Annotated in this window: 205 protein-coding genes, 1 tRNA gene, 1 other RNA gene, 3 pseudogenes and 1 riboswitch (2 of these 211 only partly in view); of the genes and pseudogenes, 79 read left to right on the forward strand and 131 right to left on the reverse strand. The window is 64.2% G+C overall.

Translation table 11 applies throughout. The features are described from left to right. Positions 1-250, forward strand: partial view of a PAS domain-containing methyl-accepting chemotaxis protein gene (locus tag I5R65_RS12120; protein ID WP_180667808.1) — the 3' end only. It extends 1,313 nt beyond the left edge of the window; only the last 250 of its 1,563 coding nucleotides appear in the window; its start codon lies off the left edge, out of view; it ends in the stop codon at positions 248-250. Between the two features lie 91 nt (positions 251-341). Here the strand turns inward: I5R65_RS12120 and xylB are convergent, their stop codons facing one another. From xylB to I5R65_RS12155, 7 genes and pseudogenes are all read right to left on the reverse strand, one after another. Beyond that, entirely contained in the window at positions 342-1,814 is a 1,473-nt protein-coding gene (xylB, locus tag I5R65_RS12125; protein WP_180667810.1) for a xylulokinase, read from the reverse strand. An 89-nt stretch (positions 1,815-1,903) separates the two neighbouring features. Next, complete coding sequence (gene dalD, locus I5R65_RS12130) at positions 1,904-3,337, reverse strand: D-arabinitol 4-dehydrogenase (protein ID WP_180667812.1); 1,434 nt, start codon at positions 3,335-3,337, stop codon at positions 1,904-1,906. 38 nt (positions 3,338-3,375) lie between these two features. Next, positions 3,376-4,506, reverse strand: a complete 1,131-nt coding sequence (locus tag I5R65_RS12135; protein WP_180667814.1) for an ABC transporter ATP-binding protein — start codon at positions 4,504-4,506, stop codon at positions 3,376-3,378. Positions 4,507-4,567: 61 nt separating this feature from the next. Beyond that, positions 4,568-5,296, reverse strand: coding sequence for an HAD family phosphatase (locus tag I5R65_RS12140; RefSeq protein ID WP_180667815.1), 729 nt, complete (start codon positions 5,294-5,296; stop codon positions 4,568-4,570). Next, a pseudogene (locus I5R65_RS12145) lies at positions 5,296-6,057 on the reverse strand (carbohydrate ABC transporter permease); the annotation flags it as partial. The gene I5R65_RS12140 and the pseudogene I5R65_RS12145, both read right to left, overlap by 1 nt. 50 nt (positions 6,058-6,107) lie before the next feature. After that, on the reverse strand, positions 6,108-7,100 hold the full coding sequence (locus I5R65_RS12150; protein ID WP_039875521.1) for a carbohydrate ABC transporter permease: 993 nt from the start codon (positions 7,098-7,100) through the stop codon (positions 6,108-6,110). Between the two features lie 166 nt (positions 7,101-7,266). Further along, positions 7,267-8,622, reverse strand: a complete 1,356-nt coding sequence (locus I5R65_RS12155; RefSeq protein ID WP_180667817.1) for a sugar ABC transporter substrate-binding protein — start codon at positions 8,620-8,622, stop codon at positions 7,267-7,269. 319 nt (positions 8,623-8,941) lie between these two features. Here I5R65_RS12155 and I5R65_RS12160 point away from each other — a divergent pair, with 319 nt between their 5' ends. Beyond that, positions 8,942-9,904 (forward strand): sugar-binding transcriptional regulator, encoded by a 963-nt coding sequence (locus I5R65_RS12160; protein WP_180667819.1) that lies wholly within the window; start codon positions 8,942-8,944, stop codon positions 9,902-9,904. 91 nt (positions 9,905-9,995) lie between these two features. After that, entirely contained in the window at positions 9,996-10,901 is a 906-nt protein-coding gene (locus I5R65_RS12165; protein ID WP_180667821.1) for a carbohydrate kinase, read from the forward strand. A gap of 17 nt (positions 10,902-10,918) precedes the next feature. Here I5R65_RS12165 and I5R65_RS12170 read toward each other — a convergent pair whose 3' ends face one another. From I5R65_RS12170 to I5R65_RS12190, 5 genes are all read right to left on the reverse strand, one after another. Then, positions 10,919-11,146 carry a hypothetical protein gene (locus tag I5R65_RS12170; RefSeq protein ID WP_180667823.1) on the reverse strand — a complete coding sequence of 76 codons (228 nt, stop codon included), beginning with the start codon at positions 11,144-11,146 and terminating at the stop codon, positions 10,919-10,921. A 48-nt stretch (positions 11,147-11,194) separates the two neighbouring features. After that, positions 11,195-11,695: a hypothetical protein gene (locus tag I5R65_RS12175; RefSeq protein WP_180667824.1), complete on the reverse strand. Its 501-nt coding sequence runs from the start codon at positions 11,693-11,695 to the stop codon at positions 11,195-11,197. 149 nt (positions 11,696-11,844) lie between these two features. Beyond that, positions 11,845-12,426, reverse strand: a complete 582-nt coding sequence (locus I5R65_RS12180) for a TetR/AcrR family transcriptional regulator (protein ID WP_180667826.1) — start codon at positions 12,424-12,426, stop codon at positions 11,845-11,847. 127 nt (positions 12,427-12,553) lie between these two features. Further along, positions 12,554-13,420 carry an SDR family oxidoreductase gene (locus I5R65_RS12185; RefSeq protein WP_180667828.1) on the reverse strand — a complete coding sequence of 289 codons (867 nt, stop codon included), beginning with the start codon at positions 13,418-13,420 and terminating at the stop codon, positions 12,554-12,556. Between the two features lie 89 nt (positions 13,421-13,509). After that, a complete protein-coding gene (locus tag I5R65_RS12190; RefSeq protein ID WP_180667830.1) occupies positions 13,510-14,442 on the reverse strand; it encodes an NADP-dependent oxidoreductase in 933 nt (310 codons plus the stop codon). A 117-nt stretch (positions 14,443-14,559) separates the two neighbouring features. Between I5R65_RS12190 and I5R65_RS12195 the strand changes: the two genes are divergently transcribed. Beyond that, positions 14,560-15,435 (forward strand): LysR family transcriptional regulator, encoded by an 876-nt coding sequence (locus tag I5R65_RS12195; RefSeq protein WP_180667832.1) that lies wholly within the window; start codon positions 14,560-14,562, stop codon positions 15,433-15,435. A gap of 77 nt (positions 15,436-15,512) precedes the next feature. Next, positions 15,513-16,649 carry a J domain-containing protein gene (locus I5R65_RS12200; protein WP_180667833.1) on the forward strand — a complete coding sequence of 379 codons (1,137 nt, stop codon included), beginning with the start codon at positions 15,513-15,515 and terminating at the stop codon, positions 16,647-16,649. A gap of 27 nt (positions 16,650-16,676) precedes the next feature. On the opposite strand, the gene I5R65_RS12205 is transcribed toward I5R65_RS12200, so the two are convergent. Next, positions 16,677-18,956, reverse strand: a complete 2,280-nt coding sequence (locus tag I5R65_RS12205; RefSeq protein ID WP_180667835.1) for a UvrD-helicase domain-containing protein — start codon at positions 18,954-18,956, stop codon at positions 16,677-16,679. Positions 18,957-19,108: 152 nt separating this feature from the next. On the opposite strand from I5R65_RS12205, the gene aroQ (I5R65_RS12210) reads away from it, so the two are divergent. From aroQ (I5R65_RS12210) to I5R65_RS12220, 3 genes are all read left to right on the forward strand, one after another. Beyond that, the gene (aroQ, locus tag I5R65_RS12210; RefSeq protein WP_231395163.1) at positions 19,109-19,657 is read left to right on the forward strand and encodes a gamma subclass chorismate mutase AroQ; all 549 of its coding nucleotides are present in this window, start codon (positions 19,109-19,111) and stop codon (positions 19,655-19,657) included. 188 nt (positions 19,658-19,845) lie between these two features. Continuing rightward, entirely contained in the window at positions 19,846-21,102 is a 1,257-nt protein-coding gene (locus I5R65_RS12215) for an MFS transporter (RefSeq protein ID WP_180667836.1), read from the forward strand. 226 nt (positions 21,103-21,328) lie between these two features. Then, positions 21,329-21,823 carry a Dps family protein gene (locus I5R65_RS12220; RefSeq protein WP_006463646.1) on the forward strand — a complete coding sequence of 165 codons (495 nt, stop codon included), beginning with the start codon at positions 21,329-21,331 and terminating at the stop codon, positions 21,821-21,823. A 78-nt stretch (positions 21,824-21,901) separates the two neighbouring features. Here I5R65_RS12220 and thiE read toward each other — a convergent pair whose 3' ends face one another. From thiE to thiC, 5 genes are read right to left on the reverse strand one after another with little or no spacing between them, the layout of a single operon-like run. After that, positions 21,902-22,534: a thiamine phosphate synthase gene (gene thiE, locus I5R65_RS12225; protein WP_180667838.1), complete on the reverse strand. Its 633-nt coding sequence runs from the start codon at positions 22,532-22,534 to the stop codon at positions 21,902-21,904. 1 nt (position 22,535) lies between these two features. Then, positions 22,536-23,402 (reverse strand): hydroxymethylpyrimidine/phosphomethylpyrimidine kinase, encoded by an 867-nt coding sequence (locus tag I5R65_RS12230; RefSeq protein ID WP_180667839.1) that lies wholly within the window; start codon positions 23,400-23,402, stop codon positions 22,536-22,538. Positions 23,403-23,404: 2 nt separating this feature from the next. Then, a complete protein-coding gene (locus I5R65_RS12235) occupies positions 23,405-24,214 on the reverse strand; it encodes a thiazole synthase (RefSeq protein WP_180667841.1) in 810 nt (269 codons plus the stop codon). A 44-nt stretch (positions 24,215-24,258) separates the two neighbouring features. Further along, positions 24,259-24,459 carry a sulfur carrier protein ThiS gene (gene thiS, locus I5R65_RS12240; protein ID WP_180667843.1) on the reverse strand — a complete coding sequence of 67 codons (201 nt, stop codon included), beginning with the start codon at positions 24,457-24,459 and terminating at the stop codon, positions 24,259-24,261. Positions 24,460-24,467: 8 nt separating this feature from the next. Beyond that, on the reverse strand, positions 24,468-26,381 hold the full coding sequence (thiC, locus tag I5R65_RS12245; protein WP_180667844.1) for a phosphomethylpyrimidine synthase ThiC: 1,914 nt from the start codon (positions 26,379-26,381) through the stop codon (positions 24,468-24,470). Between the two features lie 97 nt (positions 26,382-26,478). Next, positions 26,479-26,589, reverse strand: a riboswitch (TPP riboswitch). A 254-nt stretch (positions 26,590-26,843) separates the two neighbouring features. On the opposite strand from thiC, the gene I5R65_RS12250 reads away from it, so the two are divergent. Both I5R65_RS12250 and I5R65_RS12255 read left to right on the forward strand, forming a co-directional pair. Then, a complete protein-coding gene (locus I5R65_RS12250; RefSeq protein WP_180667852.1) occupies positions 26,844-29,654 on the forward strand; it encodes a valine--tRNA ligase in 2,811 nt (936 codons plus the stop codon). 157 nt (positions 29,655-29,811) lie between these two features. Next, a complete protein-coding gene (locus I5R65_RS12255) occupies positions 29,812-30,276 on the forward strand; it encodes a DUF2147 domain-containing protein (RefSeq protein ID WP_180667854.1) in 465 nt (154 codons plus the stop codon). A gap of 9 nt (positions 30,277-30,285) precedes the next feature. On the opposite strand, the gene I5R65_RS12260 is transcribed toward I5R65_RS12255, so the two are convergent. The 4 genes from I5R65_RS12260 to ruvA all read right to left on the reverse strand — a co-directional run bounded on the left by I5R65_RS12260 (position 30,286) and on the right by ruvA (position 33,446). Further along, positions 30,286-30,741, reverse strand: coding sequence for a YaiI/YqxD family protein (locus tag I5R65_RS12260; protein ID WP_180667856.1), 456 nt, complete (start codon positions 30,739-30,741; stop codon positions 30,286-30,288). 21 nt (positions 30,742-30,762) lie between these two features. Then, positions 30,763-31,605: a 2-keto-4-pentenoate hydratase gene (locus I5R65_RS12265; RefSeq protein ID WP_180667862.1), complete on the reverse strand. Its 843-nt coding sequence runs from the start codon at positions 31,603-31,605 to the stop codon at positions 30,763-30,765. A gap of 182 nt (positions 31,606-31,787) precedes the next feature. Beyond that, the gene (ruvB, locus tag I5R65_RS12270; RefSeq protein WP_180667864.1) at positions 31,788-32,843 is read right to left on the reverse strand and encodes a Holliday junction branch migration DNA helicase RuvB; all 1,056 of its coding nucleotides are present in this window, start codon (positions 32,841-32,843) and stop codon (positions 31,788-31,790) included. Between the two features lie 24 nt (positions 32,844-32,867). Beyond that, positions 32,868-33,446, reverse strand: coding sequence for a Holliday junction branch migration protein RuvA (gene ruvA / locus I5R65_RS12275; RefSeq protein WP_180667865.1), 579 nt, complete (start codon positions 33,444-33,446; stop codon positions 32,868-32,870). Between the two features lie 108 nt (positions 33,447-33,554). Between ruvA and I5R65_RS12280 the strand changes: the two genes are divergently transcribed. Further along, positions 33,555-34,496, forward strand: coding sequence for a DUF808 domain-containing protein (locus I5R65_RS12280; protein WP_180667867.1), 942 nt, complete (start codon positions 33,555-33,557; stop codon positions 34,494-34,496). Here the strand turns inward: I5R65_RS12280 and ruvC are convergent. From ruvC to I5R65_RS12305, 5 genes and pseudogenes are all read right to left on the reverse strand, one after another. Continuing rightward, positions 34,493-35,035: a crossover junction endodeoxyribonuclease RuvC gene (gene ruvC, locus I5R65_RS12285; RefSeq protein WP_180667869.1), complete on the reverse strand. Its 543-nt coding sequence runs from the start codon at positions 35,033-35,035 to the stop codon at positions 34,493-34,495. The two genes, I5R65_RS12280 and ruvC, sit on opposite strands and share 4 nt — an antisense overlap. 35 nt (positions 35,036-35,070) lie before the next feature. After that, positions 35,071-36,537: an FAD-binding domain-containing protein gene (locus tag I5R65_RS12290; RefSeq protein ID WP_180667871.1), complete on the reverse strand. Its 1,467-nt coding sequence runs from the start codon at positions 36,535-36,537 to the stop codon at positions 35,071-35,073. Then, a complete protein-coding gene (locus I5R65_RS12295) occupies positions 36,537-36,959 on the reverse strand; it encodes a thiol-disulfide oxidoreductase DCC family protein (protein ID WP_180667872.1) in 423 nt (140 codons plus the stop codon). Before I5R65_RS12295 ends, I5R65_RS12290 begins: the two co-directional genes overlap by 1 nt. Beyond that, positions 36,952-38,241 carry an FAD-binding domain-containing protein gene (locus tag I5R65_RS12300; protein WP_180667874.1) on the reverse strand — a complete coding sequence of 430 codons (1,290 nt, stop codon included), beginning with the start codon at positions 38,239-38,241 and terminating at the stop codon, positions 36,952-36,954. The genes I5R65_RS12295 and I5R65_RS12300 overlap by 8 nt, the downstream gene beginning before the upstream one ends. Before the next feature lie 11 nt (positions 38,242-38,252). Continuing rightward, positions 38,253-38,378 (reverse strand): annotated as a pseudogene (locus I5R65_RS12305) (DUF2256 domain-containing protein); the annotation flags it as partial. 415 nt (positions 38,379-38,793) lie between these two features. On the opposite strand from I5R65_RS12305, the gene I5R65_RS12310 reads away from it, so the two are divergent. Continuing rightward, positions 38,794-39,813 carry a MerR family transcriptional regulator gene (locus I5R65_RS12310; protein ID WP_180667877.1) on the forward strand — a complete coding sequence of 340 codons (1,020 nt, stop codon included), beginning with the start codon at positions 38,794-38,796 and terminating at the stop codon, positions 39,811-39,813. Between the two features lie 99 nt (positions 39,814-39,912). Here the strand turns inward: I5R65_RS12310 and purH are convergent, their stop codons facing one another. The 7 genes from purH to tyrS all read right to left on the reverse strand — a co-directional run bounded on the left by purH (position 39,913) and on the right by tyrS (position 46,334). After that, a complete protein-coding gene (gene purH / locus I5R65_RS12315) occupies positions 39,913-41,484 on the reverse strand; it encodes a bifunctional phosphoribosylaminoimidazolecarboxamide formyltransferase/IMP cyclohydrolase (RefSeq protein ID WP_180667879.1) in 1,572 nt (523 codons plus the stop codon). A 103-nt stretch (positions 41,485-41,587) separates the two neighbouring features. Further along, positions 41,588-41,821: a Fis family transcriptional regulator gene (locus I5R65_RS12320; protein WP_006463627.1), complete on the reverse strand. Its 234-nt coding sequence runs from the start codon at positions 41,819-41,821 to the stop codon at positions 41,588-41,590. A 183-nt stretch (positions 41,822-42,004) separates the two neighbouring features. Next, on the reverse strand, positions 42,005-43,024 hold the full coding sequence (gene dusB, locus I5R65_RS12325) for a tRNA dihydrouridine synthase DusB (RefSeq protein ID WP_180667881.1): 1,020 nt from the start codon (positions 43,022-43,024) through the stop codon (positions 42,005-42,007). Positions 43,025-43,211: 187 nt separating this feature from the next. After that, positions 43,212-43,856: a histidine phosphatase family protein gene (locus I5R65_RS12330; protein ID WP_180667882.1), complete on the reverse strand. Its 645-nt coding sequence runs from the start codon at positions 43,854-43,856 to the stop codon at positions 43,212-43,214. 8 nt (positions 43,857-43,864) lie between these two features. Next, complete coding sequence (locus tag I5R65_RS12335) at positions 43,865-44,512, reverse strand: YbhB/YbcL family Raf kinase inhibitor-like protein (protein ID WP_180667884.1); 648 nt, start codon at positions 44,510-44,512, stop codon at positions 43,865-43,867. An 85-nt stretch (positions 44,513-44,597) separates the two neighbouring features. Further along, a complete protein-coding gene (gene dtd / locus I5R65_RS12340; RefSeq protein WP_180667886.1) occupies positions 44,598-45,062 on the reverse strand; it encodes a D-aminoacyl-tRNA deacylase in 465 nt (154 codons plus the stop codon). A gap of 12 nt (positions 45,063-45,074) precedes the next feature. Continuing rightward, complete coding sequence (tyrS, locus tag I5R65_RS12345; RefSeq protein ID WP_180667888.1) at positions 45,075-46,334, reverse strand: tyrosine--tRNA ligase; 1,260 nt, start codon at positions 46,332-46,334, stop codon at positions 45,075-45,077. 243 nt (positions 46,335-46,577) lie between these two features. On the opposite strand from tyrS, the gene I5R65_RS12350 reads away from it, so the two are divergent. Further along, positions 46,578-47,975 carry a M23 family metallopeptidase gene (locus I5R65_RS12350; protein WP_180667890.1) on the forward strand — a complete coding sequence of 466 codons (1,398 nt, stop codon included), beginning with the start codon at positions 46,578-46,580 and terminating at the stop codon, positions 47,973-47,975. 91 nt (positions 47,976-48,066) lie between these two features. Beyond that, entirely contained in the window at positions 48,067-49,203 is a 1,137-nt protein-coding gene (locus tag I5R65_RS12355) for an anhydro-N-acetylmuramic acid kinase (protein WP_180667892.1), read from the forward strand. 178 nt (positions 49,204-49,381) lie between these two features. Here I5R65_RS12355 and I5R65_RS12360 read toward each other — a convergent pair whose 3' ends face one another. The 11 genes from I5R65_RS12360 to I5R65_RS12410 form a co-directional block, all read right to left on the reverse strand. After that, positions 49,382-49,849, reverse strand: coding sequence for a glycine zipper 2TM domain-containing protein (locus I5R65_RS12360; protein ID WP_077235761.1), 468 nt, complete (start codon positions 49,847-49,849; stop codon positions 49,382-49,384). Between the two features lie 138 nt (positions 49,850-49,987). Beyond that, positions 49,988-50,953, reverse strand: a complete 966-nt coding sequence (gene corA / locus I5R65_RS12365) for a magnesium/cobalt transporter CorA (protein ID WP_006463618.1) — start codon at positions 50,951-50,953, stop codon at positions 49,988-49,990. Between the two features lie 201 nt (positions 50,954-51,154). Further along, entirely contained in the window at positions 51,155-51,862 is a 708-nt protein-coding gene (gene mtgA / locus I5R65_RS12370; RefSeq protein ID WP_180667893.1) for a monofunctional biosynthetic peptidoglycan transglycosylase, read from the reverse strand. 86 nt (positions 51,863-51,948) lie between these two features. Continuing rightward, positions 51,949-52,764: a shikimate dehydrogenase gene (aroE, locus tag I5R65_RS12375; protein WP_180667895.1), complete on the reverse strand. Its 816-nt coding sequence runs from the start codon at positions 52,762-52,764 to the stop codon at positions 51,949-51,951. A 56-nt stretch (positions 52,765-52,820) separates the two neighbouring features. After that, positions 52,821-53,702, reverse strand: coding sequence for a TonB C-terminal domain-containing protein (locus tag I5R65_RS12380; RefSeq protein ID WP_180667896.1), 882 nt, complete (start codon positions 53,700-53,702; stop codon positions 52,821-52,823). A gap of 55 nt (positions 53,703-53,757) precedes the next feature. Next, entirely contained in the window at positions 53,758-55,851 is a 2,094-nt protein-coding gene (locus I5R65_RS12385; RefSeq protein ID WP_180667898.1) for a ribonuclease catalytic domain-containing protein, read from the reverse strand. A 16-nt stretch (positions 55,852-55,867) separates the two neighbouring features. Continuing rightward, positions 55,868-56,443, reverse strand: a complete 576-nt coding sequence (locus I5R65_RS12390) for a chorismate lyase (RefSeq protein WP_231395164.1) — start codon at positions 56,441-56,443, stop codon at positions 55,868-55,870. A gap of 29 nt (positions 56,444-56,472) precedes the next feature. Further along, positions 56,473-57,063, reverse strand: coding sequence for a YqiA/YcfP family alpha/beta fold hydrolase (locus tag I5R65_RS12395; RefSeq protein WP_180667902.1), 591 nt, complete (start codon positions 57,061-57,063; stop codon positions 56,473-56,475). Then, positions 57,060-58,451, reverse strand: a complete 1,392-nt coding sequence (gene mpl, locus I5R65_RS12400; RefSeq protein WP_180667903.1) for a UDP-N-acetylmuramate:L-alanyl-gamma-D-glutamyl-meso-diaminopimelate ligase — start codon at positions 58,449-58,451, stop codon at positions 57,060-57,062. Before mpl ends, I5R65_RS12395 begins: the two co-directional genes overlap by 4 nt. Positions 58,452-58,535: 84 nt before the next feature. Further along, entirely contained in the window at positions 58,536-58,862 is a 327-nt protein-coding gene (locus I5R65_RS12405) for a hypothetical protein (RefSeq protein ID WP_180667904.1), read from the reverse strand. Positions 58,863-58,870: 8 nt separating this feature from the next. Next, positions 58,871-60,604: a methyl-accepting chemotaxis protein gene (locus tag I5R65_RS12410; protein WP_231395165.1), complete on the reverse strand. Its 1,734-nt coding sequence runs from the start codon at positions 60,602-60,604 to the stop codon at positions 58,871-58,873. A gap of 275 nt (positions 60,605-60,879) precedes the next feature. On the opposite strand from I5R65_RS12410, the gene I5R65_RS12415 reads away from it, so the two are divergent. The 10 genes from I5R65_RS12415 (at position 60,880) to I5R65_RS12460 (ending at position 69,657) form a co-directional block, all read left to right on the forward strand. Continuing rightward, positions 60,880-61,911, forward strand: a complete 1,032-nt coding sequence (locus tag I5R65_RS12415) for an AraC family transcriptional regulator (protein WP_180667906.1) — start codon at positions 60,880-60,882, stop codon at positions 61,909-61,911. Positions 61,912-61,968: 57 nt separating this feature from the next. Then, positions 61,969-62,607 (forward strand): hypothetical protein, encoded by a 639-nt coding sequence (locus I5R65_RS12420; RefSeq protein ID WP_180667907.1) that lies wholly within the window; start codon positions 61,969-61,971, stop codon positions 62,605-62,607. Beyond that, positions 62,607-63,128: a TlpA disulfide reductase family protein gene (locus I5R65_RS12425; protein ID WP_180668138.1), complete on the forward strand. Its 522-nt coding sequence runs from the start codon at positions 62,607-62,609 to the stop codon at positions 63,126-63,128. Before I5R65_RS12420 ends, I5R65_RS12425 begins: the two co-directional genes overlap by 1 nt. Before the next feature lie 122 nt (positions 63,129-63,250). After that, positions 63,251-63,688, forward strand: a complete 438-nt coding sequence (gene aroQ / locus I5R65_RS12430) for a type II 3-dehydroquinate dehydratase (RefSeq protein ID WP_180667909.1) — start codon at positions 63,251-63,253, stop codon at positions 63,686-63,688. 124 nt (positions 63,689-63,812) lie between these two features. Continuing rightward, positions 63,813-64,277, forward strand: a complete 465-nt coding sequence (gene accB, locus I5R65_RS12435) for an acetyl-CoA carboxylase biotin carboxyl carrier protein (RefSeq protein ID WP_180667911.1) — start codon at positions 63,813-63,815, stop codon at positions 64,275-64,277. A gap of 103 nt (positions 64,278-64,380) precedes the next feature. Then, positions 64,381-65,760, forward strand: a complete 1,380-nt coding sequence (accC, locus tag I5R65_RS12440) for an acetyl-CoA carboxylase biotin carboxylase subunit (RefSeq protein WP_180667912.1) — start codon at positions 64,381-64,383, stop codon at positions 65,758-65,760. Positions 65,761-65,825: 65 nt separating this feature from the next. After that, a complete protein-coding gene (gene prmA / locus I5R65_RS12445) occupies positions 65,826-66,740 on the forward strand; it encodes a 50S ribosomal protein L11 methyltransferase (RefSeq protein ID WP_180667914.1) in 915 nt (304 codons plus the stop codon). 3 nt (positions 66,741-66,743) lie between these two features. Beyond that, positions 66,744-67,973: a DUF3426 domain-containing protein gene (locus I5R65_RS12450; RefSeq protein WP_180667916.1), complete on the forward strand. Its 1,230-nt coding sequence runs from the start codon at positions 66,744-66,746 to the stop codon at positions 67,971-67,973. A 101-nt stretch (positions 67,974-68,074) separates the two neighbouring features. Beyond that, positions 68,075-69,010 carry a carbohydrate kinase family protein gene (locus I5R65_RS12455; RefSeq protein ID WP_180667918.1) on the forward strand — a complete coding sequence of 312 codons (936 nt, stop codon included), beginning with the start codon at positions 68,075-68,077 and terminating at the stop codon, positions 69,008-69,010. A 59-nt stretch (positions 69,011-69,069) separates the two neighbouring features. Continuing rightward, positions 69,070-69,657 carry a peroxiredoxin gene (locus I5R65_RS12460; RefSeq protein WP_180667920.1) on the forward strand — a complete coding sequence of 196 codons (588 nt, stop codon included), beginning with the start codon at positions 69,070-69,072 and terminating at the stop codon, positions 69,655-69,657. A 115-nt stretch (positions 69,658-69,772) separates the two neighbouring features. Here the strand turns inward: I5R65_RS12460 and I5R65_RS12465 are convergent, their stop codons facing one another. From I5R65_RS12465 to I5R65_RS12510, 10 genes are all read right to left on the reverse strand, one after another. Beyond that, positions 69,773-70,312, reverse strand: a complete 540-nt coding sequence (locus I5R65_RS12465; protein ID WP_006463601.1) for a YggT family protein — start codon at positions 70,310-70,312, stop codon at positions 69,773-69,775. A 235-nt stretch (positions 70,313-70,547) separates the two neighbouring features. Beyond that, on the reverse strand, positions 70,548-71,318 hold the full coding sequence (locus I5R65_RS12470) for a histone H1-like DNA-binding protein (RefSeq protein WP_180667921.1): 771 nt from the start codon (positions 71,316-71,318) through the stop codon (positions 70,548-70,550). A gap of 503 nt (positions 71,319-71,821) precedes the next feature. Then, positions 71,822-72,997: a ribonucleotide-diphosphate reductase subunit beta gene (locus I5R65_RS12475; RefSeq protein ID WP_180667923.1), complete on the reverse strand. Its 1,176-nt coding sequence runs from the start codon at positions 72,995-72,997 to the stop codon at positions 71,822-71,824. A gap of 221 nt (positions 72,998-73,218) precedes the next feature. Beyond that, positions 73,219-76,203, reverse strand: coding sequence for a ribonucleoside-diphosphate reductase subunit alpha (locus tag I5R65_RS12480; RefSeq protein WP_180667924.1), 2,985 nt, complete (start codon positions 76,201-76,203; stop codon positions 73,219-73,221). 391 nt (positions 76,204-76,594) lie between these two features. Then, positions 76,595-77,236: a 1,6-anhydro-N-acetylmuramyl-L-alanine amidase AmpD gene (gene ampD, locus I5R65_RS12485; protein WP_180667926.1), complete on the reverse strand. Its 642-nt coding sequence runs from the start codon at positions 77,234-77,236 to the stop codon at positions 76,595-76,597. A gap of 3 nt (positions 77,237-77,239) precedes the next feature. After that, positions 77,240-77,530, reverse strand: a complete 291-nt coding sequence (locus tag I5R65_RS12490) for a PP0621 family protein (RefSeq protein WP_180667928.1) — start codon at positions 77,528-77,530, stop codon at positions 77,240-77,242. Further along, positions 77,527-78,339: an inner membrane protein YpjD gene (locus tag I5R65_RS12495; RefSeq protein WP_180667935.1), complete on the reverse strand. Its 813-nt coding sequence runs from the start codon at positions 78,337-78,339 to the stop codon at positions 77,527-77,529. The genes I5R65_RS12490 and I5R65_RS12495 overlap by 4 nt, the downstream gene beginning before the upstream one ends. A 129-nt stretch (positions 78,340-78,468) precedes the next feature. Then, entirely contained in the window at positions 78,469-79,278 is an 810-nt protein-coding gene (locus I5R65_RS12500; protein ID WP_180667936.1) for an ABC transporter ATP-binding protein, read from the reverse strand. 1 nt (position 79,279) lies between these two features. Then, on the reverse strand, positions 79,280-80,101 hold the full coding sequence (locus I5R65_RS12505) for an ABC transporter permease (RefSeq protein ID WP_180667938.1): 822 nt from the start codon (positions 80,099-80,101) through the stop codon (positions 79,280-79,282). A 15-nt stretch (positions 80,102-80,116) separates the two neighbouring features. Further along, on the reverse strand, positions 80,117-81,076 hold the full coding sequence (locus I5R65_RS12510) for an ABC transporter substrate-binding protein (RefSeq protein WP_180667940.1): 960 nt from the start codon (positions 81,074-81,076) through the stop codon (positions 80,117-80,119). Positions 81,077-81,410: 334 nt separating this feature from the next. On the opposite strand from I5R65_RS12510, the gene ffh reads away from it, so the two are divergent. From ffh to I5R65_RS12525, 3 genes are all read left to right on the forward strand, one after another. Beyond that, positions 81,411-82,781 carry a signal recognition particle protein gene (ffh, locus tag I5R65_RS12515; protein WP_180667941.1) on the forward strand — a complete coding sequence of 457 codons (1,371 nt, stop codon included), beginning with the start codon at positions 81,411-81,413 and terminating at the stop codon, positions 82,779-82,781. A gap of 425 nt (positions 82,782-83,206) precedes the next feature. Beyond that, positions 83,207-83,698, forward strand: a complete 492-nt coding sequence (locus tag I5R65_RS12520; RefSeq protein WP_180667943.1) for an SWIB/MDM2 domain-containing protein — start codon at positions 83,207-83,209, stop codon at positions 83,696-83,698. 337 nt (positions 83,699-84,035) lie between these two features. Continuing rightward, the gene (locus I5R65_RS12525; RefSeq protein WP_180667944.1) at positions 84,036-84,443 is read left to right on the forward strand and encodes a hypothetical protein; all 408 of its coding nucleotides are present in this window, start codon (positions 84,036-84,038) and stop codon (positions 84,441-84,443) included. Between the two features lie 92 nt (positions 84,444-84,535). Here I5R65_RS12525 and I5R65_RS12530 read toward each other — a convergent pair whose 3' ends face one another. Further along, positions 84,536-86,263: a proline--tRNA ligase gene (locus I5R65_RS12530; RefSeq protein WP_180667946.1), complete on the reverse strand. Its 1,728-nt coding sequence runs from the start codon at positions 86,261-86,263 to the stop codon at positions 84,536-84,538. Positions 86,264-86,490: 227 nt separating this feature from the next. On the opposite strand from I5R65_RS12530, the gene I5R65_RS12535 reads away from it, so the two are divergent. Both I5R65_RS12535 and I5R65_RS12540 read left to right on the forward strand, forming a co-directional pair. Next, positions 86,491-87,081, forward strand: a complete 591-nt coding sequence (locus I5R65_RS12535) for an RNA pyrophosphohydrolase (protein ID WP_006713220.1) — start codon at positions 86,491-86,493, stop codon at positions 87,079-87,081. A 5-nt stretch (positions 87,082-87,086) separates the two neighbouring features. Next, entirely contained in the window at positions 87,087-87,665 is a 579-nt protein-coding gene (locus tag I5R65_RS12540) for a CNP1-like family protein (protein WP_180667948.1), read from the forward strand. A gap of 103 nt (positions 87,666-87,768) precedes the next feature. Here the strand turns inward: I5R65_RS12540 and proB are convergent, their stop codons facing one another. The 4 genes from proB to rplU form a co-directional block, all read right to left on the reverse strand. Continuing rightward, positions 87,769-88,887 carry a glutamate 5-kinase gene (proB, locus tag I5R65_RS12545; protein WP_180667949.1) on the reverse strand — a complete coding sequence of 373 codons (1,119 nt, stop codon included), beginning with the start codon at positions 88,885-88,887 and terminating at the stop codon, positions 87,769-87,771. Positions 88,888-88,998: 111 nt separating this feature from the next. Then, a complete protein-coding gene (gene obgE / locus I5R65_RS12550) occupies positions 88,999-90,108 on the reverse strand; it encodes a GTPase ObgE (protein ID WP_180667951.1) in 1,110 nt (369 codons plus the stop codon). Between the two features lie 236 nt (positions 90,109-90,344). Then, entirely contained in the window at positions 90,345-90,602 is a 258-nt protein-coding gene (gene rpmA / locus I5R65_RS12555) for a 50S ribosomal protein L27 (RefSeq protein WP_039790468.1), read from the reverse strand. Between the two features lie 48 nt (positions 90,603-90,650). After that, positions 90,651-90,962: a 50S ribosomal protein L21 gene (gene rplU / locus I5R65_RS12560; RefSeq protein WP_006713215.1), complete on the reverse strand. Its 312-nt coding sequence runs from the start codon at positions 90,960-90,962 to the stop codon at positions 90,651-90,653. Positions 90,963-91,323: 361 nt separating this feature from the next. On the opposite strand from rplU, the gene ispB reads away from it, so the two are divergent. Together ispB and I5R65_RS12570 are read left to right on the forward strand one after the other, a co-directional pair. Then, positions 91,324-92,274 (forward strand): octaprenyl diphosphate synthase, encoded by a 951-nt coding sequence (gene ispB / locus I5R65_RS12565; RefSeq protein ID WP_370460935.1) that lies wholly within the window; start codon positions 91,324-91,326, stop codon positions 92,272-92,274. Between the two features lie 17 nt (positions 92,275-92,291). Continuing rightward, positions 92,292-92,368: transfer RNA gene (locus tag I5R65_RS12570), tRNA-Pro, on the forward strand. Between the two features lie 119 nt (positions 92,369-92,487). Here the strand turns inward: I5R65_RS12570 and I5R65_RS12575 are convergent. The 9 genes from I5R65_RS12575 to I5R65_RS12615 form a co-directional block, all read right to left on the reverse strand. Beyond that, positions 92,488-92,745 (reverse strand): hypothetical protein, encoded by a 258-nt coding sequence (locus I5R65_RS12575; RefSeq protein ID WP_180667953.1) that lies wholly within the window; start codon positions 92,743-92,745, stop codon positions 92,488-92,490. A 99-nt stretch (positions 92,746-92,844) separates the two neighbouring features. After that, complete coding sequence (gene infA / locus I5R65_RS12580; protein ID WP_006713209.1) at positions 92,845-93,108, reverse strand: translation initiation factor IF-1; 264 nt, start codon at positions 93,106-93,108, stop codon at positions 92,845-92,847. 493 nt (positions 93,109-93,601) lie between these two features. Next, positions 93,602-94,654 (reverse strand): ABC transporter substrate-binding protein, encoded by a 1,053-nt coding sequence (locus I5R65_RS12585; protein WP_180667954.1) that lies wholly within the window; start codon positions 94,652-94,654, stop codon positions 93,602-93,604. Beyond that, positions 94,651-95,850 (reverse strand): FAD-binding oxidoreductase, encoded by a 1,200-nt coding sequence (locus I5R65_RS12590; RefSeq protein ID WP_180667956.1) that lies wholly within the window; start codon positions 95,848-95,850, stop codon positions 94,651-94,653. Before I5R65_RS12590 ends, I5R65_RS12585 begins: the two co-directional genes overlap by 4 nt. Beyond that, positions 95,847-97,295 carry an NAD(P)/FAD-dependent oxidoreductase gene (locus I5R65_RS12595; protein WP_180667957.1) on the reverse strand — a complete coding sequence of 483 codons (1,449 nt, stop codon included), beginning with the start codon at positions 97,293-97,295 and terminating at the stop codon, positions 95,847-95,849. Before I5R65_RS12595 ends, I5R65_RS12590 begins: the two co-directional genes overlap by 4 nt. After that, positions 97,292-97,606, reverse strand: coding sequence for a (2Fe-2S)-binding protein (locus I5R65_RS12600; protein WP_180667959.1), 315 nt, complete (start codon positions 97,604-97,606; stop codon positions 97,292-97,294). The genes I5R65_RS12595 and I5R65_RS12600 overlap by 4 nt, the downstream gene beginning before the upstream one ends. Continuing rightward, a complete protein-coding gene (locus I5R65_RS12605; RefSeq protein ID WP_180667961.1) occupies positions 97,603-98,397 on the reverse strand; it encodes an ABC transporter permease in 795 nt (264 codons plus the stop codon). The genes I5R65_RS12600 and I5R65_RS12605 overlap by 4 nt, the downstream gene beginning before the upstream one ends. 3 nt (positions 98,398-98,400) lie before the next feature. Continuing rightward, complete coding sequence (locus tag I5R65_RS12610; RefSeq protein WP_370460936.1) at positions 98,401-99,318, reverse strand: ABC transporter permease; 918 nt, start codon at positions 99,316-99,318, stop codon at positions 98,401-98,403. Continuing rightward, the gene (locus I5R65_RS12615; protein ID WP_180667962.1) at positions 99,315-100,400 is read right to left on the reverse strand and encodes an ABC transporter ATP-binding protein; all 1,086 of its coding nucleotides are present in this window, start codon (positions 100,398-100,400) and stop codon (positions 99,315-99,317) included. Before I5R65_RS12615 ends, I5R65_RS12610 begins: the two co-directional genes overlap by 4 nt. 269 nt (positions 100,401-100,669) lie before the next feature. Between I5R65_RS12615 and I5R65_RS12620 the strand changes: the two genes are divergently transcribed. The 9 genes from I5R65_RS12620 to yacG all read left to right on the forward strand — a co-directional run bounded on the left by I5R65_RS12620 (position 100,670) and on the right by yacG (position 109,150). Continuing rightward, a complete protein-coding gene (locus tag I5R65_RS12620; RefSeq protein WP_180667964.1) occupies positions 100,670-101,527 on the forward strand; it encodes an IclR family transcriptional regulator in 858 nt (285 codons plus the stop codon). Then, on the forward strand, positions 101,524-102,480 hold the full coding sequence (locus I5R65_RS12625; protein ID WP_180667966.1) for a glyoxylate/hydroxypyruvate reductase A: 957 nt from the start codon (positions 101,524-101,526) through the stop codon (positions 102,478-102,480). The genes I5R65_RS12620 and I5R65_RS12625 overlap by 4 nt, the downstream gene beginning before the upstream one ends. A gap of 157 nt (positions 102,481-102,637) precedes the next feature. Continuing rightward, positions 102,638-103,930 (forward strand): HlyC/CorC family transporter, encoded by a 1,293-nt coding sequence (locus I5R65_RS12630; protein ID WP_180667968.1) that lies wholly within the window; start codon positions 102,638-102,640, stop codon positions 103,928-103,930. A gap of 112 nt (positions 103,931-104,042) precedes the next feature. Next, positions 104,043-105,179 (forward strand): GspE/PulE family protein, encoded by a 1,137-nt coding sequence (locus tag I5R65_RS12635; protein WP_180667969.1) that lies wholly within the window; start codon positions 104,043-104,045, stop codon positions 105,177-105,179. After that, positions 105,166-106,431, forward strand: a complete 1,266-nt coding sequence (locus I5R65_RS12640) for a type II secretion system F family protein (protein ID WP_180667971.1) — start codon at positions 105,166-105,168, stop codon at positions 106,429-106,431. Before I5R65_RS12635 ends, I5R65_RS12640 begins: the two co-directional genes overlap by 14 nt. A gap of 81 nt (positions 106,432-106,512) precedes the next feature. Next, positions 106,513-107,376, forward strand: coding sequence for an A24 family peptidase (locus I5R65_RS12645; RefSeq protein ID WP_180667972.1), 864 nt, complete (start codon positions 106,513-106,515; stop codon positions 107,374-107,376). Between the two features lie 9 nt (positions 107,377-107,385). Further along, positions 107,386-108,006, forward strand: a complete 621-nt coding sequence (gene coaE / locus I5R65_RS12650) for a dephospho-CoA kinase (RefSeq protein WP_180667974.1) — start codon at positions 107,386-107,388, stop codon at positions 108,004-108,006. Positions 108,007-108,179: 173 nt separating this feature from the next. Next, a complete protein-coding gene (zapD, locus tag I5R65_RS12655) occupies positions 108,180-108,935 on the forward strand; it encodes a cell division protein ZapD (protein WP_180667976.1) in 756 nt (251 codons plus the stop codon). Positions 108,936-108,964: 29 nt separating this feature from the next. Then, a complete protein-coding gene (gene yacG / locus I5R65_RS12660; protein ID WP_034336666.1) occupies positions 108,965-109,150 on the forward strand; it encodes a DNA gyrase inhibitor YacG in 186 nt (61 codons plus the stop codon). Between the two features lie 81 nt (positions 109,151-109,231). Here the strand turns inward: yacG and mutT are convergent, their stop codons facing one another. From mutT to I5R65_RS12695, 7 genes are all read right to left on the reverse strand, one after another. Next, the gene (mutT, locus tag I5R65_RS12665) at positions 109,232-109,645 is read right to left on the reverse strand and encodes an 8-oxo-dGTP diphosphatase MutT (protein ID WP_180667977.1); all 414 of its coding nucleotides are present in this window, start codon (positions 109,643-109,645) and stop codon (positions 109,232-109,234) included. Further along, positions 109,645-110,520 carry an ATP-binding protein gene (locus I5R65_RS12670; RefSeq protein ID WP_180667979.1) on the reverse strand — a complete coding sequence of 292 codons (876 nt, stop codon included), beginning with the start codon at positions 110,518-110,520 and terminating at the stop codon, positions 109,645-109,647. Before I5R65_RS12670 ends, mutT begins: the two co-directional genes overlap by 1 nt. A gap of 189 nt (positions 110,521-110,709) precedes the next feature. Then, the gene (gene argJ / locus I5R65_RS12675) at positions 110,710-111,945 is read right to left on the reverse strand and encodes a bifunctional glutamate N-acetyltransferase/amino-acid acetyltransferase ArgJ (RefSeq protein ID WP_180667981.1); all 1,236 of its coding nucleotides are present in this window, start codon (positions 111,943-111,945) and stop codon (positions 110,710-110,712) included. 35 nt (positions 111,946-111,980) lie between these two features. Next, positions 111,981-112,751, reverse strand: coding sequence for an SGNH/GDSL hydrolase family protein (locus I5R65_RS12680; protein WP_180667982.1), 771 nt, complete (start codon positions 112,749-112,751; stop codon positions 111,981-111,983). Positions 112,752-112,763: 12 nt separating this feature from the next. Then, positions 112,764-113,564, reverse strand: coding sequence for a DUF2272 domain-containing protein (locus I5R65_RS12685; protein WP_180667984.1), 801 nt, complete (start codon positions 113,562-113,564; stop codon positions 112,764-112,766). Positions 113,565-113,744: 180 nt separating this feature from the next. Then, on the reverse strand, positions 113,745-116,498 hold the full coding sequence (gene secA / locus I5R65_RS12690) for a preprotein translocase subunit SecA (protein WP_180667985.1): 2,754 nt from the start codon (positions 116,496-116,498) through the stop codon (positions 113,745-113,747). Positions 116,499-116,757: 259 nt separating this feature from the next. Continuing rightward, positions 116,758-117,735 carry a M23 family metallopeptidase gene (locus I5R65_RS12695; protein ID WP_180667987.1) on the reverse strand — a complete coding sequence of 326 codons (978 nt, stop codon included), beginning with the start codon at positions 117,733-117,735 and terminating at the stop codon, positions 116,758-116,760. 53 nt (positions 117,736-117,788) lie between these two features. Here I5R65_RS12695 and I5R65_RS12700 point away from each other — a divergent pair, with 53 nt between their 5' ends. Next, the gene (locus I5R65_RS12700; RefSeq protein ID WP_180667989.1) at positions 117,789-118,343 is read left to right on the forward strand and encodes a DciA family protein; all 555 of its coding nucleotides are present in this window, start codon (positions 117,789-117,791) and stop codon (positions 118,341-118,343) included. A 131-nt stretch (positions 118,344-118,474) separates the two neighbouring features. Here I5R65_RS12700 and lpxC read toward each other — a convergent pair whose 3' ends face one another. From lpxC to mraZ, 17 genes are all read right to left on the reverse strand, one after another. After that, a complete protein-coding gene (gene lpxC / locus I5R65_RS12705; protein ID WP_006713168.1) occupies positions 118,475-119,410 on the reverse strand; it encodes a UDP-3-O-acyl-N-acetylglucosamine deacetylase in 936 nt (311 codons plus the stop codon). A gap of 179 nt (positions 119,411-119,589) precedes the next feature. Next, complete coding sequence (locus I5R65_RS12710) at positions 119,590-120,096, reverse strand: peroxiredoxin (protein ID WP_180667990.1); 507 nt, start codon at positions 120,094-120,096, stop codon at positions 119,590-119,592. 182 nt (positions 120,097-120,278) lie between these two features. Beyond that, a complete protein-coding gene (gene ftsZ / locus I5R65_RS12715; RefSeq protein WP_180667992.1) occupies positions 120,279-121,469 on the reverse strand; it encodes a cell division protein FtsZ in 1,191 nt (396 codons plus the stop codon). A 335-nt stretch (positions 121,470-121,804) separates the two neighbouring features. Then, positions 121,805-123,037 (reverse strand): cell division protein FtsA, encoded by a 1,233-nt coding sequence (gene ftsA / locus I5R65_RS12720; RefSeq protein ID WP_008334543.1) that lies wholly within the window; start codon positions 123,035-123,037, stop codon positions 121,805-121,807. A 10-nt stretch (positions 123,038-123,047) separates the two neighbouring features. After that, the gene (locus I5R65_RS12725) at positions 123,048-123,818 is read right to left on the reverse strand and encodes a cell division protein FtsQ/DivIB (RefSeq protein ID WP_006713162.1); all 771 of its coding nucleotides are present in this window, start codon (positions 123,816-123,818) and stop codon (positions 123,048-123,050) included. Between the two features lie 30 nt (positions 123,819-123,848). After that, entirely contained in the window at positions 123,849-124,853 is a 1,005-nt protein-coding gene (locus I5R65_RS12730; protein ID WP_180667994.1) for a D-alanine--D-alanine ligase, read from the reverse strand. Next, positions 124,850-126,277 carry a UDP-N-acetylmuramate--L-alanine ligase gene (murC, locus tag I5R65_RS12735; protein WP_180667996.1) on the reverse strand — a complete coding sequence of 476 codons (1,428 nt, stop codon included), beginning with the start codon at positions 126,275-126,277 and terminating at the stop codon, positions 124,850-124,852. The genes I5R65_RS12730 and murC overlap by 4 nt, the downstream gene beginning before the upstream one ends. After that, a complete protein-coding gene (gene murG / locus I5R65_RS12740) occupies positions 126,274-127,356 on the reverse strand; it encodes an undecaprenyldiphospho-muramoylpentapeptide beta-N-acetylglucosaminyltransferase (protein WP_180667997.1) in 1,083 nt (360 codons plus the stop codon). The genes murC and murG overlap by 4 nt, the downstream gene beginning before the upstream one ends. Further along, complete coding sequence (gene ftsW, locus I5R65_RS12745; protein ID WP_180667999.1) at positions 127,353-128,618, reverse strand: putative lipid II flippase FtsW; 1,266 nt, start codon at positions 128,616-128,618, stop codon at positions 127,353-127,355. Before ftsW ends, murG begins: the two co-directional genes overlap by 4 nt. Next, positions 128,615-130,756: a UDP-N-acetylmuramoyl-L-alanine--D-glutamate ligase gene (murD, locus tag I5R65_RS12750; RefSeq protein WP_180668000.1), complete on the reverse strand. Its 2,142-nt coding sequence runs from the start codon at positions 130,754-130,756 to the stop codon at positions 128,615-128,617. The genes ftsW and murD overlap by 4 nt, the downstream gene beginning before the upstream one ends. A gap of 108 nt (positions 130,757-130,864) precedes the next feature. Then, the gene (gene mraY / locus I5R65_RS12755) at positions 130,865-132,034 is read right to left on the reverse strand and encodes a phospho-N-acetylmuramoyl-pentapeptide-transferase (protein WP_180668002.1); all 1,170 of its coding nucleotides are present in this window, start codon (positions 132,032-132,034) and stop codon (positions 130,865-130,867) included. 1 nt (position 132,035) lies between these two features. Continuing rightward, complete coding sequence (gene murF, locus I5R65_RS12760; protein WP_180668004.1) at positions 132,036-133,478, reverse strand: UDP-N-acetylmuramoyl-tripeptide--D-alanyl-D-alanine ligase; 1,443 nt, start codon at positions 133,476-133,478, stop codon at positions 132,036-132,038. Further along, a complete protein-coding gene (locus tag I5R65_RS12765) occupies positions 133,475-135,001 on the reverse strand; it encodes a UDP-N-acetylmuramoyl-L-alanyl-D-glutamate--2,6-diaminopimelate ligase (protein WP_180668005.1) in 1,527 nt (508 codons plus the stop codon). The genes murF and I5R65_RS12765 overlap by 4 nt, the downstream gene beginning before the upstream one ends. Further along, a complete protein-coding gene (locus I5R65_RS12770; protein ID WP_180668007.1) occupies positions 135,001-136,779 on the reverse strand; it encodes a penicillin-binding protein 2 in 1,779 nt (592 codons plus the stop codon). Before I5R65_RS12770 ends, I5R65_RS12765 begins: the two co-directional genes overlap by 1 nt. After that, positions 136,776-137,048 carry a cell division protein FtsL gene (ftsL, locus tag I5R65_RS12775; RefSeq protein WP_180668008.1) on the reverse strand — a complete coding sequence of 91 codons (273 nt, stop codon included), beginning with the start codon at positions 137,046-137,048 and terminating at the stop codon, positions 136,776-136,778. Before ftsL ends, I5R65_RS12770 begins: the two co-directional genes overlap by 4 nt. Then, positions 137,045-138,016 (reverse strand): 16S rRNA (cytosine(1402)-N(4))-methyltransferase RsmH, encoded by a 972-nt coding sequence (gene rsmH, locus I5R65_RS12780; RefSeq protein WP_180668010.1) that lies wholly within the window; start codon positions 138,014-138,016, stop codon positions 137,045-137,047. The genes ftsL and rsmH overlap by 4 nt, the downstream gene beginning before the upstream one ends. A gap of 12 nt (positions 138,017-138,028) precedes the next feature. Then, complete coding sequence (gene mraZ / locus I5R65_RS12785; RefSeq protein ID WP_006465511.1) at positions 138,029-138,457, reverse strand: division/cell wall cluster transcriptional repressor MraZ; 429 nt, start codon at positions 138,455-138,457, stop codon at positions 138,029-138,031. Positions 138,458-138,538: 81 nt separating this feature from the next. Between mraZ and I5R65_RS12790 the strand changes: the two genes are divergently transcribed. From I5R65_RS12790 to I5R65_RS12800, 3 genes are all read left to right on the forward strand, one after another. After that, positions 138,539-138,703 carry a hypothetical protein gene (locus tag I5R65_RS12790; protein WP_180668012.1) on the forward strand — a complete coding sequence of 55 codons (165 nt, stop codon included), beginning with the start codon at positions 138,539-138,541 and terminating at the stop codon, positions 138,701-138,703. Positions 138,704-138,957: 254 nt separating this feature from the next. Further along, a complete protein-coding gene (locus tag I5R65_RS12795; protein ID WP_180668013.1) occupies positions 138,958-139,254 on the forward strand; it encodes a hypothetical protein in 297 nt (98 codons plus the stop codon). 78 nt (positions 139,255-139,332) lie between these two features. Further along, entirely contained in the window at positions 139,333-139,617 is a 285-nt protein-coding gene (locus I5R65_RS12800) for an HU family DNA-binding protein (protein WP_006465510.1), read from the forward strand. 431 nt (positions 139,618-140,048) lie between these two features. Here the strand turns inward: I5R65_RS12800 and I5R65_RS12805 are convergent, their stop codons facing one another. After that, complete coding sequence (locus I5R65_RS12805) at positions 140,049-141,209, reverse strand: enoyl-CoA hydratase/isomerase family protein (RefSeq protein ID WP_180668015.1); 1,161 nt, start codon at positions 141,207-141,209, stop codon at positions 140,049-140,051. A 68-nt stretch (positions 141,210-141,277) separates the two neighbouring features. Next, positions 141,278-141,612: RNase P RNA component class A (rnpB, locus tag I5R65_RS12810), an RNA gene on the reverse strand. 179 nt (positions 141,613-141,791) lie between these two features. Between rnpB and I5R65_RS12815 the strand changes: the two genes are divergently transcribed. From I5R65_RS12815 to I5R65_RS12825, 3 genes are all read left to right on the forward strand, one after another. After that, a complete protein-coding gene (locus tag I5R65_RS12815; protein ID WP_180668016.1) occupies positions 141,792-143,066 on the forward strand; it encodes a D-amino acid dehydrogenase in 1,275 nt (424 codons plus the stop codon). A gap of 85 nt (positions 143,067-143,151) precedes the next feature. Beyond that, positions 143,152-143,904: an HpcH/HpaI aldolase/citrate lyase family protein gene (locus tag I5R65_RS12820; protein ID WP_180668018.1), complete on the forward strand. Its 753-nt coding sequence runs from the start codon at positions 143,152-143,154 to the stop codon at positions 143,902-143,904. Between the two features lie 4 nt (positions 143,905-143,908). After that, positions 143,909-144,160 (forward strand): type II toxin-antitoxin system ParD family antitoxin, encoded by a 252-nt coding sequence (locus I5R65_RS12825; protein WP_180668019.1) that lies wholly within the window; start codon positions 143,909-143,911, stop codon positions 144,158-144,160. Between the two features lie 63 nt (positions 144,161-144,223). Here the strand turns inward: I5R65_RS12825 and I5R65_RS12830 are convergent, their stop codons facing one another. The 3 genes from I5R65_RS12830 to I5R65_RS12840 all read right to left on the reverse strand — a co-directional run bounded on the left by I5R65_RS12830 (position 144,224) and on the right by I5R65_RS12840 (position 147,675). Beyond that, a complete protein-coding gene (locus I5R65_RS12830) occupies positions 144,224-145,231 on the reverse strand; it encodes an aldo/keto reductase (protein ID WP_180668021.1) in 1,008 nt (335 codons plus the stop codon). Positions 145,232-145,315: 84 nt separating this feature from the next. After that, positions 145,316-146,356: an AraC family transcriptional regulator gene (locus I5R65_RS12835; protein ID WP_180668022.1), complete on the reverse strand. Its 1,041-nt coding sequence runs from the start codon at positions 146,354-146,356 to the stop codon at positions 145,316-145,318. Between the two features lie 305 nt (positions 146,357-146,661). Continuing rightward, on the reverse strand, positions 146,662-147,675 hold the full coding sequence (locus tag I5R65_RS12840; protein WP_180668023.1) for a LysR family transcriptional regulator: 1,014 nt from the start codon (positions 147,673-147,675) through the stop codon (positions 146,662-146,664). 411 nt (positions 147,676-148,086) lie between these two features. Here I5R65_RS12840 and I5R65_RS12845 point away from each other — a divergent pair, with 411 nt between their 5' ends. The 5 genes from I5R65_RS12845 (at position 148,087) to I5R65_RS12865 (ending at position 155,608) form a co-directional block, all read left to right on the forward strand. Beyond that, entirely contained in the window at positions 148,087-148,950 is an 864-nt protein-coding gene (locus I5R65_RS12845; protein WP_370460937.1) for an alpha/beta hydrolase fold domain-containing protein, read from the forward strand. Between the two features lie 10 nt (positions 148,951-148,960). Then, complete coding sequence (locus I5R65_RS12850; protein ID WP_180668026.1) at positions 148,961-150,160, forward strand: efflux RND transporter periplasmic adaptor subunit; 1,200 nt, start codon at positions 148,961-148,963, stop codon at positions 150,158-150,160. Between the two features lie 100 nt (positions 150,161-150,260). Further along, a complete protein-coding gene (locus I5R65_RS12855) occupies positions 150,261-153,485 on the forward strand; it encodes an efflux RND transporter permease subunit (protein WP_180668027.1) in 3,225 nt (1,074 codons plus the stop codon). Between the two features lie 33 nt (positions 153,486-153,518). Further along, positions 153,519-155,036 carry an efflux transporter outer membrane subunit gene (locus I5R65_RS12860; protein WP_180668028.1) on the forward strand — a complete coding sequence of 506 codons (1,518 nt, stop codon included), beginning with the start codon at positions 153,519-153,521 and terminating at the stop codon, positions 155,034-155,036. Between the two features lie 68 nt (positions 155,037-155,104). Next, complete coding sequence (locus I5R65_RS12865; RefSeq protein ID WP_180668030.1) at positions 155,105-155,608, forward strand: DUF1993 family protein; 504 nt, start codon at positions 155,105-155,107, stop codon at positions 155,606-155,608. Positions 155,609-155,724: 116 nt separating this feature from the next. Here I5R65_RS12865 and I5R65_RS12870 read toward each other — a convergent pair whose 3' ends face one another. The 5 genes from I5R65_RS12870 to I5R65_RS12890 all read right to left on the reverse strand — a co-directional run bounded on the left by I5R65_RS12870 (position 155,725) and on the right by I5R65_RS12890 (position 163,501). Beyond that, positions 155,725-157,209 carry a SulP family inorganic anion transporter gene (locus tag I5R65_RS12870; protein ID WP_180668031.1) on the reverse strand — a complete coding sequence of 495 codons (1,485 nt, stop codon included), beginning with the start codon at positions 157,207-157,209 and terminating at the stop codon, positions 155,725-155,727. Between the two features lie 128 nt (positions 157,210-157,337). Then, a complete protein-coding gene (locus I5R65_RS12875) occupies positions 157,338-158,078 on the reverse strand; it encodes a response regulator transcription factor (RefSeq protein ID WP_180668033.1) in 741 nt (246 codons plus the stop codon). Continuing rightward, entirely contained in the window at positions 158,075-160,156 is a 2,082-nt protein-coding gene (locus tag I5R65_RS12880; protein WP_180668034.1) for an ATP-binding protein, read from the reverse strand. Before I5R65_RS12880 ends, I5R65_RS12875 begins: the two co-directional genes overlap by 4 nt. Before the next feature lie 8 nt (positions 160,157-160,164). Next, positions 160,165-161,739, reverse strand: coding sequence for a hypothetical protein (locus tag I5R65_RS12885; protein ID WP_180668036.1), 1,575 nt, complete (start codon positions 161,737-161,739; stop codon positions 160,165-160,167). Between the two features lie 106 nt (positions 161,740-161,845). Beyond that, positions 161,846-163,501: an HD family phosphohydrolase gene (locus I5R65_RS12890; protein WP_180668038.1), complete on the reverse strand. Its 1,656-nt coding sequence runs from the start codon at positions 163,499-163,501 to the stop codon at positions 161,846-161,848. A gap of 476 nt (positions 163,502-163,977) precedes the next feature. Between I5R65_RS12890 and I5R65_RS12895 the strand changes: the two genes are divergently transcribed. Next, positions 163,978-164,751 carry a 3',5'-cyclic-nucleotide phosphodiesterase gene (locus I5R65_RS12895; protein WP_180668039.1) on the forward strand — a complete coding sequence of 258 codons (774 nt, stop codon included), beginning with the start codon at positions 163,978-163,980 and terminating at the stop codon, positions 164,749-164,751. 77 nt (positions 164,752-164,828) lie between these two features. Here the strand turns inward: I5R65_RS12895 and I5R65_RS12900 are convergent, their stop codons facing one another. The 4 genes from I5R65_RS12900 to I5R65_RS12915 form a co-directional block, all read right to left on the reverse strand. After that, entirely contained in the window at positions 164,829-165,608 is a 780-nt protein-coding gene (locus I5R65_RS12900) for a FecR domain-containing protein (protein ID WP_180668041.1), read from the reverse strand. Between the two features lie 22 nt (positions 165,609-165,630). Beyond that, the gene (locus I5R65_RS12905) at positions 165,631-169,815 is read right to left on the reverse strand and encodes a filamentous hemagglutinin N-terminal domain-containing protein (protein WP_180668043.1); all 4,185 of its coding nucleotides are present in this window, start codon (positions 169,813-169,815) and stop codon (positions 165,631-165,633) included. A gap of 1 nt (position 169,816) precedes the next feature. Then, entirely contained in the window at positions 169,817-171,493 is a 1,677-nt protein-coding gene (locus I5R65_RS12910; RefSeq protein ID WP_370460938.1) for a ShlB/FhaC/HecB family hemolysin secretion/activation protein, read from the reverse strand. A 554-nt stretch (positions 171,494-172,047) separates the two neighbouring features. After that, positions 172,048-174,321: a CHASE2 domain-containing protein gene (locus tag I5R65_RS12915; protein WP_180668044.1), complete on the reverse strand. Its 2,274-nt coding sequence runs from the start codon at positions 174,319-174,321 to the stop codon at positions 172,048-172,050. Positions 174,322-174,536: 215 nt separating this feature from the next. Here I5R65_RS12915 and I5R65_RS12920 point away from each other — a divergent pair, with 215 nt between their 5' ends. Then, on the forward strand, positions 174,537-175,379 hold the full coding sequence (locus I5R65_RS12920; protein WP_180668046.1) for an aldo/keto reductase: 843 nt from the start codon (positions 174,537-174,539) through the stop codon (positions 175,377-175,379). Between the two features lie 55 nt (positions 175,380-175,434). Here the strand turns inward: I5R65_RS12920 and I5R65_RS12925 are convergent, their stop codons facing one another. The 5 genes from I5R65_RS12925 to I5R65_RS12945 form a co-directional block, all read right to left on the reverse strand. After that, positions 175,435-176,100 carry an aspartate/glutamate racemase family protein gene (locus tag I5R65_RS12925; RefSeq protein ID WP_180668048.1) on the reverse strand — a complete coding sequence of 222 codons (666 nt, stop codon included), beginning with the start codon at positions 176,098-176,100 and terminating at the stop codon, positions 175,435-175,437. Positions 176,101-176,122: 22 nt separating this feature from the next. Continuing rightward, positions 176,123-177,571 (reverse strand): MFS transporter, encoded by a 1,449-nt coding sequence (locus tag I5R65_RS12930; protein ID WP_180668049.1) that lies wholly within the window; start codon positions 177,569-177,571, stop codon positions 176,123-176,125. Between the two features lie 468 nt (positions 177,572-178,039). Then, positions 178,040-178,894, reverse strand: a complete 855-nt coding sequence (locus I5R65_RS12935) for a MurR/RpiR family transcriptional regulator (protein WP_180668051.1) — start codon at positions 178,892-178,894, stop codon at positions 178,040-178,042. An 81-nt stretch (positions 178,895-178,975) separates the two neighbouring features. Then, entirely contained in the window at positions 178,976-180,232 is a 1,257-nt protein-coding gene (locus tag I5R65_RS12940; RefSeq protein WP_180668141.1) for an Hsp70 family protein, read from the reverse strand. 237 nt (positions 180,233-180,469) lie between these two features. Continuing rightward, entirely contained in the window at positions 180,470-181,216 is a 747-nt protein-coding gene (locus tag I5R65_RS12945) for an SDR family oxidoreductase (protein ID WP_180668053.1), read from the reverse strand. A gap of 169 nt (positions 181,217-181,385) precedes the next feature. Here I5R65_RS12945 and I5R65_RS12950 point away from each other — a divergent pair, with 169 nt between their 5' ends. Continuing rightward, positions 181,386-182,276 (forward strand): LysR family transcriptional regulator, encoded by an 891-nt coding sequence (locus I5R65_RS12950; RefSeq protein ID WP_180668054.1) that lies wholly within the window; start codon positions 181,386-181,388, stop codon positions 182,274-182,276. A gap of 17 nt (positions 182,277-182,293) precedes the next feature. Here I5R65_RS12950 and I5R65_RS12955 read toward each other — a convergent pair whose 3' ends face one another. From I5R65_RS12955 to I5R65_RS12970, 4 genes are all read right to left on the reverse strand, one after another. Further along, positions 182,294-183,037, reverse strand: coding sequence for a CDP-diacylglycerol diphosphatase (locus I5R65_RS12955; RefSeq protein WP_180668056.1), 744 nt, complete (start codon positions 183,035-183,037; stop codon positions 182,294-182,296). A 152-nt stretch (positions 183,038-183,189) separates the two neighbouring features. Next, positions 183,190-183,843 carry an aspartate/glutamate racemase family protein gene (locus tag I5R65_RS12960; protein ID WP_180668058.1) on the reverse strand — a complete coding sequence of 218 codons (654 nt, stop codon included), beginning with the start codon at positions 183,841-183,843 and terminating at the stop codon, positions 183,190-183,192. Between the two features lie 57 nt (positions 183,844-183,900). Beyond that, positions 183,901-185,607, reverse strand: coding sequence for a thiamine pyrophosphate-binding protein (locus I5R65_RS12965; RefSeq protein ID WP_180668059.1), 1,707 nt, complete (start codon positions 185,605-185,607; stop codon positions 183,901-183,903). Between the two features lie 68 nt (positions 185,608-185,675). Continuing rightward, entirely contained in the window at positions 185,676-186,938 is a 1,263-nt protein-coding gene (locus I5R65_RS12970) for a D-amino acid dehydrogenase (protein WP_180668060.1), read from the reverse strand. Between the two features lie 210 nt (positions 186,939-187,148). On the opposite strand from I5R65_RS12970, the gene I5R65_RS12975 reads away from it, so the two are divergent. The 6 genes from I5R65_RS12975 to I5R65_RS13000 all read left to right on the forward strand — a co-directional run bounded on the left by I5R65_RS12975 (position 187,149) and on the right by I5R65_RS13000 (position 192,063). Next, positions 187,149-187,613: an Lrp/AsnC family transcriptional regulator gene (locus tag I5R65_RS12975; RefSeq protein ID WP_180668061.1), complete on the forward strand. Its 465-nt coding sequence runs from the start codon at positions 187,149-187,151 to the stop codon at positions 187,611-187,613. A gap of 168 nt (positions 187,614-187,781) precedes the next feature. After that, the gene (locus I5R65_RS12980; protein WP_180668062.1) at positions 187,782-188,849 is read left to right on the forward strand and encodes a saccharopine dehydrogenase family protein; all 1,068 of its coding nucleotides are present in this window, start codon (positions 187,782-187,784) and stop codon (positions 188,847-188,849) included. Between the two features lie 29 nt (positions 188,850-188,878). Then, positions 188,879-189,289, forward strand: a complete 411-nt coding sequence (locus I5R65_RS12985; RefSeq protein WP_231395166.1) for a GFA family protein — start codon at positions 188,879-188,881, stop codon at positions 189,287-189,289. A 483-nt stretch (positions 189,290-189,772) separates the two neighbouring features. Then, entirely contained in the window at positions 189,773-190,609 is an 837-nt protein-coding gene (locus I5R65_RS12990; protein WP_180668063.1) for a transporter substrate-binding domain-containing protein, read from the forward strand. 10 nt (positions 190,610-190,619) lie between these two features. Beyond that, entirely contained in the window at positions 190,620-191,279 is a 660-nt protein-coding gene (locus I5R65_RS12995) for an amino acid ABC transporter permease (protein ID WP_180668064.1), read from the forward strand. 10 nt (positions 191,280-191,289) lie between these two features. Beyond that, on the forward strand, positions 191,290-192,063 hold the full coding sequence (locus I5R65_RS13000; RefSeq protein ID WP_305037735.1) for an amino acid ABC transporter ATP-binding protein: 774 nt from the start codon (positions 191,290-191,292) through the stop codon (positions 192,061-192,063). A 53-nt stretch (positions 192,064-192,116) separates the two neighbouring features. Here I5R65_RS13000 and I5R65_RS13005 read toward each other — a convergent pair whose 3' ends face one another. The 3 genes from I5R65_RS13005 to gcvA all read right to left on the reverse strand — a co-directional run bounded on the left by I5R65_RS13005 (position 192,117) and on the right by gcvA (position 194,768). Beyond that, complete coding sequence (locus I5R65_RS13005) at positions 192,117-192,878, reverse strand: SDR family oxidoreductase (protein WP_180668065.1); 762 nt, start codon at positions 192,876-192,878, stop codon at positions 192,117-192,119. 60 nt (positions 192,879-192,938) lie between these two features. After that, entirely contained in the window at positions 192,939-193,775 is an 837-nt protein-coding gene (locus I5R65_RS13010; protein WP_180668066.1) for a DMT family transporter, read from the reverse strand. Between the two features lie 90 nt (positions 193,776-193,865). After that, positions 193,866-194,768: a transcriptional regulator GcvA gene (gcvA, locus tag I5R65_RS13015; protein WP_180668067.1), complete on the reverse strand. Its 903-nt coding sequence runs from the start codon at positions 194,766-194,768 to the stop codon at positions 193,866-193,868. A 125-nt stretch (positions 194,769-194,893) separates the two neighbouring features. Between gcvA and I5R65_RS13020 the strand changes: the two genes are divergently transcribed. The 3 genes from I5R65_RS13020 to I5R65_RS13030 all read left to right on the forward strand — a co-directional run bounded on the left by I5R65_RS13020 (position 194,894) and on the right by I5R65_RS13030 (position 197,089). Beyond that, a complete protein-coding gene (locus tag I5R65_RS13020) occupies positions 194,894-195,556 on the forward strand; it encodes a transcriptional regulator (RefSeq protein WP_180668068.1) in 663 nt (220 codons plus the stop codon). Between the two features lie 94 nt (positions 195,557-195,650). Next, entirely contained in the window at positions 195,651-196,631 is a 981-nt protein-coding gene (locus tag I5R65_RS13025) for a threo-3-hydroxy-L-aspartate ammonia-lyase (protein WP_180668069.1), read from the forward strand. A gap of 98 nt (positions 196,632-196,729) precedes the next feature. Next, a complete protein-coding gene (locus tag I5R65_RS13030; protein ID WP_180668070.1) occupies positions 196,730-197,089 on the forward strand; it encodes a 5-carboxymethyl-2-hydroxymuconate Delta-isomerase in 360 nt (119 codons plus the stop codon). A 175-nt stretch (positions 197,090-197,264) separates the two neighbouring features. Here I5R65_RS13030 and I5R65_RS13035 read toward each other — a convergent pair whose 3' ends face one another. Beyond that, entirely contained in the window at positions 197,265-197,675 is a 411-nt protein-coding gene (locus tag I5R65_RS13035; RefSeq protein WP_180668071.1) for a hypothetical protein, read from the reverse strand. A 541-nt stretch (positions 197,676-198,216) separates the two neighbouring features. Between I5R65_RS13035 and I5R65_RS13040 the strand changes: the two genes are divergently transcribed. Then, positions 198,217-199,311 carry a sensor domain-containing diguanylate cyclase gene (locus I5R65_RS13040; protein ID WP_231395167.1) on the forward strand — a complete coding sequence of 365 codons (1,095 nt, stop codon included), beginning with the start codon at positions 198,217-198,219 and terminating at the stop codon, positions 199,309-199,311. Positions 199,312-199,407: 96 nt separating this feature from the next. On the opposite strand, the gene I5R65_RS13045 is transcribed toward I5R65_RS13040, so the two are convergent. Continuing rightward, entirely contained in the window at positions 199,408-200,625 is a 1,218-nt protein-coding gene (locus I5R65_RS13045) for an arabinose transporter (RefSeq protein ID WP_180668072.1), read from the reverse strand. A gap of 200 nt (positions 200,626-200,825) precedes the next feature. Here I5R65_RS13045 and I5R65_RS13050 point away from each other — a divergent pair, with 200 nt between their 5' ends. Further along, on the forward strand, positions 200,826-201,458 hold the full coding sequence (locus tag I5R65_RS13050; protein WP_180668073.1) for a TetR family transcriptional regulator: 633 nt from the start codon (positions 200,826-200,828) through the stop codon (positions 201,456-201,458). On the opposite strand, the gene I5R65_RS13055 is transcribed toward I5R65_RS13050, so the two are convergent. Next, positions 201,459-202,481, reverse strand: a complete 1,023-nt coding sequence (locus I5R65_RS13055; RefSeq protein WP_180668074.1) for a LacI family DNA-binding transcriptional regulator — start codon at positions 202,479-202,481, stop codon at positions 201,459-201,461. Positions 202,482-202,841: 360 nt separating this feature from the next. Between I5R65_RS13055 and I5R65_RS13060 the strand changes: the two genes are divergently transcribed. From I5R65_RS13060 to I5R65_RS13080, 5 genes are all read left to right on the forward strand, one after another. Continuing rightward, positions 202,842-204,005 (forward strand): ABC transporter ATP-binding protein, encoded by a 1,164-nt coding sequence (locus tag I5R65_RS13060; RefSeq protein ID WP_180668075.1) that lies wholly within the window; start codon positions 202,842-202,844, stop codon positions 204,003-204,005. Positions 204,006-204,077: 72 nt separating this feature from the next. Beyond that, a complete protein-coding gene (locus I5R65_RS13065; RefSeq protein ID WP_180668076.1) occupies positions 204,078-206,054 on the forward strand; it encodes a beta-galactosidase in 1,977 nt (658 codons plus the stop codon). Positions 206,055-206,233: 179 nt separating this feature from the next. Continuing rightward, positions 206,234-207,478 carry an ABC transporter substrate-binding protein gene (locus I5R65_RS13070; protein ID WP_180668077.1) on the forward strand — a complete coding sequence of 415 codons (1,245 nt, stop codon included), beginning with the start codon at positions 206,234-206,236 and terminating at the stop codon, positions 207,476-207,478. An 85-nt stretch (positions 207,479-207,563) separates the two neighbouring features. After that, positions 207,564-208,502, forward strand: a complete 939-nt coding sequence (locus I5R65_RS13075) for a carbohydrate ABC transporter permease (protein WP_180668078.1) — start codon at positions 207,564-207,566, stop codon at positions 208,500-208,502. Positions 208,503-208,522: 20 nt separating this feature from the next. Beyond that, positions 208,523-209,374, forward strand: a complete 852-nt coding sequence (locus I5R65_RS13080; RefSeq protein ID WP_180668079.1) for a carbohydrate ABC transporter permease — start codon at positions 208,523-208,525, stop codon at positions 209,372-209,374. Positions 209,375-209,385: 11 nt separating this feature from the next. On the opposite strand, the gene I5R65_RS24280 is transcribed toward I5R65_RS13080, so the two are convergent. After that, positions 209,386-210,234, reverse strand: coding sequence for a hypothetical protein (locus tag I5R65_RS24280; protein WP_231395168.1), 849 nt, complete (start codon positions 210,232-210,234; stop codon positions 209,386-209,388). A 272-nt stretch (positions 210,235-210,506) separates the two neighbouring features. On the opposite strand from I5R65_RS24280, the gene I5R65_RS13090 reads away from it, so the two are divergent. Continuing rightward, positions 210,507-210,653, forward strand: a complete 147-nt coding sequence (locus I5R65_RS13090) for a hypothetical protein (protein ID WP_180668080.1) — start codon at positions 210,507-210,509, stop codon at positions 210,651-210,653. A 48-nt stretch (positions 210,654-210,701) separates the two neighbouring features. Here I5R65_RS13090 and I5R65_RS13095 read toward each other — a convergent pair whose 3' ends face one another. The 3 genes from I5R65_RS13095 to I5R65_RS13105 are packed head-to-tail and all read right to left on the reverse strand — an operon-like array spanning position 210,702 to position 216,459. Continuing rightward, positions 210,702-212,174 carry an efflux transporter outer membrane subunit gene (locus I5R65_RS13095; RefSeq protein WP_180668081.1) on the reverse strand — a complete coding sequence of 491 codons (1,473 nt, stop codon included), beginning with the start codon at positions 212,172-212,174 and terminating at the stop codon, positions 210,702-210,704. Next, positions 212,174-215,317: an efflux RND transporter permease subunit gene (locus I5R65_RS13100; RefSeq protein WP_180668082.1), complete on the reverse strand. Its 3,144-nt coding sequence runs from the start codon at positions 215,315-215,317 to the stop codon at positions 212,174-212,176. Before I5R65_RS13100 ends, I5R65_RS13095 begins: the two co-directional genes overlap by 1 nt. After that, a complete protein-coding gene (locus I5R65_RS13105; protein WP_370460939.1) occupies positions 215,314-216,459 on the reverse strand; it encodes an efflux RND transporter periplasmic adaptor subunit in 1,146 nt (381 codons plus the stop codon). The genes I5R65_RS13100 and I5R65_RS13105 overlap by 4 nt, the downstream gene beginning before the upstream one ends. Positions 216,460-216,605: 146 nt before the next feature. On the opposite strand from I5R65_RS13105, the gene I5R65_RS13110 reads away from it, so the two are divergent. After that, positions 216,606-217,316 (forward strand): TetR/AcrR family transcriptional regulator, encoded by a 711-nt coding sequence (locus tag I5R65_RS13110; protein ID WP_231395170.1) that lies wholly within the window; start codon positions 216,606-216,608, stop codon positions 217,314-217,316. A gap of 64 nt (positions 217,317-217,380) precedes the next feature. Here I5R65_RS13110 and I5R65_RS13115 read toward each other — a convergent pair whose 3' ends face one another. From I5R65_RS13115 to I5R65_RS13125, 3 genes and pseudogenes are all read right to left on the reverse strand, one after another. Next, positions 217,381-218,562, reverse strand: coding sequence for an acetate/propionate family kinase (locus I5R65_RS13115; RefSeq protein ID WP_180668083.1), 1,182 nt, complete (start codon positions 218,560-218,562; stop codon positions 217,381-217,383). Next, positions 218,559-219,596 (reverse strand): annotated as a pseudogene (locus tag I5R65_RS13120) (bifunctional enoyl-CoA hydratase/phosphate acetyltransferase); the annotation flags it as partial. The gene I5R65_RS13115 and the pseudogene I5R65_RS13120, both read right to left, overlap by 4 nt. Positions 219,597-219,691: 95 nt before the next feature. Next, the gene (locus I5R65_RS13125; RefSeq protein ID WP_180668085.1) at positions 219,692-221,704 is read right to left on the reverse strand and encodes a bifunctional diguanylate cyclase/phosphodiesterase; all 2,013 of its coding nucleotides are present in this window, start codon (positions 221,702-221,704) and stop codon (positions 219,692-219,694) included. 214 nt (positions 221,705-221,918) lie between these two features. Here I5R65_RS13125 and I5R65_RS13130 point away from each other — a divergent pair, with 214 nt between their 5' ends. Then, a complete protein-coding gene (locus I5R65_RS13130; protein ID WP_231395171.1) occupies positions 221,919-222,104 on the forward strand; it encodes a hypothetical protein in 186 nt (61 codons plus the stop codon). 146 nt (positions 222,105-222,250) lie between these two features. Next, on the forward strand, positions 222,251-223,411 hold the full coding sequence (locus I5R65_RS13135; RefSeq protein WP_180668087.1) for a GGDEF domain-containing protein: 1,161 nt from the start codon (positions 222,251-222,253) through the stop codon (positions 223,409-223,411). Between the two features lie 83 nt (positions 223,412-223,494). Here the strand turns inward: I5R65_RS13135 and I5R65_RS13140 are convergent, their stop codons facing one another. Next, entirely contained in the window at positions 223,495-224,769 is a 1,275-nt protein-coding gene (locus I5R65_RS13140; RefSeq protein ID WP_180668148.1) for an FAD-binding oxidoreductase, read from the reverse strand. Positions 224,770-225,104: 335 nt separating this feature from the next. Between I5R65_RS13140 and I5R65_RS13145 the strand changes: the two genes are divergently transcribed. The 4 genes from I5R65_RS13145 to I5R65_RS13160 are packed head-to-tail and all read left to right on the forward strand — an operon-like array spanning position 225,105 to position 228,765. Further along, the gene (locus tag I5R65_RS13145; protein WP_180668088.1) at positions 225,105-225,770 is read left to right on the forward strand and encodes a haloacid dehalogenase type II; all 666 of its coding nucleotides are present in this window, start codon (positions 225,105-225,107) and stop codon (positions 225,768-225,770) included. Positions 225,771-225,812: 42 nt separating this feature from the next. Further along, positions 225,813-226,880, forward strand: a complete 1,068-nt coding sequence (locus I5R65_RS13150; protein WP_180668089.1) for a phosphotransferase — start codon at positions 225,813-225,815, stop codon at positions 226,878-226,880. Then, entirely contained in the window at positions 226,877-228,232 is a 1,356-nt protein-coding gene (locus I5R65_RS13155; protein WP_180668090.1) for an aspartate aminotransferase family protein, read from the forward strand. The genes I5R65_RS13150 and I5R65_RS13155 overlap by 4 nt, the downstream gene beginning before the upstream one ends. 29 nt (positions 228,233-228,261) lie before the next feature. After that, positions 228,262-228,765: an Lrp/AsnC family transcriptional regulator gene (locus I5R65_RS13160; protein WP_180668091.1), complete on the forward strand. Its 504-nt coding sequence runs from the start codon at positions 228,262-228,264 to the stop codon at positions 228,763-228,765. A 37-nt stretch (positions 228,766-228,802) separates the two neighbouring features. Here I5R65_RS13160 and I5R65_RS13165 read toward each other — a convergent pair whose 3' ends face one another. After that, on the reverse strand, positions 228,803-229,180 hold the 3' end of the coding sequence (locus I5R65_RS13165; RefSeq protein ID WP_180668092.1) for an enoyl-CoA hydratase. Its footprint extends 387 nt past the window's final position; the window shows 378 of its 765 coding nt (coding positions 388-765); its start codon lies off the right edge, out of view; its stop codon occupies positions 228,803-228,805.

A 229,180-nucleotide genomic window follows, 5' to 3' on the forward strand; every position in this document is an offset into this window, starting at 1 on the left:
CACCAGCACCATGCGCGACATCGTGGCGTCGGTACAGCGCGTCTCCGGCATCATGGGGGAGATCAAGGAAGCCACCCAGCAGCAGAGTGCCGGCATCAACCAGGTGCATGAAGCGATCACCCAGATGGATGCCAGCACCCAACAGAACGCCTCGCTGGTGGAAGAAGCCGCCGCCGCGGCAGGCAGCCTGCAGGAGCAGACGGTGCGGCTGTTGCAGGCGATTTCGGTGTTCAAGTTCAATCGTCGCTGAGTCACTGAATCACTGCATCACCGTATCAAGCAACAGGCCGTTCTTGCCCACCTGGCAGGAACGGCCTGTTGCTTTTCAACGATCGTTTTCTTCAGCCTGCGTCCCCATGCAAGGGCGCAAACGGCGCATAGATGGCGCGATACCGCTGCAAGCGCGCCTGCAAGGCGGCACGCCTGTCCGGGTCCGGCTGGTACTGCGCCTGCCGGGCCGGCTTGCGGCAGACCTCGGCCTCGTCGCCGCCATCGGCCAGCCAGGCCAGGCGCGCCGCACCGAGTGCGCCGCCGGCTTCGCTGCCGACGTGGGTGACAATGCGCACCTCCAGCGCGTCGGCCAGCAACTGTGCCCAATACGGGCTGCGTGCGCCACCCCCTACCAGCGACAATTCGGCCACGTCGGTACCGGCGGCTCGCAGCGCATCCAGGCCATCGACCATGCCGAAGGCCACCCCTTCCAGCACCGCATAACCCAACGCGGCGCGCTGGTGTTCCGGCGTCAGGCCATGGAAGACACCGGTGGCGTAGGGATCGTTGTGGGGCGTGCGCTCGCCGGACAGATAGGGCAGGAACAGCGGCGCATTGTCACGCGCCTCCTGGTCCAGCTGTTCGATCTCGGCCAGCAGGCTCTTCTCGTCCACCGAGCAGAGACGACAGAACCAGCGCAGGCAACTGGCAGCCGAGAGCATCACGCTCATCTGGTGCCAGCGTTGCGGCAGGGTATGGCAGAAGGCATGGATGGCACGTCCCGGATTGGGACGGAAGCGGTCGTTGACCACGAACAGCACGCCCGAGGTCCCTAGCGAAAGAAATCCGTCGCCCGGCTTGACCGCACCGATCCCGACCGCGCTGGCCGCACCGTCACCGGCACCGCCGGCCACGATCACGTCCGTCGCCAGCCCCCAGCGCTGCGCCACGTCCGGCAGCAAGGTGCCGGAGACCGCACTGCCATCGACCAGCGCCGGCATCTGATCGCGTCGCATGCCGGAGGCCGCCAGCAGTTCATCGGACCAGTTGCGACCCTCCACATCCAGCCACAGCGTACCAGCCGCGTCCGAGGGGTCGGAGACCTTGCGTCCGGTCATCTTCAGACGCAGCCAGTCCTTGGGCAGCAGCACGGTGGCAATGCGCGCAAACAGTTGCGGTTCATGACGCGCCACCCACAACAGCTTGGGGGCAGTGAAGCCAGGCATGGCCAGGTTGCCGGCGATGCCGTGCAGGCGCGGTGCGCGGCGCGTGAGTTCGGCGCATTCGGGGGCGCTGCGCGAATCGCTCCAGAGGATGGCCGGGCGCAATACCTGGTCTTCTGCATCCAGCAGCACGGCCCCATGCATCTGTCCTGACAGGCCGATGGCGCGGATGCGGCTGAAACTCTGCTCGCCCAGTTGTGCGCGCAGCTTGGCCACGGTATCGCAGGTGGCCTGCCACCAGTCGGCCGGCGCCTGCTCCGACCAGCGCGGATGCGGGCGCGAGACGTTCAGGGTACTGCCGGCCAGCGCCAGCAGGGCGCCCTGGTCGTCGATGACCACTGCCTTGACCTCCGACGTACCCAGGTCTATCCCAAGATACATGGTGCTCCTCGTTATCGTTATGAATGTGCGGTGTGCTTGCTGCGATGGTGAACGGCAATTCTATGCCGCCTTGGACCGGGTGGTCTGCTTTAGTTTGCCTGCCCCAGCCATTCACGCACGCGTTGTACGGCGGCGCGCACCAGCGCTTCCAGCCGGGCATCGCCGGCCAGTTCACCCCACAGCACCGCATCGGCGCAGAAGGCCCGCACCGGATCGACGGCGGCCAGCATGCTGCGCGCCGCAGCCGGGTCGAAGATGCCGTCCTGGTATTCATACGGCAACTGCCCGGCATTCCAGCGCTGCAGGAACACCAGGAACAGCGCCGGCAACATGGCGGTTGCCTGCGGATCGCGGCCGGCGTTCAGGCTCTCCTGCAACGTCGGCCGGATGAAACCGGGAATCTTGGAATAGCCATCCGCGGCCACACGCTGGTTGGTGTCCTGGATGGCAGGATTGGAGAAGCGCGCCAGGGTGGTATCGCGATAGGCCGCCAGATCGATGGGGCTGGGCGTGAGACAGGGAATCACGTCCTGCGTCACATAGTCGTAGGCCAGCTGGCGGATATCGTCGCGCAGCGTGCCTTCGTGGATGTATTGCAGGCCCACCAGGGTGCCGGCCCAGGCGATGCAGCTATGGCTGGCGTTGAGGATGCGGATCTTGGCCTCTTCATAGGGCAGCACCGATTGCACCATCTCCACGCCCGCCTCTTCCAGGCGCGGGCGGCCGGCCTTGAAGTCATCCTCGATCACCCACTGGATGAAGGACTCGCCCATCAGCGCGCAGGGGTCATCGATACCGGTGGCCTCCTTCACGCGTTGCGCCACGGCCGGCGTGGGACGCGGCGTGATGCGATCGACCATGGCGTTGGGGCAGGTGGTATGCGCCTCCATCCACTGCGCCAGCGCGGTCTCGCCACGCAGCGTCAGGAACTGGCGCAGGCCGTCGCGGAAGCGCTCGCCGTTGTGGCGCAGGTTGTCACAGTTCAGCAGCGTCAGCGCCGCTTGCGGATGGGCCTGGCTGCGCGCCAGCAGGATCGCGGCAATGGCGCCATAGATGGTGCGCGGCGCGCCGCTGCCGTCGAGAGCACAACGCAGGTCGTCGGCCAGGTCGGCATTGGCGGTGTCGAGCCGGTGCTGGTGGTCCAGATAGTAACCGCCTTCGGTGACGGTGAAGGAGATGATGCGGGTGCGTTCTTCGGCACCGGCAGCGATCAGCTGGGTGAGCCTGTCATCCCAGGGCAGGATGCGGCCGATGGAGGCGATGCGCTGGTAGCTGCGCTCGCCCTGGGGCGTGACGGTTTCCAGCGTGTACTGACCTTGCTGGCGTGCCAGCGCCTCCAGCAGCGGGCCCATGTCGGCACGGATATTGGCCAGCGCCAGTTGCCAGCGGCGGTCGGCGCCGCTTTCACGCAGGGCGTTCAGGTAAACCGCCTGGTGGGCGCGATGGAAGGAGCCGGCGCCGATATGCAGCCAGGTCAGGCTGTCGGCGGCGTCCTGCTCGGTGGAGGTGGCGGTGCGGGTCATGCCGTGTCCTTGTCGATGAGGTGAAGAAGGCGAAGGGTTCAATGGGCGCGCTGGGCGCTCACGCTGGAGGCCACACTGGATGCCAGACGCGGCAGGGCCTGGCCGTCGGCGCCGAACAGGTGGCAGCGCGCCGGATCGGCCGCCAGCTGGAGCACGCTGCCGTGCGGTGGATCGAGGCTGTCGGGCACACGCAGGATGAGGGAATCGTCGCTGCCCTCGTAGGCCGCATACAGGTAGGAAAAATCCCCCAGCAGTTCCAGCGCCGTGCAGCGTGCCTGCAGGGCGGCTTGTCCCTGGGCCAGGTTCAGGTGCTCGGGGCGCACGCCCAGCGTGACCTTCTGCCCGACCTGCAGGCTGCTGCCGTCCACCGCGGCCCATTGCAGGCCACCCGCCGCCAGCTGCACCTGCACGCCGTCGCTCTGGATGGCCGCTACCGTGCCATCAATGAAATTCATCTTCGGCGAACCGATGAAGCCGGCCACGAAGCGATTGGCCGGATGGTGATACAGCTGCTGGGGCGAGCCGACCTGCTCGATGCGGCCCTCGGAGAGCACCACGATCTTGTCGGCCAGGGTCATGGCCTCGATCTGGTCGTGGGTCACGTAGATCATGGTGGTCTTGAGGTCGTCATGCAGCTTGGCGAACTCCAGGCGCATCTTCACCCGCAGCGCCGCGTCCAGGTTCGACAGCGGTTCGTCGAACAGGAACACGCTGGGCTGGCGGGTAATGGCGCGGCCGATGGCCACGCGCTGGCGCTGGCCGCCGGAGAGCGCGCGCGGCTTGCGGTCCAGCAGGTGGTCGATATGCAGGATCTTGGCGGCGTGCTGCACGGCGGCATCGATCTCGGCCTTGGACTTGCCGGCGATCTTCAGGCCGAAGGCCATGTTGTCGTACAGGCTCATGTGCGGATACAGCGCATAGGACTGGAACACCATGGCCACCCCGCGCTTGGAGGCCGGCACGTCGTTCATGCGGCGGGTGCCGATGTCGAGGTCGCCATCGCTGATCTCTTCCAGCCCTGCGATCATGCGCAGCAAGGTCGATTTACCGCAGCCGGAAGGACCGACGAAGACGACGAATTCGCCATCCTCGATTTCCAGGTTGATGTCGCGCATGACTTCGTTATCTTCGTACCGCTTGGCCAGGTTCCTGATGCTCACTGCTGCCATGTCTCTCTCCTCGGGGTCTCTTGTAGTGGGTCTATGGATCTGTGTATCTGTGGGCCGCACTTCAGCGCAGCCAGATCAATTCACAGATCAGTTGCGGGAACTGCTTCATGTCCTCGAATACCTGATGCGCGCCGGCCTCGCGCAGGCGCCGGGCCATCGCCTTGCGGTCATGTGCCACGCCGGTGAAGCCCAGCACATGCATGCCGGCCGCCACGGCGGCGCGCACGCCGGTGACGCTGTCGTCGATGGCCACGCAGCGCGCCGGATCAACGCCGAAACCGGCGGCCGCGGCCAGGTACACATCCGGCGCCGGCTTGGGATGGGCCACAGCGTGGCCACTGTAGATACGGCCGGCAAACTGCGGATACAGGCCGCAGCGCTTCAGGCCGGCTTCGATGCGCGGTGCATCGCTGTTGCTGGCCACGGCGCGCGGCAGCCGGATCGCCTGCAGGGCCTCGACGATGCCCGGCACCGGCTGCGCCTGTTCGCTGCAGGCCAGCGCCACGGTGGCGTGGATACGCTCCATCTGCGCCGCCTCCAGGCCCAGTTCGAACTCCAGGTCCACTTCCGAGAGCAGCACATCGGTGTACATGCCCAACCGGTTGGCGATGGCATCGTGCAGCACCTGGCTGCGCTGTTCCTGCAGAGAGGGCGCTTCGTCGACGTCGGGCCAGGCCGGCAGCAGGGGCAGCAGTTCGCGGTGCAATACCCCCAGGGCGATGCTCTCGCTGTCGAGCAGCACGCCGTCGCAGTCGCAGATAAGGTGGGTCACTGCCTGACGCGCCATCATCACTTGACCGCTCCGAAGGTCAGGCCCCGCACCAGTTGCTTCTGCGCCAGCCAGCCCAGCGCCATGATGGGCGCAATCGCCAGCAGCGAGGCGGCCGACAGCTTGGCCCAGAACAAGCCCTCGGGGTTGGAATAGGAGGCGATGAACACCGTCAGCGGCGCTGCGTTGACGCTGGTCAGGTTAAGGCTCCAGAAGGCCTCGTTCCAGGACAGGATGATCAGCAGCAGGGCCGTGGAGGCCAGTCCCGGCATGGCAGTGGGCAGGAGCAGGTAGATCATTTCCTGCCAGGCGTTGGCGCCATCGATGCGGGCCGCTTCCAGGATTTCCTTGGGCACGTCATTGAAGTAGGTGAAGGCCATCCACACCGCGATGGGCAGGTTGATCAGGGTGTAGATGATCGTCAGGCCGCTGACCGTGTCGAGCATGCCGGTGTTCTTGGCCAGCAGGTAGATCGGGATCAGCACGCCCACGGCCGGCATCATCTTGGTCGAAAGCATCCACAGCAGCAGCTTCTGGGTGCGCCCGGTCGGAAAGAAGGCCATCGAGTACGCCGCCGGCACTGCCAGCAGCAGCGACAGCACGGTCGAACCGAGCGAGACGATCAGCGAGTTCTGCACATAGGCCAGGTAGTTGCTGCGGCTGAAGACTTCACGGAAGGTGTCCAGCGTGGGCAGGAACACCAGCGAAGGCGTATAGGCCTGGGCCTCGGTCTTGAAGGCCGTCACCGCCACCCAGAAGATGGGGAAGAACAGCACGATGGCGCAGGCCCAGCCCAGCACGGCCACCCACAGGGGGCTTTTCTTTTGATCGCTCATTTTTCGTTGACTCCCTTGAGGTTCCTGGCCAGCATGCGCACCAGGAAGAACGAGACGATATTGGCCAGCACCACGGCGAAGATGCCGCCAGCCGAAGCGATGCCGATATCGAACTGCTGCAGGCCGATGGCATAGACCAGGAAGGTCAGGTTGGTGGTGGCCGTGCCGGGACCGCCGGCGGTGGTGGTGAAGATCTCGGCAAACACCGAGAGCAGGAAGATGGTCTCGATCATGATCACCACCGTGATGGCGCGCTTCAGGTGCGGCAGCACGATGTAGAAGAAGATGCGCACCGGACCGGCACCATCGAGCTGGGCGGCTTCCTTCTGGTCGCTGTCCAGCGACTGCAGCGCAGTCAGCAGGATCAGGAAGGCGAAGGGAATCCACTGCCAGGCCACGATGATGATGACCGACAGCATCGGATACTCGGCCAGCCAGTCGATCGGTTCGAGCCCCAGGTGCCGCATGACGTAGGCCAGGATGCCGTAGACCGGGTGCATGATCATGTTCTTCCAGATCAGCGCGGCCACGGTGGGCATGACGAAGAAGGGGCCGATCACCAGCAGGCGCGCGATGCCGCGTCCACGGAAAGGCTGGTCGAACAGCACCGCCAGCAGGGTGCCGCCGATGACGCTGATGGCCAGCACCGAACCGATCAGGAGCGCCGTATTGCCGATGGAGGGCCAGAAGGCCGGGTCCTCCAGCAGGAAGACATAGTTTTCCAGTCCGACGAAGCCGGTCTGGTCGGGAGCCATCAGGTTATAGCGATTGACGGAAAAATAGATCGTCATCACCAGCGGCACGATCATCCAGGCCAGCAGGATCAGCACCGAAGGGGCCTGCATCAGACGGATGGGATTGAAGCGTTCCTTGCGCGGAGGACTTTTCTGCCGCGGGCGCGGAAGTGACTTGGATGGACTCTGCATCATGGTGCTCGTGGGCGGCGCGCCGGTGGCGGGCGACGCAGGGGTGGAGTGGATCGTGGGCATGACGGCCTCGGCTTCGGTCCGACCGCCATCCACGCTGGGTGGAGACGGCCGGGAGGACCAGGCGGCAGGCATGTCCCGGTGCTTTACCGGACATGCCGCCGCAACGACAGGAACCACGGCAGGGGCGACGGCGTGCTGCCTGCCCGCTTGCCGGGGGGCTTGCTCTTTACTTGATGTAACGACCCTGGCGCATCATCCGCACCGCCTGTGCCTGGGCGGCATCGAGCGCAGCGTCCGAGCTGGTCTTGCCAGCCAGTGCACCGGCGATGGCCTGCCCGGTCACGGTACCGATGGACTGGAACTCGGGAATGGTCGCGAACTGCACACCGGTATAAGGCACTGGCTTCAAGGTCGGCTTGTTGGCGTCCGCGGTCTGGATGGCGTCCAGCACGAAGTCCGAGAAGGGCGAGACCTTCTTGTACTCGGCCGAGGCATAGGTGGAGGTGCGGGTACCCGGCGGCACCAGCGCCCAGCCGGAATCCTTGGCGACCAGGTTGATGTATTCCTTGGAGGTCGCCCAGGCGGCGAACTTCTTGGCCGCTTCCTGCGACTTGGAGGACTTCGGCACGGCCAGCGACCAGATCCACAACCAGTGCGAACCCTTGTCGGTGGCCTGTACCGGCGAGGGCGCGAAGGCGGTCTTGTCGGCTACCTTGGAATCCTTGCCGTGGTAGAGCATGCCGGCGGCGACCGTGGCATCGACCCACATGCCGCACTTGCCGCTGGAGAACAGCACCAGGTTTTCGTTGAAGCCGTTGGAGCTGGCACCGGGCGGACCGTACTTGCGCAACAGGTCGACGTAGAAGGCGACCGACTTCTTCCATTCCGGCGAGGACAGCTGCGGCTGCCATTGCTCGTCGAACCAGCGACCGCCCCAGGCATTGGCCATGGTAGTGATGATGGCCATGTTCTCGCCCCAGCCGGCGCGACCGCGCAGGCAGATGCCATAGACGCCCTTGGCCGGATCATGCAGTTGCGCGGCCAGCTTGGCGATCTCGTCCCAGGTCGGACGCTCCGGCATGCTCAGCTTCTTCTGCTCGAACAGGTCCTTGCGGTAGTAGGTCATCGAGCTTTCGGCGTAGAACGGCAGGGCATACAGTTTGCCGTCCACCGACAGGCCCTCGCGTACCGGCTTGATCAGGTCGGCTTCATCGTAGTCGGCCGGCAGGCCGCTCATCGGCGCCAGCCAGCCCTTCTTGGCCCAGATCGGCGCTTCATAGGCACCGATGGTCATCAGGTCGAACTGGCCGCTGTTGGTGGCGATGTCGGTGGTCAGGCGCTGGCGCAGCACGCTCTCTTCCATGGTGACCCAGCGCAGCTTGATGTCGGGATTGGCCTTCTCGAACTGCGGCGCCAGCTTCTGCAGTTCGATCATGTCGGGGTTGTTGATCGAGGCGATGTTCAACGTCACCGGCTCGGCCTGGACCAGGCCGGTGGCAAACAGTGTGGAAATCGCCGCAGCGGCTAGGTTGAAGCGAATACGGGTGATGCCGGACGCACGGGTGCGCGCGAGTTTGGACATGCTTGTCTCCGAATGTTATGTGCCGCCGTGCACGTTTCTTCCCGGGTGGCAGCGGCGGTGAGGCCGGTGCTGACGTGCCGGTTGGGCGGTTGTTGTGAACGACGTTGAGCAAATATTATTTTTATGGGCAAATATTCATTCATTCTCGAATGCGTGTCAAGCATTTGCTTTTCGATTGAGCAATTGCCCATACTAGATGTTCGTGACGGGAGCAAAGGCCGTAAAATGGCAGCCCATCGGGAAGACCCCGCACCACCCCACAACCAGATAAGACAGCACAAGCCGGGCGCCGCAGGCGCCGGTGGCTGGCGAGGAGAACATGTCTAGCAGCGCATCCAAACTGGATCTGGCGGCCCGTGCCGCGTGGATGTACTACGTGGCCGGCAACACCCAGAACGAAATCGCCGAACGGCTCGGCATCTCGCGCCAGATGGCGCAGCGCATGGTGGCCTATGCGGCCGATGCCAACCTGGTGAAGGTGCAGATCACGCATCCCGTCTCCTCCTGCCTGGAACTGGCGCAGGGGCTGCAGCAGCGCTACGGGCTGGAGGTCTGTCGCGTGGTGCCGGGCGCCGGGGGTGCCGACAATCCCAACGAATCACAGGAAGTGCAGCAGATGCTGGCCGTGGCCGGCGCCGAGCTGATGGAGCAGATGCTCAGTTCGGAGGCCCCGCTGGTGGTCAACGTGGGCTCCGGGCGGACGCTCAAGGCCGCCATCGAACGCCTGTCCGAACTGGAAAGACCGCAGCACCAGATCGTTTCCATGATCGGTGCGTTTGCCTCGGACGGCTCGGCCAATCGCTACGATGTGGCGCTGCAGGCCGCCGAGAAACTGGGTGCGCGCTTCTACCTGCTGCCCGCCCCCCGCGTGGCCGAGAGCGAGCGTGACCGCCAGCAATGGTGCAACCACCGGGCCTACAAGATCGTGACCGGCCTGGCTGAACGCGCCGACGTGACCTTCCTGGGCATCGGTACGATTGCCCTGCAGGGGGCCATGCACGAGGACGGTTTCATCGACGATGCAGAAGTCGCCGAGCTGCAGCGCCAGGGTGCGGTGGGCGAGATGATCTGCCACGCTTTCGACGTCGATGGCCGGATGCTGTCGTCTTCGCTGTCCTCGCGGGTGACCACGCCTCCGCTGACGGCCCGACCACAGCGCCCGGTGATTGCCCTCTCCGGCGGCAGCAAGAAGGCCGAGGCGGTGCGCGCCGCCCTGCGCGGCGGCTGGCTCACCGGGCTGGTGACCGATGAGGTCTGTGCACGCCACGCCTTGCAGGACTGAATGGTTTCACCCTGGTGGCTATGGTCTGGCCCTGCAAGGCCATCATTACCATCGATAGCCTCAATAACAACGATCCGAACGGAGACCCAGCATGACCCGACCTGCCGCATTCGTCGTCTTCGGCGAAGCCCTGACCGATTTCATCCGCCAGCCTGATGGCCAATGGCGCGCCATTGCCGGCGGTGCCTGCTGGAATGTGGCCCGCGCCGCCGCGCGGCTGGGCGTAGCCACCGGCTATGCCGGCAGCGTCAGTACCGATGTATTCGGTGCCGAACTGTATGCCCTGACGCAGCAGGCCGGACTGGACATGCGTTTCACCCAGCAGCACGCCAAGGCCCCCCTGCTGGCGATGGTCACCTCCACCACGCCACCCGATTATTTCTTCATCGGCGACGACAGTGCGGATCTGCATTTCGACCCCGCCCAACTGCCGGCCGGATGGCTGGACGAGGCGCAGATATTGCACTTCGGCTGCATCAGCCTGGCCCGCGAACCTCTGGCCTCGCGATTGCTGCAGATCGCCCGGGAAGCGGCCGAACGCGGGAAAAAGATCGCCTTCGACCCGAACTGGCGCAAGCTGATGGACCAGCCCGCCTATCACGCGCTGCTGCGGGAGCTGCTATCGCTGTCGCATTACGTCAAGGTCTCCGATGAAGACCTGGAACGTCTTTTCCCGGGTGACGGCAATGCTCTGGCGACCTTGCAGGCGCTGGCGCCGCAGGCCGAGATCCTGCTGACGCTGGGCGCGCAGGGAATGAGATGGATCAAGGGAGAACAGGTCGTCGACCAGCCCGCCTATCGCGTCGAGGTGGTCGACACCGTCGGTTGCGGCGACGCCTCCATGGGCGGATGGATCGCCAGCCAGCTGCGCCAGCCGGACGCACCGACGCAGATGCACCTGCAATGCGCGGCAGCCGGCGCGGCCATTGCCGCCTCCAGGGCAGGTGCCTATGCCGCGACCTGGGAAGAAGTGCAGGCCATGATCGCCCGCGGCTGAGGGCAGCTGAGGCCGACTTAGCGCTGGCGGGACACGCTCTCACGCAGGTTCTGCGCGAACTCGTCGTCACCCTCCACTTGGGCCATCTGCGCCAGACGCAACCGCCGTCGCCGCTCCCCTGCCTGGAACTCCGAATGGATGCGCCAGAGTTCCAGGTGGCGGAAGTAGGTCACGCCGCTATCGACCCGTCTTACCGGGCCGACAGGGTCCACAGGCAGCACTGCTGTCACGGGATTTCGGGCCATATCCTCTGCTCCAATGTCATGCCGGCACTTTGGCCGGCGCGGGGTCGATTACGATACCATCCCGGCGCGGGGCCGTGCCTGGCGACGCAGCGCGATCAGCTGTGCAGTGACACCCACCAGCAGCGCCAGCAGCAACACGCCCTGCGCACCCAGGAGCAACGGCGACTTCAGGTCGGTGACGAAAGGATGCCCGTCCGGGACCCGGCGCAGGGTTTCCGACACCGCCGGCACCAGCAGCAGGAATACCGTCACGGACAAGGCAATGGTCTCGACATACCGGGCCAGACGCCCCAGCCATGATGCAGCAAAGCTCATCCCGAAACCCAGCAGCAGGAACACCAGGGTCAGCACGGCGATGAAGTTGCTTTCCGGTCGCTTCGCCACCAGGAATACCGTCAGGGCACCCACCAGCATGGAGACGAAATAGATCGCCCCCGGCACCGAACGCGCACGGATGCGCCCGTAGCGGGCGAGCATGTAGATGGCCAGTGGAATGGCCGGCAGGCTGCCGATCGTATGGACCCAGCCCAGGGATGAGATACCGAACATTGCATTTCCTTTTCGTTGGTGTTGATCAAACATTGCCAGTCACCCGGCTCGGCAATCACAAACCCTACCTACTAATTGGTAGGACTGATGATCAAAAAAGGGGACGCGAAATCCCTCGCGTCCCGTGTGCTCAGTGCTTCCTGGCGGGCTCAGGCCATCACCAGGCGCTCCAGCATGGGATGCACGATGATCCCGAACATCTTGGGATCGTCGTAGGCCCTGGCCGACAGCATGGCGCCATGGATGGTCGCCAGGAAGCGTTCGGCCTCCACCCGGGGCGCATCGGTCAAGCGCAGGCTGCCCTGGCGTTGGCCGCGCTCCAGCACCGACTCCAGCCAGAGGGCAAAGAACCTGAAGTGCGCCTTGACCTCCATGGCGATCTCCTGCGGCAGCATGGGCAACTCGGCGGCCAGCATGGCGCACACGCAGAAGGCAGCCTCGGGTTGGGTCATGCAGCTTTCCCAGTAACCGGCATACGCGCGCAACTGGGCAAGCGGGTCGGTGATGTTGCGCTCCATGGCGGCCACGCCATCCTGCGCTGCCTCGCGGTATTGCCGCACCAGCGTCTGCACCAGTACCGCCTTGCTGGCGAAGTGATGATGGATGCTGGCATTGCGGATGCCGATGACCTTGCCGATGTCGGCATAGCTGAAACCGTTGTAGCCCCCGGCCACCAGCAAGGCCTGGGCGCATTGAAGAATCTTTTCGGAGGTGGTGGAAGCGTTATTCATGGACGCAGTCTACCTTCTAGTAGGTAGCCTTGCAAGCAAAGAAGATCATCCTGTCGCTTATGGAATGAAAATTCCCTGTGGACAAGATGAAATGCGGCCGGGTGGCGAAACACCCGGTCGCCTCGTCCTATGTCGCCAGCAGTTCCTGCAGCAGTGCACGATACGTGCGCAGCGGGCGACCCAGCAATGTCTGCAGCACCTGCACCGCCCCTGCGCGTCCGTGCATGCCATGGCGCTGGATGCGCGCCATCATCAGGCGCATGTCATAGGCCATCCAGTCGGGCGCGTAGGTGACCAATTGTTGTTCGAACGCGTCCAGGTCGTCACCGCCATACTGGATGGGACGTTGCAGCAGTTCGCTCCACACGGCCGCCGCGCTCACACCGTTGATGCTGTCCGGCCCCACCAGGTCGAGCGTGCGCGCAGGCAGCGCCTGCGGTGCGCGGTCACGGGCCAGCAGTTCGGCCACGGCGATATCGGCAATATCCCGCACGTCGATCATCTCCACGCCGGCCTCTCCAATCGGCATGGGGTAGACGCCATAGGAAGCGACCACCGACTGGATCTGCACATCGTTCTGCATGAAATAGGCTGGGCGCAGGATCGTGGCCGGCAGCGCCATGGCCTCGATCATCCGCTCCACGGCATGCTTGCCGGTGAAGTGGGGCACGTCGACATAGCGGTCGGCGTGGATCACCGACAGATAGACGATGCGCTCGATGCCCGCCTGCCGCGCCAGGCTGAGCAGACTCAAGGCCTGCGTGAGCTCATCGGGCGTGACGGCATTGAGCAGGAACAGCGTACGCACACCGGCCAGCGCGGCGTGCAGGGAGGCGATCTCGCGCATGTCGCCGACGATTTCCTTGACGCCGTCCGGCAGCGCCTGTTTGCCGGGCGTGCGTACCAGTGCACTGACCTGTGCCCCGGCCGCTGCCAGGCCCTGGACGACCAGTGATCCAACGGCGCCGGTGGCGCCAGTGACGAGAATGCTCATGATGATTTCCTTCAAGAATAGGGAGTGAAATAGGGTCTAACAAAGGTCCTGCGTGTCGTGGCTGATGCCTGAAGCGGCGGCAACGCGGCCTAGCGCAGGAAGTCCACCACGGTCTTGCCCAGTTGCGGCAGGGTTCGGCTGCGTTCGATGGCGGCCGGCAATTCCTCGAAGGGGATCACCGCTGCGATCTGTGACTGCAGGCGACCTGCTGCCACCTGCCGGGCAATTTCGGCCAGGCGGGCGCTGTCGGGCTGGTTCATGAACCACAGGCCGCGACGACCCGCCGGCGTGCTGGCCAGGATGGCCGGCGACGCGGTACTGACGATGGCACCGTCCTTGGCCAGGACACCCCAGGAACGCGCCAGGGTGTCGCCGCCGACGTAGTCGAGTACCAGATCGATATCCTTGACCAGGGCCTCGAACTGGGAAGTCTGGTAATCAATGACGTGATCGGCGCCCAGGCCGTGCACATAGTCGGCATGGCAGCCCAGGGCGGTGGCGCTGACATGGGCGCCGGCCTGATGGGCAAACTGCACCGCAAAGCCACCCACGGCACCGGCAGCGCCGTGGATCAGGATGCGCTGGCCGGCCTTGACCGGACCGGCAAGATACAGGCTCTGCCAGGCCGACACGGTCGCCACCGGCAAGGCCGCGGCCTGCACCAGGCTCAAGCCCTCGGGCAGCACGGCCAGCTTGTCGGCATCGACCGCAACCAGATCGGCATAGGCACCCAGGCCGCCCAGCGGCCCCATGACGCGGTCACCCACCTTGAACAGGCTGACGTCACTCCCGACCTGCTCCACCACACCCGCCAGCTCGATGCCGAGCACCGCAGGCAGTGGCAGCGGGAAGGCATCCTTGACGTAGCCTTCGCGCACCTTCCAGTCCAAGGCATTGACGCCGGCGGCATGCACGCGCACCAGCACTTGTGCGGGACCGGCGACGGGTGCCGGGAGATCGGCGATGCGGACCGTATCCGGGCCACCGTATTGCATCAGTTGCAGGGAACGAATCGTTTTCATGGTGTGACTCCTTGTGGGTAAGTTGCTGCGGTGGGTTGATGGAACACACGATAAGTCGTTTCATGATCGGAACACAGACGATAGAATCGAGACCCACCGGATCATTTTTGAGACACCATGGACATCAATGCCCTCGTCGATCTGCAGCTGGTCGCTGCCCACGGCAGCTTCGGCCGCGCCAGCCGGGAAAGTGGCCGCGCAAAGGCCACCTTGTCACGCCGGGTGGCCGACCTGGAACAGGAACTGGGGGTACGCCTGGTCGAACGCGGCACGCAACGGCTCACGTTGACGACTGCCGGCCAGCTGCTGCTCCAGCGCAGCGAAGGACCTCTGCGCGAAATCGAAGAGGCCATGACCCAGGCCAGCGAAGGCAGCGCTGCGCCACGCGGCCGTCTGCGCATTGCTGCGCCGCTGGTGTTTTCGCAGCTGGCGCTGGGACGGTTGTCGGCCCTGTTCCGGGCGCAGTATCCGCAAGTGGAGCTGGACGTGGTGGCGGAAGACCGGATGGTGGACCTGGTGCAGGAACATTTCGACCTCTGCATCCGCATCAATCCCGGTGAGGACGGCAACCTGGTCGGACGTTGCTTCGCCCGCGACAGCCTGGCGCTGGTGGCCGCGCCCACGCTGCCCATGCCACGTGCACGGGCAGGCCAGACGCATACGGTCCCGGCCGTGGTGATGCCTACCTATCGTGATGGCGATGTGTGGTCGCTGCGCGAAGGCAAGCTGCTGGTCGCGCCGCAGCCGGTACTGCGCCTGTCTTCATTGATGATGGTCAAGGATGCCGTCTGCGCCGGGGCCGGCGCGGCGCTGCTGCCGTGGTCGGTGGCCGGCGCACTGGTGCAGGCCGGACAGCTGAAGCTGTGGGGCGAAATGGGCAGCGAGGTCGAACTATGGGTGCTGCATACCTCACGCCGCCTGCAGAGTCCCAAGGTCCGGGCTTTCGTAGACTTCCTGTGCGCCCAGTATCCTGATGGTCGCTTTGCCGCCTGAATCAGCCGCAGAACAAGGCCCGGGCAGGCTCTAAAAAGCAGGCCCTATAATCCTGCATCGCTCACCATCGCACTCCCATGAAGAAGCCCGCACCACATACCATCAGCATCGTCGACGGCCAAACCGCCACCCGGCTGTCGCCCGCGCAGCAGAGTTTCAACGCGCTCATCGAAGAGATCGGCAAGCGCCGCGCCCGCCTGCAGGAGTGGGAAACTGCGAGCGACGAATTCCACAGGAAATATTCCACCCACTATCTGCCACTGGAGCAGGAACTGCTCGGCCTGAAGCGACAGGCGGTCTACCGCCTGCACGACGCCTGGTCGCACAAGGCGCTGGGCAAGGGTGAGCGCATCACCCTGTCCGCCCTCATCGCCGACATGGCGCAGGCGCTGCTGCAGCGGGGCGACGATGCCGAGCTGGCGCTGATCTACCAGCAGCACGGCATGCAGGATGAGGTGGATGAGGCGAAGGACATCGCGCCGGCCCCGAATGCACCCGGTTCAGCGGCCGAGCCGGAAGAGCGGGAAGACCCGGCTGCGGCCGACGACGACTTCACCAGCGGCACGCCCGAGGAAATCATGCAGCGCATGGAAGCCATGCTGGAGCGCCAGGAGCGGGAGCGCATGGCGGCCGCGCAGCAGCGCGATGCGCAACGTGCTAGCCGCAAAAAGCCGCCCAAACAGCGCGCCGCCGAACAACAGCAGCAAGCACAGCGCATCGAACTGAGCCAGTCCATCCGCGCCGTCTATCGCCGGTTGGCCAGCGCCCTGCACCCCGACCGCGAACCCGACGAGGCCGAGCGCGCCCGCAAGACCACGCTGATGCAGCAGGTCAACCAGGCCTATGAAAAGAATGATTTGCTCAAGCTCCTGGAGCTGCAGCTGGAACTGGAACACATCGGCCAACACACCATCGACACAGTGAGCGAAACGCGGCTGGCCCACTACAACCAGATCCTGCAGGAGCAGCTCACCGAACTGGACCAGGAGATCGCCCATGTCGAGCGCCAATTCAGGCGCGCCTATGGCCTGGCATCCCAGGCAAGTCTGACGCCGGAGAAGATGATGCGCTACCTCAACCGGGGCATCACGGCGCTACGCCAGGAAGGCCAGGACCTGCGCGCCGCGCTGGCGGCATTCGGGGAGATCGAGCAGGTCCGGACCTGGCTGAAACACGCGCGGCGACAGCGTGCGCAGGGCTGGGAAGACGAGTGACCGCCTGAGGCGGTCACTGCGGTGCGCTCAGATCTTGTCCAGCTTGGCCACCGACAGGTCCAGCAGCTTCATGCCGAACTTGCCGAAGTTGATCTGCGCCCGCGCTGCACCGCCGCCACCTTCGATGTTGACGATGACGCCTTCGCCGAACTTGGCATGCGCGACGTTCTGGCCAATGCGCCAGCCGGAGTCGGTCTGGCGCGAGAAGTTCTGGGCGATCTTGTTGTTGCCCGCTTCCGGCACCTCATCCCAGGCCGACTTGGGATTGGCGAACCAGTGGTGCTGGGCGATCTTGGGCGACAGCCACTTGATCGATTGCTCGGGCAACTCGTCGAAGAAGCGTGAGCGCATGTTGTAGCGGGTCTGGCCGTGCAGCATGCGGGTCTGCGAGAAGGTCATGAACAGGCGCTTGCGGGCACGGGTGATGGCCACGTACATCAGGCGGCGCTCTTCTTCCACCCCACCCTCTTCCTTGGCGCTGTTCTCGTGCGGGAACAGCCCCTCTTCCATGCCGGTGATGAAGACCGCATCGAACTCCAGGCCCTTGGCCGAGTGCACCGTCATCAGCTGCAGCGCATCCTGGCCGGCCTGGGCCTGGTTGTCGCCAGCTTCCAGCGAGGCATGCGAGAGGAAGGCCGACAGCGGCGACATGATGGTCACCAGCGGTGCATCGGCATCAATCACTTCCACGCCATCGGCGATGGTGATGGCGGTGCCGGCCGTGGCCTGCGCCTGCGGGCCGAGGAAGGCCGGCGCGTCCAGGCCATAGCCTTCTTCGGAGACGAAGAGCGTGGCCGCACTGACCAGCTGCTCCAGGTTCTCGATGCGGTCGGCGCCTTCCTTCTCGTTGCGGTAATGCGTCATCAGGCCGGACAGGTCCAGTATCACCTTGACCGTCTCCGGCAGCGGCAGATGCTGGGTCTCGAAGCGCGCGCCTTCGATGAGCTTGACGAAGGCGTTCAGCGAAGAACCGGCCTTGCCGGCCACGTAAGGCACGGCGGCATAGAGCGAACAGCCATACTGGCGCGCCGCATCCTGCAGGGACTCCATGGCCTTGGCCCCGATGCCGCGGGTGGGGAAATTGACCACACGCAGGAAGGCCGAGTCGTTGTGCAGGTTGTCCATCAACTGCAGGTAGGCGATGGCGTGCTTGATTTCGGCGCGCTCGAAGAAGCGTTGGCCGCCATAGACGCGGTAGGGGATGGCCGAGCTGAACAGCGCATGCTCCAGCACCCGCGATTGCGCGTTGGAACGGTAGAGGATGGCGATCTCGCTGCGCGACCAACCCTCAGCGATCAGGTCCTTGACCTGCTCGATGATCCACTGCGCCTCCTGCAGGTCGCTGGTGGCCTCGAACACCCGCACCTGCTCACCGTGGCCGGCGTCGGTGCGCAGGTTCTTGCCCAGGCGCTTGCTGTTGTTGGCGATCAGTTCGTTGGCGGCATCCAGGATGTGGCCGTGGGAGCGATAGTTCTGCTCCAGCTTGATCAGGTTCTCGACGTGGAATTCCTGTTCGAAGGCCGACATGTTGCCCACGTTGGCGCCGCGGAAGGCGTAGATGCTCTGGTCGTCGTCGCCCACCGCGAAGACCGCGTTGTGGTTGCCGGCCATGAGCTTGAGCCATTTGTACTGCAGGTCGTTGGTATCCTGGAACTCGTCCACCAGGATGTGGCGGAAGCGGCCCTGGTAGTGCTCGCGCAGCGGCTGGTTGCGCGACAGCAGTTCGTAGGTGCGCAACAGCAGTTCGGCGAAATCGACCACGCCTTCACGCTGGCACTGCTGGTCGTAAAGGTCGTAGAGCTCGACGAACTTGCGGTTGTAGTCGTCGTAGGCATCCACGTCCTTGGCGCGCAAGCCCTGGTCCTTGGCGCTGTTGATGAAGTACATCAGGTTGCGCGGCGGATACTTTTCATCGTCCACGTTCATCTGCTTCAACAGGCGCTTGATGGCCGAGAGCTGGTCTTGCGTGTCGAGGATCTGGAAGGTCTGCGGCAGGCCGGCATCCTTGTGATGCGCGCGCAGCAGGCGGTTGCACAGCCCGTGGAAGGTGCCGATCCACATGCCCCGGGTATTGATGGGCAGCATGGCCGACAGGCGCGAGGTCATTTCCTTGGCGGCCTTGTTGGTGAAGGTCACCGCCAGGATGCCGGCCGGCGAGACCTGTCCGGTCTGGATCAGCCAGGCGATGCGGGTGGTCAGCACGCGGGTCTTGCCGGAGCCGGCACCGGCCAGGATCAGGGCGGACTGCGCCGGCAGGGTCACGGCGGCAAGCTGCTCTTCGTTGAGGTTGTGGAGAAGATTTTGCATCCCGCGATTATAAGGCGCTGGCGAGGGTGCCGGGCAGCCGGCGCTGGCGCTATACTGCCGGGCGGCGCTTGCCATGGTCTTTCCGGCGCCCTCATCCGTCCTTCTTCACGGTCCTGCTGCCCATGCTCCCCATGCCGATATCCCGCCTCCCGATGTCCCGCCTGCTCACCATCCTGGCCGCCCTGCTCCTGACGGCCTGTGCCACCACCCCGCCGCCGGCCTCGCGCGCCGATGTCGAACAGTTGCTGACGCTGCAGAAGACGCGCCTGGACGTGGCTGCACCGGTGGCGCGCAGCAAGTGGAATTCGCACGCGCCCATCGACGACCCGGCACGCGAAGCGGTGATCCTGGAGGAGGTGGCGGCCCGTGCGCAACAGCTCGGCCTGGACGCAGCATGGACCCGAACTTTCTTTCAGGATCAATTCGATGCCGGCAAGATCGTGCAGCGCGACCTGCATCGCCAGTGGCGGCTGGAACAGCATGCGCCCTTCGCCAATCCGCCTGACCTGGCCCGGCAGGTACGGCCGGTGCTGGATCGCCTCACCCCCGACCTGCTGGCCGCGCTGGTCCGCCTGAACGGCCACTGGTGTGAACCGGCCGTGCAGCGCGACCTGGCCGAGCTGGAGCCGGAAATCCTGGGCGCCGACTATGCGCCCGCCGTACGCGAGCGGGCCACGCAAGCGCTGCACTGCAGGCGCTGAACCCGCTGCTGCTGCCACGCAGGCTTACCCCAACGACGCACCCGACGTCGTACAAATGCGACTAAGTTGCTGAATTGACAGGCAAAAATTCTTTGCTGTCCTGCAGCATTTTTGTGGCGGGAGTAAAATTCGGGCTGCTGTCCACGCGCACAGGCGCGCGCAGCCTCCTCATTCCGAATCCCCCCGCCATGTCCGACGATTCCTGTAGTCCCCGCTCTACGCCGCTTTCTGCGCCCGTTTCCGCCGCCGCACCGGCAGCCGTGCGCGCCCTGCCGCCTGCCAAGGTCACGCGCCAGATCATCGCCACCGCCTTCTTCACCTTCCTGGTCTACCTGGCCATCGGCATCCCGATGGCAGTGCTGCCGGGCTATATCCACCTGGACCTGGGCTATAGCTCGGTGATCGCCGGCCTGGGCATCAGCGTGCAGTATTTCGCCACCTTCGTCAGCCGCGCCAATGCCGGCCGCATGATCGATACCGTCGGTGCCAAGCAGACCGTGATGCGCGGCATGCTGTTGTGCTCGGCCAGTGGCGGGCTGCTGTTGCTGTCGGCACTGGCGCAACCGCTGCCGTTCCTGTCGCTGGTGCTGCTGTTCACCAGCCGCGCCTTCCTGGGTCTGGGCGAGAGCCTGGTCGGTACCGGCGCCATCATGTGGGGCGTGGGTCGCGTGGGGTCGGAAAACACCGCCAAGATGATTTCCTGGAACGGCATCGCCACCTATGCGGCGCTGGCCATCGGCGCGCCGCTGGGCGTGGTGCTGGATCGTTCGCTGGGCTTTGCCGTGATCGGCCTGGCCGGCATGCTGCTGACGGTACTGGGTTATGTGCTGGCCCGTGGCGGCCCGGTCACCCCGGTGGTGCAGGGTGAGCAACTGTCCTTCAAGCTGGTGCTGCGCAAGGTGTTCGCCTATGGCATGGGCCTGGCCTTCGGCACCATCGGCTTCGGCTCGATCGCCACCTTCATCACGCTGTATTACGCCGACCAGCACTGGAGCGGCGCGGCCTTTGCGCTGACCGCCTTCTCCAGCGCCTTCGTCGGTGCGCGCCTGCTGTTCGCCAATTCCATCACGCGCTTCGGCGGTTACCGGGTGGCGGTGGTCAGCTTCCTGACCGAAGCGGTGGGCCTGTTGCTGCTGTGGAGCGCCGCCACGCCGGAACTGGCACTGCTGGGCGCAGGCCTGGCCGGCTTCGGTTTCGCGCTGGTGTTCCCGTCGCTGGGGGTAGAGGCGGTGAACCTGGTGTCGCCGTCCAATCGCGGTGCGGCACTGGCGGCTTATTCGGTCTTCCTCGATCTGGCGCTGGGGATCACCGGCCCGGTGGCCGGTGCCATCGCGGGGCAACTGGGGTATCCGCAGGTATTCCTGTTTGCGGCCATTGCCGCCATCGGTGGAGTGGCCTTGTCGCTCTCACTGTATCGCAGCGCGCAGCAACGTCGCACTGCCTGAGTTCGATCCGACACCACTGGTTGCGCCGGGGCCGATAGGAGAATACCTATCGGCCCCATTGATTTATAGACCAGCATTTATCAGAAAAATCGCTTGAAATAGGGAACGTCGGCCTCACTGTCTTATCAATAATGCGTGGCCGCAACTTGTCCCTGTGCGATTTGCAATAGAATCGCGATGTTGTGTTCACCCGCTTACGAAAAACCGAACAGCTAAGGAGCGAAAGATGGCAAAGAAAAACGTGGCAGCCCCCTCGATCAACATCGGCATCAACGACAAGGACCGCAAGAAGATTGCTGACGGCCTGTCCAAGCTGCTGGCCGATACCTACACGCTGTACCTGAAGACCCACAACTTCCACTGGAACGTGACCGGTCCGATGTTCAACACCCTGCACCTGATGTTCGAAGGCCAGTACACCGAACTGGCGCTGGCCGTGGACCTGATCGCCGAACGCATCCGCGCCCTGGGCTATCCGGCGCCGGGTTCGTACAAGGAATTCGCCAAGCTGTCCTCGATCCCCGAAGCCGATGGCGTACCCAATGCCCAGGAAATGATCGCCCAGCTGGTGGCCGGCCAGGAAGCCGTGACCCGCACCGCGCGTTCGCTCTTCCCCGCCGTCGATGCCGCCGCCGACGAGCCGACCGCCGACCTGCTGACCCAGCGCATGCAGCTGCATGAAAAGAATGCGTGGATGCTGCGCAGCCTGCTGGAAGGCTGATCGAGATCACGCAGTCGGCCTGCATGAAAAAACCATCCTCGCGGATGGTTTTTTTTCGTCCGGCAGTGCTGCCTGCAATCAGACGTAGAGATCGGCCAGTCGCCGGGTCTTGCGTTGCTCCACCGGCACCAGGTAGACGCTGCTGATGACGGCGACCATGTCGGCCCCCTGCGCCACCAGCGGCACCGCGTTCTCCAATGTGATGCCGCCGATCACCACCACCGGCAAGGGAATCTCGCGCTTGGATTGCGCGATGATGTCCGGCGCGGTGCGGAAATCGTATTGCTTCACCCGCGACGGATAGAAGCCACCGAAAGCCACGTAGCTGGCGCCATCGCGATAGGCGGCGTGCGCCAGTTCCAGCGTGCCGTAGCAGGAGGCGCCGACGATGCGGTCCGGGCCGACAGCCTGGCGCACCTCGGCGATGGACGCATCGGTGCCGCCGACGTGGATACCGTCGGCGTCAATCTCCAGGCAGAGGTCGACGTGGTCGTTGATGATCAGCGGCACCTCATAGCGCCGGCATAACGCCAGCAATGCAGAGGCCTGCGCAAGACGTTGTTCTGCACCGGCGGTCTTGTGGCGGTATTGCACCAGCGCAGCACCCTGTTGCAGCGCCAGTTCGGTCGCTGCCAGCAATTGTGCGGTGTCATCCCAGTCCGGGGTGACGATGTAGAGGCCGCGCAGATGGTTGGCGTAATCGGGTTTCATGTCAGGCTCCTGCCGCCGGGGCGGCATCAACAACAGGTTCGAATGCGGGGACGCGATTGGGGATGCGCTGCCCGGCGGCGATGGCATAGGACGTGGACAAGGCATGCTGGGTGTATTGCTGGGCCAGGTCGATGGCCTCGCGCATCGGCAGGCCGCGGGCCAGACAAGCCGACAGGGCCGCCGCCAGCGTGCAGCCGCTGCCATGGAATTCATCCGGCAGCCGGGTCCAGCGCCAGCCGGCGCTTTCGATGGCCTCCTGCGCAAATTCGGAACGGAACGACTGCCCATACCAGCGATTGACCACATCCTGCTCTTGCGGGCCGTGCCCGCCCTTGAGCAACACATGGGCGCAACCACGCTCCATCAACAGCGCCGCCTGGCGTGCCGGCGCGATATCACCACACAGACGGCGGGCCTCGTTGAGGTTGGGCGTGATCACGGTAGCCAGTGCGTACAGGGGCTCAATCACGCGCGCCGCATCGTCACGCGAAAGCTGGTCGCCACGGCCATTGGCCAGCACGGGATCAAGCACCACCGGCATCTCCGGATTGCGCTTGCGCAATTGCCGGATCAGCGACGCGATCATCTCGGCATTGGCATGACTGCCGGCGATGCCCAGCTTGACGGCGGCGATGTCGAAACGGTCAATCAGCACCTGGGCCTGGTAGCGTACCAGTTCAGGATCGAGCGCATGCACGGCAAACACGCTGACGTTGTCCTGCACCGTCAGCGCGGTCGGTACCGACAACGGGTGGCACCCCAGCGCCGTGATGGCCGGGATATCGGCCTGCATGCCGGCCCCGCCGCTGGGGTCGGAGCCGGAGAAGACCAGCACGCAGGGCGGCGCAGGACGATAGGCGGCCTGCATCGTCAGGCTACGCGACCGGCCATCGGCGAGGATGGCGAGGCAGCGAACTTGCGCGGGATGCGACCGGCCAGGAAGGCTTCACGACCTGCTTCCACGGCCAGCTTCATGGCGCGCGCCATGCGGATGGGCTCCCGCGCGCCGGCGATGGCGGTATTCATGAGCACGCCATCACAGCCCAGCTCCATGGCAATGGCCGCGTCCGAGGCCGTTCCCACGCCGGCATCGACCAGCACCGGCACGCGCGACTGCTCGATGATCAGCGACAGGTTCCAGGGGTTGAGGATGCCCATGCCGGAACCGATCAGCGAGGCCAGCGGCATGACCGCCGCCACGCCCAGGTCTTCCAGCATGCGCGCCTGGATGGGGTCGTCGCTGCAATAGACCATCACGTCAAAGCCATCCTTGACCAGTGTTTCGGCAGCCTTGAGGGTTTCGGGCATGTTGGGGAAGAGCGTCTTCTCATCGCCCAGCACTTCCAGCTTGACCAGCTTGTGGCCGCCCAGCAGTTCACGCGCCAGTTGCAGGGTGTACACCGCATCGGCGGCGTTATAGCAGCCGGCCGTGTTGGGCAGGATGGTGAATTCGGAGGGCGGCACCGCGTCCAGCAGGCTGGGCGCGTTGGGGTCCTGGCCGATGTTGACACGGCGGATCGCCACCGTGATGATCTCGGCGCCGCTGGCGACGGTGGCCGCGCGGGTTTCGTCGAGGTCCTTGTATTTGCCGCTACCCACCAGCAGGCGCGAGCGATAGGTCTTGCCGGCGATGGTCAGGCCCGGGTCTTCTTTCTGAAGCGGGGCGTCATTCATGTTCATGTCGTTTCCTTGTCTGTGAGGTGTGCAGCATGGCGATAGGCGGTTCAACCGCCGCCGATGGCGCGCACCACGTCTACCTTGTCCGCCTCCGCCAGCGCGTGCGTAGGCCACTGCACGCCTGGCACCACCTGGCGGTTGACCGCCACGGCCACCGCCTTGCCGGCCAGGGAGAGGCCGGCAATGAGCTGTTCCAGCGTGGCGCCGTCGGGTAGCGGGTGAAGCTTGCCGTTCAGTTCGATCTGCATGGCCGCGCTTATTGCTTGGAGTAGATCTCGGCGCCCATCTTGACGAACTCGACCGACTTCACTTCCATGCCCTGCTTCAGGGCGGCGATCTCGGAGATGCCTTCCTTGGCGGCGTAGTCGCGCACTTCCTGGGTAATCTTCATGGAGCAGAAGTGCGGGCCGCACATGGAGCAGAAGTGGGCCACCTTGGCCGAATCCTTGGGCAGGGTCTCGTCGTGGAATTCGCGCGCCTTGTCGGGGTCCAGGCCAATGTTGAACTGGTCTTCCCAGCGGAACTCGAAGCGTGCCTTGGACAGCGCGTTGTCGCGGATCTGCGCACCCGGATGACCCTTGGCCAGGTCGGCGGCGTGGGCGGCGATCTTGTAGGTGATGATGCCGTCCTTCACATCCGTCTTGTTGGGCAGGCCCAGGTGTTCCTTGGGGGTGACGTAGCACAGCATGGCGGTACCGTACCAGCCGATCTGCGCCGCGCCGATGCCGGAGGTGATGTGGTCGTAGCCGGGGGCGATGTCGGTGGTCAAGGGACCGAGGGTGTAGAACGGCGCTTCATGACACTGCTCCAGCTGCAGGTCCATGTTCTCCTTGATGAGGTGCATGGGGACGTGGCCGGGACCTTCGATCATGACCTGCACGTCGTGCTTCCAGGCGATCTGGGTCAGTTCACCCAGGGTGCGCAGCTCGCCCAGCTGGGCTTCGTCGTTGGCATCGTAGATGGAGCCGGGACGCAGGCCGTCGCCCAGGCTGAAGCTGACGTCGTAGGCCTTCATGATCTCGCAGATGTCCTCGAAGTGTTCGTAGAGGAAGGATTCGCGGTGGTGCGCCAGGCACCACTTGGCCATGATGGAGCCGCCGCGCGAGACGATGCCGGTCATGCGCTTGGCCGTCAACGGCACGTATTGCAGGCGCACGCCGGCATGGATGGTGAAGTAGTCCACGCCCTGTTCGGCCTGTTCGATCAGGGTATCGCGGAAGATTTCCCAGGTCAGGTCTTCGGCCTTGCCGTTGACCTTTTCCAGTGCCTGGTAGATCGGCACGGTACCGATGGGGACCGGCGAATTGCGGATGATCCACTCGCGGGTTTCGTGGATGTTCTTGCCGGTGGAGAGATCCATGACGTTGTCGCCGCCCCAGCGGATGGCCCAGGTCATCTTTTCCACTTCCTCGCCGATGGAGGAGGTCACGGCCGAGTTGCCGATGTTGGCATTGATCTTGACCAGGAAATTGCGGCCGATGATCATCGGCTCCACTTCCGGGTGATTGATGTTGGCGGGGATGATGGCGCGGCCACGGGCGACTTCCTCACGCACGAATTCCGGCGTGATCTCGGCCGGGATCGACGCACCGAAGGATTGGCCCGGGTGCTGGCGGCCCATCAGGTCGGCCAGCTTGTTGCCCATGGGGCCGGAGGCCTTCAGTTGCTCCAGGTATTCCTTGCGGCGCAGGTTTTCGCGGATGGCGATGAATTCCATCTCGGGGGTGATGATGCCGCGACGGGCGTAGTGCATCTGCGTGACATTGGCGCCCGACTTGGCGCGACGCGGCTTGCGATGCAGGTTGAAGCGCAACTCTGCCAGAGCCGGGTCATTGAGGCGTTGCTGGCCGTATTCGGAAGTGGGACCGGACAGTTCTTCGGTATCGTTACGTTCCAGGATCCAGGGCAGGCGCGGCGTGGCGAGACCGGCGCGGATATCGATCTTCACATCCGGGTCGGTGTAGGGGCCGGAGGTGTCGTAGACGTAGATCGGCGGATTCTTTTCGGAACCGAACATGGCCGGCGTGTCGGCCTGGCTGATCTCGCGCATGGGTACGCGGATATCCGGGCGCGAGCCGGTCACATAGATCTTGCGGGAATTCGGGAGAGGCTGGACGGCTGCCTCGTCGACGGTGGCCGTCGCGGACAGGAATTTCGGGTTGGCATTCATTTCGGCTCCTTTGCTTGATGACTCTTGGCTCGGAGCCAGCAAAGGAGGTTGCGGAAGAGGACGGACGGCGGGGGGATGGGACGGTGCCGTGGGTACGTCATGCTGCCGGTTGCTTCCCTTCGCTGGCATTATCCAGATCAGGTTCAAGGGTATTTCTCACCCGGCTGCCAGAGCATGTGCTCCAGCGCCAGGACCCCTAGCGGTGCGACGCGGGCCGCTTGCGCGGACCTTGTCGTGGGCCGGATTCTACTCCAAATACGGCGATGAACAAGGCTTCATTTCGGATGAGCTGGAGGTGCAGCACGGCAATTGAAGCCATCAGGCTGCCTGGCAGCAACATGTTGAGGGCCACCCTTGCGCATTTCTGCCCTCCCCCAGGGACGCGTCAATTTCGCGCCCGCGGAGAGATTTGCCCTCCCCGTCCCTTATAATGTTGGGTTTCGCAAAAACACACGTCAAATCATGGAATTAGCCAAGTCGTTCGAGCCTGCCGAGATTGAGAAATTCTGGCGCGAGGAGTGGGAAAAGCGCGGTTACTTCGCCGCCACCACCGACGCGGAGAAGCCCTCGTTTTCCATCCAGCTGCCGCCGCCCAATGTGACCGGCACCCTGCACATGGGTCACGCGTTCAACCAGACCATCATGGATGGCCTGACGCGCTACCACCGCATGCGCGGCCACAACACCGCCTGGATTCCCGGTACCGACCACGCCGGTATCGCCACCCAGATCGTGGTGGAACGCCAGCTGGATGCGCAAAAGGTCTCGCGCCACGACCTGGGCCGTGAAAAATTCGTCGAAAAGGTGTGGGAGTGGAAAGAGAAATCCGGCTCCACCATCACCGGCCAGATGCGCCGCATGGGCGCCTCCACCGACTGGGCGCGTGAATACTTCACGATGGACCCGAAGATGTCCAAGGCCGTCACCGAGGTCTTCGTGCGACTCTATGAGCAAGGCCTGATCTATCGCGGCAAGCGCCTGGTGAACTGGGACCCGGTGCTGGGCACCGCCGTCTCGGACCTGGAAGTGGTGTCGGAGGAAGAAGACGGCTCCATGTGGCACATCAAGTATCCGCTGGCCGATGGCAGCGGTCATATCGTGGTCGCCACCACCCGTCCTGAAACCATGCTGGGCGACGTCGCCGTGGCCGTGGACCCGACCGATGAGCGCTATGCGCCTCTGGTGGGCAAGATGATCAGGCTGCCGCTGGTGGGCCGCGAAATCCCCATCATCCAGGATGAATACGTCGACAAGGAATTCGGCACCGGTTGCGTGAAGATCACCCCGGCGCACGACTTCAACGACTACCAGGTCGGCGCCCGCCACAACCTGGAAAAGATCAGCATCTTCACCCTCAAGGCGACCATCAACGAGAATGCCCCGGAGAAGTACCAGGGCCTGGACCGCTTCGAGGCGCGCAAGCAGATCGTGGCCGACCTGGAGGCGCTGGGCCTCCTGGAGCAGGTCAAGCCGCACAAGCTGATGGTGCCGCGTGGCGACCGTACCGGCGTGGTGATCGAACCGATGCTGACCGACCAGTGGTTCGTGGCCATGAGCAAGCCGGCACCGGAAGGGACCTACTTCCCCGGCAAGTCGATTGCCGAGACCGCGCTGGAGAAAGTCTCCTCGGGCGAGATCAAGTTCGTGCCTGAAAACTGGACCAACACCTACAACCAGTGGCTCAACAACATCCAGGACTGGTGTATCTCGCGCCAGCTGTGGTGGGGCCACCAGATCCCGGCCTGGTACGACGAGGAGGGTGGCATCTATGTCGCCCGCACCGAGGAAGAAGCCCGCGCACAAGCCGGCGGCCGTGCCGTCAAGCGCGATGAAGACGTGCTCGACACCTGGTTCTCTTCGGCGCTGGTGCCCTTCTCCACCCTGGGCTGGCCGGAAGAGACCCCGGACTACAAGCTGTTCCTGCCCTCGTCGGTGCTGGTGACGGGCTTCGACATCATCTTCTTCTGGGTGGCGCGCATGGTCATGATGACCACGCACTTCACCGGCAAGGTGCCGTTTGACACCGTCTACGTCCACGGCCTGGTGCGCGATGCCTCGGGCCAGAAGATGTCCAAGTCCAAGGGCAACACGCTGGATCCGATCGACCTGATCGACGGCATCGGCGTGGATGAACTGGTGGCCAAGCGTACCGTGGGCCTGATGAATCCCAAGCAGGCGACCAGCATCGAGAAGGCCACCCGCAAGGAATTCGCCGATGGCATTCCGGCCTTCGGTACCGATGCGCTGCGCTTCACCTTCGCCTCGCTGGCGACCCTGGGCCGCAACATCAACTTCGACCTGAACCGCTGCGAAGGCTATCGCAACTTCTGCAACAAGCTGTGGAACGCCACCCGCTTCGTGCTGATGAATACCGAAGGCCAGGACTGCGGTTTCGACGGTCACGTCAAGGGCGTGTGCGACAAGGAGCAGTTGCAGTTCTCCAAGGCCGACCGCTGGATCGTGTCGCTGCTGCAGCGTACCGAAGCCGAAGTGGAAAAGGGCTTTGCCGACTACCGCTTCGACAACATCGCCAGCGCCATCTACAAGTTCGTCTGGGACGAGTATTGCGACTGGTATCTGGAAATGGCCAAGGCCCAGATCCAGAGCGGCAATGAAGCGCAACAGCGTGCCACCCGCCGCACCCTGCTGCGCGTGCTGGAAAGCGTGCTGCGCCTGGCCCACCCGGTGCTGCCCTTCATCACCGAACAGCTGTGGCAGAGCGTGGCGCCGCTGACCGATCGCAAACCCGATCCGGCCGGCGACTCCATCATGCGCCAGGCCTATCCGCGTCCGGACCTGGACAAGATCGACACCGAAGCCGAAGCCTGGGTCGCCCAGTTCAAGGCCTACACCGATGCCTGCCGCAACCTGCGTGGCGAGATGCAACTGGCGCCGTCGCTGCGCGTGCCCCTGATCGTGGAAGCGGCCGACACCGCTACGGTGGAGTCCTTCCTGCCCTACCTGCAAGGCCTGGTGCGCCTGTCGGAAGCGCAGATCGTGGCGCAGCTGCCGGAGTCGCCGGCACCGGTGGCCATCGTCGGCGAAGTCAAGCTGATGCTGAAGGTGGAGATTGATGTGGCCGCCGAGCGTGAGCGCCTGGGCAAGGAAGTCACCCGCCTGACCACCGAGATCGCCAAGGCCAACGGCAAGCTGTCCAACGAGAGCTTCGTGGCGCGTGCACCCGAGGCCGTGGTGGCGCAGGAGAAGGAACGTGTCGCCAACTTCAGTGCAACGCTGGAGAAAGTGAAGGAACAACTGGCCAAGCTGAAGTAAGTCCGGCCTTTTCCTGCCAAAGCCGTCGTCCCCGCCCGGGACGGCGGCTTTTGTTTTTTGTGCTTGCCTTGCACGGCGGGCTTGTCTAGACTGGATCGAAAAAATTAGAACAATCGTGCTTTTTTATGGCATTTGACTTGATCAACTGGAGACCCGCATGACCCGTACCCCATTCCCTGCCCGCCTGCTCGGGCGCACCCTTCTCATCGCCGGCCTGCTGGCCAGTGCCGCCGCCTGGGCCGATGGCTCGCCGCTGGGCCTGTGGAAGAGCATCGATGACACCACCGGCAAGCCCAAGGCACTGATCCGCATCACCGAAACCAATGGCGAGCTGAGCGGCCGGATAGAAAAGCTGTTCCGCGCCCCCGAGGAAGAGCAGAACCCGGTCTGCCAGAAGTGCGAGGGCGAGCTCAAGGACAAGCCGGTCATCGGCATGACCATCCTGTCGGGCCTGAAGAAGGACGGGGACGAGTACAACGGCGGGCAGATCATCGATCCGGCCAATGGCAAGGTCTACAAGAGCAAGCTGAGCGTGGTCGACGATGGCCAGAAGCTGAACGTGCGCGGCTATGTCGGCATGCCCATGCTGGGCCGCACCCAGACCTGGCTGCGCGAGCAGTAAGCCGTCCGTTCAGGCGGGCCGCGATGCCTTGAGGACGTAACGGTCCAGCTCGCGCGCGAAGGCGCGTCCGTCACTGGTGCTGAAGGCGGCCGGGCCGCCGGTTTCCACGCCGCTGCTGCGCAGTTCTTCCATGAAGTTGCGGGTGCTGAGGTGATGGCCGATGTTCTGGGCGGTGTAGAGCTCGCCACGCGGATTGAGGGCCAGCGCGCCGCGGCCGATGACGTCGGCCGCCAGCGGGATGTCGGCGGTGACCACCAGGTCACCGGGAGCGACCTGCCGGGCGATCTCGCGGTCGGCCACGTCGAAGCCGGCGGGGACCACCATGGATTTGATGAAGCGTGAAGGCGGGGTGCGCAGCGGCCGGTTGGCCACCAGCGTGACGGCGATGCCGGTGCGATCAGCGACCCGGAACAGCATCTCCTTGATCACGCCCGGACAGGCGTCCGCATCTACCCAGATGGCCACGATGAAGACGCCCTCCCGGGTTCAGACGAAGGAGACCGTCAGGCCGGGCAGGGTCACGCCGGAGAAGGCGGTGGTCCAGGTCTGGCCTGGCTCGATGGGACAGGCGTCGGTCCAGGTGCCGGTGCTGATGATTTCACCGGCCTGCAGCTTGCGAAAACGCGTCTGCTTCTGCAGCAGCTGGTGCAAGTGCCACAGCGCATGCAGGGGACTGTCCATCTCGTCATTGCAGAAACCGGCGGCGCGCAGCACGCTGGACGACTCGGTGCTGCAGGACAAGGAGACACTGGCGCTGGCCAGGATCTGCGGCAGATGGTGTCGGGTGGCCGAGGACAGGACATGCGGCTCACCCACGATCAGGGTGCCATGCAGGCCGAAGGCGGCGATCGAATCGGCCACCGTGAACTCCCACTTGGGGAAGGGGCAGACGACGATCTCGAAACCGTGGGCCATCCATTCCAGGCAATCGGCCAGTTCTTCCAGCGAGGCATCCGGTGCGGGGGTCTTGCCCAGCTTGAGGACGATTTCCGGCTCGATGCGCGGCTGCACCGCACCGGCCAGCGATTGCACGCCGTGGTTGTCCTCGGCAAAGCGCACGGTGGTGTCCCACATCGGTGCCCAGGTGGGGATGCGGGTATCGTCGATGATGCCGTAGCGCTCCCAGTTCTTGCGCACGACGAAGCCGATCTTGCGGCCGATGGGCTGTTCGCCCTGGGCCACGCGGATGTTGCGGATGCTATGGGCGATGTCGTAGGCGTCGTCGACCGACAGGGGCTCGGATTCGGAGAGGCGCGGGATGATCTGGGACTTCGCGCGGGCATCCAGCAGTTGATGCGCGTAGCGCAGGGCCTGGCTCGACATTAGCATGGAGGGGCTCACATCGAAAGATAGTGAATAGCTATCCATTGTCGATGACGATTAATTTTTGCACAAGCAAAAACTCGCTTTTTGACGAGATCTGACAAAAATTTCATCGGATTACGCCGCCCTGCGAGACGCAGTTTTTCAAACGATGCAAAAGTCACTTGTCTTGCGAGAAAAGTGACTTTTCAACCACCCCACAATTCGCCATTGGGCCCAGTGCGCGGGGCTGCCACGCCGAAGTGCTGGTAAGCGGCACCGGTGGCGATACGACCACGCGGGGTGCGTTGCAGGTAGCCTTGCTGGATCAGGTAGGGCTCCAGCACATCCTCGATGGTGTCGCGTTCCTCGCCGATGGCGGCGGCCAGGTTGTCCAGCCCCACCGGTCCGCCGCCGAACTTGAAGAGCACGGCTTCGAGCAGCTTGCGGTCCATCAGGTCGAAGCCGACCGGGTCCACGTCCAGCATCACCAGGGCGGCGTCAGCCATCTCGCGAGTGATGCGCCCTTCGCCCTTGACCTCGGCATAGTCGCGCACGCGGCGCAGCAGGCGGTTGGCAATACGCGGGGTGCCACGGCTGCGGCGGGCGATTTCCAGCGCGCCCTCCTCGACGATGGGGGCGTTGAGCAGTCCGGCACTGCGGGTGACGATGCGCGCCAGCTCGGGCGGGGTGTAGAACTCCAGACGGGCGACGATGCCGAAGCGGTCACGCAGCGGATTGGTCAGCATGCCGGCACGCGTGGTGGCGCCGACCAAAGTGAAGGGTTGCAGGTCCAGCCGCACCGAGCGGGCCGCCGGGCCTTCGCCGATCATGATATCGATCTGATAATCCTCCAGCGCCGGGTAGAGGATTTCCTCCACCACCGGCGACATGCGGTGGATTTCGTCGATGAACAGCACGTCGTTGGCCTCCAGATTGGTCAAGAGCGCGGCCAGGTCGCCGGCGCGCTCCAGCACCGGGCCCGAGGTCTGGCGCAGGTTCACGCCCATCTCGCGGGCGATGATGTGGGCCATGGTGGTCTTGCCCAGGCCGGGCGGGCCGAACAGCAGGGTGTGGTCGAGCGGTTCGCCACGCTTGCGGGCGGCCGAGATGAAGATTTCCAGCTGGCCACGGACCTTTTCCTGGCCAACGTATTCGTCCAGGTGCTTGGGCCGCAGGGCGCGCTCGATGGCCTCCTCGTTGGCCGAGGCCGGGGTGGCGGCGATGATGCGCTGTTCGGAGAAATCGTCGGTCTGGATGCTCATGCTCTAATCCTTGTCGGCCCTGGCCTAGCCCTTGGAGAGGGCCTTGAGGGCATGCTTGATGCCGTCAGAGACGCTGGCGTCCTTGGGAACCTGCTTCATGGCCAGGCTGGCTTCCTTGTCCGAATAGCCCAGGGCCAGCAGGGCATTGAGGATGTCGGCCGTGGCGTCGCTGTGGACCACGCCGGCGGCGGCGCCCAGGTCGGCACCGAGCTTGCCCTTCAGTTCCAGCAGCAGGCGTTCGGCGGTCTTCTTGCCGATGCCCGGCACGCGGGTCAGGCGACCGGCCTCCTGCAGCGTGACGGCCTGGGCCAGGTCGGCCACCGACATGCCCGAGAGGATGGCCAGCGCGGTACGGGCGCCGACGCCGGAAATCTTGATCAGCTCCTTGAACGTATTGCGTTCCTCGGCGGTCCCAAACCCGAACAGGATGTGGGCATCCTCGCGGATGGCCAGGTGGGTCAGCAGCGTCACCTTCTCGCCCAGCCCGGGCAGGTTGTAGAAGGTACTCATCGGCACCACCACCTCGTAGCCGACGCCCTGGCAATCGACCAGCAGATTCGGGGGGATTTTTTCTAGAAGGATTCCGGAGAGGCGACCGATCATGGCGTCTTTGATGTGCGTGAGCTGCAGCTTCTGTGATAATCCCGGGATGATACAGCACTGTTCGGATAAACAGTATCCAACGATAACAAGCTTGAATAAAGGACAACCATGGCCGGCAGCGCCTTCTTCGCATTGATCGACGACATCGCCACGGTGCTCGACGATGTTTCCCTGATGACCAAGATGGCGGCCAAGAAGACCGCCGGCGTGCTGGGCGACGACCTGGCGCTCAATGCCCAGCAGGTCAGCGGGGTGCGCGCCGAGCGCGAACTGCCGGTGGTGTGGGCGGTCGCCAAGGGCTCGCTGAAGAACAAGGCCATCCTGGTGCCGGCGGCGCTGGCCATCAGCGCCTTCATTCCCTGGGCGGTGACGCCGCTGCTGATGCTGGGTGGCGCCTTCCTGTGCTTCGAGGGCTTCGAGAAACTGGCCCACAAGTACCTGCCGCATGACGAGCAACACCACGAGGTCGCCGCCACCGCGCCCGAGGACGTCGACCCGGTCAGCTACGAGCGCGAGAAGATCAAGGATGCCGTGCGCACCGACTTCATCCTCTCGGCCGAAATCATCGCCATCACGCTGGGCACCGTGGCCGGCGCGCCGCTGCAGCAGCAGATCACGGTGCTGGTGGGCATTGCGCTGATCATGACGGCCGGTGTCTATGGCCTGGTGGCGGGCATCGTCAAGCTCGACGATGGTGGCCTCTATCTGGTGCAACATGCCGGCCCCAGCGCCTGGGGCCGTCTGAAGGCCGTGGTGGGCCGCGCCATCCTGGCAGCGGCGCCGAAGATGATGCGCAGCCTGTCGGTGATCGGCACCGTCGCCATGTTCATGGTGGGCGGCGGCATCCTGACCCATGGCCTGCCCTTCGCGCATCACGCCATCGAAGCGGCAGCGGTTGCCGTAGAGGGCGTTGCGGTGATTGGCCCGGTACTGGGCGCGATTGCCCCTGCGGTATTGAATGCGCTCTTTGGCGTGGTCGCCGGTGCGGTGGTGCTGGTGATAGTGAAGCTGGCGCAGCGCGTGCTGTCGCTCTTCAAGACGAAAAACTAACCGACCAGCCGCCCGCCGCGCATGCGGAGGCCCTTGCGCGCCAGCGCCGGGGCCAACGCTCCCAGGTCGGACAAAACCCCTCCCCCGTGGGCATGGCAGATCGCCACGCCCAGCGCATCGGCGGCGTCGGTGCCCGGCAACCCCGGCAGTTTCAGCAGCCGCGCCACCATTTCCTGCACCTGCGCCTTTTGCGCCCGTCCATGGCCGGCCACGGCCTGCTTGACCTGCAGCGCCGTGTATTCGGCCACCGCCAGGTCGGCCGCCACCAGGGCGCAGATCGCCGCACCCCGAGCCTGCCCCAGCAGCAGCGTGGATTGCGGGTTGACGTTGACGAACACCTTCTCGATGGCAGCACAATCCGGCGCGTAGGTACTGACTACCTCACCTACGCTGGAGAGGATCACCTTGAGCCGGGACGGCAGATCGCCATCCGGCGTCTTGATGGTGCCGGAGGCGACATAGGACAGCGTGTTGCCCTGCTTGTGGATGACCCCGAAACCGGTGGTGCGCAAGCCTGGGTCGATACCGAGGATTTTCATGCCCGCCAGTCTAACCGATCGGACCGACCCAGGCCCTAGAACAACACGCCCTGACCGGGGTCGGCGGTCTTTTTGCGGCCGCGTCGTTGCGTGGTCGCGGGCAGGCCGCTCTTGCGCGAGCCGTGCCTGTCCTGGATGGCGTCGGCTTCCTGACGGGCGACCGGGCTGTGACGGTGGCCATAGAGCGCCTCCTTGGCCTGGGCCAGCGCGCTCTTTTCGTCGACGATGGGTGCGGGATAGGCTGGCGTGCCATATTCCGGCACCCAGCGCCGGACGTACTCACCCAGGGGATCATGGTCCCGCGCCTGCTTGGCCGGCGAATAGATGCGCAAGGTATTGATGCCGGTGGTGCCGGATTGCATCTGCATCTGGCTCCAGTGGATGCCGGGTTCGAAATCCAGGAACTGGCGTGCCAGGAACAATCCCGGCGCGCGCCAATGCAGCCACAGGTGGTAGGCGGCGAAGCTGACCAGCATGGCGCGCATGCGGAAGTTGAGCCAGCCGGTGCTGCATAGCTGGCGCATGCAGGCGTCCACCATGGGATAGCCGGTACGCCCTTCGCACCAGGCATCGAAGCGCTGCTGTGCCAGTACGCCCCACGGCCCGCCATCCCCGGGGCGCAGGCCATCGAGCGAGCGGGCGATATTGCGCCATTCGAGATCGGGCTGGTCTTCCAGCTTCTGCATGAAGTGGCAATGCCAGCGCAGGCGGCTGGAAAAACCGCGCAGACCGTAGGCCAGCTCGCGGTCCGGTGTGTGTTCGATGGCCAGCTCGGTGGCCTGGTGCACGCTGCGCATGGACAGCGTGCCGAAGGACAGGTGCGCGCTGAGACGGCTGCAGGCGTCGGGCGCAGTCAGCGGGCTGGACAGGGCACGCCGGTAATCGCGTCCATCACCGCCGAGAAAGGCGCGCAAGCGCTCCCAGGCATCGGCTTCCCCGGCGGGCGGCTGCAGGCGCGGCGTAGGCAGGCCGAGATCGGCCAGCGTGGGCAGCGGATCGGGCTGCATGCCCGGCGGGGCGCGAAAGCCGGCAGGCATCGCCACCTGCGGCGCCTCCATGCGCTGCAGCCAGCGCGCCGCCCAGCCATCGCGACTGCGCAGGCGGCGGATGACGCCGGTCTGCGGCCATTCCTGCCAGTGGACATACTGGATGCGGCTCCAGCGGCCGACCGAGATATCACGGGCATAGCTCCAGGCGGGGCCGGTTTCTTCGTGGCTGAAGAGATGGGTGACGTTCCATTGACGACGCAGCGCTTCCAGCACCTGCACCGCCTCGCCGATGCGCACCAACAGCGGCATGCCACGCTGTCGTAGCTCGATCTGCAGGGGCTGCAGCGAGCGCAGCAGGAAATCCACGTGGCGCGGATCGCATTCGAAACTCTGCAACCAGGCCGGTTCGATGATGAACAGACCAAAGGCGCGTTCGCACTGTGCCGCCTGCGCCAGCGGTTGATGATCGCGCAGGCGCAGGTCGCGCTTGAACCAGACCAGGCCGACCGACATCAGGACCGCCGCGAGCGCCCTTCCAGGCGCAGGACCAGACGCTGGAGCGCCGGCCGCAGGCGCAGGAAGCCGCGATAGGAGCGCTCCATCAGCCACAGCATCCCGGGCAGGCGCGCCAGGCGGGCCAGCCAGCGCCAGCCCGGCAAGCTCGCCCATAGCTGCACGAAGGCCGCTGCCCCACTGAAGAGCACACCGTCGACGCGCTGTACATGGAAGCGCGCCAGGAGCTGCTCGCGCGTCAGGCCGGATGGCACGGCGGAGCCACGATCGGGCTGGCTGATGTCGCAGAAGCGCAGCGGCGCCTGCTCGCCAAGGCGCTGGTACAGACCGATCTCACGGCGGCAGAGCGGGCAGGCGCCGTCGTAGAGCACGGTCAGCGCATCCTTCTGATTCCCGCTGTTGCGTTCCTCGCCGTCAGCCATCGCAGTGGCCCTCCCGCGCCAGCAGCTCGGCCGCGTCGCGCAGGCCGTGGGTGCTGCGTCGCCACCACTGGGTGAACAGATCGCTGGGCTTGTCCACCGCCGGAAACAGTCCCGGCGGCGCGCTGCATTGCGCCCACAGCGGCAGCCACGGTGCCAGGTGCGGATCAGACTGGCAGCGCACGCTGCGTGCCGCCTTCAAGGCGCGTCCGACGCTGGCGGCGTCGCCGTGCCAGCACGTGGGCGCAAGTTCACGCATGCGCGTGCCGACGAAATCCCAGCGGCGCCGGTTCCACGGCCACAGCAGATGGAAGTCGGAGAGGTACAGCCCCACCACCAGCGTATCGGGTGCGAGATCGGCCGGCAGGTCGCCCAGGCTCCAGGGATGAACCAGCCAGACGTCGCGCCCGGCCACGGCCTGCGGGTCGGGGGCGACGCTATCCAGGCTGGCCGGGGGTGCCGCCAGCAGGGGTGGCTCGGCAATGCGCGGGCAAGCGCGGGCAGTGGCCGCGGGTTCAGGCGCCACCGGATCGGGCTGCAGGGCGATCTGGCCCAGCGCTTCATAGCTGGTGTCGAGCACCGTCCCCGGGCTATGCCAGGGGGCAGGCGCGTACTTGGCCACATTCTCGGCATTGAAGAGATAGGGCTTGTGGCTGCCGGTTCCGGCCACCCACTGCCAGCTCAGGTGATTGCTGGCCAGGTCGCCATCCAGCAGGTGACCGACCATCCAGTCGGCACCGGCGCGCCAGTGCAGCTTGCGCAGATGCACGATATAACTGGCCAGCCACATGCGGGCGTGGTTGTGCAGGGCCCCGGTGGCATACAGGGTGCGCACGGCCTGGTCGATCACCGGCAGCCCGGTGGCGCCCTCGCGGATATCGGCCGGCAACTCACGCGCATAGGCCGACTCCGGCAGCGGACCGGGATGCAGCGAATCGAAGATGCGGGCGCCACGGCGCGCCCAGACATAGCGGTAGAACGCGCGCCAGCCCAGTTCATAGACGAACTTGTGCTGCACCTCCAGCGCATGGCGCGCGCAGACGCCAGCCAGCACCTCGCGCAACGTGACCATGCCATGGGTGAGGTAAGGCGACAGCCCCGTCACGGCACCCTCCAGGCTGTTGCGGGTGCGGGCATAGGCCCCCGGGCGCACGGCGGCGATGCACTGGCGGGCGGCGGCCAGGGTGGGCAGCGCAGGGGTCGCCAGGACTTGCGGCGCGGCTTGCGCCGCTTCTTCCGGTGACACGGCATCCAGCACCAGGTCGAATTGGTGTTTGCGGTACATGACTCGACTCCTCAGGAAGCAGCGTGGGCAGGCTTGCGGCGACAGGCGTCGGAACAGTATTTGACGTCATCCCAGTTCCTGGCCCACTTGCGCCGCCAGGTCATGGGCAAGCCGCAGACGGCGCAGGGCTTGCTAGGGCCTGTTCACACTAAATCTGTGAGTGCGAGAGGTCGTCAAGCGTTGCCTGCCTAGGCGCAGCGACGCGCCGTAGTGGTGCTACGGCAAGGAGCTGCAACAACGGCAGGCGACGCTTGACGGCCTCTCCCGGAGGGTTGCGCCCAGAAGGCGCGCTGGCGGCGTTGCCCGGCAAGGCTGGTGGCACCACCACCAGCCTTGCCGTGCGCCTTGCCACCACGCCTTCTGGGCGCAACGCATCTCACAGATTTAGTGTGAACAGGCCCTAGGCAAATGCGCCTTGTTGCCGCGATGAGCGATGGCCTGGCGGGTGGATTTCATGACTCAGGATTGTACGCAATAAATGGTTCAACCTTGATTCAAAGCCGCGATTTATCGCCTATACTCTGCGTCATTCCTGATTCAACGAGAGAGATCATGAGCACAGACCAGCCGCAGCAGTCCGCCCCTCCCGCAGACCAACCCGCGACCGAGTCATTGCGCCGCACCGGGGCCGTGGCCCGCATGTTGCGCATGCCGGTGGCGACCCTGCGCGTGTGGGAGCGTCGTTATGCGCTGACCCAGGGCAAGCTCTCGCCCAGCGGGCAGCGCCTCTATTCGGAGGCCGATGTGCGGCGCCTGGCCTTGATCCGACAGTTGACCGAGCTCGGTCATGCCATCGGGAGCCTGGCCGGGCTGGACATGGAGCAGTTGCAACAGGTCGCGGCCACCCATGCCGAACTGCACGCCGTACGCCCCACCCCACCGCAGACGGTGCAGGGCCAGTGGCGGGTGGCGGTGATCGGCGCCACCCTGGCGCAGCGGCTGGACAAGCCAGGCCTGCTCCAGCGCCTGGGCCGTCCGCTGCAGTTGCTGGGACCCTTCGAGAGTGTCCAGCAGGCCGCCCTGAGCCTGAAACGGGAAGAGGTCGACGCCCTGCTGCTGCACGAGCCGCAGTTGCATGCCGGGTGGCTGGGGGCGCTGGAGAGTTCGGCACCGGCCTTGAGTGGCTTGCCGATGGCGGTGCTGTATGGCTTTGCCAGCGAAGCAGTATGCGAGACGCTGGCGGCGGTAGGCATCAGCCTGCTGAGGGCGCCGCAACCCGATGTGGTGATCCTGCAATGGCTGCGCGCACTGATGGCGCTGACGGTGCCGGCACGCAGCGAACCGGCCTGGTCGCAGCAGGCGCCGGTGGCACGCCGCTGGAGCGACAATGAGTTGATCGCCTTCGCCAACCGGTCCACCACGGTGGCCTGCGAGTGCCCGCGCCATGTGGCGGAGTTACTGATGCAGCTATCGCAGTTCGAGCGTTACAGCGCGCAGTGCGCCAATCGCAACGAGGCCGATGCGCAGTTGCACCAGTACCTGCAGCAATTGACCACGGAATCGCGCCAGCGCTTCGAAATGGCGCTGAGCCGGATTGCGATGCATGAGGGCCTGGTTCCGGAGCAATCCTGAGCGCAGGCGACCACGCAGACAACAGCGCAGGCAAACCGAACCCACCAACAAGAACGCCCGGCATAGGGCCGGGCGTTCCTGTTTAAAGCATGCAGATGATCAGTGACGGAAGTGACGGGTTCCGGTCAGCAGCATCACCACGTCGCGCTCGTTGGCGGCGTCGATCACTTCCTGGTCGCGCATGGAGCCACCCGGATGGATGACGCAGGTGGCACCGGCATCGACCACCACGTCCAGGCCGTCACGGAACGGGAAGAAGGCGTCGGAGGCCACGGCAGAACCCGCCAGGGTCAGGCCGGCATTCTGCGCCTTGATCGAGGCGATGCGGGCGGAGTCGATGCGGCTCATCTGGCCGGCGCCGACACCGAGGGTCATGCCATTGCCGCAGAACACGATGGCATTGGACTTGACGAACTTGGCCACGCGCCAGGCGAACATCAGGTCCTGCAACTGCTGCTGGGTCGGCTGCTTCTTGCTGACCACCTTCACATCGGCCAGCAGCACGTTCTTGGCGTCCGGCGACTGCACCAGCAGGCCACCACCGACGCGCTTGAAGTCGTAGCCGTTCAAGTCATTGCCCAGCGGGATTTCCAGCAGGCGCACGTTCTGCTTGGCAGCGAAGATCTGCTTGGCCTGGGCGCTGAAGGACGGGGCGATCAACACTTCCAGGAACTGCTTGGCCACCGCTTCGGCGGCAGCCGCATCCACTTCGCGGTTGAAGGCGATGATGCCGCCGAAGGCCGAGGTCGGGTCGGTCTGCAGGGCCTTGCTGTAGGCTTCCAGCGGGTTGGCGCCGATAGCCACGCCGCAGGGATTGGCGTGCTTGATGATGACGCAGGCGGCTTCCGTGGCCGGGTCGAAGCTCTTGACGCATTCCCACGCCGCATCGGCATCGGCGATGTTGTTGAAGGACAGTTCCTTGCCCTGCAGCTGGGTGTAGTTGGCCAGGGCACCCTCGACCTTCTTGATGTCGCGGTAGAAGGCGGCGCTCTGGTGCGGGTTTTCACCATAGCGCATGTCCTGGACCTTCTCAAAGTGAAGGTTCAGGGTAGCCGGGTAGGCGCTGCGGGTGGTGTGCTGCTGGTCTTCGCCCAGGGAGGTGAAGTAATTGGTAATGGCGCCGTCGTATTGCGCAGTGTGGGCAAAGACCTTCTTGGCCAGCGCGAAGCGCTTTTCATAGGGCAGGTCGCCGCCCGACTTCAGCTCGGCCAGCACGCCTTCGTAGTCGGTCGGGTCGCAGATGACGATCACGTCCTTATGGTTCTTGGCCGAGGAACGCAGCATGGCCGGGCCGCCGATGTCGATGTTCTCGATGGCGTCTTCCAGGGAGCACTCTTGCTTGGCAACGGTCTGCTGGAACGGGTACAGGTTCACCACCACCATGTCGATGGTGGGGATGCCGTGCTGATCCAGGGCCGCCACGTGCTCGGGGAAATCACGACGCGCCAGGATGCCGCCATGCACCTTGGGATGCAGCGTCTTGACGCGGCCATCCAGCATTTCCGGGAAACCGGTGTAGTCGGCCACTTCGGTGACCGGCACGCCATTGTCGGCCAGCAGCTTGGCGGTGCCGCCGGTGGACAGGATGTTGACGCCCATGGCGGACAGCGCGCGCGCGAATTCGAGCACGCCTGCCTTGTCGGATACGGAAATGAGTGCTTGTTTGATCATGGTAGGCAAGACTGGTAAGGGAAAGGAAACCTGAAAACCGTGGAAGGAAGCTGCACCCCTGCATGAACCGGCCCCCTGCACTGCGGCGCCGGCCTCGTGCAGGCTACAGCAGGCCGTGCTGCTGCAGCTTCTTGCGCAGCGTATTGCGGTTGATGCCGAGGATTTCGGCGGCCTGGGACTGATTGCCCTCGGCGCGCGCCATCACGGTCTCGAAGACCGGTTTTTCGACCGTGGCCAGCACCATGTCGTAGACATTGGTGGGAAGTTGCTCACCGAGATCCCGGAAATACTTTTCCAGGCTCTTCTTGACGACATCCTCGATACTTTCTTTGCTCATGGCGTTGCTGCTTCTGTTTTTTTCCGGTGAGGCCACTGCCGGCGACGCTCGCTGTTGTGAACTGCGCGCCTGCCTGCGTGACCTGCCGTGTTGTTGATCAATTGCGCGCAAGGCGCATCCGATACCCGGTACCCCAAGCCCGATCTCCGTCCCTGCCGGGCGGTCGGGCCATTGCTCGTTCGCTCAGGCGGCCAGGGCCACCTCATCCACCAGACCGTATTGCAGACGTTCGCCGTGCGCTGCCTGGTCGGCGAAGAACTGCCGCACCGCCTGCAACTGCTGGTTGCAGTCTTCGATGCGATTCATGCCGCGACGGAACTGCTCGCCGCCGGCCAGTTCGCGCACATACCAGCCGATATGCTTGCGCGCCGTGCGCACGCCCAGGTAGTCGCCATAGAACGCGTAATGGGCCTGCAGGTGTTCATCCATCAGCTGCACGACCTCGCTCACCAGCGGCGCCGGCAGGTGTTCGCCGGTCTGCAGGAAGTGGTCGATCTCGCGGAAGATCCAGGGCCGCCCCTGTGCGGCGCGGCCGACCATGACGGCATCAGCCCCGGTGATGCGCAGGACCTCGCGCGCCTTCTCGGGCGTGGTGATGTCGCCATTGGCCACCACCGGAATGCTGACGGCAGCCTTCACGGCGGCGATGGTCTCGTACTCGGCATGGCCGCTGTAGCCGTCGGCGCGGGTGCGACCGTGCAGCGTCAGCATGGCGATGCCGGCCGCCTGGGCGCGGGCGGCGATCTTCAGCGCGTTCTTGTTGGCGCGGTCCCAGCCGGTGCGGAATTTCAGCGTCACCGGCACGTCCACCGCCGACACCACCGCATCCAGGATGCGCGCCACCAGTTCCTCGTCCTGCAGCAGGGCTGAACCGCACCAGCTGTTGCAGACCTTCTTGACCGGGCAGCCCATGTTGATGTCGATGACCTGGGCGCCGCGCTCGACGTTGTACTTCGCGCAATCGGCCAGCATGGCGGGATCGGCCCCGGCGATCTGCACCGCCTTGGGTTCCATCTCGCCATCGTGGTTGATGCGGCGCGAGGTCTTCTCGCTATGCCACAGCCGCGGATCGGAGGCCGCCATCTCGGACACGGCATACCCTGCCCCCAGTTGCTTGCACAACTGGCGGAATGGACGGTCGGTCACGCCCGCCATGGGAGCGACGAACACGTTGTTTCGCAGGGAGTAAGGCCCAATGTTCACGACGTGGATCAGGGGGAGGTACGGGGAAGGGCGCTATTTTAGCGCGATTGACGGCCTCGCCCAACAAGAATCGGGCGCGGTTACATCTTTGGGGCTGATTATTTATTGGGCAAAATCAATTGTTGGCAGTATGCCAATCCTGATTGCCATCCTGCAAGAATCCGGGCCGCGGGGCCCGGGGTGGTCATCAGCGGTCGACCTCGTCCAGTGTCTCGCGCTGGAGGTGACCGATCTCGCCCCAGGAACGGATATGGGCGCGTTGGCCATCCCAGTGCAGGCGGTTGACGCTGGCGTTGAAGATGTCGAAGTTGCGCGGCTGGGCGAAGGAGCTCTGGCTGGCCCAGTGATGGATGCACTCCAGCACGCCGCCATGGGTGACGATGGCCACCTTGCGGTACGGGCCCGAGGCCAGTACCCGCTGCACCGCCGCGACCGAGCGCTCGTAGAACTCGCGCATGGTCTCGGCGATACGCTCGCCGGCCGGGTAGCGGAAGTCCGGCTCGCGGGCTTTCCACTGCCGATAGGCCTCGGGATAGCGCGCCTCGATCTCCACATGGCGCAGACCTTCGAAGGCGCCATAGCAGCGCTCGCGCAAGCCGGTATCGATGGCCACCTGCCGTCCGCTGGCCTGGGCCACCGCCTGCGCGGTGTCGCGGGCGCGCTGCAGGTCGCTGGCAAAGATGGCGTCGACGCCCTCCTCGGCCAGCAACTCGCCCAGTGCCAGGACCTGGCGCTGGCCGGCCTGGTTCAGGGGAATGTCGATATGCCCTTGCAGGCGTTTGTCCACGTTCCAGTCGGTTTCGCCGTGGCGGATCAGCAGGATGTCGGTCATGCGAGGTTTCAGGTGCGCGGTATGGCGCTGGGGTTGAGGGTGTACAGGCCGGTGAGGGAGGCCTGCGCCAGGACATGGTCACGCAGCGCGGTCACCACCACCGAGCCTTCCAGGTTGCCGGCCACCGGCAGCTGCTCCACATCCAGTGCATACAAGGTGAAGATGTAGCGGTGTACCAGCGCATCGTTCCACGGCGGGCAGGGGCCGTCGTAGCCGAAGTAGTCGCCGCGCATGTCGCCGTCGCCGGCGAACCAGCCGGTGTAGTCGTTGATGCCCTGGCGCGCACCGGGCATGACGTCGCCCAGCACCGCCGGACCCGGCTTGCCGCGTGCGGTCACGCCGCTGCTGAACTGGCCGGCCTTGATCTGGCTGACACTGGCCGGAATGTCCACCAGGGTCCAGTGATAGAAATCCACTCGCGGCAGTTCCAGCGGCACGGTCTTGCCTTCCTGGTTGACCTCGTCGCCACGCGAAGGCACGTCCGGGTCATGCACCACCAGCGCCAGCGACCTGGTGCCGGCCGGCAGATCGCTCCAGGCGAAGTGCGGGTTCCGGTTGGCCGACAGCGCGACATGGGTCTTGGGGTCCATCACCGCGAAGGCGAACTCGCCGGGGATGTTGCTACCGTCCTTGAAAGAATCGCTCCAGAATTTCATATCACCTCCTAAAGTAAGGCCACATTCAACACGCTTTGCAAATTCATTTGGGGACGTCCGGCCCGGCTTCAAGCCGGACCGAGGTTCATGACACCAACGCCGGAGGCTTCACCTGCAGCCAGAAAGTGACCGGCCCGTCGTTGGTCAGCGACACTTTCATGTCGGCGCCAAAACGGCCGGTGCCGACCTTTTCCTGTCCATGCTGCACCCGCGCCTGCGCCACGAAGTGCTCAAACAGCTGCCGTCCCAGTTCGGGCGCGGCCGCTGGCGTGAAGGAGGGGCGTGTGCCAGAATGGGTATCGGCGGCCAACGTGAACTGCGGGATCAACAACAGGCCGCCTTGCACGTCGACAACACTGCGATTCATCTTGCCTGCCTCGTCGCTGAAGACGCGATAGGCCAGCAGCTTCTTGAGCAAGGCATCGGCCTGCACCACGCCGTCATGGCGTTCGGCGCAGACCAATACCATCAGGCCGGGGCCGATGGCGCCCAGCGTCTGGCCGTCCACCACCACCGCGGCCTGGCTGACCCGCTGCAACAGGGCAATCATGCGCGCACCAGCTTACGCCAGGGTGACGCGGGCAAACTTGCGCTTGCCGACCTGCACCACGCACTGGCCGGCCTCGACCTTCAAACCCTTGTCGCTGATGACGGTGCCGTCGATGCGCACGCCGCCCTGCTCCACCATGCGCAGCGCTTCCGAGGTGGAAGCACACAGGTTGGCCTGCTTGAGCAACTGGCCGATGCCCAGCGGCGCGCCCGACAGCGAGACCTCGGGGATGTCATCGGGGATGCCGCCCTTGGAGCGGTTCACGAAGTCGGCCAGCGCGTCCTCGGCGGCCTGCTGCGAATGGAAGCGGGCCACGATTTCCTGGGCCAGGGCGACCTTGATGTCGCGCGGGTTGCGGTCGCCCTCGACCTCGGTCTTGAAGGCAGCGATCTCGGCGATGGAGCGGAACGACAGCAGGTCGTAGTAGCGCCACATCATCACGTCGGAAATGCTCATCACCTTGGCGAACATGGTGTTGGCCGGCTCGGTGATGCCGATGTAGTTGCCCTTGGACTTGGACATCTTTTCCACGCCGTCCAGGCCTTCCAGCAGCGGCATGGTCAGGATGCACTGCGGCTCCTGGCCGAAATCCTTCTGCAGTTCGCGCCCCACCAGCAGGTTGAATTTCTGGTCGGTGCCGCCCAGTTCCAGGTCGGACTTGAGGGCTACCGAGTCGTAGCCCTGCATCAGCGGGTAGAGGAATTCATGCACCGAGATCGGCGTGCCTTCCTTGAAGCGCTTGGTGAAGTCATCGCGCTCCATCATGCGCGCCACGGTGTAGCGCGAGGCCAGCTGGATCATGCCGCGGCTGCCCAGGGCATCGCACCATTCGGAGTTGTAGCGGATCTCGGTCTTGCTGGCGTCCAGCACCAGGCTGGCCTGGGCGAAATAGGTCTTGGCGTTGATCTCGATCTGCTCGCGCGACAGCGGCGGACGGGTCGCGTTGCGGCCAGAAGGGTCGCCGATCATCGAGGTGAAGTCGCCGATCAGGAAGATCACCTGATGCCCCAGGTTCTGCAACTGGCGCATCTTGTTCAGGACCACCGTGTGGCCCAGGTGCAGGTCAGGCGCGGTCGGGTCCAGTCCCAGCTTGATGCGCAGCGGCTGGCCGCTCTGCTCGGCACGCGCCAGCTTCTGCGCGAATTCGCTTTCGATGAGCAGCTCATCGATACCGCGTTTGGTGATGGCCAGCGCCTCCTGGACCTGGTCGGAAAGGGGCAGTTTGGAGGGGGCAGCGGAAGGCGCGGAGGAAGTGGACTGGTCGGCGTTCATCGATATAACTAAAAAATTGACATTTGTAGGACAAGACCGCTAAAGCGTGTTGCTATAATTCCGACTTTCGTTTTTCTGCTGGGCGCCAGGACGCCGCCTCAGAAGCTCATCAGCAGGAAGATTCACACCGTGCGCATGAAGATGTTACGCGGGCGCAACACGGCGGGGGGACAGGAAACGCCGCATTGCAGCCGTACCCGCCATCCGCCACGGAAACGTCAGATTTTAACGTATTCGTATTGCATGTTCCCACAAGATAAACTCAAGCACCTCTCGTCCCTGTGCTTCACCGCGTTGCGATCCTGCCACCACAAAGTCGCCGCCTCCTCGCCCAAGACCCGCATCGTCGGCGCCAGCGCCCTGTTTCTGGCGGCCTTCACCATCGGCGCCGCCGGCTTCGCGCCAGCCGAGCCCGACCTGAAGGATGCCCCGGTCAATCCGATTTCCAAGGAACTGGCCTTGCCTGACCTGCAACAGCAGATCAGTGCACTGGAAGAGCGGTCGCAGTATTACGTCAATGAAGAGAAGGTACGCAGCGGCGACACCCTGGCGACCCTGCTCAACCGCCTGGGCGTGGATGACGACGAGGCCACGGCCTTCATCAAGTCCGATACCCTGGCGCGCACGGTGATGCAGTTGCGCGCCGGCAAGCGCGTCGTGGCCCAGACCGACGACAACGGCGAGCTGGTCAAGCTGTCGGCCACCCTCGACGACGGCAGCGACACCCCGAAGAACCTGGTCATCTCGCGCCAGGATGGCAAGCTGACCGCCCAGGCCCAGCCGGCCGTGCTGGAGCGGCGCGTGGAAATGCGCGCCGGCACCATCTTCTCCTCGCTGTTCGCGGCTACCGATGCAGCCCAGATCCCGGACGCCATCGCCATGCAACTGGTGGACATGTTCGCCACCAACATCAACTTCGCTTCCGACCTGCGCCGCGGCGACCGCTTCAACGTGGTCTACGAGACCTATTACCAGAACGGTGACCTGGTGCGCACCGGTCGCGTGCTGGCCGGTGAATTCGACAATGCCGGCAACCGTTACCAGGCCGTGTGGTTCAGCGACCCGGCCAGCAAGATCGGCGGTGGCGGCTATTACGCCTTCGACGGCAAGTCGCTGAAGAAAGCCTTCCTGAAGTCGCCGCTGGCCTTCACCCGTATCTCTTCCGGCTTCTCGATGCGCCTGCACCCCATCCTGGGCCAGTGGAAGCAGCATACCGGTGTAGACTTCGCGGCACCGACCGGCACCCCCATCCATGCGGCAGCCGATGGCGTGGTCGACTTCGTGGGCCAGCAGAACGGCTATGGCAACATCGTCGTCATCAAGCACTGGAGCGGCTACTCCACCGCCTACGGCCACATGAGCCGCTTCGCGCCCAACATCAAGAAGGGCATGAAGGTCAGCCAGAACGACGTGATCGGTTTCGTCGGCATGACCGGCTGGGCGACCGGCCCGCACCTGCACTACGAGTTCCGCGTCAACAACCAGCCGCGCAATCCGCTGTCGGTGGAAGTGCCCAATGTGCAGGCACTGACCGGTCCGCAGATGCAGCGCTTCCGCACCGTCGCTGCCGAGATGCAGCACCGCATGGCGATGCTGCGCGTACCGGGTGCGCCGGACGTGAAACTGGCATCCATCAAGTAATTCCCGCCGGCATCGTTCCTGCCGGCATGAGCTACGAAGGGCGGTCGCTGTAGAATCAGCGACCGCCCCTTTCTTTTTCTGCGTCCCTGCCATGCGTTCTTCTTCGTCTTCTTCCCGCGCTTCGTCGCTCTATATCGGCCTCATGTCCGGCACCAGTCTCGATGGCGTCGATGGCGTGCTGGCCGACTTCGACGGCCAGGCCGTCTCGGCCACGCTGGCAGCGGCCTACGTCCCTTTCCCCGACCACTTGCGTGCCGATCTGATGGCGCTGCAGGCGACCGGTCCCAACGAAATCGAACGCGAAGCCATGGCCGCCAATGCGCTGGCGGTGCACTACGCCGATTGTGTGGCGCAGCTGCTGCTGCAGTCTGGCAAATCGGCGGCCGACCTGCGCATGGTGGGGGTGCACGGACAGACCATCCGGCATCGCCCGGAACTGGGTTTCACGCGCCAGACCAACAACCCGGCGCTGCTGGCCGAGTTGACCGGCATCGATGTGGTGGCCGACTTCCGTAGCCGCGACGTGGCCGCCGGCGGCCAGGGCGCACCGCTGGTACCGGCCTTCCACCGGGCCATCTTCGGCGATGCGTCGCAATCGCGGGTGGTGGTCAATATCGGTGGCATCGCCAATGTCAGCATCCTGCCGGCCGGTGAAGAAGGGGCCTATGGCTTCGATACCGGCCCCGGCAATGCACTCATGGATGGCTGGATACAGCTGCACCTGCAGCGCAGCTACGACGCCCACGGCGACTGGGGCGCCCGTGGTCAGGTACACGCCGGCCTGCTGGCGCAACTGCGTGACGAAGCCTTCTTCCGCGCCGCGCCGCCCAAGAGCTCGGGACGCGACCTGTTCCACCTGGACTGGCTGCAGGCGGCCCTGCAGCGCACCGGGCAAGCCATCCCGGCGCCCGACGTGCAAGCCACGCTGACCATGCTCACCGCCAGCACGATTGCCGACGCCATCGTGGCGCACGCGCCTGATGCAGGCCAGGTCTACGTCTGCGGTGGGGGAGCTGAAAATGCCCTGTTGATGCGCCTGCTGCGCCAGCAATTGCAGGGGCGCGCCGACGTGCAATCGACGGCCGTGCTGGGGGTGGCGCCGCAACGGGTGGAGGCGCTGGCCTTCGCCTGGCTGGCGCGACGCTTCGACCTGCGTCTGCCGGGCAACCTGCCGGCGGTGACCGGTGCGCGGGGCCTGCGCGTGCTGGGCGCCCTGTATCCTGCCTGACCGCTGCTCGCCTGCCTACAAGAAAAAGGCCGTCCTGCATGACGCCGGACGGCCTGAACTTTTGCGCCGAGAGACCGGAATCACCCGACCACCCGGCGCCCTCAAGAAACTATCCTACTGAAGCTCGTGCTGGTGCTGTGCTTCTCATCACCACATCAAACTCAAACGATTCAACTGATCAGTAGCGCGAGATGCGACCGTTATCCAGGCGCACGCGGTCACCCACGCGGAAGTCGGTATTGTCTTCCTGCGCGAAGGTCTGCAAGGAGCCATCGCTCATGCGCACGCGGATGTTGTAGACCTGATGGCCGGCCGAATTGTTACGCTGGACCTGATTACCCGCATAGGCACCACCGGCTGCACCGGCCACGGTCGCCAGCACACGACCGGTGCCGCCACCGACTGCATTACCGAGCAGGCCACCGGCCACGCCGCCGACCACAGCGCCGGCAACGCCGTTGCTTTCCTTGTGGGTGACCTCGATGGCCTCGACCACGCCGGTACCGGAATAGGAGGCAACGCGATCATAGTTCTGCGACTGCGGGGCCGCGCCATAGGGTTGCTGGGGGCTGGCGCAACCGATAAGCAGGCCGGCGAAGCTGGCGCTGACAATGGCCAGCGAAATGTAATGGTGGCGGGTGGACATGGGGCTCTCCTGATCTGGCGATAGACGATGGATGCAGTGTGCCGCCCCGCCGGCGCGCACGGCATCGGAGAAGCCCGGGAAACGGTGTCAGAGAAATGAGGACGTCGCCGTCAGCAGACAGGCGTCAACGGATAGGACTCAGTTGAGCCAGCCGCGCCGACGGAAGTACCAGAACGGCGCAATGGCCGAGCCGATCATCATCAGGATCGCCAGCGGATAGCCGATGGGCCAGTCCAGTTCCGGCATGAGCTTGAAGTTCATGCCGTAGATGCTGGCGATCAGGGTCGGTGGCAGGAAGGCCACCGACGCCACCGAGAAGATCTTGATGATCTTGTTCTGGTTGATGTTGATGAAGCCGACGGTGGCATCCATCAGGAAGTTGATCTTGTCGAACAGGAAGGCGGTGTGGCCGTCCAGCGATTCGATATCGCGCAGGATCTGGCGGGCGTCCTCGAACTGCTCCGAACTCAGGAGCCGGCCGCGCATCAGGAAGCTGACCGCACGGCGTGTATCCATCATGTTGCGGCGGATGCGCCCGTTCAAGTCTTCCTCGTGGGCGATGGTGTTCAGTACATCGGCGGCGTCCTGGTCGGACAAGCTCTTCTTGAGCACGCTGGTACTCACCGCCTCCAGCTTCTGGTAGATGCCTTCCAGGGCATCGGCAGAATATTCGGCATCAGTCTCGTAGAGGTCCAGCAGGACGTCGCGATAGTCGCCGATGGAGCCGGGTCGCGAACGGGCGCGCATGCGCACCAGGCGAAATACCGGCAGGTCTTCGGCATGCACCGAGAACAGGATGTTGCGGGCCAGGATGAAGGCCACCGTCATGGTCGAAGAGGAATCGTCATCCCCTTCGAACAGGAAGTCGGTGCGCAGGTGCAGGTCGCCATTTTCGGCTTCGAAGTAACGGGCAGAGGCTTCGATGTCGCTGAACTCGTCCTCGTCCGGCAGGGTCACGCCATAGATGCTCTTGACCCAGGCGCGCTCCTCGTCGTTCGGCTCGGTCAGGTCCACCCAGACCGGCGCCGCCTGTTCCAGGTCGGTACGGCTGTCGATGTTGACCTGGCTCAGTCGTCCGTTTTGCAACACGAATACATTGATCATGGGCTCTCGCTGGATGGAACGCGGGTGGGAGTGCGGCGACCCGCTGCCGCCGGTGCAGGCCGGCGCGACTTCAGGCGCGAAACGTGCGCAAGTGTACGTTCAACCCCGGCGCCAGGCAAGCACGACACGGGGCCTGTTGTCAGGCCCGTGCTGGCAGCCTGACGTCACACGCCGGTCATGTGCACACGGCAGGGAGATGACTCACTTGTGGGTAGGCGGCAGCGTGGCAGCGTTCATACGGCGCAGGATCAGCCCGGTGCGGGCCGCGAGATAGCCCGAGCCCCGATTGCGGTCATAGTAGCGCGGGCGCGGCAGCATCACCGCCAGGCGCGCTGCCTGCTCCGGCCCCAGGCCGGCGGCCGTGGTGCGGTAATAGTGCTGGGCGGCGGCCTCGGCGCCGAACACGCCATTGCCCCACTCCACCACGTTGAGATAGATCTCGAAGATGCGCTGCTTGTCGAGCAGGAATTCCAGCATGTAGGTGATGATGAATTCCTGGCCCTTGCGCAGGTAGCTGCGCTCGCCGGAGAGGAACAGGTTCTTGGCCAGTTGCTGGGTGATGGTGGAGCCGCCGGCGACCACCTTGCCCTTCTTCTCGTTCTTTTCGTAGGCCTTTTGCAGGGCGTCCCAGTCGATGCCGTCATGCTCGGAGAAATTGGAATCCTCGGAGGCGATGATGGCGCGCTTGAGATTGTTGGAAATGCGCGCATACGGCGTCCAGCGGAATTGCAGCTGTGCGTTGGGGTCCTTCTCGCGCAGCAATGACAATTGCTGACGCATGAAGCTGGTGGACTCGGGGTTGTGATCCTTCCACCACCAGATCTGGACAAAGAAATACGCCTGCAACAGCAGCACCAGTGCGATGGGCAGGACGATGATCCAGAAGAGCAGCTTGCGTAGCGATTTCATGTGCCGGTTCTTGTTCTGTGGTTCTCGGGTGTCACGATGTGCAGATTGTCACGCGCGCCGGCCGGGCCGACCCTGGGCGCACGCCGTCATTGCGCCAGCTGCGCGCGCAGGCTGGCGAACACCTCGGCGGTGGACGGGCGTACGCCTCGCCACAGGTGGAAGGCTTCCGCGGCCTGCTCCACCAGCATGCCCAGGCCATCGCGCACGCAGGCGCCGTGCTGCTGGGCGCTCTGCAGGAAGACCGTGGGCTGGCGACCATACATCATGTCGTAGGCCAGGGTGTCGCTGCCATAGACCGACACTGGCAGCGGCGGCAGGTCGTCGGTGAGGCTGGCCGAGGTGGCATTGACGATGACATCGAATACCCCGCCCAGTTCGGCGTAGGCGGCGCTCCTGACCGGGCCGCGGGCGGCGAACTGCGCGGCCAGCTCGGCCGCCTTGGACTGGGTGCGGTTGACGATCACCAGTTCGGCCGGCCTTTGCTGCAGCAGCGGCAACAAGGCCCCGCGCGAAGCACCACCCGCCCCCAGCAGGAGCACGCGGCGTCCTTCCAGTGCCTGGCCGGCATTGACCACGATGTCGGTCACCAGGCCGGCGCCATCGGTGTTGTCGCCCAGGATACGGCCGTCTTCAAACTTGAGGGTGTTGACCGCGCCGGCCAGGCGGGCGCGCTCGGTCAACTGCTCGGCCAGGGCGTGCGCTTCCAGCTTGAAGGGAACGGTGACATTGGCACCGCGTCCGCCACGCCGCTGGAATACCTGCACCGCCGCCTTGAACCCATGCAATGGCACCAGCAGGCGATCGTAGTGCAGCTGCTGGCCGGTCTGGGCCGCAAACTGCGCATGGATTTCGGGCGATTTGCTGTGGGCAATCGGATTGCCGATGACGACGTATTCATCCATGGTGGTCCGCCTCTTCCCTTGTTTTCTGTTCTAGTCCAGTGGTCCGCCGCTGTCCCTCAGCCGGCCCCCAGTTCAGCCTGCAAACCCTGGTCCCGCGTGAAGCGGAAGCGGGTGATGATTTCCCACACATCGTCCTTGCCGCTGGTGCGCATGTTGTCGGGGAAGCGGCCGAACGGCGCCGAGCGGCGCACGATGGCCACCGCCGCCTGATCCAGCGCGGCGTTGCCGGAACTGGACCGGACCACCACGCCACCATCGCGTTCGTAGATGGTGCCATCCTGGAAGACGGGGATGACGATCAGCAGTTCGCCATAGAGCTTCTTGCCATCACGGGTCGGGAAGTTCAGGGTGCCGACCTTTTCTATCTTGTCCTGCAGCGTCTTGTAGTACTGGGCGTATCCGACTTCACGGGTACTTGGAGTGATCTGGGTCTTCCTGGGACGCTTGTTGTATTGCTCGATGTTCTTTGCGACTTCGGCTTCCATACGCGCCATGGCCTTGGCCGTCTCGGTCATGTCGTGCGCGCTGGGCTGCGGCGCCTCGACCGGCTTGACCTGGTCGGCACTGGTCACGTGCTGCTGTGCCGCCTGCAGCTGCGCCAGCATCTTGCGCTGCTGCTGTTCCAGCTCGACCACCTTGCGTTGCGCGGCCTTGACGCTGTCGCCGCTCTCGACCCGCTGCATGTCCGGCAGGGGTGACTTGGCGCGGCCGTCCTCGGCATTGCCGCCGCCATCGAGGTTGGCCTGGGCCAGCGCCTGGGCGTTGACCGGTTTCTTGTCGTGCTTGGCGTTGACCAGGATGACTTCCAGTTCCGGGTCGGACGGCTTGAAGCGGAAGGCATCAGGCGCGGCGAAGTGCACGGCCAGCAGCAGGCCATGCACCAGCAGCGAGATGCCGAGCGCCGTGCTGAGCAGGCGATGTTGAGCAAACAGGTTCACGACAGGCAGGCAAAAGCGACGATATCGACAGCGGCAATTCTACGCCAGCACTGCCTCATTGCGCCGCTGCGGCGGGCGGGTTTTCGCCATCGGCCGCTGCTTCCGTTTCAGCGGCAGCGTCGGGTTCCCCCTCCCCGGCCTCGGTCGCTTCCTCGCTGGCGGCATCCTCCTCGCTACCCAGCGCAGCCATGCCCTCCAGCAACTCCTCGTCGTCTTCGCCCAGATCGGTGGCCAGGGCCTGGGCCGCTGCGGCCGGCACTTCCAGCAGGCGCGCTTCGACGCTGAGATCGACCTCGTCCCAGCGCAGCAGGTCGAGCTTGACCTGCAGGCCGCGCGCCAGTTGCGGCAGGCCGGGCATGCGCAACACCAGCGGGATATCGACCAGGCGCAGGATTTCATCCTTCAGCACCACCGCTTCCACGGTGCGGGCGTTTTCCTGCGCCAGCCAGCGCAGGCACCAGTAGCGCTCCATGGTGGACTGGAAGTCAGCATAGCCGGAATAGGCCGCGTCGAAACCGGAGACGATGGCGAACAGGTCGGCATCGCGCGGCTTGAAGGGCGCCACCAGCGGCGCGGTCACGCCATGCTCGACGCAGGCCAGGATCTGCCACTGGTTGACCAGGTCGGTATAGCGACGCAGGGGCGAGGTGCTCCATGCGTACTGGTCCACGCCCAGGCCCTGGTGGGGGGCGGCATGGGTGACCATGCGCACCTGCATCTTGGCGGCCCAGCCACCGGCACCGCCGCCCTGGGCGCGATAGATGCCTGGCACGCCGTGGTCGGCCATGAGCTTGCCCCAGGTGCTGTTGGCGAAGATCATCAGCTCGGCCACGATCTTGTCCAGCGGCGCGCCGCGACGACGGCGGACGATGCTGACCACGTCGTTCTCGACGTAGAAGTTGAAGTCCACGCGGTTGTTCTGTTCCGGACGCAGGCCGAAAGCCTCGCGCTTGGCCATGCGCCCCTGCTCCAGCAGCTGCACCCATTGCCAGAGCAGCGCGATCTCGTCCTTGTGCGGATAGTCGCCGCGGTTCTCGGCCAGGGCTTCCTCGGTGACCAGGTCGTCGAGATCGTTGTGACGCAGGTTGGCGGCGATCGGCACCAGTTCGGCGCGGGTCTCGGTGGCCAGCACTTCCCAGCTCGACGGGTCCAGCGTGGCGTACAGCGACAGCGCCGGCCGGGCAGCACCGGCGTCCAGGGTATAGGTAGCCACCAGATCGTCGGGCAGCATGGTGATCTTTTCGCCCGGCATGTAGACGGTGGACATGCGCGCGCGCGCCATCGCATCGATGGCGTCGCCGCGCTTGATGGCCAGGCCCGGTGCAGCGATGTGGATGCCCACCCGCAGCTTGCCATCGGCCAGGCGGGTCACCGACAGCGCATCGTCGATTTCGGTGGTGGTGACGTCATCGATGGAAAAGGCCTGCACATCGGCGATGGGCAAGTCGGTAGTCGGCGCGGGGATGTCGATGGCCGGAAAGCCGGTGCCACGCGGGAAGAATTCATGAAGGAAGCGTGCATAGTGCAGGTCCTTGGGCGAGGCCACGCCGCCGGCGGCCAGCATGAGGCGCTGCGGGGTGGTCTGCATTTCCTTGGCGGCGGCGTCCAGGGCCTTGTACTCGATGCCGTTCTTGTCCGGCTTGAAGAGCAATTGCAGGGCGATCGGACGGAACGCCTCCGGCAGCCTGTGGGCCTTGAGTTCTTCCACATAGGCGGCCTGTGCCAGCAGTTGCTGCTTCTTCTTTTCCAGGCCGGCCAGGGCGGCCTGCAGCGAGGCTTGCGGAGCCGCCTTGTAGCGTCCGCGGCCCTTCTTGTAGAAATAGATCGGGGCGTGATGCAGGCACAGCAGCAGGCCTGCAGCTTCCGGCGGCAGGGGCGCGTGGCCAAAGTATTCGGCGGCCAGGTCGGTGAAGCCGAACTCTTCCTCGCCGGCCACTTCCCACAGGAAGTCCAGGTCGACCTCGGCGGCGATGGCCTGCGCCTGCTCCAGCAATTCCTGCGGCGCGGGCGAGGCGAACTGCAGCAGCGCGTCGCGCGACTTGACCTTGGTACGCTTGCCGGAGGCCATCTCGACCTGGTAGGACTCGCCCTGCTGGGTCATGATGGAGCCGGCCTTGAAGTCGCCGGATTCTTCGAACAGTAAATTCATCTGCTTCTATCGCTTCTCAATCTGGTACATGGGCCGGCACCGGACGCATCAGCGCCTCCAGTGCCGGCAGGAAAACATCGGTGACCATCAATATCCCGCCGCGCCGCATGAACAAGGAGCGGCGGGCCAGGAGGCTGGTTGGCAATGCGGTATCCGGCAGGGCCTGCGCGATGCGGCACATCAGCGGGTGGCCGGACCTCAGGCGAGCATACTGGATGGGGCTGCGCCCCACCAGCGGATCAAAGAACAGGTTGGCGCCCAGCGGCGTATTGCCCAGCTTGCTGAAGAAAGGCCAGTCGGACTTCACCGAACCGGTGGACAAGACGGTGTGGCCAAACACCACCGGCCGGCCGTCGCCATGCAGGATCACGTCGCGCTCGACCACCCGGCTGCGCGCCGGCACGCCCAGGGCATCATGTTCATCGGCCAGGATCGCGGCGGGACGCTGGCGCAACAGGCGCACGCTGAAGGCATCGGTACGGGCCTTCAGTTTCAGGGTCATGGAACCGGGGTCGGCCAGCCAGGCGCGCACGCAGCGCATGCGCTGGCCCTCGGCGGCCAGCAGCGTTGCCAGTGCCTGCGGGTGCGCCATCCAGCGCGCCTTGCGCGGGACACATCGCATCAACGCAGCACCTTGCCGGCGGGATCGACGCCGCAAAAGGCCAGCACCTCGTCCAGGTAATCCTCGAATTCAGCCATGCCGTGGTCACTGCCTTGGATCACGATCTGGCGCGCGCCCGGATAATGGGCCACCATCTCGCGCCAGTCCAGCACTTCATCTCCGGTGGCCGCCAGCAACAGGTAGCGTTGCGGACGGCTGATGGCCGGGACCACCAGCGAGCGCAGTTCGGCGATGTATTCGTGCTTGAATTCGAAGGGTTCGTCGGAGTGGTACTGGGTGCTCACCCCGACATAGGATTCCAGGTCGCGCGGCGGCTTGACGGCCGGATTGACCAGCACGGCGCGGCAACCGAGGTGTTCGGCCAGCCAGGTGGCATAGAAACCGCCCAGCGAAGACCCGACCACGGTCAGCTGCGCCGGCTCGATACCCGCCACCAGCGAACCCGCCAGGGCGATGGCTGCCGCAGGCGAAGCCGGCAGTTGCGGGCAGAGGTAGTCGCCCTGCAAGCCCAGCTCGGCCATGCGCTGCCCCATCACCCGCGCCTTGAAGGATTGCGGCGAAGAACGGAAACCGTGCAGGTACAGGATCATGCCAGCGCGTCCAGCAGCTTCTGGTGTACGCCGCCGAAACCGCCGTTGCTCATCACCAGCACATGGTCGCCCGGCCGGGCGGCGGCCTTGACGGCCTGCACCAGGGCATCAAGCTCGTCGAAGGCGGCCGCCTTCTGGCCCAGCGGCGCCAGCGCCTCGGCCAGGTCCCAGCCCAGCGCGTCGCGTCCGGCGCGGGCGCCGAAGCCGAAGACCAGGTCGGCCTCGGCCAGGCTGCCGGGCAGGGCTTCCTTCATGGTGCCCAGCTTCATGGTGTTGGAACGGGGCTCCAGCACGGCCAGGATGCGGGCATTGCCGACCTTCTTGCGCAGGCCGGCCACGGTGGTGGCGATGGCGGTCGGATGGTGGGCAAAATCGTCATAGACGGCCACGCCATTGGCGCTGCCGCGCAGTTCCATGCGCCGCTTGACGCTCTGGAAAGCCCCCAGCGCCTCGATGGCCTGGGCTGCAGGCACACCCACGTGGCGGGCGGCGGCGATGGCGGCCAGGGCATTCATGCGGTTATGCTCGCCGGTCAGTTCCCAGACCACGGTGCCTTGCAGCTGGCCCTCGAAGAAGACATCGAAGCGCCCGTCCTCGTGGGTCTGCAGGGACCAGCCCGGCTGGCCCTGGGCCACGCCGAAGTCCTCGCGTTCGCTCCAGCAGCCGCGTGCCACCACGCGCTGCAATGCCGGCTCGCGGCCATTGACGATGAGCCGGCCGATGCCCGGCACGGTGCGCACCAGATGATGGAATTGGGTCTCGATGGCGGCCAGATCGGGGAAGATGTCGGCGTGATCGTATTCCAGGTTGTTCAGGATCGCGGTGCGGGTACGGTAATGGACGAACTTGCTGCGCTTGTCGAAGAAGGCGGTGTCGTATTCATCGGCTTCGATGACGAAGAAGGGCGAAGGTCCACCCTTGTCACCCTGGCCATCGCTCCCCAGGCGCGCCGAGATCCCGAAGTTCATCGGCACCCCGCCGATCAGGAAGCCCGGCTGGTAACCCGCATGCTCCAGCACCCAGGCCAGCATGGCCGAGGTGGTGGTCTTGCCGTGGGTACCGGCCACCGACAGGACCCATTTATCCTGCAGGATGTTCTCACCCATCCATTGCGGGCCGGAGACATAGGGCAGGCCGCGATTGAGGATCTCTTCCATCAGGGGGTTGCCGCGCGAGACCACGTTGCCGATGACGAACAGGTCCGGTTGCAATTCGACCTGGGACGGCTCGAAACCCTGGATCAGGGTGATGCCCTGGGCTTCCAGCTGGGTGCTCATCGGCGGGTAGACATTGGCATCGCAGCCGGTCACGGTATGGCCGGCCTGCTTGGCCAGCACGGCCAGACCGCCCATGAAGGTGCCGCAGATGCCGAGAATATGTATGTGCATAGCGAATCTTGGGGTGTAATCCCGAGATTTTACCTGAGCCGGCCCATCCTCCCTATCCCCGCAGGCCAGCCAGCGCTGCCGTGCTCATGGGCTGCCCCCATTACCGGTGCCGGGTGGCGACGTCGGCAAGCCGGAGGAGGACCGGTTGCCGCGGTCCGTGGAACAGTTGTCCGGCCCGCGAAGGATGACCAGGCGCCTGAGCACCTGCTCGGCATGCCGGGCCGTGCTGTCGAGCCTGTTGATGAGCAACTTGAGATGTTGCCATTCCTCGGGCTGGAGGGGTTGGTCCAGACCATTCCTGACCGTGCTGACCCGCACGACGAGGGCGGCGACCTTCCAGGCAGCATCGTGGTAGACGGTGGCCAGCTCGTGACGGATCTGGTCCAGTTCGGCCTTGCCGGGCTTAGCCATGCCGCACCTCAGAACGTTTCCCACACGTCATCGGCTGCGCCATGGCCGGCTGCCGCACCGGCACTGCCCGCCCCCACCGCACTGCCTGCGCGGGCGGGGCCAGGCCGGGGTCGCCCAAGACGAACGGCACGTGGCAGTAATGGCGCGGACTCATCGATGACTTCGGGGCTTGCCGCCTGTGAGCGAGGGCCAGCCGGCAGACGGAACACGCCGACCAGTTCGGACAGCTGTCTGGTCTGATGGGACAGCGACTGCGAGGCCGAGGCGGCCTCTTCCACCAGTGCGGCATTCTGCTGGGTGACCTCGTCCATCTGGGTGATCGCCTGGTTGACCTGCTCGATGCCCTGGGTCTGTTCATTGCTGGCGGCGGAAATTTCGGCCATCACGTCGGTAACGCGCTGCACGCTGGATACCACCTCGGAAATCGTCACCCCGGCCTGCTGGACCAGTCCGCTGCCCAGGCCGACCTGCTCCACCGAATTGTCGATGAGACTCTTGATCTCCTTGGCTGCGGTGGCCGAACGCTGCGCCAGCGAACGCACCTCGGTGGCGACTACTGCGAAACCGCGCCCCTGTTCCCCGGCGCGCGCGGCCTCCACGGCCGCGTTGAGCGCCAGGATGTTGGTCTGGAAGGCGATACCGTCGATGACGCTGATGATGTCCACGATCTTCTTGGACGAAGTATCGATGCGTCCCATGGTCTGGATCACTTGGCGCACCACGTTACCACCCTCTTCGGCAATGGTAGAAGCGCTCAGGGCAAGCTGGTTGGCCTGCCGAGCATTCTCGGCATTCTGTCGTACGGTCGAGGTCAGCTCTTCCATGGCCGAGGCCGTCTCCTCCAGGGAACTGGCCTGCTCTTCGGTACGACTCGACAGGTCCAGGTTACCGCTGGAAATCTGGCTGGAGGCCGTGGCAATGGTGTCGGTGCCGCTCCTGACCTGGCTGACGATGCGTCGCAGGCTGGTATTCATGGACACCAGCGCCTCGGTCAGTTGTCCGGTCTCGTCCCGGGATTGCGCTGCTATCTCGGCCGTCAGGTCACCGGCGGCGATACGGTGGGCGAACTCGCCCGCCGTACGCAATGGCGTGGAGATCACCCGGGCGATGAACAAGGCCAGCGCCAAGCCTGCAAGCAAGGCGCCGGCCAGGATGGCCACCACCCATACCCGCGCCTGCTGGTAGGTGGCCTCCGCGATCCGGGTGGACTGCACACTGCCGTCGAGGTTGACCTGGGCCAGCTTGTCGATTTCATCGAGCAGGCTCAGATAGTTCTGGAATGCCTCGCCCAGCAGCACGCGCTTGGCCTGATCTGCCCTGCCCGCCTCGATGTCGGCGACGGTCTGGCCGTGCAAGGCGATGAATTTCTCGATGCGCTCATTGACGCTGGGGAAAAGCGCCTTTTCCCCCGGCTCGGAGATCTGGGCGGCGTAGGTCTTGCGCGCAAGAGCCAGCGTTTCCAGATTCTTGTTCATGATGGAGACGATGGCTTTGCGTTGCGCCGCATCGTCGTCGTAGAGCGCCATCTGGGCCTCGTTGGCGCGTAGCCGGGAAAGTGCCACCTTCAGGTCATTGAGCGAGCGAATACTGGGCAACCAGTTGCTGGCCAGCTCGCCCGTTGCCTGATTGACCTGGTTGATCTGGAGCACGGCAAAGCCCCCTAGCGCGCCCGTCAACACTAGCAGGCAGGCGAATGCCAGCAATAGTTTGGTGGCAATTCTCCGGTTGTAGAACCAATTCATGACTTTCCCTTGTCGTCGGATATGCAAAAAATGGCGCCGGTCCGGCTACCGCAGCCGGACCGGCACGCATGCTGCACCCCGAACTTAACCGCATCCTCGCGGCGGTTCCCATTCCCGAAAAAATTCCTGCGCATTTTTTCGGAGCGCTTCGTTTCCGTGGAGAGGACGCCCGGACCTTGAGGGAAAATTACAAGAAAGACTTGAAGTTTCGTTAAACATTTTCTGACCCGAATCGACATGCTGCCCCCTTGGAAACGCCATGGAAGCAACAGAAAATGCCACTGAGCGCTTTTCTGATCGAAAGCCGTATCAAAAAGCAAGCCCCCATTCCCCTCCCGGGTTCAAGAACCGAGGTCACACTCTCCAGCCCGGAAACCAACGAAGCATGGCTGCAGGAGACAAGCGCGAAGGTGGAGCTGCCGGAGGGGCATCACGGCCCCCTGCACTATGAAAGTGAATATTTCCTGCTACCCAAGGGAGGGGCATATCGCTCCTCAAGTCCTTCCGGATGGGTCCTGCACAACCCGCCCGAAGTTGACGGTTACAGCCTGTACATCCCGCGCAGCGGCACACTGTCCTGGCAAAACGGCGCCGACGTCATCGACTGTCACGGTGGCAGTGGCATCCTCCTCGACCTGGCGCAGGCCCAGATGCAGCAGATCGCCTGTTCCAGCCAGTCGTCGGGGCAGGGCTTCTTCTTTTCGCGGCATGGTCTGACGCTGAAACTGTCCATGCTGCTCGATGCCCCGGTACACCGGCAACTGCACTTCCACTCCCCGCTGGTGCAGGCGCCGCACCTGCTGGCGCCACTGACATCGCTCATCGACATCGTCGCCCAGGGGCTGGTGGGAGCGGCGCCGCTCAAGCATGCGCCGCTGGCCATGGCCAACCTGCTGCAGGCGGCAAGCTACCTGATCCTGCACAACCTGCCGCACAATCACTCGGACGCCCTGGCACGCCACCCTGCCGCACCCGCGCCGCGCCAGATCAAGCGGGCGGTTGAGTTCATCATGGCCAGGCTGTCGGCGCCCATCACGCTCGTTGACATTGCCCAGCATGCCGCCATCAGCGTGCGCTCACTGCAGTCGGGCTTTCGCAAATACCGGCAAATGACTCCGATGGAATACCTGCGGACCCAACGCCTGGCACGGGTGCGGGAAGACCTGCTGGATCCGGCCATTCCGCCTGAAATCCCGCACATCGCGCTGAGCTGGGGCTTTACCCATCTCTATCTGTTCATGCGCTATTACAAGAAACAGTTCGGCGAAAGTCCGCAGGCGACGCTGGGCAGGCGCAAGGTGAAATGACGGGATGCATGATGGCAGGCGGGCACGGCCTCGCCCGGCTGCGGGTATCATGTGGCCATGTCTGAATTCGAATTCACCTCCCCCACCGAGCAACTGCGCGCCGAGATTGCCGCTGCCGCTGCCCGCATGATTGCCGAGGATGGCGCCGACTATGGCAGCGCCAAGCGCAAGGCCGCCCGTCAGATCCTGGGCAACCAGAAAGTTAGGGGCGAAATTATGCCCGATAACCAGCAGATCGAAGAAGAAGTGCGCATCTACAATGAACTCTTCTTTGCCGACACGCAGCCAGCGCGGCTCTTGCACCTGCGCCGGGTGGCACTGCAGTTGATGCAGGACCTGCAACACTTCAACCCTTATATTACGGGCGCTGTCTGGAATGGCACGGCAGGGGAACATTCCGACATCCATCTGCAGCTGTTTTCGCCCAGCGCCAAGGATGTGGAAATCTTTCTGCTCAACAAGAATGTGAACTTCGAGGTCGGCGAGACGACGCACTTCCGCAGCGGGCAGACGGTGGAAACCCTGAGTTTCCTGCTCCCCCAGCGCGGTGCCGATCCGGAATTGGCGCATCTGGCGCTCTATGAAGAAGACGATCTGCGCGGCAGCCTGCGCACCGCCCCCGGAAAACGCGCCGAACGGGGCGACGCCGCCGCCCTGGCACAACTGATCGAGACCACTTCCAAAGAAGACGCGTGATGAAGAAACTGAAAAATGTGATCCTGTTGGCGCTCGTTGCCGTGATTTGCGTGGGTGTCGGCGTCTACGCCAGCCATCGTGCCCACCCTGCCGACTCACCCGAGACCCTGGCGCTGAACCAGCTGCTGTCGCAATCGATGCCGGATGCGGCCGGCCAGGTCCAGTCGCTGGCGCAGTACAAGGGCCGGCCGCTGGTAGTCAACTTCTGGGCGACCTGGTGCGGCCCTTGCGTGGAGGAAATGCCGGAGCTGACGGCCTTGCAGCAGGAAATCGCACCGGTACAAATTCTGGGAATTGGCGTCGATAGTCAGGAAAATATCGCCAAGTTTGCGCAAAAGTACCAAATCCGCTATCCTCTCTTCGTTGCCGGAACCGGCGCCACCGATTTGCTGCGGCAATTCGGCAATCAGGCAGGCGGTCTCCCGTTCACCGCTCTGGTGGGCAAGGACGGCAAAGTCAAGAAGGTCTATCTGGGTCGCATCAAGTTCGATGAATTGCGTGCCGATCTGTCCAAGCTCTGATTGAGCGCCCTGCCGCGACCGTACCCCGCAACTGCAAATCCGTGAAAAGAAAGTTTTTCTTGCCAAATGATGTCATTTGACGGCAAAATGCGCGCATCGTCGTCAAACGGAGCCTAATCTCCATGGCAAAACAGCTTCTCCTGCTCAATGGCCCGAACCTGAATCTGCTCGGAACCCGGGAGCCGGAAGTCTATGGGTCCACTACGCTGGCCGATATCGAACAGCGCGCGCAAGACCAGGCTCAGGCCGCTGGCGCCACCCTGGTCGCGTTCCAGAGCAACCACGAAGGTGCGCTGATCGACCGCATCCATCAGGCCCGTCACGAAGGGGTGGACGGCATCATCATCAACCCGGGCGGACTGACCCATACCAGCGTGGCGCTGCGCGATGCGCTGGCCGGAGTGGCGATTCCCTTCATCGAGGTGCATATCTCCAATATTCACCAGCGTGAGCAGTTCCGGCATTTTTCCTACCTGTCCGGCATTGCCCGGGCAGTCCTGTGCGGCTTTGGCGTCGACGGCTATCGCATGGCCGTCGACCATTGGCTGCGTCAATCCTGACGGCGGGCATGCCCCGTCCCGAACGGATCGTTTTACGTACTGCAAGACCCAGACTGAACCTGCCGGCCGCGACAGAGCGCTGGCGCTTCTCTAATACTACTTATCTACATTCCGAGGGATTCAAATGGATTTACGAAAACTCAAGACGCTGATCGACCTGGTTGCTGAATCAGCCATCGAAGAGCTGGAAGTCACCGAAGGTGAAAGCAAGGTCAGGATCGTCAAGTCGTCCCCGAATGCCCAGAATCAGGTGATGATGGTGCCGCAGCAGCAGGCCTATGCCCCGGCCGCGCCCATGGCAGCCGCTCCCGTGGCCGCGGCTCCCGCCGCACCGGCTGCTGCCGCCGTGCCGGAAGGCCATATCGTCAAGTCGCCCATGGTCGGTACCTTCTACCGCTCCTCGGCACCGGGCGCTCCGGCCTTCGTGGAAGTGGGCAAGGAAGTCAAGGAAGGCGACACCCTGTGCATCATCGAAGCCATGAAGCTGCTCAACGAGATCGACGCCGACAAGGGTGGCGTGGTCAAGCAGATCCTGGTGGAAAACGGCCAGGCGGTCGAGTTCGGCCAGCCGCTGTTCGTGCTGGGCTGATCGCATTCAGTCCCTGGCCTGGTCGGCAGGGTCGGTGGTCCATATGGATACGACCCTCCCCCGGAACCTATAACGCTTGAACTGGCGACGTCCCATTCCTGTTATGTTTGAAAAAATCCTCATCGCCAACCGTGGCGAAATTGCCCTGCGCATCCAGCGCGCCTGCCGCGAATTGGGCATCAAGACCGTGGTCGTGCACTCTGAGGCCGACCGCGAAGCCAAGTACGTAAAGCTGGCCGATGAGTCGGTCTGCATCGGCCCGGCCCCGTCCGCGCTGTCCTACCTGAACATGCCGGCCATCATCAGCGCCGCCGAAGTGACCGACGCCCAGGCGATCCACCCGGGTTACGGCTTCCTGTCGGAAAACGCCGATTTCGCCGAGCGGGTGGAACAGTCCGGCTTCGTCTTCATCGGTCCGCGCGCGGAAAACATCCGCATGATGGGTGACAAGGTCTCGGCCAAGCAGGCCATGATCCGCGCCGGCGTGCCCTGCGTGCCCGGTTCGGAAGGCGCGCTGCCGGACAACCCCAAGGAAATCGTCCAGATCGCCCGCAAGATCGGCTATCCGGTCATCATCAAGGCGGCCGGCGGCGGCGGCGGTCGCGGCATGCGCGTGGTGCATACCGAAGCGGCGCTGATCAATGCCGTGACCATGACCAAGACCGAAGCCGGTGCCGCCTTCGGCAATCCGGAAGTCTATATGGAGAAGTATCTGGAAAATCCGCGTCACGTGGAAATCCAGATCCTGGCCGACGAGCACAAGCAAGCCATCTGGCTGGGCGAGCGCGACTGCTCCATGCAGCGCCGCCACCAGAAGGTGATCGAGGAAGCGCCGGCACCGGGCATCTCGCGCAAGATCATCGAGAAGATCGGCGAACGCTGCGCCGAAGCCTGCCGCAAGATGAACTACCGTGGTGCCGGCACCTTCGAATTCCTGTACGAAAACGAAGAGTTCTACTTCATCGAGATGAACACCCGCGTGCAGGTTGAACACCCGGTCACCGAGATGATCACCGGCGTGGACATCGTGCAGGAACAGATCCGCATCGCCGCCGGCGAAAAGCTGCGTTACCGCCAGCGCGACATCGAGTTGAAGGGTCACGCCATCGAGTGCCGCATCAACGCCGAGGACCCGTTCAAGTTCATCCCTTCGCCGGGCCGCATCACTTCCTGGCACGTACCGGGTGGTCCTGGCATCCGCGTCGATTCGCATGCCTACTCCGGCTATTTCGTGCCGCCCAACTATGATTCCATGGTCGGCAAGGTGATCGCCTATGGCGCTACCCGTGAACAGGCCATCCGCCGCATGCAGATCGCGCTGTCGGAAATGGTGGTGGAAGGCATTTCGACCAATATCCCGCTGCACCGCGAGCTGATGGTCGATGCCCGTTTCTTCGAAGGCGGAACCAATATCCATTATCTGGAACATAAGTTGTCGGAACGTCCGACGGCGCCGGAAGCGGACAAGTCGCTGAAGAAGTAAGCGTTTTCCAATCGTAGCAATCCGCAATAACACGCAATAAAGCGCAACAGCAAAGGCAGACAAGCATGGCTTGGGTAGAAATCGTCATCGAAGTGGCGCGGGAAGAGGCGGAGGCACTGTCCGACGCCCTGATGGACTCTGGCGCCCTGTCGGTGTCGGTGGAAGATGCGGACGAAGGGACGGACGCCGAGCGTCCGCTCTTCGGCGAGCCCGGCATGGAGCCGGAGGAAGCCGCCTGGGACCGCAGCCGTGTGGTGGCACTGGCCGGCAAGGATGCCGACCACGCCGCCATCGTGACCGATGCCGCCAAGGCCATCGGCCTGGACTATGCCCTGCCCTTTGCTACGCGTAACGTGGAAGAGCAGGACTGGGTGCGCCTGACGCAATCCCAGTTCGAACCCATCCACATCGGCCAGCGCATCTGGGTGGTGCCGAGCTGGCATGAAGCGCCGACCGATCCCGATGCCCTGGTGCTGGAGCTGGACCCCGGGCTGGCCTTCGGCACCGGCAGCCACCCGACCACCCGGCTGTGCATGGAATGGCTGGAAGGCCATGCTACCGATGCCCGCACCCTGCTGGACTATGGTTGCGGCTCGGGCATCTTGGCACTGGTCGCGGCCAAGATCGGTGTCCCCCAGGTGATCGGGGTGGACATCGACCCGCAGGCGCTGGAAGCAGCCCACCACAATACCGAACGCAATCGCTGCAGCGCCACCTACTATCTGCCAGAACCCTTCGCCCAGGCCTACCCGGAAGGTGAAAAGTTTGACATCGTGGTCGCCAATATCCTGGCCGGCCCGCTGCAACTGATGGCCCCCATGCTGGCCGGCCGCGTCCGCGCCGGTGGTGCCCTGGTACTGTCGGGTGTGCTGGACCGCCAGGCCACGGAAGTCATCGCTGCCTATGCGCCCTACATCACGCTCTCGGTGTGGGCCGAGCATGAAGGCTGGGTGGCGCTGGCAGGCCGTCTGCCGGAGTAATCCATGGCGTTGGCGACCCAGTGTCCGCACTGCCTGACCATCTTCAGGGTCGCCAGCGATCAGCTCAAGCTGCGCAACGGACTGGTGCGCTGTGGCAGTTGCCGCGAGGTCTTCAACGGCAATGAGTTTCTGGTCGAACCCAGTATCGCCGACGGTCATTACCAGCCGGCGCCGGGTAGCAAAGCCCAGGCTGGCACGCTTGACATGGCCATCGCGCCACAGCGCAGTAACGCTGGCGCCCGCCGCGATCCCCTGCCCGATGTGCACTCGCCGCTCATCGCCGTACCCGCAACTCCACCTGCCCCAGAAGCGCCCCTACCGGGTCCTGCCATTGCCGCCGACACTGCCCCTGCGGCAGTCCCGCCTGCAGCGACCATTCCACTGATCGCCGAACCGAAGGTATTTCGTTCGCCCGCCAGCCCCGGCTATATCCCTGATCTCGGCGCGCCACTGAAGCCGGCGCAGTCTGTGGATAACGACAAGTCGCATCAGACCGAAACCGTTGACGATGATGACCGCGACAGTGGCGCCCTGCTGCGCCGTTCGTCGGACGAGCCGGAAGACCTGGCGGCGCCTCCGGAGGTCGCAGCCGTCTTCCGGATCGAGAGCGCAGCGTCACCCGGCTCGACGGACGTCCCACCCGAGCTTGAGCCGACCCTCGAGGAGGGTGACGACCGCCCCTCGCACGATGAACAGGAAGCGGCCGAGGAGCCCGGTTTCGTCAAGCGCGCCGAGCGCAAGGCACGCGTAGGCCATGCGACGAAGATGCTGATGATGGTGCTGGCCGGCGTAATGGTACCGGTGCTGCTGCTGCAATCGCTTTATTACTGGCGCAATCCGCTGGCCGCCTCGGTACCGGTGCTGCGCCCGATGCTCAATGGCATGTGCGTTGCCTTCCATTGCACGGTCGGGTTGCCGACCGAGATCGACCGGCTGTCACTGGAATCCAATGAACTGCAGGTGGTGCCGCCCAACCAGAACGTCTACGGCCTGACGGTCGTGATGCGCAATCGCGGCACCAGCGCGCAGGCCTGGCCGCATATCGAACTTACCCTCAACAACGACGACGAGAAGGCCGTGGTGCGGAAGGTCTTCCGTCCACGCGACTATCTCTCCGATGCCAGCCTGATCGACAACGGCCTGGCGGCCGACACCGAGCGCCAGATCAAGCTCAACTTCGAGCTCAAGGACGCGCTGGTCTCGGGTTATCGCATCTACCTGTTCTATCCCTGAACCACTCCCGTCTTCAGGGCGCCCTTGCGCCGTGAGGGCTGCCTGCGTGCCACTTTTCTTCTACAATGCGGCATCATTCACTTTTTCCGGCGGCCATCTCCATGAGCTCACTGATCTGCGGTTCCCTCGCTTACGACAACATCATGCAATACGAGGGCCGCTTCGCCGAAGCGCTGCTGGCCGACCAGTTGCACAAGGTCAACGTATCCTTTCTGGTCCCGACCATGCGCCGCGAGTTCGGCGGTTGCGCCGGCAACATCGCCTACAACCTGAAGCTGCTGGGCGGTGAGCCGATCGTGATGGCCACCGTCGGCCTGGACAGCGCGCCCTACATGGAACGCTTGGCCGCGCTGGACATCTCCACCGGCTGCGTGCGCCAGATCGATGATTCCTTCACCGCGCAATGCTTCATCACCACCGATGCCGACAGCAACCAGATCACTGCCTTCCACCCAGGCGCGATGACCTGGTCGCACGAGAACAAGGTGGCCGATGCCGGCCCGGTCAAGTTCGCCATCGTGGCGCCGGACGGCCGCGACGGCATGCTGCAGCATGCACAACAGGCGGCAGAACTCAGCATCCCGCTGATCTTCGATCCGGGCCAGGGCATGCCCATGTTCGATGGCAACGACCTGAAGAACTTCATCGACCTGGCCACCTATGTCGCCGTGAACGACTACGAAGCCGAACTGCTGACGGCCCGCACCGGACTGTCGCTGACGCAGATCGCCGAACGGACCAAGGCCCTGGTGGTCACCCGTGGCGAACTGGGCGCGGAAATCTTCGTGGGCGGCCAGAAGTTCGACATCCCCTGCGTACCGGCCGACCGCATCGCCGACCCCACCGGCTGTGGTGACGCCTTCCGCGCTGGCATGCTGTATGGCCTGACCGAAGGCTACGACTGGGAGACCACCGGTCGCCTGGCCAGCCTGATGGGCTCGATCAAGATCGCGTCACAGGGTCCGCAGAACCACGCGCCGTCGCGTGCGGAGATCGAAGAGCGCTTCCACAAGGCTTTCGGTTACCGTTTCGCTTGATACCGGAACCGGTGTTCCCTCTGCGCGGGCCATCCGCAAGACATACCAGGAGATCGATCATGCCAGACCATTCATCCACGCTGCGCCCGGCAGGTCTTTCCCTGCGCGGCCTGATCGCCGGCGGTGTGCTGCTGGGAGCGGCGCTGGCGTCCCCACTGGCGCTGGCGGCACTCAAAGCCGGCGACAAGGCGCCCGAATTTTCGGCACCGGCCTCACTGGGTGGACAGGTCTCGACCTTCTCGCTGTCGGCGGCGCTCAAGAAGGGACCGGTGGTGCTGTACTTCTACCCGGCCGCCTTCACCTCCGGCTGCACCATCGAAGCCCACCTGTTCGCTGAAGCGGTCGACCGCTACAAGGCGCTGGGGGCGACTGTGATCGGCGTGTCCGGTGACGATATCGAGACACTCAACAAGTTCTCCGTCAGCGAATGCCGCAGCAAGTTTGCCGTGGCGGCCGACGTCGACAAGAAGATCATGAAGGCCTACGATGCGCAGTTCATGAAGGTGACCGGTTATGCCAGCCGCACTTCCTACGTGATCACGCCCGACCATGCCATCCTCTACGAATACACCGACATGAATCCGGAAAAGCATGTGGAAAACACGATGCAGGCACTGGAACAATGGACGGCCCGACAGAAACGTTGAACAGGGCGATGAGGAGAGCTGCCCGCTCTTCGCTACCTCAGTGCAGCGATACCACGCAAAAGAGCCGGACTAGTCCGGCTCTTTTTTTCGTCGGTGCAATACCAAAGAGGGAGGTTCAGACCGCTCCGAACAACAGGCCACTCACCACCCGCACGGCGATCTGCAGCAGGATCAGCAGCACCAGCGGCGACAGGTCCACGCCACCCAGCGGCGGGATGATACGGCGCAGCGGACGCAGCAGCGGCTCATTGAGGGCACGTACGAAAGGCGCCAGTGGCGCATAGGGATTGACCCAGCTGAAGATGGCTTCGATGATCAGGGTGGCCATGAAGCCATAGCAGATCCATTCGAAGAAACGCTCCAGCGCGATGAGCAGGATGAGCTTGAAATCGAAATTGGTCTGCAGTCCCAGGATGGCGATGATGGACAGCAGCACGATGATGAAGGCACCCAGCAGCGACGCCCAGTCATAGGTACCGCCTGGCAGCACCCGGCGCAGGGGACGCACCAGCCAGTCCGAGAGCTGGTAGACGAACTGGCCGACCGATTGCGGCGGACGCACGCGCACCACCTGCATCCAGAAACGCAGCAGCATGACACCGGCCAGGATGCTGGCGACGGCATTGACGATCATCGTGAAAATACTATGCAGCACAGGGTTCTCCATCAGTGAGAGGCAGGGCACATACTAGAGTGCATGGGACGTCGGTGCAATCATCACGCCATGCGCGAGCCAGAGGCAGGCATGCACGATTCTTCATATATTGTGCCATCCCCGGAGATTGCCAGAGCCTTGCGGCCTGCAATGCGGGTATAAAAAAACCGCTGCATGGCGACGTGCCATACAGCGGCTTTTCGTCTGAGGGACTCAGACGGGACGCGCGCCGATCTTACGGACGGCCAGCGCCGGTCGGGAACGGCCATGCTGCGGCCGGATTCAGCACGGTCTTGGCGGCCGGTGCTGCAGCGGCCGGCTTGGCGGCTGCCTTCTTCGGAGCGGCTGCCTTCTTGGCAGCTGCCTTCGGTGCTGCTGCCTTCGGTGCTGCTGCCTTCGGAGCTGCAACCTTCTTGGCAGCTGCCTTCGGAGCGGCGACCTTCTTGACTGCTGCCTTCGGAGCGGCAACCTTCTTGGCGGCTACCTTCGGAGCTGCAACCTTCTTGGCGGCTGCCTTCGGAGCTGCGACCTTCTTGGCGGCTGCCTTCGGAGCTGCAACCTTCTTGGCGGCTGCCTTCGGAGCTGCGACCTTCTTGGCGGCTGCCTTCGGAGCTGCGACCTTCTTGGCGGCTGCCTTCGGAGCTGCAACCTTCTTGGCGGCTGCCTTCGGAGCTGCAACCTTCTTGGCGGCTGCCTTCGGAGCGGCGACCTTCTTGACGGCTGCCTTCGGAGCTGCGACCTTCTTGGCGGCTGCCTTCGGAGCTGCAACCTTCTTGGCCGCTGCCTTCGGAGCTGCAACCTTCTTGGCGGCTGCCTTCGGAGCTGCAACCTTCTTGGCGGCTGCCTTCGGAGCGGCTGCCTTCTTGGCTGCTGCCGGCTTGGCGGCGGCCTTCGCTACGGTCTTCTTGGCAGTAGCCGCGACGACCTTCTTGGTGGTTTCCTTAGCGGCTGCTGCCTTCTTTGCCGCCGGCTTCTTGGCCGCGGGCTTCTTTGCTGCTGTTGCCATTTTGTTTCTCCTTCTTCACGTGAATGGAAAAAATCAAGCTTGATATAAGCAACCCGCAAGCGACATCGCGATGACGCGGGCGGGCTATTCATCGGCACAAGCAGCCTGTCGCTTGCGCTAATGAATTCGGCACCAGCTGAACTGCTGCATCCCCTCACCTATGCAGCGCTTCAGCTATCTTGGCGACGCCCCTCCGGTAGTGCCCGCGCAATGGCGCAGGATGAAATCGACTACGGGAGCAGGCGCGACACCAAAAAAAACGCCAGCGTGTTCAAACGCTAGCGTCGGAATCGCGTTCCTGAAAAACTTCGGCGTTTTTCAAAGGAAAAGCCGCCTGACCCGACAAGATGGGGTTAAGCGGCGATAACAGAGAAGAATGGTTCGGTCTCTGACGGTTCATTAATTTGGCGTATGCCTTTCAGTTTCAGTGACCGGGCATCTTGCAAGCTACCCGATCACCGTTGTGCATCCTGTCTCGCGGAAGAGTACTTCGAGACTGCACGTCATTCCCAACTCAGCGCGCCCCCGGTTTGGTATTCGATGACTCGGGTCTCGAAGAAGTTGCGCTCCTTCTTCAGGTCGATCATCTCGCTCATCCAGGGGAACGGATTTTCTTCTTGTGCGAACAGCGGGTCCAATCCGATTTGCTGTGCGCGGCGGTTTGCGATGAATCGCAGGTAGCCCTTGAACATCGGCGCGTTCAACCCTAGCACGCCTCGCGGCATTGTATCCTCTGCGTAACGATATTCCAACTCCACCGCGCGTAAAAACAACGATTTGATCTCGTCGCGGAACTCCGGAGTCCACAGGTGCGGGTTCTCCATCTTCACGGTGTTGATCAGATCGATGCCGAAGTTGCAGTGCATCGATTCATCACGCAGGATGTACTGGTACTGCTCGGCTGCGCCCATCATCTTGTTCTGGCGACCCAGCGCCAGGATCTGCGTGAAGCCGACGTAGAAGAACAGACCTTCCATGATGCAGGCGAAGACGATCAGCGAGCGCAGCAGCTTCTGGTCATTCTCCATCGTGCCGGTCTTGAACTCGGGATCAGTCAGCGTATCGATGAAAGGGATCAGGAATTCGTCCTTGTCACGGATCGACGCGACCTCGTGATAGGCGTTGAAGATCTCGGCTTCATCCAGGCCCAGCGACTCCACGATGTACTGGTAGGCGTGGGTGTGGATGGCTTCCTCGAAGGCCTGGCGCAGCAGGTACTGGCGGCATTCGGGGGCGGTGATGTGGCGATAGGTGCCCAGCACGATGTTGTTGGCGGCCAGCGAGTCGGCGGTGACGAAGAAGCCCAGGTTGCGCTTGACCAGGCGACGCTCGTCCTCGGTCAGGCCATTCGGATTCTTCCACAGCTCGATGTCGCGCTGCATGTTGATCTCTTGCGGCATCCAGTGGTTGGCGCAGCCGGCCAGGTACTTGTCCCAGGCCCACTTGTACTTGAAGGGCACCAGCTGGTTGACGTCGGTGTGACCGTTGATGATGCGCTTGTCGGCGGCGTTGACGCGGCGGGTGGTATCGACCGCATCGCCACTGCCAGCCACCAGCGCCGGGTTCAGCGCGGCGTTGGACTGCTGCACATTGCCGAAGGCAGGTTGCAACTGCGGCTGCGCCATGTTCGGAGTGCGCGGTGCCTGTGTCGGCTTGGCTTCTTCATCCCAAGAAAGCATCGGTGGTTCCTCTTTTACTTTGTCGGTAGCCGCCACCAGGTCGGTGACCTGGGCATGGCGGAGTTCCGGGTATCTATCAGGTGACAACGGCGCATCCGGTGAAGTTCACCGCGATGCGCCGACTAGGTTGGGTGGGGCTGGGGACAGTGTAGCTGCCGGCATCTCGGATGACCTTGATCATCCTCATCGGCAGGCCATCCCGCCCCCACCCGGATTGCTGCTTACTGGCAGGCCTCGCACTCTTCGAAGCCGGCATCGCCCGGACGCATGGTGCAGACCGGACCGTCGGCTTCGATGGAAGCACCAGGGTTCGGCATCACATAGGCTGCGGAAGCAGACGCAGCCGAGGCGATGGGTGCGGCCGGAACCGCATTGCCCGAGGCCGACGCCATGTTGCCGACACCGCCATCGACTCCCACCGCATTGAGAGCACCCGCACGGGAAGTCGACTTCTCGGTGTGGGTGGCGCCGATGGTGCGCAGGTAGTAGGTGGTCTTCAGGCCGCGCAGCCAGGCCAGCTTGTAGGTCTCGTCCAGACGCTTGCCGGAGGCACCGGCCATGTAGATGTTCAGCGACTGGGCCTGGTCGATCCACTTCTGGCGACGCGAGGCGGCTTCCACCAGCCAGGACGGATCCACTTCGAAGGCGGTGGCGTAGATGTCGCGCAGGTCTTGCGGGATGCGGTCGATCTTGGCCAGGCTACCGTCGAAATACTTGAGGTCGGCGACCATCACTTCGTCCCACAGGCCGCGGGCCTTCAGGTCGCGCACCAGGTACTCGTTGATCTCGGTGAATTCGCCCGACAGGTTCGACTTCACGTACAGGTTCTGGTAGGTCGGCTCGATGCAGGCCGACACGCCGATGATGTTGGAGATGGTCGCCGTCGGCGCAATGGCCACGCAGTTCGAGTTGCGCATGCCGTGTTCGGCGATGCGTGCACGCAGGGCGGCCCAGTCCAGGGTCTCGCTGGTGTCGGTTTCCAGATAGCCGCCGCGTTCTTGCGCCAGCAGCTTCAGGGAATCCTGGGGCAGGATGCCGCGATCCCACAGCGAACCGCGGTAGGAGGCGTAACGGCCGCGCTCTTCGGCCAGTTCGGTCGACGCCATGTAGGCGTAGTAGCAGACGGCTTCCATGGAGCGGTCGGCGAATTCGACGGCGTCCATCGAGGCGTACGGCACGCGCTTGACGTGCAGGCAGTCCTGGAAGCCCATGATGCCCATGCCGACCGGACGGTGACGCAGGTTGGAGTCACGGGCCTTCTTGACGGCGTAGTAGTTGATGTCGATGACGTTGTCCAGCATGCGCATGGCGGTGCGGACGGTCTTTTGCAGCTTGGCATGGTCCAGCTCGCCATTGACCAGGTGCGCCGGCAGGTTCACCGAGCCCAGGTTGCACACTGCGATTTCGCTTTCGTTGGTGTTCAGGGTGATCTCGGTGCACAGGTTGGAGCTGTGGACCACGCCCACGTGTTGCTGGGGCGAACGGATGTTGCAGGGATCCTTGAAGGTGATCCACGGGTGGCCGGTCTCGAAGAGCATCGACAGCATCTTGCGCCACAGGTCGTTGGCTTGCACCTTCTTGAACAGCTTCAGCTCGCCGCGGGCCGCCTTGGCTTCGTAGCCGGTGTAGGCCTCTTCGAAGGCACGGCCGAACTTGTCGTGCAGGTCCGGGGTGTCGGAGGGCGAGAACAGGGTCCACTCACCCTTTTCCATCACGCGCTTCATGAACAGGTCGGGAATCCAGTTCGCGGTGTTCATGTCATGGGTACGGCGGCGATCATCGCCGGTGTTCTTGCGCAGTTCGAGGAATTCCTCGATGTCCATGTGCCAGGTTTCCAGGTAGGCGCAGACCGCGCCCTTGCGCTTGCCGCCCTGGTTGACTGCCACGGCGGTGTCGTTGACCACTTTCAGGAACGGGACCACGCCTTGCGACTTGCCGTTGGTGCCCTTGATGTGGGCGCCCAGGGCGCGCACCGGGGTCCAGTCATTGCCCAGGCCGCCGGCGAACTTGGCCAGCAGGGCGTTTTCCTTGATGGCTTCGTAGATGCCGTCGAGGTCGTCGGCCACGGTCGTCAGGTAGCACGAGGACAGCTGCGAGCGCAGGGTCCCCGAGTTGAACAGGGTCGGGGTCGAGCTCATGAAGTCGAAGGACGACAGCAGGTCGTAGAACTCGATGGCGCGGGCTTCGCGGTCGATCTCGTTCAAGGCCAGGCCCATCGCCACGCGCATGTAGAAAGCCTGCGGCATTTCGATGCGGGTGCCGCTGATGTGCAGGAAGTAGCGGTCGTACAGGGTCTGCAGGCCGATGTAGCCGAACTGCAGGTCGCGCTCGGGCTTGATGGCGGCCGCCAGCTTGGCCAGGTCGAACTGGGCCAGCTTGGTGTCGAGCAGCTCGGCGTCGATACCCTTTTTGACGTATTGCGGGAAGTATTCCAGATACTCGGCCGGCGCATCAGCCTGGGCCACTTCCTTGCCGAAGACTTCCTTGCGGATGGTGTGCATCAGCAGACGCGAAGTCACCTGGCTGTAGGCAGGGTCCTTTTCCATCAGCGCGCGGGCAGCCAGGATGGCGGACTTGTACAGCTCTTCGACGGGCACACCGTCGTACAGGTTCTTGACGGTCTCGGCCAGGATGGCATCAGCATCGACATGACCGTCCAGGCCGACGCAGGCGGCGTCGATCAGGGCGCGCACTTCGGCGATGTCCAGCGGGCGGCTCTGGCCGTCTTCGGTCACGTGCAGTTGCGGTGCGGCCACTTCGGTCTTGGTGGCGGCACCCTGCTGGGCGCGCTCTTCCATGCGCTTGGCACGGTACAGCACGTAGGCGCGGGCCACATCATGCTCGCCCGAGCGCATCAGGGCCAGCTCGACCTGGTCCTGGATGTCTTCGATATGGAAAGTGCCGCCGGTGGGCTGGCGACGCACCAGCGCCGACACCACGTTGGCAGTCAGTTGCTCGACCATCTCGCGCACGCGCGCCGAGGCCGCGCCCTGGCCACCGTTGACGGCCAGGAAGGCCTTGGTCACGGCGATGGAAATCTTGGAGGGCTCGAAACCGACCACGGCGCCGTTGCGGCGGATGATGCGGTATTCGCTCAGGCCAGCGGTCTGGGACACGATGGTCTGGCTTTCAGCGGAACCTTCCAGCTCGGCGGAGACGCCAAACGGAGCAGGCGATTTGACGGAAATTTCTTGGGTTGAGCGCACTTAGCCTCCTGGATACATGGAGCAGACGAACGGGGTGATCGCCTGCGTTGCTCATAACTAAACTAATCTAATCAATCCCGACCTGCGGGGGATTGGAGAACGACAGAAGCGCCGCACAATGACTATCCCTTGCGGAGATATTCATGCTGAGGCAAGAACTGCTTGAACCTGATGAGTGGAACGTCGGAATAAAAGAAGGATGAACCGCGGGCGTTGTCGTACTTGGTTACTGCCTCACGGGTCTTTCACCTTCTGAAGCACTGCCGAAACGGGTCGTCTGTGGATGAAGACCCTTGTACAAAAATAAGTTCACCAGAACACTACATCTAGTATCAAAACATCGATTGAGACTAATTCTAGTGGCGCCACTTTGATGATGCAACCGCTATTTCTAGAATTTTTCGTCCGTGAAAGCTTGACTTTTGTGTAGCCCAAGAGGGAAGCGCAATTGCGCCCCGTTAATGATTTTCACCATTTCCTCCCGATAGCGGTCCCAGTCGAAACAGGGACCGGGATCGGTCTTGCGCACCGGCGCGATGTGTTCGTGACCGACTACGGCGGTGAGGCCATAGCGTGCCACCAGGGCCTGGGACAGGCGAACCAGCGCCGAATACTGGGCTTCAGCGAAGGGCTCGACGTCGGTCCCTTCCAGTTCGATGCCGATGGAAAAATCGTTGCAGCGCTCGCGGCCGTCGAATACCGACACCCCGGCGTGCCAGGCCCGCCGGTGCGCCGGGACGAACTGCACGACCTCGCCATCGCGGCGGATCAGGAAATGGGCCGAGACCCGTAGCGGTCGCAACTGCTCGAAATAGGGATGGGCATCGAAGTCGAGGCGGTTGCAGAACAGGTCTGCTATATAGGGACCGCCGAACTGGCCGGGCGGCAGGCTGATGTTATGAATTACCAGCAGGTCCGTCACCGCTCCCGCCGGGCGCTCATCGCAGTTGGGCGAGGGCTCGCGGCGGGCCGGCTGGTACCAGCCCTCGTCGTCGATGTCCCCGGCACCAGCCTCGATGATGGGCGCGCTCATGATTCAGAAGGAGGCCAGGCGGCGGTGCTCTTCCGAGCAGTAATAGGCACCGGAGGCATGCACCACCGCTTCGGAGGCGGGGAAGTGGATGCCGCAATGGGCGCACTGGACCATGGTCTCGACATTGCTGTCGGTACGACGCCGGAAACGCGAGGGCTTGGGACGGGGCATACCGGGTTCTGCAGCCGCCTCCCCCTCAGCGGCCGCGTCATTGCCGGCCAGCATGGATTTCTTGGCGCGCTGGAACCACACCACCACGGCCAGCAACACGACCAGCCAGATCAGATATTTCATGTCAGTACCCGATGCAGCACGACTTCAAGCACGAACCGGCTGCCCACATAAGCCAATAAAAGAATGGCGAACCCGGCCAGCGTGAAGCTGAGCGCGGTCCGCCCCCGCCATCCCTGCCAGCGTCGGCCGGCCAGGAGCAGGCCGAACAGCAGCCAGGACAGCATCGTGAAGACCGTCTTGTGGTCCCAGCGGAAGGGTGTCCCGAACAACTGCTCGGAAAAGACGACGCCCGACAGTACAGTCAGCGTCAGTAACGCAAAACCGAAGGCAATCAGGCGGAACAGCAATTTTTCCATCGTCAACAGCGCCGGCAGCCGGTCCAGTGCCAGGCCGAACCAGCTGGCCTGGGCCGTCGGACCGGGGCGGGTATGCAGACGCGACTCCTGCAACACCATCAGCACCGCATGGAAGGCAGCAATGGTCAGGGTACTGTAGGCCAGGATGGAGATGGCGATATGCGCCAGGAACCAGTCCGACTTGCCCGTCAACGCCACCAGGTTGCCGGGAAAGACGCTGGGCAGGATCACCGACAGTGCCGCCACGGGCAGCACCAGGACCCGCATGCTGTCGAGCGAGAAATTGCGATTTTCCAGCCAGTAGGCGGCCACCGAAATCCACAGCGTGGACGAGAGCATGACCGCAAAACCCACCCGCACGGCGTCGGGCGCGAACATATCCGACAGCAGGGCTCCCCCATGCAGCATCCAGCCGACCACGATGCCCAGCGAAATCGGCATGCGCCGTTGCGAGGGCATGAAGGCGCATGCCAGATAGAGCAGCGCAGCCAGGATGAAAAAATAAGTTTGCATCGCCCAAGTTTACACTATCTCGGCCAACGGCCCGGTTGCGCACGGTCAGACCAACTGCACAGACGCACCTGCAAATGCGACACGGCAGGACTGGCCTGCCGTGTCCGGACCACCTACCGCGACCATCGATCAGTCGACCGCAGCAGCCTTCATCTCTGCATTGTGATGACGTTGCTGCTCTTCCATCACCAACTGACCCAGCTCCCGCTTCAAGGCATTGAATTCGGGGTCGGCCGGATCGCGCAGGCGCGGCAGATTCACCAGCATGTCACGCTTGACGGTACCGGGGCGGTAGGTCATGACGACGATACGGTCAGCCAGGTAGATCGCTTCCTCGATGCTGTGGGTCACGAAGACGATGGTCTTCCTGAACTCGTCCCAGATGCGCAGCAATTCGTCCTGCAGGTTGCGACGGGTCAGGGCATCCAGGGCGCCAAAGGGCTCATCCATGAGCATGATGGGCGAATCCAGCGCCAGCACCCGGGCGATCGCCACCCGCTGGCGCATCCCGCCCGACAGGTCCTTGGGAAAACGGGTGCGGAAGTCGATCAGGCCCAGCTTGTCCAGCAACTGGGTCACGCGCTGGACGATCTCGGCCTTGGGCGTTCCCTTGATTTCCAGGCCGAAGGCGACGTTCTGCTCCACCGTCATCCAGGGGAAGAGCGCATATTCCTGAAATACCATGCCGCGATCCGGTCCCGGTTCGCTCACCACCTTGCCATCGGTGAGGATTTCCCCGGTGGAAGGCAGTGCGAAGCCGGCGATGGCATTCAGCAACGTGGACTTGCCGCAGCCGGACGGCCCCAGCAGGCAGACGAACTGGCCGTCGGGGATGTCCAGGTTGATGTCCTTCAAGGCGACCACCTCGCGGTCATCGGCCTTGAAGACCTTGTGTACGCCCTGCACGCGGATGCGGGGCGAAGAATTGGCTTGGTTCATGTCAGTTCTCCAGCCCGCGATGCCAGCGCAGCATGTAATTGTTGAGGCGGCTCATGCCCAGGTCGATGGCCAGGCCCAGAAGGCCGATGGTGATCATGCCGGCGATGATCTTGTCGGACCAGAAATACTCGCGCGCCTCCATGATGCGGAAACCCAGGCCATTGCTGACCGCGATCATCTCGGCCACGATCACCACGATGAAAGCCGTGCCGATGCCGATGCGCACGCCCGAGAGGATGTAAGGCACCGACGCCGGCAGCATTACCCGCAAGAACAACGTGGACTGGCTGGCGCCCAGGTTGCGCGCCGCACGCAGGTAGATGCTGTCGACCTGGCGCACCCCGGCGATGGTGTTCATCAGCACCGGGAAGAAAGCGCCCAGCGAGATCAGGAACAGTGCCGGGGGATTGCCCAGCCCGAACCACAGGATGGCCAGCGGGATATAGGCAATCGGCGGAATCGGGCGGATCACCTGGACGGTCAGGTTCATCAGGCCATAGATACGCTGGCTCGATCCCATCAGCAGGCCCAGCGGCAAGGCCAGGCCGGCACCGATCAGGAAACCCGCCACCACGCGGTAGAGACTGCCGATGGCGTCCATCACCAGTTCCCCCGAGAACACCCAGGCCAGCCAGCTGCCGGCCTCGGGGTCATAGGGCTTCAACGGCGAGGCGTATTCGCCCCACTTCTTGAGCACCGCCCAGGGCGAGGGCAGGATCTGCGGATTGATCCAGCCAGCGCGGGAGGCGCCTTCCCACAGCGCGATCACCACCAGCGGCACCAGCAGCCCCTGGAGGAAGCTGCCATTCTTGTTCTTTGCCATGCAGGATTCCCCTTCTTACTTGAGGTTCATGCTCTTCTTGGCCTGCTCCAGCAGATCGGTCTTCACCCAATCCTTGGCCACGGGCGGCTTGGCCATCTTGCCGGTGCCGTACTTGGCCATGGTGTCGGTGGTGACCTGCACGTGCTCGACGGTAATGTCGTAGGCGTAGGGCGAATTGCCGATGGCGTCGTAGAAGTCTTCCTTGCTGATCTGGTTCTTGAAGATCACTTCACGCACGTACTTCTCGGCCACTTCCGGCTTGTCGATGAAGGTCTTGGTCGCTTCCAGGAAGCAGCGCATGAACTTCTCGGCCAGCGGGCGCTTCTCGGTGTAGAACTTCTCGGTCATCACCATGGTGCGGTAGGGTTCGCCGATCGGGGTGTCATAGGGCTTCATCACTTCCACGCCAAACCCCTTGTTGATGGCCTGCGAGGATTGCGGCTCGCTCTGCATCATGGCGTCGATGTTCTTGCCCAGAAGCGCCTGGTTGAGGTCGGCGAAGGCCAGGTAGACGATGGTCACGTCCTTGGGAGTCAGGCCGTTCTGGCCCAGTTCGGCGTCCAGCAGTACTTCGTGGATGCCGCCCCGGGTCACGCCGACCTTCTTGCCCTTCAGGTCCTTGACCGACTTGATGTTCGAATCCTTGCCGGCCACCAGGCGTGCGCCCCCCTTGGCGAAGCCGGCCACCACGTAGATCGGTGCGCCGTTGGCGCGACCCGAGATGGCAGCCTCCGAGGCAGTGGTACCCACGTCCAGCTCGCCGGCCAGGATACCCTGCATCACGTCGGGGCCCTTGGCGAAGACCTTTTCATCGACCTTGATGCCGCATTTGGGCGCAATCTCCTTGATGTAGGACACCGCACCATAATGGGCGAACTTCAGGTTGCCCAGGCGGATCACGTCGTCTGCGGCATGGCTGGCGGTCGCGAAGCCGGCGCTTGCCAGCAGGGCCAGGGCGATCAATTTCTTGTGCATTTCCACTCTCCTCTTGTGTGTATCGTTATTGATACGGCAGGCCGGCGGCGGCAGTGCAGGGCCGGCTGTCTCGATGGCGTTGGCCGCCGCTGCGTGGCGGCTGGCCTTGATTATTATTTGTGCTCGGAAATTCAGCGCCCATGTATACACAAAGAGCGCGGGCTGTACAAGCTGTTAATTTTACGTAGCGGCCCCATCTGGCCCTGCAGGCGGGCTTGCAGACGCGGGCGCGGTAGGGCTCTTCGGTTAAAATGCAGGATTGCCCGTCGCCTGCGGCGCCACCTTGCCGCTCAAGTCCTGGCCCGCGGCCATCCACTCATTTGCAGATATCACCATGCTAGACAACCTGACCCAACGCCTCGCCAAAGTCGTCAAAACCATGCGCGGCGAGGCGCGACTGACCGAATCCAATACCGCCGAGATGCTGCGCGAAGTGCGCCTGGCCCTGCTGGAGGCCGACGTGGCCCTGCCGGCCGTGCGCGAGTTCATCGCCAAGGTGAAGGAAAAAGCCCTGGGCGAGGAAGTCATCGGCTCGCTGACCCCCGGCCAGGCCCTGGTGGGCGTGGTACAGCGCGAACTGGCCAGCCTGATGGGTGCCGATCTGGGCCCGGAAGCCTCGCAACTGAACTTCGCCACCCAGCCGCCGGCTATCATCCTGATGGCCGGCCTGCAGGGTGCCGGTAAAACCACCACCGTCGGCAAGCTGGCCAAGTACCTGCGCGAGACCACCAAGAAAAAGGTGTTGACGGTATCGGCCGACGTCTATCGTCCGGCCGCCATCGGCCAGCTGCAGACCGTGACCGGCCAGGCCGGCGCCGACTTCTTCCCCAGCCAGCCGACCGACAAGCCGGTCGATATCGCCCTGGCCGCGCTGGACTATGCCAAGAAGCACCACCACGAAGTGCTGATCGTGGACACCGCCGGCCGCCTGGGTATCGACCAGGCCATGATGGACGAAATCCGCGCCGTGCACGCCGCCATCAAGCCCATCGAAACCCTGTTCGTGGTCGACGCCATGCTGGGCCAGGATGCCATCAACACCGCCAAGGCCTTCAGTGACGCCCTGCCCCTGACCGGCATCGTGCTGACCAAGCTGGATGGTGATTCCCGCGGTGGTGCGGCGCTGTCGGTGCGCCACATCACCGGCAAGCCCATCAAGTTCGCCGGCGTGGCCGAAAAGCTGGACGGCCTGGAGGCCTTCGACCCCTCGCGCATGGCCAACCGCATCCTGGGCATGGGCGACATCCTGGCCCTGGTCGAGGAAGCCCGCAAGGGCGTGGACATGGCGGCCGCCGAAGGCCTGGCCAACAAGATCAAGGGCGGCGGCAAGTTCGACCTCAATGACTTCAAGGCCCAGCTGTCGCAGATGAAGAAGATGGGTGGGCTCACCAGCCTGCTGGACAAGCTGCCGGCGCAGATGCAGGCCGCCGCCGGCAACGCCAACATGGACCAGGCCGAGAAGCAGGTGCGTCGCATGGAAGGCATCATCAACGCCATGACCCCCCAGGAACGCGCCAAGCCGGAACTGATCAAGGCCACCCGCAAGCGCCGCATCGCCGCCGGCGCGGGTGTGCAGGTGCAGGAAGTCAATCGCATGCTGTCGCAGTTCGAGCAGATGCAATCGATGATGAAGAAGCTCAAGGGTGGCGGCATGATGAAGATGATGCGCGGCATGAAGGGCATGCTGCCCGGCGGCATGCGCTGACCGGATCGCCGGAAAACCCTTCTGGTGCTGGCTTTGCGGCCGGCACCACGCAACCGCTGCACGATCTTTCCCGCTGTTCTCCGCTATTCCCCGCTGTTCCCCTCGCCTTCCTGCTCGCCTCCCCGCCGCATTCCTCCCCTTCCGGATCACTGCCTGAGGCCATCGCCGGAGGCTGCGATCATGTCCTTTTTTCATCTTCCGGGCGGCCTTGCAAACCTGATGCAACGGGTCCTTTGGCGGCCTCTCTGGATTCGCCGCGATCCCTTTACCGGCGCGGCTTGACGTCGGATCGGGGCGGCTCGTTGTTTCCTGGTTATTTCATCTGGAAATCTGCCAAAAAATACTTGCATGGCCGTGCAAAGAGCACCACTATTAGCGGTGCGTAAATTGACGCATTCATCTCATTCTTGTGAGGAGTCTTTCAGATGGCCACAGCAAAAAAAGCAGCAGCCGCAGTAAAGAAGCCAGCAGCAAAACCCGCCGCCAAGGCGGCTGCAAAGCCTGCAGCGAAAACCGCAGCTCCGAAGGCAGCAGCCAAGGCGGCTCCGAAGGCAGCGGCCAAACCCGCCGCCAAGCCTGCAGCAAAGGCCGCTCCGAAAGCTGCACCCAAGAAAGCCGCAGCAAAGCCGACAGCCAAGCCCGCCGCCAAGAAGCCCGTTGCAAAACGTACTCCCAACGCCGCTTTCATGAAGCCGCTGACGCCGTCGGCAGCACTGGGCGAAGTGGTCGGCGCCAAGCCGTTGCCACGCACGGAAGTCACCAAGAAGGTGTGGGAATACATCAAGAAGAACAAGCTGCAGAACGCCGAGAACAAGCGCAACATCGATGCTGATGACAAGCTCAAGGCGATCTTCGGTGGCAAGAAGCAAGTCACGATGTTCGAAATGACCAAGCTGATCTCGGCTCACCTGAGCTGATCGACGCCCGCGGTTTGCAAGCGACTTGCAAACAAAAACGCCCGCAGAAAACATGCGGGCGTTTTTGTTTCTGGATGTTTCAGGACGCCGCAGCCGCGCTCCAAAGCTGGTTTCCATTGAAGCCCTTTCCGCTTTTCCGACGCCCGTTGGCGACCTTTTCTGATGGTGGCCCTGGCCTGGTTTTCGTAGGATGCTTGTTCTACAAGGGTGCGCCTGGCAAGCAAGCTTGTGTACCGTCGCCTTCGATCCTGCAGAACTGAACAGCTAACGCCGGGTCTATCAACATGCCATCCACTGATGAGCCTGGAAGCTCAATACCAAGAGAAAGGAAATGACCATGCCAAACCAATCTCCCAGCCTGCGTCACCAGGTCGTGCGCTCGGCCAGCGCACTCGTGATCGGCCTGGCCGCCCTCGGTAGTGCCGCGCATGTATTGGCTGCCGGCAAGGCGGGCAATTCGGAGTACCAGCAACAGATCGCTGCCTGCAAGAGCGGCAGCGCCACCGAAGACCGCGCTACCTGCCTGCGTGAAGCGGGAGCCGCGCAACAGGCCGCTGCGCGCGGCACTCTGACTGATCCGGGCGCCACCCAGTTGAAGGAAAACGCGCTGCGCCGCTGCGAAGGCCTGCCGCAATCGGATCGCATCGATTGCGAAAAGCGCGTCAATGGCCAGGGTCGTATCGATGGTAGCGTTGCCGACGGCGGCATCCTGCGCGAGACCGTGACCATCGTTCCGGCAAAGTAAGACCACACTGCGGGTGGTCATCAACCAAAATAAAGGCGGACGCCATGGCGTCCGCCTTTTTCATTACTGCCTCACCGCTGCGCCAGGGTGGCTCAGGCTGCCAGCTTGCCCTGGATGAAGGCCAGCGCATCGGCCAGCGGCACCTGGGTAGCTTCGCTGTCGCGACGGCCCTGGTATTCGATGTTGCCATCCTTGAGGCCACGGTCACCGACGACGATACGATGTGGCACACCGATCAGCTCCCAGTCGGCGAACATCGCGCCCGGGCGTTCGCCGCGGTCATCCAGCACCACATCCACGCCCGCGTCGGTCAATTGCGTATACAGCTTGTCGATCTCGGTCTTGACCGCTTCGCTGCGGTCATAACCCATCGGACAGAGCACGACCTCGAAGGGCGCAATCGAAGTCGGCCAGATGATGCCGCGGTCGTCGAAGTTCTGCTCGATCGCAGCGCCCAGGATACGCGTTACGCCGATGCCGTAGCAGCCCATCACCAGCGGTTGCGGCTTGCCGGCCTCATCCAGATAGGTCGCCTTCATCGCCTCGGAATAGGTAGTGCCCAGCTGGAACACGTGACCCACTTCGATGCCGCGCTGGATTGCCAGTACACCCTGACCATCCGGTGAAGCGTCGCCTTCGACCACGTTGCGGATATCGGCCACCACCGGCTCGGGCAGGTCACGGCCCCAGTTGGCGCCGGCGTAGTGGAAGTCGGCTTCATTGGCGCCACAGACGAAGTCGGCCATGTTGGCGACGGTGCGGTCGGCCACGACCTTGACCGGCTTCTTGGTACCGATCGGGCCCAGGTAGCCCGGGGGCGTGCCGAACCATTCGACGATCTCGGCTTCGTTGGCGAAACGATAGGTGGCCAGACCGGGGATCTTGCTGGCCTTCACTTCGTTGAGCTCGTGGTCGCCACGCAGCAGCAGCAGCCAGATTTCCTTCTTGGCCGGATCATCGTTGTCTACGGCCAGGACGATGGACTTGACGGTGCGCGCCAGCGGCAGGCCCAGCAACTCGGCAACCGCCTCGCACTTGGACCTGCCTGGCGTGGCGGTCTTTTCCAGCGCCTGGGTAGCGGCACCACGGGCGCTGTCCACCGGCAGGGCTTCGGCCGCTTCCATATTGGCGGCGTAGTCGGAGGTGGGGCAGTAGACCAGCGCGTCTTCGCCGGTGGCGGCGATCACATGGAACTCATGCGAACCGGAACCACCGATGGCACCGTTGTCGGCCGCCACCGCGCGGAACTGCAGTCCGAAACGGGTGAAGATGCGTACGTAGGCGTCATACATGGCCTGGTAGGACTTCTTCAGGCCGTCGATGTCGCGGTCGAAGGAGTAGGCATCCTTCATGGTGAATTCGCGACCGCGCATCAGGCCGAAGCGCGGACGACGCTCGTCGCGGAACTTGGTCTGGATGTGATAGAAGTTCACCGGCAACTGCTTGTAGCTGCGCAGTTCGGAGCGCGCCACATCGGTGACCACTTCCTCGGAGGTCGGCTGGATGGCGAAGTCGCGCCCATGGCGATCCTTCACGCGCATGAGCTCGGCGCCCATCTTGTTCCAGCGCCCGGTCTCCTGCCACAGCTCGGCCGGCTGCACCACCGGCATCAACAGCTCGACGGCGCCGGCACGGTTCATTTCCTCGCGCACGATGGCCTCGACCTTGCGGATCACGCGCAACCCCATCGGCATGTAGGTGTAGATGCCGGCGCCCAGACGCTTGATCATCCCGGCCCGCATCATCAGCTTGTGGCTGACGATTTCAGCGTCGGAAGGGGCTTCTTTCAGGGTGGAAATAAAAAAACGTGAGGCGCGCATGACGGTCGGTTCTTTTTAAAAAGAGGAGGGTTATAATCGTTCTAATTTTAAAGGATTAGCTGGCTGATGCGCCCTTTCTTTGCAGATTTGCTCCTAGTTTCAATGACATCCGTGCATCGATGTGATTGCTCCTGACACGCCTGGCGCGCCGATTTCCATCCGCGCGCCCGCAGTCGCATGAGCCTGCCCGAAAGGCACATCCAGCCGCAGAAAGTTTGAGGATCACCATGCTGGATCGAGAAGGCTTCCGCCCGAACGTCGGCATCATCCTGCTCAACGCCAATAACGAGGTGTGGTGGGGCAAGCGCGTACGCGAGCACTCCTGGCAATTCCCGCAAGGCGGCATCAAGCACGGCGAGACCCCCGAACAGGCGATGTTTAGGGAACTGGAAGAGGAAATCGGCCTGCGGGCCGAGCACGTCAAGATCATCGGACGCACCCGTGACTGGCTGCGCTATGAAGTCCCCGACCATTTCATCAAGCGCGAAGTACGCGGCCATTACCGTGGCCAGAAGCAGATCTGGTTCCTGCTGCGCATGGTGGGCCGTGACTGCGACGTCAACCTGCGCGGCACCTCGCATCCTGAATTCGATGCCTGGCGCTGGCATGACTACTGGGTTCCGCTGGACGTGGTCATCGAGTTCAAGCGTGAGGTCTATCAGCAGGCCTTGCAGGAATTGTCGCGCTTCCTGAATCGCGCCGGCCATGCCGTGCGACGCGGTGAGCCCCCCGGCCGTCCGCTGCCACCCCACAAGAAAACCGGTCCGGCCACACAGGCCCAGCCCCTCAACGGCGCCTCCACGCCCGAATCCAAGTGAGCCCCATGCCCTCTTCCCCGCAGAACGCACCACAACGCCCTCCGATCACCCTGCGTGGCCTGCGCCGCGCGGTTTTGGCATGCTCGCTGCTAGCCGCCTGCGCCGGTGCGCTGGCACAGAGCTTCGATGAGGAATTCGACGACGAGGAAAAGCCCTGGCAGGAAATCGCCGTACAGTTGCCGCCCACGCCGCAGCAGCAGAACCTGGCCGAGTTCTACCTCAGCCCGAACGCCACCATGAAGGCCTATGTGGACCTGAACTCGGTCTCCATCGGGACTGACAAGGTGGTGCGCTATACCGTGCTCACCAAGACCGAAGGTGGCGCCGTGAACGTGATGTACGAAGGAATGCGCTGCGAAACCTGGGAGAAGAAGACCTACGCCTTCGGCCACCCCGATGGAAAATGGTCGCGTTCGCGGCGCGACAAGTGGCAGCCGATCCGCGATATCGGCGTCAATCGCATCGATGGTGCGCTGTTCAAGGATTATTTCTGCGAAGGCAAGATGATTGCCGACAACGAGAACCTGAAGAGCATCGTCAATCGCCTCAAGACCCAGACCCGCATCGATCCGGTGCGTCGCTGACCGCGACCAGCAGCGGCAAGAAAAAACGCGGCCAGGCCGCGTTTTTTCATATCTTTTACAGGATTTATATCATTTATATCCTGCCCGGAGATTGCTCCATCGCTCAGAGCAGCACCAGATTATCCCGATGCACCAGCTCAGGCTCCTCGACGAAGCCCAGGATGGCCTGGATTTCTGAAGACGGATGACGAATGATGCGGCGCGCATCCGAGCTGTTGTAGTTGCTCATGCCACGGGCAATGGCGCGTCCGGCCTCATCGACGCAGGTGATCACATCACCGCGGCCGAATTCCCCGGCCACTTCCACCACACCGATGGGCAGCAGCGACTTGCCTTCCAGGCTCAGCTTCTGCACCGCGCCGGCATCCAGCACCACGCGTCCGGCCGTTTTCAGGTGATCTGCCATCCACTGCTTGCGCGCTGTCAGCTGCGCGGTTTCGGCATTGAGCTGGGTACCGATCGTTTCGCCGGCCGCCAGGCGGGTCAGCACTTGATCTTCGCGCCCCCAGGCGATCACCGTGTGCGCCCCCGATGTCGCAGCGCGCTTGGCCGCCAGGATCTTGGTCAGCATGCCACCACGGCCGATGCCGGTGCCGGTGCCGCCGGCGATCAGCTCCAGCGAAGGGTCGCCAGCGCGTGCCTCGGCAATGAGCGTGGCCTTGGGGGCCTTGCGAGGATCGGCGGTAAACAGGCCAGGCTGGTCGGTCAGGATCACCAGCGCATCGGCTTCGATCAGGTTGGCGACCAGGGCACCCAGGGTATCGTTGTCACCGAACTTGATTTCATCGGTGACGACTGTGTCGTTTTCGTTGATGACCGGTACCACACCCAGTTGCAGCAGGGCAAACAAGGTGGAACGGGCATTGAGATAGCGCTCGCGATCAGCCAGGTCAGCATGGGTCAGCAACACCTGTGCGGTGTGCAGGTCGTGCTTGCGGAAGCTGGTTTCGTAGATTTGCGCCAGGCCCATCTGGCCTACTGCAGCGCAGGCCTGCAGGTGATGGATGCCGGTGGGACGCTTGTCGAAGCCCAGGCGCTGCATACCCTCGGCGACGGCGCCGGAGCTGACCAGCACCACTTCCTTGCCGAGTGCGCGCAATTGCGCGATCTGCTCGGCCCAGCGGGCGATGGCGTTGGCGTCTAGGCCCTTGCCATCATTGGTGACCAGCGAAGAACCGACCTTGATGATGAGCCGCTTGGCGCTTTGAATGACCGATTGCATAGTGTTCCGGATTCTGATTCTTCTGGGGGAGTCGGAAAATCCGACAGGCAGAGATGATAGCCCGAACCGCCCCCGATGCGCAGCCCCGGGAGGGACCACGCAGCGACGGAATCAGTCCAGGACCTTGAAGCGCGGATCGTCCGGATCGATGCTGGAGATGGCACGTGCCTCCTCGGTCATCTGCGTCTCTTCGGAGCGGTGCTCCTCGGCGCGCTTGGTGGCGAGGTAGCTGTAGATCTCGTTGATCAGGTCTTCGCAACCGTCACGGTTCAGCGCCGAGATCTCGAACACGGGGCCCTTCCAGCCGAAGCGCTTGACGAAATCCTTCACGCGCTTGGCGCGCTCGGCCTCGGGCACGACGTCCAGCTTGTTCAGGACCAGCCAGCGCGGCTTGTCGAACAGGGACTGGTCATACTTCTTCAGTTCCTTGACGATGGCCTTGGCTTCCTTGACCGGATCCACTTCATCGTTGAAGGGCGCCAGATCGACGATATGCAGCAGCAGACCGGTACGCTGCAGGTGGCGCAGGAACTGCACCCCCAGGCCAGCGCCATCGGCCGCACCTTCGATCAGGCCGGGGATGTCGGCGATGACGAAGCTCTTTTCGTGGCTCACGCGCACCACGCCCAGATTGGGATGCAGCGTCGTGAAGGGGTAGTCGGCGATCTTGGGACGCGCGTTGGAGACGGCGGTGATAAAGGTCGACTTGCCGGCATTGGGCATGCCCAGCAGGCCGACGTCGGCCAGCACCTTAAGTTCCAGGCGCAATTCGCGGCGCTCGCCTTCCTTGCCCTCGGTCTTCTGACGCGGGGCGCGGTTGGTGGAGGTCTTGAAGTGGATGTTGCCCCAGCCGCCCTCGCCCCCCTTGGCCAGCATCACGGTCTGGCCGTGGAAGGTCATATCGGCGATGTGCTCGCCGGTATTGAGGTCCACAATCAGGGTGCCTACCGGCATGCGCAGGTAGACGTCGTCGGCGCCCTTGCCGTAGCAATCGGAACCGCGACCGTTTTCGCCGCGGCCAGCGCGGTGCAGCTTGGCATAGCGGTAGTCGATCAGGGTGTTGACGTTACGGTCGGCCACGGCCCAGATGGTGCCGCCCTTGCCGCCGTCGCCGCCGTCGGGACCGCCGAAGGGGCGGAATTTCTCGCGGCAGAAGCTGGCGACACCGTTGCCGCCATCTCCTGCCACGACTTCAATGCGTGCTTCGTCGATGAATTTCATGATATTGACGCCTCGTGGGAGCCGCTAACAAAACGTCGATGCGTCGATGCGCCGATGCGCCGATGCACCCTTGCCGCAGCAGCGAATGGATCATCAGCCTGACCAACCCCTGCACCCCGGATAGAAGGCAAGGCTCGGCGCTTTGTTGACGGCTCTTCAAAAAACCAAAAAGGCTCCACCATCGGCAGAGCCTTTTTTATGCCTGGTTTCCGGGCGAACCCGGATGACCGGAACGCTTACGCCGTAACGACGGTTGCGTATTGACGCTGTTGCAGGCCCTTGACAACAAACTTGACCTTGCCGTCCTTCAGGGCGAACAGGGTGTGGTCCTTGCCGACGCCGACGTTTTCGCCAGCGTGGACGCGGGTGCCGCGTTGACGGATGATGATGCCGCCAGCGTTGATCACTTGGCCGCCATAAACCTTGACGCCCAGGCGTTTCGATTCTGAGTCACGGCCGTTGCGCGTAGTGCCGCCGCCTTTTTTGTGTGCCATTTAAAACTCCTTGATGACTTTGGATGAGCAGTTCGACCAGTTCAACGCTTAGGCGTTGATCGAGACGATTTGCAGTTCGGTGTAGTTCTGACGATGGCCTTGACGCTTTTGGTAGTGCTTGCGACGACGCATCTTGAAGATGCGGACCTTGTCATGGCGACCTTGGGCTACCACAGTAGCCAGCACCGTAGCACCTGCGACCAGCGGCGCACCGAACTTCACGGTTTCGCCTGCGCCCACTGCGAGCACTTGATCCAAAGTGATTTCGGAGCCAATGTCAGCCGGTATCTGTTCTACTTTGAGTTTTTCGCCAGCAGCAACTTTGTATTGTTTGCCGCCGGTTTTTATGACCGCGTACATGTGAAACCTCACGAATGAATGAATAAGAACGATTTTTTCCTGACGCGCCTGGGATGCAAAAACCCTTGGCGAAACAGGAAAACCCCAAATTATACATGCACTTAGCTGCAGGGTCAAAAGACTTGACACTTTGGCGGGCTGATGAACAACAGAGTTTCCGGCAGGACAATGGAGGGAGGTGATCGCCGGATCGCCAGCGCATAAGCCCGACCGTTTCCCTTTCGACCACACCCAGCCTGCACATTGGAGAGCATGGTCTTTGGCGTGGCCCCGCCTTGTCATCGTATAATCCGGGGAATAACCATTTCCCACAGGTTCCGCCTTGTCTGCCGCCGTACAAAACGCTTCGCAACAAACCATCATGCATCCGATCCTCTCCGACATGGAGGCGGTCAACGCAGTCATCCGCCGGCAACTGTATTCGGAGGTGCCGCTGGTCAACCAGGTCGCTGAATACATCATCAGTGCGGGCGGCAAGCGTCTGCGCCCGGTGCTGGTCGTGCTCATCGCCAACGCCTTCGGCTACAAGGGCGAGCATCATCACTCGCTGGCCGCAGTGATCGAATTCATCCACACCGCGACCCTGCTGCATGACGACGTCGTCGACGAATCCTCGTTGCGTCGCGGCAAGCAGACCGCCAATGCCATGTTCGGCAATGCCGCCTCGGTGCTGGTGGGCGACTTCCTCTATTCACGTGCCTTCCAGATGATGGTGACGGTAGGCAACCCGCGCGTGATGGAGATCGTGGCCGACGCCACCAACGTCATCGCCGAGGGCGAGGTCCTGCAGTTGCTGAACATGCACAACCCCGACGTGGACGAAAACGGTTACCTGCAGGTGATCCGCTCCAAGACCGCCAAGCTATTCGAGGCCGCCAGCCAGATCGGTGCGCTGATTGCAGGCGCCGACGAAGCCGGTATCGAAGCCGCGGGCGAGTATGGCCGCTCCATCGGCACTGCCTTCCAGCTGATCGACGACGTGCTGGATTATTCGGGCAACAGCGCCGAGATCGGCAAGAACGTCGGCGATGACCTGCGCGAAGGCAAACCTACCCTGCCGCTGATCTGGCTCATGCAGCACGGCACGCCGCAGCAGCGCGAACTGGTTCGCACCTGCATCGAGAACGGTGACGAACAGCACTTCGACGAGGTGCTCTCGGCCATCACCCACTCCGGCGCTCTGGCTTACACGCGCGAACAGGCCGAGATTGCCGCGCGACGCGCCGCGGACGCGATTATTTCACTTCCTGATAGCCAATTCAAAAAATCCCTGTTAGAATTATCGGCTTTCGCAGTAGATCGAAATCACTGACATTAGATCTCACTCGACGGGGTGTAGCTTAGCCTGGTAGAGCGCTACGTTCGGGACGTAGAGGCCGGAGGTTCGAATCCTCTCACCCCGACCAGGAATTTCCATGCAAAAACAGCGAGTCAAATGACTCGCTGTTTTTGTTTGTGCGTCTTGCGTAGCGCCGTATTAACTACCCACCACCCCGCACTACCCCTCTTCCACCCAATCGCTTCATCACGACGCCATTGCGCGATCCAGTGCCGGATCAAGATTATCAATGACTGCCCGAGCCCAACCCATGCCACGCTCGATGGCGAGAGCGGCGCTGTTGAAACGTCCAGGCAGGTGACGGCGGGGGAACAAGGCAGGCGCCAGGCCACTGGTGTCGACGATGTGCACCGCACTCACTTCCCACTGGTCGCGCTGACCACTACATCGCAGCGAAACCCGGAAGCCCTTGTACTGCTCCTGATGATCGACTGGCGAATGCATATTCTTTTTCTTTCGCAAAACCGATCCATGAGCGCGTGCCCGCCCGACTTGCCGCAGGTCGCGGCGAGCTCAAGGCGGCGTCACGCCTCGCCCCAGCGATCAGCGGCGACGGAAGCCCGGGCGGGGGCCGCTGGGGCCGCGCTGCTCCAGGTGACGGAAGATGATGCGACCCTTGTTCAGGTCATAGGGCGACAGCTCCAGAGTGACCTTGTCACCGGCCAGAATCTTGATGAAGTTCTTTTTCATGCGACCAGCCGTATAGGCGATCAGCGAGTGGCCGTTGTCCAGCGCGACGCGGAAACGCGAATCCGGGAGGACTTCGGAAACTTGTCCTTGCATTTCAATCAGTTCTTCTTTTGCCATTTTCTCTTTCTTGTGCGTGAGCACGCGACCTACAGCTAGGAAGGGCTCGGGGATTTGCAATCTCTGGCTTTGACGACCGGCCAGCCAAGCAGGCGGCCGGGAACGTTAAGGTCGGAGGACAGACGAACGCGCTTGCGGTGAAACCGACAGCGTTGGTTCTTTACTCTGGGAAGCGGATGAAGATGCGGATCACACGGATTGCAGGGATCGGACTACAGCAAGGCGCGTGGAGATCAGGATGTCCGCTCTTTTCTTGAGCGTTTTCCACATTATACGCGATTTTTGCCTCGAAGGCCAACGAGGACCCGTGCCGCGCTCATCCGCGCCACAGCCGAATTGTGAGCGATTGATTCCTCCGGCCGCTAAGCCCCGGCGCTAGCGAGAAAAAAAGCGCCACCGCAAAGGGTGGCGCCAAAAACTGCCAGAGGTACGGTCCATTACTGCAATTGCCCAGGTAATCCGGATCATCCGAAGAACCCGCCGACGCCGCGACTCATCGTTCGATGGTGCGGCTCCAGCGGGTATTCCAGACGGCCCGGTTCTTGTTGATCTCGTCCCAATCCACCGCCCGTGCCGCCTTCACGAATCCGTTCATGCGTGCCTGCTCGGTCGCGGCCGCGCCGCTGACCTGGACCTTGGTATTGGTCGGGTTGTAATTGCCGTTTTCCAGCGCCAGTGCCTGCGCCTGCGGAGAAAGAAGATAAGCCGCCAGTTCCTGGGCCAGTTGTGGCTCGCTATTGTTGGCAATCACGCATTGCGCCACCATCAGCACCACCGCCCCCTCTTTGGGTTGCACATATTCCACCGGTACACCCTTGCTCTTGAGAATGGTGGACTGGGTCGGGGTGTAAGGGAACAAGGCGGCTTCCCCGGTCTGCGCCATCTCGGAAATCTTGGCCGAGTTGGAGATGTACTCCAGCACATTGGGGCCGATGGTCGATGGCCAGGCCTTGAAGCCCGGATCGACGTTGGCATCGGTACCGCCCTTGAGCTGGTTGAAGGCAAGGAAGGCATGCAGCCCGAAGGTCGAGGAGGGCAGCGACTGGAATACCACTCGTCCCTTCAGCTTGGGATCGGCCAGGTCCAGCCAGGAGGTCGGCGGCGCCCAGCCCTTCTCGGCATAGACCTTGGTGTTGTAGGCCAGGCCGGTGACGCTGATGGTCACGCCGGTGGCCATGTCGTCCTTGATATGCGCGACCGGCAGCAGGTTGGCCAGGTTGGGATTGGGCTTCTGTTTCTCGCACAGGCCCATGCCCACCGCGCGGTACATCACACCGTCATCAAGGAACATCAGGTGCATCTGCGGCTTGTCCTTGGCAGCCTGGGCCTTGGCCAGGATATCGGCCGAGCCGCCCGGTACCACGGCGATCTTGACATTGTGCTTCTGTTCAAAGGGGCCGAAGACCGATTGTGTGAACGTCTTTTCCATGTTGCCACCGTTCATGCCGATGTACAGCGTCCGGGTCTGCGCCTGGGCGCTGCCACAGGCCAGCAGGGTCATGCCAAGGGCGGCGGCCAGCGCGCCGGGACGGGAAAGCGACATCATGAGATCTTCCTTTCAGGGTGGGAGGACAGCAGGTCGGAGGTATTTGCGCCATCGATGCCGACCGAGGAAACGGCAGGCGTCGAGGCAAAACGGGCAATCGAGAATGCATCGAGGTCGATATTGCTGCGGCCATGCAGCACCAGCTCGGCCAGCGCTTCACCGGCGGCCGGGCCGATCTGGAAACCGGCGCCGCAGAAGCCGAAGCCATGCAGCAGGCCCGGCTGCGTGCTGCTGGGGCCGATCACCGGGTGGTGGTCCGGCAGGTAGCCTTCCACCCCGCTCCAGGTGCGGATGATGTGGACGTGCCGCAGCGCCGGCAGCAAAGCCGCCGCCTGCGGCAGCAGGCCGAGGATGGAGTCGTGCGAGGCGCGGGCGCGCTGTTCATCCAGCACATAGCCGCGACCGCCGCCCAGCACCACGTTGCCACGGGCCACCTGACGGCAATAGATCGATCCCCCTTCCACGCCCAGGCTCCAGGGCAGGAAATGCGGGATGGGCTCGGTCACCACCATGCTGGGATGGCCGCTGGTCAACGGCGCGGCCTCGCCGAAGGCTTGCGCCACCCGGTTGGCCCAGGCCCCGGCGCAGTTGATCAACACCTCGGCGCGCAACTGCAAAGGCGCTTCGCCGTGCCGTGCTTCGGCCACGAAACTCTGGCCGTCATGGCCCACCTGCAATACTTCGCAGCCCTCGATGATGCGCGCCCCGGCCGCCTGCGCAGCGCGGGCGAAGGCCGGTGACACCAGACGCGGATTGGCCTGGCCGTCTTCCGGGCACAAGGAGCCGCCGACCGCCGCGCCACCCAGCCAGGGGCATTGCTCACGCAGGCGCTCGCCGCTGATCAATTCGATGCCCAGCCCGTAGGGCCGGCTCAGCTCGGCATAGGCTTCCAGGGCCTGCATATCGGCGGCGCTGCGGGCCAGCTTGAAGTGGCCACTGCGTTCATATTCGCCGGTGGTGCCGATGAGCGACTCCAGCTCGCCCCAGATCTGGTGCGCCCGTTGCGACAAGGGCAACTGCACCTCGGGCCGGCCCTGGCGGCGCACACCACCGTAGTTCACGCCACTGGAACGCGAACCACAGAGATCGCGCTCCAGCACCGTCACGCGGCGGCCGGCCTTGGCCAGCACCAGCGCCGCCGATGCACCGACGATGCCACCGCCGATGATGAGCACTTCAGTGGAAACGGTGTTCACGATTCATCCTCCCCGGCATGCAGGGCAATGACCTGCGCCGACGGCAACACAGTCGCAGGCACGTGCATGCCCATGGGAATGGGCTTGATCGGCGCCTGACCGCGCAGACGTCCGACCTCGGCCACCGGCACTGCCGCCGCATGGGCCAGGATCTCTGCTGCCGCGGCACCGCACATGCGTCCCTGGCAGCGCCCCATGCCCACGCGGGTCAGGGCCTTCAGGCGATTCATTTCCGCTGCGCCCTTCTCGCGCACGGCTGCGCGCAACTCTCCGGCACGGATGTTTTCGCAGCGGCAGACCACCAGTTCATCGGGAGCATTGGCTGCCCAGTGTTCGGGGAAGGGAAAGGCCCGCTCCAGCCCCACGCGGAAGGCGCTGATCTGCGCGAGCGTGGCTTCGATCTGCGCCACCCGGGCGCCATCGACCGTGATGCCGCGATCCTGCAACAGCGCCAGCGCGGCACGCTCGCCAGCCAGTTCGGCGGCGTCCGCCCCCATGATGCCGGCGCCGTCACCGGCCAGGTAAACGCCCGGCACGCTGCTACGGGTCGCGCGATCGCGCAGCGGCAGATGCGCCCGTTGCAGCGGGTCGAAACGGAAGCGGCAACCCAGCAGGTCGGCCAGTTGCGTTTCCGAGCGCAGAGCATAGCCGAAGCCTACGGCGTCGCAATCGATGCGTCGCTCCACGCCTGCCTTGGCACCGGCCCGGGCAGCTTGACGACGCCACACCACGCCCTGCACGCGGGACTCCCCCTCCACCCGTAGCACCTCGGCATGGGTGTGGACCGGCACGCCATGCAGTCGGAGCCAGGCCAGGTAGTAGATGCCCTTGACCAGCAATGCCGGCTGCCCCAGCATGGCCGGCAGCGCCGCGATGCGGTCGCCCAGGCGGCTGCTGTCAAGCACGGCCGCTACGTGGGCGCCGGCCTTGGCGTATTGATAGGCCACCAGATACAGCAGCGGACCATTGCCGGCCAACACCACCGTGCGGCCGATGGCGCATCCCTGGAACTTGAGCGCAACCTGCGCGCCACCGAGCGTATAGACGCCCGGCGTGGTCCAGCCCGGGAAGGGCAGGATGCGGTCGGTGGCGCCGGTGGCGACGATGATGTCGTCCCAGGCCAGGGTGGCCGCGGCCTGGGCCTGGCCATCCATCAGGTCGAGCAGGCCGGGCTGGGCATTCCATACCAGGGTCTGCGGACGATAATCGATGGCCTCGCGCAAGGCATGGAAGGTGGCATGCACCGACTGCGCGCGTCCCGCTTCGAAACCATAGAGCGTCTTGCGGCTGCGCCGGAATCCGTTGGGCGGCTGGCGATAGATCTGGCCGCCCGCCTGGGCCGCCTCGTCAATCAGCACCGGTCGCAGGCCGTGGGCCAGGAGCGTCTGCGCCGCACGCACGCCGGCCGGTCCGGCACCGACGATCACGGGAGGGAGTCGACTCATGCGCCCTCCCCCTGGCCGCTGCGCAATTGCATGCCGGCACGGATAAAGGTCGAACAGGCACGCAGGCGTTCACCGCTGTCGGTGGCGATCCAGCAATCCTGGCAAGCGCCCATCATGCAGAAGCCGGCGCGCGGCTGGCCGCTGAATTCATTGCGGCGCAGGCTGCCGGCGCAGGTCAGCACGGCGGTCAGCACGGTATCGCCTTCCAGCGCGGTGACGGCGCGGCCATCGAGGGTGAAGCTGACGGTGGCCCGATCCTGCTCGGCCAGCCGCACCAGCTGCGCACCCTGAAGAGAAGCGAGATCGCTCATGTGCGCCCCACCAGTACGCGGTCCAGGCCGTAGACCCGGTCCAGGATGATCATCGCCACCGCCGTGATGGCCACCATCAGGGCCGACACGGCCGCCATCATCGGATCAATGGATTCGGTGGCGTACATGTACATGCGCACCGGCAGCGTCACCGTCGAAGGCGAGGTCACGAAGATGGACATGGTGACTTCATCGAAGCTGTTGATGAAGGCCAGCAGCCAGCCACCGGTAATCCCCGGCAGGATCATCGGCAGCGTGATGCGCAGGAACACCGTGGAGCGCGAGGCCCCCAGCGACAGCGCAGCCTGCTCGGCACTGCGGTCGAAACCGATCAGCGCGGCCATGATCAGGCGCATGGTATAGGGCGTCACCACCAGCGAGTGCGCCAGCACCAGCCAGGCGAAACTGCCGGCGCCGCCTACCACCGAGAACAGGCGCAGCAAGGCCACGCCCAGCACCAGGTGCGGGATGATCAGCGGTGACAGGAACAGGCCCTGCAAGACGCCCGACCAACGATGCGGATAACGCACCAGCGCCATGGCCGCCGGAATGGCCAGCACGGTGGAGATGGTGGCTGCCGCCAGTGCCAGCCACAGGCTGTTCCAGAAGGAGCTGACGAAATCAGGGAATTCGAACACCGCCTTGAACCAACGCAGCGAGAATTCCGGCCCGTTCATGGTGAGGGTGTTTTCCGGGGTGAAGGCGATCACGCACACCACCAGGATCGGCGCCAGCGTGAAGAGGATCACCAGCGCATTGAACAGCAATGCAATCGGTCCGTTCTTGTTCATGGTTCAGCCCAGCGCTTTCTTGTAGCGACGTTCGATCATGCGGTTCCAGCCCAGCATGATGACCAGGTTGGCCACCAGCAGCAGCAGCGCGATGGCTGCGCCCAGGGGCCAGTTCAGTTCGTGCAGGTATTCGTCATAGATGATGGTGGCCATCATCTTCAGGCGACGTCCGCCCAGGAGGCCAGGAATGGCAAAGGAGCTGGCCGACAGGCCGAAGACGATCAGGCTGCCCGAGAGGATGCCCGGCATGATCTGCGGCAGCACGATACGGCGCAGCACGGTCATGGGCGAGGCGCCCAGCGACAGCGCGGCATTGGCGACGCCGCCATCGAGCTTTTGCAGCGAGGTCCACACCGGGATCACCATGAAGGGGAGCATCACGTGTACCAGGGCGATGACGATGGCCGTCTCGGTATAGAGCAGCTTGACGCGGCTGAAACCCAGCGCCATCAGCAGGCTGTTGATCAGCCCTTCCGGCCCCAGCAGCATGCTCCAGCCAAAGGCCCGCACCACCACTGAAATCATCAACGGCGCCAGCACCACCAGCAGCATGACGGAACGCCAGGGCTTGCGCATGCGATTGAGGATGTAGGCTTCCGGCGCGCCCAGGACGATGCAGATCAGCGTGACCAGGCCCGAGATCCACAGCGTGCGCCAGAAGATGGCGTAGTAGTAGGGATCGGTGAGCACCGCCTGGTAATGCTCCAGCGTGAAGGTGCCGGCCTTGGGACCGGTCTCGGCATCATAGGCATTGAAGGACAGCACGAAGGTCAGCAGCAGCGGAACCAGCAGCATCACCGTGCACAGCAGGATGGCCGGGGCCGACATCAGCCAGGGCAGGCCGCGCTGGCCGGGCGGCTTGCCACCTTGCGGCGCCGTCACGCTGGGCGCCACCGCCGGCGAGGTACCGGCCGCACTCATGCCGGCACCCGTTCATCGCCACGGGCGGTGGAGACCAGGCGCAGGTTGAAGTCGCTCCAGACCAGGCCCAGCGGCGCGCCCTGCTCCAGCGCCTCGGCCCCGTCGTTGGGCGCCAGCACCGACAGCAGTCCCAGCGGCGTCTGCACCTCGTACATCCACTGGCTGCCCAGGAAGAAGCGACGTACCACTTCGCCATTGCAGCGGCCCTCGCCGGGCGCGGTACAGCGGATCTTTTCCGGGCGCAGACCCAGCACCACGCGACCACCGCCGCGCAAGCCACTGTCGCTGCTCTCCAGGCTGAGCATCATGCCGCCCACGGCGATATCGGCGCGCTCACCGGCGGCACCCACCACCTGGCCTTCCAGCAGGTTGGCCTTGCCCACGAAGGTGGAAATGAAACGATTGGCCGGATGTTCATACACATTGATGGGACGGCCCACCTGGGTGATATGCCCGGCTTCCATCACCACCACGCGATCGCTGATGGACATGGCCTCGCTCTGGTCGTGGGTGACCATGATCGTGGTGGTACCGACCTTGCGCTGGATGTCGCGCAGTTCGAATTGCATTTCCTCGCGCAGCTTGGCGTCCAGGTTGGACAGGGGTTCGTCCAGCAGCAGCACGGGCGGCGCGATCACCAGCGCACGCGCCAGCGCCACACGCTGACGCTGGCCGCCGGAAAGTTCGCGCGGATAACGGCTGCCATGCTTTTCCAGGTGCACCAGGGCCAGCGCCTGCGCCACGCGGTCGCGCTTCTCCCCAGGCGAGCACTTGCGCATCTCCAGGCCGAAGGCCACGTTCTGCTCCACCGTCATATGCGGGAACAGTGCGTAGGTCTGGAACACGATGCCCAGGCCACGGGTATTGGGCTTGGCGTGGGTGATGTCGCGGCCATCGAGTTCGATGCGGCCGCCGCTGACGTTCTCGAAGCCTGCAATCATCTGCAGGGTCGTGGTCTTGCCGCAACCGGAGGGACCCAGCAGGGAAATGAATTCCCCCTTCTCCACCGTCAGATTGAAGCCCGATACCGCCTGGGTATCGCCGTAGAACTTACTGACATTGGTCAGCGTGAGAAATGACATTGCAAGCTCCCTGTCGCAAAGTTCGGGCGCTGCACGGCTGGCGGGCTTGTCGGCCGGCGGGCGCTCCGATGCATTCATCTGTAAAGTCGCATCCACCTCAAGGAATGGGGTGATATGCGCGTCTCCTGTTTCGTTATCGATGCAATTTCGGTGCCAATTCTGCTATCGTATTTCGACAGACAGGAATTTTTTAATAATTATTTCGATCAATGGAATATCTGGACAGGCCTGACGCCACCGATTCCACCCAGCAGACAACAGCCCCCTTCATGAGCGACGACAACGACGAGGCTTCCTCGACCACCGCCCCGGCCACTCTTCCGGTCAACGGCATCCAGCGCACCTTCGCGGTGTTGCGCGCACTGGCCGATGCACCACCGCAAGGCATGCGGGTGACCCAGGTGGCCAAGGCCATCGGCCTCACGCAAGGCACCACGCACCGCCTGCTGCAGGCCCTGGTGAGCGAAGGCGTGGTGGAGCAGGATGAACGCAGCAAGCTGTACCGCCTGGGGATGGACCTGTTCGCGCTGGCCGCGCGCGCCGGCAATGCCTCCGACCTGCGCAGCCTGTGCCGGCCGGCGCTGCTGCGCCTGTGCGGCAGCCTGGGCGATACCGTGTTCCTGCTGGTGCGCTCGCGCTTCGACGCGGTCTGCGTGGACCGGGTCGACGGTCCCTTCCCGATCCGTGCCTTCACCGGCGACATCGGTGGCCGCGTGGCACTGGGCGTGGGCCAGGGCGCGCTGTCCATCCTCGCCTTCCTGCCGGAACAGGAGCGCGAGGAAGTGATCCGCTACAACGTGCCGCGCCTGCGCGAGTTCGGGGTCTATGACGAGGTCTACCTGCGCACCGAAATCGAGCGCGTGCGTGAAACCGGCTACGCGGCACGCCAGGCGGGCCTGCTCGACGGCATGGCCGGCCTGGCGGTGCCGCTGTTCGATTGCAGCGGCGCCATCGTGGGCGCCCTCAGCGTGGGTACGCTGACCTCGCGCCTGACCGAGGAACGTCTGCCGACCGTGGTACAGATGTTGCAACGGGAGGCCGCGGCACTGTCGCGCCAGATCAATCCCTTCGACCCGGCATTGCGCCGTCCCATGCACCAGGCCAATCCTGTGGAGCCCCGCCCATGAGTTCTTCTTCTCCCGTCCTGCTGGTCAAGTCCGGCGGTGCCGCCGCGCTACCGGAGTGGCGCGCCAGCTTCCATGAGTTCGCCCCCGGGCTGGGCCTGGAGGTGTGCGCCTGGGATGACCCCGAGGTCGATCCGGCGCGGGTGGAATATGTCCTGGTCTGGCAGCCCGAACCGGGCCGCCTGGCCGGCTTCCCCAACCTGAAGGCCGTCATCAGCAGCGCGGCCGGGGTGGATCACATCCTGGCCGATCCGCACTTGCCGGACCTGCCCATCGTGCGCATGGTCACGCCCGAGACCCAGCAGCGCATGGCCGAATTCACCGTCATGAGCAGTCTCATGCTGTTGAAGGACATGCCGCGCATCGTGGCCCAGCAGGCAAGGGCGCAATGGCTGGAGTTCTCCACCCCGCGCACCGCCCTGGAAACCCGGGTGGGTGTGCTCGGTCTGGGGGCGCTGGGGCTGGCCACGGCGCGCATGCATGCCACCATCGGCTTCGACACTGCCGGCTGGGCGCGCTCGCCGCGCACCGAAAAGGGACTGAGCTGCTACGCCGGCATGGACGAGTTGCCGGCCTTCCTGGCCCGCACCGATATCCTGATCTGCCTCTTGCCGGAAACCGAGGACACTCGCCACCTGCTCGACGCCGACCTGCTGCACCAGTTGCCACGTGGCGCGGCCGTCATCAACGTCGGGCGCGGCAGCCACCTGTGCCTGCCCGACCTGCTGGCGGCGCTGGACGAGGGCCAGCTGTCGGGCGCCGTGTTGGACGTGTTCGATGAAGAGCCCTTGCCTGCCGACGCGGCGGTCTGGCGCCACCCCCGCGTGCTGGTGACGCCGCATGCGGCGGCGACGCCATCGCGGCGGGAGCGCGCCCGCCAGGCAGCAGTAGCCATTTCGGCCATGCTGGGCGGGCTGCCGCCACCGCATCTGTATGACCGCGTGCGGGGTTACTGAGGGGCAAGCGCCCCCTTCCGCGCCGGTCCGGCTTGCGGGATAGCCCCCCATCGTCTAGACTTTGGCGCTCGCTGGCCGCCCTGCCCGCCCTGGCCACAGGCAAGCAGGTCCGCCGAATCCCTCCCGTGCGCGAGGGCAATCAACCTGACGGCAACGTTTGGATACCGTACCCATATGGGTGCAAGCTCTTGCACTCCTGATCCTGATCCTGCTCTCGGCCTTCTTTTCGATGACCGAGACGGCGCTGATGGCCGCCAACCGCCATCGTCTGCGGCACCTGGCCAAACAGGGCAATCGTGCCGCCATCACCATCCTGTGGCTGCTGGATCGCACTGAGCGACTGCTGTCGCTGATCCTGATCGCCAACACCCTCATCAATGCACTGGCCACCGCACTGGTAACGGCACTGGCCATTACCGCCTTCGGCAACCACCAGCGCGTGATTACCGCGGCCACCGCCTTCGTGGCGGCGCTGCTGATCATCTTTGCCGAAATCGTGCCCAAGGTGATCGGCGCCACCTACCCCGAACGCATCGCGCTGTTCACCAGCTTCGTGCTCAAGCCGCTCATGCGGATTGCCAAGCCGCTGATCTGGTTCGTCAACCTGTTCGTCTCGGCGATCCTGAAGCTGTTGCGCATCAAGACCGGCGCGCGGGCGGCCGAACAGCGCATCTCGCCGGAAGAACTGCGCTCCATCGTGCTCGAAGGCGGCAGCTTCATCCCGCAGAAGCACAAGAGCATCCTGCTGAACCTGTTCGACCTGGAAAAGATCTCGGTGGAAGACGTGATGACGCCGCGTGCCCAGGTCGAGGCCCTGAACCTGGCTGCACCGGTGGAAGATATCCTGCACCAGCTGGCCACCTGCTACCACAACAAGCTGCCGGTCTACGAGGGCGAGATCAACCATATCGTCGGCATCCTGCATGTGCGCAAGACGGTGTCGCTGTTCCGCCAGGAAGAGGACATCAGCCACGACGATATCCGTGCCCTGCTGTCGGTACCGTATTACGTGCCGGTGGAAACCGACGTCTTCACGCAGCTTCAGTATTTCCAGGAAAATCACGAACGTCTGGGCATCGTCGTCGATGAATACGGCGAGGTACAAGGCCTGGTGACCCTGGAAGACATCATCGAAGAGATGATCGGCGAATTCACCACCTCCTCGCCCGGCTCGTCCGGCGAAGGCTTCGGCTGGGACAAGGACGGCGCCTGCCTGCTCGAAGGTAGCACCACCCTGCGCGACATCAACAAGCGCCTGGGCCTGACGCTGCCGCTGGATGGCCCCAAGACCGTCAATGGCCTGCTGCTGGAAACCCTGCAGGACATCCCCGAGGCCAGCGTGGCCGTGAAGTTCGAGGGCTGCGTGATCGAAATCGTGCAGGTCCAGAACCAGGCGATCCGCATGGTCAAGCTGATTGCCATGCCGGCGTCGCCGAGACGGGACCACTAGCACCGGTTCCCGCATCGAACTCTGCGGACATTGCCGCTGGCAATCGGCCGTCCCGCTTTGCCGCAGGCAAAGTGGCGTGGGAGACTTGCCCTCCTTTGCGCGGAGGAATCCCATGCAAGCTCAAACCCCGGCCGTGGCCGATGACGATGTCCCGGTAGTGCGCCTGCTCCACAAGCTGCTGGCCGACGCCATCGGCATGGGTGCCTCCGACCTGCACTTCGAACCCTTCGAGCACTTCTTCCGCGTCCGCTTGCGCATCGACGGCATCCTGCACGAACTGGCCCAGCCGCCCCTGACAATGCGTGACAAGCTGGCCACCCGCCTGAAAATCCTGGCGCGCCTGGACATCGCCGAAAAGCGCCTGCCCCAGGACGGCAAGATGCGCCTGGCGCTGGCCCAGCGCAGCATCGACCTGCGCGTCTCCACCCTGCCCACCCAGTTCGGGGAAAAGATCGTCCTGCGCATCCTCGACACCGCCCAGGCCGCCTTTTCCATCGCCGAACTGGGCTATGAGCCGGCCCAGCAGGAAGCCCTGCTGCAAGCCATCGCCAAGCCACATGGTCTGGTACTCATGACCGGCCCTACCGGTTCGGGCAAGACGGTCTCTCTGTACGCCTGCCTGCAGCGGCTCAACCGCCCCGGGGTCAACATCGCCACCGCCGAGGACCCGGTGGAAATCAACCTGCCCGGCATCAACCAGGTCGGCATCAACGAGCGTGCCGGGCTGGACTTCGCCACGGCGTTGCGCGCCTTCCTGCGACAGGACCCGGATGTGCTGATGGTGGGCGAAATCCGTGATCTGGAAACCGCCGACATCGCGGTCAAGGCCTCGCAGACCGGGCATCTGGTGCTCTCCACCCTGCATACCAACGATGCCCCTGCGACCCTGACCCGGCTGCTCAACATGGGCGTGCCGGCCTACAACATCGCCGCTTCGGTGAGCCTGATCGTGGCGCAGCGGCTGGTCCGCAAGCTGTGCCGCTGCCGTCGCCCGGCCGCGGGCACGCCAGTCACCTACCTGCCGCAGGGCTGCCCGGCCTGCAACCAGAGCGGCTATCGCGGCCGCACCGGCATCTACCAGGTGCTGCCGGTCAGCGCCGCCATGCAGGCGCTGATCCTGGCCCAGGCCGGCACACTGGAGCTGGCGCAGCAGGCCCAGGCCGAAGGCATCATCGACCTGCGTCGCGCCGGTCTGCTCAAGGTACTGCGAGGCGAAACCAGCATGGGAGAAATCCTTGCCAGCACGTGAACCACCGCGCTTTCAATGGGAGGGCCTGGACCGGCATGGCCGGCCACAGCGCGGCGTGCTGCAGGCAGTCGATGAAGCCCAGGCGCGCGCGAACCTGCGACGCCAGGGCCTGCGCGTGGCACGGCTGCGGCGCGAGGCCGAGGCCGGGGCCGGGGCTGGCACGAGCACCGGCACCGGCAACAAGCAAGCGGCCGTCTCGCGCAAGCCGTCCCGAGGGCGCATCAGCGACAAGCAGATCGCCCTCTTCACCCGCCAGCTGGCGACCATGCTGCAGGCCGGGCTGCCGCTGCTGCAGTCCCTGGACATCGCCATCCGCGGCGCCGGGCAGGGACCACTGGCCGGGCTACTGGCCGAGGTACGACAACAGGTATCACGCGGAGATAGCCTGCACGCTGCCCTGCAGGGCCATCCGCGTCATTTCGATGCGCTCTTCTGCAACCTGGTGCGCGCCGCCGAGGAAGCGGGCATGCTCGACAGCATGCTGGAACGCATCGCCCTCTATCGCGAGAAGTCGCTGGCGCTGCGGGGCAAGGTCAGGGCGGCGCTGGCCTATCCCGGCGCGGTGGTGCTGGTGGCGATCATCGTGACGGCGGTCATCATGCTGTGGGTGGTCCCGGCCTTCGAGCAGATGTTCCAGCAGTTCGGCGCCGAACTGCCACTGCCCACCCGCATCGTGATGGCCCTGGCACGCATGCTGGGCCGTTACTGGCCGCTGCTGCTACTCGGCCTGGCCGCAAGCGGCTTGCTGGCCATGCACGCCTGGCGCCGCTATCCGGTGCTGCGGGCGCGGGCGCAGCGCCTGAGCCTGTCATTGCCGATCTTCGGCAGACTGTTGCGACAGGCCGCGCTGGCGCGCTGGAGTCGTACCTTCGGCACGCTCTTCGGTGCCGGCATCGCCCTGGTGGAAGCGCTGGAGACCGTCGCCGGAGCAGCCGGCAATGTGGTCTTCGCCGAGGCCTCGCTGGCGGTGCGCGATGCGGTGCGCAATGGCGCATCCCTGCATGGGGCGATGCAGGCCACCGGGGTCTTCCCCGACCTGGCGGTGCAGATGACCGCCGTGGGCGAGGAAGCCGGTGCGCTGGACACCATGCTGGGCAAGATCGCCGAACTCAACGAGCGCGAGGTCGACGAGGCCGTCAGCGCCCTCACCAGCCTGATGGAACCCGTTATCATGGCGGTTCTGGGCGTGGTCATCGGCGCTCTGGTGGTTGCGATGTATCTGCCGGTATTCCGCATGGGTGCAGTGGTGTAACGGTATGACGGTACGACATAACTGCGGCGGCGCCGCCCTCCTGCAACCTGAATTCACGACTCGATACGATTGAACCCGACGATGCATTTCCTGGAAGCCTATGCCCTCCCCGGCAATCCCGCGCTGGCCGGCCTGGCGGCCCTGCTGGGCCTGCTGGCGGGCAGCTTCCTGAACGTGGTGATCCACCGCCTGCCCATCATGATGCTGCGCGAAACGGCCAATTTCGTGGCCCTGGAGCGTGGTGAAGCGCTGCCCCATCAGGATCGCTACGACCTCTGGCTGCCCCATTCGTCCTGCCCCCACTGCGCCCGACCGCTGGCGCTGTGGCACAAGGTCCCGGTGCTGAGCTGGCTGCTGCTGCGCGGTCATTGCCGCTTTTGCCAGGCCAGGATCAGCCCGCGCTATCCCCTGGTGGAGCTGCTGACGGCGTCACTGTTCGCCCTGGTGGCCTGGCGCTTCGGACTGGGTGCCACCGGGCTGGCCGTCATGCTCTGCAGCGCCTTCCTGATTGCGCTCGCCTTCATCGATGCCGACACCATGCTGCTGCCCGATGACCTGACCCTGCCGCTGCTGTGGCTGGGGCTGCTGGTGAACCTGAACCATCGCCTGGTGGCGCTGCCCGATGCAGTGCTGGGCGCGGCGGCCGGCTATGGCGTGCTGTGGCTGATCTTCTGGATCTTCAAACTGGCCACCGGCAAGGATGGCCTGGGCTATGGCGACTTCAAGCTCATGGCCGCCCTGGGCGCCTGGCTGGGCTGGCAGGCGCTGCCGCTGGTGCTGCTGCTGGCCTCCGTGATGGGCGCCCTGCTGGGCCTGGCGCTGATGGTCGGCGGGCGCCACCAGCGCGGCCAGGCCATTCCCTTCGGCCCCTGCCTGGCCGGCGCCGGCCTGCTGGCCCTGCTGCTGGATGGCGCCTGGCTGAACCTGACTCACTTCGCTTACTGAACCTATTCCATGACTTCCTTGACTGAACGCTTCACCATCGGCCTGACTGGCGGCATCGGCAGCGGCAAGACCACGGTGGCCAATCTCTTCGGTGAACTGGGCGCCTCGCTGGTGGATACCGATGCCATCGCCCATGCCCTGACCGCGCCCGAGGGCCTGGCCATCGCCCCCATCCGCGCCCATTTCGGCGACGAATTCATCGATGCCCGGGGCGCCATGGATCGTGCGCGGATGCGCCATCACGTGTTTGCGCACCCCAACGCCCGCCATGCGCTGGAAGCGATCCTGCACCCGCTCATCCGCAGCGAAACGGTGCGCCAGGCCGAGGCCGCCACCGGCAGCTACGTCATCTTCGTGGTGCCGCTGCTGGTGGAGTCCGGCACCTGGGTCGGGCGCGCCAGCCGCATCCTGGTGGTCGATTGCCCGGAACAGGTACAGGTGGCCCGCGTCATGCAGCGCAACGGCCTGCAGCGCGACGAGGTGGAAGCCATCATGGCCGCCCAGGCCAGCCGCCAGGCGCGGCTGGCGGTGGCTGACGACGTCATCGACAACGGCGGCGACAATGCCACGCTACCCGATCAGGTGCGTGCGCTGCATGCGCGCTACCTGATCCTGGCAGGCGCGGCATGAATGGCGGCGGCGGCGCCACGCTGCCTAAGGCTTCATTTGATGTGGCCTGCATTTGTAATTTTCTGCTGCATGGGTCAGAATCACAGACATTGCAATGTTGACGAGGTTTTTTGCACCAGCGCGCCTGTCAGCCGCCTTCAACAAGTCCGGTTCACCGATAAAGGGATCATGCTTTGATCGTCTACGAATACCCTTTCAATGAGCGTATTCGCACGCTGCTGCGACTGGAAGACCTCTACGAGAAATTCGTCTTCTTCCTGCACCAGGAAAGCCCGCATCAGCATCACATCGCCCTGGCCACCATTTTCGAAATGCTGGAGGTCGCCGGACGTGCCGACCTCAAGTCCGACCTGCTGCAAGAACTGGAACGGCAGAAACAGATCCTGCTGGCCTACCAGTCCAACCCCAATGTCGAGCCCGAGATGCTCAACGCCATCCTGGCCGAGGTAGACCAGGCCAGCAGCGCCCTCGCGGCGGCGCAAGGCAAGACCGGCCAGAATATCCGCGACAACGAATGGCTGATGAGCATCCGCGGCCGCACCATCATTCCGGGCGGCGCCTGCGAATTCGACCTGCCGGCCTATTACGCCTGGCAACAGCATTCCTTCGAGCGTCGCTTCCAGGACATCTCCAACTGGTTCGCCCCGCTGATCCCCTTGTTCGACGCGATCGGCATCGTCATGCGCCTGCTGCGCGAATCGGGCCATGCCGTGAAGATCAACGCCGAAGGCGGCAGTTACCAGCAGATGCTGCAAGGCAAGGTCTACCAGATGCTGCGCCTGTCGCTGGATATCGATCTGGGGGCGATCCCCGAGATTTCCGCCAACAAGTACATGCTGTGGGTGCGTTTCACCCAGCAGGATGGCGACGAGAAGCCGCGCTCCTTCGAGGGTGAAGTCCCCTTCGAACTGGCCCTGTGCGGCTTTTGACCTGTAACGAACGAATTGACGTAACGCGTATGGCGACGATAGTGGATTGCCCGACCTGTGGCACCAAGGTGGAATGGAGTGAAAAGAACAAGTATCGGCCGTTCTGCTCCGAACGCTGCAAGCAAATCGACCTGGGCGCCTGGGCGGAAGAAAAGTACACCATCCCCGCAGTGAACCTGCCGCTGGAAGACGAAGGGGACAAGCCCGTACAGTGATGACGGGCTTTTTCCTTCACATTTGCTCAAATCCCCGCTTTTGAATCCTGCATGGCGGCCAAGGCCAGGGCCTGAGCACGGTCACGCCTGCTCGCCGTAGCGCAACTGGTCCAGCCACTGGATCAGGGGAATCGTCGCCGGCAGCAGCGGTTGCACCCCCACGCTCCCCTGCCAGGCAAAGGCCTGGCCTTCCAGGCTTTGCGGTTCGCCGCGCCACTGGCGGCTGATGTAGAAATGCAGGCGCACATGGGCATGCGGATAGACGTGTTCGACGCCGCACCAGGGCTCGCCGTCCAGCACCTCGATGCCCAGCTCTTCCTTGAACTCCCGCTGCAGGGCCGCGAAGATGCTTTCTCCCGGCTCCACCTTGCCGCCCGGGAACTCCCAGTAACCGGCATAGGGCTTGCCTTCCGGGCGCTGGCCCAGCAGCACGTCGCCGTTGGGCTGCATCAGGATGCCCACGGCGACGTCGATCGGCTTGGCGGCCTGGCTCATCAGGCTTGCGCCTTGCCGGCGTAATCGCGGGCGAATTGCCAAGCCACGCGACCCGAGCGGGAACTGCGTTGCAACGCCCAGCGCAGCGCATCGGCACGGGCCTCGGCGATCTGGGCATCGGTGCAGCCGAAGTGGCGCAGCCAGTGGGCGACGATGTCCAGGAAGTCATCCTGCTTGAAGGGATAGAAGGTCACCCACAGGCCGAAGCGCTCGGAGAGCGAAATCTTTTCTTCCACCGTCTCGCCGGGATGCAGGTCGCCGTCCTCGGTGTGGGTATAGGTGCTGTTGTCGGAGAGGCGCTCCGGCATCAGGTGGCGGCGGTTGGAGGTGGCGTAGATCAGCACATTGTCGGACTGGGCCGCGATGCTGCCGTCCAGCGCCACCTTCAGCGCCTTGTAGCCACCCTCGCCTTCCTCGAAGGAAAGATCGTCGCAGAAGACGATGAAGCGCTCCGGGCGTGCGGTCACCAGCTCGACGATGTCCTGCAGGTCGTGCAGGTCGTCCTTGTCGACCTCGATCAGGCGTAGGCCGCGGTCGGCGTACTGGTTCAGGCAGGCCTTGATCAGCGAAGACTTGCCGGTGCCACGCGCACCGGTCAGCAGCACGTTGTTGGCGGGACGGCCTTCAACGAACTGGCGGGTGTTCTGGTCAATCTGTTCCTTTTGCGGGCCGATATTGTGCAGGTCGGACAGGCCGATCCGCGAAATCTGGCCCACGGCCTGCAGGTAGCCGGCGCGCTGGGCAGTGGCACCGCGCCAGCGGAAGGCGACGGCGCTGCTCCAGTCTGGCTCGCGGGCGGCGGCATTGGGCAGGATGGCTTCGACGCGCGCCAGCAAGGCTTCGGCACGCTGCAGGAATTGGTCTAACTGGGTCATGGTGATCGGTGCCTGGGATGGGCTTGAGAGTAGATGCGACGCCACATTGTGGCGCAACACGGCAGCGGCCGGCGTGAATTAAATTGTTCCGAGGGCGCGGGCATTCATGTTGCCGCCACCATCCCGGGCGCGCCGCCAGCCCGGGGATGGTGGGCTGGCGGGTGCGCGGTGACAGCTCCTGTCAGGGGATCAGGAACGGTAGTCGGCGTTGATCGATACGTAGTCGTGCGACAGGTCGCAGGTCCAGATGGAAGCCTTGGCCGTGCCGCGCGCCAGCTTCACGCGGACCACGATCTCGGCCTTCTTCATGACGCGCTGACCGTCTTCCTCGCGGTAGTCGGGGTTGCGGCCGCCGTCCTTGGCGACCCAGACATCGTCCAGCCAGAGGTTGATCCTGGACACATCCAGGTCGTCGATGCCGGCATAGCCGATGGCGGCCAGGATGCGGCCCAGGTTCGGATCGGAGGCGAAGAAGGCGGTCTTGACCAGCGGCGAGTGGCCGATGGAATAGGCGATCTGGCGGCATTCCTCGACACTCTTGCCGTCTTCCACGGCCACTTCGATGAACTTGGTGGCGCCTTCGCCATCGCGCACGATCTGGTGCGCCAGGTGTTGCGAGAGGTCGGTGACGGCCGCAGCCAGCTGCTGGTACTCATCGCTGTCGGCGCTGGTGATCTCCAGTTCGCCGGCACCGGTGGCCATCAGGATGAAGGAATCGTTGGTCGAGGTGTCGCCATCGATGGTGATGCAGTTGAAGGAGTGATCAGCGGCATCCTTGACCAGCTGGTTCAGCAGCGCCTGTGGCAGCTTGGCGTCGAAGGCCAGGAAGCCCAGCATGGTGGCCATGTTGGGCTTGATCATGCCGGCGCCCTTGCTGATGCCGGTCATCACCACCTGCTTGCCGCCGATGCTCAGGGTGCGCGAAGCCGCCTTGGGCTGGGTGTCGGTGGTCATGATGGACTCGGCCGCGTTGAACCAGTTATCGGCCTTGAGGTTGCCGATGGCCTGTGGCAGGCCGGCGATGATGCGCTCTGCCGGCAACGGCTCCAGGATCACGCCGGTGGAAAACGGCAGGATCTGCTGCGGCTCCATGCCCATCTGCTGGGCCAGGGCGGCGCAGACCGACCTGGCGCGCTGCAGGCCTTCTTCACCGGTGCCGGCGTTGGCATTGCCGGTATTGATGACCAGCGCACGGATGGGCTTGGCGGCGCTCAACTGGGCCAGGTTGGCCTGGCAGATCTGCACCGGTGCAGCGCAGAAGCGGTTCTTGGTGAATACGCCGGCCACGGTGGCGGTCTCGGCCAGCTTCATGACCAGCACGTCCTTGCGATTGGCCTTGCGCACGCCCGCTTCGGCATGGCCGAGTTCGATGCCGGCAACGGCTTTGAGGTCGGAAGAGACGGGGATCGGGGAATTGACGGCCATGGCGAGCTTTCAGCGTAAAAATCGGAACGCGTATTTTAAACACTTTCCGTCACCGGCTGATGACGCAGGACGCCGGTTTCGACGATCTCGGCGCATATCAAGGCACACATCTCGGCCCACCGGGCATACTGGCCGGGGCCGGGATGGAAGCCGTCCTGCGCCATCTCCTGCGGCAACGTCCATTGCAGCAAGCAATAGCGCAACGCCGGGTCACGCCCTATCCAGGCGCGCAATGCGCGGTCCAGCTTATGGGCGCAGCGGCCCAGATACCAGCGCAGCGGCTGCGGCGCCAGTGGCAGCAGATGCATGGGTGGCAAGCCCGAAAAGACGATGTGCTCCACGCCGGCCTGCGCCCTCAGGCGCTCGCTCAGCTGGCGCAGGTTGGCGAGGTAACGGCGGGCCGACATCTGCGAGGTCACGTCGTTGACGCCCAGCGCCACCACCAGCACGGTGGCCGGGCCGATCTCGTGACGCGCCAGCAGGTCCAGGGCTTCCAGCGAATTGACGCCGCTCTGCGCCACCAGTTGCCAGGCCACCGGCCGGCCGCTGCGGGCCGCGAGGTGGCGCGCCAGCGGTTGCGCCAGTGCCTGCTCCTGATGCTCCACGCCGACGCCGGCGGCCGAGGAATCCCCGACCACCAGCACCTGCAGCGGCGCGGTGGCGGCGCTGGCGCTGACATCGCTGGCCGGTATCTCCACGCCGCTGCGCGGGCCGGTCGCCTCGGGCAGGCGCAATGCGGTCTTGCGCAGGCGCCTGCCCTGCAGCAACAGCAGCGGTCCGAGCAGGATCTTGGCCAGGATCAACATGCGGTCCGCCGCTCAGGGCAGCAGGTTCTTGACCACCACCAGCCAGGGCCGCTGTGCGATCGGCTGTGCCCGACCCTGCTCATCGACCGGGATCAGCGATTCGGACACCGAGTTGAAGACATTGCCGCCGATCACGCCGGCCCAGCCATCATCGGCATGGACTTCCACTACCATGTCGCAATGCCCGGCCAGGCCGGGGCGAATCTCGTCGATGGAAGTCACATTGTTGTTGCCACGCGGGGCACAGATCAGATCGCCGGGCGTGAGCGGCTCACTCTCAGGTGGACGTAGCACGAATTGCGGCGAGGGACGCGACTGGCGATCCTTGAGGAAGCTCAGATAGTTGAAATGGGTTTCGTTGGGCGCAAAGTCCTGTGGCGCCACATTGCTGCTGACCATCAGCCAGGAAATGAAAGCGGCCGACCAGGCCTGCTGGCAGTCGGCGCCGGTCAGGTTCTTGCCGACTGCATGCCAGTATTCGGCCACGCGCTGCACCGCCTCGCCTTCATCTTCCAGCAGGCCCAGGCGCGGGGCGCTGAAGGGCTCGTGCCGCATGTCGATCTGCTGGTTGCCGAAGAAATCCCACTCGGCCTTGGCTGCCGCCACCAGGGCGGCGCGGGTGGGCGCGGCGGTGCTGATGGCCACCGCCGGTACGCCGGTATTGGTGACCGGCACGGAGGGCGTGACCGGCGCATAACCGGCGTTGTCGCTGTCGCGCCATTGCGGCAGGGGTGAGGAGGCGCAGCCGGCCAGCAACAGAGTGGCTGCCAGTGCGCTGCATAGGACGGGGCGGGAAAACGTGGCGGATGTCATCTTCTTGTTCTCCTGGAGGGCGGACCATCTGGCAGACCATGGCTGCCGGTGCGCTCATCATAAGGCCTAAGGCCGGCCGGGTTGCAAAGGGCACACGGGCAGCACACCCAGCAAAAAGGCCGTTCACCCGGGCGGGGGAACGGCCTTCTCTGGGACGAGCGGGCGATCAGGCGAAAGTGATCAGGCCAGCTTGCCGTGGCACTGCTTGTACTTCTTGCCGCTGCCGCACGGGCAGGGGTCGTTGCGACCGACCTTGGGGTATTCCGAATCATCGTCGGCGTCCGCCTGGGCGGTCGGCGCGAGCAATTCCTCGGGGGCCGCCTCGGGGTCGAAATCGGCGTGCTGGTAGTTGACGTGGATGGGCGAGCCGCCGGCCATGCTTTCCTCGGCCGCTTCGATTTCCTCGCGGCTCTGGATGCGGACCGTCATGACCACCTTGATCACTTCGTTCTTGATCAGGTCCAGCATCTGGGCGAACAGTTCGAAGGCTTCGCGCTTGTATTCCTGCTTGGGGTTCTTCTGCGCATAACCGCGCAGGTGGATGCCCTGGCGCAGGTGATCCAGCGCGGCCAGGTGTTCGCGCCAGTGGTTGTCGATGCTCTGCAGCATGACGCTGCGCTCGAAACCGGCGAAGGCGTCCACGCCGACCACGGCGACCTTGGCGTCGTAGCTCTCCTGGGCTACCTTCAGCAGGCGCTCCAGCAGGTCTTCGTCGGACAGGTCCGGCTCGGCCTGCAACATCGCTTCCAGCGAGACGTCCAGCTGCCATTCGCCGGTCAGCGCGGCTTGCAGGCCGGGGATGTCCCACTGCTCTTCCATCGACTCGGCCGGCACGTACTGGCGGAACAGGTCCGTGAAGACGCCATCGCGCAGGGAAGAGATCATCTCGGCCATCTCGGCCGACTCCAGCAGTTCATTGCGCTGCTGGTAGATCACCTTGCGCTGGTCGTTGGCGACGTCATCGTATTCCAGCAATTGCTTGCGGATGTCGAAGTTGCGGGCCTCCACCTTGCGCTGGGCCGATTCGATGGAGCGGCTGACGATGCCGGCTTCGATCGGTTCGCCCTCGGGCATCTTGAGGCGGTCCATGATGGCGCGTACACGGTCACCGGCGAAGATGCGCAGCAGCGCGTCGTCCAGCGACAGGTAGAAGCGCGAGGAACCCGGATCGCCCTGGCGGCCGGAGCGGCCACGCAACTGGTTGTCCACGCGACGCGATTCGTGACGTTCGGTACCGATGATGTGCAGGCCGCCGGCATTGACCACGTGGTCGTGCAGGGACTGCCATTCATCGCGCAGCTGCTGCGATTTGGCGGCCTTGTCGGCGTCCGACAGGGACTCGTCGGCCTCGATCAGCTGGATCTGCTTGCCCATATTGCCGCCCAGCACGATGTCGGTACCGCGACCGGCCATGTTGGTGGCGATGGTGATCATCTTGGGACGGCCGGCCTGGGCCACGATCTCGGCTTCGCGGGCGTGCTGCTTGGCGTTCAGGACGTTGTGCGGCAGCTTGGACTTGGTCAGGATGCCCGACAGCAGTTCCGAGTTCTCGATCGAGGTGGTGCCCACCAGCACGGGCTGGCCGCGCTCGTAGCAGTCCTGGATGTCCTTGACCATCGCCATGTACTTCTCTTGCGCGGTCTTGTAGACCTGATCCTGGCGGTCCTTGCGGGCATTGGGACGGTTGGGCGGGATCACCACGGTTTCGAGGTGATAGATTTCCTGGAATTCGTAGGCTTCGGTATCGGCCGTGCCGGTCATGCCGGACAACTTGCCGTACATGCGGAAGTAGTTCTGGAAGGTGATCGAGGCCAGGGTCTGGTTCTCGTTCTGGATCTTCACGCCTTCCTTGGCTTCCACCGCCTGGTGCAGGCCATCGGACCAGCGGCGGCCGGTCATGAGACGACCGGTGAATTCGTCCACGATCACCACTTCGCCGTTCTGCACCACATAGTGCTGGTCCCGGTGGTACAGGGTGTGGGCGCGCAGGGCGGCATACAGGTGGTGGATCAGGGTGATGTTGGCGGCGTCGTAGAGCGAGGCGCCTTCGGCCAGCAGGCCCATCTGGGTGAGGATTTCCTCGGCCTTGTCGTGACCGGCTTCGGTCAGCAGCACCTGGTGGCTCTTCTCATCCTTGGTGTAGTCGCCCGGGACTTCGATCTTGCCCTTGCCGTCCGGGGTTTCCTCGCCGATCTGCAGCGTCAGCAGCGGCGGTACGGCGTTCATCTTGTGGTACAGCTCGGTGTGGTTCTCGGCCTGGCCGGAGATGATCAGCGGGGTACGCGCTTCGTCAATCAGGATCGAGTCCACTTCGTCGACGATGGCGAAATTGAGGGCGCGCTGCACGCGGTCGTCGGCATCGAAGACCATGTTGTCGCGCAGGTAGTCGAAACCGAATTCGTTGTTGGTGCCGTAGGTGATGTCGGCGGCGTAGGCTTCCTGCTTGACGTCGTGCTCCATCTGCGACAGGTTCACGCCGGTGGTCAGGCCCAGCCAGCTGTAGAGTTGTCCCATGTCGTCGGCATCGCGCTGGGCCAGGTAATCGTTGACGGTCACCACGTGCACGCCCTTGCCGGCCAGGGCATTGAGGTAGGCCGGCAGGGTCGCCATCAGGGTCTTGCCTTCGCCGGTGCGCATTTCGGCGATCTTGCCGAAGTGCAGGGCCATGCCACCGATCAGCTGGACATCGAAGTGACGCATCTTGAGCACGCGACGGCTGGCTTCGCGGCAGACGGCAAAGGCTTCCGGCAGGATCGCATCGAGCGCCTCGCCGCCGGCGATGCGTTGCTTGAATTCGGGCGTCTTGGCTTGCAGTTCAGCATCGGTCAGTTTCTCGACCGAGGGCTCCAGCGCGTTAATCTGGCGGACGATTTTTTGATATTGTTTGAGCAGACGCTGGTTACGGCTGCCGAAAATCTTGGTCAGGAATGACATGCTTGGATTCTATAAAAGCGCCGATGGACGATCCGGCAGATAGACGTTTGGCACCCGGCCGTGGGGTTCCGGCCGACAACGCCCGAAAATAAACCATGGATTTTAGCACGCAGGCCCGCGCCAATGGCTTTACGGCCCGGCCTGAGGCGGTAAAGCCTTAGATCGGGCAGGTTTGCAAGGTTTCAAGGTGGAAGGGGCGCGTGAAGAAATATTCAGGCCGGCGCGCCCGCCCGGTGGATGCCGCCCGTGGGTGCAGGGCTCAGCGGCCAGCCACGAATACCGGCATCTGCTTGGGCTGGTTGCCGCCATTGGCGCCCAGCGCCAGGAACTTGCGCGGATCCTGGGCAATACCACGGATGCGCACCTCGAAATGCAGGTGGGCGCCGGTGGAACGGCCGGTGGAGCCGACATCGGCCACATGCTGACCGCGCTTGACGATATCGCCCACCTTCACGAACAGGCGCGATGCGTGGGCGTAGCGGGTGATGATGTTGTTGCCATGGTCGATTTCCAGCATGTTGCCAAACTGGTAATGATATTCCGAGGCGATCACCACCCCGGCGGCGGCGGCCACGATGCGGGTGCCGACCGGTGCCGGGAAGTCCAGGCCTTCGTGAAAGGCGTTGTGACCGGTGAAGGGGTCCAGGCGCCAGCCGAAGCTGGACGAATTGTAGGCAACGTTGACCGGCTGGTTGGTCGGCAACAGGCGTGACTTGATCTTGTCGCCCATCAGGGTGGACTCGACGGCATTGAGGTAATCGGTGCGATGCCCGGCGTCCAGGGCCAGGTTGTCCAGCATGCGGCGCAACTCGTCCAGGCCGACATCACGGCCCGGGCCAGCCAGGCTGGAGACTTCGGCGCCGCCGCGACCGGGCGACTCCTTGAAATTGAATTCCTCGGGACGAATGCCGGCCAGGCCCTGCACCCGCTCGCCCAGCGCATCCAGGCGCATCATCTGGGCCTGCATCTCGCCGACCTTGACGGCCATCATGGCCAGGTTTTCCTTGAGGAATTTTTCGTTGCGGCCGTCCTCTTCCTGGCTCATCGATACTGCCAGCTTGTGCAACAAGGGGGATGCATCGGGGTCACCGGCCTGGCGCAGCAGGAAGTAGGTGATCAGCGTCGACGAGCCGGCGATCAGGCCGACCAGCAGGAACATCATGATGAACAGATGCTTGCTGCCCAAGGTGACCGAACGGGCTTTGGTGAAACGGGGGTGCAGCAGGATAATTTGCATCTTTGCTCCTTGGTCTCCGGCCGGTCAGACACCGGATGTGATAAGGTTTAAAGATGAAGTACCCATCTACGTTCACCCCTTATCGCCCTGCCCCCACGAGCGCCCAACGCATGGCGAAGAGCACGAAGGGAGCCGCGGATTTCTTGCGGTCGAATTCGACGATGGCGGCGCTCTTGCCCGCCCTGGCTCGCATGGGCACGCTGCAGCAGTCGGTCGCCGCGTCGTTGCCGGCGATGTTTGCCGCGTGTCAGATCTTGCAGTTCGAAGCTGGCGTGCTGGTCATGAGCGCACCCAATGCAGCGCTGGCGGCCCGGTTGAAGCAGCAAACCCCGAGGCTGCAGGACCGCCTGCTGAAGGACGGATGGCAGGTTAATTCAATCCGAATCAAAGTGCAAGTTGGCAAAACTGCCCCTCCACCTCCGCCCAAACGGGTGCTGGAGCTGACCGACGGCGCCCTCTCCTCCTTCGCCGAGCTCAGCAGTACGCTGGCCAGCGACCCGCGCAGTCAGGGTCTGAAGGAGGCGATCGATGCCATGATACGGCGTCGCGACGGGCGCAGATCGACCAAGCAGGCAGGGGAATCGTCGCCATTTCCCGAGGGAAGCTAGAGCCGCCCGCCCCTGTCCTGATAAAAGATTTACAAGATTTTTTACCAGCCCACTCTGCAGCGCCAAAAAGAAACGCCCCGGTCCAGGCCGGGGCGTCTGCATTTGAGGACTGCTGCTGTGCGGTTAAGCGATCAGTTCAGCGCCCACTCCTGCTTGGCCTGCATGACGTAGGTCTGCGGCGCCTGTTCCAGCTTGTCGAAGCTGACGATTTCATAAGCATCGGGTTGCGACAGCAGCTCGCGCAGCAGCAGGTTGTTCAGTCCGTGACCGGACTTGTGGGCGTCGTAGCTGGCCAGCAGGGGATGGCCGATGATGTAGAGGTCGCCGATGGCGTCCAGGATCTTGTGGCGCACGAACTCGTTGTCGTAGCGCAAGCCGTCGGCATTGAGGATGCGGTACTCATCCATGACGATGGCGTTCTCGAACGAACCGCCCCGCGCCAGGCCCATGCCGCGCAGGGTTTCGACGTCCTGCATGAAACCGAAGGTACGCGCGCGCGCGATTTCCTTGACGTAGGAGTCGATGCCAAAATCGACCTCGGCCACCTGACCGGTACCATCCACGGCGGGATGGTTGAATTCGATGAAGAACTTCAGGCGGAAACCGTCATAGGGTTCCAGGCGCGCCCATTTTTCCTTGTCGCCGCTGCCTTCACGCACTTCCACCGGTTTCTTGACGCGGATGAATTTCTTGGCCGCATTCTGCTCCTGCAGGCCGGCCTGCTGCAGCAGGAAGACGAAGGACGAGGCCGAGCCATCCATGATGGGGATTTCTTCGGCGGTCAGGTCGATATACAGGTTGTCGATGCCCAGGCCGGCGCAGGCCGAGAGCAGGTGTTCGACGGTGGAAACCTTGGCGCCATCCTTGGTCAGGGTCGAGGCCATGCGGGTGTCGCCCACGCCGGTGGCCATCATCGGCAGCTCGACCACCGGGTCCAGATCGACGCGACGGAAGATGATGCCGGTGTCGGGCGCGGCCGGACGCAGGGTCAGCTCGACCTTGGTGCCGGAGTGCAGACCGACGCCCGTGGTCTTGACCAGATTCTTGATTGTGCGCTGTTTCAACATCCAGTCATTATAGCCAAGATGCCTTCTCGCCGCCCCGCCACGGCGCGGCTTTGTTGCAAATCGTTCCCATCTGCAAAGACCCGCCAGTGCGATCTCGGGACGACTTCTTGCAAGGCTTGCCATTTCCACAAAGCAAAACGGCATGCCGCAGCATGCCGTTGCAGGATTCCCGGAGGAAATCAGCCCAGTTGGCCCAGCAGGGTCTCGGCGTTGGAGACCTCGAACTTGCCCGGGGCTTCCAGGTTCAGCTGCTTGACCACGCCATCTTCGAGCAGCATCGAATAGCGTTGCGAGCGCACGCCCATGTTGCGTTCGGTCAGGTCGAACTCCATGCCCAGTGCCTTGGTGAGGGTGGCGCTGCCGTCGCCGAACATGCGCACGATGCCGGTGGCCTTCTGGTCGCGCCCCCAGGCGCCCATGACGAAGGCGTCGTTGACCGAAAGGCACCAGATCTCGTCCACACCCTTGGCCTTGAACTGTTCCGCCAGGGCGATGTAGCCCGGCACGTGCTTGGCCGAACAGGTCGGGGTGAAGGCGCCGGGCAGGGCAAACAAGGCAATCTTCTTGCCCTTGACCAGGTCGGACACCTTGAAGGCGTTGGGGCCCAGGCTGCAGCCTTCGGTCTCGGTCTCGATGAATTCGGTCAGGGTGCCTTCGGGCAGGCGGTCGCCGATCTTGATGGTCATGGTGTTTCCTCGTCTGGTTGTATAAATGATCTAGGTGATGAATCTGGCCCGATTGATCAATCGGACAGATGAGTTGCCCGCAGGCGACGCACGAAAAAACGCCGCGCACCAGGCGCGGCGTTAGTATGCCTTGGAACCGGCCGGCCTGCTGCGACTGTGCAGGCCAGCGGTGAAGACCCGACTCAGTCCGCCTGCTTGCGCAGGAAGGCCGGGATGTCGTAGGTTTCCATGCCGTTCTTTTCCAGTGCGCGCACGGTGTCGGAGGCCGACTCGCGACGCCACACGGCCGGCGCCTTCAAACCACCGAAAGTAGCACCGCCCGCTTGCGCGGCGCCTTGCGGCATCACGCCACCAACGGCCATCATCGGTTCGTTGTGGGTACCGGTACGCATGACCGGGGTCTGCACCAGCTGCACGGCCTTGCGGGCACGGCCCAGGCCGGTGGCCACCACGGTGACGCGGATCTCGTCGCCCATGCTGTCGTCGTAGGCAATACCCTGGGCGATGGAAGCGTCAGGGGCAGCGAAGGCACGCACGGTCGCCATCACTTCCTTGATTTCCTTACCCTTCAGGCCACGGCTGGCGGTCACGTTGACCAGCACGCCGCGGGCGCCCGACAGGTCGATGCCGTCCAGCAGCGGCGAGGCCACGGCCTGCTCGGCGGCCACGCGGGCGCGGTCCACGCCGGCAGCGGTGGCGGTCCCCATCATGGCCTTGCCCTGCTCGCCCATGATGGTCTTGACGTCGTTGAAGTCGACGTTGATATGGCCCGGGACATTGATGATCTCGGCAATACCAGCCACGGCGTTGTTGAGCACGTCATCGGCGTGGGACAGCCATTCGATCATGCTGTCGTCTTCGTAGATCTCTTCCAGCTTTTCATTGAGGATGATGATCAGCGAATCGACGTGCTGGGTCAGCTCTTCCAGACCGGCATCGGCGATGTCCATGCACTTCTGGCCTTCGTAGGAGAACGGCTTGGAGACCACGGCCACGGTCAGCGCGCCCAGCGACTTGGCCACCTGCGCCACCACCGGTGCAGCACCCGTGCCGGTGCCGCCACCCATGCCGGCGGCGATGAAGACCATGTGCGCACCGCGCAGGGAATCTTCGATGCGGGCACGGGTTTCCTCGGCCAGACGGCGACCGACGTCAGGCTGCATGCCGGCGCCCAGACCGGTATCACCGATCTGGATGACGTTATGCGCCTTGGATTGCTTGAGCGCCTGGGCATCCGTGTTGGCGGCGATGAATTCGACGCCAGACACACCCTTGTTAATCATGTGCTGCACGGCATTGCCGCCAGCACCGCCAACGCCAACGACCTTGATGATCGTCCCCAGCGTCGCATTGTCGACCATATCGATTTCCATGATGACTCCTTAAAATATGTGTGTCCTGCAGCTGGCAGTTGATAGGCATCACGCGGTGTGACGACTAGCAACTGATCACTGCTGTCTATATGTTCAATTCCCTGTTGCTGCTGCTTTTACTTTTGAAACCAATGCTGCCGATGCTACCAATGCTACGAATGAATGTTGCGAGTCATGCGTGATACCGCTATTCCAACCAAACCGTCCTGCCCATCTGCTGGCGTACTGTCCATGTCGACTGCCTGAACCCTACAACCGTTACGCCAGCGTCCACCAATGCTTTTACATCCTGATGCATTCCGCAGCCCGCCGGTAATGCCCGCCGGACGCGGCCCTCAGAAGTTGCCGAGGAACCATTCCTTCATGCGCTGCCAGACCGCCTTCACCGAGCCTTCCTGGCGGGTCACGATGTAGCCGCGCAGGTATTGCTTCTTGGCTTCCTGCAACAGGCCCAGGACGGTCGAGTAGCGCGGGCTGCGCACCACGTCGGCCAGCTGGCCGCTGTATTCCGGCGTGCCCAGTCGGGCCGGCTTGAGGAAGATGTCTTCGGCCAGCTCGGTCATGCCCGGCATCATCGCCGAGCCGCCGGTGAGGACGATGCCCGAGGACAGCACTTCTTCGTAGCCCGACTCGCGCACCACCTGGTGCACCAGCGCAAACAGTTCTTCCACGCGCGGCTCGATGACCGCCGCCAGCGCCTGGCGCGACAGGGTGCGCGGATTGCGGTCGCCCAGGCCCGGCACTTCCAGCGTCTCGGTCGGATCGGCCAGGATCTGCTTGGCCACGCCATAGCGCAGCTTGATTTCCTCGGCCTCCAGCGTGGGCGTGCGCAGCGCCATGGCAATGTCGTTGGTGATCTGGTCACCGGCGATGGGGATCACGGCCGTATGGCGGATCGCACCTTCGGTGAACACCGCCACGTCGGTGGTACCGCCACCGATATCGACCAGCACCACGCCCAGTTCGCGCTCGTCAGTGGTCAGCACCGAATCGGCCGAGGCCATCGGTTGCAGGATCAGGTCCGAGACTTCCAGGCCACAGCGGCGCACGCACTTGACGATGTTCTGTACGGCCGAGACGGCGCCGGTGACGATGTGCACCTTCACTTCAAGGCGGATGCCGCTCATGCCGATGGGCTCGCGCACGTCTTCCTGGTTGTCGACGATGAATTCCTGCGGGACCGTATGCAGCAATTGCTGATCGGTCGGGATGTTGACCGCCTTGGCCGTCTCGATCACGCGGGAGACATCGGCCGCCGTGACTTCCTTGTCCTTGATGGCCACCATGCCGCTGGAGTTGAAGCTGCGGATGTGGCTGCCGGCAATGCCGGTATAGACATTGCGGATCTTGCAGTCGGCCATCAGCTCGGCCTCTTCCAGGGCGCGCTGGATGGATTCGACGGTGGCTTCGATATTGACCACCACCCCCTTCTTGAGCCCCTTGGATTCGGACTGGCCCAGCCCGATCACTTCATGGCGGCCGTCGGGCAGCACCTCGGCCACCACCGCCACCACTTTCGAGGTGCCGATGTCCAGGCCGACGATCAGATTTTTTGCGTCTTTTGTCATAGCGTTCCGCTTATTTCTTTTTCCCGTTCATTGCCGCCAGCACCATGCCATCCGCCTTCAACGCCATCCCGTTGGGATAGCGCAAGTCGACACTTTCAATCTTGCCCTGCAATCTTTCCAGCAGTTGCGGATACACCGCCACCAGCCTTGCCACACGTTCCTTCAAGACCGCATCGCCCTGGTCGCGCCCCAGTTCGACCGTCATGCCGTTGTCCAGGCGCACCGTCCAGGCATAACGATTGGACAGCACCAGCGATTCCGGCTCCAGCTTGATCGGTGCGAACCACTGGCGGAACAGCGCCAGCCGGGCCACCACCTGCTGCTCGCTACCGGGCGGGCCATCGAATTCCAGCAGGTCACCGTCGTCCTCGGCCTCGGCCAGGTTGGCGGTAAACACATCGCCCTTCTGCGACAACAACTTGCCATCTTCACCCCAGGTACCCAGGGCCTTGTGTTCCTCGATCTTCACCACCAGCCGGTCCGGCCATTCGCGCCGCACCATGGCCTTGCGCACCCAGGGCACGGCCTCGAAGGCCGCCCGCACCGCCGTCAGGTCGGCAGTGAAGAAATTGCCGTGGATGCGCGGCACCGCCGTCGCCCGCACCGTCAACGCATTGACCTTTTCCAGCGGCAACTCGCCGGCGGATTCGATGCGTATCGTGTGCAGCGTAAACATCGGCCGCTGCGCCACCCACCACAAACCGGATGCCACCAGGGCCAGCAGCACCAGCGCAATGAGCGCACTGCTGATGGCGTTGAGCATCTTGACGTCCTGCCACATCGACGCGCGCGCTCCCTTAGACCCGAACCATCACGACTGGCCCGCCTGCGGCGTCCAGTCCTTGGAAGGCGTCATGTCCAGCGCCGCCATCTGCAGGATTTCGCAACACAGGTCCTCATAGCTCATGCCCACCGCCTTGGCCGCCATCGGCACCAGCGAGTGACCGGTCATGCCGGGCGAGGTGTTGATTTCCAGCAGATAGGGTTCGGCCTTGCCATCGGTTTCGCGCAGCATGAAATCGACGCGGCTCCAGCCACGGCAACCCAGCGCATTGAAAGCCTGTACCGCCAGATCACGCAGATGGCGCGTCAGTTCCTCGTCAAGCGGGGCCGGACACAAATATTTCGTATCGTCGGTGAAATACTTGTTCTGGTAATCATAGTTACCCTCCGGTGCGCGGATCTCGATGACCGGCAAGGCACGCGCCTCGCGGCCCGTTCCCAGCACCGGCACGGTCAGCTCGCGACCACGGATGAATTCCTCGGCCAGCACCACGCTGTCGTAGCGGGCGCACAGGTCGAAGCCTTCCTGCATGTCCGAATAGCCGTTGACCTTGGCGATGCCGATGGTCGAGCCTTCGTGCGGCGCCTTGAGCATCAACGGCAGGCCCAGTTCGTCCGGTACCAGGCGCAGCTGCTCGCGGCCGGTGGCCTTGGCGTCCAGCGTCAGGAAGCGCGGCGTGGGCAGGCCGTGCGAGAGCCAGATGCGCTTGGTCATGACCTTGTCCATGGCAATGCTGGAAGCCATCACGCCGGGGCCGGTATAGGGCAGGCCCATCTGTTCCAGCGCACCCTGCAGCGTGCCGTCTTCGCCATAGCGGCCATGCAGGGCGATGAAGACGCGGTCGAACTTCTCGGCCTGCAGTTCGCCCAGCGAGCGCACGGCAGGGTCGAAGGGATGCGCATCCACGCCCTTGCTGCGCAAGGCTTGCAGCACGCCATTGCCCGACATCATCGACACTTCACGTTCGGCCGAACGACCGCCGAAGAGCACGCCGACGCGGCCGAAGGCCTTGATCTGGTCCTGGCTGATCATGCGGCCCCCTGTTCATTGTTGCCACCGGCCTGCGCCACCAGGCGGCCCGGCACGGCGGAAATCGATCCCGCGCCCATGGTCATGACCACGTCGCCGTCGCGCACCACGTTGCGGATGGTCTCGGGCATGTCGCCGATGTCGGCGACGAACACCGGCTCGACCTTGCCGGCAGCACGCAGCGCATGCGCCAGCGAACGGCCGTCGGCGGCCACGATGGGTGCTTCACCGGCCGAATACACCTCACCCAGCACCAGCACATCCGGCGAGGACAGCACCTTGACGAAGTCCTCGAACAGGTCGCGCGTGCGGGTATAGCGATGCGGCTGGAAGGCCAGCACCAGGCGGCGGCCCGGATAGGCGCCACGGGCGGCGGCGATGGTGGCAGCGGTCTCGACCGGATGGTGACCGTAGTCGTCTACCAGCGTGAAGTGGCCGGCCGGCTTGCCCTGGGCATCGGTGATCGGCACTTCGCCGTAGCGGGTGAAGCGGCGACCGACACCATTGAATTCGGTCAGCGCCTTCTGGGTGGCGGCGTCGTCCACGTCCAGCTCGCGCGCAATGGCGATGGCGGCGCAGGCGTTCTGCACGTTGTGCATGCCGGGCTGGTTCAGGCTCACCTGCATGGGGGCGTAGCCGTCCTGGATCACGGTGAACTCCATCTTGCCGTCCACCGCCTTGGCGTCGATGGCGCGCACGTCGGCATCGTCATGGAAACCGTAGGTGAGGATGGGCTTGGACACCATCGGCATGATCTCGCGCACATGCGGATCATCCAGGCACAGCACGGCCACGCCGTAGAACGGCAGGCGCTGGGTGAATTCGACGAAGGCCTGCTTCAGACGCGCGAAGTCATGGTTGTAGGTCTCCATGTGATCGGCGTCGATGTTGGTGATCACCTCGATGACCGGCATCAGGTTCAGGAACGAGGCATCGGACTCGTCGGCTTCGGCCACGATGAATTCGCCGGTCCCCAGTTTGGCGTTGGCGCCGGCGCTGGTGAGGCGGCCACCGATGACGAAGGTCGGGTCCAGCCCACCCTGCGCCAGCACGCTGGCCACCAGGCTGGTGGTGGTGGTCTTGCCGTGGGTGCCGGCGATGGCGATGCCCTTCTTCAGGCGCATCAGCTCGCCCAGCATCACCGCACGCGGCACGATGGGGATGTGTTTCTTGCGCGCTGCCAGCACTTCCGGATTGTCGCCCTTGACGGCGGTGGAGGTGACGATGGCGTCGGCGCCCTCGATGTTCTCGGCCGCATGGCCGTAGCGGATGCAGGCACCCAGTTGCGCCAGGCGCTGGGTGGCGGCGTTGCTGCCCAGATCGGAGCCGGAGACGCCATAGCCCAGGTTCAGCAGAACCTCGGCGATGCCGCTCATCCCGGAGCCGCCGATACCGACGAAGTGGATGTTCTTGACGCGATGCTTCATGGTGTTACCAGTCCTTCCAGCACGCGCGCGATTGCCTCATTGGCATCGCGCCGGCCTTGTTCGTATGCCGCCTGCGCCATTTCATGGCATGCAGCGCGGTCCAGTTTCTGCAGCAAACCGGCCAGGTGTTCCGGCGTCAGTTCGCGTTGTGGCAGGTGGATCGCCGCCTTGTTGGCGGCCATCCACCTGGCGTTGTCGATCTGGTGCGAGGTCGTCGAGACCGCCAGCGGTACCAGCACGCTGGCCACGCCAGCAGCGGTCAGCTCGGAGACCGTGATCGCGCCGGCGCGGCAGATCACCAGATCGGCCTCGGCGTAGCGACGCGGCATGTCGTCGATGAAATCGAGCACCTCGGCCTGTACGCCGGCGGCTTCATAGGCCGCGCGCAGCGCGACGATATGCTGCTTGCCTGACTGGTGCGTGACTTGCGGGCGCAATTCGACAGGCAGCCGGGCCAGCGCGGCAGGCACGTTGTCGTTCAGCACCTTGGCGCCCAGGCTGCCGCCCACCACCAGGATCTTCAGCGGGCCGGTGCGCGCGGCGTAACGCTGGCCCGGTTGCGGCAGGGCGATGATTTCCTTGCGCACCGGATTGCCGGTGACCTCGGCCTTGCCGGCCGCCCGGCCGAAATCGGCGGGGAAGCCGAACAGGACCTTGTCGGCCAGCGGCGTCAAGGTCTTGTTGGACAGCAGCAGCGCCGCGTCGGCATTGACCAGCACCAGCGGCTTGCCGCGCAGGCGCGCCATGGCGCCACCAGGTACGGTGACATAGCCGCCCATGCCCAGCACCACGTCCGGGCGACGCTGGCCGAGGATGCTGAAGCAACGCAAGAAGCTGGCCGCCAGGCACCACACGCCCTTGACCGTATGCATCAGGCCCTTGCCGCGCAGACCGGCGAAGACGATGCTGTCCATCTCCACGCCATGGCGCGGCACCAGCTCGCGCTCCATGCCGTGGGTGGTACCCAGCCAGGACACCTGCCAGCCACGCGCACGCATGGTCTCGGCAATGGCCAGGCCGGGGAAGATATGACCACCGGTCCCGGCCGCCATGATCAGCAGCTTGCGCGGCGCGTTCATAGGCGACCTCCGCGCATCAGGACCCGGTTTTCGTAATCGATGCGCAACAGGATGGCCAGGCCCACGCAGTTCAACAGCACGCCCGATCCACCGTAGCTCATCAGCGGCAGCGTCAGGCCCTTGGTGGGCAAGAGACCCAGGTTCACACCCATGTTGATGAAGGCCTGCACACCCAGCCAGATGCCGATGCCCTTGGCCACCAGGCCGGCAAAGGTCAGGTCCAGCGCGATGGCCTGGCGGCCGATCTCGAAGGCGTGCTTGACCAGCCAGTAGAACAGCAGCACCACCACCAGCACACCGACGAAACCGAGTTCCTCGCCGATCACGGCCAGCAGGAAGTCGGTATGCGCCTCCGGCAGGTAATGCAATTTTTCCACGCTGCTGCCCAGGCCCACGCCGAACAGCTCGCCCCGCCCGAAGGCGATCAGCGAGTGCGACAGCTGGTAGGCCTTGCCCAGCGCATTTTCTTCTTCCCACGGGTTCAGGTAGGCGAAGATACGCTCGCGCCGCCAGGGCGAAGTCACGATCACCAGCGAGAACACGCCCACCAGCGTGGCACCGATGCCGCCGAACCAGACGCCATTGATACCGCCCAGGAACAGGATGCCCATGGCGATGCAGACGATCACGCCGAACGCCCCCAGGTCCGGCTCCAGCAGCAGCAACAGGCCCACCAGGCCGACGGCCGCGGCCATCGGGAAGAAGCCCTTGACCAGCTTGTGCATCACCGCCTGCTTGCGCACCGTGTAGTCGGCCGCATACAGGACGATGAACAACTTCATCAGCTCGGAAGGCTGCAGGTTGATGATCTTCAGCGAGAGCCAGCGCTTGGCGCCGTTGACACCCTTGCCCACACCGGGCACCAGCACCATCAGCAGCAGGATCAGGGTGATGCCGAACAGATAAGGCGCCCACTTCTGCCAGGTCTCGATGCGCACGCGGAAGGCCAGCGCGCCAGCAATGATGGAGACCACGATGAAGATCGCCTGGCGCATCAGGAAATGGTAATTCGAGTACGAGGCGTACTTGGGCGAATCGGGCAAGGCCACCGAGGCCGAGTACACCATCACCATGCCGAACAGCATCAGCAGCAAGACCACCCAGATCAGCGGCTGGTCGTATTCCATCATGCGCGAGCGTTGCTCCAGACCGATGCTGCCCGATGCACTGCCGCGACCGGCCCGGACCCGGCCGGCGGCCGCCGGTGCAGCCTCCTTGAGGCCACCCAGCAAACTGCGCATCGATGACAGGTTCAGTTTCATGCCAGTACCTCGCCGCGCGAGAGCGCCAACTCACGCACCGCGTCCACGAAGACCTCGGCGCGATGGGCGTAATTGCGGAACATGTCCAGGCTGGCGCAGGCCGGCGACAGCAGTACGATGTCACCGGCGCGCGCGATCTCGCCGGCTTTTTCGACGGCGGCTTCCAGGCTGGCGCAGTCGATCAGTTCGACACCGCTGTCGGCCAGCGCAGCGCGGATGGCGGGAGCGTCACGACCGATCAGCAGCACGGCGCGGGCATATTTCTGTACCGGCAGGTCCAGCGGCGAGAAGTCCTGGCCCTTGCCGTCGCCACCGGCAATCAACACGATGCGGTTCGGACGACCGCCCAGGCCCAGGCCGTTCAGGGCCGCCACGGTGGCGCCGACATTGGTGCCCTTGCTGTCGTCGTAATAATCCACTTCCTGGATCACGCCGACCAGCTCCACCCGGTGCGGCTCGCCGGTGTAGTCGCGCAGGCCGTGCAGCAGCGGCGCCATCGGCAGGTCGATGGCGCGGCACAGGGCCAGCGCGGCCAGGGCATTCATGGCGTTGTGGGCACCGCGGATCTTGAGGGCATCGGCGGGCATCAGGCGCTTCAGGGTGACCGGGGGCGGCAGCATGTCCTTCTGCTTGCGACGACGCTTGCCTTCCGGCACCTCGTCGTCCTCATGCACGAAGGCATTGGCCAGCCACAGCATGCCGTTGTCGTTGACCAGGCCGAAGCTATTGGGCGCGGTCGGCTCGTCCAGACCGAAGGTCGACAGCGGCGCGGCGCCGGAGGCCATCTCCATCACCAGCGCATCGTCGCGATTGAGTACGCGCACAGTATCTTGGCCAAAGATACGGGCCTTGTCGGCGGCATAGTTTTCCATGCTGCCGTGCCAGTCCAGATGGTCCTGGGTCAGGTTCAGCACGGTGGCCGCATGCGGCTGCAGGCTGTGCGTGGTATGCAACTGGAAGCTGGACAGCTCCAGCACCCAGGCCTGCGGCAGGCTGCCACGGTAGGTCGGTTCCGGGGGCGGCGGCGGCGGGACTTCCACCAGCGCATCTTCCTCGGCCTTGCGGGAGACTTCCATGAAGTCGCCCAGGTTCATGGCTTCGCCGGTCGTGGCGGGCATATCGGGATCGGCCTGCGGCACGACGTCGGAGGCCACTTCCAGGGTGGCGGCGACGGCGGGGTCAACTGCTTCTGCAGCGACCGGCGTTTCGTCCAGCTCAGCGTTTTCTGGGGCTGCGGTCGCCTCAATGGTCTCAGTGGCCTCAGTCATCTCAGCAGCAGGCAGGTCTGTTTCGACAGCCTCGTGCGGCTGTTGCATCGGCCCGGTCGCTTCGCCGTCGTCAGCCGTTGCCAGCAGATCCAGCTGCGGGGCAGCGGGTGCATCAGTCGACAGCTCAGCAGACGAATCAGTGGACGAATCAACCGGCAGATCGGCCCGCAGCACCGGCACGGCAATCGCTGCCGCCTCTTCGATGCGGGCGGCGGCGCGGCGATGCTTTTCGGCATCGGCCGCCTGCTGGGCATCCAGCACGGCCTGCTGCGCGGCTTGCGCCTCGGCTTCGGCCTGCGCCTGGGCTGCGGCGATCGCATCCTGCTCGGCCAGTTCGGCCAGGAAGACCTTGTCCCGGATCACCGCTTCGCGCAACACATCCAGCGCGGCCGGGCTGATGTTGCCGGCCACTTGCACCGACAGGCCGGCACGCTGGCACAGCAGGCCGGTCAGGCGCGTCACCGTGGTCTTGCCGTTGGTGCCGGTGATGGCCAGGACCTTGGGCTGGTACAGCGTTTCTTCACGCAAGGCGGCCAGCGCCTGCGCGAACAGTTCGATCTCGCCCCACAACGGCAGGCCACGCTCGGCGATGGCTGGCATCAAGGGCGCCAGTTCGCCATCGGGGGCCAGGCCCGGGCTGACGGCGACGAAGTCCACGCCCTCCAGCAGGGACGGCGACAAGGGCTGGCCCAGTTCGGCCTGGGCCTCGGGCGCATCACCGCGCAGGGCGGCCAGGCGTTCGGCCAGGGCCGCTTCGCCACGGGTATCGGCCACGCGCACGCTGGCGCCGCAGTAGACCAGCCACCGCGCCATTGCCAGGCCGGACTCACCGAGTCCGAGCACCAGAACGTGTTTGCCCGAGTAATTCATCGTTGTTTCCAAACTCACTTCTCTAGAACCTGCTTGCTACAAAGGCGCCCCTGACATGGTCGGCAAGGGGCGCCGTGTTTTCTTTCCTGCTGCGAAGTCAAAACAAGCTCAACGCAGCTTCAGCGTCGACAACCCCACCAGGACCAGCATCATGGTGATGATCCAGAAACGGACCACCACCTGGGTTTCCTTCCAGCCCTTCTGCTCGTAGTGATGGTGCAGCGGCGCCATCAGGAGTACGCGGCGACCGGTACCGAAACGCTTCTTCGTATATTTGAAATAGGCCACCTGGATCATCACCGACAGGGTCTCCACCACGAAGATGCCGCCCATGATGAAGAGCACGATTTCCTGGCGCACGATCACGGCGATGGTGCCCAGCGCGCCGCCCAGCGCCAGCGCGCCGACGTCACCCATGAACACCTGCGCCGGGTAGGCGTTGTACCAGAGGAAGGCCAGGCCCGCGCCGCCCATGGCGCCGCAGAAGATCAGCAGTTCGCCGGCGCCCGGGATGTGCGGGATGAACAGGTATTTGGCGTAGCTGGCATTGCCGGTCAGGTAGGCAAACAGGCCCAGCGCGGCGCCCACCAGTACGGTGGGCATGATGGCCAGGCCATCCAGGCCGTCGGTCAGGTTGACGGCATTGCTGGTACCGACGATGACGAAATAGGTCAGCGCGATGAAGCCCCACACACCCAGCGGATAGGTGACCGTCTTGAAGAACGGCACGATCAGGTCGGCCTTGGGCGGCAGATCCAGGCTGAAGCCGGAACGCACCCACGCCACGAACAGGTCGAAGACCTTCATGTTGCTCACTTCCGAGACCGAGAAGGCCAGGTAGAACGCTGCCACCAGGCCGATCAGCGACTGCCAGAAATACTTTTCGCGCGAGCGCATGCCCTGCGGGTCGCGATAGACCACCTTGCGATAGTCATCAACCCAGCCGACGGCGCCGAAACCGAGCGTGACGATCAGCACGATCCAGACGAAACGGTTGGACAGGTCGGCCCACAGCAGGGTGGAAACGCCGATGCCGATCAGGATCAGCACGCCGCCCATGGTGGGGGTGCCGGACTTGATCAGGTGGGTCTGGGGACCATCGGTGCGCACCGCCTGGCCGACCTTCATGCGGGTCAGCATGCGGATCACGGCCGGGCCTGCGATCATGCCGATCAACAACGCCGTCAGCGTGGCGAACACCGCGCGGAAGGTGATGAAGTTGAACAGGCGCAGAAAGCCGAAATCCTGTTGAAAATTCTGTGCGAGCCAGACCAGCATGCTAATGGGTCTCCTGTTGATGTTGCGTGTTGGATTCAACGTTGACCAGATGCTGTACAACTCGCTCCATCTTCATGAAGCGTGAACCTTTTACCAAAACGGTCGCACCATGCGGTGCGGCCTGCTCCACCGCCGCATTGAGGGCAGCGATATCGTCGAAATGCCTTGCCTGTGCGCCGAAGGCCGCGACGGCGTGCCTGCTCAGTTCGCCCAACGCGAAGAACAGCGGGATGCCGCGGCTGCGTGCATAGGCGCCGATCTCGGCGTGGAATTGCGGCCCCTGGTCGCCGACCTCGCCCATGTCGCCCAGCACCAGCACGCGGGGGCCGCTGATGGCGGCCAGCACGTCGATGGCGGCGCGCACCGAATCGGGGTTGGCGTTGTAGGTGTCGTCGATCACCAGGGCGCCGCTGACGGCCTGCTTGCGTTGCAGGCGGCCATTGACCGGGGCAAAGCTTTCCAACCCGCGCACCACGGCCTCGACCGCGATGCCGGCGCCCAGCGCGCAGGCGGCGGCGGCCAGCGCATTGCGCACGTTGTGTTCGCCCACGGCGGCCAGTTCGACCTTGAACTGCGCCGGCGGCACTGCCAGCCCCTTGACGTTGACCTGCAAGGTGCTGCCGAACACGCCAGCCTGATAGGTGGCGCTGACATCGGCTTGCGGCGTCAGGCCGAAGCTCAGCACGCGCCGCGTGCCGGTCTCTTCGCGCCAGAGGGCGGTGAAGTCGTCGTCGGCCGGGAACACCGCCACGCCATCGGCCGGCAGGTGGCGGATCACGGCGCCATTTTCACGCGCCACCGCTTCCACGCTGGCCATGAATTCCTGGTGCTCGCGCTGGGCATTGTTGACCAGGCCCAGCGTGGGCGCAGCGATGCGTGACAGCACCGCGATCTCGCCCGGATGGTTCATGCCCATCTCGATGACGGCCGCCTGATGCTGCTCGCGCAGGCGGAACAGGGTCAGCGGCACGCCGATCTCGTTATTGAAGTTGCCACGCGTGCCGAGGTAGCCGTCTTCGCCAAAGGCGGCGGCGAGGATGGCCGCGATCATTTCCTTGACGGTCGTCTTGCCATTACTGCCGGTCACGCCGATCACCGGGATCGGGTGCCGTACCCGCCAGCCATGGGCGATCTGACCCAGGGCGGCGCGACTGTCGGGGACCACGATGGCGGGCAGTGCAAAACCGGGCGGCACACGTTCGGCCACCACGGCGGCGGCGCCCTGGGCAGCCACGGCATCGAGGAAATCATGCGCATCGAAACGCTCGCCGCGCAGTGCGACGAAGACATTGCCGGGCTTGACCGCCCGGCTGTCGGTGACGACGTCGTTGAGAATCAGCTCACCGGCCGGCGCATTGACCACGCCAGGTACGGTGTGGTCCGAGGCCGCCGCCTCGGCGGTGCGAATCCATTCCAGCATCTGCTTGAAGTCGAACCGCATCATGCGCCCCCCATCATGGTGGAGCGCGCAGCCAGCGCCAGGGCGACGTGGTCGGCATCGAGGAAGGGCAACTTCTTGCCGGCGATTTCCTGGTAGGCCTCATGGCCCTTGCCGGCCAGCAGCACCACATCGGCGCGGGTGGCGTGGCGGATGGCCCACAGGATGGCACCGGCGCGATCGGCCAGGACCACCGGTTCCACGCGACTCATGCCGGCGCGGATCTGTTCGATGATGGCTTGCGGGTCTTCGCTGCGCGGATTGTCGCTGGTCAGCACCACGTGGTCGGCCTGCTCGGCGATCTGGCCCATCTGCGGGCGCTTGCCCGGATCGCGGTCGCCCCCGCAGCCGAACACGCACCACAGCTGGCCGCCGCGCTGGGTCGCGACCTGGCGCAGCGCGGACAGGGTCTTGTCCAGCGCATCGGGGGTATGCGCGTAATCGATCACGATCAGCGGCACGTCCGGTCCACCGAACTGCTGCATGCGGCCGGGCGCGGGCGTCAGGGCGGCAGCGGCCGCCACGACGGCGTCCCAGGCGAGTCCCTGGCTCAACAGCACGCCCATGATGCCCAGCACATTGCTGACATTGAAGCGGCCCACCAGCTGGGTCTTGACCTGGCCGCTGCCGAAGGGCGAATCGACATGGAACACGGTACCGGCATGGCTGCTGCGCAACTGGCTGGCGCGCAGCGTGGGGATGCCGGCCGCCTGGACGTCAGCCTCTTCGGCCAGCGCGTAGCCGATCACCGGCACCTGGCGACCCGCCAGCAAGGGCAGCAGGCGCAGGCCCATGGGATCGTCCAGATTGAGCACGGCGTGCTTCAGGCCGGGCCACTGGAACAACTTGCGCTTGGCGTCTTCGTAGGTCTGCATGTCACCGTGGAAATCCAGGTGATCACGCGTGAAATTGGTAAACAGGGCGACATCCACATGCATGCCGTTCATGCGCCCTTGTGCCAACCCGATCGAGGAAGCCTCGATGGCCAGCGCGGTGACGCGCCCCTGGGCCAGCCGGGACAGGCTGCGCTGCAGCAGCACGGCGTCCGGGGTGGTGTAGCCGGTCACATCAAACCCCTGCTGCTTGCCACCGACGAAGCTGCCCACGCCCAGGGTGCCGATCACGCCGGCATTGCTGATGCCCGGCAGGCGCGACAGGGCAGTACCCAGCCACCAGGAGCAGGAGGTCTTGCCATTGGTCCCGGTGACGGCCACGGTCAGCATGCCCTGGTCGGGCTGCCCATACCAGGCGGCAGCGATCTCGCCGGCACGCGCCTTGAGGTCGGGCACGGCTAGGTGCGGTTCGTCGATCTCTTGCGGCCAGGTGTAGCCCTCGGCTTCATAGACGACCGCAGCGGCACCGCGTTCGACGGCGTCGGCAATGTAGGAGCGACCGTCGGCATCACCCACGTAGGCGAAGAAGATATCGCCCGGCGCCACGCGGCGCGAGTCCGAAGTCAGTTGCGCAGCAGGCGCTACCTGGCGCAGCCAGGCGAGTATGTCTTGCAGGCTCAGAACGCGCTTGGACATTACATACTCTCCTCAAGCGGTTCTTTGGGAATGATGATGTTGGTCACGCTGGAGTCCGGCGGCACGTTCAATGCACGCAAGGCATTGGCGGCCACGTTGGCGAACACCGGGCCGGCCACCGGGCCGCCGAAGTGCTGACCTTGCGGCTCGTCGATCATGACCGAGATGATCAGGCGCGGGTCCGACATGGGGGCAATGCCCGAGAAGGACGCCACATACTTGCGCACGTACTTGCCGCCTTCGATCTTGTAGGCGGTACCGGTCTTGCCACCCACGCGATAGCCCGGCACCTGGGCCTGGGGCGCGGTGCCACCGGGAGCGACCACGGTTTCCAGCATGCGGCGCATCTGCAGGGCGGTATCGGCCGAGATCACGCGCTGGCCGATGGGCGAGTCGGTGACCTTGGTGAAGGACAGCGGGATGATGTCGCCATTGCGGGCGAAGATCAGGTAGGCATGCGCCAGCTGGATCAGCGATACCGAGATACCGTGGCCATAGCTCATGGTGGCCTGTTCGATCGGACGCCAGGACTTGTACGGGCGCACACGGCCCGCCACGGCGCCCGGGAAGCCGAACTTGGGCTGCTGGCCGAAACCGACCGTGGTGAACATTTCCCACATCTCTTCGGGCGGCATGCCCAGGGCGATCTTGGCGGTACCGATGTTGGACGATTTCTCGATGATCTGGGCCACCGTCAGCGGGCCGTGGGCATGCGAGTCGCCGATGGTGGCCGTGCCGATGGTCATCTTGCCGGGCGCGGTCTGGAACACGGTGGAGGGCGTGACACGATGGGTGTCCAGCGCCAGTGCCACCGTGAACGGCTTGAGCGTCGAGCCCGGTTCGAAGGTGTCGGTCACCACGCGGTTGCGCAGCTGCGCGCCGGTCAGTACCGAGCGGTCGTTGGGGTTGTAGGTGGGCAGGTTGGCCAGCGCCAGCACCTCGCCGGTCTTGGCATCGACCACGATGATGCCACCGGCCTTGGCCTTGAACTTCTCCACCGCTTCCTTCAGCTGGGTGAAGGCGATGTACTGGATCTTGCTGTCGATGGACAGGGTCAGGTCGCGACCATCATGCGGTTCGCGGATGGATTCGATGTCTTCCACCACGCGGCCCAGGCGATCCTTGATGACGCGGCGACTGCCGGTCATACCGGCCAGCGTCTTCTGGGCGGCCAGTTCCATGCCGTCCTGCCCGGCATCCTCGATGTTGGTGAAGCCGACCACGTGCGCCATCACCTCGCCCTCGGGATAGAAGCGCTTGTATTCCTTGCGGGTCTCCACGCCCGGGATGCCCAGCTTGACGATCTTGTCGGCGGTATCCTGCTCGACCTGGCGCTTCAGATAGACGAAGCTGCGATCCGAATCCAGCTTCTTGCGCAGCTCGGCGTCGCTCATCTCCAGCAGCTTGGCCAGTTGCACCAGCTTGTCCTTGGGCGCGGCCTGCACATCATCAGGAATGGCCCAGATCGCCTTGACCGGTACCGACGAGGCCAGCACCTGGCCATTGCGGTCGGTGATCTTGCCGCGCGTGGCCGGCAGCTCCAGAGTACGGGCATAGCGCGAAGCGCCCTGCTTCTGCAGGAAGTCGGTAGACACGCCCTGCAGCCACAAGGCCCGCACGATCAGGGCGACAAAGGCCACGAACAGCACGAACAGCACGAAGCGCGAGCGCCAGGCCGGCAACTTGACCTGCAGGATGGGGTTGGACGAGAAGGCCACGCCCTTGGAAGCCGCCACGCGGCTGCCTGCCAGGTTGGGACGCGGAGGCATCTTGGTCATTGCGCCCCCACGGTGAGGTATTGGGTGCGGGCGGCGGTGACCGGCATCATGTTCAGGTCACGCCGGGCCAGTTCCTCGATGCGGGCGTTCTTGCCCAGGGTGGACTGGTCCAGTTGCAATTGCGCCCAGTCGACATCCAGCTGGCGGGCCGCGCTCTGGGCGCGCTCCAGCTCGATGAACAGGCTGCGTGCCTTGTACTGGGCGCTCACCACCGACAGCGCGCACGCCACCAGCAGGGCGGTCAGCGGCACGCACAGGCGGCCGGTCACGCAGCCACTCCAGCGGCAGGCGCCACGATCAGCTCCAGGCCGCGCATCACAGCCGAGCGGGCACGTGGGTTGGACGCCACTTCCGCCGTACTGGGCATGACCCGCGGCAACAGTCGCGCCGGTGCCTGCGGCAGGTCAATCGCACGAATCGGCAGGCGGCGGTCGGGCTGCGGTGCATGGGCCTTGGATGCCATGAACTGCTTGACGATGCGATCTTCCAGCGAGTGAAAGCTGATCACGACCAATCTCCCGTGCTGCGCCATCTGACGGAACGCCTTCTCCAGTCCTACCTCGAGTTCTTCAAGCTCTTGATTGACGAAAATCCGTACAGCCTGAAATGTACGAGTGGCCGGGTCTTTGCCTTTCTCGCGGGTTTTGACGGCTTGTGCCACGAGCGCGGCAAGCTGTCGTGTGCTTGAAATTGGCTGGACTGCCCGGCCAGCAACAATCTTCTTTGCAATCTGAAGAGCAAACCGTTCTTCCCCATAATCACGTATCACCTTTGCAATCTGCTGTTCGTCTGCCGTTGCCAGCCATTCCGCTGCCGACACGCCACGGGTGGTGTCCATGCGCATGTCCAGCGGGCCATCCAAGCGAAAACTGAAGCCGCGCGCGGCGTCATCCACCTGCGGCGACGAAATACCCAAGTCCATCAACACCCCGTCGACCTGCGCAATGCCGCGTGCGGCAAGCGCCTCGTCCATGGTCGCGAAGCTGTCGTGCACGATCTCGAACCGTGCATCGTCGATCTTCTGCGCCGTGGCGATGGCCAACGGGTCCTTATCAAATGCGATCAAACGGCCCTGCGGACCCAACCTGGACAGGATGGCGCGGCTGTGACCGCCACGACCGAAGGTACCGTCCAGATAAACGCCATTGGCGCGCTCGCCCTCGATGGCCAGCGCGTCCACGGCTTCTTCCAACAGCACGGTGCGGTGCTGCAGCTCGGGCACCGGTTGCAGATTCATCTTGTCCGGCCGTCAGAAGGAAAAATTACTCAACACATCCGGCATGCCACCCGCTACAGCTTCGGCTTCACTTTCAGCCAGCTTGACGGCATCCCAGATTTCGAAATGGCTACCCATGCCCAGCAACATCACGTCGCGCTGCAAGCCAACGGCGGCGCGCAACTCCGGCGCGATCAGGATGCGGCCGGCACTGTCGAGCTCCACATCCTGGGCATTGCCCAGGAAGATGCGCTGCCAGGCACGGGCCGACATCGGCCAGTTGGCGATCTGCTCGCGATGCGTCTCCCAGGTCGGACGCGGGAAGAACAGCAGGCAACCATGCGGATGGCGCGTCACGGTGGCACGGCCCTCGCACTGCACAATCAGGGCGTCACGATGCTTGGCCGGAATGGTCATCCGGCCTTTGGCATCGAGATTGAGTGCTGACGCGCCCTGAAACACTGTTTTTTCCTTCGACTCTGGCGAGTGAGATTGCTGATCGGGTGTCGTGCCATGTCAGGCAAATGCAAATGAAACTGCGAAATGCCCCACAAAAAAACACTTTTTGACACTGCCGCCCACTTTAGAGGATGCACTATTGCAGGTCAAGCGGTATACACAGGGAAAAACTGGAATTTTGCTAATAAAGTCAAAGACTTAGCGCACTTCCTTAAAACAGCGTTTTTAGAAGTTTTTCGAAGAAAATGAAGGACTTAGCATTTACATTGAAGGTGCAACCTGAGCTTTACACATGTGTTTATCGTCAGAATTGCGTAACGGCGCGGATTTGCGCGGCATGGAAGAGCCGGCGTGCGCGATTTCGGGGCGCGCATAGGAAGGCCTCGGGGAGACCTCCTGCATCCCTCCGATTTGCGAGTGCGAAGCAAAGGCGACATGGATTTTGCAGCGCAACTTTAGTTCAAAAAAATCAGGAAAGTTCGCAAAAAGAGAGGCGAGGTGCGATGACAGCACCGGTCAAAGATCGTCCGGCGACAGCAAAAGAAGAAAACCGGACTGTCCAAATGCCCGAAGACCTGGCAGGTTCGAGGCCCGGGGGAGGCAATCTTCATCAAATTCTTCATCAAATGAATGCCCTGACGCGTTTTTGTTTTGACTTCCGCGCCGACCACCTTTTACTATCCGTGTCTTTGGGGAGATCGATGTACCAAAACGGGGCCTCCATGGTCCGTTCCAAGGTGCTGAAAAGCACATCGGTTTTTTTCAATCAAGGTCGGTCAAGACCAGGTCAAATCGGCTGAAAACGCAGATAGGGCTTGCGAATCCGCCTCATTCCAGTGCTAAAATCTGGGCACCTTAACAGTGAAAGGAATTTAAAAGTGAACAAATCTGAATTGGTTGACGTTATCGCCGCCGACACCGAAATCTCCAAGGCAGCAGCTCAGCGTGCGCTGGACTCCGTCATCGAGAACATCATCAAGGCCGTGACCAAGGGCGATACCGTGCAATTGGTTGGCTTCGGTTCCTTCTCCACCGGCAAGCGCGCTGCTCGCACCGGCCGCAACCCGCAAACCGGCGAAGAAATCAAGATCGCCGCTGCTACCACCGTGAAGTTCTCGGCTGGCAAGGCTTTCAAGGAAGCCGTGAACAAGAAGAAGAAATAATTTCACGCATTTGAATGCCATGAAACAGATTCATGGCATTCAAATCGAGGCCGATCCGTTCGGGTCGGCCGTCCTCCCCCTCCCGCAGTAGGTTTTCCGCAGTCCTTCCGCAGTCGCTCCCTCCGCCACTCCGGCCCCACGGCCAGTACAGTTGTCTGCACACGCAGCACATACAGCAACACGACCTCGATCCGCCTGCCGTCTCCGTTTGCGAAGGCACCGTGCTGGGCCTAGGATTTTTTCGGCGTCGTATCTGATCTGAATACCGTACCTCTCATGCAGTTGCTTCACTCGTCCCGCTACCCCATGTCCCGCCGGCGCGGCCGGCCCACCCGAGGAGACCGTCGATAAATAGCTCGGCCCCGCGCCCGGCCGACCACCCCGGCCTGAGCGCACTGGGCCTCTGATCAACGTCAGGGCTGCCAGTGGATTCAGGCAGCCAGGTCGGCCAGCGGGTGCTGGCCTGGCGACCAGGGATCGGCGAAGAAGCCCTCCACCCATTCCGGCGTGGCAGCGTCCAGGGAGGCTGGTTTCCATTGCGGCTTCTGGTCCTTCTCGATGATCAGCGCACGGATACCCTCGACGAAATCCGGCCGCGCCGCACAATGCAGCGACACCACGAATTCCAGCCGGAACACCTCGGCCAGCGACAAGGGGCGCACCCGCTTCTGCAAGGCATATCCGAGCCAGGCCGAGCCAGGGGACCCGGCGCGCAAGGTCGCCATGGCCTTGGTCAGCCAGGGGTCATCGGTCTGCAGCGCAAGGATACCGTCCACGATCTCCGGCAGGCTGGGTTGGCGGCACAGCGCCTCGATCTGGTCGAAATGCGTGCGCAGATTGGACGGCACGAACGCCACCGCCCCCTCCTGCGCCGATGTCCTCTGAGCGTCGACCAGCACGCGATCAAGCAACTCGGCATCGCTTCCCGCGCCCCACGGCTGCTGTAGCAGTGCATCGAGCACCGACTGCTTGGCCGCATGCGCTACCCGGTAATCGCCCAGGCCGGCGAAGAGCGCATCATTGGCGTTCAGGTTGGCCCCGGTCAGTGCCAGGAACACCCCGGTCTTGCCCGGCATGCGTGCCAGGAACCAGCTGCCACCCACGTCCGGGTACAGGCCGATGGTGATCTCCGGCATCGCCAGGCGCGACTTTTCGGTGACCACCCGATGGCTGCAACCTGCCATCAGACCGATGCCGCCGCCCATGACGATGCCATGCCCCCAGCACAGGATGGGCTTGGCGAAGCTGTGGATAAGATAATCCAGGCGGTATTCCTGCTCGAAGAATTCGGCGGCATAGCGATTGGCGCGGATATCCTCGCGCTCGGGCGAGGCGTGATGCGCGCGCATGGACCGGTAGAGTTGCTGCAGGTCGCCACCGGCACAGAAAGCCTTTTCCCCCTGCGCCTGCAACAACACCATCGCCACGCCGGGATCGGCCTGCCACTGCTGCAGTTGCGGCGTCAGCAGGTTGACCATCTCCAGCGAGATGGCATGCAGGGTCTTTTCGGAAGCGAGGGTGGCGATGCCAATGCGGCGGCCGTTGGCGGCTGTCAGTTCTTCGAACAGCACGGGTGCGGCAACTTGGTTCATGGGTCTCCTGGGGTCTCTTGCGCGAACCCGCAGTGCCCGCGGGCCGCAGTTTTTTAATGAAAGAAATTCAGTGAAGCAGGCCGGTAGGCCGGATTCTGTTACGGCGGGAAACCCGCTATGACAGCCATTCCTCTAGGCGACGGATCACTCCGCCGCTCAAGCTTTCTACCCGCACGCTCCGCGAGCCACATCAACGCGTGCCTATTTGAAATTGCTCCGGGTGGAGGTTACCGCGTTTCACCGTAACTTAATACGCTCGTCTCTGTGGCCCTGTTCCTCGCCTTATACCGGCTTGCACCGGCTTTCAGCGGACGGCCGTTAACCGTCACCCTGCTCTGTGGAGTCCGGACCTTCCTCCCGCCACCTCCTTGCGAAGGCAGCCAGCGGCTGTCTGGCCTGCATCGGGCGCTATTGTAGCGCAGCATCGCCCGGCGCCGGAGATTGCCGGTGCAAAACCCTTGTGCGCGAGCGCACAGGTTCATGCCGATTCGGCATGTGACACCCGGGCGCCTCTTCGGTAGTCTCCTGCTGATCCGCTGCAGCTACGGCTGCGCGGTTCTTGACTGACTTCCACGAAACACCATGCATATCTGCGTATTGGGCGCCGGCGTGATCGGCGTGACCACTGCCTACCGCCTGCTCCAGGATGGCCACCAGGTCAGCCTGATCGATGCACACGACCAGCCCGGCGCCGGCACCAGCCAGGGCAATGGCGCCCAGCTCAGCTACTCCTACGTGGCGCCGCTGGCCGACCCCTCGGTCTGGACCAAATGGGCTTACTACCTGTTCAGCAAGGAATCGCCGCTGACCATCAAACCCACCCTGGACGGCGCGCAATATCGCTGGCTGGCCCAGTTCCTGCGCTGCTGCAACGCCGAGCGCGTGCGCCACACCACCCTCGACCTGCTGCAACTGGCCTTCTATAGCCGCGACCAGCTGACCCAGTGGAATGCCGGCCTGAACCTGTCCTTCGACTACCAGCGCTCCGGCAAGCTGGTGATGTTCACCGATGGCCAGGGACTGGAGGCGGCTGCCGCACAGGTGCGCTTCCAGGCGCAATACGGTTGCCAGCAGGAAGTGCTGGGCGCGGCCGAATGCATCCGCATCGAACCCGCATTGGGCCACTCGCAACGCGACTGGGTCGGTGGCGTCTACACCCCCAGCGAGGAAGCCGGCGACTGCCCGCAGTTCTGCCGCGCGCTGGTCGCCGCCATGCAGGCCGATCCGAATTTCCGCTTCATCGGCGGCGCACGCGTCGATGCCGTGCGTCGTGACGATGGTGAAGGCCGCTCCCTGCGCGCCATCCAGGCCGGCGGTCAATGGATCGCGGCCGACCACTTCGTCCTGGCGCTGGGGGCCGACAGCGCCGACTTCGCCGACCTGCTCGGCCTGCGCCTGCCGCTCTACCCCCTCAAGGGCTACAGCATCACCGTGCCGCTGGAGGACGACACCAGCCGCACAGCGGCGCCGCAGGTCTCCATCACCGACATCGCCCGCAAGATCGTCTACGCCCGTCTCGGGCAGCGTCTGAGAGTGGCCGGCCGCATCGAACTGGTCGGTCAGGACCGCAGCATCCCGCGCCGTGCCATCGAAGAACTCAAGAACGGCATGCGCGAACTCTTCCCCGCATGCCGACTCGGCGACGACGCCACGCTCTCACCGTGGATGGGCTTCCGCCCTGCCACCCCGAGCGGGGTCCCCATCGTCGGCCGTTCGCCGGTGAACAACCTCTATCTCAACATCGGCCAGGGTGCGCTGGGCTGGACCCTGGCCTGCGGCAGCGCGGCGCTACTGGCCGACCAGATCGCCGGCCGCACCCGCGCCATCGACGACACGCCATTCCAGTACCGGGCCTGAAGAAGTTTCATGCGACGCCCCCGCAATCGGAATTAACATGGAGCCTCGCCAGCGCCCTGCTGGCCTGATCCATGGGAGACGAACGATGCGGGAAAACCGGCTGCGCACCCTCTTCGCGCAACAGCAACTGGCCCTCTCGGGCTGGATTTCGATGGGCAATTCGCTGCTGGCCGAAGTGGTCGCGCACAGCGGCTACGATGCGGTCACGGTGGACCTGCAGCACGGCCCCTTCTCCATCGAATCGGCCCTGCCGATGCTGCAGGCCATCTCCAGCACGCAGGCCGTGCCGCTGGTGCGCTGCTCCGAGAACAGCCTGGGCGAAATCAACAAGCTCCTCGATGCCGGCGCCTATGGCGTCATCTGCCCGCTGATCAACACCGCCGATGACGCCGAGCGCTTCGTGCGCGCCTGCCACTACTCACCCCGCGGCGGCCGCAGCTACGGCCCGGCACGCGGCTTCCTGTATGGCGGCGCCGACTATTTCGCCCACGCCAACCAGACCATCCTCACGCTGGCCATGATCGAAACCCGCGAAGGCTACGCCAATGCCGAAGCGATCCTGCAGGTACCCGACCTGGACGGCATCTTCATCGGCCCCAGCGACCTGGCCATCGAACTGGGCCTGCCCCCGGACGCCTACGGCGACCAGCGTCTCAACGACGCCATCGATCATCTGCTGGCGCTGGCGCGCAAGCTGGGCAAGTACGTGGGCATCTTCGCCGGCACCATGGACATGGCGCAGCGCATGAAGACGATCGGCATGAACCTGGTAGTGCCAGGCACCGACATCCAGCAGATCAAGGCCGAAGGGGCGAGACGTATCAGCGCCTTGCGCTGATACGATGCGTATTACCCGGCCCGACGAAATGGCAGATATGATGAAAAGCAAGTTGCATAGCGATGAGAGCGCCAGCGAAAGTGAAGTAATACGCGATGGGCTGCGCACCTTGCTGGCCCGTGATCGGGTGATGGAGAGCTGGCTGAACAATCAGGTAGCGCCAGCCTATGACGCATTGAAAAGCAATCCCGCCCGTGCCATCACTGCGGACCAGGTACGGGACCGACTAGCGGCCGAATACGCAAAAACGCGGTAAGTCAAAAAAGCGGATCAGGACATTTGCCCTGATCCGCTTTTTGTATCTCGCGCGTCCGTGACCTCAGCCCCGCACCACCCGACCGAAGAACGGATAGTTGGGATCGTTGTAGCCATGCGTGGACGCATGCCCCGGCGTGACCAGGCTGTCCACCAGCGCCTCTTCCTCGGCCGTGATCTTCAGTTCGGCCGCATCGTAGTAATCCTCCATCTGCACCAGTGTGCGCGGGCCGGCGATGACGCTGCTGATGGCCGAATTGCCCAGCACCCAGGCGGTGGCGAACTGGCCCAGCTTGATGCCGCGCTGCTCGCAGTGCTGCTGCAGGCGCTGCGCGATCAGCAGCGACTCTTCCCGGAATTCGGTTTCCATCATGCGCTTGTCGCCACGTCCGGCACGGGTATCCTCGGCCGGCTTCTGGCCCGGCTGGTACTTGCCGGTCAGCACGCCACGCGCAATCGGACTGTACGGCACCACGCCCAGGCCATAGTGTGCGCAGGCGGGCAGGATTTCCACTTCCGGCTGGCGGTTCAGCAGGTTGTAGTAAGGCTGGCAGACCAGCGGCAGCGGCACGTTGTTCTTCTCACACAGGCGTGCAATCTCGGCAATGCGCCAGCCACGGAAATTGGACACGCCAAAGCCGCGGATCTTGCCGGCGCGGATCAGGTCGCCCAGGGCCTGCACCGCCTCTTCCAGGTTCTCGTCCCGGTAGTCGCGGTGCATGTAGAGGATGTCCAGGTAATCGGTATCGAGACGCTTGAGGATGTTCTCGGTCTCGCGCACGATCCAGTTGCGCGAATAATTCGACTCGTTGGGGCGGTTGCTCATCGGATTGCCCAGCTTGCTGGCCAGCACCCACTCGTGGCGCTGCCCGGCCAGCAGCTTGCCGACGATCTCCTCCGACTTGCCCTTGGTATAGACATCGGCCGTGTCGATGAAATTGACGCCGTGTTCGCGGGCCGAGGCCACAATGCGGCCGGATTCCTGCAGGTCGGTCTGGTCACCGAACATCATGGAACCCAGGCACAGGGCCGATACCTTGAGGTTGCTCTTGCCGAGGCGACGATAGTGCATGCTGTCTCCGAATCGAAAAATGGGTGTGGATAAGTTAAGTACAGCCGATCATTCTAGCGCCGTGCCGCCGCCCCTGCAGGGGCCTCACAACACCGGTGCTTCCTCTTCCTGCCAACGCCGCTTGTCGCGCAGGGGCGGGGCGCCGAACAGGCGGCTGTATTCACGGCTGAACTGCGACGAGCTCTCGTAACCGACCCGATGCGCCGCCGTGGCCACGCTGGCGTCGGCTGTCAGGATCAGCTTGCGCGCTTCCTGCAGGCGCAGGTTCTTCTGGTATTGCAGCGGGCTCATGGCCGTCACCAGCTTGAAGTGATGATGCAGCGACGACACGCTCATGTGCACCTCACGCGCCACGTCCTCGATGCGCAAGGCCTGGTCGTAACCGTCCTTGATCAGGCGGATGGCCTTGGCCACGCGGTTCATCTGGCTGTCCTGCAGCACGGTCTGGCGCAGCAGCGCGCCCTGCCCGTTCATCAGCAGCCGGTACAGGATTTCACGCCGTATCATCGGCGCCAGGATGGCCACGTCGCGCGGTGATTCATGCAGGCGCAAGAGTCGCAAGACGGCATCCAGCAGTTCGACGTCGAGCCGGTTCACATACAGCCCGCGGGCCGCGCCTTCATTGAGATGGGCCGCCGCCGGCAGGTTCTCGTCGCCGATCAGTTCACCGATCTCCTGGGTATCCAGTTCCAGCCGCAGACCGAGATAGGGCTCATCGGGACTGGTCACCATCACCTTGCCCACCACCGGCAGATCCACCGAAGCAACCAGGTAGTGCATGGGATCGTATTCGTAGATTTCATCCCCCACGAAGATGCGCTTGGAACCCTGCGCGATCACCGCGAAGACCGGCTTCTGCACGGCATGCTTGGGGCCGGTAGGACAGGTGATGCGATAGATTTCCAGGTCGGGGATGGCGGTCGCCAGCATGCCCTCGCTGTCAGCGGTATAGCGCTCCAGCAGTTGCAGCAACTCCTGCTGCATGGCATGGAAACGGGCATCGGCGGCCAGGTCTGCCTCGGAGGGGGCAGAGGGGCCAAAGGGAGCGGTTGCAGGGGATGCGTCGGCGTGCTCCGGCAACAGCAAGGGAGCGCAATCCTCGACGGCGTGCAGATCGAGATCCATGGTGTTCTCTCAACAAGGGACAAGCGGGAGCTTAACGCTTGCGAAGCATTGCCTGATTCTCCGGCAGTCACATGCAGAGAATCAGGCAAGAAGTTTGCAGAATCAGGTATGCCAGGCAGCGATTGAGCGCGATCATCATACCGCCAACACCCGGACATCGGCCTACATGTCGCGCCGACAGCCGGCCTGGTTTGGCGATGCCGGAAACAGGAGCAGAGAATCAGGCAGGAAATCAGCAGCTTTCGGCACGCGAAAACCTGCCACCAGCCTGCATAATCCTCGCCGAACCGATCACAAGGAAAGCCTCAGAACACACTCTCGGCGATGTTGTACTGCTCGACCACGGTCCGCACGGTGCTGACGTCGGGCTTGTTGACGAAGCTGCACTCGCTCTCTTCCATACCCATGGTGCAGGCCTTGTGCAGCGGGCAGGTGGCAAACAGCTCGGCCACCCAATCGACGAAGGCGCGCACCTTGGGCGACAGGTGGCGGTTGTGCAGATACACCACCGAAATCGGCATGGGTGCCGGCTTCCACTGCGACAGCACCTCCACCAGCCGACCTTCGTCGATGTGGCGCGTGACCATGTACAGCGGCGCCTGCACCATGCCGAAGCCCTGCAGGGCGCATTCGACGTAGGCATCGGCCTCGTTGACCGACAGCTTGCCGTCCATCTTCACCTCGCGCGTAACGCCGTCGACCACGAAGTCCCAGTCGATGGTGCGCCCGGTACGGCTGGAGAAGTAATGCACCGCCTTGTGCTGCTGCAGATCCTCGATGGAGTGGGGCACGCCGTGGCGCTCCAGGTAGGAAGGCGAGGCGCAGGTGACGGTCTGGAAGGTGCCGATGCGGCGCGCCACCATCGACGAATCCTGCAGCTCGCCGATACGGATCACGCAATCGACTGCTTCCTGCACCATGTCCACCGGGCGGTCGCCCATGCCCATGGCCAGTTCGATGTCGGGGTACTTGGTATAGAAGTCGCACAGGTTGGGCAGCAGCATCAGCCGACCCACCGAGGCCGGCACGTCGATACGCAAGCGCCCCTGCGGTCCCCGGGTGACATTGCGGAAGGATTGTTCGGTCTCGTCGACATCGGCCAGGATGCGCACGCAGCGCTCGTAATAGGCCGCGCCATCTGGCGTGAGACTGATGCGGCGCGTGGTGCGGTTCAACAGGCGCACCCGCAGCATGCTCTCCAGCCCCTGGATCAGGGTGGTGACGGTGGTGCGCGGCAGGTTCAGGTTGTCAGCGGCGCGTGTGAAGCTGTTGGCATCAACCACTGCGGTAAAGACTTGCATGGCCTGGAAACGGTCCATCGCTCTCTCCTAAGTGCCGGCATCCGGAAGAAACCGGCGCGGCAAGCGGGGGCAGGACAAACGCGGGCAAGACCAGGCGCCGCCCCCGGCGCGCCGCAATGCCCTGGTCCGGGCGGGCTGGCCCGACACGGCCAGTCACGCTCGAATTTTAATCAAATTACAGCAAATAGCCGCAATTTTCACTCTTCGGCACGCTATTGCACCGGAAAAACATCGGGTGCCAGCGACCAGGAAGTGCTGCCCGGCAGTCTCTCTCATCCCCGAAAGGAGCCCGCCATGACCGAACTCGTCATCGCGATTGTTCAGACATACCGAACAGTGTTGTTGGATTATATGTGTTTATTCGCGACCCTGCTGTGGCGCACAATCCGCCTCATTCTTGGACAAGTGGCTTCGGCCCGGGCGCACATCATGCAAGCCTCGCATTCGCTGGACATCCGCAATTTCTTCGTTCCCGGTCCGCTGGGGCGCATCCCCGTGCGCCTCTACCAGCCGGCGCAAGCCGCCGCCAAAGGCGAGCAGCGGGCGCTGGTGATGTACTTCCACGGTGGCGGTTTCAACAGCGGCTCGCTGGATGACGCCGATGCCCCGGCCAGCTTCATCGCCCACCACGGCCAGGCCGTGGTGCTGTCGGTCGGCTATGCCCTGGCGCCGGCCAAACCCTTCCCGGCCGCCCCGGAAGATGCCTTCGCCGCCGCCACCTGGGCCTGCAAGCACGCTGCCGAACTCAACGTCGACCTCGACCGCATGGTGGTGGCCGGTGACGACGCCGGTGGCAGCCTGGCCGCCAGCCTCACCCTCATGACCCGTGACCGCTGCGGCAAGCCGCTGGCCGCGCAGGTCCTGATCAGCCCGATGCTGGACCCGAGCATGCGCCTGCTGGGCGATGCCAGCCGCCTGCAATCGGACCTCACCGCCGAGACCTGCGCCGCCAGCTATCGCCAGTACCTGCCCCAGACCATGCAGCGCCTGCACCCCTATGCCGCGCCGCTGGAAGTGAGCCGCCTGGCGGGCTTGCCGGCCGCCTTCATCGCCACCGCCGAACGCGACGTGCTCTGCCCGGAGGCCGAGAAATACGCCTCCAGCCTGATCCGCGCCGGTGTGCCCACACAGGTCTCGCGCTTTGCCGGCATCACGCACGGCGCCCTGCGCACGCACCTGCCGCTGCTCACGGAAATCGTCAATTTCCTGCGCTGCCGCTTCGCCAGCCTGCAACGCAACGAACCCAGTCACGACTTCATGCCCTTCAAGCTCCACCCCTCCACTCCATTCTGAGGATAAGAACATGCAAACTCCTGCTCCCCTGCGCAAGCGCTTCGCCCTTACTGCCACCGTCCTGGCTGTCATCGCCCTGTCGGTCGGCGGCGCCATCTCGGTGGTCGGCCTGTCGGCCAATGCCTCCACCGCCCCCACGGCAGCCGCCGCCGGCGCACCGGTTGACGTGGCCGAGGTGGTCCAGCGCCAGATCATCGACTGGCAGTCCTACTCCGGCCGCATCGAAGCGGTCGACCGCGTCGAAGTGCGCCCCCTGGTCGGCGGCACGCTGACCGCCGTGCATTTCAAGGATGGCGCGCTGGTCAAGAAGGGCGATGTGCTCTTCACCATCGACCCGCGTCCCTATGAGGCCGAAGTGGCCCGCGCCGAAGCGCAACTGGCCGGCGCCGATGCCCGTGCCGGCTACACCGCCACCGACCTGGCCCGTGGCCAGCGCCTGCTGGGCGACAACGCCATCGCCAAGCGCGACTTCGAGGAAAAGCAGAATGCCGCCCGCGAAGCCGCGGCCAATGTCGCCGCTGCCCGCGCCGCCCTGCGGGTGGCGCGCCTGAACCTGGAATACACCCGCATCACCGCCCCGGTGGCAGGCCGCATCTCGCGGGCCGAAGTCACGGTCGGCAACGTCGTCAACCCGGGTGCGGCCAACGCCCCCCTGACCACGCTGGTGTCGGTGGCCAAGGTGTATGCCTCCTTCGATGTCGATGAACAGAGCTTCCTGAAATACGTCAACCCGGCCCGCGCCGCCGGCGCCACCGTACCGGTGGAACTGGGCCTGGCCAATGAAGATGCCTACTCCCGCAAGGGCCGCGTGGGGTCGGTGGACAACCGGCTCGACACCGCCTCCGGCACCATCCGCGTACGCGCCGTATTCGACAATGCCGACGGCCAGCTGGTCCCGGGTCTGTATGCCCGCGTGCGCCTGGGTGGCGGTGAGCCGCATGCCGCCGTGCTGATCGACGAAAAAGCACTCGGCACCGACCAGGACAAGCGCTTCGTGATGGTGGCCGACAAGGACAATCACGCCAACTACCGCCAGGTGGTGGTGGGCGCCGGCCATGACGGCCTGGTGGTCATCGAGAAGGGTCTGCAGCCGGGCGAACGCATCGTGGTCAACGGCCTGCAACGCATCCGTCCGGGTGACGCCATCACCCCGACCGTGGTGCCGATGCAGGCCCAGGCCGCCAAGGCTGGTGACGCCGGCAAGGCCTGATCCGCACGGACCTCTCTCGCATTCAAGGAAGAACAAGCTGTGGGGACGCATCGCCCTCCCGCAAGGGCGGCTGCACCCCGACGGCTGACAAGGAACCTACATGAATATCTCTAAATTCTTCATCGACCGCCCGATCTTTGCGGGTGTGCTGTCGGTACTGCTCTTGCTGGGCGGCGTGCTGGCCATGCTACAGCTGCCCATCTCGGAATATCCCGAAGTGGTGCCGCCCTCGGTGGTGGTACGCGCACAGTATCCCGGCGCCAACCCCAAGGTGATTGCCGAAACCGTGGCCTCGCCGCTGGAAGAGCAGATCAACGGCGTGGAAAACATGCTCTACATGCAGTCGCAGGCCAACAGCGACGGCAACCTCACCATCACCGTCAACTTCCGCCTGGGCGTGGACCCCGACAAGGCCCAGCAACTGGTACAGAACCGCGTCTCGCAAGCCCTGCCGCGCCTGCCGGAAGACGTGCAGCGGCTGGGCGTGACCACGCTCAAGTCCTCGCCCACGCTGACCATGGTGGTGCACCTGATCTCGCCCGACAACCGCTACGACACCACCTACCTGCGCAACTACGCGGTCCTGAACGTCAAGGACCGCCTGGCACGCATCCAGGGTGTGGGTGAAGTGGGCCTGTTCGGCTCGGGCAACTACGCCATGCGCGTCTGGCTCGACCCCAACAAGGTCGCCCAGCGCGGCCTGACCGCCAGCGACGTGGTGCGCGCCATCCGCGAACAGAACGTGCAGGTGGCCGCCGGCGTGATCGGCGCCTCCCCCAGTTCACCGGATACGCCGCTGCAGCTGTCGGTCAACGCCCAGGGTCGCCTGAAGACCGAAGGCGAATTCCGCGACATCATCCTGAAGGCCTCGCCGGACGGCGCCACCACCCGCCTGGGCGACGTCGCCCGGGTGGAACTGGCGGCCTCCGAATATGGCCTGCGCTCGCTGCTGGACAACAAGCCGGCCGTGGCCATCCCCATCTTCCAGGCTCCCGGCGCCAACGCGCTGGATGTCTCGACCCAGGTGCGCGCGGCGATGAAGGAACTGTCGGCCGACTTCCCCAGCTCGGTCAGCTACAGCATCGTCTATGACCCGACCCAGTTCGTGCGTGCTTCCATCGAAGCGGTGGTCCACACCCTGCTGGAAGCCATTGCCCTGGTGGTGATCGTGGTGATCATCTTCCTGCAGACCTGGCGTGCTTCCATCATTCCACTGTTGGCGGTGCCGGTCTCCATCATCGGTACCTTCTCGCTGATGCTGGGCTTTGGCTACACCATCAATGCGCTGTCGCTGTTCGGCATGGTGCTGGCCATCGGTATCGTGGTCGATGACGCCATCGTGGTGGTGGAAAACGTCGAACGCAACATCGGCGCCGGTCTCTCGCCGCGCGACGCCACCTATCGCGCCATGCAGGAAGTGTCCGGCCCCATCATCGCGATTGCCCTGACACTGGTCGCGGTGTTCGTGCCGCTGGCCTTCATGACCGGTCTGACCGGCCAGTTCTACAAGCAGTTCGCGATGACCATTGCGATCTCCACCGTCATCTCGGCCTTCAACTCGCTGACCCTGTCCCCGGCCCTGGCCGCCCTGCTGCTCAAGGGTCATGGTGACAAGCCGGACTGGCTGACGCGCCAGATGGACCGCTTCCTCGGTGGCTTCTTCATCCGCTTCAACCGCTTCTTCAACCGCGCCTCCGACAAGTACGGCAGCGGCGTGACCGGCGTGATCAAGCGCAAGGGTGCCACCATGGGTGTCTACGTGGTGCTGCTGGCCGCGACCCTGGGGGTTTCCTACATCGTCCCCGGCGGCTTCGTACCGGGCCAGGACAAGCAATACCTGGTGGCCTTCGCGCAACTGCCCAACGGTGCTTCGATCGACCGCAGCGAAGACGTGATGCGCAAGATGAGCGAGATCATGCTGAAGGAACCGGGTGTGGCCAGTGCCATCGCCTTCCCCGGCCTGTCCATCAACGGCTTCACCAACAGCTCCTCGGCCGGTATCGTCTTCGTGGGCCTGAAACCCTTCGAGGAACGCAAGAGCAAGGAACTGTCGGGCAATGCCATCGCCGCCTCGCTGAACAAGAAGTTCGGCGGCATCAAGGAAGCCTTCACCGCCGTCTTCCCGCCGCCGCCGGTGATGGGCCTGGGAACGCTTGGTGGCTTCAAGATGCAGATCGAAGACCGCGATGCACTGGGTTATGCCGAGCTCGACAAGGCCGCGCAAGCCTTCATGAAGGCCGCCGCCAAGGAACCGGCACTGGGCCCGATGTTCTCCAGCTACCAGATCAACGTCCCGCAACTGGATGTGGAACTGGATCGCGTCAAGGCCAAGCAACTGGGCATCCCGGTGACCGATGTCTTCACCACCATGCAGATCTACCTCGGTTCGCTGTACGTGAACGACTTCAACCGCTTCGGCCGCGTCTACCAGGTGCGTGCCCAGGCTGACGCGCCCTTCCGCGCCAAGGCCGAGGACATCGCGCAACTGAAGACCCGCAACAACGCCGGCGAGATGGTGCCGCTGTCCTCCGTGGTGAAGGTCAAGCAGACCTTCGGCCCGGAAATGGTGGTGCGCTACAACGGCTACACCGCCGCCGACATCAACGGTGGCCCGGCCCCGGGTTACTCCTCGGACCAGGCCCAGGCAGCGGCCGAGCGCGTGGCGGCAGCCACCCTGCCGCGTGGCGTCAAGTTCGAATGGACCGACCTGACCTACCAGAAGATCCTCGCAGGCAATGCCGGTGTGTGGGTATTCCCGATCAGCGTACTGCTGGTGTTCCTGGTGCTGGCCGCCCTGTATGAAAGCCTGACCCTGCCACTGGCCGTGATCCTGATCGTCCCCATGAGCATCCTGGCCGCCCTGACCGGCGTCTGGCTGACCCGTGGCGACAACAACATCTTCACCCAGATCGGCCTGATGGTCTTGGTGGGCCTGTCGGCCAAGAACGCCATCCTGATCGTGGAATTCGCCCGCGAACTGGAGATGCAGGGCCGTACCGCCGTACAAGCCGCCATCGAAGCCAGCCGCCTGCGTCTGCGCCCGATCCTGATGACCTCGATCGCCTTCATCATGGGTGTGGTGCCGCTGGTGGCCTCCTCCGGCGCCGGTTCGGAAATGCGCCATGCGATGGGCATCGCGGTGTTCTTCGGCATGCTGGGTGTGACCCTGTTCGGTCTGTTCCTGACCCCGGTGTTCTACGTCCTGCTGCGCACCATCGACCGCCGCCAGCTGCACTCGGCCTCGCATCATGAAGCCCCGATGACCGCCGGTTCGCACGTGCAGCAAGTGAGCCACGCTGCCCCCGGCCCGCAGGATGATCGCTGATCCCCGGATCAGCCCATGAATGGAGCAAGAAAAATGATGACTCAATCGATGACCCGCCTGCTGCGCCCCGTGCGCATCGGCTCGGCCCTGCTGGCCACCTTGCTGGTGCTGGCCGGCTGCTCGGTGGCGCCCACCTACGAGCGCCCCTCGGTGGATACCCCGGCCGCCTTCAAGGAAGCCGCACCCACCACCCAGAGCGGTGAAAACGGCAGCCAGTGGAAGGCCGCCCAGCCCGCCGAAGACATCGCCCGCGGCGAATGGTGGAAGATCTTTGGCGACGACCAGTTGAACGCCCTGGAAGACCGCGCCCAGCAAGCCAACCAGGACCTCAAGGCGGCCGCCGCGCGGCTGGGCCAGGCACGCGCACTGACCCGCGATGCGCGCTCCGGCTACTTCCCGCAGATCGACGCCGGCCTGGGCGCCACGCGTCAACGCCCTTCGCCTGCCTCGCAAGGCTTGCCGGCCGATGCCAATACCCAGCCCAACACCCTGTACCGGGCACAACTGGGCGTGTCCTATGAGGTCGACCTGTTCGGTCGCGTCGCCTCCACCGTGGATGCCGCCACGGCCGATGCCCAGCGCAGCGAAGCGCTGTTCCACTCGGTACTGCTGGCCTTGCAGGCTGACGTCGCGCAACAGTATTTCCAGGTGCGCGAACTGGATGCCGCCGCCGAGCTCTATCGCGGCACCGTCGACCTGCGCCAGGAATCGCTGCGTCTGGTGCAGCGCCGTTTCGATGAAGGCGACATCAGCGAAGTCGACGTGGCCCGCGCCCGCACCGAACTGGCCTCGGCCCAATCGGAAGCGCTGGGCATCGCCCGCCAGCGCGCCACCGCCGAACATGCCCTGGCCATCCTGCTGGGTCGCACCCCGGCCGAGTTCGCGCTGCCGCCGCAACCGCTGAAGCGACTGGCGCTCTCGGTCCCGGCCGGCCTGCCCTCGGCCTTGCTGGAGCGTCGTCCCGACATCGCTGCCGCCGAACGTGCCATGGCCGCCGCCAATGCCCGCGTGGGCGTGGCCAAGTCGGCCTTCTTCCCCGCCCTGAACCTGACCGGTGGCCTGGGCTACGAGTCGGCGCAACTGGGTGATCTCTTCAACTGGTCCAGCCGTACCTTCCTGCTGGGCCCGCTGGTGGGCACCGCCCTGACCATGCCGATCTTCGACGGTGGCCGGCGCCAGGCCGGCGTCGATCGCGCCCGCGCCAGCTATGAAGAACAGGTCGCCACCTATCGTGGCACGGTCCTGAACGCCTTCCGCGAAGTGGAAGACAACCTGGCCAACCTGCGCATCCTGGACGACCAGAACCGCGCCCAGGACGAAGCGGTGGCCTCGTCCTCGCGGGCGGCCCGGCTGTCGCACACCCAGTATCGCGAAGGCGCGGTCAGCTACTTCAACGTCATCGATGCCGACCGCACCGTGCTGCAACTGCAGCGCGCTTCGGTCACCCTCGATGGTGAGCGCGCCCGCTCCACGGTCAATCTGATCCGCGCCCTCGGCGGCGGCTGGAGTACGCCGCAGCCGGCTGCGACGCAGGTATCTTCACGTCAGTAATGTTCCAGTCCCCGGATGCGCTAGCGCGACACCGGGGACAGTCATCCACCTTCATCCCAGGAAAAAAAATGTCCATCACCCTGCACGAAGTCGGCATCACCCCGCTGATCCGCGCCTTACACAATCTGTCCTCCCTGCTCGACAAGGCCGAGCAACATGTCGACCAGCACAAGCTGGAACCGCAACAGCTGCTCTCGGCGCGCCTGTACGAAGACATGTATCCGCTGACCGCCCAGGTACAACGCGCCAGCGACACCGCCAAGGCCACCGCCAGCCGCCTCTCGGGCGTGGCCGCGCCGGCCTTCAGCGATGACGAGACCAGCTTCGACGAACTGCAGGCCCGCATCAACAAGACCATCGTCTTTCTCGAATCCATTCCCGCCGACGCGGTCGATGGCCAGGAAGACCGGGTCATCAGCATGAAGCTGCGCGGCGAGGAGCGCAGCATGAGCGCGCGCGAATACCTGCTGGTCTTCGGCCTGCCCAATTTCTTCTTCCACATCACCACTGCCTACGACATCCTGCGTCACCAGGGCGTCAAGCTGGGCAAGATGGATTTCCTGGGTCTGTAATACACAGCACGCCCAGACAAAAACGGCCCGCATCCTGCGATGCGGGCCGGTCACCAGACAAGTTTCCCGTGGTACTTTGGCCCGCCTCTTGATTGAGGGCGGGCATTTTTTATGGCTCAGTCCACATGCGGCACGCCCGCCCGCTGCAGCAACTGGCGGCATCGCCGCGACAGGGCCACCACGCGCAAGTCCTTGCCCAGCCGCACATAGCGCTCGGCCAGCGTCTGCACGGCGGCAATGGCGGAGTGGTCGGCCAGGCGCAGATGGCGGCAATCCAGCGTGACCTGTTGCGGATCGTTCTGGGGATCGAACAGTTCCAGGAAGCGCGTGGTCGAGGCAAAGAACAAGGTACCGTGCGGCAGGTAGGTACGGCTGCCATCGCCTTCATCGGCGACCTCCGCACGCACTTCGCGTGCATGCTGCCACGCGAAGTTGAGCGCGGCGATCACGATGCCGCACAGCACCGCCACTGCGAGGTCGGTGAACACGGTGATGATGGTGACGGCGACGATGACCAGCGCATCGTTCCTGGGCACCTTGCCCAACACCCGCAGCGAACCCCAGGCAAAGGTCTCCTGCGCCACCACGAACATGACGCCGGCCAGTGCCGCCAGCGGAATGCGTTCGATGGCTGGTGACAGGAACAGGATGAACAGCAGGATCATCACCCCCGCCACTACCCCCGACAGGCGCGAGCGACCACCCGAGCCGAGGTTGATCATGGTCTGCCCGATCATGGCGCAACCGCCCATGCCGCCGAACAACCCCGAGACGACGTTGGCCGCCCCCAGCGCCAGGCATTCCCGATTGGGCTGGCCGCGGCTGGCCGTGATTTCGTCAGTCAGGTTGAAGGTCAGCAGCGTTTCCAGCAGGCCGACGATGGCCATGAGCACCGCATACGGTCCAATGATGCGCAGCGTCTCCAGTGTCAGCGGCACGCTGGGCAGATGCAGCGGCGGCAAGCCACCGGCAATCTGCGCCATGTCGCCCAGCGTGCGCGTGTGCAGGCCACTGGCATAGGTCAGCAGGCCCACGCCGAGGATGGCTGCCAGTGCCGGCGGAATGGCCTTGGTCAGGCGCGGCAGCAGCCAGACGATCAGCATGGTCGCCAGCGTCAGGGCGATCATGATCCACAGCGACGTCCCCTGCAGCCACTGCGGCCCGGATGGCGTATTGGTACGAAAATGTTCCAGCTGCGACAGCGCGATCACGATGGCCAGTCCGTTGACGAAGCCCAGCATCACCGGATGCGGCACCATGCGCACCAGCTTGCCCAGCCGCAACGCGCCGAAGGCCAGCATGATCAGGCCCGACAACACCACCGTGGCCAGGAAATACTGCGCCCCGTGCTGCACCACCAGCGCCACGATCACCACCGCCATCGAACCGGCGGCACCCGAGATCATCCCCGGCCGGCCGCCGAACAGCGCGGTGATGGTGCAGATGAAGAAGGCACCATACAAACCCATCAATGGATTCAACTGCGCCACCAGAGCGAAGGCAATGCATTCGGGTACCAGGGCGAAGGAAGTGGTGAGGCCGGCCAGCACGTTCTGGCGGAGCTCTTGCAGGCGCGATGTCGGAGGAGCTAGGGTGGTCATGGGCAGAGCAGTGGATAAAGGCGGAACAAAAACAGGATCACGGTCGGGACCAAAAACCGGACAGGCGCGCTACCACGCCGCCGGATCAACGAGGCTTGAGAAGGGGGCGAGGAGCCGGGCCTTGCCCGTTAGCCCCACAGGGTCTCGATCTCGGCATCCAGGAAATAACCCGCGCCGCGTTCGGTGCGCAGCAGGGTCGGGTTCTTGGGATCGGCTTCCAGCTTGCGACGCAGGCGCAGGATCTGGACATCGATGGCACGGTCGTAGACCTCATCAAAGGCGCGCGTGCTTTCCAGCAGGTGCTCGCGCGAGACGATGCGCCCCGGCGCGCCCAGGAAGGCCACCAGCAGGCTGAATTCGGCATTGGTCAGGCTCACCTGGCGCTGGTCCGGCGCGGTCAGGCGACGCGTGTTCAGGTTCAGGTCCCAGCCGGCGAAGCGGTAGGCACGCGGGTGCTTGCTGCGGGTCACCGGCGCGGCGGGGGCGGCTGACGTGGCGGTGCGGCGCAGTACGGCCCGCATGCGGGCCAACACCTCGCGCGGTGAAAACGGCTTGGTGATGTAGTCGTCAGCCCCCAGCTCCAGGCCCATCACCATATCGGCCTCTTCATTGCGCCCGGTCACGCAGATGATGGACATGCTGCTCTCGGCCCGCCAGCGGCGCGCCAGTTCGGCGCCATCGATGTCGGGCAGACCGAGGTCCAGCAGCACCATGTCATAGACCGATTCCTGCACGGCGCTTTGCGCCTGGGCGCCGGTGGCGGCGCTGTCCACCGAGAGGCCATGGCCGCTCAGGTAGTCGACCAGCAATTGGCGCATGGCCTGGTCGTCATCGACGACCAGCACCCGGATGGGAGGGGTAGTGCTCATGGAGTTCCTTGTTCGGTATCGGGCAGCGCGGTCATGATAGCGCGTCGCAATGCAGATCGCTCAAGCGGCTTGCCCAGGCCGGCGACACCCAGCGTGGCCGCCAGTTCCAACACGTGCGGCTGGCCGGAGCACAGCACCACCGGCAGATCGGCGCGCATTTCGCGCAAGGCCACGATGAGGGCGTCACCCTGCATCTGTGGCATGTCCAGGTCGGTGATCACCAGATCCACCGCCAGCGGCTCCAGGGCGAATTCCTCCAGCGCCAGCAACGGGTCGTCGAAGACGATGGGCGCATAGCCCAGCGCATCCAGCCATTGCGCGCACAGTGTGCGCTGGCCCGCATCGTCGTCGACCACGAAGATGCATTGGCCCTGGCCGCAGGCGACTTCATCGTCATTAGGCCGGCTGGTGCTGGTCGTCGATTCCGGCGCCGGTGCAGGGGGCGCCCTATTTGTTGCGGCTGCGGTTGCGGTTGCAGCCGGCAGCAACAGCCGGAAGCGCGTGCCCCTGGTATCACTGGCAACGGCCACGCCGCCTTCATGTTCGATGGCGATGCCGGCGACGATGGCCAATCCCAATCCGGTCCCCTTGCCGCCCGGACCGTCGCGCGTGGTGAAGAAGGGTTCGAACAGGCGCGACAGGTGCTGCGGGGCGATGCCGCTGCCGTCATCCACCACCTCCAGCCACACCGCCTGCTGCTGTGGCAGGTCGCCAGCCAGGGGCGCTTCCGCTGGCGCCTCCCCGGCATGCAGGCTGACCACCACCCGGCTGCGCGCGGCCTGGCTGGCATTGCGGATCAGGTTCAGGGCCACGCGTGAGAGTTGTCCGGCATGGCCTTGCACCGCCAGCGGCTGGGCCGGTGGCAGGAACTCGATCACCACGCCGGCCCGGCACAACGGTCGCGCCAGTTGCACCGCCTCGGCCACCGGCTCGCGCAGGTCCAGCAGGCTGCGTTGACGATCGCCGCGACGTCCCGCCAGCAGGATCTGCTCCGTCAGTTCGCGCCCGCGACGCACCGCCGACACCACCTCGGACAGCGGGCGCTGGGCCGGCGCGTCCGGGTCCAGCTGTTCCTGGGCCAGCTCGGCATAGCCGCCGGCAGCACCCAATACATTGTTGAAGTCGTGGGCAATGCCGCCCGCCATCAGCCCCAGCGATTCGAAGCGGCGCATCTGTTCCATCCGTGCCGCCAGCGCCTGCCGCTCGCGCATGGCCACCGCGATGAAGAAGGTCAGGATCGCCAGGCCGGCCAGGTCGACCTGCAGGCTCCAGGTACTGTCCAGCCCTTCCTGGCGATAAGGGCCGATATCGTAGAGCGTGAGCAGGACCGCCATCACCGCGGCCAGGCTGGTCACCAGGGTGGCACTGCGCATGCCGCCGTACAGGGCGGCTCCGGCCAGTACCAGCGACAGCAGCACGCGCTGCACCTCGCCCGACCAGTCGCAGGCGGCGCACGCCAGCAATACCGCCACCACGGCCACGGCACCGAGCACCGAAGGCCGGTCGCCACGCAGGCTGCGCCAGTGCAGCTGCGACCACACCAGCCAGGTCGGCGTGAGCACCAGGATCGCCAGACCATTGCCCACCAGCAGCGTGCGCCATTCTGCCCACCATCCGGCCGGCATCACATCGGCCGCCAGGGTCGCCCCCAGAGCGGCCACCAGCGCCACCACCAGCAAGGGCAGCAGGGCCAGGAAACGCCCCAGTTTGTAGAGGCCGTCGAATTGCCCGTCGCGACTGACGAAGCGCCGCCCCAGCCATAGGCAGGCGACGATCTGCACCACGTTCAACAGTGCGAAGCCGGCATCGACCTGCACCGGCAGGCTATCGCGGTCGCCCACCACCAGCATGGCCACGAACACCGCCAGCAGATACGGGAACCAGTCTCGCGCCGGCTTGCGCCACAGCAGCGCGATCATCAATGCGGGGGCCGGCGCGGCAATCGGCGCCAGGGTGGCGCTGTCCTGCAGATTGGCGGCAGGACTGGCCAGGAGCGTGTAGACCACGCCGCACAGCAGCGCCGACAGCAGGCTGCGAAACATGCCGGCCAGCGGGCGTTGAGAAAGAGGGGGGGTCATGGCAAGCCTCAGTTGCGCGAATACAGGACCCGCAGCGCCACCCTGCGCTCTTCCGTTGGCAGCTGGTTGACCGCGCGCAGGTAGGCGATGGAGGCATCGCAGGTGGCATCCGGATCGGCCTGGCGACGCAGCGCCGACGACAGCAGCTTCAACTGTTCCTGCGTCAGGGGCGCCAGCGCCTTGCGGAAGACGCGGGTACGCTCGGCCAGGGTGTAGCGACCGGCATTGGCCGGATCGGCGTCGCGCATCAGGCGCTGGGTCATCTGCTGCTCGCGGCTGGCGAACTCCTGCGGCAGCACTGCCTGTGGGGCCTCGCGACCGGCGGCAGCGTCCGCGCGCGAGCGTGGATAGATCAGTTCGGTACACGCCGCCGTACTGATGCCACGCAGGGCGACCGCTTCATCCAGCAACAGTTGCTGGAACTCGGCCAGGGATTCATCGGAGGCGATCGGCAGCAGGCGACGGCTCAGCAGGCCGACCTGCTCACGACCGACCGCCAGGATATCGGCATCGGAAGCATGCGCCTGTACCTTGGCCCAGGCCAGATCGATGGTGCGGGCGAAATCGGCAGGATGGTAGCGCGCCATGATGTCGAACAGGGCGCCTTTCTTGAACTCGGCTTCCAGGATATCGCGTGAACTGGCGATGGTGGCGATCTGCGCAGTCTCGCCACCTGGCGCCAGGCGCGTCAGGACACCGGCCTGCAGCAACTGGCCCAGCTCCGGATACCAGCTGCGGGCGGCCGGGGTATCGGCGATGCGTTCGATGAAATCGTGCGGCAGACCCAGCTTGCCGTAGGTGTCGAAGGTCAGCTTGCGGTCGAAGCTCCTGTTGATGCGATCATCTCCACCCACCGTGTAGAGCGTATGAAAACCGATATGCGCGCGCGGGTCCATGGCGCGGTCACGGCCGGCCAGAAAGGCCAGCGTGCAGGAAGAGGAACACTCCTGCTCCACATAGGTATCGAGCCGATGGCGCCGGATCACCTCGCCCACCAGCTTGCCCTCGCGCACCCAGCCCCCGGCGGAATACAGCACCACGGTCTGCACCGAAGGATGCTGCAGCAACAGGTGCTCCAGGCCATCGGCGGCGCCATCGTTCATGCCACCCTGCAGCAGCAGCGACTTGCCATCCACCCGGAGCTGGTAGACCACGGGCGGCCCCAGCTGTTTGCCCAGGGCGATCTCGAACTGCTCGCGCAAGGACGGCGCGGCGCGCCAGGTGCTGCTGGCCATGCTGATGGCGCCGCAGACGATGAGGAACTTGACCACCACCTCGGCCCAGCGCCGCCCGCCCCGCGCCACGTGCTTGCCGGCCGAACGCCAGCAGCCGCAGACGCCCCAGGTCCAGGCCAGGTAGCTGAAGGCGGCGATCCCCAGCACGCCGGCCATGCCATAGCGTGCCGGCATGTCATTGGTCAGGCGCGCCAGCACCGAGATGGCCAGTGCCGGCACCAGCGAGGTCAGCAGGACGGTATGCAGCCAGTAGGAACGGCCCAGCGAATAATCCCCGCGCCAATGACGGCGCAGGAAACTGGCGGGCGGGCTGACGGAAACGGAAGATCGGTTTACTGCCTGGGACACGTGGTGCTTTTCCTCGATGCGAGCGCGCGTGCAGCGGGCTCGTCTTCAATGACGGGTGACTTTATGCAGCCGTGAGCATAACCCAGCTTGGCCCGGGTGTCGGTTTTCAGCCACCGTGACCGGGAATGCGCGACAGGTCGACTTCGTCGATCTGGCTGGCATGCATGAACTGTTCGGCATACTTTTCATAGATGCGTTCCCGCACGAAGAGGTCGAACAGGTCCGGGTCGATATGGTCGCGCGCCTTGAAACCGGCCAGGATTTCCACCGCCTCGTTGAGCGTATTGCCGCGCTTGTAGGGACGGTCGGCGGCCGTGACGGCCTCGAAGATATCGGCCACCGCCATGATGCGCGCCTGCACCGACATCTGGTCCCGCGTCAATCCCTTGGGATAGCCCTTGCCATCCATGCGCTCGTGGTGGCCACCGGCAAATTCGGTGACCCGTGAGAGTTGCTTGGGCCAGGGCAGCGACTCCAGCATGCGGATGGTGATGACGATGTGGTTGTTGATGATGGCGCGCTCGGCGTCGTTGAGCGTCCCGGCGCGGATGCGCAGGTTGCCGGCCTCTTCGTCGTCGAGCAGCTTGCGCAGTTGGCCATCCGGGCCGCGCCAGGTCCGCTCGGCAATATCCAGCACGCGCTGCTGGTCTTCGGCGCGCATGCCTTCGTTGCCATAGTTGATCTTGCGCAGGAAGGCGCGCTCCTCATCCATCTGCAGCACGTCGGCCTGCAGGGCGGCATCCAGCGCAGCCGACTGGTCCGCGCTCAGGGCCGTGCCCAGCGCCAGTTTTTCCTGCAGCATGCGGATTTCGGCGTCACGCTTCAAGACTTCGAAACGGGTATCGATCAGGTGGATGCGGTCGAAGATGGTTTCCAGCTTGGTCGCCTTTTCGACGATATGGCTGGGCGAACCGATCTTGCCGCAATCGTGCAGCAGCGCCGCCAGCCACAGCTCGCGACGGTCGGCGTCGGTCATGCGGAAATCGGCCAGCGGGCCTTCGGTGGCATTGTGGGCCGCCTCGGCCAGCATCATCGCCAGCTGTGGCACCTGCTCGCAATGGCGGCCGGTATGCGGGGATTTTTCGCCGATGCCGATGTTGATCAGCTTGATCAGGCTTTCGAACAGGTTTTCCAGGCGACCGATCAATTGCTGGTTGGTCATCGCCATGGCCGCCTGCGACGCCAGCGCCTCGATGAAGCGTTGGTCGGTCTCGGAGAAGGGGATCGGCTCGCCGCTATCGGCATCGATGGCATTGATGAGCTGCAACACGCCCACCAGTTCGCCTTCGTGATCCTCCATCGGCACCGTCAGGATGGACTTGGACCGGTATCCATACTTCTCGTCGAACAGGCGCATGCCGTTGAAGTTGAAGCCGCTGGCCTGGTACACGTCGGGGATGTTGACCGAATTGCGGGTATTGGCGGAATAGGCCGCCACCGCCGCCAGGTTGGGCTGGCCGTCGGGCAAGGTCAGTGCGATGTCGGGAATCGAGATCGGCTGGCCGCTGCTGCCGCCCTGGTGCATCTTGAGGGTCTGGTTGACCGAGATGTAGAAGCGCAGCGCGTCGCCACTTTCGGTGATGCGATAGAGGGTCCCGCCATCGGCGCGGGTGATGTCGCGCGCGGTCAGCAGGATACGTTCGAGCAAGAGCGGAATATCGCGATTGCTACCCAGTTCGCGGCACAGTTCGGTGAGCCGTTCCAGCCGGTGCGCGATGTCGCGGTGCTGGCCGGCACTGGGACTGAGGTCGTGGATATTCATGCTGCCATCTCCCCAGCACGGCAGTGGTGGCACGGGCCGTAGTGGCAGGCTCGGGCTGCTGGATGGACTGCTGGCGACATGCTGCTCCCTGATGCGTTGGCGTATGGACATGGCACGATGATTGCCGGCCGGCAAACCCGCGTTTTCTTCAGATGCTTTTTGGGCATCGTGGCGATTCTAGAACGACGGCGCACGCCGTCTTGCAGCGAACTTGTGGGGATTTGGGCGCCAATTCTACGCTTGCCACGGCCGTTGCAGCCCGATGCTGCGTATTTCCGGCAGTCGCCACGCCACTGCCGAGCTCAGGGATATCCTGATTGCACTCCGGCCCCGAATCCCTTACCATCACGATCTGTTGCATAATTTGCCACATCTTCCGCAAAACCAGTCCCGGCGGGGGTTTCCGGGCTGCAACGCGTTCCTGTGAAGCATCCATGCTCTTGCAGGGACCCATCCTCCTAAAAGCGGCAATGACGATGCGTGTAGAAATTCTCGGCTGCAGTGGCGGCATCGGTGGCAATGGCATGCGCACCACTTCCCTGCTCATAGATGACGATATCCTGATCGATGCCGGTACCGGCGTGGGCGACCTGTCGCTGCAGCGACTGGCGGCCATCGATCACGTCTTCATCACGCACGCCCACCTGGATCATATAGCCTGCCTGCCCCTGATGATCGACAGCGTCGGCGACCTGCGCAGTACCCCGCTGACCATGCATGCCACGGCGCAGACCCTAGAGATCATCCGCAAGCACATCTTCAACTGGCACATCTGGCCCGACTTCAGCGTCATCCCGAATGCCGAGCGACCCTTCCTGCGTTTCGCCACGGTTGAGCAAGGCCAGGCGGTCCGTATCGGCCAGCGCAGCATCACGCCTCTGCCGGCCACGCACACCGTACCGGCAGTGGGTTATCACCTGCACAACGAACATAGCGGCGCCTCGCTTGCCTTCAGCGGCGATACGTCCATCTGCCCGGCGCTGTGGGAAGCCCTCAACCGCATCGACGCCCTGCGCTACCTGATCATCGAAGCCGCCTTCGCCAATCGCGACCGCGAGCTGGCGCTGCTCTCCAAGCACCTGTGTCCCAGCCTGCTGCTGCAGGAACTGCAACACCTGCAGAGCACGCCGGAAGTGCTGATCACCCACGCCAAACCCGGTCAGATCCAGGAGATCGCCAGCGAGATCGCCGCCGGCACTGGCGTACATCATCCCCGCATGCTGGCCACCGGCACCGTGCTTGAGTTCTGAAGCCGACCGGCTTCGTCAAAAAGGGCGCCGCACGCAAGTGTCGGCGCCCTTTTTTCAGGCTTGCTGCAGCGTATGGATCACTGCGCTACGCAGGCATCCAGCTTGGCCGCACCGATCTTCTGCGTGCCGTTGTTGCCATTGCTGCTGATGGCCGGCGGCATGGTCACCTGCACGCCCTGCGACTGCGGCACGATCACCGGCGGCACGATCCTCGACTGCACGAAACCGAACTGGCCGGCACTGAAGACCTGCGAACCGGCCGGGTTGGTCACCACGATGGCGCCGGTCACCACATCCACGTGCAGACCATTGTCCGGCGGCTGGCCGCTGGGAGTCGGCACGCCGCCGCAATCGTTCTGGCAGTACAGCGCGCCGAAGTGAGTGCCACGAATACCGATGGTGGCCGTGGGCGTATCGAAATTGACGGCTTCATGATTGCGCTTGCCGACCAGTCCGGTCACTGCCCGCAGGCCGCCCTTGACCAGGCCGATGGCCACCGAGTCGTTCTTCGGTTCCTTCTCGTCGTAGATGTACTTGTTGACCGCCACCTCGGTCCCCGGACGCAGGACGATCTCGGCATTGTCCAGGAACTTGACGCGGGTATAGGTCTCGCGCTCAGTGATCAGGGTATCGCCCTGCAGGATGGCCGATTTCACGGCCAGCACCACGCGCGCACCATCGGCATGGCGCGCCGTAAGCACACCCGACAGATGGGTCACCTGGCCGACCACCGGCTGCGCCTGCGCCTGGGCCGGGGCAGCGACGACCAGCAGCCACAGCACCAGGCTCAACGCCAGCAGTTGCCCGGCCACTTGTTGCCGGACCAGTCCCGGCAGGTTTTGCTTGAAGGAGTTCATAGGCGTGATTTGATCCGGTTCATCAGGTGCACATCGGCAACGGTTTCTTGACCTGCTTGCGATCGCCACCCTCATCGCCGAAATTATCGGCGGTGCCGCCCACGGTCTGGCCGTTGGCATTGTTCTGCTGCAGGACATCGCCGGTATGGTAGACCGCCGAATCCGACAGCTGCGCATTGTTCAGCGTGGTCTGCAGGCTCTGGCTCTGCTGGTTCTGCTGCTGCTGCACCGCCTGCGCGGTCTGGCTGGTGGCCGAGCTGCCGCTGCCGGAGACCGGCGTGCGGGTGCCGTTGACGTCGGTAATGGTCACCCCTTGCGCGTAACCGATCACCGCGCCCGAATCCACCGAGAGCAGCGCCACGCCCGGCGGCGAGGTGGAGATGTTGGCATTGATGGTCATCGAGTCACCGGCCGAAAGCGTGATGTTGCCGCCGGTCGAGACCAGCACGCCATTGACGATCAGCGTGTCGTTGCTGCCCGAGGAGGCGCCAGCGGTCAGGGTGATGCTGCCGGTGGCGCTCACGCCGCCCGACCCGATGGTCAGCGGGCTATGCGTGACCAGGCTCACGGAGCCGTTGGAACTCTTGACCTGGCCGGTCGTATTGATGCCCAGCAGCGACAGCTTGCTGGCCGCGCTGGTGACCGTGCCATTGGCGCTGGTGGGCAGACTGCCGAGGAAATCGGCGCTGCTGCCGATGGCCGTGGTCTGTGCGCCACCGGTGTTGTCGATGCTGATATTGCCGCGTGTGGTGCTCACGCCATTGATGCTGACCACGCTGGCGTCGCTGGTATTGAGCGAATTGGTGAGGCTGATGTCACCCGTGCCATTGTTGTTGGCCGCGAAGCCGGCCACCTGGTTACCCGAGTTGCTGAGCTTGATGCCGGTGGTAGCCGCCGCGATCAACTGCTGCTTCACCCGCAGCGAGGTACCGCTGTTCTGGCTGACGTTGCCGCTCTGCGCTTCCAGTACCAGGTTGTTGGCGGTGATATTGCCCACGGCCAGAGCACCGCTGGCCTGCGACAGCGCCGCGTCGGCCAGGGTCAGATTGCCACCGGTCTGGGTAAAGCCTTCTGCCACCACCAGGCGCGAGCCGGTATTGCCGGTCACGGTGCCGTCGGAGACGGTCAGGTTGGACAGGCGGACATCGCCGCCCAGCGTCAGGTTGCCGGCGGTCAGATTGACCGTCATGCCGGACTGCGAGGCATTGGCGATGGTCACGCTACCCTTCAACAACTCGGTCACGCCGTCCTGCACGTCGGTATCACCGATATTGAGGGTGCCGTTGCCACTGGTGCTGCCATTGAGGATCAGGGCCGTAGTGGCGTTGGCAGCCGCCGAACTGCCGACACTGATGTTGGCCGTGCCCTGGATGCTGGAACTGTTGCGTACCGTCAGGTTGCCGCTCTGCTGATACAGCTGGCCGCCCTGGGCAATCTGCAGGCTGCCGATCACGTCATCACCGCTGTCATGACTTGCGCTCTTGTTGGCAGCGATGACCACAGTGTCGATCTGGGTTGGAAGATAGGTGTCGCTGGTGCGCTCACCCTGGCTGTCGACCCAGCTGTAGCGGCTGCCCCAGCCACCCTCGCTGTTGGCTGCGTAGAAGGTCTCGGCACCCCTGAACTGCAGGCTGAGCGAGCCGCCGTCACCGTAGACCGCCTTGATCATCTTCTCGTCGCTGCCCACTTTCACCACATCGCCGGTCACGTTGCGGAAATAGCTGCTACCGACGCCCGATTCGTTTTCACCGAAACTGAAGACATCGAAGCTGGCGCTGCTCGCTGGAACGTAGTTGCCGATCAGTCGTGTCTTCAGGGTACCACCCAGGCTGACCGAGTTGGTGCCGAAGGTGATGCGGTCGTAGCTGGTGGCGCTGACGATGTCGACCAGCATCTTGCCGGCCGCATTCTGCGTGAAGCTGGCTCCATTGATGGTCAGGTTGCCGACGGTCCCGTCGCCACCCGGCGCCAGGGTGCCGTTGTTGGTGACCGAACCGGTGGCGGTGAGCGTCCCGGTGCCCGAGATGGTGCCATTGGCCTCATTGGTGATCTGCTTGGCGCTGATCGTGGCGCCGGCCATGGTCAGCGTGCCGTTGTTGGTCACGCTATTGCTGCCGCTGACGATGGAGGTCTGGTTGCCCAGGTTCATCTGGCCATTGTTGACCAGGCCGTTCGAACCATCCAGGCTCAGGTTCTGGCCCACGCCGCTGATGTTGAGCGTGCCATTGTTGGTCCAGGTGGCATTGCCCGATGCAGTCAGGGTCGTGCTGGCCGCATTGAGCAATATCTTGCCATTGGCATTGTTGACCACATCGCCACTGGAGGTGATCGAAGCGCTGGAATTGACGTTGATGGTACCGTTGTTGCTGATCCCGCCGCTGCCCACGGACAGGCTGTTGCTGCCACCGGTCAGCAGGTTGACGGTGCCGTTGTTGTTCACCGAATCGACGTTGAGCTGGCTGCCTCGCATCGTCAGCACGCCGGCACTGCCCAACTGCAGGGCAGCGGCAGTCAGCAGCCCCCCCGTGCCGAGATCGACCGTGCCATTGCTGATGAGCAGATTCCCTTTGCTGGAGCCATCCTTGACGTCCATCGTGCCACCGTTGAGCACGACGCGCGCGTTATTGCCGATGGTCGTCTGGTGGCTGGAACTGACCACCGCCATACTGAAACTTTCCGTCTCAGTCTGCCGGTAGCCACTTTCGAGGTTCAGGTCCAACTTGCCCACCGTACTGGTGATGTTGGCGTTGATGGTGATGTTGTTGGCCGCCTGCAGCGTCAACGTGGCATCGGAGCCACTGGTCTTCTCGATGGCGGCGCTGACGGTGATATTGCCATCGGCGCTACCACCCGTGCCCGTCGTGAGCTGGACGCTGGTGCCGCTGTTGAGCTGGTCGCTGATGGTGCTGGCGCTGATCTGCGAGCCGCCCTCACCGGAATACACGGCATAGGAGGTACCGCAGCCGTCACCATTGCCGGTCAGGGTGCCATTGGCCACCACCTCCAGGTCATACGGATCGATCAGCCAGGTACCGCCCGAACCGACCTTGGGCACTTTCACCACGTCCAGTTGCTTCAGGCCCGAGGTTTCGACGAAACCGCCCTGCCCCGGCGCGCCGGTGGCCGAGACATCGCCATCGATGAAGGCCTTGTTGCTGGCGAACAGCGTAACGTTGCCGCCCTTGGTGCCATCGGCGGTGATGCTGGAACTGGCCGTGGTGGTCAGGTCCTGCGAGGCCCGCAGGAAGATGCGGCCACCTTCGCGCACCACGCTGGAGGCGTTGATGACGCCACTGTTGGTGATCAGGCCCGCAGCCACGCCGATGCGCCCGGCTTCGGCGGTGATGCTGCCCAGGTTGGTCACGTTGCCGGCGCTACCGGTGACGTTGACCGTCACGCCCGGCGTGGCGGTATCGGCCAGGGTCACGGTCTGGCCGGCGGCCAGGATCACTTCGCCCTGCGGGCTCTTGATGATGCCGCTGTTGGAGACACTGCTGCCGATCAGGTAGACGCTGCCGCCGGTGGCCGATTCGATCTTGCCCTGGTTGTCCACCAGGCCGGCCGTGCCCTGCCTGGCGAAGTTGAGCTTGCCGGCCAGGAAATCACTGTCGCTGATGGCCAGCGAGGTGGCGATGAAACGCGCCGCATCGATGGTACCGCTGGGGCCGATCACCACGCCGTTGGGGTTGTACAGCACCACCGTGCCGGTGGCGGACAGCTTGCCGTAGATCTGCGAGATATCCGCGCCCGTCACCTTGGCCAGCAGCGCTGCCGCCGCATTGGGCTGGTTGACGTTGACGGCGGCATCGGCACCGATGCTGAAAGAAGCAAACTGGGCGATGGCCTGCGGCGAGAGCTGGTTGATATTGAGCGTGTTGCCGTTCTGGGTGAAGGTGACATTGCCATTGACCACGCTCCAGCCGTTGGGCAAGGTCCCCGGCGCGGGCGCGGCCGCCAGTACCGGTGCCTGCCAGGCGCCGCAGACGGCGGCCGCCGCCAGCGAGATGCGCAGACCCGGCGCCAGCACGCGCTGCCAGGAACGACGCAGCAGGCGCGACAGCAATTGCGGCAGCGGCTTGCGGGGACGCCAGGACAGCGTCAGCTTGCGCTTGCCCACCCGCACCGTGATGGACGGCGGCAGCAATTCGATGACCGGCGGTACCGGTGGTTGCGTGGAAGCAGAGGCGGATGTGGATGTCGAAGTCATGTCAGAACCCCAGGATTGCGCTCAGGTGGGCGTTGAGATCGCCGCGTTGTTCGGTCACCGAATTGCCATTGAGGAGCACGCGCGCCACGTCCAGGCGCAGGCTGAAATCACGGCCCAGGGTGTAGCGGACGCCGGCGCCGAAACTGGCCAGCGTCACCGTGGAAGGCAGCGTGGAAGCGGAAGTCACGTTGTTGTTGGCGCCCCGGCCGGCATCCAGGAAGGCCAGCAGGCGCATGTTGCCGCGCGCCTCCTGCTTGGCCAGCAGGTCGGGCGTATAGACTTCGCTGTTGAGTACCACGCCACTGTCGGCAGCCACCGCGCGTTCGGTAAACCCGCGCACGGTATTGGCCCCCGCCATGCCGAACTGCTCCACCGGCGGCAGGGCGTGCGGAGAAATCTGCAGCGCGCTGGCCAGACGCACCTGCCAGTCGCTCTCGAAGCCCTTGAACCAGGACGCACCGCCACGGATGACGATGAAATTGTCCATCGAACGGCGCGCGCCGGTGAAGAGCGAATAACGGTCCGTCACATTCAGGCTATCGTTGCGCCGCGCCTCACCGGTGGCCATGTTGCGGGCAATGCCGAGGTTGTAGTCGATGATCTGGCCCACGCTCTGGCGCTGCGCGCTATAGCTGATCGACAGCGGCAGCGTGGAATACGGCACGCAGGTATTGATGGTGGCGCCATTGAGCAGGCCGCCGGCGATGGCGCAGGATGACTCGACCTTCTTGTAGTCCGCCCCGAACACCAGCTTGCTGCCCCACTCCCCGCTGCGGGCAAAGAAGTGGTTCCAGCGCAGTGCATAGACTTCGCCGCGACCGGTGATGTTGAGGGTGGAATTGAGCGCCAGCGTCTGGCCCGAGCTGACGTTGGATTTACCGTAGATGAAATCCAGACTGTCACCCAGTGCATACAGCGGCACCCGATAACCCAGCGAATACAGGTCCACCTTGGCGCCCGAGGGCGAGTCCGGCGAGGTGGTGTAGGCCACCGTGGCCACATGATCGCGATTGAACAGGTTGGAGTGCTGCAGGGCCACGCCGGTACGCCAGCGGCCGGTATCGCCGCTGCCGGTGTTGTCGACGTTGAGCAGCAGGCGCAACGGGTTTTCGTCCTTGACGGCGACGGCGGCATCGATCTGATTGCTGGTCTCGGATGCCGTCAGGGTCACGTTGACCTGCTTGCCCGGATTGTCGTTGGCCAGTTGCACCGATTCCGAAATGCGACGCAGATTGGGCGCGTTCCCCTCGCGCAGGTCGGGAATGCTGGCGCGGATGTTCTGTTCGCTGAAGTAACGGTTGTCGCTCACCACCACCTTGCCGATGAGGGCTTCGACCACCTGCAGGCGCACCACGCCGCCGGTCAGTTCCTGCTCCGGCACACTGACCTGGACGGCACTGAAGCCGGCGCTGCGATAGGCATTCTCCAGCGCCTCCAGCGCCTGTTGGATATCGCCGTAGACCCGCCCCGGCCCGGTGAACGGCGCCACGACGGCTTCGATGTGGGACTGCGACAGCAGGCTGTTGCCTTGCACGTCATAGCGGCGGATATCGAAGCGCTCATCCCTGGGCGCCGACATGGCAGCACCCGACGCGGGTGTGGCCGTTTGCGCCAAGGCACCCGCGGCTGCGCCCAGCAGCGCCATCCCCATCACATACTGCGGCAAGCATCGTTTCATCGTCTCAGCAGCCTCGCATGCGGCGAGGCTCTCCCTGTTTTCTTGTTTGCGATGTGCATCGCCCTCGCGATGCACCCCTGCTCCCTCCCGCAAAGCCCTTGCACCACTGACCACCCCGATCAATGGCGCAGGCACGCAAGTACGCGCCCGTGGAGGACACAACCCATGCCCGGTCCACGGCGATGACGCCCTACAGCGAAATACGAATACGAAAAGGAACCCCTGAAGCAGACTTATCCGGACGCCGATGCGCCACTTCTTGAGGGAGTGGATGGATCGCTACCGGATACGCTGCCGCCTTTCCAGGCGGCACCGCTTATTGATACTTGTAAAGTATACTGACTAGTCCTGACGGCGTCGACAATAATCGTCGTTTAACCGCCTCCAGTGGGCGTTTGCGCCACTTTAAGAGGACTCAAATTTCCCTCCGGAAATTGTTCTCATCAGACAGATGTAAAGAATTTCACCTCACCCCCATGCAATAAGAACAAGTGTCCATTGCGTGCCGGGCAAGCGCCTGAAGATTGCATGGAGGAACGGGATGTTGGCGCCGCTCATTTGGTCTCGAATGTGGTGACGCCATCCCAGTCTGCAGCCGGCGGCGTGAGGCGATAATGCGCGATGCGCTCCAGGTAGAGCGTGTAGAGACCCCGCGGCTGCTCCTGCTGCAGGGCCTGCAAGGCCGCCTCGGCATCGTCCCAGCGCTGGGCGCGCACCAGCGCCAGTGCCGCATGCCAGCGCTCGAGCTCGGCGCGCAAGGCGGCATCGAGGTCGCTTTCCAGTGCCAGCGGTTCATAGATGGGGACCGGCTCGTTCTTGCCCTTGACCCGCACGCGGTCCAGCTCGCGATAGGCGAACTGCGGCGCCGCCTGGCGCGTGGCCTGGCCCACCAGCAACCCTACCCCATAGACCTTGGTGATCGATTCCAGCCGCGACGACAGGTTCACCGCGTCGCCCATGACCGTATACGCCTTGCGGATCTTCGAACCCATGTCACCCACGCGCATCTGCCCGCTATTGAGGCCGATGCCGATCTTCAGCGGTGGCCAGTTGCGGCGGATGAATTCCTCGTTCAGCAGCAGCGTGGTCTGCTGCATCTTCAGCGCCGTGGCGACAGCGCGGGCGGCGTGGTCAGGCACTTCCAGCGGCGCGCCCCAGAAGGCCATCACGGCGTCGCCGATGTACTTGTCCAGGGTGCCGCGATTGCCGCGGATGTCTTCCGACATCGCCGTGAGATAGACATTGATGTACTCGCGCAACTCGTTGGGCTGCAGGCTCTCCGAGATGGTCGTGAAGCCGCGCACATCGGAGAACATCACGGTCAGCTCGCGGATCTCGCCCTCCATGTTGTAGCTGGCGGGATTGGCTGCCATTTCCGCCACCAGTTCCGGCGCCACGTATTCGCCGAACAAATTGACGATGGCCTTGCGGTTGCGATACTCGAACAGGTAGCCCCAGGCCAGGTTGCTGATGAACAGCAGCGCCACCAGCAGCAGTGCGGTGGCCAGCGGCAGCACCATGCCGGCGCCGTCATAGAGCCAGAAGTTGAGTCCGCTCAGCGCACCGGCCGCCCCCACGGTGAGCAACATCGACGCCAGCGGCCCCAGCATCGGCAACAGCAGGCCCAGCAACAGGCCCACCAGCAGTACCTGCAGAGCATCATAGCCCTGCGCGAAATCGGGCCGAGCCTTGAAATCGTCATCGATGATGGAGGCAATCAGGTTGGCGTGGATTTCCACCCCCGGGTAGACCGGGTTGACCGGCGTGGCCCGCAGGTCGTTCAGGCCCGGCACGGTGGTGCCGACCAGCATGATCCGGCCATCCAGCTGATCATGCGGATAGGTGCCGCGGATCACGTCCACCGCCGGCACATAGCGGAAGGCGCCGCCCTTGGGACCGCCCGCGCCGCGATAGGTGACCAGCGTGGTCAGGTGCCGCTCCACGGGGATGAACAGGGGCTGCGGCCTGGCTTCCACGACAATGCCGGCCAGCGCGCCATAGTCACGCAGCTGACCCTCGAACAGCACATCCTGGCGTTGCAGGAAGACCGGCTTGATGCGCCTGCCACCCAGCGCCACGCGCGAGGTCGCCAGTGCCAGTGATTCGTAGAAATGATCGCCCACCTGCGCAATCAGCGGCACGGCGCGGATCAGGCCGTCGTCATCCGGGATGGGATTGAAGAAACCGCCGGCCCGCGCCGCTGCCTGCAATTGCGGCAGGTTGGCGCCATAGGCCTGCCAGTGGGTCACATCCAGTGCACGACCGCCCAGGTCGGCCACGCTGAAGGCCGGCGCCGGCAACTGCCCCTTGGCGATGGCGCCGGATTCATTGGAGAGGTTGTAGCCCATCACCACCGGCTGCCCCTGCAGGGCCTCGGCCAGGCGGGCATCGTAGTCCATCTGCGGCTTGAGCATCTGCAACTGTCGCGCCAGTTGCGGCACATCCTTCAGCGGCCCTTGCGCCAGCTGTTCCAGGCGACCATAGCCGGAACTGGTATCGGGCTCGGCGAAGACCACGTCGAAGCCTACCGATTGCGCCTGGTAGGTCTGCGTCATCTGCTTCACCAGTTGCGCCACCACGTCGCGGCTCCAGGGCCAGCGACCGAGTTCGCCGATGCTCTTCTCGTCGATGTCGATGATGACGATGCGCGGGTCCAGATCGGGCTTGGCCACCCGCATGCGCAGGTCGTAGAAGAACAGGTCCAGTCGTTCCACCATCCGGTTGGGCAGCATGCCCATGACCTGCGCCCCCGCCGCGCCGGTCAGTACCAGCGCCAGCAACCAGCGCGCCCAGTATTTGCCAAAGGCGGTACGCAAACGACGCAGCATGGACTTTCCCCCGATTCCCTTTTTGATTGGCTGCGATCATGCCAGTAGTTGGACGCTGCCACAATCGGCGCACTGCGGCCATATTGCCTGGCAGCATCACCGGCGATCGGCCGGGCATGAATGAGCACCATTGGCGCAGCGCGATGAACCGATGGCGAAAATGGGTTCTAATATTTTCCCATCCACTCTTTCCACCCTTCTTCCTGGAGCCACAGATGAAGCCCATCCCGCTGATCACACTGCGCAATGGCGCGCAGGTCCCCGTTCTCGGACAAGGTACCTGGAACATGGGCGAATCCCGCGCCGCTGCCGCCACCGAGGTGCGTGCCCTGCAGGCGGGTATCGACCTGGGCATGACGTTGATCGATACCGCCGAGATGTACGCCGACGGCAATGCCGAGCGCATCGTCGCCCAGGCCATCGCCGGCCGGCGCGAACAGGTCTATCTGGTCAGCAAGGTCTTGCCGCACAACGCCAGCAAGCGCGGCACCATCGCCGCCTGCGAAGCTAGCCTCAAGCGCCTCGGGACCGAGCATCTCGATCTCTACCTGCTGCACTGGCGTGGCGCCCATCCGCTGGCCGCCACCATCGAGGGCATGCAGACCCTGGTGGCGCAAGGCAAGATCGGTGGCTGGGGAGTGAGCAACCTGGATACCGACGACATCGCGGAATTGCTGGAGGAGCCGGAGGGCGAGCACACCCTGTGCAACCAGGTGCTCTACAACCTGTCCCGCCGCGGCATCGAATACGACCTGCTGCTGCAGGCGCAGGCAAGCGAGGTGGCCGTCATGGCCTATTCGCCCATCGAACAGGGGCGCATCCTGAAGAACCCGGCCTTGCACGTCGTGGCGCAACGTCACGGCGCGACACCGGCGCAGGTGGCGCTGGCCTGGGTAGTGCGACAACCGGGCGTGATCGCCATTCCCAAGGCGGCCGACGTCGCCCATGTCGAAGCCAACCGCGCCTGCCTGGCGCTGGCTCTGGACGAGACCGACCTCAAGGAACTGGATGCCGCCTTTCCGCCGCCCCGCCGCAAGGTGCCGCTGGCGATGCTGTGAGCGCTGCGGCGTTCAGGGGATTTCAGCCAATATTCAGGCAATATTCAGGCAATACTCAGGCTGCCGCCTCCAGCGCCTGCAAGGACTTCAGCAGATGACGCACCGCCGCCGGGATCGGTGCAATCACCGGCACCGTGAATCGCCGTGCCAGGGCAATGGCGGCCTGGCCCAGCGGGCCGCCGCCGATCACCACCGCCTGCGCACCGTCGGTCTCCACGCATTCGCGCACCGCCTGGGCCAATGCCTCTTCCAGTGCCTGGGGATCAGCCGCCAGGGCACGCGGATCGCCCGCCGTCAGGCGGATGCCGGTATAGAGCCCGCCTACCCCGGCCTGCACTGCCTTCTCGCCGATCACCCTGGCCAGTTCCGGTGTGACGGTGGCGATGCCGAAACGGCGACCGCCCTGGGCAGCCTCCAGCATCGAGGCTTCGCATAGGCCTGCCACCGGGCGTCCATCCAGCGCGCGCAGACGTTCGATACCCGGATCGCCGAAGGCACTGATGATCGCGCCCACGCTATGCCGCCCGGCCTCGCGCCAGTTGCGTTCCACCTCGGGCGCAGCCGCCGCCAGTTCGTCGGCATTGACGATCATCCCCGGCCCCTGCCCGGCACTGACGCCACTGATGCCATAAGCCGGCGGCAGCTCGGCGCGGGCGATGGCCACCATCATGTCGGTGGTGGCACGGGAAGCATTGGGATTGATCAGCAGGATATGCGGCATGCCAGTCTCGACAGAAAATGCATCAGCTACGCGCCGCCACCGCCTGCACCGGCGCTTCGGGAGCGTCGTCCTGCAGCGGCGCATCGGGCGACTTGCCATAGGTTTCGGGAACGGTGCGCACGGCCAGTGTGAAGATGCCATACATGGCCGCGATCATGCCGAACACCCCGGCCAGGCCGAAGGCGTCGAACAGGCGTCCGGCCACCAGCGGCATGAAGGCGCCGGCAGCGGTGCCGGTGGCCAGGATGAAGGCGGTGCCGAAGGCGCGCACCCGGGTGGGATAGAGTTCCGGCGCATAGATCCAGATGGTGGTGTTGAGCAGCAGCACGAAGAACTGGAACACCGCACCAGCCGCCAGGATCAGCACGATGCTCTTGGCCAGGAAACCGATGGTCAACGCCGCCAGGCAGGCGCCGATGGCCCCTGCCGTCAGCACACGCTTGCGTGGCAGGTGGAAACCGAAGGCCGAGGCCGCAATCGCGCCCAGCAGGCTGCCGCTCTGCATCACCATGGTAAACAGCAGGCTCTTGGAGACCGTGTAGCCCAGGCTGACCAGGATAGTCGGCATGAGCGTCAACACCGAGATCTGCGCGCCATAGGTCATCCAGATGGCGACACACAGCGGCAGCGTGCGGCGGGCCAGCGCACCCTGGAAGATTTCCATGGAACGCACCTTGACCGGCGCCGCCTGCTCGCGCTTGCCATCATCGCTGATCCAGGCCTGGCTCTGGGGCGCGGGGCCGGACAGCTTGCCGCTGGCCAGCCGCGCCAGCACCTGATTGGCCTCGGCGATCTTGTGACGCGACAGCAGGAAGCGCGGGGTCTCCGGAATGTAGCGACGGTAGAAGGCGCCCAGCAGGGCCGGCAGCATCAGGCAGAAGAACAGCCAGCGCCAGCTGTTCTCGCCCGGGAACAGGGTAAAGACCAGCAGGCCGAAGGCCGGCGCCAGGAAGTTGCCCATGCCGCCGGCACCGACGTTGACCAGACCCACGGCCGTGCCTCGGAACTTGCTGGAGCAGAACTCGGCCAGCATGGTGACCGCAATGGCGATCTCGCCCCCCAGGCCGAAGCCGACGATGGCGCGACCGATGGCCATGACCGTCAGGTCCGGTGCCAGCGCACAGATGCCCGCACCCAGGGTGAACAACAGCAGGTCCAGGCTCAGCATGACGCGGCGGCCATAGCGGTCGGCCACCAGCCCGGAGACGATACGGCCGATGGCCGCGCTGGCGAAGGTAACGGTATTGAGCAGGCCGATATCGGTGGCGGACAGCCCCCACTGCTGCTTGAGCAGAGGACCGACCAGGCCGATGGCGTTCTGTTCGAAACTGTCGAACAGGCAGCCGATCAGGATCAGGAAGATGATGGTGTGGTGCGAACGGGTCACGCCGATCTTGTCCAGCGCGCCGTCCAGCTCGGCCACGCGCGGCGAATTCGGGATGTCCGGCGACGAAAGTGTGGGTCCAGCCATGGTCTGCTCCTCGTGCGTAGGGATGGCAAATGAATGCTGCTCGGTCTGCGGTCGAATCAAGGCTGTGGAACCACGGCGGCTGCATGTCACCGTTCGGATACTGTAGTCCAGCATGCCCGTGATTGGAAGATTGATTTCAACAAATGTTGTTTTATGAAATTTAAATTTCAATCACGACAGGCTATTAGCAATCTGCATGCCAGCACTTCCGGATGCCTGAAATTCAGCTTTCAGAAGCATCGGGATAACGGACAAAGCCGCCAGGGACATGGATTGGAGACGAAACAGGAATGTAGATCGCCAGTGGCTGGCGGCGTCCCAGGCGTGATGCCGGGTGCGCCCCAACGGGGCGTCGACAGGCGCTGCGCACCGCCGAAGTGCAGCCCCGAGTGCACCAGGCGCATGAAAACAGGGAGTCAAGCCAAATGATTTTCTGAAATCAACATTTCAGTCCGGCAAACCGGGAAATCATCCGAAATCGCCCAGTTCCTCATGTTCCTGCTCCACTGCCGCCAGCCGCTTGCGTCCGGCGGCGCCACTGGCGTCGATCACCAGGGTGGCCAACAGGTCGCACAAGGCCATCACGCCGACATGGTTGTCCAGCGGGCCGGGACCGCGACACTGGGCCTGCAGCGACCAGTGGGCCTGGGCGCAATCCGGCGAGGCGTGGTCGCTGATGTAGAGGATATGGGCAGCGGCGCGCACGGCGGCCTGCAGCAGGCGGTCCATCTGGCTGGTCTGGCGGCGGGTACCGAAGACGATGACGCAATCCCGCTCGGACAGGCCGGCGGTGTATTCGGCCAGGGTCTCACCGGGACCGGGGAGGGCCGTCACACGCGGCAGCACCTGGATGATCTGCCAACGCAGGTACAGCGCAAAGGCCTGGCTGCTGCGACTGCCGAAGATCAACACCTGCGGGGCGCCGACGATGGCGCGGGCAATCTCGGCCATGGTGGCATCGGACAGGCGCTCGAAGGTGGCCGCCAGATTGGCCTGCGATTGCTGGAAGTGCGCCGCCACCGAACGTACCTGGCGCGCCGCACTGCTGCTGCCGCTGCTGCCGTGGAACAGGGGCGAGCCGACTTCCTGCTCCTCGCGCACGTGACGGCGTGCTTCCTCGTAGCTTTCATAGCCGATGCGGCGGATGAAACGGCTCACCGTGGAGGGCGACACGCCGGCCAGTTGCGCCAGCTCGTTGCCGGCGTAGCTGGCCAGTTCGCCCGGGAATTCCAGCAGGAAGTCCGCCAGCAGGCGCTCGGTGCTCGACAACTCGTCCAGCTTGCTGCGCACCCGGCGCACGAAGGATTCGGAAGAAGGTCTCATGGTGACGCGGGCCTGGCCCGCTGCGGTTCGATCAGGATCGCCGCATTGTATAGCAGCTATCGTCGCGGGAAAGGCGCCAGCTCAACCGAACTTGCGCGCCGCATCGATCGCCAGGCCGCTGCCGATGCTGCCGAACAGGTCCCCCTCCACATGCCGTGCCTTGGGCGCAAGCGCGGCGATGCGATTGCGCAGCAGGCGCACGCCGCTGGAGCCTCCGGTGAAGAACACACTGTCGATATCGTCGGCACGCAGGCCGGCCTGCTTCAATAGTGCCAGCACGGTCTGCTCCACCGTCTGCACCAGGTGGTCGACGGCGGCATCGAAATCGCTGCGCTGCAATTGCAGCTGTTCGGGATTACGCAGACGCTCCAGATCCAGCAGGGTCTGATCCGCCGAGGACAGGGCAATCTTGCCAGCCTCCACCTGCAGGGCCAGCCAGTGGCCGCAGCGCTGCTCCACCACATCGAGCAGGCGGGCGAAGCGCTCGCGGTCGGCCACTTCGCGAGCCACGTCCTGCAATTGCTGCCAGGCCTTGCGGGTGTAGAGCTGGTTGATGGTGTGCCAGGTGGCAAGGTTGAAGTAATAGCTGGAGGGAATCTCGGCATTGCCCTGCAGGCGGCCGCCCAGGCCCAGCAGCGGCATGACGCAGGCCAGGCTGAAATACTTGTCGAAGTCGGTACCGCCGATGTGTACGCCGCCGTTGGCCAGGATGTCGTCACGACGTTCGCTGCGCTGTGCGCGCTGTGGCGACAGGCGTACCAGCGAGAAGTCGGAGGTACCGCCACCGATGTCGACGATGAGCACCAGCTCTTCCCGGTCGATACGCGACTCGTAGTCGAAGGCGGCGGCAATCGGTTCGAACTGGAAGGCGATGTCCTTGAAACCGACATCGCGTGCGATCTGCTCCAGCGTATCCTGCGCCAGCTGGTCAGCGGCCGCGTCGTCGTCCACGAAGTGCACCGGACGACCCAGCACCACGCTGGAGAACGAGGTACCGGCGGCACGCTGGGCGCGCTGCTTCAGCTCACCGATGAACTGCGACAGCAGGCCGCGATAAGGCAGCGCCCGCCCGCCGACCTCGGTCTGGCCATCGATGGCGCCGGAGCCCAGCAGACTCTTGAGCGAGCGCATCAGGCGACCTTCATAGCCGGCCAGATATTCGCCCAGACCGGCGCGGCCATAGCTGAAACTGTTCTCGTCGGCGTTGAAGAACACGACCGATGGCAGCGTCGCGCGGCCTTCTTCCAGCGGCAGCAGCAGGGAATCCCCGGCGTCCGGGCGCAGCCAGCCCACGGTGGAATTGGAGGTGCCGAAGTCCACACCGCACGCGTTCGCCATCGCCATCGATCACTCCTTGTTTTTTCGGCCGGCAATCATATAGAAAAGCACCGTGCTTGTCTGCACGCATGTCCGGCAGCGTTTGAAGCAAGCAACATGCCTTGGGCAATCTATTGCCGGCACGACAATATCAGGACGACAAAAAACGCCGGGCGGCATGTCTGCCGTCCCGGCGCCTTCTGCACCTGGGGTGCGCCTGTAGAGCGCCTGTGGAGCGCAATCCTGCCTGTGGAAAACTTAGAATTCCTGGGCCACCGGACGCAGCACCACTTCACTGATGTCCACATTCTCCGGCTGCTCGATGGCATAGGCGATGGCGCGCGCCACCGAATCGGCGGGGATCTGGTTGGCCTCGTACCAGGCCTGGACGGCAGCCGAGGTTTCCTGGTCGCTGCTGTGCGTCTTCAGTTCGGAATCCACTGCCCCCGGCGAGATGATGGTGGTACGCACGCCCTCCGGGGCTTCGGTACGCAGGCCTTCCGAAAGGGCACGCACGGCGAATTTGGTGGCGCTATAGACAGTCCCCATGCCGGCGAAGACCTTGATGCCGGCCACCGACGCCACATTGATGACGTGACCCGAGCCCTGGGCGGTAAAACGCGGCAGTGCGGCGGCCACGCCGTAGAGCACGCCCTTGATGTTGACGTCGATCATGCGGTCCCATTCCTCGACCTTGAGCTTGGCCATCGGTGCCAGCGGCATGATGCCGGCATTGTTGACCAGCACGTCGATGCGACCGAAGTGCTGCACGCCCTGCGCCACCAGCGCTTCCACATCGGCGTGACGGGAGACGTCGGTGGTCACCGCAATGGCCTCGCCACCGGCGGCGGTGATGTCAGCCACCAATTTCTGCAGACGCTCGGTGCGACGCGCGCCCAGCACCAGCCGTGCGCCCAGGGAGGCCAGATGACGCGCCGTGGTTTCGCCCAATCCACTGCTGGCGCCGGTGATGACGATGACCTTGTTCTTGATGTTGTTGCTCATGATGTATCCCTTTCCATGGATGTTGTGAGTGTTTGCCAATCAATGTGCATATCCCGCTCGTGCTGCTTGTGTTGCATGTGTTGCTTGTCGATGGAAGGATTATGGTCACGGCGACTATGCCAAACAATGGAAATGATAAGATTACAGAATTCCAATTCAAGGAATCATCATGCTCAACCGACTGGAGATGCTGCGCATCTTCTGTGCTGCCGCCGACGCCGGCAGCTTCAAGGAGGCCGCCATCCATCTCGGCATTTCGCCGCAGGCGGTCACCCGGGCGATCCAGGAGCTGGAACGGCTGCAAGGCGAGATGCTGTTCCACCGCAATACCCGCCAGGTGCGCATCACCAGCTTCGGTGAACAACTGGCCGAACGCGCCCGCACCAGCCTGCAGCAGCTCGATGGCCTGTTTGCGCCGGACCCCGCCGGCCCGCAGGACGACATGAGTGGCGTGGTACGACTGGCCGCGCCCTCGGCACTGGGGCGCAGTCGACTGTTGCCCATCGTGGAAAGACTGGCCAATACCCATCCCGGTCTGCGCTTTGACCTGCGGCTGACCGATCAGCGTGCCGACGTGGTCGGCGAAAAGATCGACATCGGCATCCGTGTGGGCGCACTGCGCGACAACCGCTTCGTGGTACGCCGGCTGGGCAAGACCCGCTTCCATGTCGTGGCCACGCGGCGCTTCCTGCGCCGCCACGGCACACCCGCCAGGCTGGAAGACCTGCCCGCCCTGCCCTGTACCGGCATGCTCGACCGCGACACCGGCCGGCTATGGCCGTGGATGTTTGCCGGGGATCGCCAGATGAACGCCGACCATGCGCGCTTCGTCTGTGACGACTCGCAGGCGGAATACCTGCTGGTCAGGGATGGCATGGCCATCGGCCAGATTGCCGGCTTCCTGTGCGATGACGACATCGCCGCCGGACGCCTGGTGCCGGTGCTGGGGGAACATGAACCGGAACCCTGGGATACCTATCTGTACCGCCCGCAGCGCGGCCCGGTGCCGCCACGGCTGCGCCTGGTGTTCGATACGCTGGTACAGGAACTGTCCGGCTGAGGGGCTGATCTGGTCAGCTACCAGCGGCAGTCGTGGTCCATCAGGACTTCGGCGCTACCCTGCTCTTGCAGGTCGAAATTGACCGGCATGTTGACCAGGAAGAAGCCGGTACTGCCGTCGGCCAGGCGCGCCCCGGTCAGCAGCAAGGACTGCGAGGCCATGTTGGCGGCTGCATAGGCGCTGCGGGCGGCGGCCAGCCGGAAGGGATCATCCTGCTGCAGGGCATCGGCAGGCAGGCGCATGACCCAATAACGGTGCCCCTCGAAATGCCAGGGCAGCCATTGCCGCAGCGGATCATCGCGATGCTCGGCCAGGCTGGCGGCCACGTCGCGTCGCATGCAGTCCATGTGCAGATGCAGGTGTAATTGCGAACGTGCGGCGGCGGAGTTGACTTCCACGCCCAGCTGTTCATCCTCCCGCGAGCGCCCCAGCGTCTGCGCCACGCGCCAGCGCTGTTCCCAGGCGTAGGCCCAGTAGCGGGGCGCATCCTCCCTGAGCAGTTCCGGGCTTTCGATGCCGCTCAGGCGCCGGGTCGGCATCAGCAGGTACTGGGCCGGGCCCACCAGGTCTTTCAGGATCACGAAGCCCCGTTGCAGGTCCACCGTGGCGCAGGGCTGCGGCTCGCCGTGAGCCTGCATCGCGGGGACGCATTGCTGGCTGGTGATTTCCCATAGCTTGTGGGGATCGGCGGCTGCGGTGGCGGACTGGCTGCACAGCAGCAGCCAGATCGGTATCAAGAAAGGGAAAGAGGGCAGTCGCATCAAACCATCCTCGGCAGGGACGCCGCGCGTGCAGGAGCGCCAGGCGGCAAGTTGCGCAGGGTAGCGATACGGTGTTTCCGCATGATGACAGTGGCTGCGCCGCCGCTCGATGAGCGGACTTGGCACGAGTTGCCATCGCCGGCATGGACGGCCTAGGCCATCAACTGTCTGGCCAGCCCCACCAGATCGAACACCGGCCGGCCGGTGCGCTGCGCAATGGCCGGCGCAACCGGCGGCATGTTGGTGCACTCCAGCAGGATGGCGCGTACCTGCGGCTGCGTGGCCACCAGCTCATCGGCCAGCGCCAGCATCTCGGCATGGATACGCTGCATGTCGCCCTGCGGCTGGTTGCCCACGATGACGCGCGCGAATTCGGAATCAACCGGCATGCCGGCAATCGGAGAATCCATGCTGCCGCCGAGCGCGGCCAGATGCGCCGGCCCCAGGCTCGCACTGGAGGCAGTAAGGATGCCGACATGGCGCGCGCCCCCGAACGCCAGGTACAGCGTGGGCAGCCAGCACAGGCTGGAGCTGGCGAAGGGAACCTGCACCGCGGCGGCGATGGTCTGCTGGTGCAGCGCCAGGAAGCCGCAACTGGTGACGATGGCCTTGCAGCCTTCTGACTCCAGGGCGCGGGCGGCCTGGACGAAATCGTCCACCATGCCACTGGCACGCTCGAAGATCACTTTCTGCGGCGAGGCCCGGCTGACCTTGTGCAGCCGCGTGGGAAAGGGAAAGGTGGCCGGGTTGCCGATATCGCCGGGGGGACGCGGAAATACAGTGTCGAGCATGACGATGCCGAGCATGCGGAGCCTCAGGAAAAGTAAGTAGATCGCCAGCATTCTAACCAATCCCGCACCGACTCAGTCGACGGCCAGCGGGTCCTTGCCCATGGCCTTGATCCAGGAATAGACCGGCGGGCATTCATCGACGATCGATTCTGAAACGATGTCGATGAGGACCGGCCCTTCGCTGCCGAAGGCCTCGTCCAGCGCACTCACCAGTTCGGCGCCCGAGCCGGCACGCAATCCCTTCAGACCGAAGCCCTCGGCGATGCGCGCCACGTCCAGCCGGGTGAAATCGACCGACAGATACTGCGCATCGTTGTGCAGCTTCTGCAGCGCCTTGATCCAGCCGAAGCAGCCATTGTTGAAATGCAGCAGCACGGCGGGCACCTTCAGGCGGGCCAGGGTTTCCAGTTCGCCGCAGGACATCGAGAAGGAGCCATCGCCAAACAGACCGATGGGCCGTACATCGGGGCGCGCCAGCCAGGCACCGACCACCGCGGGAATCGCATAGCCCAGACCGCCGAAGGCCCGCGGGATCACCAGCCGCGAACCGTCGCCCGGCAGGCGCAGATAGCGGGTCATGTGCGGCGTCGGGGTGCCGGCGTCCGATACCATCACGGCGCGCGGCGGCAGGCGTCGGTTCAGCTCCTGCACCACGCGCTGTGGCTTCAGGGGCAGGGCGTCGCTGCAGAGGTCGGCCTGGGCCTGTTCCCAGAAGCGGCTGCGCACGCGGTTGAGTTCGCCGTTCCAGGCACGTGGTTCATGATCCAGCACCAGCGGTGCCAGGTCCTCCAGTACCGAACGGACATCACCGGCGATATTGAGATCGTTACGGCCGGTATTGCCCAGCACGGCTGGATCGATGTCGACCTGTACGCGCTGGCGCGGCTGCTTGCTGCTGGGGAAGGTCCAGCCGATGGTGACCACCGATCCCATCTTGCAGCCCAGGTAGACCAGCAGGTCGCTTTCCTCGACCGCACGCGCCGCATGTGGATGGAAACCGTTGTCGCCGATCACGCCCAGTGCCAGCGGGTGCTCGTCAGGGACGGCGCCCTGGCCGGTGATGGTGGTCACCACGATGGCATTGGCCTTCTCGGCCAGCGCCAGCAACTGCGCGCCGGCATTGGAGTGCATCACACCGCCGCCGGCCACCAGCACCGGTCGCCGGGAGGCGTTGAGCAGCCCGGCCAGCTGCTGCACCAGCGTGGCATCAGGGCGCACCGGGAAGGCCGGGAAATGGCGGCACTCCGGTTCGGCGTAGATCTCTTCCGGGGTACTGTCGGAATCCTGCGCCAGGATATCTTCCGGGAAGGTCATGTGCACCGTCCCCGGGCGACCCGAGGTGGCGGTGCGGAAGGCGCGTCGCACCGCCTCCGGGATCTTGGCCGTGGTCTTGACCTGGAAGGAGAGCTTGGAAACCGGCTCGAACAGCTTGGCGTTGTCCAGTTCGGTAATCATGCCGCGCCCCTCGCCCTTGAGCGGGATGTCGTTGGTCAGCAGGATCAGGGGGATGGAAGAACTGTTGGCCTCGGCCATGCCTGGCAACGAATACATCGCGCCAGCGCCGCTGGGACATTCGGCCACGCCCGGCCTGCCGCTGTAGCGCGCATAGGCGTCGGCCATGTAGAGGGCGGAGCGTTCGTCGCGCGCCATCACGTGGCGTAGCTTGCCGGAGCGGCTCAGCGCCTTGTAGAACGCCACATTGGTATCTCCGGGAACGCCGAAGATCACCTCCACGCCATAGTCCTCCAGCAGCTTCACGAGTACGTCTGCACCAGTCATTTGCTTCTCCGTTTGAGTTGGGTTGGGTTGAATCGGGTTGAGCTCGGTTGGGACATATGCGGCCCTGTTCAGCGATAGCGGGCCAGGGTCAGCCCATCGATGTCGATGGCCGGCGTACCGCCGGTCACCAGATCGGCCACCACCCGGCCGGAACCGAGCGACATCGCCCAGCCGGTCGAACCATGGCCCAGATTCAGGAACAGTCGGCCTATCGGCGTAGGCCCCAGCAACGGTGGGCCATCCGGGGTCATGGGGCGGCGTCCGACCCAGAAGCGTGCCGCGCCAAGCTCACCGGCGCGTGGAAACCAGTCCTGCATGACCTGGCGCAGCGTATGCAGGCAGGCCTGGCGCAGCTGCAGACCATCGTCGCCCAGTTCGGCGGTACCCGCCACGCGCACCACACCGTCCATGCGGGTCATGGCGGTCTTGAACGATTCGTCCATGACCGCCGCGCGCGGCGCGGCCTCGGTGTCGAGGATGGGGATGGTGGCGGAGTAGCCCTTGACCGGATACAGCGGCACCCGGATACCCAGCGGTGCCAGCAACGCATGACTGTCCACTCCGGCGGCCATGACCAGCGCATCGCAGTCGAGCTGTTCGCGCAGGCCACGGGCCTGCAGATGCAGCCTGCGTACCTGACCTGCTTCGACCGCTATGTCGCTGACCACGGTATCGAAGCGGAACTGCACACCCATCTCTTCGCACAGGTGGCGCAACTGGCGCGCGAAGGCAGCGCAATCGCCGGCCTCGTCATCGGGCAGGTAAAGCCCGGAACGGGCCTGCACGCGCGCATGGCGCAGACCGGGCTCGACGGCCAGGCATTGGGCTGCGGTCAGCTGCCGATGGGCGACACCGGCCTCCTGCAACAAGGCCAGCGCGGGCGCGGCCATTTGCTCGTCGAAGCGACTGCGGAACAATTGCAGATAGCCCTGGCTGCGACCGTAGTCGAAGGGATGTCGCTCCAGGAATTCATGCAGGCAATCGCGGCTGTAATAGGCGATGCGCTGCATGCGCAGCTTGTTGCGGCGATAGCGCTCCAGCTCGCAGTTGCCCAGCCACTGGCCGATCCAGCGCCATTGCCGCAAGCTCATGCGGGGCCGGAACACCACTGGCGAGGCGGCCTTGAAGAGATACTTCAGGATCTTGGTCGGCATGCCCGGAGCGGCCCACGGCGTCACATAGCCCGGCGCGATCACGCCAGCATTACCGGCACTGGTCTGACAGGCCACATCGGGCTCGCGCTCGATGAGCACCACCTCCACCTGCTGCAGGGCCAGCCAGTAAGCGGTGGCGGTGCCGATGATGCCACCTCCGATGACGACGACTTTCATGTACGGTTCACCTGCAAAAAGGTTGGAGAGAGGGATGGACCGACCAGGTCATCGACATGCAGAGCGCAGTCTAGGATTTCGCGCTGACACAAAAAAGGGCAAGAACGTCGAAATACTGGTCTAAACTGACGCAATGACGCGCCGCCTCGCCTTTTTGTAGTGTCGGCGCCTTTTTCCTCTCTTTTCGCATGGCATCGGGGAGCACTATCCATGATCAGACTGGACCAGCTGGACGACATCGACCGCCAGATCATTTCCGAACTGCAGATGAATGCACGCGCGCCGGTGGCTGACCTGGCGCGCCGGCTGGACCTGGCACGCACCACCATCATCGCGCGCATGGAGCGCCTGGAAAAAGCCGGCATCATCTCCGGCTATACCCTCAAGCTGGGACGCGACGTGCTCGATCCCAGCCTGCAAGCCTATGTCGGTATCACGCTGCAGCCCAAGGCCGGGAAGGATGTGGTGCGGCGCTTCAACCGCATGCCGGAAGTCCACCAGCTATGCGCGGTCAGCGGCGAGTTCGACTACGTGGCCTGGCTGCGCGTGAGCACCCCGGAACAGCTGGATCGCATCCTCGACGAGATCGGCGAGATGGACGGCGTCATCAAGACCACCACCTCGGTGGTACTGGCACGCAAGATCGATCGCGGCGACGCGCCCAGGACTTCCTGAAGGCCGCCATAGGGCAGCCGCAGGACAAGTGGTCGAAACATATCGACGAAACTTCGATACATAATGCCGCGATTGACACTACTTTCTGACTATTTGGTAATTTAATCCGTCTGCAAAGCTCCCTAGAATGAAGACTAACTTTTCGTGTCTTCATCCAGGAGTTTCATCATGCGCACGGTCCTATTGGGTTCCGGCCACATCGGCCAAACGATTGCACGTCTGCTCTCCGAGAGCGGCGACTACAACGTCACCATCGCTGACCGCGATGCCCAGGCGCTGAAGGCAGTGTCGGCACTCAACATCGAGAAGGCCGTCGTCGATTCCTCCGATGCCCAGGCGCTGGAGCAGTTGCTGCGTCCGGCCGATATCGTCATCAATGCCCTGCCCTATCACATGGCCGTGAAAGTAGCCGGTGCTGCCCGCAATACCGGTACGCATTACTTCGACCTGACCGAAGACGTGCAGGCCACCCGCGCCATCGCTGCACTGGCCGCCGACGCACCAGTGGCATTCATGCCGCAATGCGGGCTGGCACCGGGTTTCATCGGTATTGCCGCGCATCACCTGGCGGGCTCCTTCGACGAAGTGCACGACGTCAAGATGCGCGTGGGCGCGCTGCCGCAATATCCCACCAACGAACTCAAATACAACCTGACCTGGAGTGTCGATGGCCTGGTCAACGAGTATTGCCATCCCTGCGAAGCCCTGCGTGACGGTACCAAGGTCGCCGTCGATCCGCTGGCCGACATCGAGCATTTCTCGCTGGACGGCGTCGAGTACGAGGCCTTCAACACCTCCGGCGGACTGGGCACCTTGTGCGAGACCCTGGCCGGGCGCATCCGCAATCTCGACTACAAGTCGGTGCGCTATCCCGGTCACCAGCAACGCATGAAATTCCTGCTCAGCGACCTCGGTCTCAAGCATGACCAGGAACTGCTCAAGAACATCCTGCGCAAGGCCGTGCCCACCACCATGCAGGACGTGGTACTGGTATTCGTCACCGTCAGCGGCATGCGTGGCGACAAGTTCGTACAGGAAGTATTCACCCGCAAGATCTTCGCCATCCACGAAGAAGGCCGCTACGAAAGCGCCATCCAGAGCACCACCGCCGCCGGCGTCTGCACCGCAGTGGACCTGTTCCGCAACGGCAAGCTGCCGCAGCGCGGCTTCATCAGCCAGGAGGCGATCGGACTGCCGGACTTCCTCGCCAATCGCTTCGGCCAGGTCTACGCCTGAGTCCGGAGACCGGGGACCGGGCGGCGGCCATGCCTGATACCGATGCCATCCTGCCGGATGGTGCCCCGCCCGGTCTGCGCATGCATCACGCCAGTTGTCACTGCGGCGCGGTGCGTTTCCGTTTCCTCTCGCATATCGAGGAGGTGGTCCAATGCAATTGTTCCTACTGCCTGCGCAAGGCCGCCCTGCACCACCGCGTCGATGCGCAGCGCTTCACCCTGGTGGATGGGACGGCAATGCTGACCCGATACCGCTTCGGCACGCTGCGCGCCACCCATTTCTTCTGCCGCCTGTGCGGCACGCCTACCCATTGTCATCCGCGCTCGGCGCCGGCCCAGATCAACGTCAACGTGCGCTGCGTGGACGACGCCCACCTCTGGCTGGCCGCTCTGCCGGTACGCCACCATGATGGCCGCGCGTGGTCGCTCGATGTGCGCTGAATGCATCTGCCGCGGCGATGTGCCGGGGCGCATGTCTGCCATGCAGCTTGCGGCGCCGCCCGTGACGCGAGATAATTTTCTAAAAAATATTCGAGACACGCTCCGGCGACGAAGACCACAACGATAACGACGAAGGCATGGAGCATCCCCTTCCACTGCGATTCCATCACTTTGGTGCAGGCGCGACCGATCGCGGTGCAGCGTCGCTGGTGCGGGTGCGACAAAGCGGCATGCGCAAGGCATTCACAAGGTGTGCGGCATGCTTCCGGCAGCGCGCTCGATGGCATGAAAATCGCTAGCTGTACCGGTGTTGTGCAGCGAATTTTTTCCTGATTTTTTTCATCGCAATGAAAGGCGGCAAGCATGCAACAGCGGCGTGAAAATTCACCGTGCAGCAGGCGACACGGGCCGCATGGTTCATGCATGGCTTGACGTCGCCCCCTTATACGCATCGACCACCACCCGTCCCACCAGGAGACCCGCATGAGCATTTCCCGCAGACACTTCATCCAATCGGCACTGGCCGGCAGCGCCGTATTGACTCTGCCCGACGTCTTCGCGCAAGACATCGAATCGACCATGGCACGCATCAAGCGCACCGGCAAGCTGCGGCTGGGTGCGATCAACGGCGCCACCCCCTATTTCAACAAGGATCTGGCGACGCAGGAATGGAAGGGCTTCTGTGCCGACTTCGGACGCGACCTGGCCAAGCATCTCAAGGCCGAAGTGGAATGGGTCGAGACCACCTGGGGCAATGCCGTTCTGGATGTGCAGACCAACAAGATCGATGCGCAACTGGCGATGGCTCCCACCCCGCAGCGTCGCGAGGTGGTCGATTTCAGCAACCCGCTGTACAACAACATCAACACCGTGGTCGCCCGCAAGGGATTGGACTTCAAGACCTGGGAAGAACTCAACCGGCCGGAGATCAAGGTGGCGGTCGATGTCGGTTCCTCGCACGACCAGTTGGTCACGCGCATCCTGCCCAAGGCCACCATCCTGCGCTTCGAGACCTCGGCGGCGGCCACCATGGCGCTGCAATCGGGTCGCGCCGACTGCCAGGTGCTGGTGGTGCTGCTGTCGACCTCGCTGCTGGTGAAGCTGCCCACCATCGGCCACATCGTCTTTCCCACGCCGGACGAAACCGCGCCCACCAACGTCGGCATCCGCAAGCAGGCCGACCAGAGCTTCGTGACCGCCGTCAATGGCTGGCTGGAAGAGGCGCGCAAGGCCGGCCGCATTCGCGAGATCATCGTCTCCAACATGGAAAACCTGGCCAAGGTGCCGGCCAACGCCTTCCCTCCGCAGCTCAAGTTCTGAGGGGCTGCCCATGTACAGCTGGGATTTCGGGACGCTCTGGCAGTACCGCGGCATCATCGTCTCCGGGGTGATCACCACGGTGCTGTTTACCATCGTGGTCGTCATCACGGGCATGGCGGTCGGCATCATCGTGGGACTGGGCCGGGTCTCGTCCAACCGCATCCTGTGCGGCGTGCTGCGCGGCTACGTGGAGCTGTTCCGCTGTACGCCGGTGCTGGTGCAGTTGATCTGGTTCTACTACGCCTTGCCGGTACTCATGGGCATAGAACTCTCGCCCTGGATGGCGGCGGCGCTGGCATTGACGCTGTACGGCGGCGCGTTCTATTCGGAAATCGTACGGGGCGGGATCGTCTCCATCGATACCGGACAGACCGAGGCCGGCCAGGCCATCGGCATGACCCGCTGGCAGGTGATGCACCGCCTGGTGCTGCCGCAGGCATTCCGGCGCATGACGCCACCACTGGTCAGCCAGTCCATCATGCAGTTGAAGAATACCTCGCTGCTGTCGGTACTGGCGGTGCCGGATCTGGTCTATCAGGGGCAACTGATCGCGCATGATACCTACCGGCCGCTGGAGATCTACACGCTGGTGGCGCTGCTCTATTTCATCATCCTGTTCCCCGCGACGGTACTGGCCAAGCGCCTGGAACTGCATCAGATCAAGACCTGAGAAAGCGTCCATGAGCAAACCCATCATGATTTCGGTACGCGGCCTGAAGAAGTCCTTTGGTCAGCAGGAAGTCCTCAAGGAGATCAATCTGGAAATCGCCAGGGGTGAAGTGGTCGCCCTGATCGGGCCTTCCGGTTCGGGCAAGTCGACGCTGCTGCGTTGCCTGAACCTGCTGGCCGCGCCCGACCATGGCGTCATCAAGATCGGCAGCGAATGCTTCGACTTCGACCAGACCGTGCCAGCAAAGCTGAGCGACCGCACCATGGCACAGTTTCGAGCGCAGACCGGCATGGTGTTCCAGCACTTCAACCTGTTCCCGCACATGACGGTGGCACAGAACGTCATGGAAGGTCCGGTGACCGTGTTGCGCCGGCCCAAGGCGCATGCACGCGCGCAGGCCATGAAACTGTTGGCGCAAGTCGGCCTGGCGGAGAAGGCAGAGATGTATCCGGAGAAGCTCTCCGGCGGCCAGAAGCAGCGTGTGGCCATCGCCCGTGCGCTGGCGATGGACCCGGAGGTGATGTTGTTCGACGAGGCGACTTCGGCGCTGGATCCGGAACTGGTCGGGGAAGTCCTCAACGTGATCAAGCAACTGGCCGAGCGTGGCATGACCATGATCCTGGTCACGCACGAGATCGCCTTCGCCCGGGAGGTCGCCGACAAGGTTATCTTCATGCGCGATGGCGTGGTGGTCGAGGCCGGCCCACCGGCCCAGGTCATCGATGCGCCGACCCAGGCGGCGACCCGCGCCTTCCTGTCGCGGGTGCACAAGATCGCGGCCTGAGACGGGCGAGCTTCAGCCCCTGCTCCTGACCACAATCCCGGTGGGGCAGCGGCTCACTTGCCGCCGGTGACGTCGAGAAAGGTCCCGGTGATGAACGAGGCTTCTTCGCTGGCCAGCCACAGCACCGCGCGCGCCACCTCTTCGGGCTGGCCACCCCGGCCCATCGGGATACTTTCCTTGACCCGGTTGACCCGATCCGGTTCGCCGCCACTGGCATGCATCTCGGTGTAGATGTGCCCCGGCCGGACGCAATTCACGCGGATGCCCTCACGGGCCACCTCCTTGGCGAAGCCGGTGGTGAAGGTCTCCAGCGCGCCCTTGGAAGCAGCGTAGTCGACATATTCGTTGGGGCTGCCCAGCCGGGCCGAGGCCGAGGAGATATTGACCACCGCGCCGCCGCGCCCCTGATAGCGATAGGCCATGCGCCGCACTGCCTGCTGGGCGCACAACATGGGGCCGATGGCGTTGACCGCGAAGACGCGCTGCATGCGTGCATAACCCAGGTCTTCCAGCCGGGATTGCCGCTCCAGCATCGCGGCATTGTTGACCAGCACATCGATGCGCCCGAAGTGTTCGTCGATGGCGGCGAAGAGCCTGGCCACCTGCTCCGGATCGGCGCTGTCGGCCTGCACCGCCAGGGCGCGCCGCCCCAGCCTGCGCACGTCGTCGGCGACGGCCTGGGCCGCCCGCTCGTTGGCCAGGTAGCTCAGCGCGACATCGTAGCCGCGTGCAGCGGCCAACCGGGCCGTGGCGGCGCCCATGCCACGGCTGGCGCCGGTGATGAGGATCAGAGGGGATGGGGTGGGGACGGACATTGTCATTCTCCGAAAAGTAAAACGGGAAACCTGTCTGGCAGCGCCTGGCCCATGTCCGGTTCAGCCGATCAGGACCGTGCCGGCAGCAATGGCAGCGCACGCCAGCAGGCGCGCCGGGCCCAGGGATTCGCCCAGGAACAGGTAGCCGATCAGTGCTGCAAACAGCACGCTGGTCTCGCGCAGCGCCGAGACTGCACCCATCGGTGCCAGGTCCATGGCGTAGATGACGATGCCGTAGGCCAGCAGCGAGACCAGTCCGCCGGCAAAGGCGCGAACGAATCCCGGCTGCAACATGAAGAGCACACGCGGGTTGCGTGGACGACGCAGCACGAGGTAGACCAGCGGCATGAGCAGACCCCAGCCCGCCGACATCCAAGCGGTATAGGCCAGCGGCGCCCCCGAAAGACGCACGCCGATGCCATCGACCACGCTGTAGGCCGCAATGAAACAACCGGTCGCCAGCGCATAAGGCAGGCCAGGCAGCGCCAGCCCGCCTCGGCGAAACGCCAGGGCCACGATGCCACCCGACACCAGTACGATGCCCAGCAGGACGACCGCGCTCATCTGTTCGCCTGCGAAGACGGCCGCGCCCAGGGTCACCAGGACCGGCGAACATCCGCGTGCAATCGGGTAGGTCTGGCCCAGCTCACCGGCCCGGTAGCTGCGCACCAGGAACAGGTTGTACCCCACGTGCAGCAACGCCGAGCCGGCCGCATAAGGCCAGCTGGCCGGTAGCGGCGAAGCCAGGAAAGGTATGGCGGCGAGGCTGGCCAGGGCCACTGCCATGCACATCACGGTCATCGACCAGAGGCGGTCGCCACCGGCGCGCAGCAGGGCGTTCCAGGCGGCATGCAGGAAGGCGGCGAAGAGGATGAGCAGGACGATGGGCAAGGACATGCGCCATGGTAAGCATGTGCGGGCGCGGACCCAAGCGAAGTCTCCTCATCCCGGCATGAGCGATTACTCATGCCATCCTTGCTGCCAGTGTCAATAAGCCTGCGCAGCCTGCAAAGACTGCGCCATCATCCACGCCCGGAAGCTGGCCACATGCGGCTGCGACTCCACTCCCTGGGGACAGACGAAGTAGTAGGCCAAGGGCGAAGGCAGGGCCAACGTGAACAGCCTGACCAGGCTGCCGCCGGCCAGCTCCTGTTCCACATGGCCACTGCGGGCCAGCGCCACGCCCTGGCCCAGCAACGCAGCTTCGATGGTCATGTTGGTATCGGCCAGGCGTACGTTCTCGCGCAGGGCCGGCGCGGCCACACCTGCCTGCTGGAACCACAGGTCCCACTTCGGCACCATGTCGGCCCCGGCACGGGTGAGCAGGGGATAGCGCAGCAGGTCAGCCGGCTTGCGCGGCTTGCCCAGGCGTTGCAGCAAGCTCGGGCTGACCACCGGGAAGATCTGTTCGCGAAACAGGAACTCGGAGAACAGGCCCGGGTAGGGTCCGGTGCCAAAGCGGATGGCGACATCCGGCTCGCCGGGCATGAAGCGGATGGCAGCGTCGGTGGTCTCCAGCGTGACCAGGATGTCGGGATGGGCCTGCGCCAGATCGGGAAGTCGCGGCAACAACCACTTGAGGGCGAAGGAATAGGTGGTGCTGACCTTGAGCCTGACGCGTCCATTCTGCTCGCGCAGTTCGCCCAGGGTGGTTTCCAGCTTCATGAAGAACTCCCGCACTACCGGTGCCAATGCGGCGCCAGCCGGGGTCAGCGTCAGCGACTTGCCACGCTGGAACAACTGCACGCCCCAGAGTTCTTCCAGATGCCGCAGCTGGTGGCTGACCGCGCTCTGGGTGACGTGCAACTCCTCGGAGGCGGCAGTGAAGGTAGCGTGCCGGGTAGCGACTTCGAAGGCGCGCAAGGTGGCGGTGGGGGGCAGATCTCGCATGGGCCGGGCTCTCGCAACGGGAGGTCGTCAGCATCGCCAACCTCGTATGAACGGAAGCTCATGGTAGCAGGCCCTCGCCCAGACAGGGTGGAGCCGAGTATACGCAAAGTCTAAATTTAGATAATATGTATCGCATGACTTCACGCTCCCGTAAAAAGAAACCCGACCGCCCCGACCACGCCCTGCTGCTGTCGCAATTGCAGCAGGTTGCGCGTGGCCTGGGCGAGACCTTCGCGCCTTTCTGCGAAGTGGTCTTGCACGACCTGCGTGATGCGGACCATTCCATCGTGGCCCTGCACAACAACCTGTCCGGACGCGAAGTAGGCGACGCCACCACCGAACTGGGCCTGGCGCGCATCGCCGACGAAAGCTATCCGCAAGTGCTGACCAACTACGCCAACACCCTGCCCGACGGGCGTCAAGCCAAGAGCACCTCGATCGGCATCAAGGATGCCGATGGCAAGTACGTGGCGGCACTGTGCATGAACATCGACCTGACCCTGTTCGGCGCCCTGCAAGGCATGCTGCGTCAGTTCGGCGGCATCGACGGCGCAGTACGCGTGGCCGAGACGCTGGAACCGGCTGGCGCAGACGCCTTGCGCGGTCGTATCGACGATTTTGCGACGCGCCTGTCGACCACGCCACGCAGCCTCAAGGCCGAGGATCGCCGGCAGTTGATGCGCGAGCTGCGCCAGAGCGGCTGCATGGATGTGCGCCGGGCTGCCGAGATCGTGGCGGCGCATCTGGGCATCTCCCGTGCGACGGTCTACAACGACGAAAAGGACTGATCCGCCCCGCATCGACGGCGGCTCAGCGCTCCCATTGCGCCACCGAATCCCTCCGACTCCCTTCGACTCCACCCCTGCCTTCCAAAGGAAACCCATGATCCCCGTCTCCAGCGCTACCGAATTGCCCAGCTTCGCCGATGTCCTGCTGGCCGCCGAACGTATCAAGCCCTGGGCGCACAGGACGCCGGTGCTACGTTCGCGCACTGCGGACGCCGAGCTTGGCGCGCAACTGTTCTTCAAGTGCGAGAATTTCCAGCGCATGGGCGCCTTCAAGTTCCGCGGGGCGATGAATGCGCTCTCGCAATTCGATGCGGACCAGCGTCGTCACGGGGTGATCACCTTCTCGTCAGGCAATCACGCGCAGGGTACGGCGCTGGCCGCGCAGTTGCTGGGCATCCCCGCAGTGATCGTGATGCCGCAGGATGCGCCGGCGGCCAAGGTCGCCGCCACCCGTGGCTATGGTGCCGAAGTGGTCACCTATGACCGCTACACCGAAGACCGCGAAGCCATCGGCGCACGCCTGGCGGCCGAGCGCAAGATGACGCTGATCCCGCCCTACGATCATCCGCACGTGATGGCCGGCCAGGGCACGGCCACGCTGGAACTGCTGCAGGAGAGCGGGCCGCTGGATGCGCTGTTCGTCTGTGTGGGCGGCGGCGGCCTGCTGTCGGGTGCAGCGCTGGCGGCCCGCGCGCTGGCACCGGACTGCAAGATCTACGGCGTGGAACCGGAGGCCGGCAACGACGGCCAGCAATCGCTGCGCGCCGGTCATGTGGTCCATATCGATACCCCCAAGACCATCGCCGATGGCGCGCAGACCCAGCACCTGGGCAAGTACACCTTCGAGGTGATCCGCCAGTTGGTGGACGACATCCACACCGTCAGCGATGCGGAACTGATCGCTGGCATGCGCTTCTTCGCGGAACGCATGAAGATGGTGGTGGAGCCGACCGGCTGCCTGGGCTTTGCCGCCGCGCGCAAGCTCAAGGATCAGTTGCAGGGCAAGCGGGTAGGCGTGATCATCAGCGGCGGCAATGTGGACCTGGGCAAGCTTTCCGCTTACCTGGCCGGCTAATCGTTTACACCAATATCATCGTCGGCGGTTTTGACTTACAGTCGCAGGCAGCCTTAGCCCGCACATCCCTCATCTACCTAACAAGGATTGGAACCACCATGCCCCATCTCGTTGTGGAATACACCGGCAATCTCACCCTCGACGTACAGCCCACCCTGCTCAAGCTCAACCAGGCACTGGTGGCCAGCGGACACTTTGATGAAAACGCCATCAAGGCGCGTGCAGTGCGTCTGGATGATTACCTGGTCGGCACCGCCGCCGACGCCAAGCGCGCCTTCGTGGCGCTGCGCCTGTCCATCCTGACCGGCCGCACGCTGGAAGAAAAAAAGCAGGTCGCCGACCTGCTGGGCGCGGCCATCCAGAAGGACCGGATCTGGCCGGCACAGACCCAGGTGCAGATCACGGTGGACGTGGTGGACATGCAGCGTGAAACCTACTTCAAGCTCGCCGTGCAGTAAGCGCGACAGCACATCACGGCACGCGAGGGCGGTAGCGCCGCGTCGAGTTGCCCGAGTGTAGGAATGCATGAGCGAAAAAGCCGTCCGGTGTTTGCCGGACGGCTTCTTTTTTTGGTGCTGTTGATAGCGCTGCGCTGACCAGTCTTGTTCTTCTGCAAGGTCAGCGGCAATGCGCTCAGGAAGCTAGCGCCGGCTCGCGTGCGACTTCGCGGAATTGCACCACATTGCCTTCCGGATCGAAGCCATCGCAGGCACGGAAATCCGGACCGCTCCATTCGGCCTCGGGCGGCTTCAAGCCACCGCCGAGCTGTTGCGTGCTCAACCTGGCCTGGGCCAGCGAGCGCACCGGCAGGAACAGCTTGACCGGCACGTTCTCGCGCAACACCGGTGGCGCGCTGATGTCCACCGTGGCTGCGGCGGCAGGCGGAATGGCATGGATCACCAGCAGGAAATCTTCGGCCTCGATCACTACCTTTTCAGCGTGGGCATGCTTGGGAACCACCGCCAGCACCTGCGCATAGAACGCGGCGAGACGGGCTACATCTTTGGCGAACAGGACTGCGCCTGCTTTGGGCTGGGTCGACATCTCTGCTTTCAAAAACGTTGATCGGATCTAACAAGGAACGGCAGAGTTTATTTACGACCGCGCAGCTTTGCAAGCATTAATCGTCGCCTTGTAGCGACGCAGTTTTGTCGCTTGTCGGCGACGCCTGAATGTCGCCTTTTTTCGCCGTATTGCAGAGCAATATAAGAATCCGCTGACACGCGAAAGTGGTGCTGTCCGATGTGCATTCCTGAACGCGCAAATTATTGTTATGCATCTCTATGAAGACACTAACAAAACGTCAATTGTCGGCATGATCAGCGAAGCTGTTCTTATGTGATCGGAATGGCATCGTTTGCGCTACCAGCAGGTATAAATTGTAAGCGGATGTTCCAAAGCGGTTTACTTCGGGACGTGATCTGCTACCTTGATGTCGCAGGGCAACATGATTGTGCGATTCATGAAGAAGAAAAATATTTCCGTTCGCGCACCAGAACCTGCCACGCCGTCCTTCCACCGCATCACACGACGCACTGACGGCGACCAAATTAAAACGAAATCCAACCCTCAAGAGTAACGCGCCATGAACATTCGAGATTTGCACGCCCAGTACACTCCCGAACGCTCCCTCTTCCAGCGTACCCAAGGCCGCCAACGCGGACTGGTCAACACCCGCGTCGAACTCGCGCACACCGACAGCGACGCCGATGCCTGGCTGGAACCGGCATTGTCCGATTTCATCTCCCTGGCATCGAGTGTGTGTGGCACTCCCATGGGCATGTTCAGCCAGCTGCACGCCGACATCGGGCTGCAGCAGCCCTACCTGTCGGTGATCAATGGCCGTGGCGACAGCCGCAATCAGTGGTGGCACTTCCCCGGTCAGACTGGCGTGTTGCGCAACGCCGTGGACTTTTCGCTGTGCGATATGACCGCTCGCACGCCTGGCGTGGTCACCGAGATTACCGATCTGCATACCGTCGAACGCTTTGCTGTCAGCGCCCTGGCCAACGGCACCCCACCGGTGCGCTTCTATGCCGCCGTACCGCTGGTGTCGGGCAATGGCGACATCATGGGCACGCTGTGCGTAATGGATCGCGCACCACGTACGCTGGCCGCGGCGCAGCGCGACGCCTTTTTGAAACTGGGCCGCCAGCTCGAAGCCCTGCTCGACACTCATCGTGCCATGCAGAAGCTGGAACAGCAGACCATGACCGACTCGCTGACCGGCATCGGCAATCGTCGCAGCTTCGACTCCCGCCTGCGCGAGGAATGGACACGGCACCTGCGCAATGCGCGGCCGTTGTCGATGCTCATGGTCGATGTGGATTACTTCAAACAATACAACGACACCTACGGCCACCCGGCCGGCGATGCCTTGCTCGAACAATTGGCGCGGGTCTTGCGTTCGCCGTTACGCGCCAGTGATTTCCTGGCACGCTACGGCGGCGACGAGTTTTCGCTGATCCTGCCCGATACCGACGAGACCGGTGCACAGCAGGTTGCCGATCGCATCAAGCAGGCGGTGGCGCGGGTGAAGTGGCCGCATACCGACATCGAGATCAGCCTGGGCGCGGCCACTGTCACACCATCGGAAATGTGCGACTTCAGCGCACTGCTGCATGCGGCGGACCAGGCCATGTATCAGCGCAAGCACGGGCGCAATCCACGCAACGCCTGAGATACGCAAGACCCGCTGCAAACGAATGACGCCGCTGCACAGACAGCGGCGTTTTCATGTCGGCGCCCTAGGGCCTGACGCGCTACCCGCCGGTGCTCATGTCCCCTCGCCGGGTGAGCGCATCAGATGCAGCGCCACCAGCGTCGACAATCCCACCAGGACCGCTCCCGCCAGATACACACCCTGCACACCCACCTGACTGGCCAATGCGCCGGCCAGGGGGCTGGTCACGCCCAGCGACAGATCAAGGAAAGCCACGTAGGCGCCCATCGCCAATCCACGGGTCTGCGGTGGAGCGCGGCGCATCGCCTCCACGCCGAAGCCGGGAAAGGCCAGCGAATAGCCGAAGCCGGTCAGGGCTGCACCGGCATAGGCCAGCGCGCTGGCATTGGCCCGCCAGATCAGCAACTGACCCAGGGCTTCGATTAGCACGCAGACCAGGGCCACCCTGGCACCACCGATGCGATCCGGCAGATGCGCAAACAGCAGGCGGGCGATGATGAAGGCCAAGCCGAAGCTGGTAAAGGCCAGCGAAGAATCGCCCCAGCCACGCGCGGCGAACAGCAGCGCGATGAACGCCGTGATGACACCGAATCCGACACTGGACAAGGCCAGCCCCAGCCCAGGTTGCCATACCGCGCCCAACACCTTGTAGAAGGGCGTGCGACGACTGGCGCTGGGCGCCACCGGGCGCAGGCCGGCGATGACCGCCAGTGCCAGCAGGGCAATGGCCAGGCTCACCAGGCAGATGCCGGCAAATCCATACATATGGCTGACCGCCACCCCCAGCGGCGCCCCGCAGGCCATGGCGGCATAGATGGCGATGCCCAGCCAGGCCATGACCTTGCCGCCATGCTGCGGGCCGACCAGCGCAATGCCCCAGCTCATGGTGCCGGTGACCACCAGGCTCTCGCCCAGGGCCAGCATCACGCGCCCGGCCAGCAGGACCAGCACCGACAGCGTGGGCCACTCCAGCAAGACCAGGGAAGCCAGATAGATCAGCCCCGAGATCGCAGCGGCAATGAAGCCCTTGACCACGGCACGTTTGGCCCCATGCAGGTCGGCCTGGTTGCCCGCCCAGGAGCGGGACAACAGGGCCGCCGCGAACTGCGCACCAACCACCACGCCGACCATGGTGGCATGCATGCCCAAAGCATCCTGCAGATGCAGGGGCAATACCGGCAACTGCAGGCCGATGGTGAGAAAGGCGATGAAGACCGCCAACGTCAGCGGTGCAAGTTTGAGAAAGACCGCCGCGCCGGGGCTGGCCAGCGGTGTCACGGAAGCAGGCTTGTCAGCCGGATTGCTGTTCATGGTGAGTCCTTGGAAAGAAGCGAAGGAAAGATGCCTGCGCGGCCGGTGCCAGTGCGAAAGCTAGCGCGAATGCCAGCGCGATTGAACCTGGCGGCCGCTCAGGCTAGAATGCGACGAATCCGTCACATCCTGTCGATTTGCAGTATGCGATCATTTCGTCAGGTTTTCCATTCGCATTCCCTACGACCACTTCCCGCACCATGTCCAAGCCCCGCCGGCCCCAGATTTCCCTGCGCAAGACGCCGCAGCAGGCCCGCTCGACCGAACTGGTCGCCGCCATTCTCGAAGCCGCTGTTCAGGTTTTGCTGCGCGAGGGGGCGCAGCGTTTCACGACAGCGCGGGTGGCCGAGCGGGCTGGCGTGAGCGTGGGGTCGGTGTACCAGTATTTCCCCAACAAGGCGGCCATCCTGTTCCGCCTGCAGGCCGACGAATGGCAGCAGACCACCGGGATGGTGCGCCAGTTGCTGCAGGACCAGCGCAAGCCACCCGCCAGGCGGCTACGGGAACTGGTGCATGCCTTCATCCGCAGTGAATTCGAGGAAGCCCAGGTCAGGCTGGCGCTGGCCGATGCAGCGCCGCTCTATCGCGATGCGGTGGAGTCCGAGGCGCTGATCCAGGAGTGGGATGCCATCATCGCCGCCTTCATGCGCGAAGCCTTGCCGGGCGTGCCGGCACAGCGCCGCAAGCGCGCCGGCGAACTGGTGATGACCACGCTCTCCTCGGTGGGTGAACATCTCTCGCGCAGCGCGCAGCAGCCCAAGACCATCCGCGCCTACGGCGAAGCCATGGCCGACATGTTCTGTGCGTATCTGGAGAGCCTGCAGGTGCGCTGATCAGCCCTTATGCTTGCGTGGCGCCGCGGTCGAGGCGCGCTGGACCAGCTGTGGCGTGGCCGTCACCCGCATCACCGGTGACGGGCTGCGGCGCTCGATCAATGCCAGCAGCAGATCGATGGACATGCGGGCCGCTTCCTCGGTAGGCACCGCGACCGTGGTCAGCGCCGGACGCGAGACCCGCGCCCACTGGATATCGGTGATGCCGGTGACTGAAATGTCACGCGGTACGTTCAGCCCGAGATCGGCAATGGCGTTCATCGCCCCCAATGCCGGCAGGTCATTGCTGGCAAAGATGGCGGTCACCTCAGGATGCTCCTTGAGCAGTTCCATCGTAGCGCGATAACCGGCCTCGACAGTGTCGTTGATGTAGCGGGTGCGCTGCAGCGGATGCTTGTGCCCGGCCTGCGCGCAGGCGCGGGAAAATCCGCGATAGCGTTCGGCATGGATACCACTCTTCTTGCTGCCCACCAGCGCGGCAAAACACTGGTGGCCCAGCCCCAGCAGATGACGCGCTGCAACGGCGCCGGCCTCATGGAAATCCACCGCAATGCAGGGCAGCTCCGGCGGTGCATCGGGCTTCTCCCACATGCACAGCACGACCGGCGCACCGCGCTGCTCGGTCTTGCGCAGCTCATCCATGGGCAGGTTGGCATTCATGATCAGCACGCCGTCGGACAGTGTGCCGGCGATCTGGTCGAGGTAGGCCCGCCCGGTATCGGGATCGTCATTGGTATTGCAGACGATCAGGAAACGGCCACGCTCGCGCGCGGCACGTTCGGCCGCCAGGGCGAATTCGGGATAGAAGGGGTTGGCGATGCTGGAGACCACCAGCGCCAGCGTCGGTGCCCGCCCCTCGGCCAGTGCACGCGCCGTCAGGTGGGGCCGGTAGCCGAGCTGGGCGACGGCGTCCAGCACGCGCTGGCGCGTCTGCTCGCCGACCTTGCCGCGCTGGCGCAGGACATTGGAGACGGTGGCCGAGGTGACACCGGCCAGACGGGCGACTTCGGATAAGGTGGTCATGGCTGCATGGAGTTGGAAGCCCTCGCATTCAATCCGCTTATGCCGGGCTTGTCAACGCGGCACACCGCACCGGTGTGCTCCGCAGCACGTCCGGCTGACAAAATCCTGTCGGCCAGCGGTTACAGGATTGTTGTTGCAGGGCCGATTCAAGATGGGTATGATCGACCCAAACTATTTGCCGTCTCAAGGCGGCAACACGATCAGAACAACGACGTGGAGACAACCCCGATTGCATACAGGAAACTCAGGCGATCTTTTTTTTGGATCGTTTGATTAAGCGCTTAACCTTCCGCTTAACCTGACCTCCGCCCGGTCCTTGCGGCGGCCTGACCTGCAATCCATTTCTGTAAGGAAGACGTGATGGCCAGCATCAGCTTGCGTGCAGCACAAAAAGCCTACGGCGATGCCCCGCCGGTGATCCGCAACGTGGACCTCGACATCGGCGAGCATGAATTCTGTGTCTTCCTCGGCCCTTCGGGTTGTGGCAAGTCGACCTTGCTACGGGTGATCGCGGGACTGGAAGACCTCTCCTCCGGCGACCTCTTCATCGGTGGTCGCCGCGTCAACGATGTGCCGTCGGCGCAGCGCGCGGTGGCCATGGTGTTCCAGAGCTATGCGCTGTTCCCGCACATGACGGTGTTCGAGAACATGAGCTTCGGCCTGACCCTGGCCAAGCTGCCCAAGGCCGAGATCGAACAAAAGGTGCGCGAGGCCGCACGCATCCTGCAGCTGGAAGAACTGCTGCAGCGCAAGCCCAAGGAATTGTCGGGTGGCCAGCGTCAGCGGGTGGCGATCGGACGTGCCATCGTGCGACGTCCCGGCGTGTTCCTGTTCGACGAGCCGCTGTCCAACCTGGATGCCACCCTGCGCAGCCAGACCCGCATCGAGATCGCGCGCCTGCATCGTCAGTTCGAACAGGCCAGCGTGGTCTATGTCACGCACGACCAGGTCGAGGCCATGACCCTGGCAGACCGCATCGTGCTGCTGCACGCCGGGGCAGACACGCAACGCTTCGGCAGCATCGCCCAGATCGGCACGCCCATGGAGCTGTACCACCATCCGCGCAACCGCTTCGTGGCTGGCTTCATCGGTTCGCCGCGCATGAACTTCATGCCGGTACAGGTGGTGGGCGCGCAGGACAACGGCATCCTGGTGCGCCTGACCAACAGCGACGAGACCGTGCTGGTGGCCGCGCAAGGCACCGTGCAGCCCGGCCAGCTACTGACGCTGGGCGTGCGGCCTGAACATATGGAAATCGGCCATAACAGCCATAGCGGCCACCAGAGCCAGTACGGCATCACCCGTGAAGTCGTGCTGGTGGAACGGCTGGGTGAGCAGACCTACGTGCATCTGGATGAGCCGGCCGGCCAACCGCTGGTGGCCAAGGCCGCTGGCGACGCCCACATCGCCCGTGGCGAACGGCTGCGCGTCTCGGTGTCTCCCGACTGCACCTATCTCTTCGACCAGGACGGCGTGGCGCTGGCGCGCAGGCAAGTCGCTCCCGGTCTGGCTGCGGCGGCCTGAACCTACGGTGGCGGCCGCGACCGCCGCCGCACCTCTCCTTCCACGCTTCACTACCGCTAAGGAATCACGACCATGTCGTTACGATTGGGAGTCTGTTACTACCCGGAACATTGGCCCGAGGCCATGTGGGAAAGCGATGCACAACGCATGCAGGCGCTGGGCATCAAGCAGGTGCGCATCGGCGAATTCGCCTGGAGCCGCATCGAACCGTCGCCGGGCGACCTGCGCTGGGACTGGCTGGATCGCGCCATCGAGGTGCTGGCCCGGCAGGGTCTGGAGGTGGTAATGTGCACCCCGACCGCGACGCCCCCCAAGTGGCTCATCGACCGTCATGACGATGTGCTGGCAGTCGATGCCCAGGGTCGCGAGCGCGCCTTCGGTTCGCGTCGCCACTACGATTTCTCGTCCGACTCCTACTACGAGGAATCGCAACGCATCGTGCGCCTGCTGGGCGAGCGCTATGGCCAGCACCCGGCCGTGACCGCCTGGCAACTGGACAACGAATACGGCTGCCACCAGACCGTGGTCAGCTATTCGCCGTCAGCGCAGCGTCGCTTCCGCCAGTGGCTGCGCCAGCGCTACGGCAGCATCGACGCGCTCAACAGCGCCTGGGGTACGGTGTTCTGGAGCATGGAATATCGCAGCTTCGATGAAATCGATGCGCCCATCGGCACCGTCACCGAAGCCCATCCTTCGCATCGCCTGGACTACCGCCGCTTCGCCTCCGACGAGGTGGTGCGCTACAACCGCATGCAGGTCGAGATTCTGCGTCCACTCTCGCCAGGTCGACTGATGGTGCACAACTTCATGCAGATGTTCCTGGAGTTCGATCACTATCCGGTCGCGGCCGACCTGGACGTGGCCACCTGGGATAGCTATCCGCTGGGTGCGCTGGAAGTGATGTGGTTCGACCAGGACACCAAGGCCCGTTGGCTGCGCACCGGTCATCCGGATTTCGCCAGCTTCAACCATGACCTCTATCGCGGCATGTCGGCCCAGCCCTTCTGGGTCATGGAACAACAACCGGGACCGGTGAACTGGGCGCAGTGGAACCCGCACCCGCTGCCGGGCATGGTGCGCCTGTGGAGCTGGGAAGCCTTCGCCCACGGCGCCGGCTGCGTCTCCTACTTCCGCTGGCGCCAGTGCCCGTTCGCACAGGAACAGATGCACGCCGGCCTGAACCGTCCCGACAATCGCCTTGACGTCGGCGGATCGGAAGCCGAGCGCGTGGCCCAGGAAATCCTCGCAGTCGAAGCCACCCATGGCACGCTGGCACAGCCACGCGGCAAGGTGGCGCTGTTGTTCGACTACGATGCCAAGTGGCTCTTCGAGATCCATTTCCAGGGCATCGACTTCGAATACGCCCACTTCGCCTTCGACTATTACTCCACCCTGCGCGCACTGGGCCTGGATGTGGACATCGTGCCACTGCACGCGGACCTGCAAGGCTATGCCATGATCGTGGTGCCGCCGCTGCCCATCGTGCCGGACGACCTGCCGGGGCGCATTGCAAAAAGCGGCGCACAGGTGGTGTTCGGCCCCCGCAGCGGTTCCAAGACGGGCTCGCTGCAGATCCCCCACACGCTGCCGCCGGGGCCGCTGCAAGAGTTGCTGCCGATGCGCGTCTGGCGTGTGGAATCGATGCGTCCCAACGTCAGCGAACCGGTGCAATGGGGGAGCGAACAAGGACAGGGCCGCTACTGGCGCGACCTGATCGAAGCCGATGGCGATGGTCTGCAGACCGTCGCCCGCTTCGGGGATGGCCATCCCGCCATCGTGCGCAAGGAACGCGCCCATTATCTGGCCGGCATCTTCGATGCCGACCTGAGCACGCGCTACTTCCAAGAGGTGGCGCACGCCGCCGGACTGGCGCCGCAGCGACTGCCGGAAGGCCTGCGCCTGCAGCAGCGCGGTGGCCTGCAGTTCGCCTTCAACTATGGCGATGCGCCGGTGCAGCTGCCGCAAGCCGATGCCGCGCAGTTCCTGGTGGGACAGGCGAAGCTGGAGCCGCAGGGTGTGGCGATCTATCGCAGCAGCAAACCCGATTAGGCAAGACGCCGGCCTCACTCTGGAAGAGCGCACGGCAGCCACGGCTGCCGCTGCACAAGCAGGCAAGAGACCTGCGCACGATGGGCAAAGAACTTGGCAGAAACTGTACAAGAAGCTGCGCAAGATCGATCACAGGATTGATCACCCAGCTGTTTTGAAACCAACATTCGGAGACGACAATGAACAAGATGATTCGCATGACCGTGATCGCCGGCTGCCTGGCCGCATCCGCCTGGAGCAGCGCCGCCCTGGCTGGTACCCTGGCCGTCAACATCGCCTACAAGGGGGCGGTCCAGCGCGCAGTATGGCAATCGACGATGGATGAGTTCAAGAAGGCCAACCCGGACGTGGAGATCAAGGCCTCCTTCATCGAGGAAGAAGCCTACAAGGTGCAATTGCCGGGCTGGCTGTCGACCCAGGCGCCGGACGTCATCAACTGGCACAACGGCGAGCGCATGGCCTTCTACGCCAGCCGCGGCCTGCTGGAAGACCTGAGCGAAGACTGGAAGAAGAACGGCTGGGACACCACCTACGCTTCCACCAAGGAAGCGTCCTCCTGGCAGGGCAAGCAATATTCGGCACCGACCGTCTACTACTCCTGGGGCATGTTCTACCGCAAGGACCTGTTCAAGAAGGTCGGCATCGCCGGCGAACCCAAGACCTGGGATGAATTCCTGGAAGCCTGCAAGAAGCTCAAGGCCGCCGGCATCGCCCCGGTCGCCGTCGGTGGTCGCGACGCCTGGACCCTGGCCGGCTGGTTCGATTACCTGGACCTGCGCATCAACGGCAATGCCTTCCACCAGCAGTTGATGGCCGGCGACGTGGCCTACACCGACCCGCGCGTGAAGAAGGTCTATACCGCCTGGAAGAGCCTGATCGACAACAAGGTCTTCATCGACAACGCCCTGTCCTACGACCTGGACGGCGCCCAGCCCTTCCTGTTCCAGGGCAAGGCCGCCATGATGCTGATGGGCACCTTCATCGCCAAGGGCTTCCCGGCCAAGCTGGCACCGGAGATGGGTTACTTCCAGTTCCCCATCATCGATGCCGCCGTGCCGACCGCCGAGGAAGGTCCGACCGAATCGATCCACATCCCGGCCAAGGCACGCAACAAGGCCGATGCGCACCGCTTCATCGCCTTCGTGGGAACACCCGCCATCAGCGCCAAGCTGGCCGAGGGCCTGGGATCGCTGCCGGCCAACAGCAAGTCGCCGGCACCGAGCGACCCGATCTCGCGCATCGGCTTCGAGATCCTGTCCAATGCCAAGGGCGGCATCTCGCAGTTCTATGATCGCGACATGACCAAGGAAATGGCCGATGAAGGCATGAAGGGCATGCAAAAGTTCATCAGCGATCCAAACAAGCTCGATGATGTCCTCAACGATCTGGAACAGGCTCGCAAGCGCATCTACAAGAAGTCTTGAGCGCTGGCAGATAGTGACCCACCCGGGCCATTCCGGTCGCTGACAGCGGCGGCAATGGCCCGCAGAAATTGAAGGAGACCCCGCCATGCTCGCGCCCACTTCCGCCGCGCAGCCGCCTGCGACCGATGCAACGGCCACTGCCGTATCAGCCACCCCGGCCAGCAGCCCGCAGCGCAGCGCCGCCCGCCGCAACCGCGCCGCCTTCTGGTTCCTGGCGCCGGCCTGCGTGATGACGCTGGTCTATGTGCTCTATCCGATCCTGTACACCATCTATCTCAGCTTCTTCAGCTGGGATGGCATGACCGATCCCAAGTTCGTCGGCCTGGCCAACTACGTCGAACTGTTCCACGCACCGACCTTCTACACGGCCCTGAAGAACAATGTGCTGTGGCTGCTGATGTTCCTGCTGGCGCCGCCCATGGGCCTGGCCATCGCGCTCTACCTGAACCAGAAGGTGCGCGGCATGCGCGTGGTGAAGTCGCTGTTCTTCGCGCCCTTCGTGCTCTCGGGAGTGGTGGTGGGACTGATCTACAGCTGGTTCTACGATCCCAGCTTCGGCCTGCTGTCGCTGATCCTGGGACAGGGGATACCGGTGTTGGGCGACGCCCGCTATGCCACCTTCGGCATCATCTGCGCGGCGCTGTGGCCGCAGACCGCCTACTGCATGATCCTCTACCTCACCGGGCTGACTGCGCTGAACCACGACCAGGTGGAGGCGGCGCGCATGGAAGGCGCCAAGGGCTGGAGCATGCTGCGCTACGTGATCCTGCCGCAGCTACGCTCGACCACTTTCATGGCCTTCGTGGTCAGCATCATCGGTGCGTTGCGCAGCTTCGACCTGATCTCGGTGATGACCAGCGGCGGACCTTACGAGAGTTCGACCGTGCTGGCCTACTACGCCTACGACCAGGCCATCAAGTATTACCGCCAGGGTTACTCGGCGGCGGTGGCGGTGACCCTGTTCGCCATCATGCTGGTCTACATCATCTATCAACTGCGCCGCATGCTGCGCGCCGAACGCTAACGAAGAAAAGAGGGATCGCCATGTTTCCCATGCCGATAGAAAAATGGAAGCCGCTCAACCGGGCGCTGTACCGTATCTCGGTGCCGGTGGCTCTGCTGATCTGGCTGTTGCCGATGCTGACCGCGCTGGTGACCTCGGTGCGCTCCAACGACGAACTGATGGCCGGCAACTACTGGGGTTGGCCGCAGGACTTCGCCATGCTGGAGAACTACCGCGAAGCGCTGACCGCGTCACCCATGCTGCATTACTTCTGGAACAGCTGCCTGATCACCATCCCTTCGGTGATCGGGGCGATCTCGCTGGCGGCGATGGCTGGCTTTGCGCTGTCGACCTACCCGTTCCGCGGCAATACGGTGCTCTTCGCCACCTTCGTGGCCTGCAACTTCGTGCCGCAGCAGATCCTGATGATCCCGGTGCGGGACCTGTCGCTGTCGCTGGGCCTGTTCAACACCATCACCGGGATGATGCTGTTCCATATCGCCATGCAGACCGGCTTCTGCACGCTGTTCCTGCGCAATTTCATCAAGCAGCTGCCCTTCGAGATGATCGAGGCAGCGCGCATCGAAGGCGCCAGCGAGTGGACCGTGTTCTACCGCATCGTGCTGCCGCTGATCCGGCCCGCGCTGGCGGCACTGGCGGTGCTGGTCTTCACCTTCGTCTGGAATGACTACTTCTGGGCACTGGTATTGACCCAGGGCGATGACGTGGCGCCCATCACGGTGGGCGTGGCGGCCTTGCGCGGGCAGTGGACCACCGCCTGGAACCTGGTCTCGGCCGGCTCCATCCTGGCAGCCCTGCCCTCGGTGATCCTGTTCTTCGTGATGCAGAAGCAGTTCGTGGCCGGTCTCACCTTCGGGGCCAGCAAGGGCTGAATCCGTTCCCCTTATTGCGCACCAGCAGGTGCCGCCGCCACCTCGGGCGCCTCGCTCTTGGGTGCCGGCGGCGGTACATCCGTGTGGATCATCACCACCGTGCATTCGCGTGCGACCACGCCGGCCTTGGTCAGCATGGCGCCTTTCCCGTTATAGATCTTGGCATTGCCCATGAAGACGCCATCGATCCGGAACACCCACGAGACGCCCGGCTTTTCGAAACGGTAGCCCAGACCATTGAGGGTCAGCGACTCACCGGTGATGGTACCCGACATCACTTCCTCGGCGATCTTGGTGCGCCGTCGCAGCATCACGCGGTTGCCATCGACCTCGGCGATGAAGTTGGCGTTATAGGGCTTGCTGTCTGGGATGGTGCGGTTGGCGTCGCAGGACATCACAGCCCGCCAGCGACCGGTGGCCACGGCCGGCGCCGCCCCGGTCTTGCCAGGTGCCAACGGTGTCCCTGGCAAGGCGCCCAACTGGCCGCCGAGCGCCACGGTGACGGCGTCCGGATAATCGAAGCCGGCGCCGCTATTGCGATCGATGGCGTAACCGATGACGCCGCCGACCAGGATATTGCCCCAGACATTCGTATTGGCCTTGGACACCACATTCTGCTGGCCGACCACGCCGTCCTTGGCACATTCCACGAGCAGGTCGGCGGTACTCTTCTTGATGGCGACGCTGCCGGGCGTCCTGACATACCACTTGCCAGCATCGTTGCTCAGCGTGCAGGTGGCGCCGGAAACGATCTGGCTGCCTTGCGTGGCCTGGACCGAAATGGGTTGCGTCTGCGTGCCCGTGATGGAGGCACAACCACCCAGCAGCAGTGCTGCCAGGCATACCAGCATTCTCAACATGGATTCCCCGATTCTCGTTTTTCCCCGCGTGCGCGGATTTTCGTTGTTGTCGTGCGTGATAACAATGGCGATGGCGATGACCTGGGCGATACAGGCCTGCCATCTCGCGAGAATATAGCCGAGCTGTTTGCGGGAAGACTGACGAAGCCCTGACAGGGAGAAAAATTTATTTCAACTGAAATGCTGGCGTCGCTTTTTGACATCCGGGCATGACCGGACCGGCGCAAGATGACTCCATCGACACCGCAATCCACCACCAAAAGGAGCCCATCATGCACACCACCACCCTGCGCCTGGCCGTCTTCATCGGTACGATGAGCATCGCGTTCGAAGCCCACGCCGGTCGCGGCGGGGCGATGCTGATGAAAGACCTGACCCGGCTGTTCAGCCACCTGTTCCACCAATACATGGGCGGTTGAGACGGTGATCCGGATGGGAGCGCACACCGGCGCCCCCGTCCTGTCTCTTCAGGGCTTGGCCGCTGCCTGCTGGGCCGGCACTTCGATACCCACGCCCATGGCCTGGAACAGGGTGGCGGTATCGCTCATGCGGCTGGCCGTGGCACGCACTTCGCCCAGCCTGGCATTGAGATACTGGCGTTCGCCGGCGCGGGTGGCACTGGCCGGGTAGGCCCCCAGCTGGGCGCGTCGCTGGGCATTGCGCCAGCCCTGCTCACTGGCCGCGCGCGCCGCCGTGGAGGCTTGCAGGGCATCAGCATCCTGGGTCAGCGCCACCAGGCTATCGGCCACGTTCTGGAAGGCATTCAACACGGTCTGGCGATAATTGGCCTCGGCCGCGAGATAGGCTTCCTTAGAAGCATCGCGCCGGGCGCTGAGGGCGCCGCCGTGGAACAGCGGCTGCGTCAGCGAAGCCCCCAGACCCCACACCGCACCCGCGCCGCTGGTGGCCTTGGCCCAGGAAAAACCGGACTGACCGAAGGAAGCACTGATGGACAGGCTGGGGAACATCTCGGCCGTGGCCAGCGCCTGCTCGGCCGCGGCCACCTTCAATGCGGCGTCAGCCGCCAGGATATCGGGCCGCTGGCGCAGCAGTTCCGAGGGCAAGGCCAGCGGCACTTCGCCGGGCAGCTGCAGGCGGGTGATATCCAGGTCGGCAGGCGCAGCGTCCGGGGTACGTCCCATCAGCACCGCCAGCGCATGGCGCGAGGCCTGCCACTGCGCTTTCATGCCGGGCAGGCTGGCGCGCAGCGACTGCGCGCTGGCCTGCGCCGACAGCAATTCATCCTGTGACACCGCACCCAGTGCCAGCCGGCGCTGCATCTCCTCGACATCGGCATCGGCCAGCGCCACCAGGCGTTCGGTATGCATCACCTGCGCGTGCAGGGACGCGGCGTTGATGGCCGTGATCACCACATTGGCTGCCACCGAACGACGCGCCGCATCGAACTGATAGGACTGCGCATCCACCTGGGCCGCCGCAGCCGAGTTGGCGAAGCGCTCCACCCCGAACAGGTCGAAGGTGTAGCTGGCGCGGATCTGGCCGGCAAAGACGTTGTACAGGTTGGTGGTCGGCCCCAGATTGGGCAGGCCCAGGGCACGCTGGCGCTGGGCCTGGCCGACCGCATCGATGGTAGGCCACAGTGATTCATCGATCTGGGCACGCAACTGCAGGCGGGCGGCGGCCAGGTTGCGATCGGCCTGGGCCAGGGAATGGTTGCTGCGCAGCGCCTCATCTACCCATGCCGAGAGTTCCGGCGAACCATAGGCACGCCACCAATGCGGCACGGCACGCTGGCCGAGCACGAACTTCTGGCGCGCCTCCTGTGGCCCCAGGGTGGTGGGTGTGGCATCGACGGCATAGTGGGCCGGCTGGGGCGAGGCCGGTGCCTCGCCGGTCGGACCCAGTGCGCAACCGGAGACCAGCAGCGCAGCGGCCAGCGCCAGGGGACGTGGGACGTTGGAAAAACGGACGGCGCTCATCAGTGGCTCCCTTGCGCGGCGTTATCGCGGTGATGGGTTTCATCCGGCTTGACCCGGTAGCACAGCGCATACAGGGCAGGCAGGTAGAACAGGGTCAGGATGGTGGCGATGGTGATGCCGCCCATCAGGGCGGTGGCCATCGGGCCGAAGAAGTTGCTGCGCAACAGCGGGATCAGCGCCAGCACGGCAGCAGCCGCAGTCAGCGTGATCGGGCGGAAGCGACGCACGGTGGCGCCGACGATGGCGTCGAAGCGGCCACGGCCGGCGGCGATGTCCTGCTCGATCTGGTCCACCAGGATCACCGAGTTGCGCATGATGATGCCCAGCATGGCGATGGTCCCCAGCATGGCGACGAAGCCGAAAGGCTGGCCGAACAGCAGCAGCGCGCCGACCACGCCGATCAGACCCAGCGGGGCGGTCATCACCACCATCAGGGTGCGGCCGAAGCTTTGCAGCTGCACCATCAGCAACAGCAGTACGGCGATGAACATCAGCGGCATCTGCGCCGAGATCGAGGACTGCGCCTTGGCGTTTTCTTCCACCGGGCCGCCGACGTCGATACGGTAGCCGACCGGCAGCTCGGCGCGCAGCGCGTCGAGCTTCTGGTTGACATCGTTGGTCACGTCGATCCCCTGCACGCCCGCTCGCACATCGGCCAGCACGGTGATGGTGGGCTGGCGGTTGCGTTCCCAGATGACGCCGTATTCCAGCGTGTTGTGGAACTTGCCCAGGGTCGCCAGCGGGACCGGCCCGTTGGGAGTGGGCATGGACAGCGTGGCCAGGCGCGATGGGTCGACACGTTCGCTGCGCGGGGCGCGCAGATCGACGCTGATGAGCTTGTCGCGCTCGCGGTACTGGGTGATGGTGTAGCCCGACAGTTGCATGGCCAGGAAGTTGGAAATCTGCTGGCTGCTCAGGCCCAGCTCACCGGCGCGCTTCTGGTCGATCTCGAAGGAGACCGAACGCTGCGCCGGTTCATCCCAGTCGAACTGGATGTTGGTGGCGCGGGTCTCCTTGCGCATTTCGGCGGCGACCTGTTCGGCGATGGCGCGGACCTTGGGAATCTGCTCGCCACTGATGCGGAACTGCACCGGGAAGCCCACCGGCGGGCCGTTCTCCAGGCGCGTCATGCGGGTACGTACGCCGCTGAACTGCTTGCGCAGCGGCTCTTCCAGGGCGTGGGCCAGGGCTTCGCGCTCTTCCACCGACTTGGCCGTGACCACGAACTGGGCGAAGTTGGGGCTGGCCAGTTGCTGGTCCAGCGGCAGGTAGAAGCGCGGCGCGCCGACACCGACGAAGCTGATGTAGTGATCGATCTGCGGCCGGTCCTTGAGCAGGGCTTCCATGCGGATCGCCTCGCGCTGGGTGGCCTCGAAGGAGGCCCGCTCGGGCAGATGCATGTCGATCAGCAGTTCGGGGCGGTCGGAGCTGGGGAAGAACTGTTGCGGCACCAGCGCGAAGGCGGCCAGCGAACCGATGAAGAGCAAGGTGGTGGCGATCACCACGCGGCCACGGAAGGCCACGCACCAGGACACCGAGCGCCGCAGCAGGGTGTAGATGCGGGTCTGGTAGATGGGGTGGTCGTGGTCTTCCTCGTCATGGCCGGCATGCGGATTGGCGGCGATCTGTTCATCGGTGAGCGCGCCCGGCTTTTCCTTGAGCATGTGGTAACCCAGCAGCGGGATCAGCACCACCGCCGCCAGCCACGACAGCAGCAGCGCGATGGCCGAGACCTCGAAGATGGAACGGGTGTATTCGCCGGTCCCGGACTTGGCCAGGGCGATCGGCAGGAAGCCGGCCACCGTCACCAGGGTACCGGTGAGCATCGGGAAGGCGGTGCTGGTGTAGGCGAACGCGGCGGCGCGCCGGCGGTTCCAGCCCTGCTCCAGCTTCACCGCCATCATCTCGACGGCGATGATGGCGTCATCCACCAACAGGCCCAGGGCCAGCACCAGGGTACCCAGCGAGACCTTGTGCAGGCCGATGTCGAACATGTACATGAACAGCGAGGTCACCGCCAACACGATGGGAATCGAGATCACCACCACCATGCCGGTACGGATGCCCAGCGAGACCAGGCTCACCACCAGCACGATGGCCACGGCCTCGGCCACGGCTTCGAGGAAATCGTCGACCGACTTTTCCACCGCGTGCGGCATGCTGGAGACCGCCGTCAGGGTCAGGCCGGCAGGCAGGCGCTTGCGCAATTCTTCGGTACGCGCATCCAGTGCCTTGCCCAGGCGGATGACGTCGCCACCGGGCTGCATGGTCACGCCGATGCCCAGCACCGGCTGGCCGTTGGCGCGCATTTCCTGTTCCTGGGGTTCGTCGTAGCCGCGATGGATGGTGGCGATGTCGCCCAGCCGGAAGTTGCGGTTGTTGAGGTGGATGACCTTGTCTTCCAGTGCCCGCAGGTTGTCGAACTGGCCGGTGGGACGGACGTAGACACGGTCGTTGCCGGTGGTGATCAGGCCGCCCGGCACCACCGCGTTCTGGCCACCGATGGCATCGGCCAGTTGCTGCGGGCTGATGCCCAGGCGCGTCATGCGGGCGTTGCCGATGTCGATGTAGATGTGTTCCTGGCGCTCGCCGAAGTAATCGATCTTGGCCACGCCCGGCACATGCAGCAGTTCGCCGCGCAACTGGTCGGCATAGTCGCGCAGTTGTGCGGGCGTGAAGCCGTCGCCGGCCAGTGCATAGATGTTGGTGTAGACGTCGCCGAATTCGTCATTGAAGTAAGGTCCCTTGACGCCTTGCGGCAGGGTGGCGGCGACGTCGCCGACCTTCTTGCGCACCTGGTACCAGGTCTGCGGCACCTGCGAAGCGGGCGCGGTGTCCTTGATGGTGAAGAACAGCTGCGACTGGCCGGCGCGGGAATAGCTGCGCAGGAAGTCCACATCCGGCGTTTCCTGCAGCTTGCGGGCGATGCGGTCGGTGATCTGCTCCTGCACCTGGCGCGCAGTGGCACCGGGCCAGTCGGTCTGGATCACCATCACCTTGAAGGTGAAGGGCGGGTCTTCGGACTGCGAGAGCCGGTTGTAGGAGCCCATGCCCAGCAGCGTCACCAGCGCCAGGATGAAGGTCACCAGCGCCTGGTGCTGCAGGGTCCAGGCGGAGAGATTGAAACGGCCGGGCGCGCTCATAGGGCGAAGTCCTCGGCGTGCAGCGGAGCGACCGGCTTGACCTTCTCGCCTGCGGTCAGGGTATGCACACCCTGCACCACCACCTTGTCAGCCGCAGCCACGCCCTGCGACAGCGAAATGCTGCGCTCGCCATAGGCCGATACCGTCACCGGCCGCAGTTCCAGCTTGCCTTCGGCACCGACGATCCAGACTGCCGGCTTGCCAGCCTGATGGAACAGCGCCGTCGCCGGCAGCAGCAATACCTTGGCCTGGCCGGAGGGGACGTCGGGCGTGATCACGACATCCCCGGTCATGCCCAGGCGCACGCTGGCGTCGGGTTGTTCCAGGGTGACCTTGACGCGATAGGTGCGGCTCTGCAGGTCGGCGGCAGGGCTGACTTCGCGCACCTTGCCCTTGAAGGTCTTGCCCGGCAACGCGGCCAGGGTGACGGTGGCCGGCTGGCCGGGCTGCAGACCGGCCAGTTGGCGGTCGGCGACATCGGTCACCACATCCACGGCGCCCGACCAGGCCAGCGAATAGACCGGCGAACCTGGGTTGAGGACGTCGCCGGTATTGGCTTGCTCGGCACTGATGACGCCGTCATGCTGGGCCACCAGGGTGGTGTAGTCGCGCTGGTTGCCGGCCACCGAGGCACGTGCCTGGGCCGCCTGGAACTGCGCCAGTGCAGCGGCGCGCGCATCCTGGCTCTGCTCCAGTTGCTGGGCGCTGATCAATTGTTCGCGGGCCTGGGCGGTATCACGCTGCAACTGCTTCTCGGCCGCGTCCAGGTGCTGGCGTGCCGAGGCCAGTTCGGCGCGGGCGGAGGCGGCATTCTGGTCGGCATCCGAAGGGTCCAGGCGGGCCAGCACCTGGCCCTTGCGCACCACGTCGCCGAGGTGCACGCGGCGCTCCACCAGTTGGCCGGCGACACGGAAGGACATCGAGGTCACATAGCGCGACTGCACTTCGGCGGGCAGATGCAGGGGCTGCCCGCCTTCGCGCTCCTGGGGTTGCAGGATCACCACTTCACGCGGGGCATCGGCCACCGGCGCCGGCTTGCTGCAGGCTGACAGGGTCAGCACCAGCGCGGCCGCGGCCAGGCCGAGCGGCACGCGCACGGGTAGATGCAGAGGAAGGACACGGGGACGTGGGTCGGGCTTCACAGCTTTCCTTTCAGGAAGGTAGGGTCGGATCGCCGGGCGCTCCGCATCCTCGATGGTCATCTTTACAAAAGTTCAGGGATTCTAATGCAGATCTGAATTCAGATGCAATCCTGTATTTGAATACAACAGTGTTAGAATCCTGCCCCATGACACGCGAACCAAGCCCACCACGCCCACGACTGAGCCGCGAGCAGAGTCGCGAGCAGACCCGCGCAAGGCTGCTGGAGGCGGCACACGCGGTCTTCATGCAAAAGGGATATGCGCTCACCAGCGTGGAGGATATCAGCACGGCGGCGGGCTATTCGCGGGGCGCGTTCTATTCCAACTTCGACGACAAGACCCAGCTCTTCTTCGAATTGCTCAGGCGCGAGGGCGAGAGCATCGACCGTGGCTTCGAGCGCCTGCTCGATGGCGGACTGACCGATCCCGAGGCCCTGCGCGATGCGCTGGCCGAGCAATATTCGGCGCTGTATCGCGACGACAAGTGCAGCCTGCTGTGGATGGAGGCGCGCATCGTGGCCCTGCGCGACGAGAAATTCCGCCTGCAGCTCGATGTCTATCTGGAAGAGCGGTATCACCAGATCACCCGCTTCGTGCAGGCCTATTGCGACCTGACCGGCGTCGTCCCGGCCGCCCCGGCGCGCGAGATCGCCATCGGCCTGATGGCGCTGTGCGAAGGCGTCAGCTTCTCCTACCGCTGCGTGCCGCACATCGTGGACGGCAAGACCGCCGAGTCCGTGCTGGCGTGGTTCATGAAGGCGTCCGTGGCGGTGACCGCCACCACGGCCGCTCCATCCGCTGTAGCTGCAAAGAAGCCGCCCCGTCCCCGCAAGAAAGCAGCAGCGGCCGGCGACTAGCGCGCCGTCGCTGTCGACACCACCACTGTCGACGCCATTGGCTCCACGCCTTGCGCGAACACCCTCATCGCCCCCTCCCCATCAGCAATCTGGCCGCGTCGTCGGCAATGACCTGTTCTTCATTGGTCGGGATCACCAACACCCGCAGGCGACTGGTCTCGCCGCTGATGCATTCCAGATGCTGCTCGTTGGCGCTCGGGTCCAGCCTGATACCGAGCCAGTCGAGACGGCGACAGATGGCCGCGCGCATACGGGCATCATGCTCGCCGATGCCCGCGGTAAAGACCAGCGCATCCATGCCGCCCAGGGTGGTGGCCAGGCGGGCGGCCTCTCCCGCGCATCGTAGCGCGAACAGTTCCAGCGCCTCGCGCGCGGGGGGAGCATCGCTCTGCTGCAGCGTACGCACATCGGCGCTCATGCCGGACACGCCCAGCAGCCCGCTCTGGTGATACAGCAGGTCTTCCAGTGCGGCCGGCGTCATCCCTTGCTGCAACAGGTAGAGCAATACACCTGCGTCCAGCGAGCCGCAACGCGTGCCCATGGGGACACCTTCCAGCGTCGAAAAACCGGTACTGGCATCGACACTGCGACCGTTCTGGAGCGCGCACAGGCTGGCGCCATTGCCCAGGTGCGCCACCACGACGTTGCCCCGCGCTTCCGGCAGGCCGCGCCGACGCAGTTCATCGGCGATGTAGCTATAGGAGATGCCGTGGAAGCCGTAACGCAGCACGCCCTCGTCATGCAGCTTGCGCGGCAGGGCAAAGCGGCGCGCCAGCGCATCCTGGGTGGCGTGGAAGGCGGTGTCGAAGGTGGCGGTCTGCGGCAGCCCGGGGCGCAGGCGCTCGATGGCGCGGATCAGCCGCAGGTTCTGCGGCTGGTGCAAGGGAGCCAGTGGCGCCAGGGCTTCCAGCGTGGCTTCGATGGCAGGGTCCAGCAGCACCGGACGCGACAGGTGCAGGCCGCCATGCACCACGCGATGCCCGACCGCGCACAGGGCGCCCTGCTCATGCCCGACTTCCAACTGGTGCAGCACTTCTTCCAGCACCTTGTCCATGGACGCTACGGGGTCGGCCTTGATCTCGATGCTCGAACGCATGCCTTCTATCTCAAGACGCAATTGCAGCGGCGTCAGATGCAGGTCCAGTTGTCCCTGCCCGATCCTGGTGGCACGGTTGTCGTCGAGGCAGAACACGCCCAGCTTGATCGAAGACGACCCGGCATTGAAGGTCAATAGCCAGCGGTTCATGCGCCCTCCTTGGGGGATGCCTGCATGGCGGTCCGCGCCGCCACCAGTCGGGCCAGTGCGGAAGAAGCCAGGCGCACCCGCAGGCTGTCGGCGCGACTGGTGAGGATGACAGGGACGCGTGCGCCCAGCACCAGGCCGGCAGCATCGGCCTGCGCCAGGTAGATCAGTTGCTTGGCCAGCATGTTGCCGGCCTCCAGGTCAGGCACCAGCAGGATGTCCACACTGCCGGCCACCGGTGAGGCTATCCCCTTGATGGTGGCGGCCTCCAGGCTGATGGCATTGTCAAAGGCCAGCGGGCCGTCCACCAGCGCGCCGGTGATCTGGTGGCGCGTCGCCATCACGGTCAGCGCGGCGGCATCGAGCGTGGAGGGCATGGCGGGATTGACCGTCTCCACCGCCGCCAGCACCGCCACATGGGGACGCGGCACGCCCATCACGTGCAGCAGGTCGATGGCGTTCTGGCAGATGTCGCGCTTGTGCGCCAGGGTGGGAGCGATGTTGATGGCGGCGTCGGTGATGACGAGCGGCTTGGGATAGGTGGGGATGGCCATCGCATACACATGGCTGATGCGGCGCTCGGTACGCAGGCCCGAGCCGGCACCGACTACCGCCCCCAGTAATTCATCGCTGTGCAGGCTGCCCTTCATCAAGGCGCCCACCTTGCCCTGCACGGCCAGTTCAACCGCCCGTGCGGCCGCCGCATGGCTATGCTCGACCGTTTCGATCGGCAAACCCTGCAGCGACAGGCCAGCCTGCTCGGCGATGCCACGTATCCTGGTTTCGGGGCCGACCAGCACGGGTTCGAACAAACCTTCGTCGCGGGCTTCCAGCGCACCCTGCAAGGCCTCGACGGAACAGGGGTGGACCACGGCGACCCGCATGGGCCGGGCGCCGAGAGCGTCGCGGATGAGTTGGTCGTAGCGCTGCGCAGGTGAGGCCTGGGCGGGTGGAAACATGGCATTCTCCGGGATGGAATGACGGGACACGGGGCATGCGCAGGCATGCTTGTTGTGTCGCAGCATATCTGCCTCGGCAGTGGAGCGGCGCCCAGATGGGACAAAGCTTGATCTGCTTCAAGTTTGTCAGCCCCGCGTCATCACGGTGCATTGCGCTACAGGTGGATGGGCGCTTACACCTGCGCCAGGGCACTGACCATGCGGCGCGCCTGGTCCGCCGGCATCGGGCGGGAGAAATAGTAGCCCTGCATCGCATGGCACTGCAGGGCTTGCAGGGTGCGCAGGTCGTCCTCGCTCTCGACGCCCTCGGCCACCACCTGGAAGCCGAAAGACCCCGACAACTGCAGCACCGCGGCCACCAGCGCCTGGTTTTCGGTTTGATCGGTCAGGCCGGTGACAAAGCTGCGGTCGATCTTCACGCGCGATACGCGCATCTGGCGCAGGAAGCCCAGCGAGGAATAACCCACGCCAAAGTCATCGATGGCGATGCTCACGCCCTGCATCGCCAGCGCCACCAGACTCTGGCTGGCGGCCTGCAGGTCCAGGGCGGTTTCTTCGGTAATCTCGATTTCCAGCATCCGTGCCGGCAGCTGGCGCGACTTCAGCATCTCCGTCACCAGTTCATCGACGCTGATACGCTCCATCTCCCGTGGCGAAATGTTCATCGATACCCGCAGGTCCGGGCGACCGCTGGCCTGCAGGAAGGCGATCATGGCCCCGGTCTCGCCGATGATGAAGCGCAGCAACTCCTCCGACAGGCCAGCCAGCGCGGCGATCTCGATCAGGTCGGGCGGTGCGATGGCGCCGTGGCGCGGATGGCGCCAGCGCAACAGGGCTTCGAAGCCATCCAGGGTGCGGCCATCATGCTGGATGATGGGCTGGAACCAGACCTCCAGCTGACGCCGCGCCAGGGCATCGGCCAGGTCGCGCTCGACATCGCGCTTCATCTGCAGGTGCGCGTTGAGGGCGTCGTTGAACACATGGAACTGATTGCGGCCACGGCGCTTGGCCTCGTACATGGCGGCATCGGAGCAGACCAGCATCTCGTTGATGTCATGGCTGCGGGTGATGGTGATGCCCAGGCTCAGGCCGATGTGCCGGTGCGCCAGGCGGGCGAAGGGCTGGCGGATGCTAGCGATGAGCCGCTGGGCCAGTTGCTCCGGTGGCTCCGCCTGCGGCGCCAGGGCGTACAGGATCACGAACTCGTCGCCGCCCAGGCGCGCCAGCGTGGCGGCCGCCGGCACGCTGGCCTGCAACCGCCGCGCCACCTCGACCAGCACCTGGTCGCCGGCTTCGTGGCCGTAGGCATCGTTGATCACCTTGAAGCCATCCAGGTCGAGGAACATCATGCACAGCGCATGCTCCTGCCGGGCCACCATGCGCGGCGCCGCTTCCATGAAACCGGCCCGGCCCAGCAGCCCGGTCAGCAGGTCATGCTCGGCCTGATATTGCATTTTCTGGGCAAACCGGTGCAGGTCCTGGTGCGCCACTTCCAGCGCCTGCTTGGCAGTGGTGGCTTCATTCTTCAGGGCGCTGGCGTGCGAGACCAGGCCCTCGCTGACCTTGGAACCGCGGATCAGTGCGGCCAGGTAGAGCAGCACTGCCGCCGCCAGTGACATGCGGGTGGTGCTGGGCTCGATGGTAGCCAGGCAAAAGATGATGGACAGCAGCGGCGGCGTAATGAAACAGATCGGAATGCGAGCAAATGCGAAGCCGTGGGTCACGGCACCCGCAGTGATGCCGCATACGCAGGTGAGATAGAAGAGGGTCTCGGGTGTGGTATAGCCAGCACACAGCAGCGGCACGCCGGCCCACACGATGCCCGACATCAGGGCCAGGATGCAGTGCAGTCGGAGGTTGAGTTCGGTGACGCGATCGCCATCGCCAACAGTGCGAGCACCCAGCAATGGCAGCGCCGCTGCCAGACGCTCCACCGGGATGCGGCAGGCCAGGATGCGCAACACATTGACCAGCCCCGAGCAGGCCAGCCAGATCAGCGCGATGGAGAGTTTGCCCGAGCGCCAGGCCACGAAGGTCGAGATCACGCCCAGCAGCATGTTGACCGGCATGGACAGCAGCACCGTCTGGCGCAGCGCCATGAGCTGATCGTAACGGATCAGTTGCCGCAGGGACACGGCATGGACCGGGTCGGGGTGAGAGGCTAGCGAGTTCTGCTGGTGTGACATGGTGTTCCTGTTGCGTCGTGGAAATGCCGCCTGACAAGGCTGGTCCGGCATGACCACCGGATGGGAAGCATAGTACGCGAGCCGGACCGTATTATCCAAGCGACAAGAAGAATTCTCATCAAAACCTGTCCCGGTTGCGTTGCATCAACGAGGCATTTGCCCAAAACCGACAAGCTGGCCCTTCCGCAACCCCGAGGAAAACAAAATGAGCGACATGAGCGCAGACAATGGAAACTGGTTATCGGCCGAGCAAGCCGTGTTGCCGGACGGCACCGAACGCGGGAATCTGCCGTTGGTGAAGAAGAAGCTGCCGCTGTTCTCGCCCCAGCAGATCTCGGGCGGTGACGAACTACCGGCCCCCTCCCCGACGGCAACCGGGCCATCGACCGAGCCGGCCTGACCATCGCGCGCCCGGGGAACGGGAACCGCAGCGGGTGACGCGACCAGGATGCGGGGCGAAGGCTACAATAGCGGCTGTTCTTCGTCCCCCGTCCGTTCGCACCGCTCGCATCGTTCGTACTGCGCTTGCCAGCGCCGTATCACCCCATGGCTCTCGATCCCTCCACCCTGCTTATCCTCACCATCGCCCTGGCGGCGGCCGCTGCACTCTACCTGGCGGTGGAATGGGGTGTGGTGCGCGAACGCTCGCTCCTGCTCTGGAGCAGCGGCTTCGCCATCATCGCCCTCGGCTCCTTACTGGCATTGCTGCGCTCACGCGGCTATCTGCTTATCGGCATCTGGTTCGCCAATGGCATGCTGATCGCCGCGCACGCCTGCTTCCTGGCCGGCGTGGCCTGCTTCACCCGCACCCGGCTCTCGCGCCAATGGTGGCTATTGGCCCTGCTGTGGCTGGTGATGTTGTACCTGCCCGCGCAGCCCTGGTGGTCACGGGCGATGCTGGGCGTGCAGTCGCTGATGATCGCTGCCGTCACGCTGCGCGCCAGCCGCCTGTTGCGTCCGCACGGCGCATCGCTGAGCGTGGGCGCGGTGCAATTGCGTTACGTGCTGCTGGCGCACGGCCTGTTCTATCTCGCCAAGGCGATCGCCGCTATCGTACCGGCTGCCCTGGTGGACCTGGCGGCCTTCGGCGGGACGGTGATCCGGATATCGCTGATCGAGGGCGCGATGGCCATCATGCTGATCGCGCTGTCGATGACCGGCACCGAGCGGCACCGTCGCGAACAGCGCATCGGCCAACTGGCGGCCCGCGACCCCCTGACTGGCCTGCTCAACCGCCGCGCCCTCAAGACCAGCGCCCCCGCGCTGCTGGCGCAGGCCAGCGCGCAGCATCCCGGCGCACTGTTGCTGATCGACATCGACAACTTCAAACAGGTCAACGACCTGCATGGCCACGCCGCTGGCGACCAGCTTCTCGAAGCGTTGAGCATGCTGCTGCACGAGGTTTTGCCGGAAGATGCCCTGGCGGCACGTCTGGGCGGGGATGAATTTGTGATCCTGCTACAGGATGCCCGCGCCGATCAGGTCACCCATCTGGGGGAAAGCCTGCGACAGGGCTTCGCCCACGTGGCCGGCAAGAGCTTTCCCACACCCCACGCCGTCAGCCTGAGCGTGGGTGGCAGCGTCTTCGAAACCCCGCCGGCCGACCTGGAAAGCCTGATGGCGCATACCGATGTGGCACTGTACGACGCCAAGCGGGCCGGCCGCGACCGGGTCGTGGTGGGACTGGTCGGAACGCCAGAGGTCTAGGCCTGCATTGGCCCGGCTGCAAGCGCTGGTGCAGGCGCTTGACCACCGCAGCACATCCTGTCCGGCGGCCGCCCCGCTCGCGCTCATCGCAGCCGGTCTTTGAGCCGATACCACGCCCCCACGAAGGGCAGGAACCAAGGCTTACCGAAGTGGCCGGGAATGGCTGGCCAGGAAAAATCCTTCCAGGGATTGAGATCGACATGCCCCTCCATGATCTCCGCCATCATCGTTCCCATCAGCGTCGCCATGTGAGTGCCATGACCGCTGTAGCCCATGGAATAGAACACGCCTTCGCGCTGGCCGGCACGCGGTAGCCTGTCGGCGGTCATGTCGACCATCCCGCCCCAGCAATAGTCGATACGCGTCCCGGCGAGTCCGGGAAAGACAGTGAGCATCTGCTGGCGCAGGATATCGCCACTGCGCGCATCCGAACGCGGATTGGAGGCGGCAAAGCGCGCACGGCCACCAAATAGCAGGCGCTTGTCCGGCGTGACGCGGAAATAATTCACGAAATTCTTGGTGTCGGTATACATGCGGCGCGTCGGCACCAGTCCATCCAGCAACGACAACGGGAGTGGTTCGGTGACGATCAAGAACGCGCCGACAGGTACGATGCGACGGCGGACCCAGCCGAACGGGCCGATTTGCGAGATACCGCTGGCCAGCAACACCTGCCGGGCACGTAAAGGACCACGCGCGGTGCGCACGAGATAGCTGCCAGACTTCCGTTGAAGACCAAGCACCGGCGTGTGTTCGAGATACACGGCACCATGGCGCTGTGCCGCATGCGCCAGGCCGCGTACATAGCGCCCCACATGCATGCCAGCGCTTTTTTCGAGAAGCAGCCCGCCGTGGTAGCAATCGCTACCCAACTCGTCACGCAGTTGTGCAGGGGTCAACAGCCGGGTCTGCGGATCGACGCTGGCGGCCAGCAATTCCTGGCTGCGCGCCAGCTTGTCGTAATGCTCTGGCTTGGCGGCCAGCTTGAGCTTGCCGTGACGGGCGAAGTCGCAATCGATGGACTCCTGCCTGACAAGTCTTTCGACCGTATCGACGCCGGCATCGAAGGCTCGATAAATCCGGTTGGTCAGTTCGCTGCCCAGGCGCTGCGATAGTGCCGCGTAGTCCTGGGCGAAGCCGTTGTTGCACATGCCGCCATTGCGCCCGGAGGCAGCGCCGCCGACGATGTCGGCGTCGCACACCACCACCTGAGCTCCCTTGCGTGCAAGTGCCAGCGCTGCGGCCGATCCGGTGATACCGCCACCAACCACCAGCACGTCGCAGCCGCCCTCGGGCAGTGCATCGGTCTGGCTCATGAAGGGCGGCGATGTGTCCAGCCAGTACGACTTCAGTTGCATCATGGGCTCCCACCAATATCGATCAGGACGAGGGAATAGGACCGCGACCCTCCCTCGGAAAAGATTATGGAACCGCAGTTTGCCACTGGGATTAATGCAAACTTAATTCTTCATTAAATCTGCATTAAGGCCTGTACAAGCAAGAAAGCAGGTTGCCAAGCCAAGAGGTGCAGCGCGTCTGGCATCCGGCCCGAACGCATGGCCCCCGATCCAAGGAAAATGCCGGAAAGCCCAGGATTAAAAGTAGAAGCTGCTCCGATCGCCCGGCAATAAGAGATTTTTCTCTTGGCCGGGCGGCCATACTTTCTCCATCGACCACGAAGGAGATTGATCCAATGATTTTCAAGCCGAAGTTCATCAGTTTCGATTGCTACGGAACACTCATCAATTTTGAAATGGGCCCCACGGCCAGATCGCTGTTCTCCGATCGTGTCAGCGAGCAACGCATGCCGGGCTTTCTGGAAAGCTTCCGTTTCTATCGCCTGGACGAAGTGCTAGGTGCCTGGAAGCCCTTCTTCGATGTCGTGGGAAACGCCATCCAGCGCGCCTGCCACGCGCACGACGTGGAATATCGCACCAGCGATGCGCAGTCGCTCTACGCGGCCGTTCCCACTTGGCAGCCGCATCCGCACGTGGTCGAAACACTGGAGAAGATCGCACCGCATATCCCGCTGGTGATCTTGTCCAATTCGATGACCGACCTGATCCCGCACAGCGTGGCACATCTGAAAGCCCCCTTCCATGCGGTCTACACCGCAGAGGAAGCACAGGCCTACAAGCCACGCGGCCAGGCGTTTGAATACATGTTCGATCAACTCGGCTGCGGACCGGAAGAGATGGTGCATTGCTCCTCCAGCTTCCGCTACGACCTGATGACGGCCGCCGACCTGGGCTTCATGGCCAAGGCCTTCATCGACCGCAACCATGAACCCGGCTTCGATGGCTATGGCGTCAATCGCCTGACCGACTTTCGTCAGCTTGCTAGGCTGGTCGGTCTTTGATCGCTACCGCTACCCACCCTGGCGCAACTCCAAGCGAGACCCATGATGCATCAGCAAGCTCTTGATCAAACTGCAGCATTGAGCACGGCCGCGCCGGCGATTCCCCTCTCCACGCTGCACAAGCTCGCCTCCGGCCTCTACGGCATCGACGGGGAGGTCACGGTGCTGGCTGGCGAACGTGACCAGAACTGCCGCATCGACGGCCAAGATGGACTGCGCCATGTGCTCAAGATCAGCAATCCTTCCGAAGAGCCCACGGTGGTGGATTTCCAGATTGCCGCGCTTGAGCACATTGCGGTCGTCGCCCCCGAACTTCCGATCCCGCGGGTAGTGCGCACGCTGGGTGGGCGAACCTCCGAACGCGTTCGCCTTGATGATGGCAACGTCTGTACGGTACGCATGCTGACCTACCTGGACGGCGTGCAGATCAAGGAGACCATTCGCACAGCTGGTCAGCGGCGCGCCATGGGCAGCGGTTTGGCGAAACTGAACCTGGCCTTGCGCGACTTCTCGCATCCGGGCGCGCATCATGACCTGCTATGGAACGTATCGACCGCGCACCGCCTGGCGGCCAGGATGGAAGGCCTGATCGATCCAGGCCGCCGTCTGTTGGCACAGCGCTTCATGACTCGCTTTGAACAGGACGTGCTGCCTCTCCTGCCACAAGTGCGCACGCAGGTCATCCACAATGACTACCATCTCTACAACGTCCTGGTGGCGCCCCAGGAACAGGAGCGCATCACCGGCATCATCGATTTCGGCGACATGCTGCATGCGCCGTTGGTAGGCGAGGTGGGTACGGCAGCGGCGTTCCACATGACGGGCAACACCGATCCTTTCGAAGGTCCGGCACAGTTCGTGGGCGCCTATCACGCTCTGCTGCCGCTCACCGATCCCGAGCAGGAGATCGTCACCGACCTGATGGCCACGCGCCACCTGATCACGGCGCTGATCTCGGAGTGGCGTGCAGTACGCTACCCCCATAACCGGGCCTACATCATGCGCCACAACCCGGCAGCCTGGGAGGCACTGGGGCAACTGGCCGACCTCTCGCGCCAGGACGCACGCGACCGCCTGCTTTCAGAAATCCGCAACAGGAGAATTCCATGAAGAGCACCACCGACCTGAACATGGTCAACGCCTATATCCCCGGCCGGACCGACGTCGGTCCCGTGACCGAGGCCCTGATCAAACGCCGTGACGCGCTGCTGGGTCCGGCCTATCGCCTGATGTACGAGCATCCGCTGCAGATCGTGCGTGGCGAGGGTGTCTGGCTGATTGATCCGCAGGGACGCCGTTACCTCGACGTCTACAACAACGTGACCTCCCTTGGGCATTGCCACCCTGCAGTCACCGAGGCGATCTGCCAACAGGTGCAAACCCTGGCGACCAATACCCGCTATCTGCACGAAACCATTCTGGAACTGGCCGAAAGGCTTCTCGCCACCGTACCGGAAACGGCACTGGCACACCTGATGCTGACCTGCACCGGTAGCGAAGCCAATGATCTGGCCTATCGCATCGCCAAAGTGCGCACCGGGGGCACCGGGGTGATCGTGACCGATACCGCCTATCACGGTATCACCGACGCGGTCTCGCAGTTCTCCCCCTCGCTGGGCGCCACGGTCAACCTTGGTCCGCATGTACGGTTGGTGCCGGCGCCGCGTAGTTATCACGCTCAAGGGCAGGATCTGGGCGAACGCTTTGCACGCGATGTGGAGGCAGCCATTGCCGACCTGCAACGCCACGGCATCCAGCCAGCAGCACTGATCGTCGACTCACTCTTTACCAGCGATGGCATCCTGCCCGGCCCGGCAGGCTTCCTCAAGGGAGCGGTACAGGCCATTCAGCGCGCCGGCGGCCTCTTCATCGCCGACGAGGTGCAACCTGGCTTTGGTCGCACCGGTGAGCACATGTGGGGCTTCCAGCGCCACGGCGTGGTGCCAGACATCGTGACCATGGGCAAGCCGATGGGCAACGGGCAACCGGTTGCAGGTCTGCTGGCCACGGCCGACGCCTTGCAGGAATTCGGCCAGCGCTCGCGTTACTTCAATACCTTCGGTGGCAATACCGTGTCCTGCGCAGCGGCACTTGCAGTACTCAAGACCATAGAACGCGAGGGCCTGATCGCCCATGCGCACGAGGCAGGATCGATCTTGCTTGACGGCATCGCCGCCTTGGCAGAACGTCATGAGGCGATTGGCGACGTGCGCGGCGCGGGCATGTTCGTCGGCGTGGAACTGGTCTCCGATCGCCGCTCGCGTGCACCAGACCGCAGCCTTACCAGCGAGGTGGTCAACCGGATGCGCGACAAGGGCGTGCTGCTCAGCGCCTGCGCGATGGGACATAACGTATTGAAGATACGACCGCCGCTGGTATTGACGAAGGATCAGGCCGGCATGGTGATTGATGCGCTGGACGAATCGCTGACGCAAGCCAGGACCGGCTCGGCCAGCCGTTGACAGCGAAGCTGCGGTGATAAGATCTCCCCATGCGTCCCACAGAACCAATCGACCGCACTGACATCAAGATTCTCGAACACCTGCTGCGCGAGGGACGTTGTTCGAACGTGGAACTGGCCGAAGCGGTCAACCTGAGCCCCAGCCCTTGTCTGACCCGCACCAAACGCATGGAAGATAGTGGTGTCATCGCGGGTTACGGCGCACAGATCGCGCTGGAGAAACTGGGCAGCCATGTCGTGGTGTTTTCCGAGATTACACTCGGCAGCCATCGCCCGGCCGACTTCCGCAAGTTCGAGCAAGGTGCGGCCAGATATGCGGAGATCGTCGAGTGCTACAACGTCAGCGGGGGCTACGATTATCTCCTCAAGATCATCTCCCCCACGGTGTCCTTGTTCCAGGAGTTGATGGAGAGACTCCTGGAGGACGAGATCGGCATTGAAAAGTTCGCCAGTCGCATCGTGCTGCGCCATCCTTATGGGCAGCGCAGCGATCCGGTGGCTGTGATTGCGACGGGAAAGAGCAGCTGGAAGTAGCGACGCGCAATCCGAGGACAGCCCGCCGCCAGCTGGCTCAGGAAAACCGGCTGAAGTCCGGCTTGCGCTTCTCGAAGAAGGCGGTGAAGGCCTCCTTGGCTTCCGGCTCGGTGAGCATGCGTGCGAAGTGTTCGATCTCGGTCACCATCTGCTGCTCGGTGGCGGTGACACGGTTCTTCTTCATCAATTGCTTGGTCACGCGGATCGAAGCGGCCGGCAAGGCGGCCAGCTTGGCAGCCTGCTTTTGCGCATAGGGCAGCAGTTCTTCCAGCGGCAGGACGCGATTGACGAAGCCCATCTGCGCGGCCTCGTCGGCGCCGAAGGCTTCGCCCAGCAGGAGCTTCTCGGCAGCACGCTGATATCCCGCGATATGCGGCAGCAACAGTGAAGAGGCCGCTTCCGGGCAGAGCCCCAG

Origin of the sequence: Herbaspirillum sp. AP02 (assembly GCF_015767275.1) — a bacterium.
In the GTDB taxonomy this organism is placed as follows: domain Bacteria; phylum Pseudomonadota; class Gammaproteobacteria; order Burkholderiales; family Burkholderiaceae_D; genus Herbaspirillum.

Excerpts from the sequence above, each read along its gene's own strand:
- xylB (WP_180667810.1), bottom strand. The coding sequence starts at position 1,814 with ATGTATCTTGGGATAGACCTGGGTACGTCGGAGGTCAAGGCAGTGGTC.
- dalD (WP_180667812.1), bottom strand. The coding sequence starts at position 3,337 with ATGACCCGCACCGCCACCTCCACCGAGCAGGACGCCGCCGACAGCCTG.
- I5R65_RS12135 (WP_180667814.1), bottom strand. The coding sequence starts at position 4,506 with ATGGCAGCAGTGAGCATCAGGAACCTGGCCAAGCGGTACGAAGATAAC.
- I5R65_RS12140 (WP_180667815.1), bottom strand. The coding sequence starts at position 5,296 with ATGATGGCGCGTCAGGCAGTGACCCACCTTATCTGCGACTGCGACGGC.
- I5R65_RS12150 (WP_039875521.1), bottom strand. The coding sequence starts at position 7,100 with ATGCCCACGATCCACTCCACCCCTGCGTCGCCCGCCACCGGCGCGCCG.
- I5R65_RS12155 (WP_180667817.1), bottom strand. The coding sequence starts at position 8,622 with ATGTCCAAACTCGCGCGCACCCGTGCGTCCGGCATCACCCGTATTCGC.
- I5R65_RS12160 (WP_180667819.1), top strand. The coding sequence starts at position 8,942 with ATGTCTAGCAGCGCATCCAAACTGGATCTGGCGGCCCGTGCCGCGTGG.
- I5R65_RS12165 (WP_180667821.1), top strand. The coding sequence starts at position 9,996 with ATGACCCGACCTGCCGCATTCGTCGTCTTCGGCGAAGCCCTGACCGAT.
- I5R65_RS12170 (WP_180667823.1), bottom strand. The coding sequence starts at position 11,146 with ATGGCCCGAAATCCCGTGACAGCAGTGCTGCCTGTGGACCCTGTCGGC.
- I5R65_RS12175 (WP_180667824.1), bottom strand. The coding sequence starts at position 11,695 with ATGTTCGGTATCTCATCCCTGGGCTGGGTCCATACGATCGGCAGCCTG.
- I5R65_RS12180 (WP_180667826.1), bottom strand. The coding sequence starts at position 12,426 with ATGAATAACGCTTCCACCACCTCCGAAAAGATTCTTCAATGCGCCCAG.
- I5R65_RS12185 (WP_180667828.1), bottom strand. The coding sequence starts at position 13,420 with ATGAGCATTCTCGTCACTGGCGCCACCGGCGCCGTTGGATCACTGGTC.
- I5R65_RS12190 (WP_180667830.1), bottom strand. The coding sequence starts at position 14,442 with ATGAAAACGATTCGTTCCCTGCAACTGATGCAATACGGTGGCCCGGAT.
- I5R65_RS12195 (WP_180667832.1), top strand. The coding sequence starts at position 14,560 with ATGGACATCAATGCCCTCGTCGATCTGCAGCTGGTCGCTGCCCACGGC.
- I5R65_RS12200 (WP_180667833.1), top strand. The coding sequence starts at position 15,513 with ATGAAGAAGCCCGCACCACATACCATCAGCATCGTCGACGGCCAAACC.
- I5R65_RS12205 (WP_180667835.1), bottom strand. The coding sequence starts at position 18,956 with ATGCAAAATCTTCTCCACAACCTCAACGAAGAGCAGCTTGCCGCCGTG.
- aroQ (WP_231395163.1), top strand. The coding sequence starts at position 19,109 with ATGTCCCGCCTGCTCACCATCCTGGCCGCCCTGCTCCTGACGGCCTGT.
- I5R65_RS12215 (WP_180667836.1), top strand. The coding sequence starts at position 19,846 with ATGTCCGACGATTCCTGTAGTCCCCGCTCTACGCCGCTTTCTGCGCCC.
- I5R65_RS12220 (WP_006463646.1), top strand. The coding sequence starts at position 21,329 with ATGGCAAAGAAAAACGTGGCAGCCCCCTCGATCAACATCGGCATCAAC.
- thiE (WP_180667838.1), bottom strand. The coding sequence starts at position 22,534 with ATGAAACCCGATTACGCCAACCATCTGCGCGGCCTCTACATCGTCACC.
- I5R65_RS12230 (WP_180667839.1), bottom strand. The coding sequence starts at position 23,402 with ATGCAGGCCGCCTATCGTCCTGCGCCGCCCTGCGTGCTGGTCTTCTCC.
- I5R65_RS12235 (WP_180667841.1), bottom strand. The coding sequence starts at position 24,214 with ATGAACATGAATGACGCCCCGCTTCAGAAAGAAGACCCGGGCCTGACC.
- thiS (WP_180667843.1), bottom strand. The coding sequence starts at position 24,459 with ATGCAGATCGAACTGAACGGCAAGCTTCACCCGCTACCCGACGGCGCC.
- thiC (WP_180667844.1), bottom strand. The coding sequence starts at position 26,381 with ATGAATGCCAACCCGAAATTCCTGTCCGCGACGGCCACCGTCGACGAG.
- I5R65_RS12250 (WP_180667852.1), top strand. The coding sequence starts at position 26,844 with ATGGAATTAGCCAAGTCGTTCGAGCCTGCCGAGATTGAGAAATTCTGG.
- I5R65_RS12255 (WP_180667854.1), top strand. The coding sequence starts at position 29,812 with ATGACCCGTACCCCATTCCCTGCCCGCCTGCTCGGGCGCACCCTTCTC.
- I5R65_RS12265 (WP_180667862.1), bottom strand. The coding sequence starts at position 31,605 with ATGCTAATGTCGAGCCAGGCCCTGCGCTACGCGCATCAACTGCTGGAT.
- ruvB (WP_180667864.1), bottom strand. The coding sequence starts at position 32,843 with ATGAGCATCCAGACCGACGATTTCTCCGAACAGCGCATCATCGCCGCC.
- ruvA (WP_180667865.1), bottom strand. The coding sequence starts at position 33,446 with ATGATCGGTCGCCTCTCCGGAATCCTTCTAGAAAAAATCCCCCCGAAT.
- I5R65_RS12280 (WP_180667867.1), top strand. The coding sequence starts at position 33,555 with ATGGCCGGCAGCGCCTTCTTCGCATTGATCGACGACATCGCCACGGTG.
- ruvC (WP_180667869.1), bottom strand. The coding sequence starts at position 35,035 with ATGAAAATCCTCGGTATCGACCCAGGCTTGCGCACCACCGGTTTCGGG.
- I5R65_RS12290 (WP_180667871.1), bottom strand. The coding sequence starts at position 36,537 with ATGTCGGTCGGCCTGGTCTGGTTCAAGCGCGACCTGCGCCTGCGCGAT.
- I5R65_RS12295 (WP_180667872.1), bottom strand. The coding sequence starts at position 36,959 with ATGGCTGACGGCGAGGAACGCAACAGCGGGAATCAGAAGGATGCGCTG.
- I5R65_RS12300 (WP_180667874.1), bottom strand. The coding sequence starts at position 38,241 with ATGTACCGCAAACACCAATTCGACCTGGTGCTGGATGCCGTGTCACCG.
- I5R65_RS12310 (WP_180667877.1), top strand. The coding sequence starts at position 38,794 with ATGAGCACAGACCAGCCGCAGCAGTCCGCCCCTCCCGCAGACCAACCC.
- purH (WP_180667879.1), bottom strand. The coding sequence starts at position 41,484 with ATGATCAAACAAGCACTCATTTCCGTATCCGACAAGGCAGGCGTGCTC.
- I5R65_RS12320 (WP_006463627.1), bottom strand. The coding sequence starts at position 41,821 with ATGAGCAAAGAAAGTATCGAGGATGTCGTCAAGAAGAGCCTGGAAAAG.
- I5R65_RS12330 (WP_180667882.1), bottom strand. The coding sequence starts at position 43,856 with ATGACCGACATCCTGCTGATCCGCCACGGCGAAACCGACTGGAACGTG.
- I5R65_RS12335 (WP_180667884.1), bottom strand. The coding sequence starts at position 44,512 with ATGAAATTCTGGAGCGATTCTTTCAAGGACGGTAGCAACATCCCCGGC.
- dtd (WP_180667886.1), bottom strand. The coding sequence starts at position 45,062 with ATGATTGCCCTGTTGCAGCGGGTCAGCCAGGCCGCGGTGGTGGTGGAC.
- tyrS (WP_180667888.1), bottom strand. The coding sequence starts at position 46,334 with ATGAACGCCGACCAGTCCACTTCCTCCGCGCCTTCCGCTGCCCCCTCC.
- I5R65_RS12350 (WP_180667890.1), top strand. The coding sequence starts at position 46,578 with ATGTTCCCACAAGATAAACTCAAGCACCTCTCGTCCCTGTGCTTCACC.
- I5R65_RS12355 (WP_180667892.1), top strand. The coding sequence starts at position 48,067 with ATGCGTTCTTCTTCGTCTTCTTCCCGCGCTTCGTCGCTCTATATCGGC.
- I5R65_RS12360 (WP_077235761.1), bottom strand. The coding sequence starts at position 49,849 with ATGTCCACCCGCCACCATTACATTTCGCTGGCCATTGTCAGCGCCAGC.
- corA (WP_006463618.1), bottom strand. The coding sequence starts at position 50,953 with ATGATCAATGTATTCGTGTTGCAAAACGGACGACTGAGCCAGGTCAAC.
- mtgA (WP_180667893.1), bottom strand. The coding sequence starts at position 51,862 with ATGAAATCGCTACGCAAGCTGCTCTTCTGGATCATCGTCCTGCCCATC.
- aroE (WP_180667895.1), bottom strand. The coding sequence starts at position 52,764 with ATGGATGAATACGTCGTCATCGGCAATCCGATTGCCCACAGCAAATCG.
- I5R65_RS12385 (WP_180667898.1), bottom strand. The coding sequence starts at position 55,851 with ATGAATTTACTGTTCGAAGAATCCGGCGACTTCAAGGCCGGCTCCATC.
- I5R65_RS12390 (WP_231395164.1), bottom strand. The coding sequence starts at position 56,443 with ATGGCGCACCCGCAGGCACTGGCAACGCTGCTGGCCGCCGAGGGCCAG.
- I5R65_RS12395 (WP_180667902.1), bottom strand. The coding sequence starts at position 57,063 with ATGATCCTGTACCTGCACGGTTTCCGTTCTTCGCCGCAATCCTTCAAG.
- mpl (WP_180667903.1), bottom strand. The coding sequence starts at position 58,451 with ATGCACATACATATTCTCGGCATCTGCGGCACCTTCATGGGCGGTCTG.
- I5R65_RS12405 (WP_180667904.1), bottom strand. The coding sequence starts at position 58,862 with ATGGCTAAGCCCGGCAAGGCCGAACTGGACCAGATCCGTCACGAGCTG.
- I5R65_RS12410 (WP_231395165.1), bottom strand. The coding sequence starts at position 60,604 with ATGAATTGGTTCTACAACCGGAGAATTGCCACCAAACTATTGCTGGCA.
- I5R65_RS12415 (WP_180667906.1), top strand. The coding sequence starts at position 60,880 with ATGCCACTGAGCGCTTTTCTGATCGAAAGCCGTATCAAAAAGCAAGCC.
- I5R65_RS12420 (WP_180667907.1), top strand. The coding sequence starts at position 61,969 with ATGTCTGAATTCGAATTCACCTCCCCCACCGAGCAACTGCGCGCCGAG.
- I5R65_RS12425 (WP_180668138.1), top strand. The coding sequence starts at position 62,607 with ATGAAGAAACTGAAAAATGTGATCCTGTTGGCGCTCGTTGCCGTGATT.
- aroQ (WP_180667909.1), top strand. The coding sequence starts at position 63,251 with ATGGCAAAACAGCTTCTCCTGCTCAATGGCCCGAACCTGAATCTGCTC.
- accB (WP_180667911.1), top strand. The coding sequence starts at position 63,813 with ATGGATTTACGAAAACTCAAGACGCTGATCGACCTGGTTGCTGAATCA.
- accC (WP_180667912.1), top strand. The coding sequence starts at position 64,381 with ATGTTTGAAAAAATCCTCATCGCCAACCGTGGCGAAATTGCCCTGCGC.
- prmA (WP_180667914.1), top strand. The coding sequence starts at position 65,826 with ATGGCTTGGGTAGAAATCGTCATCGAAGTGGCGCGGGAAGAGGCGGAG.
- I5R65_RS12450 (WP_180667916.1), top strand. The coding sequence starts at position 66,744 with ATGGCGTTGGCGACCCAGTGTCCGCACTGCCTGACCATCTTCAGGGTC.
- I5R65_RS12455 (WP_180667918.1), top strand. The coding sequence starts at position 68,075 with ATGAGCTCACTGATCTGCGGTTCCCTCGCTTACGACAACATCATGCAA.
- I5R65_RS12460 (WP_180667920.1), top strand. The coding sequence starts at position 69,070 with ATGCCAGACCATTCATCCACGCTGCGCCCGGCAGGTCTTTCCCTGCGC.
- I5R65_RS12470 (WP_180667921.1), bottom strand. The coding sequence starts at position 71,318 with ATGGCAACAGCAGCAAAGAAGCCCGCGGCCAAGAAGCCGGCGGCAAAG.
- I5R65_RS12475 (WP_180667923.1), bottom strand. The coding sequence starts at position 72,997 with ATGCTTTCTTGGGATGAAGAAGCCAAGCCGACACAGGCACCGCGCACT.
- ampD (WP_180667926.1), bottom strand. The coding sequence starts at position 77,236 with ATGAGCGCGCCCATCATCGAGGCTGGTGCCGGGGACATCGACGACGAG.
- I5R65_RS12490 (WP_180667928.1), bottom strand. The coding sequence starts at position 77,530 with ATGAAATATCTGATCTGGCTGGTCGTGTTGCTGGCCGTGGTGGTGTGG.
- I5R65_RS12495 (WP_180667935.1), bottom strand. The coding sequence starts at position 78,339 with ATGCAAACTTATTTTTTCATCCTGGCTGCGCTGCTCTATCTGGCATGC.
- I5R65_RS12500 (WP_180667936.1), bottom strand. The coding sequence starts at position 79,278 with ATGAACCAAGCCAATTCTTCGCCCCGCATCCGCGTGCAGGGCGTACAC.
- I5R65_RS12505 (WP_180667938.1), bottom strand. The coding sequence starts at position 80,101 with ATGGCAAAGAACAAGAATGGCAGCTTCCTCCAGGGGCTGCTGGTGCCG.
- I5R65_RS12510 (WP_180667940.1), bottom strand. The coding sequence starts at position 81,076 with ATGCACAAGAAATTGATCGCCCTGGCCCTGCTGGCAAGCGCCGGCTTC.
- ffh (WP_180667941.1), top strand. The coding sequence starts at position 81,411 with ATGCTAGACAACCTGACCCAACGCCTCGCCAAAGTCGTCAAAACCATG.
- I5R65_RS12520 (WP_180667943.1), top strand. The coding sequence starts at position 83,207 with ATGGCCACAGCAAAAAAAGCAGCAGCCGCAGTAAAGAAGCCAGCAGCA.
- I5R65_RS12525 (WP_180667944.1), top strand. The coding sequence starts at position 84,036 with ATGCCAAACCAATCTCCCAGCCTGCGTCACCAGGTCGTGCGCTCGGCC.
- I5R65_RS12530 (WP_180667946.1), bottom strand. The coding sequence starts at position 86,263 with ATGCGCGCCTCACGTTTTTTTATTTCCACCCTGAAAGAAGCCCCTTCC.
- I5R65_RS12535 (WP_006713220.1), top strand. The coding sequence starts at position 86,491 with ATGCTGGATCGAGAAGGCTTCCGCCCGAACGTCGGCATCATCCTGCTC.
- I5R65_RS12540 (WP_180667948.1), top strand. The coding sequence starts at position 87,087 with ATGCCCTCTTCCCCGCAGAACGCACCACAACGCCCTCCGATCACCCTG.
- proB (WP_180667949.1), bottom strand. The coding sequence starts at position 88,887 with ATGCAATCGGTCATTCAAAGCGCCAAGCGGCTCATCATCAAGGTCGGT.
- obgE (WP_180667951.1), bottom strand. The coding sequence starts at position 90,108 with ATGAAATTCATCGACGAAGCACGCATTGAAGTCGTGGCAGGAGATGGC.
- rpmA (WP_039790468.1), bottom strand. The coding sequence starts at position 90,602 with ATGGCACACAAAAAAGGCGGCGGCACTACGCGCAACGGCCGTGACTCA.
- rplU (WP_006713215.1), bottom strand. The coding sequence starts at position 90,962 with ATGTACGCGGTCATAAAAACCGGCGGCAAACAATACAAAGTTGCTGCT.
- ispB (WP_370460935.1), top strand. The coding sequence starts at position 91,324 with ATGCATCCGATCCTCTCCGACATGGAGGCGGTCAACGCAGTCATCCGC.
- I5R65_RS12575 (WP_180667953.1), bottom strand. The coding sequence starts at position 92,745 with ATGCATTCGCCAGTCGATCATCAGGAGCAGTACAAGGGCTTCCGGGTT.
- infA (WP_006713209.1), bottom strand. The coding sequence starts at position 93,108 with ATGGCAAAAGAAGAACTGATTGAAATGCAAGGACAAGTTTCCGAAGTC.
- I5R65_RS12585 (WP_180667954.1), bottom strand. The coding sequence starts at position 94,654 with ATGATGTCGCTTTCCCGTCCCGGCGCGCTGGCCGCCGCCCTTGGCATG.
- I5R65_RS12595 (WP_180667957.1), bottom strand. The coding sequence starts at position 97,295 with ATGAGTCGACTCCCTCCCGTGATCGTCGGTGCCGGACCGGCCGGCGTG.
- I5R65_RS12600 (WP_180667959.1), bottom strand. The coding sequence starts at position 97,606 with ATGAGCGATCTCGCTTCTCTTCAGGGTGCGCAGCTGGTGCGGCTGGCC.
- I5R65_RS12605 (WP_180667961.1), bottom strand. The coding sequence starts at position 98,397 with ATGAACAAGAACGGACCGATTGCATTGCTGTTCAATGCGCTGGTGATC.
- I5R65_RS12610 (WP_370460936.1), bottom strand. The coding sequence starts at position 99,318 with ATGAGTGCGGCCGGTACCTCGCCGGCGGTGGCGCCCAGCGTGACGGCG.
- I5R65_RS12615 (WP_180667962.1), bottom strand. The coding sequence starts at position 100,400 with ATGTCATTTCTCACGCTGACCAATGTCAGTAAGTTCTACGGCGATACC.
- I5R65_RS12620 (WP_180667964.1), top strand. The coding sequence starts at position 100,670 with ATGAGCGACGACAACGACGAGGCTTCCTCGACCACCGCCCCGGCCACT.
- I5R65_RS12625 (WP_180667966.1), top strand. The coding sequence starts at position 101,524 with ATGAGTTCTTCTTCTCCCGTCCTGCTGGTCAAGTCCGGCGGTGCCGCC.
- I5R65_RS12635 (WP_180667969.1), top strand. The coding sequence starts at position 104,043 with ATGCAAGCTCAAACCCCGGCCGTGGCCGATGACGATGTCCCGGTAGTG.
- I5R65_RS12645 (WP_180667972.1), top strand. The coding sequence starts at position 106,513 with ATGCATTTCCTGGAAGCCTATGCCCTCCCCGGCAATCCCGCGCTGGCC.
- coaE (WP_180667974.1), top strand. The coding sequence starts at position 107,386 with ATGACTTCCTTGACTGAACGCTTCACCATCGGCCTGACTGGCGGCATC.
- yacG (WP_034336666.1), top strand. The coding sequence starts at position 108,965 with ATGGCGACGATAGTGGATTGCCCGACCTGTGGCACCAAGGTGGAATGG.
- mutT (WP_180667977.1), bottom strand. The coding sequence starts at position 109,645 with ATGAGCCAGGCCGCCAAGCCGATCGACGTCGCCGTGGGCATCCTGATG.
- I5R65_RS12670 (WP_180667979.1), bottom strand. The coding sequence starts at position 110,520 with ATGACCCAGTTAGACCAATTCCTGCAGCGTGCCGAAGCCTTGCTGGCG.
- argJ (WP_180667981.1), bottom strand. The coding sequence starts at position 111,945 with ATGGCCGTCAATTCCCCGATCCCCGTCTCTTCCGACCTCAAAGCCGTT.
- I5R65_RS12680 (WP_180667982.1), bottom strand. The coding sequence starts at position 112,751 with ATGTTGATCCTGGCCAAGATCCTGCTCGGACCGCTGCTGTTGCTGCAG.
- I5R65_RS12685 (WP_180667984.1), bottom strand. The coding sequence starts at position 113,564 with ATGACATCCGCCACGTTTTCCCGCCCCGTCCTATGCAGCGCACTGGCA.
- secA (WP_180667985.1), bottom strand. The coding sequence starts at position 116,498 with ATGTCATTCCTGACCAAGATTTTCGGCAGCCGTAACCAGCGTCTGCTC.
- I5R65_RS12695 (WP_180667987.1), bottom strand. The coding sequence starts at position 117,735 with ATGCAAATTATCCTGCTGCACCCCCGTTTCACCAAAGCCCGTTCGGTC.
- I5R65_RS12700 (WP_180667989.1), top strand. The coding sequence starts at position 117,789 with ATGAAGTACCCATCTACGTTCACCCCTTATCGCCCTGCCCCCACGAGC.
- lpxC (WP_006713168.1), bottom strand. The coding sequence starts at position 119,410 with ATGTTGAAACAGCGCACAATCAAGAATCTGGTCAAGACCACGGGCGTC.
- I5R65_RS12710 (WP_180667990.1), bottom strand. The coding sequence starts at position 120,096 with ATGACCATCAAGATCGGCGACCGCCTGCCCGAAGGCACCCTGACCGAA.
- ftsZ (WP_180667992.1), bottom strand. The coding sequence starts at position 121,469 with ATGGAAATCGATATGGTCGACAATGCGACGCTGGGGACGATCATCAAG.
- ftsA (WP_008334543.1), bottom strand. The coding sequence starts at position 123,037 with ATGACAAAAGACGCAAAAAATCTGATCGTCGGCCTGGACATCGGCACC.
- I5R65_RS12725 (WP_006713162.1), bottom strand. The coding sequence starts at position 123,818 with ATGTGGCAGGACGTCAAGATGCTCAACGCCATCAGCAGTGCGCTCATT.
- I5R65_RS12730 (WP_180667994.1), bottom strand. The coding sequence starts at position 124,853 with ATGATCAGCCAGGACCAGATCAAGGCCTTCGGCCGCGTCGGCGTGCTC.
- murC (WP_180667996.1), bottom strand. The coding sequence starts at position 126,277 with ATGAAGCATCGCGTCAAGAACATCCACTTCGTCGGTATCGGCGGCTCC.
- murG (WP_180667997.1), bottom strand. The coding sequence starts at position 127,356 with ATGAACGCGCCGCGCAAGCTGCTGATCATGGCGGCCGGGACCGGTGGT.
- ftsW (WP_180667999.1), bottom strand. The coding sequence starts at position 128,618 with ATGAAACTGAACCTGTCATCGATGCGCAGTTTGCTGGGTGGCCTCAAG.
- murD (WP_180668000.1), bottom strand. The coding sequence starts at position 130,756 with ATGAATTACTCGGGCAAACACGTTCTGGTGCTCGGACTCGGTGAGTCC.
- mraY (WP_180668002.1), bottom strand. The coding sequence starts at position 132,034 with ATGCTGGTCTGGCTCGCACAGAATTTTCAACAGGATTTCGGCTTTCTG.
- murF (WP_180668004.1), bottom strand. The coding sequence starts at position 133,478 with ATGATGCGGTTCGACTTCAAGCAGATGCTGGAATGGATTCGCACCGCC.
- I5R65_RS12765 (WP_180668005.1), bottom strand. The coding sequence starts at position 135,001 with ATGTCCAAGCGCGTTCTGAGCCTGCAAGACATACTCGCCTGGCTGCGC.
- I5R65_RS12770 (WP_180668007.1), bottom strand. The coding sequence starts at position 136,779 with ATGACCAAGATGCCTCCGCGTCCCAACCTGGCAGGCAGCCGCGTGGCG.
- rsmH (WP_180668010.1), bottom strand. The coding sequence starts at position 138,016 with ATGAATCTGCAACCGGTGCCCGAGCTGCAGCACCGCACCGTGCTGTTG.
- I5R65_RS12790 (WP_180668012.1), top strand. The coding sequence starts at position 138,539 with ATGCCCCACAAAAAAACACTTTTTGACACTGCCGCCCACTTTAGAGGA.
- I5R65_RS12795 (WP_180668013.1), top strand. The coding sequence starts at position 138,958 with ATGACAGCACCGGTCAAAGATCGTCCGGCGACAGCAAAAGAAGAAAAC.
- I5R65_RS12805 (WP_180668015.1), bottom strand. The coding sequence starts at position 141,209 with ATGAACCAAGTTGCCGCACCCGTGCTGTTCGAAGAACTGACAGCCGCC.
- I5R65_RS12815 (WP_180668016.1), top strand. The coding sequence starts at position 141,792 with ATGCATATCTGCGTATTGGGCGCCGGCGTGATCGGCGTGACCACTGCC.
- I5R65_RS12820 (WP_180668018.1), top strand. The coding sequence starts at position 143,152 with ATGCGGGAAAACCGGCTGCGCACCCTCTTCGCGCAACAGCAACTGGCC.
- I5R65_RS12825 (WP_180668019.1), top strand. The coding sequence starts at position 143,909 with ATGCGTATTACCCGGCCCGACGAAATGGCAGATATGATGAAAAGCAAG.
- I5R65_RS12830 (WP_180668021.1), bottom strand. The coding sequence starts at position 145,231 with ATGCACTATCGTCGCCTCGGCAAGAGCAACCTCAAGGTATCGGCCCTG.
- I5R65_RS12835 (WP_180668022.1), bottom strand. The coding sequence starts at position 146,356 with ATGGATCTCGATCTGCACGCCGTCGAGGATTGCGCTCCCTTGCTGTTG.
- I5R65_RS12840 (WP_180668023.1), bottom strand. The coding sequence starts at position 147,675 with ATGGACCGTTTCCAGGCCATGCAAGTCTTTACCGCAGTGGTTGATGCC.
- I5R65_RS12845 (WP_370460937.1), top strand. The coding sequence starts at position 148,087 with ATGCAAGCCTCGCATTCGCTGGACATCCGCAATTTCTTCGTTCCCGGT.
- I5R65_RS12850 (WP_180668026.1), top strand. The coding sequence starts at position 148,961 with ATGCAAACTCCTGCTCCCCTGCGCAAGCGCTTCGCCCTTACTGCCACC.
- I5R65_RS12855 (WP_180668027.1), top strand. The coding sequence starts at position 150,261 with ATGAATATCTCTAAATTCTTCATCGACCGCCCGATCTTTGCGGGTGTG.
- I5R65_RS12860 (WP_180668028.1), top strand. The coding sequence starts at position 153,519 with ATGATGACTCAATCGATGACCCGCCTGCTGCGCCCCGTGCGCATCGGC.
- I5R65_RS12865 (WP_180668030.1), top strand. The coding sequence starts at position 155,105 with ATGTCCATCACCCTGCACGAAGTCGGCATCACCCCGCTGATCCGCGCC.
- I5R65_RS12870 (WP_180668031.1), bottom strand. The coding sequence starts at position 157,209 with ATGACCACCCTAGCTCCTCCGACATCGCGCCTGCAAGAGCTCCGCCAG.
- I5R65_RS12875 (WP_180668033.1), bottom strand. The coding sequence starts at position 158,078 with ATGAGCACTACCCCTCCCATCCGGGTGCTGGTCGTCGATGACGACCAG.
- I5R65_RS12880 (WP_180668034.1), bottom strand. The coding sequence starts at position 160,156 with ATGACCCCCCCTCTTTCTCAACGCCCGCTGGCCGGCATGTTTCGCAGC.
- I5R65_RS12890 (WP_180668038.1), bottom strand. The coding sequence starts at position 163,501 with ATGAATATCCACGACCTCAGTCCCAGTGCCGGCCAGCACCGCGACATC.
- I5R65_RS12895 (WP_180668039.1), top strand. The coding sequence starts at position 163,978 with ATGCGTGTAGAAATTCTCGGCTGCAGTGGCGGCATCGGTGGCAATGGC.
- I5R65_RS12900 (WP_180668041.1), bottom strand. The coding sequence starts at position 165,608 with ATGAACTCCTTCAAGCAAAACCTGCCGGGACTGGTCCGGCAACAAGTG.
- I5R65_RS12905 (WP_180668043.1), bottom strand. The coding sequence starts at position 169,815 with ATGACTTCGACATCCACATCCGCCTCTGCTTCCACGCAACCACCGGTA.
- I5R65_RS12910 (WP_370460938.1), bottom strand. The coding sequence starts at position 171,493 with ATGAAACGATGCTTGCCGCAGTATGTGATGGGGATGGCGCTGCTGGGC.
- I5R65_RS12915 (WP_180668044.1), bottom strand. The coding sequence starts at position 174,321 with ATGCTGCGTCGTTTGCGTACCGCCTTTGGCAAATACTGGGCGCGCTGG.
- I5R65_RS12920 (WP_180668046.1), top strand. The coding sequence starts at position 174,537 with ATGAAGCCCATCCCGCTGATCACACTGCGCAATGGCGCGCAGGTCCCC.
- I5R65_RS12925 (WP_180668048.1), bottom strand. The coding sequence starts at position 176,100 with ATGCCGCATATCCTGCTGATCAATCCCAATGCTTCCCGTGCCACCACC.
- I5R65_RS12930 (WP_180668049.1), bottom strand. The coding sequence starts at position 177,571 with ATGGCTGGACCCACACTTTCGTCGCCGGACATCCCGAATTCGCCGCGC.
- I5R65_RS12935 (WP_180668051.1), bottom strand. The coding sequence starts at position 178,894 with ATGAGACCTTCTTCCGAATCCTTCGTGCGCCGGGTGCGCAGCAAGCTG.
- I5R65_RS12940 (WP_180668141.1), bottom strand. The coding sequence starts at position 180,232 with ATGGCGAACGCGTGCGGTGTGGACTTCGGCACCTCCAATTCCACCGTG.
- I5R65_RS12945 (WP_180668053.1), bottom strand. The coding sequence starts at position 181,216 with ATGAGCAACAACATCAAGAACAAGGTCATCGTCATCACCGGCGCCAGC.
- I5R65_RS12950 (WP_180668054.1), top strand. The coding sequence starts at position 181,386 with ATGCTCAACCGACTGGAGATGCTGCGCATCTTCTGTGCTGCCGCCGAC.
- I5R65_RS12955 (WP_180668056.1), bottom strand. The coding sequence starts at position 183,037 with ATGCGACTGCCCTCTTTCCCTTTCTTGATACCGATCTGGCTGCTGCTG.
- I5R65_RS12960 (WP_180668058.1), bottom strand. The coding sequence starts at position 183,843 with ATGCTCGGCATCGTCATGCTCGACACTGTATTTCCGCGTCCCCCCGGC.
- I5R65_RS12965 (WP_180668059.1), bottom strand. The coding sequence starts at position 185,607 with ATGACTGGTGCAGACGTACTCGTGAAGCTGCTGGAGGACTATGGCGTG.
- I5R65_RS12970 (WP_180668060.1), bottom strand. The coding sequence starts at position 186,938 with ATGAAAGTCGTCGTCATCGGAGGTGGCATCATCGGCACCGCCACCGCT.
- I5R65_RS12975 (WP_180668061.1), top strand. The coding sequence starts at position 187,149 with ATGATCAGACTGGACCAGCTGGACGACATCGACCGCCAGATCATTTCC.
- I5R65_RS12980 (WP_180668062.1), top strand. The coding sequence starts at position 187,782 with ATGCGCACGGTCCTATTGGGTTCCGGCCACATCGGCCAAACGATTGCA.
- I5R65_RS12985 (WP_231395166.1), top strand. The coding sequence starts at position 188,879 with ATGCCTGATACCGATGCCATCCTGCCGGATGGTGCCCCGCCCGGTCTG.
- I5R65_RS12990 (WP_180668063.1), top strand. The coding sequence starts at position 189,773 with ATGAGCATTTCCCGCAGACACTTCATCCAATCGGCACTGGCCGGCAGC.
- I5R65_RS12995 (WP_180668064.1), top strand. The coding sequence starts at position 190,620 with ATGTACAGCTGGGATTTCGGGACGCTCTGGCAGTACCGCGGCATCATC.
- I5R65_RS13000 (WP_305037735.1), top strand. The coding sequence starts at position 191,290 with ATGAGCAAACCCATCATGATTTCGGTACGCGGCCTGAAGAAGTCCTTT.
- I5R65_RS13005 (WP_180668065.1), bottom strand. The coding sequence starts at position 192,878 with ATGTCCGTCCCCACCCCATCCCCTCTGATCCTCATCACCGGCGCCAGC.
- I5R65_RS13010 (WP_180668066.1), bottom strand. The coding sequence starts at position 193,775 with ATGTCCTTGCCCATCGTCCTGCTCATCCTCTTCGCCGCCTTCCTGCAT.
- gcvA (WP_180668067.1), bottom strand. The coding sequence starts at position 194,768 with ATGCGAGATCTGCCCCCCACCGCCACCTTGCGCGCCTTCGAAGTCGCT.
- I5R65_RS13020 (WP_180668068.1), top strand. The coding sequence starts at position 194,894 with ATGTATCGCATGACTTCACGCTCCCGTAAAAAGAAACCCGACCGCCCC.
- I5R65_RS13025 (WP_180668069.1), top strand. The coding sequence starts at position 195,651 with ATGATCCCCGTCTCCAGCGCTACCGAATTGCCCAGCTTCGCCGATGTC.
- I5R65_RS13030 (WP_180668070.1), top strand. The coding sequence starts at position 196,730 with ATGCCCCATCTCGTTGTGGAATACACCGGCAATCTCACCCTCGACGTA.
- I5R65_RS13035 (WP_180668071.1), bottom strand. The coding sequence starts at position 197,675 with ATGTCGACCCAGCCCAAAGCAGGCGCAGTCCTGTTCGCCAAAGATGTA.
- I5R65_RS13040 (WP_231395167.1), top strand. The coding sequence starts at position 198,217 with ATGAACATTCGAGATTTGCACGCCCAGTACACTCCCGAACGCTCCCTC.
- I5R65_RS13045 (WP_180668072.1), bottom strand. The coding sequence starts at position 200,625 with ATGAACAGCAATCCGGCTGACAAGCCTGCTTCCGTGACACCGCTGGCC.
- I5R65_RS13050 (WP_180668073.1), top strand. The coding sequence starts at position 200,826 with ATGTCCAAGCCCCGCCGGCCCCAGATTTCCCTGCGCAAGACGCCGCAG.
- I5R65_RS13055 (WP_180668074.1), bottom strand. The coding sequence starts at position 202,481 with ATGACCACCTTATCCGAAGTCGCCCGTCTGGCCGGTGTCACCTCGGCC.
- I5R65_RS13060 (WP_180668075.1), top strand. The coding sequence starts at position 202,842 with ATGGCCAGCATCAGCTTGCGTGCAGCACAAAAAGCCTACGGCGATGCC.
- I5R65_RS13065 (WP_180668076.1), top strand. The coding sequence starts at position 204,078 with ATGTCGTTACGATTGGGAGTCTGTTACTACCCGGAACATTGGCCCGAG.
- I5R65_RS13070 (WP_180668077.1), top strand. The coding sequence starts at position 206,234 with ATGAACAAGATGATTCGCATGACCGTGATCGCCGGCTGCCTGGCCGCA.
- I5R65_RS13075 (WP_180668078.1), top strand. The coding sequence starts at position 207,564 with ATGCTCGCGCCCACTTCCGCCGCGCAGCCGCCTGCGACCGATGCAACG.
- I5R65_RS13080 (WP_180668079.1), top strand. The coding sequence starts at position 208,523 with ATGTTTCCCATGCCGATAGAAAAATGGAAGCCGCTCAACCGGGCGCTG.
- I5R65_RS24280 (WP_231395168.1), bottom strand. The coding sequence starts at position 210,234 with ATGTTGAGAATGCTGGTATGCCTGGCAGCACTGCTGCTGGGTGGTTGT.
- I5R65_RS13090 (WP_180668080.1), top strand. The coding sequence starts at position 210,507 with ATGCACACCACCACCCTGCGCCTGGCCGTCTTCATCGGTACGATGAGC.
- I5R65_RS13095 (WP_180668081.1), bottom strand. The coding sequence starts at position 212,174 with ATGAGCGCCGTCCGTTTTTCCAACGTCCCACGTCCCCTGGCGCTGGCC.
- I5R65_RS13100 (WP_180668082.1), bottom strand. The coding sequence starts at position 215,317 with ATGAGCGCGCCCGGCCGTTTCAATCTCTCCGCCTGGACCCTGCAGCAC.
- I5R65_RS13110 (WP_231395170.1), top strand. The coding sequence starts at position 216,606 with ATGACACGCGAACCAAGCCCACCACGCCCACGACTGAGCCGCGAGCAG.
- I5R65_RS13115 (WP_180668083.1), bottom strand. The coding sequence starts at position 218,562 with ATGAACCGCTGGCTATTGACCTTCAATGCCGGGTCGTCTTCGATCAAG.
- I5R65_RS13125 (WP_180668085.1), bottom strand. The coding sequence starts at position 221,704 with ATGTCACACCAGCAGAACTCGCTAGCCTCTCACCCCGACCCGGTCCAT.
- I5R65_RS13130 (WP_231395171.1), top strand. The coding sequence starts at position 221,919 with ATGAGCGCAGACAATGGAAACTGGTTATCGGCCGAGCAAGCCGTGTTG.
- I5R65_RS13135 (WP_180668087.1), top strand. The coding sequence starts at position 222,251 with ATGGCTCTCGATCCCTCCACCCTGCTTATCCTCACCATCGCCCTGGCG.
- I5R65_RS13140 (WP_180668148.1), bottom strand. The coding sequence starts at position 224,769 with ATGCAACTGAAGTCGTACTGGCTGGACACATCGCCGCCCTTCATGAGC.
- I5R65_RS13145 (WP_180668088.1), top strand. The coding sequence starts at position 225,105 with ATGATTTTCAAGCCGAAGTTCATCAGTTTCGATTGCTACGGAACACTC.
- I5R65_RS13150 (WP_180668089.1), top strand. The coding sequence starts at position 225,813 with ATGATGCATCAGCAAGCTCTTGATCAAACTGCAGCATTGAGCACGGCC.
- I5R65_RS13155 (WP_180668090.1), top strand. The coding sequence starts at position 226,877 with ATGAAGAGCACCACCGACCTGAACATGGTCAACGCCTATATCCCCGGC.
- I5R65_RS13160 (WP_180668091.1), top strand. The coding sequence starts at position 228,262 with ATGCGTCCCACAGAACCAATCGACCGCACTGACATCAAGATTCTCGAA.